At 46.3% G+C, this 178,712-nt stretch carries 166 protein-coding genes, 3 tRNA genes, 1 rRNA gene, 1 pseudogene, 2 riboswitches and 1 other annotated feature (1 of these 174 cut by a window edge); of the genes and pseudogenes, 46 read left to right on the top strand and 125 right to left on the bottom strand.

Going from position 1 to position 178,712, the window contains the following annotated elements:
• Positions 1 to 67 (bottom strand): 16S ribosomal RNA (locus tag ACQCN2_RS13320); the annotation flags it as partial.
• Between the two features lie 774 nt (positions 68 to 841).
• On the opposite strand from ACQCN2_RS13320, the gene ACQCN2_RS13315 reads away from it, so the two are divergent.
• Positions 842 to 1,600 (top strand): DUF3050 domain-containing protein, encoded by a 759-nt coding sequence (locus tag ACQCN2_RS13315; protein WP_426929399.1) that lies wholly within the window; start codon positions 842 to 844, stop codon positions 1,598 to 1,600.
• Between the two features lie 78 nt (positions 1,601 to 1,678).
• Positions 1,679 to 1,981 (top strand): YqzG/YhdC family protein, encoded by a 303-nt coding sequence (locus tag ACQCN2_RS13310; RefSeq protein WP_426929398.1) that lies wholly within the window; start codon positions 1,679 to 1,681, stop codon positions 1,979 to 1,981.
• Here ACQCN2_RS13310 and ACQCN2_RS13305 read toward each other — a convergent pair.
• The 9 genes from ACQCN2_RS13305 to ACQCN2_RS13265 form a co-directional block, all read right to left on the bottom strand.
• Entirely contained in the window at positions 1,978 to 2,415 is a 438-nt protein-coding gene (locus ACQCN2_RS13305; RefSeq protein WP_426929397.1) for a Dps family protein, read from the bottom strand. The two genes, ACQCN2_RS13310 and ACQCN2_RS13305, sit on opposite strands and share 4 nt — an antisense overlap.
• 339 nt (positions 2,416 to 2,754) lie before the next feature.
• Complete coding sequence (locus ACQCN2_RS13300; RefSeq protein ID WP_426929396.1) at positions 2,755 to 3,021, bottom strand: hypothetical protein; 267 nt, start codon at positions 3,019 to 3,021, stop codon at positions 2,755 to 2,757.
• Positions 3,022 to 3,033: 12 nt separating this feature from the next.
• The gene (locus ACQCN2_RS13295; protein ID WP_426929395.1) at positions 3,034 to 3,384 is read right to left on the bottom strand and encodes a molecular chaperone GrpE; all 351 of its coding nucleotides are present in this window, start codon (positions 3,382 to 3,384) and stop codon (positions 3,034 to 3,036) included.
• Between the two features lie 42 nt (positions 3,385 to 3,426).
• Positions 3,427 to 4,311, bottom strand: a complete 885-nt coding sequence (locus ACQCN2_RS13290; RefSeq protein WP_426929394.1) for a CoB--CoM heterodisulfide reductase iron-sulfur subunit B family protein — start codon at positions 4,309 to 4,311, stop codon at positions 3,427 to 3,429.
• Positions 4,308 to 5,264: a succinate dehydrogenase/fumarate reductase iron-sulfur subunit gene (locus tag ACQCN2_RS13285; protein ID WP_426929393.1), complete on the bottom strand. Its 957-nt coding sequence runs from the start codon at positions 5,262 to 5,264 to the stop codon at positions 4,308 to 4,310. Before ACQCN2_RS13285 ends, ACQCN2_RS13290 begins: the two co-directional genes overlap by 4 nt.
• Positions 5,264 to 6,976: an FAD-dependent oxidoreductase gene (locus tag ACQCN2_RS13280; protein ID WP_426929392.1), complete on the bottom strand. Its 1,713-nt coding sequence runs from the start codon at positions 6,974 to 6,976 to the stop codon at positions 5,264 to 5,266. The genes ACQCN2_RS13285 and ACQCN2_RS13280 overlap by 1 nt, the downstream gene beginning before the upstream one ends.
• A gap of 27 nt (positions 6,977 to 7,003) precedes the next feature.
• Complete coding sequence (locus ACQCN2_RS13275; protein ID WP_426929416.1) at positions 7,004 to 7,555, bottom strand: Fe-S-containing hydro-lyase; 552 nt, start codon at positions 7,553 to 7,555, stop codon at positions 7,004 to 7,006.
• 26 nt (positions 7,556 to 7,581) lie between these two features.
• Positions 7,582 to 8,427, bottom strand: a complete 846-nt coding sequence (locus ACQCN2_RS13270; protein ID WP_426929391.1) for a fumarate hydratase — start codon at positions 8,425 to 8,427, stop codon at positions 7,582 to 7,584.
• 111 nt (positions 8,428 to 8,538) lie between these two features.
• Positions 8,539 to 9,993, bottom strand: a complete 1,455-nt coding sequence (locus ACQCN2_RS13265) for an anion permease (RefSeq protein WP_426929390.1) — start codon at positions 9,991 to 9,993, stop codon at positions 8,539 to 8,541.
• A gap of 500 nt (positions 9,994 to 10,493) precedes the next feature.
• On the opposite strand from ACQCN2_RS13265, the gene ACQCN2_RS13260 reads away from it, so the two are divergent.
• Positions 10,494 to 11,360 (top strand): LysR family transcriptional regulator, encoded by an 867-nt coding sequence (locus tag ACQCN2_RS13260; RefSeq protein WP_426929389.1) that lies wholly within the window; start codon positions 10,494 to 10,496, stop codon positions 11,358 to 11,360.
• 43 nt (positions 11,361 to 11,403) lie between these two features.
• On the opposite strand, the gene dcuR is transcribed toward ACQCN2_RS13260, so the two are convergent.
• The 4 genes from dcuR to ACQCN2_RS13240 all read right to left on the bottom strand — a co-directional run bounded on the left by dcuR (position 11,404) and on the right by ACQCN2_RS13240 (position 15,339).
• Positions 11,404 to 12,111, bottom strand: a complete 708-nt coding sequence (gene dcuR, locus ACQCN2_RS13255) for a two-component system response regulator DcuR (protein WP_426929388.1) — start codon at positions 12,109 to 12,111, stop codon at positions 11,404 to 11,406.
• Between the two features lie 5 nt (positions 12,112 to 12,116).
• Positions 12,117 to 13,712: a DcuS/MalK family sensor histidine kinase gene (dcuS, locus tag ACQCN2_RS13250; RefSeq protein ID WP_426929387.1), complete on the bottom strand. Its 1,596-nt coding sequence runs from the start codon at positions 13,710 to 13,712 to the stop codon at positions 12,117 to 12,119.
• A gap of 427 nt (positions 13,713 to 14,139) precedes the next feature.
• The gene (locus tag ACQCN2_RS13245) at positions 14,140 to 14,685 is read right to left on the bottom strand and encodes a hypothetical protein (protein WP_426929386.1); all 546 of its coding nucleotides are present in this window, start codon (positions 14,683 to 14,685) and stop codon (positions 14,140 to 14,142) included.
• A 54-nt stretch (positions 14,686 to 14,739) separates the two neighbouring features.
• Positions 14,740 to 15,339: a nitroreductase family protein gene (locus ACQCN2_RS13240; RefSeq protein WP_426929385.1), complete on the bottom strand. Its 600-nt coding sequence runs from the start codon at positions 15,337 to 15,339 to the stop codon at positions 14,740 to 14,742.
• A gap of 236 nt (positions 15,340 to 15,575) precedes the next feature.
• Here ACQCN2_RS13240 and ACQCN2_RS13235 point away from each other — a divergent pair, with 236 nt between their 5' ends.
• Genes ACQCN2_RS13235 through ACQCN2_RS13225 form a run of 3 tightly spaced genes read left to right on the top strand, consistent with a single transcriptional unit; the run spans position 15,576 to position 19,285 of the window.
• Complete coding sequence (locus ACQCN2_RS13235) at positions 15,576 to 16,388, top strand: DUF6492 family protein (RefSeq protein ID WP_426929384.1); 813 nt, start codon at positions 15,576 to 15,578, stop codon at positions 16,386 to 16,388.
• Between the two features lie 7 nt (positions 16,389 to 16,395).
• Positions 16,396 to 17,646, top strand: coding sequence for a glycosyltransferase family 4 protein (locus ACQCN2_RS13230; protein ID WP_426929383.1), 1,251 nt, complete (start codon positions 16,396 to 16,398; stop codon positions 17,644 to 17,646).
• Complete coding sequence (locus ACQCN2_RS13225; protein WP_426929415.1) at positions 17,570 to 19,285, top strand: phospho-sugar mutase; 1,716 nt, start codon at positions 17,570 to 17,572, stop codon at positions 19,283 to 19,285. The genes ACQCN2_RS13230 and ACQCN2_RS13225 overlap by 77 nt, the downstream gene beginning before the upstream one ends.
• Before the next feature lie 62 nt (positions 19,286 to 19,347).
• On the opposite strand, the gene ACQCN2_RS13220 is transcribed toward ACQCN2_RS13225, so the two are convergent.
• Positions 19,348 to 20,742, bottom strand: coding sequence for a sugar phosphate nucleotidyltransferase (locus ACQCN2_RS13220; RefSeq protein ID WP_426929382.1), 1,395 nt, complete (start codon positions 20,740 to 20,742; stop codon positions 19,348 to 19,350).
• Positions 20,743 to 20,947: 205 nt separating this feature from the next.
• Between ACQCN2_RS13220 and ACQCN2_RS13215 the strand changes: the two genes are divergently transcribed.
• From ACQCN2_RS13215 to ACQCN2_RS13200, 4 genes are all read left to right on the top strand, one after another.
• Entirely contained in the window at positions 20,948 to 21,559 is a 612-nt protein-coding gene (locus tag ACQCN2_RS13215) for an SIMPL domain-containing protein (protein ID WP_426929381.1), read from the top strand.
• A 390-nt stretch (positions 21,560 to 21,949) separates the two neighbouring features.
• The gene (locus tag ACQCN2_RS13210) at positions 21,950 to 22,288 is read left to right on the top strand and encodes a putative periplasmic lipoprotein (RefSeq protein WP_426929380.1); all 339 of its coding nucleotides are present in this window, start codon (positions 21,950 to 21,952) and stop codon (positions 22,286 to 22,288) included.
• Positions 22,289 to 22,558: 270 nt separating this feature from the next.
• Entirely contained in the window at positions 22,559 to 23,008 is a 450-nt protein-coding gene (locus ACQCN2_RS13205) for a helix-turn-helix transcriptional regulator (RefSeq protein WP_426929379.1), read from the top strand.
• A 36-nt stretch (positions 23,009 to 23,044) separates the two neighbouring features.
• On the top strand, positions 23,045 to 23,425 hold the full coding sequence (locus ACQCN2_RS13200; RefSeq protein ID WP_426929378.1) for a hypothetical protein: 381 nt from the start codon (positions 23,045 to 23,047) through the stop codon (positions 23,423 to 23,425).
• 100 nt (positions 23,426 to 23,525) lie between these two features.
• On the opposite strand, the gene ACQCN2_RS13195 is transcribed toward ACQCN2_RS13200, so the two are convergent.
• The 5 genes from ACQCN2_RS13195 to ACQCN2_RS13175 all read right to left on the bottom strand — a co-directional run bounded on the left by ACQCN2_RS13195 (position 23,526) and on the right by ACQCN2_RS13175 (position 26,942).
• A complete protein-coding gene (locus tag ACQCN2_RS13195) occupies positions 23,526 to 23,825 on the bottom strand; it encodes a DUF2178 domain-containing protein (RefSeq protein ID WP_426929377.1) in 300 nt (99 codons plus the stop codon).
• Positions 23,822 to 24,028: a helix-turn-helix transcriptional regulator gene (locus ACQCN2_RS13190; protein WP_426929376.1), complete on the bottom strand. Its 207-nt coding sequence runs from the start codon at positions 24,026 to 24,028 to the stop codon at positions 23,822 to 23,824. The genes ACQCN2_RS13195 and ACQCN2_RS13190 overlap by 4 nt, the downstream gene beginning before the upstream one ends.
• A gap of 143 nt (positions 24,029 to 24,171) precedes the next feature.
• Positions 24,172 to 25,680 carry a phytoene desaturase family protein gene (locus ACQCN2_RS13185; protein WP_426929375.1) on the bottom strand — a complete coding sequence of 503 codons (1,509 nt, stop codon included), beginning with the start codon at positions 25,678 to 25,680 and terminating at the stop codon, positions 24,172 to 24,174.
• A gap of 88 nt (positions 25,681 to 25,768) precedes the next feature.
• A complete protein-coding gene (locus ACQCN2_RS13180; RefSeq protein WP_426929414.1) occupies positions 25,769 to 26,323 on the bottom strand; it encodes an amine oxidase in 555 nt (184 codons plus the stop codon).
• On the bottom strand, positions 26,304 to 26,942 hold the full coding sequence (locus ACQCN2_RS13175) for a TetR/AcrR family transcriptional regulator (protein WP_426929374.1): 639 nt from the start codon (positions 26,940 to 26,942) through the stop codon (positions 26,304 to 26,306). The genes ACQCN2_RS13180 and ACQCN2_RS13175 overlap by 20 nt, the downstream gene beginning before the upstream one ends.
• Before the next feature lie 271 nt (positions 26,943 to 27,213).
• Here ACQCN2_RS13175 and ACQCN2_RS13170 point away from each other — a divergent pair, with 271 nt between their 5' ends.
• The gene (locus tag ACQCN2_RS13170; RefSeq protein ID WP_426929373.1) at positions 27,214 to 27,777 is read left to right on the top strand and encodes a hypothetical protein; all 564 of its coding nucleotides are present in this window, start codon (positions 27,214 to 27,216) and stop codon (positions 27,775 to 27,777) included.
• A gap of 98 nt (positions 27,778 to 27,875) precedes the next feature.
• Here the strand turns inward: ACQCN2_RS13170 and ACQCN2_RS13165 are convergent, their stop codons facing one another.
• Together ACQCN2_RS13165 and ACQCN2_RS13160 are read right to left on the bottom strand one after the other, a co-directional pair.
• A complete protein-coding gene (locus ACQCN2_RS13165) occupies positions 27,876 to 28,064 on the bottom strand; it encodes a hypothetical protein (RefSeq protein ID WP_426929372.1) in 189 nt (62 codons plus the stop codon).
• Positions 28,065 to 28,202: 138 nt separating this feature from the next.
• Positions 28,203 to 29,105, bottom strand: a complete 903-nt coding sequence (locus ACQCN2_RS13160) for an AraC family transcriptional regulator (protein ID WP_426929371.1) — start codon at positions 29,103 to 29,105, stop codon at positions 28,203 to 28,205.
• A 494-nt stretch (positions 29,106 to 29,599) separates the two neighbouring features.
• Between ACQCN2_RS13160 and ACQCN2_RS13155 the strand changes: the two genes are divergently transcribed.
• Positions 29,600 to 30,235, top strand: a complete 636-nt coding sequence (locus ACQCN2_RS13155; RefSeq protein WP_426929370.1) for a trimeric intracellular cation channel family protein — start codon at positions 29,600 to 29,602, stop codon at positions 30,233 to 30,235.
• 69 nt (positions 30,236 to 30,304) lie between these two features.
• Here ACQCN2_RS13155 and ACQCN2_RS13150 read toward each other — a convergent pair whose 3' ends face one another.
• A complete protein-coding gene (locus ACQCN2_RS13150) occupies positions 30,305 to 31,888 on the bottom strand; it encodes a stalk domain-containing protein (RefSeq protein WP_426929369.1) in 1,584 nt (527 codons plus the stop codon).
• A gap of 117 nt (positions 31,889 to 32,005) precedes the next feature.
• Positions 32,006 to 32,536, bottom strand: coding sequence for a MarR family winged helix-turn-helix transcriptional regulator (locus ACQCN2_RS13145; RefSeq protein ID WP_426929368.1), 531 nt, complete (start codon positions 32,534 to 32,536; stop codon positions 32,006 to 32,008).
• Between the two features lie 217 nt (positions 32,537 to 32,753).
• Here ACQCN2_RS13145 and ACQCN2_RS13140 point away from each other — a divergent pair, with 217 nt between their 5' ends.
• A complete protein-coding gene (locus tag ACQCN2_RS13140) occupies positions 32,754 to 33,002 on the top strand; it encodes a SunI/YnzG family protein (RefSeq protein WP_426929367.1) in 249 nt (82 codons plus the stop codon).
• 10 nt (positions 33,003 to 33,012) lie between these two features.
• Here the strand turns inward: ACQCN2_RS13140 and ACQCN2_RS13135 are convergent, their stop codons facing one another.
• Positions 33,013 to 33,660, bottom strand: coding sequence for an MOSC domain-containing protein (locus ACQCN2_RS13135; protein ID WP_426929366.1), 648 nt, complete (start codon positions 33,658 to 33,660; stop codon positions 33,013 to 33,015).
• A 298-nt stretch (positions 33,661 to 33,958) separates the two neighbouring features.
• On the opposite strand from ACQCN2_RS13135, the gene ACQCN2_RS13130 reads away from it, so the two are divergent.
• From ACQCN2_RS13130 to ACQCN2_RS13120, 3 genes are all read left to right on the top strand, one after another.
• On the top strand, positions 33,959 to 34,801 hold the full coding sequence (locus tag ACQCN2_RS13130) for a methyl-accepting chemotaxis protein (RefSeq protein ID WP_426929365.1): 843 nt from the start codon (positions 33,959 to 33,961) through the stop codon (positions 34,799 to 34,801).
• 49 nt (positions 34,802 to 34,850) lie between these two features.
• Positions 34,851 to 35,033: a hypothetical protein gene (locus ACQCN2_RS13125; RefSeq protein WP_426929364.1), complete on the top strand. Its 183-nt coding sequence runs from the start codon at positions 34,851 to 34,853 to the stop codon at positions 35,031 to 35,033.
• Positions 35,034 to 35,255: 222 nt separating this feature from the next.
• Entirely contained in the window at positions 35,256 to 35,600 is a 345-nt protein-coding gene (locus tag ACQCN2_RS13120; protein ID WP_426929363.1) for a YkgJ family cysteine cluster protein, read from the top strand.
• Positions 35,601 to 35,670: 70 nt separating this feature from the next.
• Here ACQCN2_RS13120 and ACQCN2_RS13115 read toward each other — a convergent pair whose 3' ends face one another.
• Positions 35,671 to 36,387, bottom strand: coding sequence for an aspartate/glutamate racemase family protein (locus ACQCN2_RS13115; RefSeq protein WP_426929362.1), 717 nt, complete (start codon positions 36,385 to 36,387; stop codon positions 35,671 to 35,673).
• 128 nt (positions 36,388 to 36,515) lie between these two features.
• Here ACQCN2_RS13115 and ACQCN2_RS13110 point away from each other — a divergent pair, with 128 nt between their 5' ends.
• Positions 36,516 to 37,385: a LysR family transcriptional regulator gene (locus ACQCN2_RS13110; RefSeq protein WP_426929361.1), complete on the top strand. Its 870-nt coding sequence runs from the start codon at positions 36,516 to 36,518 to the stop codon at positions 37,383 to 37,385.
• An 81-nt stretch (positions 37,386 to 37,466) separates the two neighbouring features.
• Here ACQCN2_RS13110 and ACQCN2_RS13105 read toward each other — a convergent pair whose 3' ends face one another.
• On the bottom strand, positions 37,467 to 38,042 hold the full coding sequence (locus ACQCN2_RS13105) for a GNAT family N-acetyltransferase (RefSeq protein WP_426929360.1): 576 nt from the start codon (positions 38,040 to 38,042) through the stop codon (positions 37,467 to 37,469).
• Between the two features lie 119 nt (positions 38,043 to 38,161).
• On the opposite strand from ACQCN2_RS13105, the gene pdxR reads away from it, so the two are divergent.
• Positions 38,162 to 39,586 carry a MocR-like pyridoxine biosynthesis transcription factor PdxR gene (pdxR, locus tag ACQCN2_RS13100; RefSeq protein WP_426929359.1) on the top strand — a complete coding sequence of 475 codons (1,425 nt, stop codon included), beginning with the start codon at positions 38,162 to 38,164 and terminating at the stop codon, positions 39,584 to 39,586.
• Here pdxR and ACQCN2_RS13095 read toward each other — a convergent pair.
• Positions 39,583 to 40,902 carry an amidohydrolase gene (locus tag ACQCN2_RS13095; protein ID WP_426929358.1) on the bottom strand — a complete coding sequence of 440 codons (1,320 nt, stop codon included), beginning with the start codon at positions 40,900 to 40,902 and terminating at the stop codon, positions 39,583 to 39,585. The two genes, pdxR and ACQCN2_RS13095, sit on opposite strands and share 4 nt — an antisense overlap.
• Positions 40,903 to 41,034: 132 nt before the next feature.
• On the opposite strand from ACQCN2_RS13095, the gene corA reads away from it, so the two are divergent.
• Entirely contained in the window at positions 41,035 to 41,970 is a 936-nt protein-coding gene (gene corA, locus ACQCN2_RS13090) for a magnesium/cobalt transporter CorA (protein ID WP_426929357.1), read from the top strand.
• Between the two features lie 67 nt (positions 41,971 to 42,037).
• Here the strand turns inward: corA and ACQCN2_RS13085 are convergent, their stop codons facing one another.
• Both ACQCN2_RS13085 and ACQCN2_RS13080 read right to left on the bottom strand, forming a co-directional pair.
• Positions 42,038 to 43,606 carry a sodium/solute symporter gene (locus ACQCN2_RS13085; protein ID WP_426929356.1) on the bottom strand — a complete coding sequence of 523 codons (1,569 nt, stop codon included), beginning with the start codon at positions 43,604 to 43,606 and terminating at the stop codon, positions 42,038 to 42,040.
• On the bottom strand, positions 43,603 to 43,965 hold the full coding sequence (locus ACQCN2_RS13080; RefSeq protein WP_426929355.1) for a hypothetical protein: 363 nt from the start codon (positions 43,963 to 43,965) through the stop codon (positions 43,603 to 43,605). The genes ACQCN2_RS13085 and ACQCN2_RS13080 overlap by 4 nt, the downstream gene beginning before the upstream one ends.
• A 161-nt stretch (positions 43,966 to 44,126) precedes the next feature.
• Here ACQCN2_RS13080 and ACQCN2_RS13075 point away from each other — a divergent pair, with 161 nt between their 5' ends.
• Positions 44,127 to 45,335: a helix-turn-helix domain-containing protein gene (locus tag ACQCN2_RS13075; RefSeq protein WP_426929354.1), complete on the top strand. Its 1,209-nt coding sequence runs from the start codon at positions 44,127 to 44,129 to the stop codon at positions 45,333 to 45,335.
• 340 nt (positions 45,336 to 45,675) lie between these two features.
• Here ACQCN2_RS13075 and ACQCN2_RS13070 read toward each other — a convergent pair whose 3' ends face one another.
• From ACQCN2_RS13070 to ACQCN2_RS13045, 6 genes are all read right to left on the bottom strand, one after another.
• Positions 45,676 to 46,770: an HD-GYP domain-containing protein gene (locus ACQCN2_RS13070; protein ID WP_426929353.1), complete on the bottom strand. Its 1,095-nt coding sequence runs from the start codon at positions 46,768 to 46,770 to the stop codon at positions 45,676 to 45,678.
• Between the two features lie 107 nt (positions 46,771 to 46,877).
• Positions 46,878 to 47,180: a YunC family protein gene (locus tag ACQCN2_RS13065; protein ID WP_426929352.1), complete on the bottom strand. Its 303-nt coding sequence runs from the start codon at positions 47,178 to 47,180 to the stop codon at positions 46,878 to 46,880.
• Positions 47,181 to 47,245: 65 nt separating this feature from the next.
• Positions 47,246 to 47,500, bottom strand: coding sequence for a DUF6154 family protein (locus ACQCN2_RS13060; protein ID WP_426929351.1), 255 nt, complete (start codon positions 47,498 to 47,500; stop codon positions 47,246 to 47,248).
• 66 nt (positions 47,501 to 47,566) lie between these two features.
• Positions 47,567 to 49,000, bottom strand: a complete 1,434-nt coding sequence (locus tag ACQCN2_RS13055; RefSeq protein ID WP_426929350.1) for a bifunctional metallophosphatase/5'-nucleotidase — start codon at positions 48,998 to 49,000, stop codon at positions 47,567 to 47,569.
• A gap of 40 nt (positions 49,001 to 49,040) precedes the next feature.
• Positions 49,041 to 49,865: a sulfite exporter TauE/SafE family protein gene (locus ACQCN2_RS13050; protein ID WP_426929413.1), complete on the bottom strand. Its 825-nt coding sequence runs from the start codon at positions 49,863 to 49,865 to the stop codon at positions 49,041 to 49,043.
• Between the two features lie 44 nt (positions 49,866 to 49,909).
• Positions 49,910 to 50,767: a DUF72 domain-containing protein gene (locus ACQCN2_RS13045; protein ID WP_426929349.1), complete on the bottom strand. Its 858-nt coding sequence runs from the start codon at positions 50,765 to 50,767 to the stop codon at positions 49,910 to 49,912.
• 31 nt (positions 50,768 to 50,798) lie between these two features.
• Between ACQCN2_RS13045 and ACQCN2_RS13040 the strand changes: the two genes are divergently transcribed.
• Positions 50,799 to 51,242, top strand: coding sequence for a M67 family metallopeptidase (locus ACQCN2_RS13040; RefSeq protein WP_426929348.1), 444 nt, complete (start codon positions 50,799 to 50,801; stop codon positions 51,240 to 51,242).
• 33 nt (positions 51,243 to 51,275) lie between these two features.
• Here ACQCN2_RS13040 and ACQCN2_RS13035 read toward each other — a convergent pair whose 3' ends face one another.
• From ACQCN2_RS13035 to ACQCN2_RS12920, 24 genes are all read right to left on the bottom strand, one after another.
• Positions 51,276 to 51,728 (bottom strand): OsmC family protein, encoded by a 453-nt coding sequence (locus ACQCN2_RS13035; protein ID WP_426929347.1) that lies wholly within the window; start codon positions 51,726 to 51,728, stop codon positions 51,276 to 51,278.
• Between the two features lie 70 nt (positions 51,729 to 51,798).
• Positions 51,799 to 52,446 carry a hypothetical protein gene (locus ACQCN2_RS13030; RefSeq protein WP_426929346.1) on the bottom strand — a complete coding sequence of 216 codons (648 nt, stop codon included), beginning with the start codon at positions 52,444 to 52,446 and terminating at the stop codon, positions 51,799 to 51,801.
• A 74-nt stretch (positions 52,447 to 52,520) separates the two neighbouring features.
• Entirely contained in the window at positions 52,521 to 52,853 is a 333-nt protein-coding gene (locus ACQCN2_RS13025) for a DUF2325 domain-containing protein (RefSeq protein ID WP_426929345.1), read from the bottom strand.
• 172 nt (positions 52,854 to 53,025) lie between these two features.
• Complete coding sequence (locus tag ACQCN2_RS13020; protein WP_426929344.1) at positions 53,026 to 53,481, bottom strand: NUDIX domain-containing protein; 456 nt, start codon at positions 53,479 to 53,481, stop codon at positions 53,026 to 53,028.
• A 118-nt stretch (positions 53,482 to 53,599) separates the two neighbouring features.
• Positions 53,600 to 54,931, bottom strand: a complete 1,332-nt coding sequence (locus ACQCN2_RS13015; RefSeq protein ID WP_426929343.1) for a prolyl oligopeptidase family serine peptidase — start codon at positions 54,929 to 54,931, stop codon at positions 53,600 to 53,602.
• Positions 54,932 to 55,234: 303 nt separating this feature from the next.
• Positions 55,235 to 56,566: a prolyl oligopeptidase family serine peptidase gene (locus ACQCN2_RS13010; RefSeq protein ID WP_426929342.1), complete on the bottom strand. Its 1,332-nt coding sequence runs from the start codon at positions 56,564 to 56,566 to the stop codon at positions 55,235 to 55,237.
• Between the two features lie 156 nt (positions 56,567 to 56,722).
• A complete protein-coding gene (locus ACQCN2_RS13005) occupies positions 56,723 to 57,622 on the bottom strand; it encodes an AraC family transcriptional regulator (RefSeq protein WP_426929341.1) in 900 nt (299 codons plus the stop codon).
• A gap of 74 nt (positions 57,623 to 57,696) precedes the next feature.
• Positions 57,697 to 57,779, bottom strand: a tRNA-Leu gene (locus ACQCN2_RS13000).
• Positions 57,780 to 57,790: 11 nt separating this feature from the next.
• Positions 57,791 to 57,866, bottom strand: a tRNA-His gene (locus ACQCN2_RS12995).
• A gap of 25 nt (positions 57,867 to 57,891) precedes the next feature.
• A tRNA-Ser gene (locus ACQCN2_RS12990) sits at positions 57,892 to 57,984 on the bottom strand.
• A 361-nt stretch (positions 57,985 to 58,345) separates the two neighbouring features.
• Complete coding sequence (locus ACQCN2_RS12985) at positions 58,346 to 58,807, bottom strand: hypothetical protein (RefSeq protein WP_426929340.1); 462 nt, start codon at positions 58,805 to 58,807, stop codon at positions 58,346 to 58,348.
• A gap of 232 nt (positions 58,808 to 59,039) precedes the next feature.
• The gene (locus ACQCN2_RS12980; RefSeq protein ID WP_426929339.1) at positions 59,040 to 60,683 is read right to left on the bottom strand and encodes a lactate permease LctP family transporter; all 1,644 of its coding nucleotides are present in this window, start codon (positions 60,681 to 60,683) and stop codon (positions 59,040 to 59,042) included.
• Between the two features lie 168 nt (positions 60,684 to 60,851).
• Positions 60,852 to 62,249: a Fe-S cluster assembly protein SufB gene (sufB, locus tag ACQCN2_RS12975; protein ID WP_426929338.1), complete on the bottom strand. Its 1,398-nt coding sequence runs from the start codon at positions 62,247 to 62,249 to the stop codon at positions 60,852 to 60,854.
• 24 nt (positions 62,250 to 62,273) lie between these two features.
• Positions 62,274 to 62,708, bottom strand: coding sequence for a Fe-S cluster assembly sulfur transfer protein SufU (gene sufU, locus ACQCN2_RS12970; RefSeq protein WP_426929337.1), 435 nt, complete (start codon positions 62,706 to 62,708; stop codon positions 62,274 to 62,276).
• Positions 62,695 to 63,921, bottom strand: a complete 1,227-nt coding sequence (locus ACQCN2_RS12965) for a cysteine desulfurase (protein ID WP_426929336.1) — start codon at positions 63,919 to 63,921, stop codon at positions 62,695 to 62,697. Before ACQCN2_RS12965 ends, sufU begins: the two co-directional genes overlap by 14 nt.
• Positions 63,921 to 65,219, bottom strand: coding sequence for a Fe-S cluster assembly protein SufD (sufD, locus tag ACQCN2_RS12960; RefSeq protein WP_426929335.1), 1,299 nt, complete (start codon positions 65,217 to 65,219; stop codon positions 63,921 to 63,923). Before sufD ends, ACQCN2_RS12965 begins: the two co-directional genes overlap by 1 nt.
• 21 nt (positions 65,220 to 65,240) lie before the next feature.
• Complete coding sequence (sufC, locus tag ACQCN2_RS12955; RefSeq protein ID WP_426929334.1) at positions 65,241 to 66,029, bottom strand: Fe-S cluster assembly ATPase SufC; 789 nt, start codon at positions 66,027 to 66,029, stop codon at positions 65,241 to 65,243.
• Between the two features lie 218 nt (positions 66,030 to 66,247).
• Positions 66,248 to 66,832 (bottom strand): DUF1802 family protein, encoded by a 585-nt coding sequence (locus tag ACQCN2_RS12950; RefSeq protein WP_426929333.1) that lies wholly within the window; start codon positions 66,830 to 66,832, stop codon positions 66,248 to 66,250.
• A gap of 330 nt (positions 66,833 to 67,162) precedes the next feature.
• Complete coding sequence (locus tag ACQCN2_RS12945) at positions 67,163 to 68,512, bottom strand: Nramp family divalent metal transporter (RefSeq protein WP_426929332.1); 1,350 nt, start codon at positions 68,510 to 68,512, stop codon at positions 67,163 to 67,165.
• A 469-nt stretch (positions 68,513 to 68,981) separates the two neighbouring features.
• Positions 68,982 to 70,562: a phosphoenolpyruvate carboxykinase (ATP) gene (gene pckA, locus ACQCN2_RS12940; RefSeq protein WP_426929331.1), complete on the bottom strand. Its 1,581-nt coding sequence runs from the start codon at positions 70,560 to 70,562 to the stop codon at positions 68,982 to 68,984.
• Positions 70,563 to 70,697: 135 nt separating this feature from the next.
• Entirely contained in the window at positions 70,698 to 71,159 is a 462-nt protein-coding gene (locus ACQCN2_RS12935) for a hypothetical protein (protein ID WP_426929330.1), read from the bottom strand.
• Positions 71,160 to 71,214: 55 nt separating this feature from the next.
• Positions 71,215 to 72,234, bottom strand: a complete 1,020-nt coding sequence (locus ACQCN2_RS12930) for an aldo/keto reductase (RefSeq protein ID WP_426929329.1) — start codon at positions 72,232 to 72,234, stop codon at positions 71,215 to 71,217.
• Positions 72,235 to 72,280: 46 nt separating this feature from the next.
• Complete coding sequence (gene trpS, locus ACQCN2_RS12925; protein ID WP_426929328.1) at positions 72,281 to 73,282, bottom strand: tryptophan--tRNA ligase; 1,002 nt, start codon at positions 73,280 to 73,282, stop codon at positions 72,281 to 72,283.
• A gap of 160 nt (positions 73,283 to 73,442) precedes the next feature.
• Positions 73,443 to 73,705 (bottom strand) — a binding site (T-box leader).
• A 46-nt stretch (positions 73,706 to 73,751) separates the two neighbouring features.
• Positions 73,752 to 74,108 carry a hypothetical protein gene (locus tag ACQCN2_RS12920; protein ID WP_426929327.1) on the bottom strand — a complete coding sequence of 119 codons (357 nt, stop codon included), beginning with the start codon at positions 74,106 to 74,108 and terminating at the stop codon, positions 73,752 to 73,754.
• 283 nt (positions 74,109 to 74,391) lie between these two features.
• Between ACQCN2_RS12920 and ACQCN2_RS12915 the strand changes: the two genes are divergently transcribed.
• Together ACQCN2_RS12915 and ACQCN2_RS12910 are read left to right on the top strand one after the other, a co-directional pair.
• On the top strand, positions 74,392 to 74,799 hold the full coding sequence (locus ACQCN2_RS12915) for a BlaI/MecI/CopY family transcriptional regulator (protein ID WP_426929326.1): 408 nt from the start codon (positions 74,392 to 74,394) through the stop codon (positions 74,797 to 74,799).
• A gap of 1 nt (position 74,800) precedes the next feature.
• Positions 74,801 to 76,891, top strand: coding sequence for a M56 family metallopeptidase (locus tag ACQCN2_RS12910; protein WP_426929325.1), 2,091 nt, complete (start codon positions 74,801 to 74,803; stop codon positions 76,889 to 76,891).
• Between the two features lie 43 nt (positions 76,892 to 76,934).
• Here ACQCN2_RS12910 and ACQCN2_RS12905 read toward each other — a convergent pair whose 3' ends face one another.
• The 10 genes from ACQCN2_RS12905 to ACQCN2_RS12860 form a co-directional block, all read right to left on the bottom strand.
• Positions 76,935 to 77,324 (bottom strand): VOC family protein, encoded by a 390-nt coding sequence (locus tag ACQCN2_RS12905; RefSeq protein ID WP_426929324.1) that lies wholly within the window; start codon positions 77,322 to 77,324, stop codon positions 76,935 to 76,937.
• Positions 77,325 to 77,400: 76 nt separating this feature from the next.
• Positions 77,401 to 77,832 carry a hypothetical protein gene (locus tag ACQCN2_RS12900; RefSeq protein ID WP_426929323.1) on the bottom strand — a complete coding sequence of 144 codons (432 nt, stop codon included), beginning with the start codon at positions 77,830 to 77,832 and terminating at the stop codon, positions 77,401 to 77,403.
• 352 nt (positions 77,833 to 78,184) lie between these two features.
• Positions 78,185 to 78,565 carry a glycine cleavage system protein GcvH gene (gene gcvH, locus ACQCN2_RS12895; RefSeq protein WP_426929322.1) on the bottom strand — a complete coding sequence of 127 codons (381 nt, stop codon included), beginning with the start codon at positions 78,563 to 78,565 and terminating at the stop codon, positions 78,185 to 78,187.
• Between the two features lie 60 nt (positions 78,566 to 78,625).
• Positions 78,626 to 79,078 (bottom strand): redoxin domain-containing protein, encoded by a 453-nt coding sequence (locus ACQCN2_RS12890; protein ID WP_426929321.1) that lies wholly within the window; start codon positions 79,076 to 79,078, stop codon positions 78,626 to 78,628.
• Positions 79,079 to 79,240: 162 nt separating this feature from the next.
• Positions 79,241 to 79,789 carry a peroxiredoxin gene (locus ACQCN2_RS12885; RefSeq protein WP_426929320.1) on the bottom strand — a complete coding sequence of 183 codons (549 nt, stop codon included), beginning with the start codon at positions 79,787 to 79,789 and terminating at the stop codon, positions 79,241 to 79,243.
• 251 nt (positions 79,790 to 80,040) lie between these two features.
• The gene (locus ACQCN2_RS12880) at positions 80,041 to 81,231 is read right to left on the bottom strand and encodes an aminotransferase class I/II-fold pyridoxal phosphate-dependent enzyme (RefSeq protein ID WP_426929319.1); all 1,191 of its coding nucleotides are present in this window, start codon (positions 81,229 to 81,231) and stop codon (positions 80,041 to 80,043) included.
• Positions 81,232 to 81,591, bottom strand: a complete 360-nt coding sequence (locus ACQCN2_RS12875; protein ID WP_426929318.1) for an arsenate reductase family protein — start codon at positions 81,589 to 81,591, stop codon at positions 81,232 to 81,234.
• Positions 81,592 to 81,678: 87 nt separating this feature from the next.
• Complete coding sequence (locus tag ACQCN2_RS12870) at positions 81,679 to 82,251, bottom strand: hypothetical protein (RefSeq protein WP_426929317.1); 573 nt, start codon at positions 82,249 to 82,251, stop codon at positions 81,679 to 81,681.
• 114 nt (positions 82,252 to 82,365) lie between these two features.
• Positions 82,366 to 82,554 (bottom strand): hypothetical protein, encoded by a 189-nt coding sequence (locus ACQCN2_RS12865; RefSeq protein ID WP_426929316.1) that lies wholly within the window; start codon positions 82,552 to 82,554, stop codon positions 82,366 to 82,368.
• A gap of 55 nt (positions 82,555 to 82,609) precedes the next feature.
• Positions 82,610 to 83,413, bottom strand: a complete 804-nt coding sequence (locus tag ACQCN2_RS12860) for a DUF2797 domain-containing protein (protein WP_426929315.1) — start codon at positions 83,411 to 83,413, stop codon at positions 82,610 to 82,612.
• A 135-nt stretch (positions 83,414 to 83,548) separates the two neighbouring features.
• On the opposite strand from ACQCN2_RS12860, the gene ACQCN2_RS12855 reads away from it, so the two are divergent.
• A complete protein-coding gene (locus ACQCN2_RS12855; protein ID WP_426929314.1) occupies positions 83,549 to 84,247 on the top strand; it encodes a polysaccharide deacetylase family protein in 699 nt (232 codons plus the stop codon).
• Between the two features lie 91 nt (positions 84,248 to 84,338).
• On the opposite strand, the gene ACQCN2_RS12850 is transcribed toward ACQCN2_RS12855, so the two are convergent.
• The 8 genes from ACQCN2_RS12850 to aepX all read right to left on the bottom strand — a co-directional run bounded on the left by ACQCN2_RS12850 (position 84,339) and on the right by aepX (position 94,446).
• Positions 84,339 to 85,067, bottom strand: coding sequence for an amino acid ABC transporter ATP-binding protein (locus ACQCN2_RS12850; RefSeq protein ID WP_426929313.1), 729 nt, complete (start codon positions 85,065 to 85,067; stop codon positions 84,339 to 84,341).
• Between the two features lie 344 nt (positions 85,068 to 85,411).
• Entirely contained in the window at positions 85,412 to 86,590 is a 1,179-nt protein-coding gene (locus ACQCN2_RS12845; RefSeq protein ID WP_426929312.1) for an MFS transporter, read from the bottom strand.
• Between the two features lie 21 nt (positions 86,591 to 86,611).
• Positions 86,612 to 88,696, bottom strand: coding sequence for an ABC transporter ATP-binding protein (locus ACQCN2_RS12840; RefSeq protein ID WP_426929311.1), 2,085 nt, complete (start codon positions 88,694 to 88,696; stop codon positions 86,612 to 86,614).
• Between the two features lie 3 nt (positions 88,697 to 88,699).
• Positions 88,700 to 90,451 carry an ABC transporter ATP-binding protein gene (locus ACQCN2_RS12835; protein WP_426929310.1) on the bottom strand — a complete coding sequence of 584 codons (1,752 nt, stop codon included), beginning with the start codon at positions 90,449 to 90,451 and terminating at the stop codon, positions 88,700 to 88,702.
• Between the two features lie 144 nt (positions 90,452 to 90,595).
• Positions 90,596 to 91,159, bottom strand: a complete 564-nt coding sequence (locus ACQCN2_RS12830; RefSeq protein WP_426929309.1) for a GNAT family N-acetyltransferase — start codon at positions 91,157 to 91,159, stop codon at positions 90,596 to 90,598.
• Positions 91,160 to 91,627: 468 nt separating this feature from the next.
• Entirely contained in the window at positions 91,628 to 92,362 is a 735-nt protein-coding gene (locus tag ACQCN2_RS12825) for a YheC/YheD family protein (RefSeq protein WP_426929308.1), read from the bottom strand.
• Positions 92,363 to 92,402: 40 nt separating this feature from the next.
• Positions 92,403 to 93,536, bottom strand: a complete 1,134-nt coding sequence (gene aepY, locus ACQCN2_RS12820; protein WP_426929307.1) for a phosphonopyruvate decarboxylase — start codon at positions 93,534 to 93,536, stop codon at positions 92,403 to 92,405.
• Between the two features lie 13 nt (positions 93,537 to 93,549).
• Positions 93,550 to 94,446: a phosphoenolpyruvate mutase gene (aepX, locus tag ACQCN2_RS12815; RefSeq protein WP_426929306.1), complete on the bottom strand. Its 897-nt coding sequence runs from the start codon at positions 94,444 to 94,446 to the stop codon at positions 93,550 to 93,552.
• A 199-nt stretch (positions 94,447 to 94,645) separates the two neighbouring features.
• On the opposite strand from aepX, the gene ACQCN2_RS12810 reads away from it, so the two are divergent.
• Positions 94,646 to 95,404: a YheC/YheD family protein gene (locus tag ACQCN2_RS12810; RefSeq protein ID WP_426929305.1), complete on the top strand. Its 759-nt coding sequence runs from the start codon at positions 94,646 to 94,648 to the stop codon at positions 95,402 to 95,404.
• A gap of 51 nt (positions 95,405 to 95,455) precedes the next feature.
• Positions 95,456 to 95,716, top strand: coding sequence for a hypothetical protein (locus tag ACQCN2_RS12805; RefSeq protein WP_426929304.1), 261 nt, complete (start codon positions 95,456 to 95,458; stop codon positions 95,714 to 95,716).
• A gap of 82 nt (positions 95,717 to 95,798) precedes the next feature.
• Here ACQCN2_RS12805 and ACQCN2_RS12800 read toward each other — a convergent pair whose 3' ends face one another.
• From ACQCN2_RS12800 to ACQCN2_RS12785, 4 genes are all read right to left on the bottom strand, one after another.
• Positions 95,799 to 96,164 (bottom strand): YybH family protein, encoded by a 366-nt coding sequence (locus tag ACQCN2_RS12800; protein ID WP_426929303.1) that lies wholly within the window; start codon positions 96,162 to 96,164, stop codon positions 95,799 to 95,801.
• Between the two features lie 116 nt (positions 96,165 to 96,280).
• Complete coding sequence (gene mtnA / locus ACQCN2_RS12795; protein ID WP_426929302.1) at positions 96,281 to 97,321, bottom strand: S-methyl-5-thioribose-1-phosphate isomerase; 1,041 nt, start codon at positions 97,319 to 97,321, stop codon at positions 96,281 to 96,283.
• Positions 97,318 to 98,544, bottom strand: coding sequence for an S-methyl-5-thioribose kinase (gene mtnK, locus ACQCN2_RS12790; protein WP_426929301.1), 1,227 nt, complete (start codon positions 98,542 to 98,544; stop codon positions 97,318 to 97,320). Before mtnK ends, mtnA begins: the two co-directional genes overlap by 4 nt.
• 27 nt (positions 98,545 to 98,571) lie before the next feature.
• Positions 98,572 to 99,225 (bottom strand): DUF1722 domain-containing protein, encoded by a 654-nt coding sequence (locus ACQCN2_RS12785; protein WP_426929300.1) that lies wholly within the window; start codon positions 99,223 to 99,225, stop codon positions 98,572 to 98,574.
• 12 nt (positions 99,226 to 99,237) lie between these two features.
• Positions 99,238 to 99,367: riboswitch (SAM riboswitch) on the bottom strand.
• 220 nt (positions 99,368 to 99,587) lie between these two features.
• Positions 99,588 to 99,713, top strand: a riboswitch (SAM riboswitch).
• An 87-nt stretch (positions 99,714 to 99,800) separates the two neighbouring features.
• Here ACQCN2_RS12785 and ACQCN2_RS12780 point away from each other — a divergent pair.
• Genes ACQCN2_RS12780 through ACQCN2_RS12770 form a run of 3 tightly spaced genes read left to right on the top strand, consistent with a single transcriptional unit; the run spans position 99,801 to position 102,337 of the window.
• On the top strand, positions 99,801 to 101,012 hold the full coding sequence (locus ACQCN2_RS12780) for a 2,3-diketo-5-methylthiopentyl-1-phosphate enolase (protein ID WP_426929299.1): 1,212 nt from the start codon (positions 99,801 to 99,803) through the stop codon (positions 101,010 to 101,012).
• On the top strand, positions 101,012 to 101,683 hold the full coding sequence (locus tag ACQCN2_RS12775; RefSeq protein WP_426929298.1) for a 2-hydroxy-3-keto-5-methylthiopentenyl-1-phosphate phosphatase: 672 nt from the start codon (positions 101,012 to 101,014) through the stop codon (positions 101,681 to 101,683). Before ACQCN2_RS12780 ends, ACQCN2_RS12775 begins: the two co-directional genes overlap by 1 nt.
• Before the next feature lie 3 nt (positions 101,684 to 101,686).
• Positions 101,687 to 102,337: a methylthioribulose 1-phosphate dehydratase gene (locus ACQCN2_RS12770; protein ID WP_426929297.1), complete on the top strand. Its 651-nt coding sequence runs from the start codon at positions 101,687 to 101,689 to the stop codon at positions 102,335 to 102,337.
• A 75-nt stretch (positions 102,338 to 102,412) separates the two neighbouring features.
• Here ACQCN2_RS12770 and ACQCN2_RS12765 read toward each other — a convergent pair whose 3' ends face one another.
• The 5 genes from ACQCN2_RS12765 to ACQCN2_RS12745 all read right to left on the bottom strand — a co-directional run bounded on the left by ACQCN2_RS12765 (position 102,413) and on the right by ACQCN2_RS12745 (position 109,932).
• The gene (locus tag ACQCN2_RS12765) at positions 102,413 to 103,912 is read right to left on the bottom strand and encodes a methyl-accepting chemotaxis protein (RefSeq protein ID WP_426929296.1); all 1,500 of its coding nucleotides are present in this window, start codon (positions 103,910 to 103,912) and stop codon (positions 102,413 to 102,415) included.
• A gap of 50 nt (positions 103,913 to 103,962) precedes the next feature.
• Positions 103,963 to 104,349 carry a hotdog family protein gene (locus ACQCN2_RS12760; protein WP_426929295.1) on the bottom strand — a complete coding sequence of 129 codons (387 nt, stop codon included), beginning with the start codon at positions 104,347 to 104,349 and terminating at the stop codon, positions 103,963 to 103,965.
• A 123-nt stretch (positions 104,350 to 104,472) separates the two neighbouring features.
• Complete coding sequence (locus ACQCN2_RS12755; protein ID WP_426929294.1) at positions 104,473 to 106,251, bottom strand: acyl-CoA dehydrogenase family protein; 1,779 nt, start codon at positions 106,249 to 106,251, stop codon at positions 104,473 to 104,475.
• A gap of 57 nt (positions 106,252 to 106,308) precedes the next feature.
• The gene (locus tag ACQCN2_RS12750; protein WP_426929412.1) at positions 106,309 to 107,487 is read right to left on the bottom strand and encodes an acetyl-CoA C-acetyltransferase; all 1,179 of its coding nucleotides are present in this window, start codon (positions 107,485 to 107,487) and stop codon (positions 106,309 to 106,311) included.
• 36 nt (positions 107,488 to 107,523) lie between these two features.
• Positions 107,524 to 109,932, bottom strand: coding sequence for a 3-hydroxyacyl-CoA dehydrogenase/enoyl-CoA hydratase family protein (locus ACQCN2_RS12745; RefSeq protein WP_426929293.1), 2,409 nt, complete (start codon positions 109,930 to 109,932; stop codon positions 107,524 to 107,526).
• 522 nt (positions 109,933 to 110,454) lie between these two features.
• Between ACQCN2_RS12745 and ACQCN2_RS12740 the strand changes: the two genes are divergently transcribed.
• Complete coding sequence (locus ACQCN2_RS12740; RefSeq protein ID WP_426929292.1) at positions 110,455 to 110,634, top strand: hypothetical protein; 180 nt, start codon at positions 110,455 to 110,457, stop codon at positions 110,632 to 110,634.
• A 166-nt stretch (positions 110,635 to 110,800) separates the two neighbouring features.
• Here ACQCN2_RS12740 and ACQCN2_RS12735 read toward each other — a convergent pair whose 3' ends face one another.
• On the bottom strand, positions 110,801 to 111,217 hold the full coding sequence (locus ACQCN2_RS12735; RefSeq protein ID WP_426929291.1) for a hypothetical protein: 417 nt from the start codon (positions 111,215 to 111,217) through the stop codon (positions 110,801 to 110,803).
• 182 nt (positions 111,218 to 111,399) lie between these two features.
• Here ACQCN2_RS12735 and ACQCN2_RS12730 point away from each other — a divergent pair, with 182 nt between their 5' ends.
• From ACQCN2_RS12730 to ACQCN2_RS12695, 8 genes are all read left to right on the top strand, one after another.
• Positions 111,400 to 112,113, top strand: coding sequence for a hypothetical protein (locus ACQCN2_RS12730; RefSeq protein WP_426929290.1), 714 nt, complete (start codon positions 111,400 to 111,402; stop codon positions 112,111 to 112,113).
• Positions 112,114 to 112,493: 380 nt separating this feature from the next.
• Positions 112,494 to 113,615: a glutamate 5-kinase gene (proB, locus tag ACQCN2_RS12725; RefSeq protein ID WP_426929289.1), complete on the top strand. Its 1,122-nt coding sequence runs from the start codon at positions 112,494 to 112,496 to the stop codon at positions 113,613 to 113,615.
• Between the two features lie 26 nt (positions 113,616 to 113,641).
• On the top strand, positions 113,642 to 114,910 hold the full coding sequence (locus tag ACQCN2_RS12720) for a glutamate-5-semialdehyde dehydrogenase (protein WP_426929288.1): 1,269 nt from the start codon (positions 113,642 to 113,644) through the stop codon (positions 114,908 to 114,910).
• 48 nt (positions 114,911 to 114,958) lie between these two features.
• Positions 114,959 to 115,810, top strand: a complete 852-nt coding sequence (gene proC, locus ACQCN2_RS12715; RefSeq protein ID WP_426929287.1) for a pyrroline-5-carboxylate reductase — start codon at positions 114,959 to 114,961, stop codon at positions 115,808 to 115,810.
• A gap of 65 nt (positions 115,811 to 115,875) precedes the next feature.
• Positions 115,876 to 116,688, top strand: coding sequence for a nucleoside/nucleotide kinase family protein (locus ACQCN2_RS12710; RefSeq protein ID WP_426929286.1), 813 nt, complete (start codon positions 115,876 to 115,878; stop codon positions 116,686 to 116,688).
• Between the two features lie 65 nt (positions 116,689 to 116,753).
• Complete coding sequence (locus ACQCN2_RS12705; RefSeq protein ID WP_426929285.1) at positions 116,754 to 117,047, top strand: ferritin-like domain-containing protein; 294 nt, start codon at positions 116,754 to 116,756, stop codon at positions 117,045 to 117,047.
• A 12-nt stretch (positions 117,048 to 117,059) separates the two neighbouring features.
• Positions 117,060 to 117,434 (top strand): spore coat protein, encoded by a 375-nt coding sequence (locus ACQCN2_RS12700; RefSeq protein ID WP_426929284.1) that lies wholly within the window; start codon positions 117,060 to 117,062, stop codon positions 117,432 to 117,434.
• Positions 117,435 to 117,572: 138 nt separating this feature from the next.
• The gene (locus ACQCN2_RS12695; protein ID WP_426929283.1) at positions 117,573 to 117,971 is read left to right on the top strand and encodes a cupredoxin domain-containing protein; all 399 of its coding nucleotides are present in this window, start codon (positions 117,573 to 117,575) and stop codon (positions 117,969 to 117,971) included.
• Here ACQCN2_RS12695 and ACQCN2_RS12690 read toward each other — a convergent pair.
• The 19 genes and pseudogenes from ACQCN2_RS12690 to ACQCN2_RS12600 all read right to left on the bottom strand — a co-directional run bounded on the left by ACQCN2_RS12690 (position 117,929) and on the right by ACQCN2_RS12600 (position 139,233).
• The gene (locus ACQCN2_RS12690; protein WP_426929282.1) at positions 117,929 to 119,131 is read right to left on the bottom strand and encodes an MFS transporter; all 1,203 of its coding nucleotides are present in this window, start codon (positions 119,129 to 119,131) and stop codon (positions 117,929 to 117,931) included. The two genes, ACQCN2_RS12695 and ACQCN2_RS12690, sit on opposite strands and share 43 nt — an antisense overlap.
• A gap of 312 nt (positions 119,132 to 119,443) precedes the next feature.
• The gene (locus ACQCN2_RS12685) at positions 119,444 to 120,388 is read right to left on the bottom strand and encodes a 4-hydroxy-3-methylbut-2-enyl diphosphate reductase (RefSeq protein ID WP_426929281.1); all 945 of its coding nucleotides are present in this window, start codon (positions 120,386 to 120,388) and stop codon (positions 119,444 to 119,446) included.
• A gap of 31 nt (positions 120,389 to 120,419) precedes the next feature.
• Complete coding sequence (locus ACQCN2_RS12680; RefSeq protein WP_426929280.1) at positions 120,420 to 121,346, bottom strand: ketopantoate reductase family protein; 927 nt, start codon at positions 121,344 to 121,346, stop codon at positions 120,420 to 120,422.
• A gap of 15 nt (positions 121,347 to 121,361) precedes the next feature.
• On the bottom strand, positions 121,362 to 122,453 hold the full coding sequence (locus ACQCN2_RS12675) for a quinone-dependent dihydroorotate dehydrogenase (protein ID WP_426929279.1): 1,092 nt from the start codon (positions 122,451 to 122,453) through the stop codon (positions 121,362 to 121,364).
• A 150-nt stretch (positions 122,454 to 122,603) separates the two neighbouring features.
• Positions 122,604 to 123,728: an alanine dehydrogenase gene (gene ald / locus ACQCN2_RS12670; protein ID WP_426929278.1), complete on the bottom strand. Its 1,125-nt coding sequence runs from the start codon at positions 123,726 to 123,728 to the stop codon at positions 122,604 to 122,606.
• A 130-nt stretch (positions 123,729 to 123,858) separates the two neighbouring features.
• Positions 123,859 to 125,088, bottom strand: coding sequence for a PucR family transcriptional regulator (locus tag ACQCN2_RS12665; protein ID WP_426929277.1), 1,230 nt, complete (start codon positions 125,086 to 125,088; stop codon positions 123,859 to 123,861).
• A gap of 336 nt (positions 125,089 to 125,424) precedes the next feature.
• A complete protein-coding gene (locus ACQCN2_RS12660) occupies positions 125,425 to 125,778 on the bottom strand; it encodes a response regulator (RefSeq protein WP_426929276.1) in 354 nt (117 codons plus the stop codon).
• 170 nt (positions 125,779 to 125,948) lie between these two features.
• Positions 125,949 to 126,212 (bottom strand): hypothetical protein, encoded by a 264-nt coding sequence (locus ACQCN2_RS12655; protein WP_426929275.1) that lies wholly within the window; start codon positions 126,210 to 126,212, stop codon positions 125,949 to 125,951.
• A 228-nt stretch (positions 126,213 to 126,440) separates the two neighbouring features.
• The gene (locus ACQCN2_RS12650) at positions 126,441 to 127,499 is read right to left on the bottom strand and encodes an HD-GYP domain-containing protein (RefSeq protein WP_426929274.1); all 1,059 of its coding nucleotides are present in this window, start codon (positions 127,497 to 127,499) and stop codon (positions 126,441 to 126,443) included.
• 114 nt (positions 127,500 to 127,613) lie between these two features.
• Positions 127,614 to 128,693 carry a YheC/YheD family endospore coat-associated protein gene (locus tag ACQCN2_RS12645; RefSeq protein WP_426929273.1) on the bottom strand — a complete coding sequence of 360 codons (1,080 nt, stop codon included), beginning with the start codon at positions 128,691 to 128,693 and terminating at the stop codon, positions 127,614 to 127,616.
• Positions 128,694 to 129,007: 314 nt separating this feature from the next.
• Positions 129,008 to 129,154 (bottom strand): annotated as a pseudogene (locus ACQCN2_RS12640) (phosphotransferase); the annotation flags it as partial.
• Between the two features lie 31 nt (positions 129,155 to 129,185).
• Positions 129,186 to 129,875 carry a hypothetical protein gene (locus ACQCN2_RS12635; RefSeq protein WP_426929272.1) on the bottom strand — a complete coding sequence of 230 codons (690 nt, stop codon included), beginning with the start codon at positions 129,873 to 129,875 and terminating at the stop codon, positions 129,186 to 129,188.
• The gene (locus ACQCN2_RS12630) at positions 129,872 to 130,768 is read right to left on the bottom strand and encodes an ABC transporter ATP-binding protein (protein ID WP_426929271.1); all 897 of its coding nucleotides are present in this window, start codon (positions 130,766 to 130,768) and stop codon (positions 129,872 to 129,874) included. Before ACQCN2_RS12630 ends, ACQCN2_RS12635 begins: the two co-directional genes overlap by 4 nt.
• On the bottom strand, positions 130,765 to 131,136 hold the full coding sequence (locus ACQCN2_RS12625; RefSeq protein WP_426929411.1) for a GntR family transcriptional regulator: 372 nt from the start codon (positions 131,134 to 131,136) through the stop codon (positions 130,765 to 130,767). The genes ACQCN2_RS12630 and ACQCN2_RS12625 overlap by 4 nt, the downstream gene beginning before the upstream one ends.
• A 588-nt stretch (positions 131,137 to 131,724) precedes the next feature.
• Positions 131,725 to 132,606, bottom strand: a complete 882-nt coding sequence (locus tag ACQCN2_RS12620) for a putative RNA methyltransferase (RefSeq protein ID WP_426929270.1) — start codon at positions 132,604 to 132,606, stop codon at positions 131,725 to 131,727.
• A 387-nt stretch (positions 132,607 to 132,993) separates the two neighbouring features.
• Positions 132,994 to 134,997: a glucose-specific PTS transporter subunit IIBC gene (ptsG, locus tag ACQCN2_RS12615; RefSeq protein WP_426929410.1), complete on the bottom strand. Its 2,004-nt coding sequence runs from the start codon at positions 134,995 to 134,997 to the stop codon at positions 132,994 to 132,996.
• Between the two features lie 359 nt (positions 134,998 to 135,356).
• Complete coding sequence (locus ACQCN2_RS12610; RefSeq protein ID WP_426929269.1) at positions 135,357 to 135,917, bottom strand: NUDIX hydrolase; 561 nt, start codon at positions 135,915 to 135,917, stop codon at positions 135,357 to 135,359.
• 103 nt (positions 135,918 to 136,020) lie between these two features.
• On the bottom strand, positions 136,021 to 137,085 hold the full coding sequence (gene rsgA / locus ACQCN2_RS12605; protein ID WP_426929268.1) for a ribosome small subunit-dependent GTPase A: 1,065 nt from the start codon (positions 137,083 to 137,085) through the stop codon (positions 136,021 to 136,023).
• Between the two features lie 939 nt (positions 137,086 to 138,024).
• Positions 138,025 to 139,233 carry an MFS transporter gene (locus tag ACQCN2_RS12600; protein WP_426929267.1) on the bottom strand — a complete coding sequence of 403 codons (1,209 nt, stop codon included), beginning with the start codon at positions 139,231 to 139,233 and terminating at the stop codon, positions 138,025 to 138,027.
• A 123-nt stretch (positions 139,234 to 139,356) separates the two neighbouring features.
• Between ACQCN2_RS12600 and ACQCN2_RS12595 the strand changes: the two genes are divergently transcribed.
• Positions 139,357 to 140,241 (top strand): LysR family transcriptional regulator, encoded by an 885-nt coding sequence (locus ACQCN2_RS12595; protein WP_426929266.1) that lies wholly within the window; start codon positions 139,357 to 139,359, stop codon positions 140,239 to 140,241.
• Here the strand turns inward: ACQCN2_RS12595 and ACQCN2_RS12590 are convergent.
• Positions 140,238 to 140,786: an NUDIX hydrolase gene (locus tag ACQCN2_RS12590; RefSeq protein WP_426929265.1), complete on the bottom strand. Its 549-nt coding sequence runs from the start codon at positions 140,784 to 140,786 to the stop codon at positions 140,238 to 140,240. The genes ACQCN2_RS12595 and ACQCN2_RS12590 overlap by 4 nt on opposite strands.
• 463 nt (positions 140,787 to 141,249) lie before the next feature.
• Between ACQCN2_RS12590 and ACQCN2_RS12585 the strand changes: the two genes are divergently transcribed.
• Together ACQCN2_RS12585 and ACQCN2_RS12580 are read left to right on the top strand one after the other, a co-directional pair.
• The gene (locus ACQCN2_RS12585; protein WP_426929264.1) at positions 141,250 to 142,236 is read left to right on the top strand and encodes a BMP family ABC transporter substrate-binding protein; all 987 of its coding nucleotides are present in this window, start codon (positions 141,250 to 141,252) and stop codon (positions 142,234 to 142,236) included.
• 16 nt (positions 142,237 to 142,252) lie between these two features.
• A complete protein-coding gene (locus ACQCN2_RS12580) occupies positions 142,253 to 144,064 on the top strand; it encodes a sensor histidine kinase (protein ID WP_426929263.1) in 1,812 nt (603 codons plus the stop codon).
• On the opposite strand, the gene ACQCN2_RS12575 is transcribed toward ACQCN2_RS12580, so the two are convergent.
• The 10 genes from ACQCN2_RS12575 to ACQCN2_RS12530 all read right to left on the bottom strand — a co-directional run bounded on the left by ACQCN2_RS12575 (position 144,032) and on the right by ACQCN2_RS12530 (position 158,312).
• Positions 144,032 to 144,835 carry an alpha/beta hydrolase family protein gene (locus ACQCN2_RS12575; protein WP_426929409.1) on the bottom strand — a complete coding sequence of 268 codons (804 nt, stop codon included), beginning with the start codon at positions 144,833 to 144,835 and terminating at the stop codon, positions 144,032 to 144,034. The two genes, ACQCN2_RS12580 and ACQCN2_RS12575, sit on opposite strands and share 33 nt — an antisense overlap.
• Positions 144,836 to 144,849: 14 nt before the next feature.
• Positions 144,850 to 145,416 carry a GNAT family N-acetyltransferase gene (locus tag ACQCN2_RS12570; protein WP_426929262.1) on the bottom strand — a complete coding sequence of 189 codons (567 nt, stop codon included), beginning with the start codon at positions 145,414 to 145,416 and terminating at the stop codon, positions 144,850 to 144,852.
• A 104-nt stretch (positions 145,417 to 145,520) separates the two neighbouring features.
• Positions 145,521 to 145,928: a S1 RNA-binding domain-containing protein gene (locus ACQCN2_RS12565; protein ID WP_426929261.1), complete on the bottom strand. Its 408-nt coding sequence runs from the start codon at positions 145,926 to 145,928 to the stop codon at positions 145,521 to 145,523.
• 109 nt (positions 145,929 to 146,037) lie between these two features.
• A complete protein-coding gene (locus ACQCN2_RS12560) occupies positions 146,038 to 147,777 on the bottom strand; it encodes an acetate/propionate family kinase (protein WP_426929260.1) in 1,740 nt (579 codons plus the stop codon).
• A gap of 154 nt (positions 147,778 to 147,931) precedes the next feature.
• Positions 147,932 to 148,438: a VanZ family protein gene (locus tag ACQCN2_RS12555; protein ID WP_426929259.1), complete on the bottom strand. Its 507-nt coding sequence runs from the start codon at positions 148,436 to 148,438 to the stop codon at positions 147,932 to 147,934.
• 26 nt (positions 148,439 to 148,464) lie between these two features.
• Positions 148,465 to 149,274 (bottom strand): VanW family protein, encoded by an 810-nt coding sequence (locus ACQCN2_RS12550; protein WP_426929258.1) that lies wholly within the window; start codon positions 149,272 to 149,274, stop codon positions 148,465 to 148,467.
• A gap of 82 nt (positions 149,275 to 149,356) precedes the next feature.
• Positions 149,357 to 152,599: an efflux RND transporter permease subunit gene (locus tag ACQCN2_RS12545; protein ID WP_426929257.1), complete on the bottom strand. Its 3,243-nt coding sequence runs from the start codon at positions 152,597 to 152,599 to the stop codon at positions 149,357 to 149,359.
• Positions 152,592 to 153,836, bottom strand: coding sequence for an efflux RND transporter periplasmic adaptor subunit (locus ACQCN2_RS12540; RefSeq protein WP_426929408.1), 1,245 nt, complete (start codon positions 153,834 to 153,836; stop codon positions 152,592 to 152,594). The genes ACQCN2_RS12545 and ACQCN2_RS12540 overlap by 8 nt, the downstream gene beginning before the upstream one ends.
• A gap of 479 nt (positions 153,837 to 154,315) precedes the next feature.
• On the bottom strand, positions 154,316 to 157,159 hold the full coding sequence (locus ACQCN2_RS12535; RefSeq protein ID WP_426929256.1) for a M60 family metallopeptidase: 2,844 nt from the start codon (positions 157,157 to 157,159) through the stop codon (positions 154,316 to 154,318).
• Between the two features lie 370 nt (positions 157,160 to 157,529).
• Entirely contained in the window at positions 157,530 to 158,312 is a 783-nt protein-coding gene (locus tag ACQCN2_RS12530) for an HAD family hydrolase (RefSeq protein ID WP_426929255.1), read from the bottom strand.
• Positions 158,313 to 158,565: 253 nt separating this feature from the next.
• Between ACQCN2_RS12530 and ACQCN2_RS12525 the strand changes: the two genes are divergently transcribed.
• The 4 genes from ACQCN2_RS12525 to ACQCN2_RS12510 all read left to right on the top strand — a co-directional run bounded on the left by ACQCN2_RS12525 (position 158,566) and on the right by ACQCN2_RS12510 (position 161,783).
• Positions 158,566 to 159,258 (top strand): CoA transferase subunit A, encoded by a 693-nt coding sequence (locus ACQCN2_RS12525; RefSeq protein ID WP_426929254.1) that lies wholly within the window; start codon positions 158,566 to 158,568, stop codon positions 159,256 to 159,258.
• Positions 159,259 to 159,283: 25 nt separating this feature from the next.
• Positions 159,284 to 159,940, top strand: coding sequence for a CoA transferase subunit B (locus tag ACQCN2_RS12520; protein ID WP_426929253.1), 657 nt, complete (start codon positions 159,284 to 159,286; stop codon positions 159,938 to 159,940).
• Positions 159,941 to 160,282: 342 nt separating this feature from the next.
• Positions 160,283 to 160,954 carry an alpha/beta hydrolase gene (locus ACQCN2_RS12515; protein ID WP_426929252.1) on the top strand — a complete coding sequence of 224 codons (672 nt, stop codon included), beginning with the start codon at positions 160,283 to 160,285 and terminating at the stop codon, positions 160,952 to 160,954.
• Between the two features lie 40 nt (positions 160,955 to 160,994).
• The gene (locus tag ACQCN2_RS12510) at positions 160,995 to 161,783 is read left to right on the top strand and encodes an ABC transporter ATP-binding protein (RefSeq protein ID WP_426929251.1); all 789 of its coding nucleotides are present in this window, start codon (positions 160,995 to 160,997) and stop codon (positions 161,781 to 161,783) included.
• A 49-nt stretch (positions 161,784 to 161,832) separates the two neighbouring features.
• On the opposite strand, the gene purU is transcribed toward ACQCN2_RS12510, so the two are convergent.
• From purU to ACQCN2_RS12480, 6 genes are all read right to left on the bottom strand, one after another.
• Positions 161,833 to 162,732, bottom strand: a complete 900-nt coding sequence (gene purU / locus ACQCN2_RS12505; protein WP_426929250.1) for a formyltetrahydrofolate deformylase — start codon at positions 162,730 to 162,732, stop codon at positions 161,833 to 161,835.
• Between the two features lie 305 nt (positions 162,733 to 163,037).
• Positions 163,038 to 164,444: a branched-chain amino acid transporter BcaP gene (gene bcaP, locus ACQCN2_RS12500; protein ID WP_426929249.1), complete on the bottom strand. Its 1,407-nt coding sequence runs from the start codon at positions 164,442 to 164,444 to the stop codon at positions 163,038 to 163,040.
• A 237-nt stretch (positions 164,445 to 164,681) separates the two neighbouring features.
• Positions 164,682 to 168,623 carry a helicase-exonuclease AddAB subunit AddA gene (gene addA / locus ACQCN2_RS12495; RefSeq protein WP_426929248.1) on the bottom strand — a complete coding sequence of 1,314 codons (3,942 nt, stop codon included), beginning with the start codon at positions 168,621 to 168,623 and terminating at the stop codon, positions 164,682 to 164,684.
• A complete protein-coding gene (gene addB, locus ACQCN2_RS12490) occupies positions 168,620 to 172,114 on the bottom strand; it encodes a helicase-exonuclease AddAB subunit AddB (RefSeq protein ID WP_426929247.1) in 3,495 nt (1,164 codons plus the stop codon). The genes addA and addB overlap by 4 nt, the downstream gene beginning before the upstream one ends.
• Before the next feature lie 23 nt (positions 172,115 to 172,137).
• Entirely contained in the window at positions 172,138 to 175,785 is a 3,648-nt protein-coding gene (locus tag ACQCN2_RS12485; RefSeq protein ID WP_426929246.1) for an AAA family ATPase, read from the bottom strand.
• On the bottom strand, positions 175,782 to 177,047 hold the full coding sequence (locus ACQCN2_RS12480; RefSeq protein ID WP_426929245.1) for an exonuclease SbcCD subunit D: 1,266 nt from the start codon (positions 177,045 to 177,047) through the stop codon (positions 175,782 to 175,784). The genes ACQCN2_RS12485 and ACQCN2_RS12480 overlap by 4 nt, the downstream gene beginning before the upstream one ends.
• A 176-nt stretch (positions 177,048 to 177,223) precedes the next feature.
• Here ACQCN2_RS12480 and ACQCN2_RS12475 point away from each other — a divergent pair, with 176 nt between their 5' ends.
• Complete coding sequence (locus ACQCN2_RS12475; RefSeq protein ID WP_426929244.1) at positions 177,224 to 178,570, top strand: nuclear transport factor 2 family protein; 1,347 nt, start codon at positions 177,224 to 177,226, stop codon at positions 178,568 to 178,570.
• Between the two features lie 112 nt (positions 178,571 to 178,682).
• On the opposite strand, the gene ACQCN2_RS12470 is transcribed toward ACQCN2_RS12475, so the two are convergent.
• On the bottom strand, positions 178,683 to 178,712 hold the final stretch of the coding sequence (locus tag ACQCN2_RS12470; RefSeq protein ID WP_426929243.1) for a cytochrome-c peroxidase. 1,002 nt of this gene lie beyond the right edge of the window; only the last 30 of its 1,032 coding nucleotides appear in the window; its start codon lies off the right edge, out of view; the stop codon is at positions 178,683 to 178,685.

Here is a 178,712-nt window from a genome sequence, read left to right as displayed (position 1 = left end):
GCTCGACTTGCATGTATTAGGCACGCCGCCAGCGTTCGTCCTGAGCCAGGATCAAACTCTCCAATAAAGTTGAGTTGATACTAAACTTCAAAACATTTTTGCTTGGCTAGTGTTTCATTCACTAAACTTTTATTGTTCAGTTTTCAAAGAGCATTTAGTTTATCGATCAATCATCTCGGTAAGACGACCTTTAAATCATAACACACTCAACTCTCGAAAGTCAATCGTTATTTTTAAAGGATATTTACCGCTCGATCAAAGAGATTATCGATGACCGGAATTGCAGTATAGCATGTCTCTCAAGAAGAAATCAAGACTTTTTTCAATGCTAGCCACTCGATTACTATTAAGCATCGTTGGCAGAATCTTAATCTATCATATTTGAATTCAATAAATCAATGATAAATCATGGAAATTAACTAGTAAATAAACCAGTATGCAGAAGGAAACATACCTCAAGAGTATATCTAATGCTTTTTCTATAAATCAAATATCAAAGGGTTATTGAATTTCTTCTGAATAGGCACACCACAAAGATGATGTCCCACATCAGTATTTATATAGATGAGAAGCAACCGCACTTAGGGTTTTCTTGTATTTAAAACAGCCTACAAAGATAAAAATGAAATATATAAGGATCAAGAGGGCCCCGAAAAACTTAAGAACGCTATCTCGAATCCAAAGAAACATGGTGGACGCCATTTAAACTTAGCGTCACTTGGCCTTACAATGATCATCACATAATAATAATTTTATATTTCACATCTTGATTTAGGAGTGATACGATCTAGTAGAAGAACTTCTCGAAAACCACTATTTCTTATCATAAGGAGGGGCATGTATGAATTTAAATCAATTAGAGATTGTACGCGACGAATTATTATCTCATCCAATGTATCAAGAAATTAACACTCCTGATCGAGTCAGAGTCTTAATGAAGCATCACGTGTTTGCCGTATGGGATTTCATGTGCTTGCTCAAACGCCTCCAACAATCAGTCACATCTGTTAATGTGCCATGGCTTCCCTATGAGAATCCTACATACACACGTTTTATTAACGAGATTGTGCTAGCGGAGGAGTCCGATGAAGATGGAAATGGCGGGTTTATTAGTCATTTTCAACTTTATTTGGAGGCAATGGCGGAAGCAGGGGCGGATGCCACGCCGATTCAAGTATTCCTTGACGCTTTGAAAAACGGTGTTCCCTACGAGAAAGCACTAGAGAACGAACTGATCCCGCCTACTTGCGCCAAGTTTGTTACCTATAATCTGGACTTAAGCCTCAAGGGACAAATCCACGAAGTAGCCTCTGCCTTTTTCTTTGGAAGAGAAGGCTTGATTCCTGATATGTTCCAGCTGTTGATGGATTCACTGCAAAAAAAGGGTTCCTCTTATGGACGCCTTCATTATTACCTGCAGCGTCACATCGAACTGGATGAGGACGAGCATGGACCACTTGCGCAAAGACTTTTGTATGATCTGTGCGGTGATGATTCCGCGAAAAAAGAAGAATCCATCCGCACCGCTCAAGATTCACTGCAAATGCGGAAACTTTTGTGGGATGGCGTGTTAGCGGAGATTCAAGCCAAAGGACTCTAATCAAAGACGAAATGACCCTTACATGATAAGGGTCATTTTTTTGGGTGAAACTACTGGAAAAAGGCGGGGTTACACTTTATGCGCACGCATCGTCTTTTCCTAGCTGTCGTTATGGTTTGGTGTTTATTCTTGCAAACAGCTTCAGCACAACCACCATACGCAAAATGGGGTCGACTTGCCATAAATGAAACACAGAAACATTATCCCCAGGCTCAGATTATTGATTATCTCCATATTGGGAGAGAGTCTCTTGATAACAACCAATCAAGGGAAAATTTTCGCCTGTGGCTAAGACAAAATCAAAAAGAATGGGGAGTGCTCGTATCCATCACATTCGATACCAGAACAGAGCAACTCATCTCTATTAAGATAAACGATTAGCCCAGGAAAGATTTCAACATCCACACATGTTTCTCTAAGCTGGAATGGATCGCCAAGAGCATATCGCCTGTGGTTTCGTCGTCTGCTTGATCGGCAATGCTCATGCCTTCTTTTAACTCTTGAATGAGTTGACTGAAATCCGCTACGACTGCTTGGACCATCTGTTCTGAGTTTTCATTACCATTAGCTTCTTGAACAGAAGACAACTCCATGGCTTCTCGCATGGTGGCAACCGGTTGCCCACCCAATGCAAGCACACGCTCGGCCAGCTCGTCGATATGCAGGGAAGCTTCATTGTACAGCTCTTCAAATTTGACATGAAGGGTAAAGAATTGCGGACCTTTCACGTACCAATGGAAATTGTGCAATTTGATGTATAAAACCGTCCAATTGGCAATTTGTTTGTTCAATACAGGGCTCATTTGTTTACTCATACTCGTTTCCTCCTCTTGTTGTTCATAGAAATGGGTTACTAAATTATTAAATGGGACTAACAAGAACTTACTGGGATAAAATACGCCAAGCTCGAAAGGATTATTCTAGGATGTATTAGATAGGTTAGTAGGATAGGATTAAAGATTGGATTGATTGGTTTGCTTTGATATCTTAGATTATAAACCATATTTATAATAATTACAATATAGTAATTAAAATAATTATAATGTGTTGATTATTCACTTTGTATGTAGCAAAAGAGCCCCCAGCTTCGTGATGGAGGCTCTCATATTAAAATAGAAAAGAGGTTTTGAGATGATCAAGACAAGCTAGCAGCACTAGCTGGGATATGCCGAAAGAGCAACATGCGGTTCTTCTGTGAATACTTCCCTGCTACCTGTATTAATGATTTTCACCATTTCAAAATATCCATTCAGTTCGGTATCGACACTCAAGTTCAGCCATCCAATAAGCTGGTGACTTCTTCTTTCTTGGGCCATGCACAGAAATTCGTTATATTTGACACGGTGTAGACAAATCTCCCAGTGCTCTACTTCATTTGCCGGATTTGTTTTTGAATACAGATAGCTTTTGATTTCATTCATGTCCTCCGCCTCCTAGCGTTTCTGCTTTTCCAACTCCAACAACTCATCTAGGCTGTCCATCCATCCACCACGATTCGCTGACGAATCCTCTCGGTCTACTTGATGTTGATCGCTGGTCTCTGCCAAACCGTTCTCGACCCGAATCCACTTCTTGGTTTCTGAATCCTGAAAATACCCGGTTATTGTTGTGGAAAGTGGATGAAACGCTTTGGTTAGGGAGAAGATTCTTCCGTGATGAATATCGCATTCTTCATATACATCGTGTATCCATTCTTCATGCTGATTGATGAGCCATAGCTTGCCCGAACCGACAAATCCCGCTAGCTTCGCTCTCTTCTGAAACTTCCGATAGGTATATCGCAACTCATCATCCCCTTTTTGGATGCAGGAACTAGCAAAGGGTCCTTATACGTTCAGGCATCTTTTGAGCATTGGGATCGCATCAATGATATGTTTTTGAATCCCTAGCTCTTCTGGGTCCAATCCCAGAGCCAAGCCAATTATTTGAGGCAAGTGAAGAATCGGCATGGTAATGTCTTCGTTGGTTCCTTTTTGCGCGTCTGGTTGATACATGTCTAGTTGCATTTGGCACAGCGGGCAAGGTGTCACGATACAATCAGCACCTGCGTGTTTCGGAGATAGACAATTGATTCGGGTCATCTCCATGACTTCTTTTTCCGCTGGGAAAACGGCATGGAATCCGCAGCAAGCTAAACGCTGATCGAAATCCACACTTTCCGCTCCCAAAACTTCTGCAACCATTTCCATGGATTGCGGATTGAGGTGATTTTCGAATCCCATGATTTGTGGCGGACGAGTAATATGGCAACCGTAGAAGTTAGCGACTTTTAGCCCTTTTAAAGGTCGTTTTACTTTTTTGCGCAGGTTCTCCAATCCGTAATCTCGAATCAGAGCCCAGAGTAAATGCGTAACATCACTGGTACCACGGTATTGCACTCCCGCTTTTTGCAGCCCTTCATTCACTTGTTCCTTCAGTTCCTCATCGCTGTCCATTTGCTGCTTGGCTGTGCGAAGCATGAGCGTACATGTGTTACAAACGGTCAGAATTGGAACATCGAGCATCTCGCCAAGGGCGATATTGCGAGCGTTGACGGAGACACCCAGGAATCGATCCACGTCTTGGATGTGACTGGCACCGCAACAGGTCCAGCCTTTCAGTTCTACAAGTTCAATGCCTAATGCTTCGGCAACTTTTTTGGTGGAGATCATCAATTCGGATGCGGCGGACTCTAATGTACATCCTGGGAAAAATCCATATTTCAATCTCATGGCTTGTCAACCCCTTTGGCAAACTTGTAAAGTCTTCTGACTCCATCAATTCCTTCAATTTCTTTCGGCATATGAAGCGGATTGATCTTGCCCTTCATCACCATCCGCATGGCAAATGGGATGCGTTTTTTCATGGTGTTGATCATACCCTCAGTTTTAATCGGCAGCGTCATTTCGTTCAGACGGCCTTTGTTTTTCACGTCATCATGGAAGGCGTACGCGTGACGCGCACCCAAGTTATCCACTTCGCCCATGCGCATCGATTCCTGACGCAGATAAGCAATTTCCTGATCAAGATGGATACCTTTTGGACATTTGGTCACACATTCCATACAGTGAACGCATTTCCACAGTTCGTGATCGAGAACTGGCTTAATATGTGCCTCAGGAGTATCCGTACGAGAATCAACCGCGAATCGGTACGCCTTGTTCAAGATAAACGGCTCTAGGTATTTTCCGTCGTTCACCGCAAGCTGATTACACTCGGAAGCACACACACCGCATAAGATACAGTCGGTTGGGGAAGAAATTTTATGAAACTCCCGTTCGGATTGCTTGAAGCCATCTTTTTTGTTGCCGTGCTTTGCCGCGTGCAGCCAAGGATTGACGATTTTCATTTTGCGAATCTTTGGTTTCCAATCGACTACCAAGTCACGTACAACGTTGAAATTACCCAATGGTTCAAAGGATAAATCGTCGGTTCGGAAGGTTTCCAAGATTTCATCTAAAGATGTTTTACAAGTCAAGAAAGCATTACCGTTCACTCGAATGGCGCAGCTTCCACAGATCGCGTGGCGGCAAGCCGCGGTAAAATTAAGCGTCGGGTCGATTTCTTCTCGAATTTTGGTTAGCGCCCAGAGAAGGGTTTTTCCCTTTTCATAAGGCAGCTTGTAGGATTGCGCCCACTCTTTTGTTCCGTCATTTCGTTTGATTGTAAACGTAATCTGTCTCATTAGTACTTCCGCTCCTCCGGTTGATATTTGGTAATTCGAACTGGAAGATATTCTAGTCGGTACTTGTCGCCTTCTTTGTGGATCAATGTATGACTCAAGAAGTTCTTATCATCACGTGTTGGATAATCTCCGCGAGAGTGAGAACCCCTGCTCTCTTTCCGGTTAAGGGCACCCATAACAACGGCTTTCGCCAGCTTTAACAAGTTGCCGATCTCTACATAATTGATGAATGCTGTGTTATACAAGACGGAAGAATCTCCGATGTAGGTGTCTTTGTAATCCTCAATTAATTGGTCGATTACTCTTTGCGCTTCGAGCATTTCGCTTTCAGTACGGAAAATCCCTACGTTGTACCACATGGTTTCAGCCATTTTGTTACGAATTTCGAAAAGCTTGTTTTTACCTGTTTTTTTGTTACGCATGGTTTCAAAGGTTTTGATCCACTGTTTCGCTTGGTCTTCCACTTTTTTACCGGCAGTATAAGAACGGCCAAGTGCGGTTTCGCGGGCACCCAAACCGGCGTATTTACCGAAGAACACAACATCCGCTACGGAGTTTCCGCCCAAACGGTTCGCACCATGGATCGATACGCTGCTGCATTCCCCTGCCGCATGAATCCCTTCGATTGCGGTACTGCACGTTTTATAATCAGTCACGTGAATGCCGCCCATCATATAGTGACAGCTTGGACGAATTGGAACTGGATCGGTCACGAGGTCTACGCCTTCAAAATCCATCGCCAGTTCGCGAACCTGTGGCAGACGCTCCATGATTTTCTCTTTGCCCAGATGACGCAAATCCATCAGAACATAAGAGTGCATGCCTTCTCCAAATCCACGGCCTTCTTTGATCTCTGTTTCAATCGAACGGGATACGAGGTCGCGCGGTCCAAGCTCCATTTTTTCTGGAGCGTAGCGCGCCATGAATCGCTCTCCGTCTTTGTTGATCAAATAACCACCTTCACCACGGCAAGCCTCTGATAACAGTACCCCTGTAGAAGCGAGACCAGTTGGGTGGAATTGTACGAACTCTGGGTCTTTTACCGGAATTCCCGCTTCAAAACAAGCAGCTGTTCCGTCTCCTGTCATGTTGAGCGCATTGGTTGTTCGGCTCCAGTAAATCCGTCCAAATCCACCAGAAGCGATCACGACAGCTTTGGCTTGGATCCCGTGAATTTCACCGCTTTTCATATCCATTGCTACCAGACCGTCAAGCTTGCCCTTCTCTACCGCAAGTGACAACAGATACCACTCGTCAAAAAACTCTACGTTGTTTTTAAGGCACTGTTCATAAAGAGTATGAAGGATAACGTGTCCTGTTTTGTCAGCGGAGTAACAGCATCTTGGACTGGAGGCTCCACCGAAAGGACGTTGCGCTACATTCCCGTTCTCATCACGGGAAAAAGGTACGCCCATGTAATCCAGTTCTCGAATAATGGCAGGCATATTATCGGTAAAGAACTCAACCGCATCCTGGTCAGCGAGGAAGTCGCTACCCTTGACCGTATCGCGGAAATGCTTTTCCGTAGAATCGGTTGCGTCCCGATTCCCCATTGCCGCGTTAATCCCACCCTGAGCGGCCCCTGTATGGGATCGCGTTGGATAGATTTTGGAAAGTACTGCTACCTTCACATCTTTTTCTTTACTTGCATTCAGGGCGGCCATCATTCCCGCCCCACCAGCTCCTACAATGACAACATCGTATTTTAGCATGGAAATTTCCTCCTCCTCTGTCTATCGTTAATCTGTAACTTTGTACTGTTGAACCCCAATCTCGTAAAGATTGTTGCCTTCACAATCGATTGCAACGATGCAGGGGTAGTCTTCCACTTCCAAACGACGGATCGCTTCAGGACCTAGTTCTTCAAAAGCGACGACCTCAGCCTTTTTCACTGAATCAGCGATAAGGGCGGCTGCACCCCCGATGGCTGCAAAATAGACAACACCATGTTTCTTCATGGATTCAATAACTTCTTTGCTGCGCGGGCCTTTTCCGATCATGCCGCGCAATCCTTGCTCCATCATCGTTGGCGAATAGGAATCCATTCGTCCGCTTGTTGTCGGCCCACAGGAACCGATTACTTTGCCTGGTTTGGCAGGAGTAGGACCGGCATAATAGACGACCTGACCCTTAAAATCAACTGGCAATTCTTCACCCGCATTCAGCGCTTCTACAAGAAGTTTGTGGGCTGCATCCCTTGCCGTATAGATGACTCCAGAAATCGCAACCTGATCACCTGCTTTTAAATCCTTTACTTGTTCGTAGGTAAGCGGTGTTGTAATTTTTTTCATAGTGGCCAATGCAATTCACTCCCTTCTTATAGTAGAGCCTCTTTATGACGTGCCGCGTGACAGTTGAGACATACTGCTACAGGCATGGTAGCAATGTGGGTCGGATAGGTTTCGATGTGAACCGCAAGAGCCGTTACCTTACCGCCAAAGCCTTGTGGGCCGATTCCCAGCTTGTTGATCTCTTCTAAAAGCTCCGCTTCCAAAGCGGCGTATTCCGGATTCGGATGAGGGGCTCCAGCGTGACGGGACAACGCTTTTTTCGCCAGAAGCGTCGATTTATCCATCGTTCCGCCAATCCCGACCCCGACAATAACTGGTGGACAAGGATTACCTCCCGCTTGGGTAACCGCTTGAATGATGAATTTCTTCACCCCTTCAAGTCCTTCTGCTGGCTTAAGCATTTTGAGCGCGCCCATGTTCTCGCTGCCCGCTCCTTTAGGGAGAACCTGAATTCGCAGTGTGTCCCCTGGAACGATCTCTGTATAGATGACCGCTGGTGTGTTGTCACCCGTATTCTTGCGGTTCAGGACAGGATCTCCCACCACGGACTTGCGCAGATAGCCCTCGGTATAGCCTTGGCGAACCCCTTCATTGATGGCATCGATAAGACTTCCGCCCACGATGTGTACGTCTTGTCCTACCTCAGCAAAAATGACGGTCATTCCTGTATCCTGACACATTGGCACGTTTTCGCTTCGAGCGAGCTCCACGTTTTTGACGATTTTCTCCAAGCTGTACCGTCCGAATTGTGATTCTTCACGCTCTACCGCATCTCTCAATAATGCCTCTACATCATGGGGCAAGTCACAGGCTGCCTCGATGCATAACCCTTTAACCGTCTGCGTAATTGTTTCCACTGCTATTTCTTTCATAAAGCACCCTCCCGAATCCGTTCTAGCATGCCGAATCTAGTTGCTTTTGTATGTTGTTCACATTTTGTTCAAATTTGTGCATTTTTTCACAAGTATGTTCCTGCCAAAGATTTACCAGAGACCAAGAACTTTCCACCAAAGACCACCGATACCGAACCAAATGACGATATGGATAATGGAGATTCCTAAACCAAGAGACCACCATTTGTTTTGTGTAATATAACCGGCACCAAAGAATACTGGAGCTGGACCTGAACCGTAGTGAGTGGTTGCACCAAACAAGTTACTGAAGAAACCAAGTAACAAAGCAGCCAACATTGGAGGTGCTCCAGCAGCCACCGTTACAGCCAAGAAAGCGGAATACATCGCGCTGATATGTGCTGTAGAACTTGCAAAGAAGTAATGGGAATAGTAGTACACAATCGCTAGAATCGCGAGTGCAGCCATCCATGTCATTCCACTTACAGAAGCTTTCATTGTTTCAGCGAACCAAGGAATCATGCCCAATTTGTTCAAGAAGGTAGCCATCATAACTAATGCGGCAAACCAAGTTAATGTATCCCATGCACCTTGTTCTTTCTTTATGTCATCCCAACTAAGAACCTGAGTCAGAAGCAAGACGGACAAACCGATTAATGCTGTAGTTGTTGCCGCAATTTTCAAGCTGTCTCCGAAGATCCATAGAATAAGTACCAGGAAGAAAACGGCCAGCATACAGATTTCAGAACGTTTGAGCGGACCCATTTCTTTTAATTTCTTAGCGGCCATATCAGAAGCGCCCGGTGTTTCCTTGATTTCTGGAGGATACACTTTGTAAAGGAAGTATGGAATCACGAGCAAGCTGATCAATCCAGGAACAAGTGCGGCGATTGCCCAACCAGTCCAGCTGATGTTGATGCCTGCGACGTCTTTTGCCAGCTTAGCGATTAGCGGGTTGGCCGCCATTGCTGTCATAAACATTGCGGAAGTGATCATGTTGCCTTGGAACCCTACTTTTAACAGGAAAGAACCGATTTTACGTTCTGTACCATCTTCTGGCTTGGAGCCAAAGGTTTCTGACAAGGAACGAATGATTGGGAGAATAATCCCACCTGCACGAGCGGTGTTACTTGGAATGGCAGGCGCCAGCATAAGATCACTGAATAGTAAGGAATAAGAGAGTCCGAGTGTTTTCTTACCGAATTTCATTACGAAAAAGTATGCGATACGCGCGCCTAAACCCGTTTTGATGAAGCCGCGAGAAATGAAGAAGGCGATAACAATCAGCCAGATCGTGGTGTCTGCAAATCCGCTTAACGAATCTTTTAACGCCAACGTCCCTGTTAACGTGGTGGCTGTTATACCTAGAATAGCGACTGCGCCCATCGGCAGGGGCTTCGTGATAAAACCTACGATTGTAGCAACAAAGATCGCAAACAAGTGCCAAGCCTTAATGTCCAGACCTGCTGGTGGTGAGATAAACCAAATAATGATAGCTACTGCTACTGTTGCAAGTAATGGAATAAATTTGACTTCTGATGGAGCTTTCGTTTGATTGCCTGGTTGAACTGGTACTGCTTTAGCCATGCTACTCACCTCTTTTTAAAAGTAATGATTAAGAACTAAGTGGGTGTTGCCAGCTGCTTTTATGTCAGCTTCTGCTTGTTCACCTCCTGTTATTCTTGTGAATATTTTCACATGTTTTTTTGAATAACTGAAATACCTAGTTTTGATCAAGTAATAGTCTATGGCTATTTTGCAGAATATTCAGTCTCAGATGAACGTCGTTGCTTCATCTTAATTACAAGAAAGTAAAAACGTTTTAGAGTGATCAAACGTTTTTACTTTCTCACCATTCGCGTAAGCCCACTAGAAAAGAGGTTCGTCCGCTTGCAGCCTCCTTGGAAGTGATCGCTCAGCGGACTTCCCCTACTCCATTGCGAGCTTCCACAGAGCGTAAAGGGACGAACCTCTTTTCTCTACTTTTTTTAATTACAAAACGACTTCTTAATTTACCTAAACTCCTAACTCCAAGCTAAAGTTCTACAATACAGATAGATCAAAGACGCTACGAGGAGGAGAAGAGCATGGAGTTTAGACAACTGGAGTATTTCCACGTAGTCTGCAAACATAAAAACTTCACGCATGCTGCGGAAGAACTGCATATCTCACAACCTTCAATCACCAACTCTATTCACAAGCTTGAAGAGGAATTAGGTGTCCAGCTGCTGAGACGGAACACGAAGAAAGTAGCTCCCACTCCTAAAGGAGAACTCTTCAACAAACGTGTGGCGACGATTCTCATGCACGTCAAGGATGCCGTTACCGAAATCACGGATACGAATGCCGGCAAGGTGAAATTCGGGCTTCCTCCAATGATCGGGGCTCAACTGTTTCCCAACCTGTTTATCGAATTCCAAAAAGCGCTTCCTGATATCAATCTGCACGTTTGTGAAAAAGGCTCAAGTGCCATCCATGAGATGCTCGTTAAAGACGAATTGGAGCTTGGATTCATGATCCTTCCCCCACATTCCGAGGCGATCAATATGCTTCCTTTCACCCAGGAAGACATGATGGTTTGTCTTCCACATGATCACTACCTGGCAGGTGAACGTGAACTATCCTTGGAACAGTTACGTGATGAGCGTTTCATTTTCCTATCCGATCATTTTATGCATCACCAAATTATCGTGGATGAATGCAAACAGCATGGATACCTTCCCAATATCGCGTTTACAACTGACAACTACGAGACGTTGAAATCTCTGGTCGCCAATGGGGCTGGCCTCTCTCTTTTGATTAACATGGTGGTCAAGGACAATGATGAGATTGTCAAAATTCCGTTGAAACGTCCGATTCAGCTCTCGATTGGTTTGGCATGGAAAAAGGATAAACAGCTGTCTCAAAATTGTCTCGACATCATTGATTTCTTCCGACAATATTTTGGGAACTGAATTCTTGTTCGCCTGGAAATAAAAAAAAGCGGCATTTCGCCGCTTACAGATATGGCTTGATTAATTCACTTTTGGCTTGGATGAATCGGTGCTTGTACACCGGTCTTCCAACAGAGCCATACGTAATCTCAAATTCAACCATTCCGATTTCATTCAGGAACTGTAAGTATTTGCGCATGGAAACTCGTGAAATTCCTAGACTATTGGCTAATTCCTCCGTTGTAAATTGACGATCTGCAAAGGTCTGGATCAGGTTCCACACCTTTTCCATCGTTTTGCGGGTAAGTCCTTTTGGTAATTCCGCCTGCTCTGGAGTTGTTTCTTTGTAAAAGAGAAGCTTGTCCAGTTCCTCCTGATTCAACACCTCCTGCGATCGCATGAGGTACACATCCTCACGGTAGGCCGTTAATGCGGCATGAAACCGTTCAAATTCAAATGGCTTGATTAAATAATCCACGACCCCATAACGCAAGGCTTTCTTGATGCTGGCAATATCACTGGCCGCTGAAATGACAATCACGTCTACGCTTTTGTCCAAGTTCCTGATCATGGACAATAACTCCAATCCGTCCATCCCCGGCATATAGATATCTAATAAAATCAAATCAATCTCCTGATTGCTCAATATTTCCATCGCTTCTTCTGAATTGGAGGCAACAGCGCATAGTTGCATCTCCTCTACCTGCTCCAGATAGCGCTTGTTCAATTCGGCCACCATCGGGTCATCTTCCACAATCAAGACCTTAATCATTCCGTTCACCTCTTTCGCTTATACGGCAAGCTTATTCTGAAGGTTGTTCCCTGGTCCGGTTGAGAGGTTAGTTGAATCTGGCCATTTACATGATAAACACTTCGATGAACAAGAAATAACCCTGTTCCTCGGTCTGTACCTTTGGTCGAAAAGCCTTTCTCATAAATCCGTTCTTGGTTCCGAGAACTGATCCCTGGCCCGTTGTCGCTTACTTCAAGGATCAGATGCTCATTCTCGTAAGCGAGCAAAACCGTAATCCGTTTATCCTTGCTTGCATGGACGGAATCGATCGCATTGTCTATCAAATTGCCAAGGATCGTGACCAGCTCATGAATAACCTCGGGGTCTTGCGCCTCGGGTAAATAAGTCTCTTGAGAAACGATCAACTCCGCTCCTCTCTCACGGGCATTGCTCATCTTGCCAAGCAAGAAACCCGCCATTACCGGATCTTTAATCAGCTTCATAATGTAGCCGATTTCGTCCTGATGTTGATGGGCGATACCACTAATATATTGCGGAAGCTGATCATAAAAACCCAATTGGGTCATCCCTAAAATCACATGCAGTTTATTCATGAATTCATGCGCTTGCGCACGCAAAGCATCTGCGTACATTCTGACACCAGTCAGCTGTTCTGACAACAACTTAATCTCCGTTTTATCTCGGAACGTTGCAATCGCTCCAACAATTTCCCCGTTCACTCGTATGGGAACCCGATTCACTAGGATTGTAATCCCGTTAAGGTCCTGTTCGTCATCCAATTCAGCCTCTCCCGTCTCCAATACAGTGCGTAAACGAGAGTTGGGAATAAACTCATCCGCATATTTGCCAATCGGGGTATCTACGAGACCTGCTTGACGGAACAGACGTATCGCCTCCCAATTCGCTAGTGTAATGCGCGAATCCAGGTCAACAGCCACAATTCCTTCTCTAGTTGACTCCAGTGTGGCACTGCGTTCCTCTAGCAATCTCGCAATCTCAAAAGGCTCCATGCCAAACAGAATGGCACGAACTTTTCTGGCGAGAATCAAGGCACCCAAGATCCCAACCAGGATACCCAACCCGATACCTAAATAAATAGAAGATCGGCTGTGCGCAACGGCTTCCTCCACCTTATTCAACGAGATTCCAACAGCAACTGCCCCTACCTGCTTGCCCTGTGGGGTAAAGACTGGGGTAAACGCACGCAAAGACATTCCCAATGTTCCTTGCGCCACCGAAACGGATTCCTTCCCCATCAAAACCGTTTTTTCATCCCCGCCGATGAACGGCTTCCCTACTTTACTAGGGTCGGGATGAGATTTTCTGATTCCGTTCATATCCATAACAACGATGAATTCTACTTTGGTTGCCTGCTTGATTTCATTGGCGTAAGCCTGAATATCGCTATCTGGCCTATCGCCATTCAACGCTTCGATGATCAATGAAGTATGCGCGATGGTCCTCGCAATACCTGACGCCTTCTCCGCTTGATCCTCTTGTATGATCGTTGTAATTTTATCGCTAATCGAGAAGTTGGTTACCATCAATGCCAACACAACCACTCCACAAACAAGCAAGGTAATTTTGGTTTGCAGGCTTAATACTGGTTTTGTTCTCACTAGTTCCCGCCCTCTGTCTCTCGACTGTTCGTTGACTTACATCCAACACATTCTATTATTGGTGTGAATATTTCTATTATACAAGTCTTTCGATCATGGAGTGGCTTATAATGAAAGATTTTCTCAATTTGTTCAATGTAATAGAATTTTTTACATGCGGTATCGTAAAATTTTATTAACTAAATTTTATTTAGCATATTTACAAAAGTAAGAAAAGGTGATAGATTATACTATATCATCAATGAGAGGGGGCGTACATAATGGCTACATGTGGTTGCGGAAATACGAAAAACCCTAACGGAAATTGCGATGGTTCACACGCAAACATCAAGAAAGAAGAAAAATAAGCCCATTTCGGGCTTATTTTTTTTGACAAACAGAATTGGCTAGGCTTTCACCTAATGACTGCCGCATCGGTTCGATTGAATTAGGAAGATAACTGAGGCGGTGTTCGAAGGAAAGTTGCAATGACTCCAACAAGCGGCATAATGACTGCTGACAAAAAGAAAATCAAATAGGCGAACATTACTCCAACAAACCCTCCGCAACTATCATTATCGGCAGGAAACAAGATGGGCAAGACGATTGGCATTAATAAAAGGATTCCTACGTTCGGGAGTACTCCAAGGCAGCTGATGCCGAGGGCTCTTAACCTTTTGTATGGGGAATAGCTCTTCTGATGATCACTCTTGATAAAACGTATCCATAGCACAAAGTAACCTGCGCCAGAGACTATCATTTCTACCATTATCACAAGAAACAGCAGGCTGACCACCAATGAAACAAGGAATGATACCTGCTGGAAGATCGAAGCCATTCTGCCCAGCGTCAGGAATGTGCCTACGACAACTGTGATACTCACTAGAATATAGACCAGATTGTAGAGACTTAAACGAAGTCCCTCACGAATAAAATGCTTCCCTTGCGAAAGAAATATCGAACGAAAAAAGCGATCGAACTTCCCGTAGTTCATGTTTATTTCCTCTCTCCCCTGCCCATTCAAGCGTTAACGCCACGAAGCTTGGGCTTAACCCAACGGTTGATCGAAACCACCTTCAAATAGCGATTCGCTCAGCGCGCGACGATCATTCGGCTGCTCTCGCTCTTGCAGCTTCTCCGTCAACGCATCCTTCTCCCCTTGATAACCGATTGCGACGACAGCAAGCAATTCAAACTCTTGCGGCACATGAAGTACCTCACGAGCCCGATCAGGATCAAATCCTCCCATCGCATGTGTAATCAGCCCGTGACGAACAGCCTCCAAAGCCAGATAACCCCAGGCAGCTCCGGCGTCAAAGCTGTGCGTGCGATTATGTCCATACGGTGATTCCGGTGTGGAAAGGATGATGGCCAGCACAGGCGCTTTCTCACACCAGATACGGTTCCCTTCGTCGATGAACGGATAAAATTTCTCCCGATCCTTTTGCGTACGGGCAAGAATAAACCGCCATGGCTGAATATTTCCGCCTGAAGGGGCCCAGCGCGCCGCTTCAAACAGGCTGAGCAGCACCTCTTCGGGCACCTCCTTTTCCAGAAACGAGCGAGGAGACCAGCGATTGAGATACACAGGATTAATGTCATGCGCAGGCTTGCGATGGCGTTCTACTTCGGGTTTTAGTTGACTCACGAGATTTCCTCCCATCAACGGTTACGACCGTTTTGTCAGTTAATTTTTCCCTGTTATTATCATACAATCGCTCGTGAAAATACACCCATTTTTTTAAGAATTCCATACCTGTCATATGCGCACCTACGTTGAATTTCATATCCTATCTGGAAAGTCGGCCCCTTTCGCCGTCCAGTCAGCAGATGTGTGGAAGGAGTGTATGTCTTGCAGTTGGTTTCCTCAAAGGAGTTGATGCCATGTCGAGCCCTGCGAAAACGCATTTGTCCAGTAAAACCAGGATCGATGTTCTGATCCCCGCCATTGAGAAAGACTTGGGGACGCTTCCTTTTGTCATTGACAGTGTAAGAAAACAAGTGAAGCATCCAATTGGCAAAATTATGGTTGTATCACCGCGAAGCAAACGAATCCAAGCCCTTTGTCAGCGGAAAAATTGCACCTTCATCAACGAAAGACGAGTACTGCCGATCACGAAAAAAGACATTCACTACCGAACCAAACGAACCGATCGGTCAGGCTGGTTACTCCAACAGTTATTGAAGCTGGCAGGAGGGAAGTTGACCAAGAATAACTTCTTTCTGGTCATTGACGCGGATACGATTTTGATACGACCGCACGTGTTTCATCTGAATGGGAAAACCATTTTTTACTGCCGAAACTGGAAGATCCAACAATATTTTCGCACGTATCGAAGACTGATAGGAGTAAGGCCAACCGCCTCTCGTTCTTTCGTGACCCATTACATGCTGTTTGATAAGTCAAAGCTTTCCCGTTTAAAGCGAAAACTTGAGACCAGGCACAATACAAAATGGTACTGGGCGATTATCAAGAGCGCCAACAGGCACAGCTATGTAGGCTTCTCTGAATTTGAAACCTACGGAAACTTTGTTCATTCCCACTATCCTGGAAAATCGGTCCAGAGAAGCGCTTTTAACAAAAGCTTGTCGACTAGTCCCGCCTCTCTGACTCGTTCACAAATCTTGAAGCTGGCCAAGCGATACAGATCCCTCTCCTTCCACAAACGACGCTGGTACGTACGGAAAAGGGCGTGAAACACGGATGAATGTACAGGTCTATTGGAGAGGTCCCGTTGGCAAAGTAAGTGGGCTGGGTATCGCCAGCAAAGAGTATGTGCGCGCCTTGGCAAGACAGGGTGTTCGCGTAAAACTGGCCCAAAAAACAGGCAAAATCGCTTCTGGCAACAAGAGGCGAACTGGGGGAAAAGGAACAAGTGTGCTCATTTACCATTTTCCACCCAACCGGATCAATATCAAAAAAGAACGCAAGAAATACGATTACCTCATTCTCAATACCGTATGGGAAACCACAAGAATCCCCCGTAACTGGTTTCCAGCCATTAATCGATTTGATGCGGTTTGTGTCCCTTCCAAGCAGAATAAGAGAGCCTTGATCAATAGTGGAGTCAAGGTCCCCATCTTCATCGTCCCCCATGGAGTGAATACTCGCACTTTCCATCCCGCCAATCGTAAACTGTTCATCAAAGATGCGAAAGGAAGGTTCGTCTTTGTTTCCGTCTTTGGCTTTCAGCACCGTAAAAATCCGGAAACTTTGCTTCGCGCTTACTGGAACGCCTTTACTTCCAAAGACAAGGTCCTTCTTGCGATCAAGACATTCGGTTACAGAAAGCACGAAACGCAGCAATGGATTCACAATCAAATCCGACGTTATCGCCTCAAACTGGGTTACCGCAAGAGCCTCCCACCGATTACCCTGCTTCCCCGGTACCTGTCATTCAAACAGATCCCACAGCTTTATACACGCGGGAATGTGTTTGTTCTTCCTACAAGAGGTGAAGGCGTGGGATTGCCTTTTCTCGAAGCGTTGGCAAGTGGTATCCCCGTGATTGCGACAGGTTGGGGCGGTCATATGGACTTTTTAACGAAGAGCAATTCCTTTCTCATCCCCTACAAACTTCTACCCCCGGCCAAAAGCATGAACAACAAACACGTCATTGCGCGTACATTCCGGGGATTATTCGTACAACGCGGACAACTTTGGGCAGAGGTCACCAGCCCAGCCCTAAGCCAATTGATGAAAAAAGCTTACAAGAATCCAGCTCTTTGCAAGAAAAAAGGAAAGCAAGGCAGGCGAGATATGCTTAAGCACTCGTGGAATCGATCCGGCCTCGCCATGAAACGAGCGATTCTTCAAGTAGTGAAACGCAGGGTAGTAAAACGCTCACTCTCGTTAGGGGTGGTTACTCATGTCAACGATCAATTGGAGAAGCAGTTATCAGCGGTGGGAGCAGTACGAAAATTTGGACCCGAATCTTCGAACCCAACTACTTAAGCTGCAAGACGACCCTAAGACCTTGGCTGATTGTTTCTTGGGCAATCTGGAATTTGGAACAGGCGGGATGCGGGGAGAAATGGGGCCCGGTACGAATCGAGTCAATCTCTACACCATTCGCAAAGCTTCAGAAGGCTTGTCCCGTTATGTGAAAGCGTCAGGCGATTGGGCTATAGAAGCAGGCGTTGTGATCGCCTATGATTCCAGACATCATTCCGCTGAATTTGCCAGAGAAGCGGCTCAAGTAATTGGGCATCACGGGATTCGTGTATATCTGTTTGAACAGCTCTGCCCGACTCCCCTGCTCTCCTTTGCCGTCCGCTATTTCCAAGCTTTTGGGGGAATTGTCATTACGGCCAGCCATAATCCGCCAGAGTACAACGGGTTCAAGGTATACGGCCCAGACGGAGGACAAATCACGCCACAGCCAGCCAAACAGTTGATGACTAAAGTAAATGAAGTAGATGATGAATTAAAAGTCGGTTTCACGGACCTCCAGACGCTAAAGCAACAAGGATGTTTACAACTCATAGGCAGCGAGGTTATGGAGGCTTATCTTGAACAACTTCACAGCATGCGTATCCAACCGGTTGTCGATCAAATAACCATTGTCTTTTCCCCTCTGCATGGCACCACGCTTGAACCCATTCGTAATGGTTTGCAACGGTTTGGGTATCAGCATGTCTTCGTTGTGCCTGAACAATCCAATCCTGACCCCAACTTCTCGACCGTCACCTCGCCCAACCCCGAAGATCCCGCGGCCTTTCAGTTAGCGATCCAATACGGGAAAGCTCATAAAGCGGACCTGATTCTTACAACAGACCCTGATGGTGACCGTCTGGGAGTCGCCGCTAGGCAAGAAAACGGAGAATATCTCGTGTTGAACGGCAATCAGATTGGCGTCCTGCTTCTATCCTACTGGCTGTCCATGAAACAAAGCCAAGATCAGCTTCCAAAAGAAAGCATCGTCCTCAAAACCATCGTCACCTCCGAGATGGGACGCGAAATTGCCGCAAGCTTCGGCATCCAAACCATCGATACCTTAACCGGCTTCAAGTATATCGGGGAAAAAGCGACGGAATTCGAACAGACAGGCTCCCGTGTATTTCTATTCGGATATGAAGAGAGCAACGGCTATTTGCTCTACGACTTCGTTCGCGATAAAGACGCCATTCAGGCCGCATTGGTCATGGCGGATGTCTGCTCTTACTGCCATTCTCAAGGAAAAAGCGTGTGGGAGGCTTTACAATCACTATATGAACGATATGGATATTATCAGGAAGCACTTTATTCCATTACGCTAAAAGGCGCAGAAGGAACCAAGAAAATTACCGATATTCTCAGCGCTTTAAGAGAAAATCCTTTGAATCAACTGATGGGTAAAAAGGCCGTTCTCCTGGAAGATTACTTGACCAAGGAGCGAACGAACCTTCTAACTCAAGAGGTAACTCCACTCTCATTGCCAGAGTCTAATCTGTTGAAATACTGGCTGGAGGATGAATCGTGGTTCTGTATCCGACCCTCTGGAACGGAACCGAAACTGAAAATCTATTTCGGTGTAAAAGGAAACTCCTCTGAAGATAGCCAAGAACGATTGTCCCGCTTGCAGGATGCTGTCATCCGACTCATTCATCAATAATCTGTTAAACGATTATTATTCCACGCAAAAACGCCTCCCAAGAAGCCATTCTTCTTAGGAGGCTATTGATCATTGCGGCGATTGATGGTTCTCAAGGCATCTTCCCAAGTGAGCGCGATTGGGATCGTATCCGTCTCTTCTTCCAGCTTGCTTCCCAGCTGAATCTCGATCATTTCGAGGTCTGTAATCGCTAGAATTCCGTGCTTGGCTCCCGCTGGTATTTCCAACGCATCCCCCACTCGAATAGGTGATCGCACATCATTCAGAATGTACTCCCCTTCGCCAGCCAGAACCACCCAGATCTCCTTTCGATGATGATGGTAATGATAGCTTAGGTTTTTACCCGCAAGCAAGCACACTCGCCTCGTGATCCCTTCTATTCCATCTGTTGATCGCTTCCGTTCGAGAATGCGGTACCATCCCCACCGTCGTTCCACAAACATAGGGGGCTCGCTCGTGTTTTTAAGAAGTTCCTTCACTTCTTGACTGGAAGATTTATCAGCCACCAGGATTCCATCGGCACTTGCCGCCACGACCACATTAGAGAGACCGACAACCACAACGGGAAGTTCCAATTCATTCAGCACATGCGTGTTCTTGCAGCTCTTGCTGAGCATTCCCTTCCCCATTACATTGTCGCTCAAATTTGACGTCAACGTATTCCAAGTGCCAAGGTCTTTCCACTCACCAGCATACGGGATCACAATGACGTGCTCTTCCTGCTCCACGATTTCATAATCGAAGCTGATTTTGGGCAACTGCCCGTAGTTTTTCACCAGCTCGTAGTAGTCAGTAGGCCATCCTCTTTTCTTTAATTGATCGATCATGTATCCCAATTTGAACGCAAAAACACCGCAATTCCACAACGCCTTCTGTCCAATCAACTCTATCGCTCGTTCTTCTGTAGGTTTCTCGGCGAATGTTTTGACTTGTTGATAGTAAGATGATTCGATTCTCTCCTGGTCGTCTGGATGTGAAATGATATATCCGTATTGTGTTGAGGGATACGTGGGCATTACCCCGAGCAGTCCGATTTGAGCGCCTGATTGTTGAAGGGCTTGTTCCAATTGTTGTATGTTGGCGAGAAAGTCATCCTCCACATACGGGTCAACAGGCATGACCGCAATGACTTCATTCAGCTCAATCCCTGCTACGGTGTGCAAATAGGCTGTAGCCAAGGCAATCGCGGGAAAAGTATCCCTCCGCTCCGGCTCAATGATGATCGGAATGTCCGAACCGATTTGACTTTGAATGACCTCCACTTGTGTTTGATTCGTCGAGATGTATACCGCCTCTCGGAATCCACCTGCACGGATTTGCCCCCAGAGTCTTTGAATCATGGATTCCAATTGGTTGTAGGAATTGGGTAACACCTTCAAAAATTGCTTGGATCTTGCATCATTGGACAATGGCCACAACCGTTTGCCAGATCCTCCTGACAGCAGCACCAGTTTCATCTGTGCACCTCAATCATGTTTTTTCCTGAAGTTTTTATTCAATCATTCCGATAACTTGCATATTCATTTGAAGAAGATAAATTATTGTATGAGTTCGTTCGGCGCGATGAAATAAGCAATTCAACCAATTCTGTTAAACACATGGAACCGCTCTTACATACTGGTCTATAGGTTCAGATTGTTCACATCAAGGAGGTGGCTTTTCATGATGAAAGTAACAGGTGAAGGAATCGTCACGGCACAACCTGACAAAGCGATCATTACCCTTGGCGTCATTACGGAGAATCCCAATCTCACGCTTGCCCAATCAGAAAATAACGAGAAAATTACCAATATCACCAATGTCCTCGTCCAATTAGGCGTTCCACGGGAACAAATCAAAACAGCCGAGTTCAGAATAGAGCCACAATATGATTACGTGGAAGGGAAGCAGGTTTTTCGTTCGTACAAAGTCACGCATCTCCTGCAAATTACGTTGCAACAAATTGAGTTAATCGGACTCGTTGTCGATACAGCCGTGAGCCAGGGAGCCAACTTCGTGGGGAACATCCAATTCACACTCTCCCACCCAGAAATCGCCTACAACCAGGCTCTCTCCCTTGCCCTTCACGACAGTTATCGAAAGGCGGTTACGTTGACTCAGACGTTGGGCGTAACTTTATGCTTCGTCCCCCAAAATGTTACGGAGATCACGACCCCCACTCCTACACCGCTGCTGTATTCCGCAAGCCAATTGGCCAAAAGCACACCTACCCCTATCGAGCCCGGTCAGCTACAGGTGGTGGCTCGGATTACGGCGGAGTATTGTTATAGGTGAGGGAAGAAAAGACTTCGTCCCTCTTTGCTCTGTTTAAGCTCGCGTGTAGTATTTACTGTCCGCTCCGTTCACTACGGAAGGGAGTCGACAAGAAAATCACTTCGCTTCTCAGTCTGATGTAAAGAATGCCGACTCTTTTCCTTCCTACATTCCCTGCGCTAGGTTTCGCTTAAAATGAGCGTCGAGCGGACGAAGTCTTTTCTCGGCTGGGCTTACGCGAATGGAAGTAAATCCCGATCACTCTACCTCTGTAAAGTGATTGGGATTTACAATATTATGTAGAAAGCCGGATTCTCTTAATAGAATTCGGCTTTCAGATTGAAATGAACATATGTTATATTAATACAATTAAGTGAATACCTGTAATTTTCACCAAAAGAGGTGTAATTCGTGAAAAATATATTTATCGTTTGCTTTATGATCATGATGTTAACAGGTTGCAATACTACCACTTCTATTAAAATGCCTCTAGAAGAACAAGACGTGAAGCATCTTATGGCCGAAAAAATGGATATTGACGGGTGGAAATTCTCAAAACAAGATGATACGTATTCTTTTCGTTCGGTTCCGAGTGATCCGAACTTAGAGGGAATTACCCTTGAGGTGAACGCCAAGACCGGAACCGTTTATGAACGAATCTCTGGTATGCCTCAGACGAATCTGGTAGTCAAGGATGCCCCTAATTTTCTGGGGAATCCAATGGTGGAATTTTCAAGAATGAGATCATAAAACTTTCGAAACAAGTATTAGATCAGAACGGTTTGATTCCAGCTCATGATGATTGGATATCCGGTGGGTATGGCGATGGCTATATTTATGGGGATGTAAAGAAAGATGGCAAAACAATAACCATAAAATTAGATATTTTCACAAAAGAATGGGAAGAAATCGATCATCCATGAAATAATTACTTTGTTAATAAAGCACTTGAAAAAATACTCGAAAAGTGTAAAATTACACTAAACGATGTATTTTGTACTCTTTAGAAAGTGGTGTTTTATGAATAAAGAACAAGTGATTGACCTGATTTCACAGAAAGCGAGACTGATTCGATTAGAAAAGGGGTATTCCCAAGAAAAAATGGCTACTGTTCTCGGGGTGTCAAAAAAAACACTCGTTCAAATTGAAAAGGGACGAGCGTCAATAGGGTGGACGAATGCAGTCGCATTATGTGCCTTGTTTAAGGATAGTGACATTTTAAAAACGATTTTAGGCGATGAACCTTTTGAAGTGATCGAAACACTGGCTCACGATGGAATTGATAGTCCAAAAGATAAAACGCTCGGGGGAAAACTTTTTTGGAAAGAGATTGCGAATAAAGGGGCTTTTCGACTGCAGCAAAATATAATCAGCCAGCATTATCGTATTTTGGACAGTGAGGATTACAGATGGTATAGCTCATTTGAAAAAGAAGAGGCAATGGATCGTTTTCATGAACTAACAAAATAAGACTCTATGAAAAATCAAACTTGAGGGGATCATCAAATGGAGAAAAAAACAAATTTGATCATTTTAAACGGATTACTATTCTGCACATTATTGCTAAATTTATTGATTTTTACGTCACGTATGAGCTTTTTACCTTGGTTTATTGAAGATGCTGTTGGATATGCGGGAATCTTATTTACGACGCCCATCCTGTTAGCCGTTTTCTTCTTTTTACACCGCCTTCAAAGAAACGGAAAAGTGACTCAATTAAACAAATTCACTCCACTTGTTGCCGCGGCGGTTTCACTTAGCGTTGTTTTTATGAACGTAACCGATTTGTACAACCTTCTTGCTCTATTCGTCAATACGGTTATGTTGTTGATGACATGTGTTATCTTCTTTAAAACGGTAGCTTTCCCCAAAACGGATTCTCGTTAACAGCTTAGCACACAAAATCCGCTCCGTATTTCCGTATTCCCTTAGCTTTTGAACCATATTGCGAAGAAAGCCGGATTTTCTTAGTGGAATCCGGCTTTTTCTAATGTTTGTATTCATAATAAAAAACGAAGAATGCCCAACTTCCCATTTGGGTTAATAACAACATTCCAAGAACAGCAGCAATTGAAATGTCAAATTTAAGAATTAGAAGCAAAAACAGAATATATGTAGTAATCAGAGTAACGATCCAAGAATTCGCTCTAGCTTTGGTTCGGATTAAATGAAAGCGTTCATCCAATCCACGGTTTTTCTTAGCTTGTCTATTACCAATATACAAACCTAATAAACCCATGAACGCACCACCGATTAACCCTGACATAGCACCAATTGTATCGATCATATATTTTCATCTCCTTCAAAAATAAATAAATCTTCAATTGAACAAGCAAAAACCTGGGCTAGTTTGTGTGCGAGAATCAATGAAGCATTATACTTTCCATTTTCTAAAGAGATAATGGTCTGCCTCGAAACCCCCACTTTCTCCGACAATGTATCCTGTGACCAGCCTTGCTCTAACCGTTTTTCACGAATTCGATGCTTCATCTTATTCTCCCTTGTGTAAAGTACACTTTACGTAAAGCTTACTTTACACAAATTTCTTTGTCAAGTTCACTTTACATGGATCCGTAATTTAACAAAAGAGAAAAAAGAAAACCGCCCTTTAGACAAGGCGGAGTACTCTGTCATCAATTCTGGCGCGCGAAGAGCTCACTTCCTCTGTAGCTCAGCACCTGCTCCGCTGTCGCCGCACCCGTAATCACAACCGCTTCAATACCGGGACCGTAGCCTACTCCCGCTCCTGTCAAGAAGAGTCCATTAATCGGCGTAGTGATGTTGGGAAACTGGATGCTCTTATTTATTTTGCTGCTATAAATTGAACCCTCGTATGTCCGCATAAAATGTTGGACTGTTTTGGGTGTGGATACCTCAGAAAACAGAATACTGCTGGCCGTATCCGGGTCAATCTGCGCGATGAGGGTGCGACAGAAGTCATCGAGTTCTTTTTTGCATGCCTGGTACTGATCTTCGGACATCGCCCGATAGTGGGTAGCGAGAGGTTTGGCTCTAAGGTTGATGGCGACACTCCCCGCTCCCTCCGGCACTAGCGTAGAGTCTACTGCGGAAGCGGATTGATACGTATAGGACGTCACGCGCAAATTATTTAACGGCAATTCTACAGGAGTATCGAGATGAACGAAGGTAAGTCTATCGCTTACGAATGGTCGAGTCAACGCGGCAGACCAGATATACAGTGACATAGAAGGTTGAAGTGCCTGCGCGTTGGCAAGAATTTGTGGCGGGAGATGGTTCGGATCAATCAATTGCTCATAAGTCACTCGCGGGTCCACATTAGAGATCACAATGGGGGCCTCGAATCTTCCCCGGTTGCTTTCCACCCCGATTATGCGGTTGTTTTCGATGAGAATCGATTTTACATCGACATGAATCTTGGCCTCTCCTCCGTATTCCCGCAGCTTTTGAACCAGCTGTTTCGCCAGCTCACCCGATCCTCCTTGCGGTCGAAAACCTCCATCGATGAAGTACCCCATCAACGCTAACATGGAAGCAGCCGGTGTATCCTTCCCTGCGTCTCCCACATACCCAGTCAACATCGACAACTGCGCATGCAACCCCGGGTCCTGGACGAAATTCTGCAAGAGCTCACCCCATGTCCGTTTCATCCACCGGAAGAATTGAGGATGCTTGATCGGATAGGCAAGCTTCTCCGCAAGGCTCTGCGGCTCATACGGCGTCACACGATCTGGCGCGAACGAGTAATACATTTGCTCGTAAGCCTTTTTGCAGGTCATAAAAAACCCTTTAAGTCCCTTCCCTTCATGCGGGTAACGCTCAATTAGCTGATCTCTCCACGCTTCCCAGCTTGTCGGAATCACAAATACTTTACCTTGATACTGAAACTCATACTGGTTTCTCAACCAAACCAACCGATCCCACAGGTTGTGCTTGCGCAAGAAGTGATGAACCGGTCCTCTTTCACCCAAACCACTGATCGACTCCACACCAGCGTCAAACAGGTATCCTCCTTTGCGCGTGTAGGTCGTGCAAGCCCCTCCTAGAAGGTAGTGCTGCTCCAAAACAAGTACCCTGGCTCCTTGACTGGCAAGCTCCACCGCCGCCGTTAATCCACCCATTCCTGATCCAATGACAATCACATCATATTGATTTTTACTCATTTATAATTCCCTCCCATCAATAATTACAGACCGACTGTCGGTTTGTTTTGATTAAAAAAATTCATTCAAGAAATTTGCTCCCCCTTTTTCATAATTCCTGTTGCGTCGCGCGAAATTTCTTCCGCATTAGTGGCGGCACGATAAAAGTAATGAATAATCCAAGCGCATTCCAGATGTTTGTTAGAAACGCTCCTGTTGAGCCAGTGACAATCTGAAGAATGAACAGGATGGAGAACACCAGTGAAATACCGAATGTTGCGGCCCACCCAACGGTTAACCAATAGTTGGTAGATACAAACAGCGGATGCTCCCAATAATCCGGTGCTACTGACTTTTTGGCGTATTGCAGGGTAAATGGCTTCTTTTGCAACAAAGAAATCGACGTAGTGATAAACAAAATGGCATAGATAAAAACCTGTGTAAGCTTCACGAGATCGATTTGCGGCAAGAAGTAGAGAACGGCAATCGAGATCACAAAATAAAGCACCTTCACCTTAATGATTGTGTTGATTTCGCCAAACCTCTTGCTTTGAAATACGCCCATCAAAATGGCGACAACAAGCCCCAAGCTAAAGCCCAGAATTGGCGGATTAACACCCAACGCGATAAATAACGGGATAAAATCAATCAGAATCCAAAACATGTTTCTCAACTGAACTTCCTCCTTCATTGGTTAAGAATATCTTCATGAGGGTAAACATATCGCCTTCACTTACGAGATTCTCTGTGCCTGGGATGCTTTTCATCACGCGTAAACCATACACATTCAGCATGATAAAAACCGATGTTTTCATGGCGTCCAAATTGACCGGAATTGCACCGCCCTTTTGTCCCGCTTCAATCCACTTGGTCGACATTTGCAAAGAAAACTGGATGAGCTGTTGCAGAATCGAAGCAATTTCTGGCTTATCTTTTTGGGACAGAAGGTAGACGAAAATTTCATTGGTTACATCCTTCTTAGAGTCAAACTGAAGAAATAAACCATTGACGATTGCTTCCAACGGATTCACAAGATCACCACTCTTCGCAACAGCAACCCGTCTTTGAAAATTGTCATTTACCTTTTCCAAACCCGATTGCAGAACCATTGCATACAGTTCATCTTTGCTTTTGACGTAGTGATAAATGGCCCCTTTGGAAAGTCCTGTTTTGGTGATGATGTCTTGCATGGTTGTTCGCTGGCAGCCTTTTTCTTTAATTAGTTCCTTGGTTGCCTCTAACACCAGCTGCATGGTTGGATGAGTAGGAATATTGGAATTCATCTGTAGCCACCTCGATTAGTACGTCTCGTTTCTGATTTCATTCTACAGACCGACAGTCGGTTTGTAAAGGGCGTTTTTGACCTTTTTCCAAAAAAATGTAGCTTTCCCTTGTGAACACATAAGAACAGGCTTCTTAACAAAGAGTATAGGACGAGAGAGAAAAGACTTCGTCCCTCTACCCCCTCTCATCGGGGGGCTGAAACGCATTCTGTTTAAGCTCGCTTGTAGCATCAACTTTCCGATATTATAAATAACCATGGGGTGATGACAGATGAAGAAACACGCGAAGAAAATAGCCGTCTCTGTTCTGCTGACTGCATCGTTCCTGATGATTTCCACCATACCCATCTACAGTCAACCGGATATTAGCAAAATTCAGATCGATACCAGTAGTGTATCCAGTGCCCAAGAGTTAACTCACCGCTCTAAGCTAATCGTATTGGCACAGTCTGAATCAGCAGACAAGCAGGTGCCCACGACGTTGAAGGTGGATGGTCGGAAGGTAGTGAAATTCACGCAAAAAATTCACATCAAGCAATTTATGAAAGGAAATGCTCCCAAGCAGCTTACCTTGGTTTCAGAAGGAGTAGAACCACTTCCTGATGCATCAAGTCCGCTGAACAAGCTTTATCCCGGTCCGTTAGTTGAAGGAGATTACATTCTCTTTCTTCGACCAATTCCCGGGACAGAATGGTATTCTCTCGTCGGTCTCTGGCAAGGAGTTTACCCTCTATTGGATGGAAAATCGATCGCCCTCAAGGGCATTGGGTTTCCCGTATTGAACAATCTAACTCCTTCTGATTTTAAGAGAAAAGTAGATGAACTAAAGCGTTAAGCTAAGGTGAGGATTTAGATGAGAGTTGACGAAACACGTTCTGGAGATTCCATTGGAACACGTGAATAAAGCAGCTCCGTCCCGAATATTGGGCTTTTCTACCATGCGCGAAAAGCCAAAAAGACCGCGAGAAACAGAATCGTAGCTACACCGTATAGACAAGTCAATCGAAGCAAACGCAGCTTGGTGATCTTTCCGTAGTTATCCTCCACCGGTGCGATTCCAACATATATGGTTGCCAGAGCAGCCAAAATACACGCGCAAATAATCAGGATGGCCGGCAGCATAAGCTATATCCTCCTTAGTGAAATCGATGTAGGGTGACATCTCCCTCTCTATAGTCTATGAGTATGTTCTCAAGGTATGTGAAAAGCCCCTGTTTGTGGGTTTGCCACAAAAGCAGGAGCTTCCGGAATTTCGCCAGTTTATTTGGAATTAATCGGGATATAGATATCCATTTGGAGCAGCTCGTGTTTATCCTGGTGGCAACGCTCATCGTACCATTCAAACTCAGGCGTTCCTGCATGCTCGTATCCAGAGTGCGGGAACCACTCTTCGAAGATTGACTTCCACGTACTTTGAATGGATGGTGAAAACTCCGCATGTGCAACCTTGGGTGTCGTAAACACCGCATAGGTAGCTTCAGGAATTGTGCGGCAAACCATCTCTGAAGGTACATTCTCAAAACTTGTCGCTTCCATTCCAATGATGTAGCTCATTTCACCTGTCTGGGAATTGAAGTCCCAGCACATACCAAGCTCGACCGGAGATTCGGTGTGAAGGCAATTCGGAATCTTCTTATAGAGTTGTTCTGCTAGGTATTTATCCCAAAAAGCGGGAATCTCCTTGAGGTTTAATCCCCCATTAACATTCGTCTTCAATTCGTACCCAATGATTCTCATTTCCGGTTTGGTTTCGATACGATATTCCATCTTGATTCCTCCTAAATATCGATTATAGCGGCGATGCATAATGTTGGGCTTCTGGTAGTCCGGCGTATTAAATTGGCGTTTTCTGTATTCACTAGGGGTCACGTCGAACAACCTCTTGAAAGCGCGAATAAACGTTTCGACAGATTGAAATCCATGATCGAACGCTATATCGAGAATTCTGATGTTGCTGTGCGATAATTGATAAGCTGCATTTGCGAGACGACGTTTTCGAACGTAATCCATCACAGGCGTCCCCATGATGGCGACGAACACTTTATGAAAATGGTAATCGGAAAAACCCGCCACCTTCGCTAAATCGCGCAACGACAACTCTTCCATCAGTTGTTCTTCGACATAGTCAATCACTCGCTGGATTTGTTGATAATAATCAGCCATTCAGTCTATCCGCCTTTCGATATCTATCATACATTCGGAGCACCCAAGATTCTTGACGTTTCTTGTGAAAAGATTCCTATTTATAAAATAAATTTTCTAGTAGTTTTTCAACGAAAAAAATGATAGTTTGTAATACAGTAAGAAAAGACTTCGTCCCTCTATGCTCTGTTTAAGCTCGCGTGTAGCATATGCTGTCCGCTCCGTTCACTACGGAAGGGAGTCGACAAGAAAATCACTTCGCTTCTCAGTCTGATGTAAAGAATGCCGACTCTTTTCCTTCCTACATTCACTCCACTTGGTTTCGCTTAAAATGAGCTCGAGCGGACGAAGTCTTTTCTTGGCGGGCTTGCGGTGAATGGAAGGAATGTATAATTGCTTTAACTCTATAAAGCAATTATACATTCCAATATTATTAGAAAACCTGGGCCTAGCTAAGCCTCTGGCGCCGCTAGATCAAAGAAAACGCATCTGTAGAAGAGAAAGGATAGTCACGAGTGAGTTGGGATACTTTTAACATTATTGGAACAATTGCTTTCGCTGTAAGTGGAGCGACTGTCGCCATGGAAGAAGAGTATGACATACTGGGTGTTTATGTTTTAGGACTTGTTACCGCTTTTGGCGGTGGAGTTATTCGTAATTTATTGATTGGTATTCCTGTCTCTTCCATCTGGGAGCAAGGCATGCTGTTGAAAATCGCAATAATCTCCATGACGATTGTCTTTCTTTTACCAAACAGCTGGATTAGGCGCTGGAAGCGTTGGGAATCCTTTTTTGATGCGATTGGCTTGTCTGCCTTTGCGATTCAAGGAGCGTTGTACGCAAGCGAGATGCAGCACCCAATCAGCGCTGTGATGGTTGCTGCGATGATGACCGGGATCGGCGGAGGAATTATCCGCGATATTCTTGCCGGACGCAAACCAATCGTGCTGCGAGATGAAATTTATGCGGTCTGGGCGATGCTTGCCGGTCTCATCATTAAAATGAGATGGGTAGACAATCAGAACCATATTCAGCTGTACGCGTTGTTTGTGGTCATCATCCTGCTTCGAATGATCAGTCTCCACTACCATTGGAAACTGCCGCGACGGGTGTTTCAGCAATCCTACGGTAATACTAATTCTTCCCTGTAATCAAATCACCTGTCAGTGTACAGACCAAAAATCCCCCTACAAAATAGGGGGATTTTTGCGTTCCTGCTGCTATGAAGCTGAAGAGCTTTTGCCCATCGCGTTCTCAAAGGAGATAATCGCCAGATTGTAGTTGTAGACTGAACTTTGGTAAGCATTCTCCCTGTTGGACAAATCCTCTTGTGCTTGAATAACCTCTAGAGTCGTCGATAAGCCATTCTCATATCGCAACTGGGTGAGACGGTAGTTCTCTTTCGACGCATCCACCGCCTTTTGGTTGGCATCCATTGCTACTTTGCCTGTATGCAGATTGTTGTAGTCTTGGGTCACTTCAATCGTGACGTTCTGCTTTGTTTGCTCCAATGTAAGGTTGGCCTTGGATACTTCGTTCTTTGCCATTTCCCCTTGATAAGTGCTGAGAGAAGAATATTTTTCAATCAAATCCACATTCAGTTGGGCGACCTTAATTTCTTCCTGCTTTTGCAGAACCTCTGCGCGCTGCTTCAACGCAAGCTCGACTGCTTGATCTTTGCTGATGGTTAGGTTAGCAGGGTCAATCTGATCGGCTTTCAAGACCCACTGCTTGTCCAGCGGAGAACCGATAAATTGGTTCAGCTTCATCTGAGCGATCGATAGATTGTTTTGCGCGGAGGCCAGTGCCGCATTAGCACCTGCTACTCCCGCTTCCGCTTGCAGAACGTCTGTTTTGGCTCTCGTTCCCACCTGGTAAGCAGCCGTCGCCTGTTTCAATTGGGTCTGGGAACGAGTCAAAGCTTGCTTCTTGGAATCCAGATCCGCTTGCGCATTCAACAAATCGTAGTAGGCCTTTTTGGCGCCAAGCACAATTTTCTGCTCGGTTGCATCTAGCACATACCCATTGACTCGCTTAGCCATCTCAGCCTTGGCTTCGTTGACGTATTTTTGTTGGGCCATGCTAAGTGAATCAATAAAATCAGATGGGATGTCCTTCACATTGGAATAGACTAATCGCGAATTCAAATCAGCCGTATCGGCATCCAGCTTCATCGCCTTCAAATCGCTGTTGTTCGCAAGAGCTGAATCGACCGCCTGATTAATCGACAGTGTATTGCCGACATTGCCTGATGTATTGCTTGATGTATCGGTTGTTGAACCGGATGTATTTGTATCGCCGGATGGCTGTGATACCGCATCTTTCGTCTGAATGCTCACCAATCGTTCAGTCGGATTCCAGTCTACCTGCGCTCCTGTTGCTTCACTGATGAAGCGAAGCGGAACAAAGGTACGGCTTGCTTTAATCACCGCTGGAGCATCCAGGCTGACGGTTTTTCCATCGACATCCGCCTGTTTGCTGTCAATTTGCACGTGAATTTGGGTATTGTCTTTGGCGATGTATACCGTCCGTTTATTCGCGTCCCATTTGACCTCTGCCCCTAATTGTTCACTGATCACGCGCAATGGAACCATCGTCCGGTTGCTGGTTGGGTCAATGTAGGGCTTGGCGTCGGTGACAGAGATTAACGCTTGGTTAATACGGATTTGAATATCCGATTTTTGAACGACCGCTACGCTGTTCACATTGGCTGCGGACGCATACGTTGTTGGGATTACGGTTGTTGCCACCACTCCGGCAAGCATGAGAGCCGTCACAAGATTTTTTTTCGGTTGTTTTTTCATAGATGTCTCTCCTCTTATTCTCTCTTTTCTGTGAAAAACGTCTCGACGTTTTTCATAAAGGTGGATGTGACCGTTTTGTTTATAGGTCATCAGTCAGTGGAGCCAACGAATCCTCCGTCAAATGGAGTCGTCTAGCTGGTGCCGCACTTTTTCCAAACCGGCTTGCAGCTTGTCCATGAGGCTACTCAATACCGCATGATCTTCTTCGGTGAGCGAGGACATGAGGAGGTCAATTCCCTTTACGTAATAGGGCAATAATTGATCCATCAGCTTCCAGCCTGTCTGTGTCAGTTGAACTGTTACGATCCGTCGGTCATTGCCGAGCGGACGTTTGCGCTCAATCAGTCCATCCCGCTCCAAGCCGTCAATCAGCCCTGATACGGTTCCCCGGGTAACTCCTGCCCGCTCAGCCAATTCAGAGGGAGTCAGATGGGCTTCGCCGCTTTGGTACATAATCTTGAGCAGTATGAATCTGCCTTGGGTGATCCCGAATTGCGATAATCTCGCTTCCATCTCTGTGTAGATATCACGAAACGTCTTCATGAAGATAAGCAGCGTTTCCGTTGAGGCATGATCTAATGCGGACTGGTCAATTACTCGATCACATCCTGTATGTTTGTTAAGGAGATCGCGTAGATCAACTGTCAATAGGATCATCTCCTCCATAAATAGTTTGCCACCAAATAATAAACCAATTGAAATAGAATTGTCAGCGAGAAATATATGGTAAAAGGGGGGGATAAAACTCTAATGTACGGAGCTCTTTTCCTGGTAGTATTAAAGGAAGAAACCTCCCTAACTTTAGCTCGTATTAATTAGAGGATAGTTAATTTAACCATAAATTTTATATAGGGAGCTGACGCTTGTGTTAGGGATTGATGTAACAAAATCAAACGATAAAGTTATTATCAAATGGCAGCTATCCAAAGTGGAAATTCCAATTCATGACATCATCGACGTTCGTTTAGATGATACATATGGCGGCGAAGAAAAAGAAGCGATTCGAATAGGAACACCCTATGGAACTACGGATAGAGTCGTTATTGAGACAAAAACAAAAACCTATATATTGTATACAACGAATTATTATTCAATTATGCACAAACTAAAATAAAAAGAGCCCATCACACCTTGGGCTCCAACAGTTTATTCAATTTGGTTCGCCAAACCTCTGCCAATGCATCAACAGCCAGAATACGATCAATCGCCGCATGATTCTTGTTGTCATGAAACAATACCTGATTCGCAAATAAGACGGTCACTTCATGCGGATCACGTTGGACGAGCTGAATGGGAGAATCGCTTCGAATCATCCCTTCTTCCAACACTCTGAAAAAGTAACCCGTATATCCAGTTTCCACGATCCGAGGCAGGAATTGATCTCGGCTATTCCTTCTGGAGATCGTGTTGCATGGGATACGTCCTTGCGTTACCTGGACCAACGCTTCCCCAATTCGATAGATATCCCCGATATGTACCTGATCCTCACGCATATTGGTCACCGTCAAATTCTCACCCAGCGCGGCAGGCGGAAGTTTCGTCTGCAATTCTTGTTCCCACATCGCATAGTGTTCGTGCGGGTAAACACAAACTGCCCGATCAGGGCCACCGTGGTATTTGGTATTATGCACGCCATCTCCCCGGAAGCAATCTACGGCCAGGTAGGCTTCTTGTACTTGTTCCTTGCAAATCCCAGTCATCATGGTCGCATTCTCTCCATAGACCATCGTTTGAGGCAATCCAATGCTGAGTGTCACGATTTGAATCGACATACCGTTTCTCCCCTTGTTCTATCTAGTCAAATGAAACCAAGTCTTCATTGCAAAAGTTGTTTCCTCATAATACCATATTGTTAGGGAATCTAATACTTTGAGACGGCTTTCGTCATCAATGAAACTCTGAATACTGAAAGTGCTAACAAGATGTTGGAATTACTTTCCCTTAAAATAGAGCAGCATGTGACTCTGATCATTTTCATGTGTATAAAATTCACTTTATTATAGAAATGCAAAAATCTTACAAGCACGATTAAAATAACATTTCCATACCTTCATGAGAGCTGGGATACTGTTGGGAAACATAGAGGAAAATCGTATCGAACAATTATTGGAATGTCTGAAATTGAGTCTACCGCTAGTACAAAAATTATTTCCACTTGATGTCATGTTCAGTTTAACGGACAGGGAAAAATTTATCTACGACTTGCCAGGTAGAGAACTAGATCTAAACGTATATGAAGGAATGCCCATTCCTACGAAGGGTGGGATCAAAAAATGCCTTCTGAGCGAAGAATTAAGTATTGTGGTAGTTCCAAAAGAGGTTTACGGAACACCCTTTAAATCATTTGCATTACCGATAAAAAAAAGTGATGGCAAAACGATTGGTGTTTTTACTATGGGAATCAGTCTAACCAATCAGGAAACCTTAAGTAATGCCGCAAATTTGCTAGTGACCACCTTCGAAGAGATTAATGGCTCGACTGAAGAAATTGCCAATACGGCCTCAGAGTTGGCCAATAAAGTTAGTAATCTGAAAAGCGTCGGGCAGAAGGTCGTAGAAGAACTACAAAAAACGGATGAAATATTAGGATTTATTAAACACGTGGCTGAAAACTCCAACTTACTGGGACTCAATGCGGCCATCGAGGCTGCACGAGCTGGAGAGCATGGATTGGGATTTGGTGTAGTAGCGAAAGAAATTCGAAAAATGTCGGTCACCAGCGCATCATCTACAGTGGAAATTGCGAACATTCTTCAATCAATTAAGAATAACGTTGCATTAATCGATAAAACAATACTTGATTGTTTGGCTCAAAGCGAACGACAAGCAGCCGCTACTGAGGAAATTTCAGCCTCTATGCAGCAAGTAACCGCTTCAGCAGCCGAGATTGAAAAGATTGCACAGTTGATTTAAATCGTAATTCTCATCACATCTGTTACAATCATTCCGAGGTGTTTACATAATGAAACCAAGAACCAGACAAATCATCCTATTGGTCAGTTGCTTGCTCATGTGTTTAATTGGCGTGTATCGCCTTTTGACTGAGCCAGTTTCGTTCATCCCTGTCATCTTTGCTCTGAGCGGTTTTGTTGGAGTCGTAGGGGCACTTGTGGATGTAAAACGAAAGAACCCGTCTTCAGATTAACTATTGTAGCGCTGTGTAAAATCCTTCCATCCACTCTCAACATATGGTATACTTATTATATACATATGGTTGGGTGCTACCAATCCCCAGCAAGCTGTTACGCTTTCTATCAAGACAAAAATGAATGAACTACATAGAGTTTCTAGAAGCTGCCGATCTGGTAGCTTTTTTTTATGGGCAAAATCGTCACCAAATAAATATGTAAAGGGGTTGTTTCAATAGATGGATACGCTACCTTGTCAAGGCTGTAAAGGTTTATGCTGTGGCCCTGTTCCTATCACCAAGAAAGAATTTCATACCATTCATAAGAAAATTAAATCTATGCCGCGAAAGATCCGTGAAGACTTAGAAAATCAGCCAAGATTTTTTGGAACTTGTATTTTCTACGATCTAGACAATGATCGCTGTGGAATCCATTCCGTACGACCAGAAGTCTGCCGTTTGTTCGGTTTCCATATGGAGCTTGTTTGTTTCCGCAAACCGGAATTAGCCACCAAGGAGAAGGTAACTTTTAACGAAAAACCGATTGGTTATTTAAGTACAGATATTACTTGGAAGGACTTTTAAACGACATTTTACACAAAAACACCACACGAACCTCTCGTGTGGTGCTTGCAATCTTTCTATTCGTCTAAGTTTAGATGCCTTGTACGACTTCTTGCTTCTGAAGCGAAAACGCCACGCCTGCCTCCGCATGAATTCTGGTTGTATCAAAGATCGGGAAACGGCAATCCGCTTGGTTAATCAGGAGCATAATCTCCGTGCATCCGAGAACAATACCTTCCGCTCCCTGATCGATTAGCTTTTGCATGATTGTTTTGTAGGCTTCTTTTGAAGCGGGCTCGATCTTTCCTAAAATCAATTCATCATAGATGATTCTGTGAACTGTCTCACGATCCGCTTCTTCCGGGATGATCACTTCGATCCCATATTTATCGAATAAGCGCTTACGATAGAATTCCTGTTCCATTGTAAACCGAGTTCCCAAGAGCCCTACTTTGCGCAGCTGATGGGCTTGGATTTGTTCTCCTGTGGCGTCCGCAATGTGAATCAGCGGAATGCGAATATTGGCTTGTACCTCGTCCGCCATCATATGCATCGTGTTGGTACAAATCATCAGGCAATCCGCACCCCCACGCTCCACCTGTTCGGCTGCCTGAATCATTAATTCAGTGGCTGCCTCCCAGTTCCCGCAAAATTGAAGCTGTTTGACTTCTTCAAAATTAACGGAATACATCAAACATTTAGCTGAATGATAGCCGCCAAGCTCTTCTTTTACCTTTTCGTTCATGATACGATAATATTCAAGGGAAGACTCCCAGCTCATTCCGCCGATTAACCCGATTGTTTTCATCCTGCTTCCTCCTATTCCTGTCTTACAGGAATCATAACAATCATGAGTTGGGAAGGGAAATGAAGGTTTATCATGCTATACATGAACAATTACTCATGGATTCTTTTTAGTTAAAGGGGGTTGTCGCCATGACCTTGATTCAATTCGAAGTGTTACTAACTGTCGTCAAAGAAGGCAGCTTCACCAAAGCGGGCGATGTATTAGGCATGACACAATCCGCCGTCAGCCACATTATCTCCAATCTGGAGTCTGAACTCGGGGTAACCCTGCTCATACGTGATCGTCGGGGAATTAAACTGACAGCCGCAGGTGAAAAAGTAGTTAATCATGTGGAGCAAATCATCCAACACGTCGACTTGCTTCAATCCGATTTGTTAGCGTATAAAGGGTTAGCCAAAGGCACGATCCGCATTGGAAGCTTCCCCAGTGTGTCTGCCCACCTGCTTCCCTTAGCGATGAAGACGTTCCGAGCCAGTTATCCTGAGATTGAATTGATATTCTTGGATGGAACCAATCAAGAGGTACGCAACTGGCTCTTTACCGGTGCCATTGATGTGGGGTTCGTCTCCTTGCCTGACAGTGAGTTCGAGACGACTTTTATCGTGCACGACGAGATGAAGGTGCTTGTTCCTTCCACCCACTCGCTGGCCTCCAAACGCTCTCTTGAGGTAGAGGACATACGTGATGAAGCCTTTATTATGACCAAGGGCGGCTGCGAAGGGATGATCCGGAAGATCTTCAAGGCCTGCAATCCCGACATCAAGTACGAGGTCAAAGAGACGTCAACCATTCTGACTATGGTTCAGCAGGGCTTCGGGATTACGATTCTGCCTTCAATGGCGTTGCCCGCCAAGCTGCCACAAGCAGTCGTTCTCTCTTTTGATCCCCCAGTCTATCGCTCCCTCGGACTGGCTGTTAATTCACTGGATGCTTCGTCTAAAGCTGTCCAAATGTTTATCGAGCACGTCCACAACCTATGCAAAACGGATTTGCCATAAGCGCAGATCCTTATCTGCTATAGCGAATATGCCAGTTTCCCTCTCCGGCTGTCCATTTCGTACTGCCGGGAGGGGACTATATTACTCTCCTCTTCTCGCTTCCCATTCTTCCCGCAGAATACCCATTTTGATCGCGTCATAATATTCCCCACGGACAATCCTTGCTTTGCGCACGCGAGCTTCTTCTATCATTCCACAGCGGGCGGCAAGACGAATCATTCGCTCATTGCCAGACCAGGTGCCGATTCCCAAACGAACCGTATCCATATTCATGAACAGGTAGTCAATCCACATCTGAAAGGCCTCTGAACCGTATCCTCCCGACCAATAGCGAGAATCATAGATGGCGATCCCAATCTCAAACCAGTTCGTCGTCTGGTCGACCCAGTACCAGCCGACAGAGCCTTTCAATTCTCCGTCGATCTCTATGATCAGCTCACTTCGCGGCAAATCAGTCTCGATTCGTTTGAGATTCTCTTGAATCTTAGGCTGAGCCCGGTACTCCTCGAAGGTCATGTAAGGAACAGGTTTATAGGGTCCATTCCAATTCTGGTGTTCACGATCTTCCGCTTCATAATTCCAATAGTATTCTGCTTCGCAATCTTCTGGGCGCACATCTCGTAACACTACTTTTTTCCCTTGCAAAAAGACACTCACTCAAATTCCTCCCTAGTAAAAACTGGTTTTCTGTTACAATGAGTATAACGAGAATCTGCTCCTATTAAGAGAGTCAGTTCCAAACAAAAAGATCAGGTCAGTTTGTTTAGGAGGCATCCGTGACAGAAGTTACACCGATCATCCAACACCACTCTACTTCCCCTCTCTATGCTCAAATCTATCAGTATTTTCGAGATGAAATCCAAGCGGGCAGACTGACTCCTCACACCCGATTGCCCTCTGTTCGTCATCTCTCCCGATCAATGGGAGTAAGCAAAATGACCATCGAAACCGCCTACCACCAATTACTCGCGGAAGGGTATATCGACAGCCGAGAGCGGAGCGGTTTCTTCGTCGCTTCACTGGATTTGACGGATTGGAGTGAACAACTCCCCGCCCTTTTCAAGCCTGGCACTGTGTTTGAACCCCCGCACTTGAAGTATGACGACTACCAGATTAATTTTCACGGCTCCGTCATTGATGTTGATCACTTCCCTTTCACCCTCTGGCGCAAATGTTTGCAAGAAGCTCTGGAACGATACCCGGAGGACTTTGCCTTTTATGGAGACAATCAAGGGGAGCCTGAACTTCGAGAAGAGATTGCCCGCTATCTGCGACAAGCGCGAACAGTTGCCTGTGATGCTGGACAGATCGTCCTTGGTACGGGGCTTCATGAATGCGTCAGTTTGCTCTCGCTGATGCTGCGTGTCGGTCATCAACGAGTGGCGATTGAGGAGCCTGGCTATTCCAACATGCGGATGGTCATGGAGCAGCATGGACTGAAGGTGGTACCAGTTGAGTTGGACGAGGACGGAATCAACATCGATCAACTGATTCTAAGCGGGGCAACTGCCGTCTATGTGACCCCCGCCCATCAATACCCTTATGGAATGGTGATGTCGATTACAAAACGATTGAAGCTGTTGCAGTGGGCCAAACAAACGGGTGGTGTGATCCTGGAGAACGATTACGATGGAGAGTTTCGCTACAACGTCAAACCAGCCCCATCCTTGCAAGGTCTGGATCAAGACGGCACCGTTGTGTATATCGGCAATTTCTCTAAATCCCTTTCTCCCGCTCTTCGGATGAATTATATGGTTCTGCCCGCTCCATTACTTACGTTGTATCATCAGCAGTTTCATATCTACCCTGCGCCAGTCCCTCGCCTTCAACAACGGGCCCTGCAGCTGTTCATGCAAAAGGGGCATTGGGACAAGCATATCCGACGCATGCGCAAAATCTATGAAAAGAAGCATCAATGCCTGTTGGACGCAATCCATCGACAGTTTGCCAACCACGCCACGGTACTGGCTCAATCAGCCGGACTACATATCTTGTTGGAAATGGATAGCGATAGTACTTCGGAAGAGCTGGCGGAACAGGCTGCACATGCAGGGATCAAGGTGTACACCATCACGCATACTTGGATGAACCATACTTCAAATTGTTTTGATCGGCCAAGAATTTTACTGGGATTCGGTGGGCTATCCGCTGATGAGATTGAAGAAGGGATTCGCTTGCTAGCCGAGCTCTGGTTGGCCTAAATTCCCTCGACAATCCGTTTGGCCCGGATGCTCGCTTCATATTTGATCCGTTCTTCATCGACCAATAGCATTTGACCTTGATCCATGAGCATCCGACCATTTACCATGACACTCTCTACGTCCGATCCCTTGGCGGCATAGACCAGTAAGCTGGCAACATCATGCTGTGGAGTCAAGTGAGCCACATCCGGATTGATCACGATCAGATCAGCCGCTTTCCCTAACTCCAGGCTGCCTGTCGTTTGCCCCATACCTAGAATGTCTGCTCCATTTTGGGTCGCCATGGTAAGAACTTGCCGTGCCGAGAGTCTGGTGGGATCGCGGAAGGTTACTTTTTGCATCCAGCTCGCAGCCTGCATCGTGAGAAACATATCAAGCGATGATGCGCTCCCAGCTCCATCTGTCCCTAGTCCAACAGTGATGCCTCGCTCCAGCATTGATTCAACTGGGGCAATTCCGCAGCCAAGCTTGAAGTTGCTGACTGGGTTATGCGCTACCCCGCCTTGAATGCCACTGAGTAAGCCAATATCCTCTTCTGTCAGATGAACGGCATGGGCTAGCAGAATCGGATGGCCATCCAACAGACCGCATCGCCCCAGATACTCCGTTGGTGTACATCCGTATTGTGCTTGAATCTTCTCCCCTTCTTCTTCCGTTTCCGCCAAATGGATATGGATCGGGACGTTTCTTTCCTTGGCGAGCCCCAGAATCATCCGCAAGCTCTCTGGCGGACAAGTAAACGGCGCATGGGCTCCAAGCATCACTTGAATTCTGCCATCTCCCTGGTCGTTCCAACGTTCAACTAACGTTAACGCTTCCTGAACCCTTTTACCGCCATCGTCTTCCAGAAACACCATCCCTCTGCACAACGATGCCCGCATACCCGCTTCCAATACCGCCTGTGCGACATGCTCCATTTCCATGTACATATCAGCAAACGTTGTGGTTCCAGACTTCACCATCTCCAGCATCGCCAGCTGCGTCCCCCAATAAATATCTTCGGCAGTCATTCTTGCCTCAGCTGGCAGCATTTTGTGGCTCAACCATTCCATCAGGCGCTTATCGTCACTAAAACAACGCAACAGGCTCATCCCCGCGTGATTGTGCGTATTGATTAAGCCAGGCAAAATCCACTTCCCCTTCACTGATCGTACCTCGACCTCTCCCAGAGTATGTTGATCCAATTGCAGATCATCCCCAATCCGGGCGATCTTGCCGTTCTCAATCAGGATGTCCTTGGATTCGAAGCTCAGCTCATTGCCCAAGCCTTGCATGATAAGACCACCCGTAAGCAAAACTTTTTTAGACTCCTTCACATCTGATTCCTCCTTGTTATTGGGTTGGAACCATCATGAAGGATAACGCAGCGGTAAGGTCAAGCAAAAAAATGGTATACTAATACAATATTGGCAGTATGCCCGACAAATGAAGAGGGGAGCAGCTCCCGCATGAGAATTATGCTTGTCCAAAATGGCCACATGCAGGAAATTGAAGATATCGAAGAAACCAAAACCAGTCCAAGCTATGGTTTCTATTGGATTCATGCCGGCTTATTTGATTTGGATGAATTGCAACGGATCTTTGGGTTTCACGATTTGGCGATTGAAGATTGTATCGACGAAGAAGAACAGCGCCCCAAGCTGGAAATCTACGACAACCATTACTTCATCGTGATCAACAGCGTCGAATTCGCCAATCAGGATATTCTTCTGCATGAGGTGAATATCTTCATCGGGGCTCACTATATCGTTACCATTACCAAATACCCCATCCAGGAAATCAAGCAGCTTGAACAGGAGATTCATGATGAAGAGATTAATACCGCAGATTACATGCTCTATCACTTCATTGATTTGATCGTAAAGAATTACTTCGGGGTCATCGACGATATCGAGGATTTGATTGAAGAATTGGAGAAAAAAATCCTTGTCAAACCAGACAATTCCCAACTGAATGAGATTATCGGGATTCGAAGTGAGATACTTTACGCCAAAAAAATGCTGGGTCCCCAGCGTGATCTGATCTCCGCTTTAAATAAAAAAGAACTCGCCTTGATTAACGATCGGTTGCAAAAATATTTTGGAGACATTCTGGAGAACTCCGTTAAGATCGTGGAGACCTTCGACACCTTCCGTGATCTCATGGGCAACTTGCGGGAAGCTTACCAAGCCGCTCTCGCCAATCGAGCAAACGAGACGATGCGTGTTTTTACTGCATTAACGACCATTTTTATGCCGCTGACGATTGTGACCGGGATTTATGGCATGAACTTCGATAACATGCCCGAGCTGCATACGCGCAATGGTTACTTTGTGGTCCTTGGAGTCATGCTCACGGTTGGAATCGGCATGTATGCGTTGTTTAAGAAAAAAGGATGGTTGTAAAATTTGACAAATTATAGAACCGTGGCCAAAATCCGACCACGGTAACCGTTTTCATATTAGAATAGGCTTATGCCGCTTCTGATTGCTTGGAATGAACTTTTTTCATAAATTCATTCACGTCTCCCGGAACTTGCCGATCCAGCTTGGAGACCAGCCATACAGTCAAGAAACCAAGCGGCACGGTGATAATCCCGGGTGACTTGAATTGGAGATAAGCAGGAAGTGTGCTCGACAAGAGGATCATGTACATGGACACCGCAAGCCCAACGATCAGACCAGCAATCGCCCCCTTCTCTGTCATACCTCTCCACCAGATTCCGAGAATGAAGATCGGAGTAAACGTACTAGCTGCGACAGTAAAGGCAAGGGCTACCAGATGGCCGATCGACGCGCTTTTGACCATGAGGCCGAGGGCACCGTACAGAATTCCAAAGATAACGATGGAGACTTTACCGGCAATGATTCGTTCTCTTTCGGTGATGTTTTTACGGAACAAGGACGCGTAAAGATCGTGAGCAAGCGCACCAGAGCTTGCAATAAACAAGCCGGACAGATTGGAGAAAATCGCGGCAAACGCCCCTGCGATGACTAATCCTAACAACCATTTGCCACCTAAAGCCTGGGCGGTAGAAGGAATGACCATGTTGTCGCCGCCTGTAATCAAGTCTTTCATCACTTGAGGTTCGGCCGTACCACTTAAGAAAATCGACCGACCAACCACACCAAGATAGACCGCAAAGAAGAAGAACAAGCTGGCAATCCCGATCGCCATTATGGCTGAACGACGCGCGGCCTTGGCGCTAGGATTCGTGTAAAAACGAAGTAGAATATGAGGAAGTCCAATCGTGCCAAACGCAAGCCCGATAGTCATCGACAAGGTTTGAATAAAGCTCGGGAAGAAGTTCCCTGTACCTGTCCACTTGGTGCCGTCAAACACAATGTCTTTGCCATCCTTCGCGTACTGAGCCGTATTGGCGACAGTTCCCGAAAACTCATTAATTGCCGTCAGAATTTGCTGGTAGTGAAGTCCTCCGTAGATCGCGGCACCCACCATCAAGATAAACGCCCCCAGACGAATCCATAATTCAAGCGCCTGATTGATGGTCGTCCCTTTCATTCCGCCGACCCCTACATAAAAGATCATAACCGCGCAAGTAAAAATAATGCCAAATTCATAGCTGGTTCCAAAAAACATGCTCATAATCTGTGCCGCACCCAACAACTGAGGCGCCGCATAGAAACCTGAAATCGAGAGAACGACCGCCACCGCAACAATTCGTGCCCGTTTGCTATGAAAGCGATACGCGAGGAAATCAGCAACCGTAAAAGCTCCGAACCTTCTAAGCGGGCCCGCAACGAATATAGCCAAGAGTGTTAAACCAATCGAAAAGCAAAAGGCGTAGTAAGCACCATCATAACCCAGCTTGTAGGTTAATCCAGCGATGCCAAGGAACGTTGCGGCACTTAAATAATCGCCGCCAATCGCTGAGCCGTTCATGAACCAGCCAAAACTCCTGCCGCCAACGAAGTAGTCTGTCGCTGTAGTGCTGCGCTTGCTCACGTACGTAATATAAACGATGGTTCCCATCAGAATGATTGTAAACAGAATTTTCGGTTCCAGTAAGGTTTGTATCATCCGATCCTTCTCCTTTCATTCTCTTTTGCCTGTGTTCGATTCGCATTTTTTAGTAGACGCTTCTCGTAGGAGTGGATATTGATATACGCGATGAGAAAAGCCATTAGCATGGCTACGATTCCCGTGAAAAACCACGCGTAGGTCATACCGCCCCACATCCGCGAAAACATGAAACCACCCGCGAACCAATTTAAGACAGGCATCGCTAGAATAAAGGCGAAATAGATGAAAGCAAGTTTCAGACCTGTACCCAAATCGGCTTTGATAATTCCGTCTGTTTCGAAATCTAGAGGCTCCAATTGATCGATATCAACCGTATTCGCTTCCACGTAATCATACTTTGAGTATTCCCCAGCCATACTATTTACCCCCTCCTTGTCATCGTGTAGTCGGTTTACCTCTTCCCTCCTTTATATGAAAACCGACATAATGAGATTTTACAGAGTTGAGAGGGACAATACCTTACAATAAATTGTCAGAAATATATAAATTTTTGTTAAATTGAGAGCAGGTGACAATAATGAACAATATTCGACTGCTTGTCCACGAACCGATTCAGCAAGAGACTTTGCAATCCTGGATTACGGAGTATTTCGCTGACCGCCATTCCCATCCGAGTCTTGGACAGACCAGCCTTCACTCCCCCTTCCAGGGTTCAACGATGATGTTCGTTGAGGTGAATCACTCGTTCGACTGGGTAACCATTTACCGCCTTCAAAAGAAACAGCCAGACCTGCGAATGATCTTGCTCATTGATCGTTCACAACTCCATATGATCCAGCTCATTTGCCGACTGCGCCTTGACTTCTTCTTGATCAAGCCGCTAAAAAAACACATTTTCCTGAACATGCTGAAACGAATTCTTGCTTCTTCCGACAAGGAGGAAAGCTATAAATCGGCCTATGTTCGCGAATCCTTTTTACGTAGATTGTTGGGTGAATCTATTAACGAGAATGAGTTGCAAGCTGCCAGCAAGCTCTTTCCCGATCGGAGATTCCCAAATATCGTCTACTTTTTACAAGGGTTTATCAAAGACCAACCTGACGATGAAATCGAACGCGCAGCATTGGCGCCTGCTCTCATCCAATCTACTCTGGAAGAAAAACTGGCTCCGCTGATCAAGCCGCTTTACTTTTTGCCTTTTCACAAGCATTTGCTATTCCTCTCCCGTGTTCCCTATTGCTACCCTTCTTTAAGGGACTGGGAGGAGTTGACCAGCGCTTTGCTTGAGGCCATTGAACAGTTGAAACGCGATTATGACATTCACATCTATATTGGAGTCGGAAGCGTGACAGAAGATCCGTCCTCCCTGTACAAATCATACTTGCAGGCGCGTAAAGCGAGACATACGCCCCCTTCCCGCACGATGTCGCTGCGATTTTTTGAAGAGATCAGTCAGGATGTGTGTATTCAAAAATGTATCTCCTACATCTCCCACCATTACAATGAAGACTTGTCGATTGCAACAGTTGCGGATCAAGTGAATCTGAGCTACACCTATTTCAGCCGTCTGTTTAAAAGAGAAACCGGCATGAGCTTTGTCGAATATGTCACGTTTGTCAGGTTGCAGCGAGCTGTCTGGATGCTGCGCCACTCCAACAAGACGATCGAGGTGATCGCGGAAGATAACGGCTTCAATACGCCTAACTACTTTAGTTCAATCTTTAGAAAGAACGTGCTGATGTCCCCAAGTGAATATCGAGCTACACGCGAAATCTTTTTCTTGTAAATGTGAAAAGACTTCGTCCCTTTCCGCTCTGTTTAAGCTCGCGTGTAGCATCTACTGTCCGCTCCGTGCACTACGGAAGGGAGTCGACAAGAAAATCACTTCGTATCTCATTGACGTAAAGAATGCCGACTCTTTTCCTTCCTTCATTCTCTGCGCTTTGTTTCGCTTAAAATGAGCTGCAAGCGGACGAAATCTTTTCTTGGCGGGCTTGCGCGAATGGATAAGTTTAATCACTTTACCACTGTAAAATGATTAAACTTTCCGATAATATAAAAAAGAGTCAGGCCGGTTCACACGCTTGCGAACCACCCTGACTCTTTTTCGTTCGTTCACTCAGTCTTTACATCAACAAATCGCAGGAATCGATGACAAGATTCAATCGTTTGGACAAGTCGATCTCGTACGGTGAATCCAGATCATTTCCTAGTTCGTCTTTTAAGATACGTAGAATCGGTCGGCTAGGCAGACCCCGATTGTAATCAATCACGATGCCTTCTACTCCCGTATTTAACGTGACGCTTAACCCGATTGGATAGAGGGCGATTGTATCGCGGAAAGCCTCCACATATTCCTTGATGAATAGCGTGTCCACACCCGCATATAAAATCTCCATCGCCTGATGGGGCAGCATCGCGCGACGATACACACGATTCGTTGTCAGTGCATCGAATACATCGCAGATCGCTAGAATCTTCGCATACTTATGAATTTCCGGTTCAGTCAGATTACGCGGATACCCGGAGCCGTCCAATCGCTCATGATGCTGATAAGCGCAGTGCGCAGCCAGGAGTGGAATCTCTTCCTGCCGACGGAGAATCTCAAACCCAATCTCCGCATGCTGCTTGATCTGTTCGAATTCATCATCCGTTAACCGGTCTGGCTTGTGCAATACCTCAGGAGGAATCGCCATTTTCCCCACATCGTGAAGCATTGCCCCAATGCCGATTTCCATTAGTTCTCTTTCATTCAAATTCAGCTTGAGCGCTAACGCCGTTGTATAGAGAGTTACGTTGAAGGAGTGCGCAAACACATAGTGATCGGTTCCCACAACACTTCCCAACAAGTTCATAGCGGTACGGTTTTGTTTGAGTTCATCAATAATCGATGCCATGGCTTGACGGCACTGCTTGCCCAACTGCTTATAGTTAAAGTGCTTCTGCCAGCGACTAGGCTCGTCCAGAAACAGCTGAAATGTCGTATGAATCACCGTCAACGCTTCACGGCGGGTACTCTCGGAGATCACATCTTTGATTTCGATATCTTTGGTCAATTCATCATGTACATAAATCGCTGTGATATTAAGAGCTTGTAAGCGATCAATCATCCGTTGATTCAGTTCTACACCTTCACCGACCAGAACTGTTCCGTTATTGTTATATATACTCTTTGCCAATCGTTCCCCCGGTTGGCAATTTGCCATTGCAATAAGCCGCATTCGTTCAACTCGCCTTTCATCATCCTGGAAGCAAAATCACGCTGCTTGTACCAAGAACTTCCTTGTAACCATCATAGTAAAAGAGAGCATCCATGTAAATGGATGCTCTAGAACATTTTTCGAACGGCGTCTAGGCCAATAGTCCCCACGGTAATTCCTATTGCTTCAGCGGTATGCGTCACGGACTCCAACGGAGCGTTCAACAATTCGTCGATCGTTTTCACACCAACGGCACGACCCGCAAGTATTTCGCGGCTTGCCAGTCTCTCATTTAACAGCCCTACATCCAAAGCGCCACACATAATATAGCCCTTGTCGGTGGTTACGGCGAGTAATGTAGTTTTGGGCAGCCTGACCGTTACCGCTAGTGCCGTCCCTTCCTTCAAATGCAACGGTTGCACCTCAATCACGTGATCCCCTCCTTACCTTCTCATCCATACCCTATGTACACCATCCCATTTTGGTGATCAAGACATTAATGAATGGTTGGTAATGAACCTTCTGGGTCTTCAAGACCTTCGTCTTCCATGGCAATTTTACGTTTCATCACTTCAATCATATAGTACGCCACCATGTGGAAGAGCTCTTCTTCGTCCATATCCTTCACGAGCTTTAGCAACTCTTCCCGAGATTGCTCAGCGAGTATTCCCACCACCACGGCTACAATATCCTCTTCATCACGAGTCAAGTGTCCTCGATACAGTTCGTATAGTTCATCAATAAAGCGCATACACTCACCTCGCCGTTTTTTTACTATCATTCCCCAAGTTGGCACAAGCAGTATGGATCAATATCCTTACACACGTATCCAACGTCTGGTTTCACTTAGCCTGATCCGTTCATGGTTGCTGATTGTTTGCGCCAACACCTCTCGAAGGACCTCCGGAAGGAAAAAGGAATGCTCGTGACTATCGGAAATTTGCGGGAACATTCGATTGAACACATACATGTCGACCGTTCCAATCCTATACATCCGCGCCAAATCAAGCTCTTCTGTGCCAACCTCTATACGTTCAATTACCGGATGGTTCGAATCTTGGTAATAAACCTGAACATTATCGATTCCCATCCAGCCCATCATCTTGCCGCGAAAGCCGAATCCCCTGATTTCCTTGTGAATAATGTCGGGTTGCAGGGACATCTCCAACACCTGCCATAACTCCTGACCGCTGATCTGAACCACACATGGGTTTATCGGATGAGGCAAGCATTCGAGCAAGTCTTTTCTGGTTATCTTTCCTTGTGAAAGGGAATGAAGCAGTAGACCCCCATTAGCCAAGCCAACCTCAGCCTGCGTCCACTGACGAATACTCGCGGCTAGAAACGACCCGAACGCCGTCTCCTGCTCCCAGTCAATCGCTAAGTCCTGGGGCAATTCGGTAACGACTTCTGACAAGATTTGATCAGCTGCTGCTTGTTCCGCTTCAATCAACTGGGCAACCCGCGGATCAGGAGCGAATTCACTGGTGGGAAACGCCTCAACGAACCCGGTCAGCTTGCAGCCTTGCTGATCCTTCCCAATTGTCAGACTAACGTGACCTACATATTCCCCCAGCATGCCAACCTGCGCGATCCAGGTCTGATTAACTCGTTCTCCTTCCAGAAGCAGACGATGCGTATGCGCTCCCAGAATCACGTCGATCCCCTCAATTTGCTCTGCCACCTTTTTATCTGCGGGATAGCCCAAATGAGATAAAACAACAATCACATCTACCTGTGAACGAAGCTGATTGACCTGTTCTCTCAGGATGGGAATCGGATCTTTGGCCACCCATCCCAACTGTTCATAAAAACTGGCGAAAGGAACAGTCACCCCTAGCAGCGCAACACGAAGATCATTACAAGTATGTATCGCATAAGGTACGGCCCACTTCGGTAACTGATTCTGTTCGTGGTCCAGCAGATTGCTGAGTATCACCGTAAACTCCGCTTGATCGTACAGACGATCCAGCACCTCTTTGGGGAACGTAATTCCTTCATTATTTCCGATCGTCACATACTGATAACCGCTTTGATTCAGGACTTTGATATTCGCCTGTCCCCAGGTTGCTTCTGTCTTCATTCGCATCCGGTCTGTATGATCGCCAATATCGACGGTAAGCACATACTCTCCACGTGACTCCCACAACTGGCGTTTTTCCAGTAAACAGCTGGCTACCTGCGCCATTTTCTCAAAACGACTGTGGATGTCATTGGTATGTAAAAGATGCAATGTACAGGTTTGCGACAAACGAACTCCCTCCCTCGATCTTGTTTTCTATCTAGTAAGTTTACGTCATAAAGGCTTTCGCTATCATTTGGATGGCGATTCCCAAAATCAACAGGCGGAGCAGTAGCACCAATGTTTTTCCTTTTATTCGTTGAGCCAATATGGCCCCGTATTTACCGCCAATCCACGCGCCAGGAGCAAGCATCAGCGCATATAGCCAATGAATTTGATGATTCAACAAATTGGTCGTACTGCCGACGATGGCCGATAAAAAGATGACGAACATCGACGTGGCGGTTGCCAGATGAGGCGGAAACCGAAACAACACAATCATCGCCGGAACGAGCAAGACCCCTCCCCCTACGCCAAACAACGAAGAAGTTACGCCAACAAAGAAGGCGACAACAATGGCCACCCATCGCTTGTAGCCATACTCATGAGTGACTCCCTCCGGATCGGTATAGGTCCGGTGAACGTCCCAGCTGATGGTTCTCGGCTTTAATTTGTCTTTGACCATCATGAGCATAAACATGCAAATCTGGAAAAGTCCAAACAACAAGTAAAAGGATTGCGGATGCAGCACTTTATTCAAATATACTCCGGCAATGGAGCCGGGAGCACTCCCCCAGAAAAACAGCCACGCGGTTTCGGTGTCCACTTTTTTCTGCTTTAAAAAAGCAAGCGTAGAGGACAAGGCCGTAATGACGATAACCAATAGGGATGTTCCCGTAGCCATCGAGGGACTCATCGAACCGGCTTCATGCTGATTCGCAAAAAACAGCAGCGCGGGGACAAAGAACATCCCGCCGCCAATTCCGACAAGACTTCCAATGATTCCAGCGATACATCCGATCAGAAGAAACAATATGGGTAATCCAATCATTATGACTTCCTCTTCCTGCTCCAGGAGCTAATAATCCCTTCCATTCATTAGAAAAGCTCAATCTGCTGTGGATTCAGACCTGCCGGCTCCACACCCAAAAGCTTCATTAATTGTTTCGCGTTAGCCGCTGCATGCCCGCCGGAATTATTGTTGAACAGCACACATACTTCCTCTGTTTGTTGGGCCAGCGTTTCAATTCGTGGCTTCCATTCCACTAGCTCCGATTGGCTATATTGATACAAGTAACGAACGTCCCGCCAATTCTGCCCCTGTCCAGGGTCTCGCCATCCAGATACATTCCGACCATGAAAGCGAACCAGACAGAGCTTCGGCGAAGTCGTCGCCGCAACGATCGGAACACAGCCTTGCCCAACCTGCGGCTCATCACAGACAACGTGAATAACACCCAGCTCTTGCAAAAAATTCAGGGTTCTCTCACGAAAAGGCTCGTCAAACCAGCTGCGATGCCTGAATTCAACGGCAAGGGGATAACGAGACATTGTATGTACGACATGACGAATGTAGGAGACATTCTCACGGGTGCAATCAAACCAAGGCGGGAACTGGAACAAGATCATTTTGAGCTTATTGCACCCCACAAGCGGTTGAATACTGGCCTCAAACAGGCGAAACGCCTCTTCCCGCGTGAATCCCTCTTGATGATCCCGCTGATGGCCGGTCATAACCTGATGAGGCTTCACGATAAAACGAAAGGAGTCAGGTGTTTCACGCGCCCATGATTCATAATTCTTTTGTGGTAAGATAGCATAGAACGAACTATCGACTTCCACGATAGGAAAATGACTGGCATACACAGCCAGCTTATCTTTGGCCCGCACGCCGGACAGGTAAAGATCATGATGATCTCCCCATCCGCATAGGCCGATCGAAATGTTTTTGCTCATACAGCTTATCCTCACATGAAAGGAATTCGATATGTTTGATCAACTGATTGGAAACCCCTTTACAAGCGAAACGTCCCCTTTACAAATCGACTCACAAGTGCTTCATCGCCTTTTGATTGAGGGTCAAGCTGCCTTCCCACATGAATATTCTGCTCTTTTGGCAGGACATCATTCTATTGCGACGATGCACCTTCCTGCACCTCAATCGGAAGCGTCCCTCCATACCTTTGCCTGGAGCGGCCCAACATTGCTTGCTTCCTTGCGGCGAATTCAAGAGGCCGGCTTACAATGGATCGGCGTGTTTCATACACACCCCACTTCACCTGCCATCCCCTCATCCGCTGATTTGGCTGGCTGGCATTATCCCACCTTGGGCTACTGGATCGCTTCGCTTCAGCACCCGGAGAATCCGGAAGTTCTAGCATACCAATTGATAAATGGACGCTTCATTTCCAAAGCCTACACGATTATGTAAAATCAACGAATTCACTTCTGGGTAAGGAAAATCTTATCCTTGGGATACGAATTCAATGGTAGGCTCCACCTTGATTTCTACATTTCCTCGAATCGCTTTGGAAATCATGCAGACCTGTTCCGCCCGATGTGCCGCATGATTGGCATTCTGTCTGATTTCCTCCGACTGTTCCATTAGACGAATAATGGGACGATGAATGATTTCACGGAAGCCTAGATTCCCCTCTTCCACTGTCAGCTTACCTTCGGAACGAACAGTAAGTGATTGAAACGGAATCTTGCGTTTCTCCAAAATCGCCGCAAGCGTAATCGTATAACAGGTCATGGCAGAGCTGATCAACAGTTCTTCAGGATTGGTTCCTTGGCCAGGTCCTCCCAATTCGGCGGGTACGGAAATGCTTGCTTGCAAACCTTCGCCTTTTATTGCTCCCGTACTTAATCGTCCTCCTTGCCACTCCGCTTCCATATGAAAAAGATGTCCCGACATACTCATCTTCCTTCCTTTTCTTTCTCTTTAGTGTACGCTCTTTTGTCTGGTTGTACAAACCTGTAATGGGCTACCGATTCCAATACTTCCATAGCTCGGAGGCCACCAACGACCAATTGGCTTGCGTCGTATCCACTACCAGCCAGTCTAAAAGAGACCGCTTAACCTCCCGAAGCAGCGCCTCCTGTTGCCGTACGTAATGCTCGATGATCGCCTGATTGGTATCTCCATATCGTGCAATATAGTTGCGCCACCTTGTAAAAGGCCTGGAATCGATAATACGCTCCTGCATCACTTCTGGACTCATGACAAGCAGACAACCCTTGGCCGAAAGATTCGAGAGCCGTTCCTCAATCGGTTGATAGTTCCATCCGGCAAGATCGGAATAATACGTAGCGTGGGTCAGATGAAATCGCTCGAACAAAAAGAGAAACTGAAGGTCCTTCTCTTCCCCGTTCCAGCCCCGCTCGGCAAATCGTTTTTGTTGCTGTTCTAAGGGAAACAGCAATTCACCCAGAAGACTCTCATGATCGTCAACCGACAGTAACCCCTCCCTGTTTCGAAGCTCCAATGTCCGTTGTGTTATCTCTTCTCCAAATAACAGGAACGAAGTTGATTCTCGCTGACCAAATTCCGGAAGCTTTTGCAGTTGCCGAATCGTACTCGTCTTGCCGCTACCCGGTATTCCTTCCACAATCAATCCTCTGGCTGCGCCCAATCGATCACCTTCTTTCCCAAGCTTTATTTCCTTCTATTGTATCCAGAAATTGACGATGAAAAAAAGGCCATCCGTTAAGATGACCGCGACTGGAATTTCATGCAGCTTTGGGCCGCCATACACTCTTCTCGATGTTCACAAATGACTTGCTGGATAGAGCACCAAGATCGTTTGGCAAAGCAAATCGGTAAAGATTGTTCTTTCGCTTTTTGCTTAATGACTTTGGACAAATTATGATTGACGTAATCGGTCAAAACAAGAATGAGATCCGTATCCTCTGAGATTGCTTTCTTGACCGATTGAGTTTTTCTGCCGGTAATATGCTGGACATCGTCAAATCCGTAGTCCGTCAGTTTCTCCGTAATATTCCCCAAATGGTCAGCTCCTACAATGAGCAAGGAAGCCATATGAATTGCCGCTCCTTTCTTATGTATGGATCGTATATTTGAAAGTGATCAAGTCTGAATCGAATAATCACATTCTAATTGATAATGATTCTCTTTGTCAATTAACCAAATAAAAACGGAGGCAGTTTAGCTTGCCCCCGCTGTCTATCGTTTCCCTTTTCAATTTTCCTCTCTACTCGGTAAACACATTCCCAATGTATGCTGCCAGATAGCTCGGGTCTGTCAACGCCTTCATGACCTGATCCCGCCGTTGCGGATTATCGAGCGGCCAATGCTTGAATTCCTCCAGCTTGACCCAACCGGCCCAGACAATCTCCTCATCTTCTACTCCACCTGGGATAGGAGCCGTCTCTTCCCCGATCAGTTTCGCGAGGACTCCAACTCCAATCGTGTGTTTGCCTTCTTCTCCGTGAATTCTCTCATCAAGCCACAAAAGTTTAGCATACTCGACCAAGAGTCCAGTCTCTTCCCAGACTTCCCTTCTTACAGCATCGGCAATGCTTTCCTGAAATTCGATTCCACCACCCGGCAGACTGTATTGTACCTGTTGACCTGATTTTTCTTTGATGAGCAGGATACTCTCCTGATGCTGCACAACGACAGTGACTCTCACACGTATCTGATCCATGACGAGCTTCCTCCTATCCGAAAACTCAGCTATGCCTAAGCCTCTAGCGACTAATAAAAATACACCCTACCTGCTTGGGTAGAGTGTATCATGTATGCGTTTGTGTCGGAAGAGGGAGCTATTTTTTTAATGACTGAGCAGCCAGCCATTCCATCATGGTTGTTGTTTTGCCGTTAATTTTTGCAATACACTCGTTGTTGTATACATAAATCCACGACCAATGTCCATGGTATTCGTATGGCGTGCCATCTTCTTTTTTATACAAGCCTGTAGTATCATGCACATTATCAAATAAAGATAATTGAACATTTTTTGCTCCTGCTTTGACTAATCGATTATACGTTGGAACTACGTAGTCATTTGGAGGTACTACATTATCTGTTTTGGCAGCAGTGAACCATATCGGGATGTTTTTCATTTTCTGAATATCTTCTTCACGAATTAGTGTATCCTTTAAAGCTTCACAGGTTGGTAATGCCGCTGCGAAGTAATTTGGGTAATCGCGAATCATCAGCATGGTCATATAACCACCGTTGGAGTCTCCACCGATGTAAATTCGATTTGGATCAATATCTTTGTTATTGGCAACATAATTATTAATCAATGACATAAGGGAACGCTCATCCTTTGAAGTACCATCCCCAAACCCTGCAAAACCATCCATCCAAAAAGTTGGTGTCTGAGGCGCTAATACATAGGCTCCACCAAAATAAGCTTGAATATCCTTAGAGGCGAAGTTGACCACTTTATTGGCGGAAATCGGTATCGTTGGATCAGTGCCGCCTTCACCACTGCCATGTAACCAGATAATTAATGGATTCTTTTTGTTGTCTTTTGCTGGGGTATAGCTTGCATATGTTAAGGTAACGTTATCATTGGTTGCTTTTCCAGTTGTAAATTGATTGACAAGTTCTCGTGTTTCCCCCCCGAATGTATGAACAACTAATCCTGATATTTTCCCCGAACTAGTCTTAATATCTTTTTGCTGCGTAATGGTATACTTATTATCATTCCATGCATTAAGTTCTGAGCCTTTTGCATCATAGTTAATTGCTGAACCCAAGGATACAGTTGGGCCAATCTGCATTTCAAGTACTACATAGTTTCCTGTCTTGACAGCAGGATTCCCGTTTTTATCACTGACGTAAGCTTTGGTAACTTTTCGATCTCCCTCCTTTAAAAAAGGATTGGTTAACCTTTTGTCAGTCCTTACAACATGTACTTTGAACGTATCTGTTGTTACAGAATTCGTCGGTACAGGCCTGCCTAAATCAACTATTACTTTTGAAATTACTGCTCCCCAATCTTTAACTTCTATAATCGTCCGATAAGATGTTGGTTGCGGCTTAACTTGCCCAGCCGATGCACTCATGCTGAAAGGAAGCACCATTGCCGCAGCTAAAGTACATAGCATTGCCGTTTTTACGTGTTTTTTCATACTCTTGATCATTTTTCTCTACCCCCTTCATACGTACAGTGTTCAATTGAAACCACGCTTGTCTGATTTCCCTATCGAATCCTCCTTTCATTTGGTTAATTCCCAAAATTAAAACGTTTACATGTTTATTATTTAAAAAAACACCTGCTAAATCATGTCTTTTACTAGCTTATTTATAGTCAAATCTTGACATCTTCTTTGTTAAATCCGCTGCTCTTAACCCTTTCCGATATGGATTGGGTGTATGTACAAAAGAAAACACCCTACCTGCCTGGGTAGAGTGCATCATGTATGAGATAGTGCCGGTAGAAGAAGCTATTTTTTTAGAGACTGGCCAGCCAGCCATTCCATAATGGTTGTTGTTTTGCCCTTAATTTTTGCTGTACATTCGTTGTTGTACACATAAATCCAAGACCAGTGCCCATTGTATTCATAAGGTGTGTCATCTTCATTTTTGTACAAGCCGGAAGTATCATGCACGTTATCAAATAAGGATAATTGAACATTTTTTGCTCCCGCTTTGATTAAACGATTATAGGTTGGAACGACATAGTCATTTGGAGGCACTACCGGATCTGTTTTGGCGGCAGTGAACCATATCGGCATTTTTTTCATTTTCTGAATATCTGCATCACTAATTAGTTCATCCTTTAAAGGTTCACATGTTGGGAATGCAGCGGCGAAGTATTTGGGGTTATCACGAATCAACAACATGGTCATATAGCCACCGTTGGAGTCTCCACCGATGTAAATTCGATTTAGATCAATATCTTTGTTTTGGGAAACATAATTTTTAATTAATGTCATAAGTGAACGCTCATATTTTGAAGTACCATCCCCAAACCCTGTAAAACCATCCATCCAAAATGTTGGGGTCTGAGGTGCTAAAACATAGGCTCCACCAAAATAAGACTGAATATCCTTGGAAGCGAAGTTGACTGCCTTATTTCCGGAAATCGGTATCGTTGGATCAGTGCCACCTTCTCCCATGCCATGTAACCAGATAATTAATGGATTCTTCTTGTTGTCTTTTGCTGGGGTAAAGTTTGCATAGGTTAAGGTAATATCATCGTTGGTTGCTTTTCCAGTTGTAAATTGATCGACAAGCACTCGCGATCCTCCCGCAAATGTATCAACCACTAATCCTGAAATTATTCCATCGCTAGTCTCAATGCCTTTTTGTTGCGTAATCGTATACTTATTTTCATTCCAGTCATTATATCCAGTGCCATCCATATCATAGTTAATTGCAGAACCTAAGGAGACAGTTGGTCCAATCTCCATTTCCAGAACGGCATATCTTCCTGTTTTAGAAGCAGGTTTCCCGTTTTTATCAGCAACATAAGCTTTTGTAACTTTTCGATCCCCTTCCTCTATAAATGGATCGCTTAACCTTTTGTCATTCCTTACAACATGTACTTTAAAAGTATCTGTAGTTACGGAATTCTTCGGTACTGGCTTGCCTAGGTCGACGATGACCTTGGTAATTACCGCTCCCCAATCTGCGACTTCTGTAATCGTCCTATACGATGCAGATTGCTTCTGAACTTGCTCAGCAGCTGCACTCATGCTGAAAGGAAGCGCCAAAGTTGCAGCTAAGGTACATATCATTGCCGTTTTTACGTGTTTTTTTATACTTTTTATCATTTTCCCCTACCCCTTCATGCTAACGATGTTTTATTGGAAGCATGTCTACCTAATTTCTCTATCTAATCCTCCTTTACTTTGGATCATTTCCAAAGTTAAAGCGTTTACATCTTCATTATCAAAAAAAGCACCCGCTAAATCATGTCTTTTATTAGCTTATTTAAAGTCAAATCCTGACATCTTCTCTGTTACATCCGTTGCTCTTTGCCCTTTTCTATATTGATTGGGTGTGATTTTGTAGACAGCCTTAAAAACTCGATGATACGACTTTTCATTTGGAAAACCGTGCTCTAATGCTATTTGTATGATAGGGCGATCTGTGTTCATCAAATCAGGATACGATTTTTCAAGACGAATCGTATTGATATAAGTAAGCACAGTCATTCCTATGTATTTGGTAAATAAACGTGAAAGATACTCGGAGGATAAATTAAATTGGGCTGAAATTAAATCAATGGATAAATTTTGATTATAGTTATCTTTTATAAAATTGGTAATCAAAGTTAAGCGGTCTAAATATTTTTTTGTTTTAATGAGTCCACTGCCATTTTTGTTAATCTTAAAGTTTTTTAATAAGAGATAGATTAATTCATAAGACAAGCCTGTTATTTTTATGGATGCCAGAGGGTCATTTTCTTTCTCTATGAACGCGCTTACTATGGAGTTTAAATTTTCACGCAACTGTTGAAACAACATTTCTCTCTGTTCATCTTGCTCGTTAATGGAGATGCAATCAAATTCAAAGTGATCATGATCCGTATCGTTCGCTTTTATGAATTCATAGGGGATTAGAATCGTAACCGTCTTTCGATCTTTCTCCAGATTGACTGAAAAAGAATGGATCGCATTCGAATTAATTAAGACAATATCGCCCTGCTTGGAAGTATATTCTTTTCCGTCGATATAAATTTTATCGATTCTGCCGAAAAGCACATATGAAATTTCTATGCTTTCATGCCAATGCCTTGGTATCACCCTTTGTTTACCTGTGGTATGGTAAATGATTTTTATAGGTAAATCCTGATCCGTTTTGACCAATTCATACTTGTATTCCATTTCAGTTACCTCCATCTAATCCGGAAACGCAAAAAACACCCTACCTGTCTGGGTAGAGTGTATCATGTATGAGATGGTGCCGGTAGAGGGACTTGAACCCCCACGGTTTCCCTCACGATTTTGAGTCGCGCGCGTCTGCCAATTCCGCCATACCGGCCTATTCAATAATGGGGCGATCGATGGGAATCGAACCCACGAGTGTCGGAGCCACAATCCGATGCGTTAACCACTTCGCCACGACCGCCATAGTCCAAGTTTTATTAGATGAATGGCGGACAGGGTGGGATTTGAACCCACGAGACGGGTCAACCCCGCCTACACGATTTCCAATCGTGCTCCTTCGGCCACTCGGACACCTGTCCATTTGATTGCTCAATGGATTTTTAGTATAGCATGGTTTGTTCATTTTTACAAGGTGTTTTATTTATTCATCAATTTAATTTTATGTCAACTCCCTCACTATAATTCGGGGAATAAACATTTATCAAAGCATTTGTTAGTGTGAAGGGATAATACAGTTTTAGACTGGCCCGCGATCGTTAGTTGAATACAGGCTGATACAGCAGCCGCAGTTTCGCTAGCTTAAAGAAATAAGAGTAAAAGACCCGGGAATTGACCACCTTTATCCAAGTGTCAATTTCTCGGGTCCTTATTTAAACTATGACGCTATTAGAAGAGAGTTATCAAATTACATTCCAGCTTAAAATAGTTGTTGATTTCCTTTTATTGAACAAAGCTTACAGATGCTGTGTATGCTTGTGAGTAAGTATAGTTTTGATAAACAGGCAAGACACGAAGGATGTACACTTGTCCATTTTCAAGGGTAACATCAGCTTGAGATTGAACCTTTTTAAAATACGATGAACCTGGTTTTTTGATCCATAACTCGTATGTATTGGAGGAAACGGCTGGTTGCATTTTCATACGATAGGTACCAGAATTTTTTGCAGTAAATGTAAAGTAATCTTGAAAATCACCCTGTGGTAATTCACCACGAATAACATTTCCTTCGGTGTAGCTATCTGCTGTAGCTTCCGTATCATTAGGTTCTCTCTCATCAGTGTAAGTTATTCCATTGATCGTAACAGTTTTATTAGGTACTTTATTAACCTCTTGAGCCATTGCGCCACCTGATAATCCTGCTACTAAAGCTAAACCTAATAGACTTGCAACTACTTTTTTCATATGAACCCTCCTGTTTACTAATTTGTAAATATATTGAAATAATACAATAATTTATATTTAATGTAAATGATTTCAAATTGGACAAATTGTGAACATTCTATTAATCTATGATTTTACTATTTCATTACTTTCAATCGATTGAAAATGAGCCAAGGTTGAATAGGCATCCCCCCTACAAAAAAAACACTTCCATTAATACAGAATGGAAGTGTTTCTCATTTCACTGGAATCTCTATGGAATAAACCCCGGAATCACGAACGCCAATCCATACGTCATGACCGCAACAACCAAGAGAAATGCGAAGCTGTATTTTACAGTAAAACTAAACAACTTGGATTCTTGACCAATAAGCCCTACAGCAGCGGCCGCAATGGCAATCGACTGCGGAGACAGCATCTTGGCCATCACGCCCCCCGATGTATTCGCCGCAACCAGTAGAACGGGTGATATGCCGATTTGTTGTCCGGTTACTACTTGTAAATTGCCAAACAGCGCATTGTTGGATACAACGGAACCCGTTAAGAACACGCCGATCCAGCCAAGAACCGGTGAGAAGAACGGGAAGAGTCGACCTGTCTTGGATAAAGCTAGTCCAAGAGTGGAAGATAACCCGGAATAGTTGGCGATGTACGCAAAAGCCAATACTAAACAAATCGTAATAAGCGGTCTCCAGAATTCCACAAGTGTCTCCTGTAAAAGAGCGATACCCGTTCGCAATCTGACGCGGAATAACACCATCGTTAAGATGACCGACACTAGAATGGCGGTTCCTGTTGCCGATAATAGATCAAATTTAAATACGGCCGCATAAGGAGTGATGGCATTACTCACAGGTGGCGATTTTAACACCAATTTATCCAAAGAAGGTACTGGGATGTTGTAAAGGAAATACTCCAGTGGCCCTCCCTTCGCGAAAAGACCCTGAAACCATTTTGAGCTCCAGACAAATACGATGATGGTGAGGATATAGAAAGGAGCCCATCCTTTTATCGTATCCCCTACTGTAATCTTGTGCTCCTCTCTCGTTGACGCAGCAGCTTCCTCATACCGAAAAATTCGTTTGGGGTGCCAGGAGCGCAGAAAGAAAGCTAACGCCCCTAAACTCACCAGTGATGAGATGATATTCGCCAATTCGGGTCCGAGAAAATAAATGACGAGAAACTGTGAAATCGCGTAAGTCCCTCCTGAGACAACTAATGCCGGAAAAGTTTCTCGTATCCCTTTTACCCCATCCATAATGAAAATCAATAGGAATGGAACCAAGAAAGAGATGATGGGCAGCTGAATGCCTAACATCTGTGAAAGCGTGAGTTTATCGATCTGGGAGACCTGTCCCGCTACAATCACCGGAATCCCTAAAGCTCCGAATGCTCCTGAAGCGGAGTTAGCAATCAGACATAAAGCGGCTGCCAGTAAAGGATTGAAGCCCAATCCAGTCAAAAGCGAGGCGGAAATAGCAATCGGTGCCCCAAAGCCTGCCGCTCCTTCCAAGAAGGCGTTAAATGAATATCCGATTAATAAGAGCTGCATGCGTTGATCATTCGAAATCGAAATGATGGAGGAACGAATGAGCTCAAAGCTACCCGTCTTTACAGATAGTTTATACAAGAGAACTGAGCAGATGACAATCCAGCTGATCGGCCAAATCCCATAGGCGATCCCATAGCCAGTTGATGCAACTACTTTGACCAGCGGCATTCGGTACACGAACAATGCAATCACAAAAGCAATACAAACCGTAATGAGAGCGGCCGTATTTCCCTTCATCTTCAAGACTGTCAAAGCGAGAAAGAAAAAGGCGATGGGGATTAACGCCACCAAAGCCGATAGGGCAAGATTGCCGAGTGGATCATAATTCTGAATCCATGTTTGCACCAGGAGCCGCCCCCCAACTTAATCAGTTCTCCTGTATTATCAAACACTTTCCAGTGAATTATTCGTTTTTCTGGTAACAGGCTCGCATTCCTGTGATTCACTCCAGCCTTCCAGACACTAAAAAACCACTTCCGCACAACTTAGCGAAAGTGGTTCATTTAATAATAATTATCCGATAGAACCTTCCATCTCAAACTTAATCAGACGATTCATCTCAACCGCATATTCCATTGGAAGCTCTTTGGTGAATGGCTCAATGAAGCCCATGACGATCATTTCTGTCGCTTCAGCTTCAGACAAGCCACGGCTCATCAGGTAGAAGAGTTGGTCTTCGGAAACCTTGGAAACCGTTGCCTCGTGCTCCAACGTGATGTTGTCGTTTAAGATCTCGTTGTACGGGATCGTATCGGAGGTGGAGAGTTTATCCAGGATCAAGGTATCGCACTTGATGTTGGACTTGGAACCTTCCGCTTTGCGTCCGAAGTGGGACAGACCGCGATAGGTTACTTTTCCGCCTTCACGAGAGATGGATTTGGATACGATAGTGGATGTGCAATCAGGAGCAAGGTGAACCATTTTGGCACCCGCGTCTTGATGCTGTCCTTTACCTGCTACCGCGATGGAAAGAACAGTACCTTTGGCACGAGGTCCTTTCATGATAACCGCAGGATATTTCATAGTCAGCTTGGAACCGATGTTACCGTCAATCCACTCCATGTTCGCGTCCGCGTAAGCAACCGCACGCTTCGTAACGAGGTTGTATACGTTGTTGGACCAGTTTTGGACAGTGGTGTAACGGCAGCGAGCACGTTCTTTGATAATGATCTCAACAACCGCAGAGTGCAGGGAGTCTGTGCTGTAGATTGGAGCTGTACAGCCCTCTACATAGTGCACGAAGCTGTCTTCATCCGCGATGATCAGCGTACGCTCGAATTGACCCATGTTTTCGGAGTTGATGCGGAAGTAGGCTTGCAATGGAGTATCTACTTTTACGCCTTTTGGCACGTAAATGAAGGAGCCACCGGACCATACCGCAGAGTTCAATGCCGCAAACTTGTTGTCTGCTGGAGGGATGACTGTAGAGAAGTATTCTTTCACGATCTCTGGATAAAGCTTCACTGCGGAATCCATGTCGCAGAAGAGAACGCCCAGTTTCTCCAGGTCTTCCTGCATGTTGTGGTAAACTACCTCAGATTCGTACTGAGCAGATACCCCTGCGAGGAACTTCTGCTCCGCTTCTGGAATCCCCAATTTATCAAACGTCGCTTTGATTTCTTCAGGAACCTCATCCCAGCTGCGTCCTTGCTTCTCGGAAGGCTTCACGTAGTAAGTGATGCTGTCGAAATCAAGGCTATCCAAATCGCCGCCCCATTTTGGCATCGGCATGCGATAAAAAATTTCTAAAGCTTTCAGACGGAATTCCAGCATCCAAGCTGGTTCGCCCTTAATGCGGGAGATCTCTTCCACGATCTCTCGAGTTAACCCTTTTTTCGTCCGAAAGACAGACACATCCGGGTCGTGAAAACCATATTGATAATCCTGTATCTCAGGGGCTTTCTTTGCCATTTTTGTTCACTCCTTGTCTTTCGTTTACTGTTCTGCCTGCTTGATGCCTTGTTCGAGGGCTTTCCAGGCCAATGTTGCGCATTTGATCCGAGCCGGGAACTTGGAAACACCAGAAAGAGCTTCAATGTCACCCAAATCAATAGATTCGTCAATATCCTTGCCCTGCATCATACAGGAGAAATTCTCCGAGAGCTTCAACGCTTCCTCAACAGACATTCCTTTGACAGCTTCTGTCATCATGGAGGCGGAAGACATACTAATGGAGCAACCTTCCCCAAGGTACTTCGCATCCACAACAATGCCATTCTCCACCTGAAGTGACAAGGAGATACTGTCTCCACAAGTTGGATTGTTTAGCTTGATGACGAGTCCTTTTGACTCATCAAGCTGGCCTTTATTTCTTGGCTTTTGATAATGATCCATAATCACGCGGCGGTATAAATCATCAAGAGAAGACATTTCCGAAATACTCCTTTGTCTTTTTCAACCCGGCGATTAAGCGATCCACGTCTTCTTCGTTGTTGTATAAATAGAAGCTGGCACGAGCAGTAGCTGATACTTGCAACCAACGCATCAGCGGCTGCGCGCAATGGTGACCAGCGCGTACAGCAATTCCGTGGCTATCGAGAACCGTAGCCAAGTCATGTGGATGTACATCACTCAAGTTAAAAGTAATCAGTCCTGTACGGTCCAAAGTTGGACCGTAGACTGTCAATCCTTCAATCAATTGCATCTGTTCCATCGCATAATGGGTAAGCTCTTGGTCGTGCTTCGCAATCTCATCCATCCCAATTTCTTCGAGGAAATCGATCGCTGCACCGAGCCCAATCGCCCCAGCGATAATGGGAGTTCCCCCTTCAAACTTCCAAGGGAGCTCCTTCCATGTAGAGTCGTACAATTCTACAAAATCGATCATCTCGCCGCCAAACTCTACTGGATCGGTTTGCTCCAACAGTTCACGTTTGCCATACAAGACACCTACGCCTGTTGGACCGCACATTTTGTGGCTGGAGAACGCATAGAAATCGCAATCCAGATCTTGTACATCCACTTTGATGTGTGGAGCAGACTGCGCGCCGTCAACCAGCAGAACAGCGCCATGTTGATGAGCGATCTCGGCAATTTCTTTAATCGGTGTCGTATCACCTAAAACATTGGATATATGATGAATAGCAACGAATTTAGTATTCGGGGTGATGGCTTGCTTCACAGACTCAAGCGAAACCGTACCGTCTACCTCAAGCTCAATGAACTTGAAGGTAGCACCTGTCGCTTTTGCCGCTTGCTGCCAAGGAATGAAATTGCTGTGGTGCTCCACCAAAGTGGTGACAATCTCATCACCCTCACGCAAAAACTTGCGGACATAGCCCATTGCAACCAGGTTAAATGCGCTTGTGGCTCCACGAGTGAACACAATCTCAGCCGTTTCTTTGGCGTTGATAAACTTGCGGACCTTTTCACGCGCTCCTTCATAGCCATCGGTTGCGCGAGTGCCCAGTGTATGAACACCGCGATGCACGTTGGAATTGTACTCCTTGTAGTACTTATCAACTGCTTCGATGACCTGAATTGGTTTCTGGGAAGTCGCTGCACTATCAAGATAAACTAACGGGTGTCCATTGACTTCCTGATTCAAGATAGGAAAGTATTTGCGTATCTCATTCGCATTCATTACCCTAACTTCCTTTCGAGTGCTTGACGGAGTCGATTGCGCACCTCTTCAAGCGGGATTGCCACAACCACTGGGTTGAGGAAACCGAGGATGATGAGACGTTCTGCCTCTTTGCGGGCAATACCACGAGACATCAGATAGTACAAGCTTTCTTCGCTTACACGGCCAACCGATGCGGCGTGACCAGCTTTTACGTCATCTTCGTCGATGAGAAGAATTGGGTTTGCGTCTCCACGAGCTTTTTCGCTTAACATCAAGATGTTTTCCGCTTGCTCGCCGTTTGCTTTTTCCGCGCCCTTCTCGATCTTCGTAATTCCGTTCAGGATCGCTACAGACTCATCAGTCATAACCGCTCTGGACAACATGCTGGACTCGGAATGAGTACCGATGTGTTGAACGGAAGAAGTCAGGTTCTGGCGTTGGCTGCCTGTACCGATTGTAACGGTCTTGGTATCAGCTGTTGAGCCATTTCCTTTTAACACAGTGGTATTATTCGCTACTGTGTTGCCGTCGTTCATCTCACCAAGAATCCATTCCATCTTCCCGTCACGTTCAACAATAGCGCGGCGGAAAATATAGTCATGAACCTCAGTCGAGAGGGAACGAACAGAAGCTACTTGCACATGCGAACCAGCACCAACGAATACTTCCACTACGCTGTTGGCCACCATAGCTTTGTCCTCGGAAGATACATACGTATCCACATAGCTGACTTTGCTGTTCGCTTCCGCCACGATCAGAACGTGAGGGCTTACAAGGCCGTCCGTTTTTGCCACTTGGAAAACGGCTTGAAGCGGAACTTCTACTTCTGTATTTTTTGGCACGTACAAGAATACGCCGCCGTTTACGACTGCTGTATGAAGAGCGGTCAAGCGATGCTCGTCAGATTTAACAGCCTCTCCAAAATACTTCTGAACCAATTCGCCATGCTCACGAAGAGCGGTAGCAAGATCGGTAAAAATCACACCTTGAGCGGTAAGTTCTTTAGAAGCCTCGTAGTATACAGTGGACGCGTTCTTTTGAACAAGCAGGTTGTGAGCTTGATCCGCATTGATCTGCTCTTGAACCACTTGGTCCAAATCAGCGATGCTTGCCACTTGAGACTCAGTCGTAAAAGGCACGAACTGATCAAGGTTCCATTTGTCGATTTTAGTTTTATCAAGCGCAGGCAATGGAAGCGTCTGTTGCGCCTCGAAAGCGGCAAGACGTTTTTCCAAGAACCAAGCCGGCTCTTGATTAGCCTGAGAATAAGCAGTGATTGCTTCGCGGTCAAAGCGAAGTTGTGTATCTACACTCATCGTTTCAATACCTCCTTCGCCCTACACGCCAGCGTTAACGGTTTCGTCTTCGATACCGAGTTCTTCTTTAATCCAATCGTAACCTTCAGCTTCCAAACGTTCCGCAAGCTCAGTACCGCCAGATTTCACAATACGTCCTTGCATCATAACATGCACAAAATCAGGTTTAATATAATTCAACAAACGTTGATAGTGAGTGATAATCAAGAAACCGCGCTCAGCCGCACGCATTTCATTAACGCCTTTTGCAACGATTTTGAGTGCGTCGATGTCAAGACCGGAGTCGATCTCATCGAGAATACAGATATTCGGTTGAATCAACATCATTTGCAAAATCTCGTTACGCTTCTTCTCACCGCCGGAGAAGCCTTCGTTCAGGTAACGGTGTGCAAACGATTGATCCATTTCCAACGTTTCCATGCGTTTATCCATCTCACGGATGAATTTCATCAAGGAAATCTCATTGCCTTCCTCACGACGAGCGTTGATCGCGGAACGCAAGAAGTCAGAGTTGGTAACCCCGCTGATTTCAGAAGGATACTGCATAGCAAGGAACAGACCTGCGCGAGCGCGCTCATCCACAGCCATTTCCAGTACGTCTTCCCCGTTCAAAAGAACAGACCCTTCCGTTACTTCATATTTCGGGTGCCCCATCAAAGTGGAAGCGAGTGTAGATTTACCTGTTCCGTTAGGACCCATGATGGCATGTACTTCGCCACCCTTTATTTCAAGAGACAATCCTTTAAGGATTTCTTTTTCTTCGATTCTTGCGCGTAGATTGTTTATTTGCAAATGTGGTACGCCGGACATGCAACATTCCTCCGTTACTCGTATTTTAACAGTTTATAGAAGAAGATTGGAGCTTCATTCTCAATCCATTCTCAATGACTATCTTATAATAATTTTAATCAAAGATCAACGATATAAACATAAATGAATTAATTAAATATTTATGTTTAATAAGTATTCCACTGAAGTGTTTTTGGTTAGCGAAAATCCTCTATTTTCACTAACTTGGGCCAACAGGATCAGGCAAGAACCTTCAGAATTTCTTCACGTTTTGTCACATATTCTTCATCAGTTAATACAGGCTTGAAACCATCCTTTGGAATCTCTTGCAGCAGGTTATGCCAGGATTTGCAGCCCTTGTATGATTCGTCAATGGTGATTTCAAGTGGTTTCTCAAGCTTGTAGACGCGCGCAAACAGGATGTGAAGCGGATTCTTCTTCTTCCAATGCAAGCGTACATCGGCAAAGTTGTCCGTCCAGATGTGGAATGGAGCAAGCGCGCGAATCTTGGCTTCATCCAATACTTCCACGTCGTCTGTAATATGCGCGAAATAGCGGATCGCCACCGTGGTTTTCTCCGGGCTCCAGTTTACCAGAGTCGCTTCCAGATCTGAGTGAAACTCCGGCTTCACCATTTCAGCCTTCTGATGTTCATAAGTCGGATATAAATAGAAAGTATCGCGCTCCAACTTGAAGTCACGCGTTTCTTCATATAAACCGCCTTTGCGAACCGTAATGATTTGTTTGCCTTCTCCGAGAGCTTCAATGGCTACTGCCCACTCTTTCAAAGAGAGTGTTGAAACTGGTTGCTGCACTACTGACATAACAGGTCCCCCTTCTGTTTTCACCCACCTGAGTCGCGTTTAATCCCTTCAGGTTAGGTGCGATCTCCCCCAATTACATGCTTGATGTTTGGTATAAAATACAGGTCATTCTCAAAGCATTCTCAATTAGCCTATTGTATTCGCATAAACAATAGCACACAACATGGCCAGAAGCAACTAGAAAAGGCTTCGTCTTTTCTTGGTGGGCTTGCGCGAATGAATATGATTAATTACTTTACTACCGTAAAGCGATTAATCATTCCGAATTTACTAAAACAAAAACAAAGGTTGCCAGTTTGCGGCAACCTTCTTGCAAGCGAATTTATCCTATTATCCAAAGAACGTTTGATATAGAAGGTAAATATTCAAACCAACAATAATGATCGCCACAATCCAGGATAGTACGGTGAGCCAACGAGGGTTGACGAACTCGCGCATCTTCACTTTATCACTGGTGAACTGCACAAGTGGGATCACCGCAAACGAAAGCTGGAATGACAGGATAACCTGGCTTAATATTAATAGTTCTGCCGTTCCCGCTTCGCCGTACAACGCCGTAACGATGACGGCTGGGACGATCGCCACCATTCGTGTTATCAGGCGGCGCACCCATGGACTCAGGCGAATGTTCAGGAAGCCTTCCATCACAATCTGACCTGCCAATGTTCCTGTCAGCGTGGAGTTCTGACCGGCAGCCAATAGAGCTACCCCAAACAAAATGCTTCCCATCGTCGTTCCCAATAAAGGCGTCATCAGATGGTACGCCTCACCGATGTCAGATACATTCGTCATACCCGCCTGATTGAACGTGGCTGCTGACAGAATGAGGATTGCCGCATTAATGAAAAGAGCAAAGAACAAAGCAATGGTGGAATCCAGTGTGGCATAACGAATAGCTTCTCGTTTGCCAAGCGTTGTGTTCTCATATTGGCGAGTCTGCACAATAGAAGAATGCAGATACAAGTTATGGGGCATGACTGTTGCCCCTAAAATCCCAATGGCAATATAGAGCATCTCAGGATTCTTGATGATCTCTGCACTCGGAATGAATCCAGAAGCAACACTAGCAATATCCGGTTTGGACAAGATCATCTCCAAACCAAAACAGAGTGCGATAGTCGCAATCAAAGCAATTACAAAAGCCTCCAAATACCGAAATCCTTTGTTCTGTAAAAGCAGAATGACCATGACGTCAAACGCTGTTAAGATCACTCCATACAGGATCGGGATGCCAAACAATAAATTGAGCGCAATTGCCGTACCAATCACTTCTGCCAGGTCGCAGGCAGCAATCGCTAACTCACATAAGAACCAAAGAGCAACAGAAACCGGCTTGCTATAATGATCGCGACACGCTTGAGCCAGATCACGCCCGGTTACAATCCCTAATTTGCCGGCTAACGCCTGCAACAGAATCGCCATCAGATTGGATAACATAACCACGGATAACAAGGTATAGCCAAACCGGGAGCCACCAGCGATGTCTGTCGCCCAGTTCCCGGGGTCCATGTAGCCTACCGCAACAAGGTAACCTGGTCCAACGAACGCTAAAAACTTACGAAACCATGAGCCTGTTTTAGGAACTCGCAACGAGCGATAGGCTTCTTGTAGTGATTTCTGCTCCGATGTACTACTCCAGCCTTGATCTTGCGCTAACGACATGCTGTTTTCATTCGCCATAAGATTACCTCCTTTGCATTCATCAAATTATGTTGCGTCAACGCAACTTTTATCTTAAAAAAATGCCTTCCCCAGATTATATGAAGAAGTATAGTCTTTTGTTCCGATATTTTTGCTTATGCGACAGTTTTTTGCACAAGAGCAACTTTTTTATTGATTATACTTGTTCTAAATAAGAATGTAAATAGGGAAAACACTTCATCCCCTTTATGCTCTGTGGAAGTTCGCAGAGGAGCTTGCAAGTCCGCTCTCTCCCTACGAAAGGGAAATCGCCAAACGCTTCGCGCCCCTGCGGGGTTGGGTGGCGATTTTTCTTCCCTCTCTCCGTTCGTTCGCTGGGCATCACTTCCAAGGAGGCTACAAGTGGATGAAGTGTTTTCCGGTTAAATGGAAGAAAGGGGAATGACTTTACAAGCGTAAAGTCATTCCCCTTTCAAAGGCAAAACCTTAAAAGACAAATTCTCTTCTATTACTTAACGTTTGGGCCCGCTTTTGCAATATCGGTTGCAGTTGGGAACTTCTTCGTGAAGTTTTCAGCAAAACGGCTTGCCAGTTCATTCGCTTGCTTGTCGTATTCGTTTTGATCTTTCCATGTGTTGCGCGGCAGAAGTACCTCAGCAGGCACACCTGGGCAAGAGGTTGGCACTTGTACGTTGAATACCGGATCGTTAACGAATTCGGCTCTCTCCAGCTCACCAGTCAACGCAGCCGTTACCATAGCGCGAGTATATTTGAGGTTCATACGATGTCCAGTGCCTACTGGGCCAGCTGTCCAGCCTGTATTCACCAAATAAACGCGTGCGTTGTGCTGATCGATTTTCTTGCCGAGCATTTCCGCATAGACAACTGGACGAAGCGGCAAGAACGGGGAACCGAAGCAAGTGGAGAACTCGGTTTGCGGAGCAGTTACACCGCGCTCAGTTCCTGCCATTTTACTTGTATAGCCGGACAGGAAGTGGTACATCGCCTGTTCTTTAGACAGCTTGGAGATTGGCGGAATTACGCCAAAGGAGTCCGCAGTCAAGAAAATAATCACGTCAGGGTGTCCACCAACACCTGGAATCACAGCACCCGGGATCATTTCCACCGGATAGGCCGCGCGAGTATTCTCCGTGTATTTATTGCTATCGTAGTCTGCTTTGCGAGTATCCGCGTCAACTACTACGTTTTCTAATACGGTACCAAAATTGATTGCTTTCCAGATTTGCGGCTCGCCCTCTTCAGAAAGCTTGATGCATTTGGCGTAGCAACCACCTTCAATATTGAATACGCCATGATCAGACCAACCGTGCTCGTCGTCCCCGATCAAGAAGCGGTCCGGGTCAGCGGACAACGTGGTTTTACCTGTGCCGGAGAGGCCGAAGAACAAGGCAACGTCGCCTTCTTTTCCAATATTGGAAGAGCAGTGCATAGAGAGAACGTGTTGTTCTGGCAAAAGGAAGTTCATAACGCTGAAGATTGACTTCTTCATCTCGCCCGCATATTCTGTACCACCGATCAAGACAATCTTTTTCTCGAAGCTGGTAATAATGAAGGTTTCGGAGTTAGTTCCGTGTACTTCTGGGTTCGCTTTGAAACCAGGAGCAGCGATTACAGTGAATTCTGCTTGATGGTTCGCAAGCTCCTCCTTGGTTGGACGGATAAACAATTGGTGAACAAACAGGTTATGCCAAGCGTATTCATTTACAACGCGGATTGGCAAGCGATATTTCAAATCGGCCCCAGCAAACCCGTCAAAAACATAGAGTTCTTTTTGTGCCAAGTATTCCATTACTTCCGCATATAATTGATCGAATTTATCTCCGGAAATCGGTTGGTTTACCGGTCCCCAGTTAATTTTGTCGTGGACAGATTCCTCATCTACCACGAATTTATCTTTTGGTGAACGACCCGTAAACTTACCAGTTAACGTGTTGAGTGCACCTTTATCAGTTAAAATCCCTTCACCGCGTTTGGTCGCGCTTTCTACGAGCTGCGGAACTGATAGGTTATAATGTACTTGTGCAATAGTTAACACGTCATCTAGTTGTTTTACTGTCTTCGTTTCCATGTAAACGTTCTCCTTCCCCACTGTCCAAGATTGGGTTTCTCTTCGCTTGATAAGATGTAATTAGTATAACACATTTAAATAATTAAGCTATAAGATTTTAAAAAATCAGCGAAAAATTTTTCACCCCTTGTCCAACTATCGGGCCTGGGCACGTTTGCGGATAAATTCAATTTTCTCCGTTATTCCCCGCAACTGCTGCCCCTGGAGCTGATAGCGAATGGTACGCCCATCCTCTCGACGATAAAGGACGGAAACACAGCCCTTCTCCCCTACGACTCGTATAATTTGCTCAGCGGGAAGGGTAAGAAACGGAAAACCGTCATCGATAAAGCCGATAAAAAGTGAAGTAGGATATACAATTACATCCATCTGTGTCTCATGCCGTTCATCCTCTGCAATAATCGTATGAATTCGTCCTTGCCAAATTGGTTGTTCGAAGCCATCCTGATCGCACAAGGGGATTAGTTGACGCTCAAGGGATTGTCTGGCCAAAAGCGCTAACCTGGCTTCACGCTTGCGGGCAATAAAGTATAAGCCCCCAAGGAACACGACGATATTCACACACAAGCTAATGGTAAGCCAGTCTGCCTTCTCCATCAGACACCCCCACTCCACTCTTTGATCATTCTATATCCTCTCCTGCTTCACGAGATTACTGACCGTTTGCGCGGGCAATTTCTTGTTGGATTGGCAACTGATACGGACAAGCTTGTTCACACAGCGGTTTTTCCCGACAAGGCTCATAGTCCAGACACGAGGCAAACTTGGAAGCGGATTGTTGCCAAAGCTGTTCCCCCCACTCCAATAGCCCATACCGCTCACGGTAACGGGAAGGGATCAGTGTGTCCGGGATGCGAATTCCCAACGGACAAGAGCAATAATTACAGCGGCGGCATCCGTGCTCTTCCAATCCCTGTGCGAACTGTTGAAGTCTCAAACTCTCCTCTTGGTCGACCGCACGTTCGAATGCGGATAGATTCATTTCCACGTCTGTGATACTTTTCATTCCCGATAGTACAACATGAGCAGGTGAATCATAGGAATACCGAATCGCTTGCGTTACATCAGCTAAAAAACCTCCCGAAAGCGGCTTCATGGCAATCATTCCGACTCCCAGACGCTGTGCTGCCGGAATTATATCACGCCGCGAAAAAGGCTGTGCCAAATTGAGATGAAACAGCACCGTATCAAATGAATAACGCTCAATCCATTTGGCTAACAGCTCCGGACGATGCCCTGTAATTCCGATGTGACCTATATAACCCTTCCGCTTCAATTCCTCGGCTGCCTGAATGGCTCCGTCATCGGATACGATTTGCTTATATTCTTCTATATAATTGACATAATGGATTTGCAGGATATCGATGTAATCTGTTTGCAGTCTGCGCAGGCTTGCTTCGATTTCGGTACGAGCTTCCTGGTAGGATCGTTTGGCGGTTTTGGTCGCCAACACGTATTCGGATCGCCTTGCGCGAATCGCTTTACCCAGCTTTTCCTCGCTGTCACCTTGCCCGTAATTGGCAGCCGTATCGATGTAGTTGATCCCGCGATCCAGCGCATAATGAAGCAATTGATTCGCTTCCGCTTGGGAAAGCTTCGGCAAATGCATTGCCCCAAAACCCAGCGGTGAGACTTGAAGTCCCGTCCTGCCCAGCTGGCGAGTTTCCATCATGACACCATCTCCTGCCAAAATTATACTAAATAATTCCAATCCAGCATTACTTAAAATATTGAATTCCGATGGCATCTCTCACTTCACTTATCGTTTCTTTCGCCACCGCTTGCGCCTTCATGGTTCCCGCCTGGAGGATTTCATCAATTCTGTTCGGATTGGCAAGATATGCTTGGCGTCTTTCTCGCATGGGATCAAGCAAATTGTTCAAACTGCTTGCCGCCCTTCGCTTACATTCCACACAACCAATTTGCCCCGCTGTGCAAGCTTGATAGATATCAGACGATTGCTCAGCATTAAACGCCTGATGATAGGAATAGACAGCGCAAACCTCGGGATGGCCGGGGTCATTTTTACGGATGCGCGCGGGATCGGTCACCGCCTTCATCATCTTCTCCGTTACTTCTTGCTCTGTAGCGTCCAGCTCAATGCTATTCCCCAAGCTTTTGCTCATTTTGCTTTTGCCATCCAATCCAACGAGTCGCGGGACTGAACCTACCAGCGCTTTTGGCTCGAGAAGAATGGGTTTATACAGCTCGTTGAAGCGGCGGACAATTCTGCGAGTCTGTTCAATATGCGGAATCTGGTCCTCTCCCACAGGCACCAATGTGGCTTTGCAAAACGCAATATCGGCTGCCTGACTCACCGGGTATCCCAAAAATCCGTAATTCATCTGGGTATAGCCTCGCTCTGCCGCTTCCGATTTAATCGTCGGATTGTGACGCAAGGAGTTTACCGTGACGAACATCGAGAAAAATATCGTCAATTCCGCAATCTCCGGAATCATGGATTGGATAAAAATCGTGGCCTTGTCTGGATCGATACCGGCTGACAAGTAGTCGAGCGTGATCTGTCTGACATGATCCTGAATTAATTGCGGTCGCTCAAAATGTGTGGTTAACGCCTGAACATCTGCCAAAAGCACGAAGGTCTCGTATTCATCCTGCAGCTTGACGCGATTCTGCAAGCTCCCCACATAATGTCCTAAATGTAATTTACCCGTCGTGCGGTCGCCCGTAAGCACTCGTTCGTTTTGATTTGCTGTCATTGTTCATTCTCCTTTTGGTTAAATCATTAGAATTAAAAACTTGCAAGAACCACCACCAACCATCGCTCACAGGCGACCACCTCCTTTTTATGACTTGACCATTCTCAACACTGTAACAGTCGTGGCCAAAATTGATAAGAACGCAAAAAAGCCCCACATCTCAAGGGACGTGGGGCCGCGTTGCCACCCTAATTAGTCGGACTGACTCTCTCTGGGGTTCATCGAGTACATTACGTCTACTCGGTAAACCTGACTCTTGGTAACGGAGAGACAATCCCGGATTCGCCTACTGAACTGGTAAGCCTTTTGTTCAGCGAATCAACTCCGAAGTCCATTCCACATGGTAATTGTATCGGTTTGCACCAGACACCGACTCTCTACAACAATCGCTCCAAGTGTACTAATCTTCTTCACGGTTATTAACTGCTTTTGGAATTGTCTTTTAGTCTAAGGAATTGATTCAGAATTGTCAACTAACCTGTCGGGCGGATAAGCGAATCAACGTATCCATTTTCAATTGATCTCGGATCGATCCAGTCGTTTCAATGCTTGGGCGAATATGCAGGTAGGTTAGTTCGTCTCCTTGGAAAAACAAGCGAATATCCTGCTCCCTCCCGCGAATCACTACATCGTACTTTACATGCTCCTGCCATGGCGTGTACTCCGCTACCTCTCCACGGAAGACAAGCGCGAATGCTTGATTGCGATCCTGGACCATGACCCCAATGTTGCGTACCCAATTTTTTGTGACAATGCGTAAAAACGCTTTGCGATTGACCCGCTCTACAAACTGCTGCAGCAATGTTTGGATAGATCCCGCCACCATCTTTCCGTCTCCCCCGTTCTTCCTTTTCTTCTACTGCAGAAGGTTCTGTGGGAAGCGAGTCGAATCCTTTGGCGAGCTTTCAGAAGCTTTGTCATCATATGTCAGGTTGAGTGATCATCTTTTGACAAACCTCGTTTGCAGCATGAGGGATTTACATTCCTGAGTATGACAGTCTTTTGGTAATCGGAACCAGGAAATTGTTGACATCAGATGGATTACTGTTGTAATCTATTTTTGGATTACATCAGTAATCTCAACTTAGAGAAAGGAGTCGACTGGGAAAATGAAAGAATTGCCTACTATATCCGAAGCTGAGTGGGAAGTGATGAGAATTCTTTGGTCCCGATCCCCTCAAACCGCGAATGAAGTGATTGAGGCACTCGAGGGATTGACGGATTGGAAGCCAAAAACTGTCCGAACCTTGATTAGTCGATTGTTGCAAAAAAATGCGATAGCCTTTCAGGAATCGGGCAAGTCGTATTTATATTATCCCCTGGTTTCGCAAGCCGACTATGTGCAGAGCGAGACGCAGTCTTTCCTCAAACGGTTGTATGGCGGAGCGATAAAGCCCTTGCTTGTCAATTTCTTGCAGGAACAAAAGCTATCTTCGGACGATATTAACGATCTTCGGCGCATTCTCGATGAGAAGTCGGATGCGGAGTTGAAAACTGACCGAAGAAAGGACAATTGATATGGATCATCTAAGCAGCTTACTGCTGAGCTTCTTCGATTGGTTGCTAGAGGCTTCAATGATGGCGAGCGTTTTGGTGGGGCTCATCTTGTTCGTGAAAGTGATCCTGAGGAACAAACTTTCGCCAAGATGGCACTATATGCTATGGCTTGTGATCATTGTAAGATTGCTTCTGCCGTGGGCGCCTGAAAGCTCCTTTAGCGTCTATAATTTACTTCCTTACGTTCGTGAAACCTTGCAGCAGACACCGGATGTTCCCGCTTACCCATCCGCTGTTTCTCCTGACCATGATCTTCAGCAGCATTTGGTTCCGAGTGGCGTTTCAGAAGTAAAACAGGAGCCCCTTTCTTCAGTTCCCGAGACGAAGGAAGAAGAAACTCCAGCAACGTTTTCAATTTACGCGCTCGCATTTTATGTCTGGCTATTGGGCGTCGCCTGTATCGGCATTCTCACGGCTATCGTAAATTGGCGGTTTTATCGCCAGATCAAACAGAGGCCTGTTCTTACAGATTCCAAAATGATCGATCTACTAGCGCAGTGCAAAAAAACAATGTCGATCAAGCAATCCATCCCTTTAGTCCCTACTGGTAAAATATCAAGTCCAGCCGTTCTGGGGTTTATCCGTCCGCGAATTATACTGCCAGATTCCCTCATAAGAACGTTAGACGACCACCAGCTGCGGATCATTTTCTATCATGAATTAGCCCATGTAAAACGAAAAGACGTAGCCGTCAACTGGCTCATGAATGGTTTACTTATCCTCCACTGGTTCAACCCGCTTTTGTGGTATGCCTATCACAAGATGCGGGAAGATCAGGAAATAGCTTGCGATGCCCTTGCGCTTACTTTTATCGGCATGGAACAGAAAGAATTCTATGGCCATACGGTGATTAGTCTTCTGGAGCATTATTCCAACATCCGTCCAATGCCCAGTTTGGCTACTCTATCGGGAGGCAAAAAACAATTGAGAAGGAGAATACTTATGATTAAAAGTTTCCAGAAAAAATCGTATCGCTGGTCAACACTTGGCTTGGCCTCGCTTATCGCCATTTCTTCCATTTCGCTGGTCAACGCAAAAGAATTGACCCCAAAGGCTCAGGAGTCAGCAGCTGTCAACATGTCTTCTTCAACTGCGCTGAATAGTGCGGGGCTTGCGAAAGTTGAGAAAAAGTTAACAATTAATGAGCTTAAACTGGACAAGAAGATCATCGCTTCGGCACAAGAGGAACTGCGCCGTTTCTTAGGTGATTCAAAGGCGGAGTTGTATGAAGTAATCGATACGGATGTTAGTCCGGATTGGCTTTTGGACAATAAAAATGGAAAAGGGCGAGTTGCCATCAACAAGCAGACGGGACAAATCACGCGGCTCGAAGCCGTTTACAAGTGGAACGAATTGTCTCCAGCTGTGAAAGAGGCAGCGATCAACGCCATTCATCGTCTGGATTCGAAGAAACCCTTTACGGCCGAAACCATTATGAAAGAGAAGAATTTATCTGGTAAGCAGCAATGGCATGAGTGGACCCTGACTGGAGCTGGCATGAACGTTATTCTCAATGCTGACACCCTCAAGGTAGTTGGTACTTCCATCACCTATCCTTTCGCACAAGGGGACAAAAAAGCGGCAGCTGCGGGCTTGAACGCACTCCAGGTGATGAATGGCGGAAAACCAGTACCAGTAGCCCCTGATTCCGCGGCGCACAATTATTCCAACACTTCCAGCGGGCAATCCGATGTATGGCGCTTCTCTGATAAAGGAGGCCTTTATGTCGCAGAAGTAGGAGCGAAGACAGGTAAAATCAGATACATTTATATGTACGGTAAAAGACAAGCCAACGAAGCAAAGCTGACCCCAATCCCGCAAAAAGACGAAAAAAGGTTCTATACGAAAGAACAAGCGATCGCCAAAGCCAAGCCAATGGTGAAAAAGGTGTTTGGCATTGACTTGACGGGCTATCAAGTCGAATTCGGAACTGAGAACGTAGGGTATCTTGTCTTTAAGAAAGCGGGGCAGCCAACCATCGAAGCCGATGTCGACAGAACCGGCGAGTTTTGGAGTTATTTTGTGATCCCTGCAAACGGAATGAGAGACTAGCATACAAAGAAAAGAGCAGTTGATTACTCAACTGCTCTTTTGGCTATTCATCTTGTTCATCTCGGTCTAAACGCACCTCTAAATGGTGTCCATCAGGTGATTCAAAGTAGAGATTGAAGCTAGTTGAACGCTCCATTGGACCACGATAGCATATATTGTTGGCTTCCAGTTTATCGACTAAATAATCCAACTCGTCTCTCGTTCCGATTGAAAAGGCGATGTGATCCACTTGCCCTCCGCCATTCTTACCGTCGTCTTCTCGATGATGAAGCCCGATTCGGGTATGGCTCCCGAGATGAAAATAGATAGGCTCATCTCCTTCGACTTGGTCCAAATCGATGGGAACTTCAAGGATTTCTTGGAAAAAGTGAGCTACCTTCATCACGTTACGACAATTAAGCGCAATATGATGAACGCCTCGCAAATTAAACATGCTGCACAATCCTCCCAAACATGCATACAATCTCTAGGATGGACTCCATCTATTGGAGTACCGCTTACACACGACGTTATGCACTTCTTCTTGATGCTTCTATTCGTCTATTATAATCCCGTAAACGCTCGCTTAGTCTTTGCAATCGATGTTTAAGCGCATCCTTCCACGCCTGATCATTCAATTGCTTGGCAACACCCAATAAATCAAGGGCAATGTCGATTTGCTGTTTCAATACGTCACTGAAACTGCCTTCATCAGTCATTGTACAATTTTCGAATAAATCTTGTTTATTGTCAACACTTACGAAGTCACTAAAATCGATTTCGCTCGCTTTATCTCCTTGGGCATACTCTACTAATATCTCATATTCAGCCTCAATATAAGGATGAACATCCGTGCGATTACATACAGGACAAAACATAATAGGGACGTTATGCACAGTCGTCGTGTCATGGCGGACAGTGCCGATTGAACCAATCATATTGGCTCCACAACAAAAGCTCATCAATATCTTCCTCCCCCTCGTAAACAACACTCGATTCTTGCTTTTTCTACTCGAGTGAGTATAGCGACAATAATGAAAAGGATAAGTTTCCTGACATACTTATCTGATTAAATTGTAAAGGAGAACCCATCTGGCTGCTAGTCTAAAAAGATACCATTTCATCCAACATCTCTATCCCCTAGTCTGTACTACTATATTATCGAAAAACCAATGGAATGACTAGTATTTATCTGACTATTGCAAATACTGGTCATTTATGTCAAAAGACATGCTATTTGGAAGTACCTATGCGTCAAAAATCCTTTGAATAGAAAAAAGCCGGAATAATCCGGCTTTCTTGATGAATAAATAATTATTCTTTTACCATCGCTTCGTATTTAGCGGCATCCATAAGTTTATCCAGTTCACTGGTGTCGCTCATTTCAACCACGATCATCCACGCTTTATCGTAGGAAGAGGAGTTGACCAATTCCGGTTCGCTCTCTAATGCTCCATTAACTTCAACTACTTTACCGCTAATAGGCGCATACAGTTCAGAAACAGTTTTAACGGATTCGACACTTCCAAATGGCTCATCTTGCTTCAGAGTGGCGCCAACTTCCGGCAACTCAACAAAAACGATATCGCCTAGCTCGGATTGAGCGAATTCTGTAATCCCGATATATGCCTTGTTACCTTCTACACGTACCCATTCGTGCTCTTCGCTGTATCGAAGCTCTTTTGGAAATTCCATCTCTTAAACTCCTCCTAATTAGTCTGTTGATGATTATCTTCTAAGTATTGGACAAACATTCTAGTTTTCCTCTTCGATTTCCAAAATTCGATGTAAACGTTTTTTTACCAGGTTCAAACCTTTCTCACCAGCCTGGAAATGACGAAGCTGAAGGCTTTCATCAAACAGATAATAGGCAGGCACAAACTCATTTTGGAAGGCATCGGTTGTCGTCATTTCATTATCAATCGCAATTGGATGAGTCAACTCGTATTGAGCAATCGTTTCCTTGATCGTTTCGATATAGGTGTCAGCCTCGGAGCGGGGCATATGAATGCCAATCACCCTCAACCCATTGTCCGCATATTTATCGCGCCATTCATTAATTTGGGGAAGTGACTCTTTGCACATATAGCAGCTAACTGACCAGAAATGAACAAGTACAGGCTTTCCAGCCAGATCAGCCTTCGTTACTTGTCCGTTAACCCATTCTGTAATCCCGGGGAAATCAGGCAATTCTTCACGTAAGCGCATCGGAACATCTCCTTTTATAGGTGAATGGCAACTACACAGAACCCAAATCTATAGAAAAGCGTTTGGAAATATTATACACCCGAAGATGGGTAAAAAAGGACCTAACATTGTTAGATCCTTTTCATTTCTTGCATGTGAGTATTGTCGGAGATTGATCCGCTCTTACTTCGCTACCAAGTGTTTTTGGCCTGGACGCCAGTTCGCTGGGCAAAGACCACCGGATTGAAGAGCTTGAAGAACACGAAGAGTTTCGTCGTTAGAACGACCAATGTTCAGATCATTTACTACTTGATATTTAAGAACGCCTTCTGGATCGATGATGAACAATCCGCGGAATGCAACACCCGCTTCTTCATCAAGAACGCCGTATGCGCGAGCAGTTGTTTTGTTAAAGTCAGCAGCGAGTGGGTAGTTCAAGCCGCCAAGACCGTTTTGGTCGCGAGGAGTGTTGATCCATGCGCGGTGAGAGTGAATAGAGTCAACAGATACACCCAAAACTTCTGCGTCAAGATCTTTGAAATCTTCGATAGCATCAGAAAGAGCGATGATTTCTGTTGGGCATACGAAAGTGAAGTCAAGTGGATAGAAGAAAAGCACTAACCATTTGCCTTTGTAATCGGAAAGAGATACTTTACCGAAGTCTTTACCATTTCCCAAAGCTGTCTCTAAAGTAAAATCTGGAGCTGGTGCGCCAATTAAACGTTGTGTCATATGTAACAACCTCCCTAGAGTTTAAGTAACTTGTTTACAATCTACATCATATCAAAACAGCCAGTTTATAGTCAATATAATGTAGTAATAATTTTTATTAGGATCGGAGTATCGCCAGTTGAAAGTCTACCCTCTGCCTCTCGCCTTTATACTCCGGGTTGCAAGAATACTTATTTTCTCATAGAAAACTTGACGATGCCAAGCCTCTGGCGCCGGTAGAGCCTTAGTTGCACTTGGATCAATAAGAATTTTTATAAATTCTTATCGACCAATAAACCACTAGCTTCGATGCGATTGGCTACTTCTACGAGTACATCCGGGTCCTGAACAAGGGCAATTCTCACATAGCCTTCTCCCTCATCCCCGAACGCGTTGCCTGGGATCACGACTACACCCGCTCGCTCCAGCAAGGCAAAAGCAAATTCACGAGACGTCCAGCCCTCTGGAATAGGCGCCCACACAAACATAGTCGCTTTGGGAGGTTCGATCTTCCATCCGATTTTCTCGAGGGAAGCAAGCAACACATCTCGCCGTTCTTGATAAATGCTGCTCGTCTGATTAGAATAATCTCCTGACATGTCAGCTTCCAGCGCTTTGATGGCCATCTCCTGCACCGGGTTGAACACCCCATAATCTATGTTCGATTTCACGACCGCAAGCGGATGAATGATCTCCTGATTCCCCACCACATAGGCGATCCGACAGCCGGCCATGTTGAAGCTTTTGGAGAAGGAATTGAATTCCACCCCGACATCCTTTGCCCCCGCCGCTTCCAAGAAGCTGGGCGGTCGATACCCGTCGAATGCCATCTCCGAGTAGGCGAGATCATGTACGACGATGATGTCGTGTTGTTTGGCAAAAGAGACGACTCTCTCAAAAAAAGAAAGTGTCGCAACCCCCGAAATGGGATTATTCGGATAATTGAGAATCATGAGTTTAGCGCGTTGCCGAATCTCCTGAGGAATGGCCTCCAGGTCGGGCAAGTAATCATTTTCCGCGCGAAGCGGCATTGGGTACAACTCGGCTCCCGCAAGATGCACACTTCCAGCGTAGATCGGATAGCCTGGGTCAGGTACCAGTACGACATCTCCTGGATCGGCCCAAGCCAATGCCATATGCGCTAAGCCATCCTGCGATCCCATTAAGGAATGGACTTCCGTCTTCGGATCAAGCTCAACCCCAAAACGAAACTGATACCACTTCGCTACCTGTTCACGAAAACGCGCGGACCCCTCCGAACCGGGATAACCGTAACTGTCTGGACGAAGAACCGCGTTTGCCAACGCTTCTCTCAGATACTCGGCGGGAGGTTTGTCAGGACTTCCTATTCCCAGATCGATCACCGACATTTTTTTCGCAATCTCTTGTTTGCGTCCAGCCATCTCGGTAAAGATGGCTGAACTTAAGTGATTCAATCGTTTGGATGGATGACGTGGACTCATCTATTGATTCCTCCAGACACTCATCTCGTCTTCTTTGAAACCAACCGTTACTCGATTATCTCCGACGATCAACGGGCGTTTGATCAGCTTGCCGTTAGACGCAAGCAATTCCAGCATCTCGTCTTCACTCATGTTCGGAAGCTTGTCTTTTAGCTGCAACTCCCGATAAAACTGTCCGCTGGTGTTGAACATTTTTCTCAGATCAAGCCCGCTGCTTTTCCAGATACGGCGCAGTTCTTCTTTGGACGGCGGGGCCTCTACAATTGGAATTTCATCAAAAGCGATATTCTCCTCTTTCAACCATTGCTTGGCTTTGCGGCAGGTTCCGCATTTATCGTACAAATAGGCTTTTACTGTCATAGATTGAGTCCTCTTTTCAACTAAGATGTAAATTTATGCTACAAATAGCTTATGTATTCTTGCGATCGATTGCAATATATTAGAGTGCTAAGTGGATACAATCCTTTTAGCTGTTTCTAAAACCTTTGTATAGTTAGCTTCCTCAACAGGAGAATAACTGGTCTCATAAATGGTACCCCTTAACAAATCCCAGCACACGATAGTGTCAATATTCGGAATACCAAACGCAAGCTTAAAGTTTGAGATTAGTGTTTTGAAAACCTGAAACCAGTATCGAACTTCATCTAACTTTCCGAATTCCAAAAATATAATTTTCCTGTTTTTCACATCGTACAAGTAATAAAAATCAATATCTAATCTTTTGGAACTAAGTAGTAAGTCCTTCGAAATACTAATTGAATTCATTTCATAGCTTAACGCCTCAAAGGGTAACTCATAGTTACTATAAGCTAAATGGTTAAACATATTTAGAAATCCTACAGTTAATTGTCTTGCATATTCTCTTTCTTTATATTCAATAACGCTTAATTCTCGATGCTTTTTAAAGGCTTCTGACAAAACAGGATATGTGTCCCGAATTGCTAACGCAAAATGTTTTTTGTCGGATTTTGGGTAACCAAAATGAACTCGATAAAAACTATATAAAGATGGTAACCTCATAATCTCAACTCCAATCAGAAAGTGAAATTTTCTGATTATTATATCACTAACTTATTTGGATAAATGAAGAAAAGCCGTTGAATGTTTGACATTTCAACGACTTAAAAATTTATTCTATTCAATTGGTAACTCATGTTTATCGCGAGGCGATTCTTCCTCTTCGGGGTTGACCTGCCACATCGCCTGAATCGGGCTATAGGACATTCCTAGATCATCCAGATCCGCTGTCTCGGCCAATGTCCCCGTCAACTCCCCTTGATATTCCACTCGGCTTTTTACAGGTACGCTTTGCTTCTTCGCCATCTGCAACAACCTCCCCTTGATCTTTAGGAACTGTTGTCTCAGTGTGACTCAACTCTTATAACGTTATCCGCACATGATAGCCAGCGTGTTTGCGTACTTGAAATACTCCAGTGTCCAAGATCAGGTATTGCGCCTTCACACCAAGCAGCTTGCCGGTGATGGTTTCCTGCTTGTCCAACGTGATTGAATTGATTTTATCCAAGGTTTCCAAGATGGGATAGGCTATATCCACCCATTCGTCTTCTTTCAATTGATATGGTTTGAACTGTTCTGGAAAAAACTCGTATACTTCATCGCGAAGATTGCGTAAATCCACCTCTTTGACGTCACCTTTGAGCATTTTGCGCCAGTTGGTTTTGTCCGGCAAGTATTGGCTTAAATGTACTTCAAGCTCCCCGGCCATTTTGCGTGTCGGCAACTCAGCAATGGGAATCGCGCGAATGGCGCCTTGATCAACCCAACGCTTCAATTGATTGTTTTTGCGGGTTAATCCAACCTTCACGTCACTGGAAACAGCGAGATAGACATAGTGTGGGATCATGCAATGAGTTTCACCGAAGCTGTTATCCCGACAGGTTCCTTGATCGTAGTGGCACTCATGAGGCTTGACGATACACAAGTCGTTTTCTGGCAGGCTCGTAAAGCAGGGATAGCAATAACCGCTGTTAAAGGTCTTATTGGTTTTGCGTCCACAAGCGATACAGTTCTTCTGCCCAAGATAAGCGACCGAAATTTCTTGTCCAAGCCACTCGTTTAGTGGAACGCGATCTTCATTTATTTGCAAATAGTAATCAACAGGTTGGGTTTTGCCATGATAGGTATGGGTTAGGCTATGCAAGATGCCGCTTACTTCCAACATTAATCTCTCCTTATCGTACGTAAATTAGCTTCTATTGTAACACATTCCGGGCGTGAGATTTTACAGGCATGAATCCCTCAATAACGGTGAACCTATGGTTAGGATATTTGGAACAGAAAGGAGTGTCCTAGCACCTTGCGCAGGCTTGTCATGATTCTCGTTACCATAAGCGCTCTCCTATACTGGTCTCCAACCGCTTGGGGCAGTAAAGCTTCGTTTGAACCCATTCATCGCATTGATACGCAGCGAAAAGTCATCGCCCTTACCTTTGATGACGGCCCTGATCCCACGTACACTCCTTTAATTCTGGAGACATTGCATAAAAACGGGGTTCCGGCCACATTTTTTGTGCTGGGATCTCAAGTGGACAAATTCCCCAAAATTATCCGCTGGGTGAAAAAAGCGGGTCATGAGATTGGCAGTCACGGATATTACCATCATGATTTACATCGATTGACGGAGCAGGAGATTTACGACGATATTAAACGTGCGGAAAAATCCATTTGGCGACAAACCGGTATCCTCCCCCAATATTACCGCCCTCCAGGTGGTGTAGTCACGCATGATGTCACCAATGCCGTACAAGCGTCTGGTTACGATCTTGTTCATTGGTCGGTAGATCCTCGTGATTGGTCCTTGCGGCGTACGGCTGCTGTGATCGCCGAAAGCGTGAAATCCCATACAAGATCGGGCGATATCCTTTTGTTTCATGATGGTGGACTCAATCAGCGGCAAACGATTAAAGCCCTGCAAGAGCTCATTACTGACCTGAAGTCCAGGGGGTATAAATTTGTAACTGTGAGTAAATTGCTTGAGCAGGGGAAGGTGAGGTGAGAAAAGACTTCGAGTGGACGAAGTCTTTTCTCTAGCGGGCTTACGCGAAAGGAAGGACTCCGCGCATACTGCGGAGTCCTTTTCGTTTCGATTATCCTGAAATTCTCTTCAAAAAAGAACGCAAACGCTCATTCTTCGGGTTGGCAAAAAACTGATCGGGCTTTCCTTCTTCCACGATATACCCTCCATCCATGAAAATGACACGATCGCCTACTTCACGGGCAAATCCCATCTCATGCGTAACCACGACCATGGTCATTCCCTCTTTGGCCAGGTTCTTCATGACGGCTAACACTTCTCCCACCAATTCCGGATCAAGGGCCGAAGTCGGCTCGTCGAACAGCATGACTTTTGGATTCATCGCTAACGCACGAGCGATCGCCACCCGCTGCATCTGACCGCCAGACAAGCGATCCGGGTAAACATCAGCCTTGTCTTTTAGTCCTACCTTCTCAAGCAACTCCAGTCCTCTTTTGCGCGCTTCTTCAGCGGCCACTTTTCTGACCTTTATCGGAGCGAGCATGACATTCTCCAAAACCGTTTTATGCGGAAACAAGTTGAAGCGTTGGAACACCATCCCCACTTCTTCTCGTACCTTATTAATATCTGTCTTGGGATCCGTGATATCGTATCCATCAATAACAACCTTGCCGCTGGTCACGTCCTCCAATTGATTGAGACAACGCAGAAACGTACTTTTACCAGAACCGGACGGACCAATGACACAGACGACTTCACGTTCTTCAATCTGGGTGGTGATGCCTTTTAATACTTCGAGTTTTCCATAATATTTATGAAGATCCGTAACTTGAATGATCACGCTGCATGTCCCCCCTGATCAGTTGTCTCTATTCTCTGTCTATTCTATCTCAACACCTACCCTTGTAAAAGTATGAATTTTTCGTTTATTCCGACATAATTAAATTTATTGATCAAATAAAACTCGATAGTCCAACAAAAAAAGAAGGGAGTCCTTCTCCCTTCTCTGGTTCTTATCCCAAATATCTCATGCTAAAAAAACTGGCGACAAAAAACAAAATCCAAATGACGCCACGCTTGACTGAAGACGGTGTAAGCAACAGTCTCACCTGCCTGTCTCTTGGTTACTACTGCTACTATTCCTCGAAAGGAAAATCTCATACCCCATCCTGTCAACACTAGTCATTAGGAAGCGATCGTCTCGGAACTGGCTGGCAACCGTTTGGTTTTGGACCGAAAAAATAACCCCGCCAAACTAAACGAAAGAAGCAAAGCGCCGATCAGATAGAACATCCATCCAGGTGTACCGTAATCGATAAAGACTCCATTCACATTGGGAGCCATGATACTGGCAATACTGAAGTTCACGCCAGCGATGATTCCGGCAGTCGGGATCATCCCCTCAGCAAGAATATCGGAAGCAAACGCCAGTCCTAACGAGTAAAAAGAACCAACTGCTGCTCCAGAAAGCGCGAGCAAGCCCATAATCAACCAAACATTGGCTTCGGCTAACGGGATCAACATCATCGCAAGTCCTCCGGCAATGGCACAGAGAATCATCACCTTTTGGCGGCCAATCCGATCACTTAATGTCCCTAACGGAAGCTGTAGAACTAAGCTGCCCACCACAAACGAGGGTAAAATAATCGAAACCCACTCTGCGGATAGCCCGATGCGGAGCGCATAGATGGGAAAGCTTCCGTTAAGCGACGATTCCATAAACCCATACAGGAAGGACGGAAGCAAAGCGAGCCAGGCCAGTTTAACAACGAGGACATAACGGTTTTGGCCTTTGGCGATCTGCTCGACAGGAGGAGGATAGGCGTTCTTCAAACGATTGACCAACCCAAAGGCGATGACCGCAAATAGACTTAACGTCATAAAAGGAGCCCACAACCCGACCTGCAACAAATTGATCCCAAGCGGTCCAATACTAAAACCTACGCCATAAGCCAACCCGTAAATGGACAAGTCCCTTCCCCTTCGCTCAGGCGGCGTAATCGCAGCTACCCACATTTGGCTGGAATAGTGCAGGATCGAATCCCCGATTCCCATGAGCATACGCAGGACAAACCAGATCGTTAATCCGTGTAGAAATGGCAGACAAATCGTTGCAACGGTCATAATCAGCAACCCAAGCAGGAGCGTACTTCGGTAGCCCAATCTGCGGAGTGGAACTTCCAGCCACGGAGAAACGAGTATGATCCCAAAGTACATCGCGGCCGCATTCAGTCCGTTGGCAATCGATGAAACTCCCTGTTCCTCCAGTAATATCGCTAGTAGCGGCAGAGTTAATCCCTGATTCATCCCGGCAATACAAACAATGCCGACTAACGTCCAGATGGTATATCGTGATGACTGCATGAATGATGTTTCTCCTCTCTTTTACACATCCACTCGCTCGGCAACTTGACCTAGCTGAAGCTGATACATTTTGTAATACAAACCGCCGTTCGCCATTAATTCTTCGTGGTTTCCCCGTTCAATGATTTCTCCTCGTGAGAGAACTAGAATCTGATCAGCGTGCTGGATGGTCGACAAGCGGTGGGCGATCATGAAGGTCGTCCGTCCGCTGGATAAGACGTAGAGGGCCTCCTGGATTGCTGATTCTGTTTCACTGTCGATGTTGGCCGTCGCCTCATCGAGAATCAGAATCGCTGGATTATGCGCCAACGCGCGGGCGAAGGAGATTAACTGACGTTGTCCAGACGAAAGCGTCGCTCCTCGCTCCACAACCGGCTCTTGATAGCCTTGGGGCAATTGACGGATAAACTCATCCGCTCGCACAGCCTGAGCTGCTTCCAGTACTTGTTGATTCGTCACTTGTTCATTATACAAGCGAATGTTAAACGAAATATCTCCGGTAAACAGGAATGGATCCTGCAAAACCAGCCCTACATGCTCGCGGAGTACCTCGGGCTTTATTTTACTCATGTCTTGACCGTCGATGGTGATTTTTCCTTCTTTAATTTCATAGAAACCAAGCAAAAGGTTCATAATCGAGCTTTTTCCCGAACCAGTGTGACCAACCAACGCGACCGTCTGCCCAGGCTCCGCTGTAAAGGAAACATTTCGCAGAACAGTTTCTTGGTCGTTATAGCCAAAGGAAACATTGTCGAACACCACTCTCCCTTGTGGCCTTGGAAAATTCGTCTCTTCCTTCGCCGCAATCGTGGGTTCATCCAGCACCGCAAATACACGTTCCGATGCGGTAATCGCCTGCTGCAATTGTGATAATCGCTGCATGATCATATTAATCGGTTCGAAAAATCTGCCCATGTAATCAATGAAGGCGTACAAGATCCCGAACGAAACAAACCCGTCAAAGGATGCGGAACCGAAGTACCAGATAATTAGTGTAAGCGTCAAATTATACACGAAATCAACGGCGGGTCGCAGCAGTAGCGCCTCCAGCTTGTTTTCTCTCATCCGACCTTCGAAATATTCGTTATTCAGCTGATTAAACTCTTGGGACACACCTTTTTCCCGACGAAACGCCTGCACAACTACCATGTTTTGAATCATTTCATTCAGCATGGCATTCATGTCGCTTAACCGCGCGCGAATCAGGGCATAAGCTTTGGAGCTATACATCCGATAAACGATCACCAAGACAGTCAGTATCGGTAATGCAAGGCAACAGAACATCGCCAATTTCGGCTGCAAAAGAAACAAAGCGATTAAGATTCCGATTAAATAAACCCCATTTTGGGCGAATGTTGCCAACACACTGACGTACATCTCTCGTATCGCTTCCGTATCATTCGTCACCCGTGATACCAGTGAGCCAACCGGCGTACGATCAAAAAACGACACCGGAAGCTTCTGCAAATGAGCAAACAAATCGATTCGCATGCGTTGAATAATGCGCTGCGCTGTGGTTTGCAAGGAGATTAACTGGACGTAGTTGATTCCCGCAGAAGCCACAATCAGCATAGCATAGCCCCCGAACAGCCAGAGTAACGGAGAAAAATCATTGCGATAAAGCGATAACACCTCATCGGCTGATAATTGCTCTCCTTTTCGCTCGATTCGATCATTCCCGTTCTGAACCACCACCGTCACAAGCTGTCTCCCGTGAGGATCTACAGCGCTCGGTGTAATGACTCGTTGACCTTCCTTTGGCAGCTCGCCCTCAATCAGGTAGTAGTTCTTGCCTTCAGCGATTACCTGTCGGAGCTGACCTTGTGCCTGTTGGCCGCCCGGACTTAGCCAATCCTCACGAATCAGATAGGAAGATCCGATTTGAACCACACGTGAGGCCTCCTCATTCCCCGCGGGTTGTTGTGAATAGGCGTACCAACGCTTTTGAATGCTGAGGATGTGGTCGTCAATGGCAATCTTCGCGATAAAAGGGCCCGCAAGCTCCGCACCTGTTCCCAATATTAATAGAAAGAGCGCGATCCAGATGCTTTTTTGGTAGTGTCGGGCGTATCCAATTAACCGTCGTATTACGGATGATCCTTTCATCGGCTATTCCCTCCCTCCCGCAAGAACCTCTTCCAGCTGTTGGCGGCGATATTGGTCAGCGTACCAGCCATTTGCTTCCATCAACTGCTCGTGTGTTCCTTGTTCCACAATCTGACCTTCATCCAAAACCAGAATCTGATTGGCATGCTGGACAGCCGAGAGACGATGGGCGGTAATAATGGTTGTCTTTTGCGTACGCTCTTCACGCAAATGCTGTAAAATCTTTTCTTCTGTCCTCGCATCTACTGCCGATAAGGAATCGTCCAGAATCAAAATCTCGGCATCCAGCAGCAGGGCTCTGGCAATCGAAATCCGCTGTTTTTGACCGCCTGACAGCATAACGCCCTTCTCCCCGACCACTGTATGAATTCCTTCCGAGAACTGTTGCAAATCCTGCGCCATCTCAGCTAGGCGAAGAGCATCAAGTACATCCTCTGTTGTTGCTTCCGACTTGCCAAACGCCACGTTTGCTTCAATTGAACGCGAAAAAAGAATATGCTCTTGGGGAACATACGCGATTTTTTCCCGAAGCGTAGAGAGACTAATCTGTTCAATGGGACTTCCCGAGACAAACAGGCTGTTATCCGGTAAAGGATACTGATGCAACAAGCTGCGGCATAACGTTGATTTACCGCTTCCCGTTTTGCCTACGATCCCAAGCGTTTCGCCTGCTTTTAACTCGAAGCTGACGTCAACTAAAGCAGGGCGTTCTGTATTCGGATAATAGAACGTCAGATGATTCGCTTGAATGTTGCTGTTAGAGAGAGTAGTGGCCGCGGCTTGCGCGTCCTGCACATCGGGAACCTCCGTAAGCAACTCCTGCAGTCGCTTCAGTGACGCACTCCCTCGTTGCATAATGTTCATCAGCCAGCCAAAGGCAAACATTGGCCAGATTAACAACCCGAGATACAGATTAAAAGCGACCAAATCCCCCAAAGAGATCTGGCTGTAAAACACCAGAATGGACCCAAAGCCTAATCCGATCAAGAAGCTGAATCCGATGATAATGGAAATGGTCGGCTCAAATAGGGCATCAATTTTCGCGACACTCACATTGCGTTCAAGGGTCTCTTCGCTTACCTGGGTGAAGGCATCAATGTCCTTTTTCTCCTGGACAAAGGCCCGAAGAACACGCACACCCGTAATCGACTCCTGCACATGATCATTCATATGACCAAACGCTTGCTGCGCAAGAAAATAGCGTTCATGCAGCAACTTGCCGTAGTAAGCGGTCGCCCACGCCAGAAAAGGCATCGGGATCAAGGCGGCCAGCGTCAATCTCCAATCGATGGAGATCATCATCGTGCCAAAGGCAAGCAGTGTCATGAAAAAAGAGTCCACTAATGTCAACACACCCATCCCGGCCGTATTCTCAATCGCCGGAATATCATTGGTCGCTACAGCCATCAAATCCCCTGTCCGTCTCCGATGAAAGAAAGAAGGCGACATTCTTGTGAGCTGACCAAACAATCGTTCACGCAACGTACGCTCCAAAATAAGCGATCCGCCAAACAATAAAAACCGCCACATATATCGCAATCCATAAAGGCTGACTCCTACCCCCAGCAAAATCGCAATAGTCTGAATTAATATCGGCTGAGTCATTGTCCCAAGCCGCATATGATCAACCGTACTTCCCACTAGTCTAGGTGGAATCAATTGCAGAACATCAATGATAAATAAAATGAATATCCCCACTGCATAACGCTTCCAATATGTACGAAAAAACCAGCCTAATTGCCGAAACGTATCCACCGTATCTCTCCTCTCGCAAGCAACCCTTCACGTGTAAAAACGAGGCATTCACCAGCCAACAGGCAAAGGTGAATGCCTAAGATGAAACCATTTTATCCTATGATGTCTTGGATTTCTTGACTTTTCTTGTGAATCCAGCTTTTTTCAATAGCTTTTTGCTTTGATTTTTCGCCAGTCATCTGCCAGCATGCCATATACTGCATGATCTACATAGTGATCATTAAGAAACTCATTTTGGCGGAGGATTCCCTCCATCTGAAAGCCCAGGCGTTCGGGTATCGCCCTGCTCTTATGATTCTGAATGGCCGCATTGATTTGGACCCGATTCAAGTTCCATGTACCAAAGACAAGCTGGTTTATGTACTCCCGAACAGAAGCCGTCATGAGACCATTTCCTTGAAATTGTTCTCCCAGCCAATATCCAATACTTGTATTACGGTTTGACCAGTTGATGCTATGTACACCAATCGTCCCTGCAAATAAGCCTCTAAACCAGATTCCATAGTGAATGCCTTGATTCCGTTCACGCTGATGAATGGTCGCTTGAATAAACTGAGCCGTATCATGAGAATCCCTGGATTGATCCACCCACGGCAGAAACTCCCGAAGGTAGTGTCTCCCTGAATCAACCAGTTCAAACATCGCGTGAGCATCTGAAAAAGAGAGCACTCTCAACTCTGCATTGTAAGAGAGCGGAATTCCTTGCATCTTGATCACCATCCAATATGTAAAAAGTCACGTAAAAAATTGACAGTTAAACTTTATTTTATTGAAATTTAGCACTTTTGTGTGTTTTCTGCAAGGGAGAAAAGAGCTTCGTCCCCTTCACGCTCTGTGGAAGTTCGCAGAGAAGCAGCAAAGTCCGGTCAGTCAATCCGAAAGGGACGTCGCCAAACGCTTCGCGCCCCTGCGGGGTTGGGTGGCGACTATCTTCCCTTTCTTCTTTCCTTACCTGAGTATCACTTCCAAGGAGGCTATAAGTGGACGAAGCTCTTTTCTGGGCTTACGCATGGATGGAAAAAGAATCGGTTTATCATGATAAACCGATTCCTTTTCCTTTTTTATAGAGATTAAGCTTGTATAGTCGAGAAGCTCCTAAACAAGCAAGTCGCTTGAGCTCTCCAGGCACACCAAAAGCCAGCTGCACCAACGGAAGAATGCAACCGGCTTCATTGCTTACCCGTATTTATATGCCCGAATACGACGAATCATGGCTTTATTCCCCAGTTTACGGAAATGGGAGATGGCAGGAAAATGATTTGTTTCAATGATCCATAGACGGCCATTTTTGTCCAGTCCCATATCCATTCCATAAATGCGATGGGCTGGAAACGCCGCCATTAGCCGATACGCTGACATTAACGCGACACTGTTAAGATTGGACAGGATCATCCGGTGAGACCGACCCTTGAGAGAAGACTTTTTCAAGGCGGCCCGAACGTGCATCATCTTACCTTTACTCCTTGTATTGTTGGTGACGATGTAGCCTTTGCCTGCTACTTTTGCAGCTTTAGCGGTTATATTCCAATGATTGGAATCCCTTTTACGTTGCACAATGAACCGCATATCAAACGGGCGATTGTTGATTTTGGCGAGGGGAATATAGCGTTGAACCATATACGCCAAGGACCTCATTTTACTAATCAAATTATGGAACATCATATCTTTCCCTTTTACCATTACCTTTCGATTCTCACTGTGTATGTGATAATAGTGGTTTCCCAACGAAGATACCTTGATCACACCAGCCCCGCCACTGCCATTGACAGGCTTCAGAATCACTTGGCCATATTTGCTGAGCATTCTCCAAAAAGCTTTGCGCGTCATCCACCGCGTCTCCGGCATGTAATGCGTTAAATGTCGAGAACGTTTTAGGAGTAAATATTTGGACCATTTATCTTTTGCTCTCATGAGGCATCTTCCTTTCGAAGGATAGCCGATGACTCCAAGATCATTCTCCAACAAACTTCTGCAACCGTTCTCTTATCTCATACGGTTTTTCTTTCGGGCGACCAAGTTGCTCAAATGAGCCTTTTGCAATTTTCAGATAGAGAAAAGTCAGTCCCTGTGTCTGTTTCCACGCTCGAATCGCTTCTTTCAATTCTTCCAGGCTGTGAATATAAATGGATTTCACGTAGCCACACGCGGCGGCAATCTCCACGAAATGAACAATATTGGATACGGTACTCTGTCCGCCCGTCGAATCATGAACATTATTATCCAGCAGAATATGAAGCATGTTGTCTGGACTGTAGTACCCGTTCGTAGCCAAACTTCCCATACGCATCAGCAAGGAGCCGTCTCCGTCGATGATGACGATCTGTTTATCCTTTGCCGCAAGAGCCAGGCCAAGTCCAAGAGAACTGACACACCCCATGGAACCAACCATGTACAAATTGTTAACAGCGTCTTCAATCTCATACAGTTCTCGTCCCGTCTTTCCGGTGGTGGCAAGCTGGACCGTTTGGCTGTCTTTTAGGGCGTTAATAACCGACAAGGCTTCATAGCGCGTCGGAACCTGATCTTGTTCATTTTTTGATATTTTGAGAATATTGCGGTTTGATAAGGACTCTTGTTTGGCAAGCTTGATCTTTTCAAACGTTTTGTGTTTTACGACAAAGAAAAAGGATTGATTCTCCTCGATAGTCACATTCGCCCGATCAAGCTGCTGCTTGGCTTCCTCCATATCGCTTGAAAGGAACTCCCATTTGATCCGCATTAAATCCAACAGCTGTGTCGTCATCTGGCCCATTAATTCATGCTGCGGCTCATCCTGAATTCCCTCTTCCCCCCTCAGGCTGACGAAACCCAGAACAGGCAGGCGAAAAGGATCGTTCAGTGACACCAACGGGGAAACAGCGTTGGTCAAACCGGAATTTTGCATCAAGACAACCGCCTTTTTTCCTCCTAATGCTACTCCGGCCGCAATGGCTATCGCTTCTCCCTCATTGGTTGCCCCCACATAATTGCACTCATTTTTAGCATAGTTAATAAAATCCTTTAGAAATGAACAGGGAACCCCACAGTAAAACTGAAAGCCTCGCTTGTTCAGTTCATCACCAAACAGCTTCGTGTTCAATACCATTTCATCATCCCTTTTATCCAAGACTCTCCGGATCGTTGCCTTTCGGGAGATACTTCTTTTCTGCTTCTTTTAATTCGTCAGCTTGTTGCAGCTGAAAAACTTCATCCAGCGGCGCCAGTTTTTCTTCCACATGCAAAAGGCTTCTCTGGTGAAAGATTTGCTGCGACGTTTGCCGCATAGCGACAATCGAGGATCTCAGGTTGTGGTTCGCCCAAATGACGGCGCTTACACCCATTTCCTCAAATTTTTCTGTGGGTGTCGCATAGTATTTGGTGGGGACAATCACAACGGGATGCCTGGAATTCCATTCTTTTATAAATGCCTCAATTTCCGTGATATCCGTCCTTTTACTGTGCATGAGTATAGCATCTGCTCCCGCTTGCCGGTAAGCCTCCGCTCTTCGTAATGCTTCCTCCAAACCCCAACCCGCTATAAATGCTTCCACTCGTGCCACAACGACGAAATCTTCATCTGTTTGACTGTCCTTCATCGCCTTGATTTTGCCGCAGAACTCATTCATATTGGCGAGCGGCTGAACCTCACTTTTGATAAATGAATTGGTTTTGGGAAAAAGTTTGTCTTCAATACATACACCCGCTATGCCTCTTTGCTCCAACTTTTTTACCAATCTTCTCGCGTTGTTGAAGTTTCCATAGCCCGTATCCCCATCCAGCAATATAGGAACCGTAGTCGCGTCACTCATAAACTCTAAAACATCCAGCACCTGAGTCCAGGAAGCTTCATTGTTATCCCTCACTCCCAGGGAAGCTGAGATGGATAAACCACTTCCCCAGATCCCTTTGAAGCCGCATTCTTCGGCTATTTTGGCTGATAAACCATTATGCGCTTCCATTAGAAATTCAATTTCTGGGGATTGAATAAGCTGCTTTAACTGTGTTGTTTTTTTCATGCGGACCTCCAATCCAGTCCCTACTCGAGCGAGCTTCCAAATTTCTTACACTTCATATCTTATGAATAATTGAGGTTCTCCCGTGCACACATCTTCCACTTAAAAATGATCATCGTGTCTTTGTCGCTGCTTAAGAACCTTATCTTACCTGCTGGGATATACTGTAGGGAATTGTTCCTAATGGGGGCTTGATACGAGAATGAGCAAATGGGAGAGGTACTCAATTCTAAATGAAGATATGCGGATTCGCTCCTATTTACCGGAGACGCGGTTGATGTCGGAGCAGAATTTGCGTGATTTGCTAGCCGTATATGAGAGTGTCATTTTGAAACCTGCGGCAGCCAGCGGAGGAGTAGGCGTCATGATCGTGTCATCCTTAGGGAACGATCATTTTGAGGTTCAAATAAAATTGGAGAAACAAGTCATCACAAGGGACGACCTCTTCTCCTATTTAACGAAGGAAATTATTAAGGATTTTGCTTCATTCATCCCAATTAAAGAAGTAATGGACGTTCTAAGTGAAAGCTATATCATTCAACATCGGATTCCTTTGGCCCAGGTCGACCACCGTCCCTTTGACATTCGGGTCATGGTTCAACGGAAAGTAGATTCTCCATGGGTGGTGACAGGAAAACTGGCCAAGTTGGCGGACAGTGGCTATGCCATAACCAATGTCAATCTCGGAGCCGTCATCCTTCCTGTTGAGACAGTGCTTCAACGTTCCCCCTCCTTACAGGCGCTTCCAGAGCAGGCCCTTTTAGCCGAATTGGATCACGTAGCGTTACTGGCAACAGAGCGACTTGCCCAGCATTTTCAAATCCGCATGGTCGGCTACGATCTCTGCCTCGATAATCAAGGAAAGGTTTGGATCATTGAAGCCAACTTCAGACCGGACGATTATATCTTTTTGGATTTAGAGGATAAGACCATGTATGAGACGATTCGAGATTATTCCTAACGCAAGTCCAGTTGATCGAATGAGAATCTAATTCGAAGGGAGTGAATCTAGATGGACCTTGACGCACTTATCGATCTTATTAAGAATTTTCCGCTCGATAAACAAAACGATGATGATGCCATTAAGAGCGTATTCCAACAGGCCGCACAGGGATCGGGAAGATCTTATACGGATGAAGAATTGAATCAATTCCTTCTCCTTTTCAAACAACTACTTCAAGATGATTCTCAATCCAAGCTGATTTCCATGTTAATAAAAGGCGGCATGAACAAAAACCAGATGGATGAGATTAAAGAAAAGCTTGACTCCTGATACTTGAATCCAACCAAACAAAATGGAAGCCCTCCACGATAAGGACTTCCATTTTTGAGTGAAGAGGACGTTCTTCATCCGATCAGAGACTACTGAGATGTTCGTGAATCAGCTTCCATTCTCCCCCATCCACTTTAGTGAAGATATTCGTTGCCCTTCCACTTCCTGAAACGAATTCCCCCTTGTGATAACCCTGATAATGATAGGTATAAATACACGTTGCTGAAGTTTCGTCTGCTGTAAGCCACTGGACATCTCTCGCGGAATAAACTTCTTCTTGAACCACGTCCCACGAGTTTTCGAAATAACTTTGAATTTCGCCTAACGTTGTACAAGTCTTATTGGAAAACCAATAAACCGCCTTTTCGTGTAGCAGCTTTCTCACATTGTTGAAATCATGAGAATTAGTGGCTTCTATATATTGTTCGAATGCCTTCTCGTAATCCATTGATCATCCCCCCTATTAACAATGAAAACCCAAACTTTATTTCCTATATTATACAAAAAGGACCCATTCCCCTACATCAAAAAATGTTTAGGGAATGGGTCCAACTCGCTTGTCTTTTATTTTTGCACCGATTTAATTTGCTCTGGTTTATAAATGCCAGTCTCTGTCACTATGGCCGTGATATAACGCGCTGGCGTAACATCGAAAGCCGGATTGTAGACCTTGATGCCATTCGGTGCCACCTGTTTGCCAAGACCTTGTGTCACTTCTTCAATCGGACGTTCTTCGATTGGAATCTGTTCGCCCGTTGCGGTGCCAAGATCGATAGAGGAGAGCGGCGCCGCTACATAGAAGGGAATTCCGTGCGCTTGTGCGAGAACAGCCACTCCGTACGTGCCAATTTTGTTAGCGACATCTCCGTTCGCCGCCACTCGATCTGTACCCACGATGACGGCTTGAACCTTCCCTTGCGCCATGACCATCGCCGCCATATTGTCACAGATGAGTGTCACGTCAATGCCGGCTTGTTGCAGCTCGAAAGCCGTCAAGCGAGCACCTTGCAGTACGGGGCGAGTCTCATCCGCATACACCTGTAAATCCCAGCCTCGCTCCTTCGCCAGATAGAGTGGCGCAGTCGCCGTACCGTATGCGGCAGTGGCAAGCGCTCCCGGATTGCAGTGTGTCAAGATTCCCATTCCATCCTGCAACAACGTCAGTAAATTCTCGCCGATTTGTTTGCATACCCGCTCATCCTCCGCCTGGATGGCGATTGCTTCGTCGAGGATGATTTGTTTGATCTGTGGGATGGTCAGGCCCGCGTTGTCCTGTACCTTGGTTTTCAAGCGTTCCAACGCCCATACCAGATTGATGGCTGTTGGCCTGGAAGTGGCCAGATAATCCGCTTGCTGATTCAGCTCCTCCCAGAACCCCTCGAAGCTATCCGTTTTCGAATGACGGATTCCCAAGTATAAACCATACGCTGCGGTCATCCCGATCGCCGGTGCCCCGCGCACTTGCAAATGTCGAATCGATTCCCACACCTGTTCAACCTCGGTTAGTTGCAGATAAATCGTTTCGAGCGGAAGTCTGGTTTGATCCAGTAGTTCCAGATGATCGTCTGCCCAGCGAACAGGGGTTAGTCTTGTTGACGTTGTCATACCGCTTCCTCCTGATGTGACTCTGTAGTCAGATTGCTGACGATTTCGCTAATATCCGTAGCTGCTTTCACAGACGTCCGCTGTAAAACCAGCGTTTTCCCAATCTCAAGCGCCAGACGCTCGGCATTCGCGCGTACTTCCTGATTCTCAATGGTATTCAGGTCGGCGACACCCGCCAAACCAATCACGCGGCGGAGAACTTCGCAGCCTGCGTAACCTACGGCATCCTGGAGAACTTGGGCCAGATATTCCTGCCAGAAATCCTCCACACGGGCACTCCGCTCTTTGGCCTGTTTATGCCAGAGTTGCACGAAGTTGTAAGCAAACTCCTGCCACACGTTCTCAACCGTCTCCAACAGATAGTGGCGATACGCTTGAAGATCCTCTTCAGTCTTTTGCAAGCCTTGCTGTCCAGCATAGTTGAGCAACAGGTTCGCGATCACTTGCCCGATATCAAAGCCAATTGGACCGTAGTAAGCGAATTCCGGGTCGATGACTTTGGTGCTTGTCGCGGTTACGAAGATACTGCCTGTGTGCAAATCCCCATGCAATAAAGCCTCCGCGCGAGTTAAAAACCCAAATTTCAATTTGGCTATCTCACGTTTCAACAATCCGTTGGCCCAGATCGTCTCCACATCTCGTTGAATCAATGGGTTGAAATTGTTTGTATCGCATTTTTCATAAGGATCTGTAAATACTAAATCTTCGGTTATTTTACAAAGCTCAGGATTGATGAATTTGGAAACCAACGCCTTTTTCTCGTACGGATGGATCCCCAAATCAGAAGTAAAGAACAGGGTCTCGGCCAGGAAACGCCCAATATGCTTGGCGAACTGCGGATAACGCTCCCCGCTGATCAAGCCCTTGCGCATAATGATATGATCACTCAAGTCCTCCATGACGGTAAGCGCCAATTCCTTATCAAAATGATAAACCTGCGGCACCAGGTCTGGGACCAGTTTCCCTTGAATGTGCAAGGCATCACTCTCGATCCGCGCCCGATCCAATGTTAACGGCCACGATTCCCCTACTACCCGAGCGTAAGGCAAAGCTTGCTTGACGATCACGCTTTTAAGATGTTCTTCATCCCGGATATGAAACACCAGATTTAAGTTGCCGTCGCCGATTTCTGAACTAGTCAGCCTCGCATCCGCTTCGAAAAGCCCAGGCAATTGACGCACATACTCAACCGCATCCTGCTCCGATAATGGACGATATGCCATCAGAATCTTCCCCCTTCTTCAGCCCTTTTAATTCTTGCACTTCTCGTATATTTCCAACGGATTCGTCAGCTCTTCCAACTGAGCCATTAAACGATACTCCACCAGCTTGCTCACCTTGCAATCCGCCACTTCTTGGACAACCTGCTCAGCAGTAAGAATGACCCAATCCGCTTGCGACTTATGGATAAACCAATCCTTCCCCCGTACTCTTACCCATATATTCGCCACCGGGCAGTCGGGTGAAAAAAGGCGGGATTCCTTCAGGTATTCATCTCCGCGTTCCATCGCTAGAAGAAACAACGTTTTCCACGCCCTCTTCCAATCATCACTGAGCAAAAGATGCCAGGAACCTGCTTCTTCTTCCGAAAGCCTGCCGCGCAAATGACCGATTGCATGTGTCAAAGCATTGCGGGCATTTTCCTCTTCAACGGGGCGCTGTTTAACTTCTTCCAAACGATTGCACAGCCAATCGGCGAATGCCGTCCAGTCACGGCTTGCTTGCTGCTTGGAGAGTTGAATCTGATCCTTAAAGGCTTGCGCGATTTCTTTGTAGTCACAATACGATGTCAACATTACTAAATACTTATGCTCTGCCCATACTTGTTCACACCATGTTTTTGATAGCGGTACGAAAAAAGACCTCTTTTCCAAAGAAAAGAGGTCCTGTGCATACGTCGTCAACGTTGTCGTTCCCCCTTATCTACCAGAATGTTTTTCTGCAGGAATTAGCACCGTGCACATTCTTACGAGTCGAACTCTAGTAAGCAATGTGTCGGTTGCTGGGTATCATCGGGCCAGTCCCTCCACCGTCTCTGGATAAGGAAATCCATTTTTCAAACTATTCGATTTGCGATTACGATGAATCATACACAGCGATCCCGCAAATTGTCAACACCTATTTTTTCGTGTATGTGCGGACAACTCCCTGAACCTTTTTTCCCCTTACTCGATACCAAACTCATAGTTGACAGGGGGCTAAAACTCATCTTATGATTTGATTACCGTGTGAAAAGAGCGGTTCAATTCAATATTTTCTGACACAACTCTTATTGTGAGAAGGCAGAGGGACTGGCCCGATGATGCCCGGCAACCGGCGTGCACGTACAAACTTGCGCGTAACGGTGCTAAATCCTGCAAAAACCCGTTTATTGGTTTTTGAGAGATGAGAGAAGAAGCATGTCGCATATGACGCCTCCTTCTCGTTGAAGGGGGCTTTTTTGTTAAGGTCAACCATTTTTTGTCGAGGAGGCAATCTCGTGAGCCAAGATACGATACTCGTAACTTATTTGACCCAAGCCAAGGATCTGGAGAAAAAAGCGCAGGCCATTGCCGTCGGAATGACCGTTGGTTCTTGGACAGACTTGCCTGCCGCGAAACAGGAGGCCCTCCGTCCGTACCTTGGTGAAGTCCATTCCGTTCATCCAATCGAACAGCTTGATAATGGGGACATACGCGGAACGATCACCATCAGTTATCCGACGCGCAACTTTACCAAGGATATTCCTTCCCTCTTGACCGGTGTGTTCGGCAAATTATCCATGGACGGCAAGATCAAACTGTTGGATATCCAATTCCCAGACTCTTTCACCGAAGGATTCCCTGGTCCGAAGTTCGGGATTGAAGGCATTCGCAATCTTGTCGATGTTCACGATCGTCCGCTGTGCATGAGTATTTTCAAGTCCTGTCTCGGCATGCCATTCGAGGATCTCAAGACCCAATTCCGGGCGCAGGCTCTTGGCGGTCTTGATTTGGTAAAAGACGACGAGATTTTCTTCGCGGATGACCAAGCGCCTTTCCTTGAGCGAATCAAAGCCTTTCGTCAGATTTCCCACGAGGTGGAGCAGGAAACAGGCAAACATGTGCTTTACAGCGCTAACCTTACCGGCCCGACTCACGAATTGTTGGAAAAAGCGAAGCGGGCAGTTGATGCGGGAGCCCAATGCCTGCTATTTAATGTGTTGAGCTATGGCTTCGATGTGTTGCATCGCCTTGCCGCTGATCCTGACATCACTGTGCCGATTATGGCGCATCCAGCGTTAGCGGGAGCCTTCTATCCATCTCCTGATTACGGAATCGCTACGCCGCTGTTGCTCGGCAAGCTGATGCGGCTGGCTGGGGCTGATCTGGTTCTTTTCCCTTCTCCGTATGGCAACGTGGCGCTGGATAAAGACGAAGCGATTACGCTCGCCGCTCATCTGACAAGTGCGGATACTCGACTGAAGCCTTCCTTCCCTGTTCCATCTGCGGGCATTCATCCGGGACTCGTTAGCCAATTATATGCTGACTTCGGATTGGATCAGGTAGTCAATGCGGGAGGCGGAATTCACGGTCATCCTGGCGGAGCTACCGATGGAGCCCGTGCTTTTATCAAGGCAATCGAGGCTGTTGTAAGCGGACAAAGCTTGCAGGAAGCCGCGAATGACTTTGAACCGCTGGCGATTGCTTTAGCTAAATGGGGGCAGAAATAATGCAAAAAAAGCTTGTACTCTTTTGTGATTTTGACGGTACGATTACCGAAAAAGATAATATTGTCGCACTGATGAAAGAATTCGCTCCACCGGGCTGGGAGGCTCTGACGGAACAAATCCTTACCCAGAAGATCTCGATTCGTGAAGGGGTTGGCAAGCTGTTTGCCACCATTCCTTCTTCACGCAAGCAAGAAATGATTGACTTCCTCCTGCGTGAAGCCAAGATTCGTGAAGGCTTTGCCCAGTTTATCGACTATTGTAAAAATCAAGGAATCACCTTGCTCATTACCAGCGGCGGTATTGACTTCTTCGTCTATCCCATGCTCGCACCCTTTGGCTTGGAAGATCAAATCTATTGCAACGGCAGTGATTTCTCTCAAGAGACGATTACCATTACCTGGCCGAACTCATGCGATGAACACTGCTCGACGGATTGCGGCATGTGCAAAACCACCATTATCCGAAGCTATGATCCGGATCAATACTACCGGGTTGTCATAGGCGACAGCATTACTGACTTGGCAGGAGCGCGAATTGCCGATTTCGTTATTGCACGCTCACTTTTGACGGAGAAGTGCCGTGAACTGCAGCTCCCCCATGAGACATTCGGCACGTTTTTTGACGTGATCGCAAGTCTCGATCAGATCATCCAACGTCAGGAGGTGCGTTAAGCCATGGGATTCACCGATCAACAGCGAGAAGAAGCCTTCCGTCAATTGGACGATGTCAAAATGACGTTTGCCCGTCGCGATTGGTTCCCGGGTACAAGCGGAAACCTCTCGATCAAAATCGAGTCTGATCCGCTCCTCTTCGCCGTTACCGCCAGCGGGAAAGACAAAACCAAATGTACCTCAGAGGATTACCTGGTTGTGGACGAAAACTCTGAGCCAGTTGAGCAAACCACGTTAAAGCCATCCGCTGAAACCCTGATTCATGCGGTCGTTTATAAGAATTTTGCCACTGCCAGAGCTTGCTTTCACGTTCATACCATTAGCAACAACGTGATTTCGGAGCTTTACTATGGTCAGCGCTCCTTCAGTATCCAAGGGCAAGAGCTGATCAAGGGACTGGGTATCTGGGAAGAGAATGCTCGCATTACAGTGCCTATCGTTGAGAACTACGCGGATATTCCTACGCTCGCTTCAGCCATCGAGCAAGTAATTACTCCTGACGTTCCCGGGGTATTGATTCGCAACCATGGAATCTACGCATGGGGAGACAGCGATTTGGCAGCCAAGCGCCATCTGGAGGCCTTTGAGTTCTTGTTTGACTATCATTTGAAAGTATTGCAGCTGCGTTCTCTTGCTCAAACCGCCCAATTGTAGCTCAAGGTTATGCCGATTGATTTTCTGTTATACGTAATAAGAGAGGGCCTCTGCGGAGCCCTCTCTTCTCATTCTCTATCCGATTTCTTGCACCAAACGCTGCAATGTCTGCGAGCGTTCCTGCAATCTAGCAACGATTGCCGTGAATTCATCCATAATGGCCGCTGTTTCCTGTGTAGAGGCGGCGGCTGTCTCAATATGCGTCAAATTCTCATCCGTCTTAAATCGAAGCTCCCGCATGCCCGTTTCAATCTTGTTGGCATCCAGTTGTTGAAGCTCTGTTTTTTGGGCAATATTTTGCAGGTTCAGATTAATCTCTTCCACAGAACTTTCAATTTGTCGCAGCTTTTCCGTGGCTTGTTGGGAGATTTCAACCCCATTTCTTACGGCTTCCCGACTTTCGCCCATGCTCATCTTGATTTCGCTCAAGTCGTCCTGAACATGAGTAGATAGCTCTCCAATCGCTTTGGCTGCCTCCGAAGCTTTGAGCGCCAACTGATGGACCTGTTCCGCGACTACCTGGAAGGTACGCCCCGCTTCACCCGCACGCGAAGCTTCAATCGAGGCATTAATGGCAACGACCGTTACGTTTTTGGCAATATCCGTAATGGCTTCACTAATTGTAAAAATTTCCTGTGTCCGTTCCGCCAACACCATCGCCTTGTCAGTCGCTTGCTGTGAGGTTTGGTCAATGGTTTGGATAATTGTCGCCATCTGTGAAACGACCTCTTCACTCTCGATGGATTCTTTCTCCACTGCCTCGGCATGCGTAACGGCTTGTTTGGTCGCGTTGGTTATCGCTTGCGACTTGTCTACTTGCTCCGTCACGAATTGCTGATTGGTTACGAGAATCTGTTTGGAAGCCTGACTGCTGATAATGATATGCTCGCTTCCCTGAGCAATCTGCATCATCGCCTCGCGGGTTCCGTGTGTCATTTGATTTAATTGTTGAATGACATTGCCAATTTCACTCGTGGTAACGGCTACTTCGTCCAATAGTCGTTGGTTCTCCCTCTGCAATTGTGCACTGTGCTCTAGTTCCTGCTCCGCCTTATGAATCATGAGGCGAGAGCGGGTTACCATCGAAATCAGACGCAAGATGACAATTAGCATGATGAGGCTAAGGATGGCAAGGTCAGTTACTTGAACTTGGCCCATTAAGTAGGTCTCGGCTGGTGCGGTAATCATCACAAGCAACGAAACAAACATCACCACTCCTTTATGTGCGTACAGTCCTGAATAGATAATCGGAATTAACCAGACAAAAAAGGTCAGCGTCGTCGCGTGAAACATCGGATAGACAATTGCTATCATGATAAACATTTGCAACGGGAATATGTAATGAAAATAGCGATGAAGATTCTTGAAGCGAAACAAAAATAACGTGACAAAATAAAGAAAAAAAGATATTCCCGTACCCAAAAATAGCTCTGGATAAGAGATGATCTGCACCATGTCCAGATACTTCAATAGAAAGCACAGGGAATAAAATAGGATAAGTCCAAGTCCACTCACTTTTCTTAACAGGAGATTAACTTCGTTCATATTTTCGGTTAATGCTTTCGATTCTGTCATGTTTTCTCCTCCTCTTCCTATCCTATTCCCTTCATCTTAATTACGAAACATCAAGATACTTCATCCCGAATAATGCCGTGGCTGCTCCCAAGCAGGACTTCTTTGTCATGTTGGTTTCGATAGATCATTTCCACTGCGACTTTACGATATCTCTCCATTGGTATCACTTCTGTAACCGTCAACTCACAAGTAATCGTATCCCCCGTAAAAACAGGTCGAATGAACTCGCTGACCATTTGACGCGCGATAAAGTTCATATCACCACCCAGTTTGGTTCCGATGCTTGCGGTTAACAAGCCCTGCACCATCAGTCGCCCCTGGTCATCATACTCTAGATGATGCCTTCCACTGTCCCCGGAAAATTCGGTAAATCGACGTACTTCATCCTCCGTAAACGTCCTAGACCACGTATAACGATCTCCTGGTTTCAGGATCATCTTCACTTCTCTCCTTCGTGAATCATTGAATGATTCAATATTCAAACTAACTTCAGGTGAGTGTTTTCATATTGAAAAGCTGGGGGTCTTTATCCCCCAGCCCTTTACCTTCACGACAAGCTATTACAATACGTAACCGTCCGCTTCGATCACACGGTCTGCAATGGCACGTTTGAGATGAACCACGTTCACTGGATTGCGGCGAGTCAGCTTTTTCAAAATCGAGAGACGTAGACGCAGGTTGTCGCCTTCTTCCATGGCAGCCAAAGCGTCCTTCGCCCAGCCTTCCACTTTATCGAACGCTTCTTGTACGTAAACGCTTGTCATATTGAGCTTATGCTGTTCTTTCTCGAAACCGTTTTTCGCGATTGCCTTTTCGGTACGCTTCAAAACGCTATCCATCGCATAGAGTTCAATCAGCATATCCGCAGCGAAAGCGAGGAGTTCTTGTTCTTTGGCGAGCCCCATTTGGTATTTCATGATGGCGGAACCAGCTACCATCATGATGATTTTGCGAGTCATCTCGATCAGATGTTTCTCAAGAGCAAGTGGAGCATCCTCAATTTCTTGCGGATAGTAGCTCATCAATTCTTCTTGCAAGCCAGTTGCCGCTTGCATGAGTGGAAGATCGCCTTTCATCGCTTTTTTGATCAACGTGTCTGGTATGATCATACGGTTGATCTCGTTGGTACCCTCAAAAATACGGTTGATACGGGAATCACGGTACATATTCTCGATTTCATATTCTTGAATAAAGCCGTATCCACCGTGGATTTGAACGCCTTCATCCACGACGAAGTCAAGAACTTCGGTAGCGTGAACCTTATTAATCGAGCATTCGATCGCGTATTCTGCAATAGCCTTGGCTACCTCACGACCATCTTCCGCTTTTTCACCCAGCGCGGAGAGGGCGACGTCGAACATACCAACTGTACGGTAGACGGAGCTTTCTGCCGCATAGATCTTGGTTGCCATGCTGCCTAATTTGTTTTTGATCAGGTTGAAGCTGGCAATTGGAGTTTTGAATTGTTTGCGGTCTTTCGCATACGTAGTAGCCAGGTGAAGAGCATGGCGGGAAGAACCCACAGCGCCAACCGCCAATTTATAACGACCCACGTTCAGGATATTGAAAGCAATGTGGTGTCCTTTGCCTATTTCGCCAAGCAGGTTCTCCACTGGAACTTGCGCATCCTCAAGGATCACCGTACGAGTGGAAGAGCACTTGATCCCCATTTTCTTCTCTTCAGCGCCTGTGGATACCCCTGGGAAACTACGCTCAACGATGAAAGCGGAGAAATGCTCGCCGTCAACTTTGGCATAAACCACGAACACGTCAGCGAATGCCGCATTGGTGATGAATTGCTTGGTACCGTTCAGGATGTAGTACTTGCCGTCTTCGGAGAGTTTCGCGGTTGTTTTGGCACCAAGCGCGTCGGAACCGGAGGATGGCTCAGTCAAGCAATAAGCCGCCAGTTTTTTGCCGGAAGCAAGATCAGGCAGGTAACGGCGTTTTTGATCCTCATTACCGAAGTAGACAATTGGCAAGGAACCGATCCCGACGTGCGCGCCGTGGGTAATCGCAAAGCCGCGCGCCAACGCGAATTTCTCTGCGATTAAAGCCGAGCTGATTTTATCAAGGCCAAGACCGTCGTAGTTCTCTGGCACGTCAGCCGCTAACAATCCTAAATCAGCAGATTCTTTTAACAGTCGAACCGAAATCTCAAAGTTTTGTTTCTCTAACTCTTCCAGATGGGGACGTACTTCGTTGCGTACGAACTCTTCTGTTGTTTGCGCGATCATTTTTTGTTCGTTGGTCAATTCCTCCAATGTAAACACATCATCGCAAGAACCAGCCTCCAGTAAGAAGCTGCCGCCACGAATCAAATTTTGTGTATCTGCCATTGTGTATCTCTCCTTTTTTAGCAAATGGATTCATACCTGTTCCACGTGTGGTGGAACTTACAGGATTTCAAATACGCCCGCAGCACCCATACCGCCACCGATACACATGGTAACGACACCGTATTTGCCGTCTCGTCGCTTCAATTCGTTCAGGAGGGAAACGGTTAGTTTAGCTCCTGTGCAGCCAAGCGGATGACCAAGCGCGATCGCTCCTCCGTTCACGTTGACCTTCTGTGGATTGAGCCCCAACTCACGAATAATCGCAACGGATTGGGAAGCAAACGCTTCGTTTAATTCAAACAAATCAATATCCTCAAGGGTTAATCCCGCAAGTTTAAGAGCGTGTGGAATTGCTTCAATAGGACCGATTCCCATCACGTCTGGATCTACGCCACGAACCGTAAAGGAACGGAATTTGGCGATTGGCTCAAGGCCAAGCTCTGCCGCTTTGTCAGCTGACATCACCAGAACTGCTGCAGCTCCGTCACTTGTTTGAGAGGAGTTCCCCGCCGTTACGGAACCTTTAATGTGGAAAGCCGGCTTGAGCTTTGCCAATCCCTCCAGAGAGGTATTCAGACGTACCCCTTCATCCGTATCAAAAACATATTCTTTGACGTGTACCTTCCCTTGATCATCTACAAATGATTGCTTCACCGGGATTGGCACAATCTCATCCTTGAATTTGCCTGAAGCGATCGCTGCTGCTGCACGACGATGGCTCTCAACAGCAAATGCGTCTTGATCGGATCGGCTCACATTGTAGCGATTGGCTACTTGCTCTGCTGTATGTCCCATGCTGATGTACGCTTCCGGCATGGTCTCCATCAGAGTTGGGTTCAACGCTACTTTATTCCCCACCATCGGCAGCAAGCTCATACTCTCCACTCCGCCTGCGATCACGATATCAGCCATGCCCGTCATGATTTGTTGGGCGGCGTAAGCGATGGTTTGCAACCCGGACGAACAAAAACGATTCACCGTAATTCCGGATACATTCGTCGGAAGTCCGGCGCGCAGCCCGATCAAGCGGGCCATGTTCATGCCTTGTTCCGCTTCCGGATTGGCTGTCCCCATAATCACATCATCGATTAATGACTTATCTAGAGTAGGCACGCGGCGCAACAAGTCTTGAATGACCGCGGCACCCATATCTACAGGATGAACATCTTTCAGACTCCCTCGTTTGGACTTGCCGACAGCCGTACGAGCACCTGCGACAATGACTGCTTCTTTCATCATTTCTCCTCCCAACTGGCGAAAAGTATTATGTTTCTAATTGCGAAGCGGTTTGCCTTTTTGCAGCATGTGCGCCATGCGCTCTTGAGTCTTGCGAGTTTTGATCAACTCGAGGAAGGCCTGAAGCTCTAATCCGAGAATATATTGTTCATTCACTTCTGTTCCTGCTGGCAAGCTGCCGCCAGACATCACGTAAGCGATCTTGCTTGCGATCAACTCATCATGCTCACTGATATAGCCACTCATCCGCATGGAATAAAGGCTAGAGCGCAGATTCGCATATCCGGTTTCACCGATCACGCGGATTTTACGAGGTTTGCGAGGTGTGAAGCCCTCTTGATCCATGGAAAGAACCAATTGCTTCGCGTCATAGAGCAAGTGATCCTGATTGACGCTGATGCGATCTGCTGGACGCAAATACCCTAACTTGATCGCTTCTTTACCGCTTGTCGACACTTTCGCCATAGCGATGTTCTCGAACGCTCGAGCGACGAACGGGAATGGGTCGACTGGCATCGAACCGCCTTCTGGCACATTCTCCATCGCTCGGAACAGCATTTCCTTCGTTCCACCTCCACCCGGGAGCAAGCCCACACCTACTTCAACTAGTCCGAGGTAGGTTTCCGCCGAAAGCTGTACACGGTCTGCCAGATAGCAAACCTCTACGCCTCCACCCAACGTCATACCGAATGGTGCGGCGACAACTGGACGGTTGCTTGCTCGAAGCGCATCCGCGGCCTTATGGAAGTTCTTGACGAGCATTTCCAACTCCAGATAGTTATCGTCTTGCGCTTCCATCAGCGCCATCGCAAGGTTCATGCCCACGCAGAAGTTTTTGCCCTGGTTACCGATCACGAGACCAGCAAAACCTTTTTTCACTTCTTCTGCCGCAGCTGTTGCCATTTGCAGGACATCTGGTCCAAGCGCGTTGTGTGGGGAGGTAAACTCCAGGCAGAGCACGCCATCTCCAAGGTCAATCAAGGACGCACCCGAATTCTTCTTCACCAATTTTCCTTGCTCTTTGAGTGCAGCAAGATTGATCTTTTCTTTATTTTCTTGAATATCTTTGAATTTTCCGCCAATTGTGAAGGCAGACAGACGACCTTCGTTTTGCTCATAGAAAGTTGTTTTGCCACTTGCAAGCAGCTCTTCTACAAGCGCCGGGATGGTTTCCCCTTCTTCACGCATGCGAGCTACTGATTTCTCCACTCCGAGCGCATCCCACGTCTCGAATGGACCCATTTCCCAACCAAAGCCCCACTTCATCGCTTGATCTACGGAAACGATATCATCCGCGATTGCGGGAACATTGGCAGCGGAATAAAGGAGGACACGCTTGAATACACTCCAAAGAAAATCGCTCGCTTTGTCTTTGCCATAGACAATGGTTTGCAGTTTTTGCGCTAACGTTTTGCTGGTTTTGGCTGCCTCAAGAGATGCGTACTTCGCTTTGTTGCGTGGTTTGTACTCCAAAGTATTGTAATCAAGGGCCAGGATTTCTTTGCCTGACGCTGTTTTTTCTTGTTTGAAGAAGCCTTGACCGGATTTTTGACCTAACCAGCGATTCTCCACCATTTTGTGAAGGAATCCGGGAATTTCAAATACCGCTTTCTCAGCCTCGTCATTACTCTTATTTTTCACATTGTTGGCCACATGGACATATGTATCCAAACCAACCACATCGAGTGTGCGGAAGGTTGCGCTCTTCGGACGTCCAATAAGCGGACCGGTAATGGCGTCGACCTCATCTACACCCAAACCAAGCCGTACCATTTCTTGAATGGACACCTGCAAGCCGAATGTCCCAATGCGGTTCGCAATGAAGTTCGGCGTATCTTTGCAGAGAACGGTTCCTTTGCCAAGAACGAACTCTCCAAACTTCATCATAAAGTTCACAATTTCAGGATCGGTATCATTGCCAGGAATAATCTCCAGAAGTTTCAGATAACGCGGAGGATTGAAAAAATGAGTTCCAAGGAAATGCTTACGGAACTCCTCCGAACATTCTTCACTCATTTCATTGATGGAAACGCCTGATGTATTGGAGGAAACAATGGTACCAGGGCGGCGATTCGCCTCGACGGTCGCTAACACCTTTCTCTTGATATCCAAATTCTCAACAACAACCTCGATGATCCAGTCCACTTCTTTCACGAGGGACATATGGTCTTCGAAGTTGCCTACGGTGATCAAATCAAGGTCAGCTTTGTCATAAAGCGGTGCTGGCTTTTCTTTTAACAGACGATCTTTACCCGCTTGGGCCATACGATTGCGTACCGCAGGATGCTCTAGCGTCAACCCTTTCTTGGCTTCTTCTTCTGTCAGTTCACGCGGTACGATGTCCAAGAGATACACTGGGATTCCTACATTAGCCAAGTGTGCTGCGATGCCGGCTCCCATCACTCCTGAACCGAGTACGGCCGCTTTGCGAATTTTGCGTTCCATCCTGTAACCTCCTTCATAACTCCAACAGATTCTTTCCCATCCTATGATAATCCTTGTTGCATCATGTCCTATGGCTTTTTTGAATGAATACTCATTCATTTCGTTTAAAAAAAACATCCCACGTTGTTGAAATCGCCTGTGAGAAGTTTTATTTGGGTGAATGGACGATAATGAACCATCGTTCATTTTTTATTGTAATGCAAAAAGGAAGCGGTTGCAATTGTAAATTCGTTTGAATATTCACTTAATGCAATCAATTTCTGCTTGGTACGTTGAGTTTTTAATAATAGGCTCTGTTAAAGGTACACGTTGATATTTATCCTGTCCGAATTTCACATACAAAATGTCCACTGCCTCCATTCTCGATTGAAACAATGGATAGACCGTGCTTATTAAACTACCGAAGCAGATTCGTATGACAACGATAGTTCAACATTAAAGAAATAAATGATACTTTCGTGATGATATAATATTCTTAATAATTTTAATTGAGGATCTTAGTAATTTTCAGGGGGAATTTATGTGAAACAGTACGAGTATAAAGTAGAGCAAATTCAAATTGAATTAAAGGCTATATTAAAATCAGATAAGAGTCGATATAACAAGGAAATTGCTGAAAAGTTGAATGCGCTTGGCAAGGAAGGTTGGGAACTGGCAGGAGTAGATGGAACGTGGTTTTACTTTAAAAGAGAAGTTGTCTAATTATTAATGTAATTATGATTGTAAGATTTTCAGCCTAATTAATGATATAACACAGCCTAATAATTAAGAAAGTTTAAGTACTTTGCGATAGTTAAGTACTTAAACTTTCTTAATTCGCGTAAGCCCAGAAAAGGGCTTCGTCCTCAAAGGGACGAAGCCCTTTTTCTTACGTTTGTGGAATGAAACTACCGTCACGAAGCATGGTAAGCTCGCCCATGATGAATGCCAAATCTTCATTTTCTTCGTGCTCGCCTGACTCCTCATTCGCTTCCAAACGGCGCAACAGGATATTGGCAAAGTCTTGAATTTGTACAGGATGTGCTTCAATGTCTATTTCATCTAGCACCTCAAAGTTCATTGCGGCTTCAATATACGTAATAATATGAAAACCGCCGATTTCTCCCAGGTACTCTTTTTGGTTAAATGAAGATTTCTGTAATTTTTGCAACATGTTAACGATGTCATTCCCTAACGCACTTGGGAAAGCAACTTGATAAAAATGGCGATTCTGAGACTCCGCCACTTTCAAAATCAAAATGTCGGTACCTTCCAGCTTCTTTACTTTCTTTCCAAAACCAAACATGTCTTTCACCTCTACAATAGGTACTTGTCCTCTTTAGTATCCCTTCCATGATAGAGGTAAATCTCTAAACAAACAAGTATCACCCAAAAGATCCCTTGAAAAGAAGGAAGATTTTTACTTGGTTATCGTTCGCAGCCCCCTCACATCTTAAGGTGTAGAAATGAAATGATGAGGTGGTTCGAATGAAAAAGTGGTTGATCCTTCTCGCTCTCTCGCTTGTCGTATCAGGCTGTGGAGATGGGACAAAAGGAGAGAAGACAAAAGGAGAGAAGACAAAAGCAGAATCAGCTAAGACCGAAACCAAGAAAGAATCCAAGAAAACCAAGACTGAAACCAAAACAGCCAACCCTTACAAGGGATTGAAAGGTAAAAACAAGGACAAGGCCGAGAGTAATGAAAAAAACGCAGTCGTCATGAAAGATATGGATACAAACAAACACGATCTCGTCATGTTTTTGAATCGCGCAGAAAAGGTTTTTGATGATTTGCAGTACGCGGCCGCAACCATGACCAACGGAAAAAAAATAAAGGAAGACGGTATTACCTATCGTGAATTGCCATCGTCATACGACACCAAAGAAAAAATTATTACCTACTTCACCCGCTTCTGGAGTCGACCGATCGCCGTTAAAATGTACGACAACCTGCATACTAAAGTTGTGAATGACAAAGTGTATCTCGCGCAAGGGGAATCTGAATATCATGTATTAATTACCGTAAAAAACACCACGGTGGAAAAAGACAGCAAAGGGATTACGGCCACTGTGAAGGATGCTACCCTCCCCGCTTTCTCATCTGACAGAACGATCACCTATCGTCTGGTTCGCGACCAGAAGACAAAGCAATACGAGATTAATCAACGGCTTGGGACCTATGGCGCAAAAATGTTTGAGTAGATGATCTTTGCCCTTGACATTTTTATTCGCCTGTTGGCATAATTATTAAAACAAAAGCCAGACTAATACACTGACGCGTTGAAGGGAAATAGTAAAGCTGATCTTCCTGCCTAGAGAGTGAAACCCACCGGCTGCAAGGTTTCACCTGTGATATCGCTTGAACCCACCCCGGAGCGGCTAGGGATAACCTAGACGGGAGTCTTTCCCCCGTTACCAAGGAAAGCACTGCTCATGCATGAATAATTGTCAAAGCGATGCAGTGAAAAGCCGGATGATGTTGACCTGTCAACTCATCAAGTAAGGTGGTACCGCGAAAGTAACCTTTCGTCCTTATTCAAGGATGGAAGGTTTTTTTATTTTTCCTGAAGGGAGGACTTGACGTGAGTGTAAGAAAAAAACGGATTGTTGTAAAAGCAGGAAGCAGCTCTCTGACCAATCAGGAGAGAGGCTATGATGAGTCGAAGCTTGATGCTGTCGTCTCCTCGCTTACTCGACTGCGCGAGCAAGGTCACGACGTCTTATTTGTTTCATCTGGAGCAGTTGCTAGCGGTTATCAGAAATTGGGGTACAAGGAGCGACCGAGAACGCTTGCCGCCAAACAGGCAGCGGCTGCTGTTGGACAGAGCATTTTAATGCAGCAATATTCTTATCTTTTTGCCCAAAATAAAATACCTGTCGCCCAGATTCTACTCACCCGGGATGACTTCTCTGACCGAGAGCGATACCAGCATGCTTTTCAAACCATTTCGCTTCTGCTCTCGCGGGGAGTCCTCCCGATCATCAACGAAAACGATACGGTCTCTGTTGCGGAGCTTACCTTTGGGGACAACGATATGCTGGGGGCATTGGTTTCTGGACTGGTTCATGCTGATCTGTATATCATGCTGACGGATACCAACGGGTTTTATGACGGTGATCCGCGCAAGCTGAAGACGGCGAAGCGAATCCCGTCCATTGAAGAAGTGACACCTGAGATGCTGGAGCTTGCGGGTGGAGCTGGCTCGCTTGGAACTGGAGGAATGCGCTCCAAGCTGTTGGCGGCCAATGTGACAAGCAACTTGGGCATCCCCTCTTTTATCGGGTTGGCTAAAGGCTCTGACGGACTGATTGAAATATTGAATGGCAATGGGAATGGCACTTATGTTGCCTCAAGAAAAGCGGATAAAGCGGAGTCGGTTCCCAATCGCAAACAATGGATTGCCCTACACTCCCCTAGCAACGGTAAGGTAGTTGTCGATGATGGGGCGGCAGACGCGATTTTGAACTGTGGTCGCAGCTTGTTGCCGGCGGGGGTGAAGGTGGCAGAAGGTTCTTTTGCCTCCGGGGAGGTTGTCGATGTCTACTGGAACGACCAACGAATCGGGCGCGGAATCTGCCGCTACGAGGCATCGGAATTACAGAATTACCTCCTGAATCCGGATCATGGTTCTTTATCCAAAGCCGTGATCCATCGGGATGACTGGATGGCTGTGCACTCTTTTAGCCCAATTGTTCTTCGATAGACTGTTATTTCTTGGAGGGAGAAATCATGGAAGATATCAGACAAAGCGTTACCGCGCAAGCTCAAAAAGCGAAAGCCGCCTCTCGCAAGCTCGCATTGGCTTCTACCGAGTTGAAAAACCAAGCACTTCTGGCGATTGGGCACCAGCTTGCAACAGATACCGAGCAGATTCTAACGGCGAATCAGAAGGATTGCGACCAAGCTCTGCAGGATGGAAGTACTGCCAGCTATCTGGATCGGCTTCGACTAAACCCCGCACGGATTCAAGGGTTAATTGACAGTCTGCATGAGCTCTCCCTTTTGCCCGATCCGATCGGTCAGATTACGGCTGAATGGGAGCGCCCCAACGGCTTGCGGATTCAGGAAGTACGGGTTCCACTAGGCGTCATCGGAATGGTTTATGAGGCTAGACCTAATGTCACCCTAGATGCGGCAGCAATTGCGATCAAGACGGGGAATGCGATCTGCCTTCGCGGCAGTCGTTCCGCAAGCGAAACCAATCAAGCATTAACTCGAAGTATTCAGAAAGGCTTGGAATCCGTGGATCTTCCCTCCGATTCTGTTCAATACCTGACCGCAAAGCAAAGAGAATCTGTCGATGTGCTGTGTACGCTGAATGGAATAATTGACGTGATCATTCCTCGCGGAGGGGCTGAGCTGATCAAGCGAGTTGTTCGGACCTCTACCGTTCCTGTATTGGAGACTGGTGAAGGCATCTGCCACGTGTTTATCGATGAGAGTGCCGCTTATCCAATGGCGGAACAGATTGTATTAAACGCCAAAACGAGCCGACCTTCCGTATGCAACGCATTGGAAACCTTATTGATTCATCGCGACTGGTCAGCAAATGCCGTATCTCGTTTAATTACCTCCTTATCCGAAGCCAACGTTACCATTCGGGCTTGCGACAGGCTTTATCGAGAGTTTGCGGACCAGTACCCTAACCTGGAGCAGGCCACTGATGCGGACTGGGATACGGAATACCTCGATCTCGTGTTGTCTGTACGGATTGTAGATGATTTGACAGAGGCAATGGAGCATATTCATCGGCATGGAAGCGGTCATTCGGAAGCGATTCTTACGGAAGATTTGGAGTCGGCCGCAAGATTTTTACGTGAAGTCGATGCTGCTTGTGTCTATCACAACGCTTCCACTCGATTTACGGACGGGGGCGAATTCGGATACGGTGCCGAGATCGGAATCAGCACTCAAAAGACACATGCCAGGGGGCCAATGGGATTACCCGCCCTCACTTCCTGGAAATATCGTATTCAAGGGAACGGTCAAATTCGATAATTCGAATCCGATCCAACTTCACAAACCTTTCAATAAGGAGGAAAACAGATGCGTAAAACAACATTTAACCACGAGCAACTGCGTAATGTCCGCATTGGCTTCCTCGGTGCTGGATCCATCGTGGAGGCAATGTTAAAGGGTATCATTCAGCGGAGATTGCTTCCACTTGAGCAAATACTCGTGACCAATCGAAGCAATGATGAACAACTGGATAAATTGAGTACAGCGTATGAAATTCAAACCACTCGCGATATCGAAAAGCTCTTGAGTCAGTCAGACATTCTTATACTGGCGATGAAGCCCAAGGATGCGCACGAAGCCTGCCTTGCCTTGCGTGGTTTGGTGAACGAACGTCATCTGGTCATCTCCGTCATCGCTGGAATAGCCACCGAATTATTGGGAGAATGGCTAGACACATCCTGCCCGATTGTGCGTACCATGCCAAACACTTCTTCTGCTGTGGGATTGTCCGCGACGGGAGTCTCACAAGGAGTTCACTCGACAACCGAACATTTGGCTTTGGCTTCCACCTTATTCGAGTCCATTGGTGCGGTATACGCTGTTCCCGAGGAAGAGTTGGATATTGTTACCGGTTTGTCAGGAAGCGGTCCCGCTTACATCTATTATTTGGTTGAAGCCATGGAAGGTGCTGGCGCCAACGCTGGGCTGTCTCCGCTTATGGCTCGCCAGCTAACCCTGCAAACTCTGTTGGGTGCGGCCCAAATGCTGCTTCATTCGAGTGAGGAGCCAGCCGTCCTCCGTCAAAAAGTAACCAGTCCCGGTGGCACAACACAAGCCGGACTTGAGGTGCTGGATCATTACGGGGTCAAGCAAGCCTTCTCTTCCGCAGTGCTCCGCGCTACTGAGCGTTCGCGTGAGCTGGGGGCGCAATTCCGCTAATCCTTGTCCCATGCTATACTGAGGGTAATCAATAGATCAGTTGACACGGCAGGGAGGACCCTTCGATGCAGGTATACGCGCTCTATGGAACAAGTGGAACCGGTAAAAGTACAACCGCACTCAGACTGGCTCATCAAATGCAGATTGACGCGATCATCGATGACGGCATTTTAATCCATCATGGACGCAAAGTGGCTGGTACCTCCGCGAAATATGAGAAGACGAAGATACAGGCAGTAAAGCGGGCCATCTTCTATTACCCGGGACACGCTGAAGCTGTTCGGAAAGCGCTTGAGCATTATCCCATCCAGCGATTGCTTGTAATCGGAACCTCTCAGCGAATGATTGGGCGAATCGTTGAAGCATTGCGACTTCCCGAAGTCGATGAGTTTATTCCAATTGAATCAGTAAAGCCGCTTGAAGAGATTCAGGCGGCTCAATATGTTCGTGAAACGCAAGGAAAACACGTCATCCCCATTCCTCGTGTCGAGGTGGAAAAAGATTTTCTCCATCGGTTGATCTCTTCCGCTCAGAAGATTTTATCCCCTAGAAAAGAAGTGATTGGCGAGACGACGGTGGTTCACCCCGCATTCTCTGGTGGACGAATCCAGATTTATGAACAGGTTCTGAAAAAAATCGTCCAAATCACGTGTTATCGTTACCCCGAGGTTGCGCATGTGCATAAAACTGTCTATTCTTTTGAAGATTTGCCAAGATTGACGATCACTTTAACCTTGTGTCTTCCTTTTGGAGAGCCAATTCATCCCGTCATTCATCAACTACAACAGGCCTTATACCGTGAGACCACGCATTTGTTGAATATTTCACCGGCAAGTATCGATATCCAAGTGATTTCCTTGCAATTAAACCCAGCATAACCTGCCTGGGTTTTCTTCATGCTATAGGGTGTATGACAATTCCCTTACTCGAAAGGAGACTGTTCATGCCAGCCCTCATGACACCACCGCAAGCACAGACGCAAGCTCCTATTCCGGTTCCTCCTCGTGTAATTACCACGAAGGATACCATGTACTTGAAAGACGCTCTTTCTTGGGAGCTCATCGCTTTTAAAAAATTCCACTTTTATGCTCAACAAGTAAGCGACCCCCAAATTAAACAAGTGCTGGAGAAAACAGGACAAATGCACCAGCGCCATTATCAAAAGTTGTTGACCCATTTGCAAGTGGACAACAACAAAGCGATGGCCACACTTCCACGTCCACAGCAAAACCAATAAGGGGGGCGCTTTATGTATTCACTTACCAATCAAGGTCAAAACATGATGCAGAATCAAGGCCAAAACGCCAATCAAATCGCCAATCCGCAAACCGGTCAATTGCCTCAAGTAAAAGGCCCGCAGATGAATGATCGCGATTTCATCAACGATGGGCTTAGCACCTGTAAGTATCTCACCGACAGTTTCAATGTTGCCGTCCGGGAAGCCAGTCATGAACAGCTTCACACCGATATGTTGCAAATCCTGATGGAAACCCACCAGTCCGCACGGGAACTGTACAACCTGATGTTCCAAAAAGGCTGGTACAAGCTTGAAGCGGAAGAGCAACAAAAACTGCAACAGACTTCCCAGCAGTTCAGCGGGTACTCCACTCAGTTCCCTTACTAACACCCATACCAAAAAGCAGCCTGCTGCTCGAACATTGACTTGATTAGTCGCTGTTCTGGTAGCATGGCTGCTTTTCTTTTTGGATAAACTATGCCTTACCTAGGAAATCCTGGTTAACTTCAAGGAGAGTGAAAGAACATGATGAATGATTACCTGTCAAAATTTTTGCGGTATCGGCATCCGTTGATTGCTTTATTTCTCACTCTTTTATTGCTTTTTCTACATAGCAGTTACACAGTCAAGCCATCGTCAGCTCAACATCTCGTCGCCCAACATCTGACGATTACCAAGTATGGCTTTCTCCCAAATCAACTTACCTGTGACACAGGGGATACGGTTACGCTTACCGTTACCAATACCGATACAACCACGCATTATATAGACCTATCCACTTTAGGTGTCCATACCGTTATACTGTCTGCCGGTGAATCATCAACCATTACGTTTGTCGCTAATCACCAGGGGATCTTCCCTTACCACTCCGCTCCGGATCCTCAAGCCGACAATGCTTTGCGCGGTCTTTTGATCGTTAGATAAATCAGCGGAATCAAGCCGATTAGGGTCGACACACCAAAAAACGTATACGTCGAGAGTATTCCCCAACGATCCATAATGATTCCGCCCAGAAGATTATTTGCCATGGAGCCCAATCCATAGCCCAAAGACGTGAAGAGTGCCAGCGCCGTTACTTGAAGGGCCGGCGGGGTGTTTTCACGAACGAATTGGGCTGCGTTGGCCAAGTAGAAACCAGCGGAAATCCCTTGAATAAAGAATAGACAGAGAATCATGGTCGTACTAGGCGCTGTCCCATACCATAACCATCTTATAGCTGACACAGTTCCTGCTAACAGCAAGGTAATCTCCATGCCAAATCGTCGAGTAAAAGAGGCGGCGATTTTCATAAATGGAGCTTCACTTCCGGCAAACAGGAGAAACGCCAGTCCAATCCCCGATACTGAACCGCCAATATGCTGATAATACAGAGAAAACCAAATATTATTGGCGTTAATCGCTCCGAAAATAAAAAATGAACTGATCAAAAACAGCAGAAAACGCGGCAAACGCAGAAGTTGCCCCAGCCCGCTCAGCAAATTGACGGAGCTGAATTCATTGCTGCCATCCGGTATCCCTCTTAGAGATAACATCGCAATAATTAAGGCGATGGCAAAACAGTAAAAAATCGCGTTCGGACCCCACTTCTCCACCGCAATCCCCGTAAAAAATACAGCTACCGCAAAACCTACGGCTCCCCACATGCGGATATTACCGAATTGCATGTTTTCTTTCTTGGCGTAGCTTAAGGCGATACTGTCTGAGATCGGAACAAGCGCGCATTGAAATACCGAGAAGATCGTAAACAAAAAGAGGATCCACGCATAACTGGAAACCATTGAAAACAACAAAGAGATCGCCGCTGTCGAGAGCAGCGTTCCAATCAGAACCGGCTTTCTGATCGAGTAACGGTCACAGATCATCCCCCAGATGGGCTGCGCCAGAATCGAGACAATTGGCGTGATCGAGCTGATCGTTCCAATCTCCGTGCCAGTTAAATGAATAGACTTGTAATACTGCGACATGAGCGGGAAGAAAGCACCGAATCCGTAGTAGATAAAAACATACAAGGCACTTAAATAGATGTAGGTTTGTTGAATGCCTTTGCCCCCTGATAGCGGTTCCTCTGCTCCTTTTCCTTGCATATTTTTTCCTTCTTTCTAGGTCAGTTAGAAAAGACTCCGTCCCTTTACGCTCTGTGGAAGTTCGCAATGATGTTGAAAAGTCCGCTCTTTCACTGCGAAAGGGAGTCGCCAAACGCTTCGCGCCCCTAAAGGGGTTGGGTGGCGACTCTTATCCCTTTCTCCGCTCATTCGCTAAGTGTCACTTCTAAGGAGACTAATAGCGGACGAACTCTTTTCTTGACGAGCTTGCGCAAATGGATAAGTTTAATTACTTTACTAATGCAAAGTAATTAAACTTTACGATATTATAACAAGCGGCGAGAAGATCGCCGCTTATGATGGTTCTTTTACGGTTGGAAGAATTTTGTTCATGTTAACGGTTCGTTGCTTTTCCCATGTTGCTGGATTCTGCTCCTCAAACGCTTCAAGAAACGAAATCACTTCTTTCGTGAGCGGTGTTGGCGTTGAAGCCCCAGAGGTGACAGCTACCTTCGTCTTGCCTTTCAGCCAGTCGATATCAAGCTCTGACAAATCAGCAATCCGATAAGCCGGCACACCAGCAATCTCCTCTGCTACCTGTGCCAATCGATTGGAGTTGTTGCTTCTTGGATCCCCGACAACAATACAAAGATCCGCTTCGCCCGCTTGCTCGGCTACCGCTTCCTGACGAATCTGGGTCGCCAGGCAGATTTCGTTATGGATTTCTACCCGAGGATAGCGCTCCACGATGGCGTTCATCAAATGGCGAACATCCCACTGACTCATCGTGGTTTGGTTCGTCACAATTAATTTGTCATGGGTAAACGGGAGATTCTCTACATCCTCTATGGTCTGGACGAGATGCACCTTGTCTGGAGCAATCCCGACAGCCCCCTCCGGCTCAGGATGAGATTTCTTCCCGATGTAAATGACTTCATATCCAACTGCAATCTTCTCGCGGATAAGGTCGTGGGTTTTGGTTACGTCTGGACAAGTGGCATCTACAACCGTCAAGCCCTTGTCGCGAGCTTTCTTACGCACCTCTGGAGATACCCCGTGAGCGGTAAAAATAACCGTTCCCTCGGATATCTGATCTAACAGGCTCAATCGATCTTCCCCGTCGAGCGTAATAATCTTTTCCTTTTTAAATGCTTCCACGACATGAGAATTATGCACAATCATGCCTAAAATATAGATCGGTCTCGGCAAGTCAAAATTGCGGGCAGTCGTCGCCGCAAGCACCATGGCATCCACTACTCCATAGCAATAGCCACGTGGTGAGATCTTAATGACGTCCACAGGCCACCCCTCCTTCTTGTATTCCTACACCTTAGCTTAAAGCCAAGCGCTTATTCTCGTAAACTTTCAGATTTGTGTAGGCAATTTGCAACAGCGGCGTTGATACGCCTAAACGTTTTGCCGCTTCTAATAAGTATCCTTGTAAATGGTCCGCTTCCACAGAAAGGCCCTTCTCCATATCACGGAGCATAGAGGATTTCGTCGTGTCTGGCTGTTTCCAGAAAATCGACATCTGTTTCTCTACAATATTTTCAGCTATCGGTGCTCCAAGCGCTCGAATCACAGCAACACTTTCCTCCGCTAACTGAAGCGTCAGGTCTTTGCCGTATATCGCATCGCGAATTGGGCCAACACAAGAGTTCATGAGCGTAGTAATTCCCGATAGGGTGGTAATGAATAAATATTTATGCCACATTTCGGGAACAATGTCCTTACTCAGCGTGAAGGTTGCATTGGCATTGGAGAACAGTTCTGCCATCAGAGCAAGACGCGAGCTGTTCTCTCCTTGCCACTCCCCAAAGGTAACCTCATGACGCTTGCTGGTCTGAACAACCTCTCCCGCTTCATTCAATGTGCTCTCAATAAAGCAGAGCCCACCGAGTACCCTTTGCGTTCCATATCGTGAAACTAGCTGCTCCATGTGAGCCACGCCGTTTAATAATGGAAGGATTAAAGTCTTATCTCCGATGTAAGGAAGCGCACTTGCCATCGCCTCCTCCAGATGATAGGCCTTGGTTGAAAGCATAATCAGATCAAATGGCTCACTGGGATCACCACTCACGAGTAGCTGTGGCGTAATTGTAGCATCCCCATGCACGCTCTTGATCACAAGTCCAGAAGCTTCCAATTGCTGACGGCGCTTCTCCCTCACCAGGAACGTCACATCGACACCCTTCTGTGCCAGACGCCCTCCAAAATATCCTCCAACTGCTCCCACACCCAGTACAAGAATTCTCATTATACATCCCTCTCATCATTGACGCGCGTCAACTCCAACAGCTTGTTCGATCGACTCAAAGCCGTCTTGTTTCAGCAATTGAACAAGGCGCTTGTTAATGGCTTTGGCAATTCCCGGTCCTTCGTAAATCATACCAGTGTAAACCTGAACGAGGCTGGCACCCGCTTTGATCTTGGCATATGCATCGTCCCCGTTAAAGATTCCGCCTACCCCGATAATCGGCACTTGGTCGCCAATCTCTTGATAAATCTCCCGAATCCAGGCTGTGGATCGCTCGGTTAACGGACGTCCGCTTAAGCCGCCAGTCTCTTCCGCTATGACTTTATTAGTCAGCTCTTCACGAGACAACGTCGTATTGGTGGCAATGATTCCGGCAATTCCTTCTTCTACCGCTGTTGTTACAACGTCTCTCATGTGTTCGGAAGACATGTCAGGAGCTACTTTTAATAGGATTGGCTTTTTGGGAGTGCCTCTCTTTTCCATTTCCTGTGTCTTATTGAAGACCGCTCGAAGCAGCTTGCGAAGGCTCTCGGTTTCCTGAAGGTCACGCAGATTAGGCGTATTAGGAGAACTGATATTGATGACGAAATAGTGGCCATATGGATAAAGCATATCCAGGCATTTCTCATAGTCACTAGCCGCCTCTTCATTCGGGGTTACTTTGTTCTTCCCGATATTGATCCCGATTGGTAAATTAGTAGCCCAGTAATCATTGAGATTTTGCGAAGCAATATAGGCTCCCAGATTATTAAAGCCCATACGGTTAATAACCGCTTCATCCGCGACAGAACGGAACAGGCGTGGTTTATCATTTCCAGGCTGGGAAATTGGCGTCAATGTTCCCACCTCAATAAAGCCGAAACCCAAAGCGGATAGCGCGTGATACACCTCCGCATTTTTATCGAAGCCCGCTGCTAGTCCAACAGGATTCGGAAATTGGATTCCCCATCTGCTTATGTTTAAACTTGGATTTTTATAGGTATACATGAACCGAAGAAGATCTAAACCCCCGGAGGTATTCTGCGCATATTGCAAAGCGTGAATGGTACGCTCGTGGGCTTCTTCCGGATCTAATTTGAACAAATATTTTCTTGCAAGCTTGTACACGATGCCAACTCCTCCATCACTTTTCCTTGCCTAAGAGCATAACATAAACCTTCTTCAATTAAAAACCCCTCGAGTCAAGCGATTCATGTTAAAAAAAGCCAACCCAGCAGTCGCTGAATTGGCTTTTGAGCGTTTGAAATTCGTTGTCGATTAGTTTTTTACCAACAATACGTCGTCGATGGACTCATATGGCAAGTTGTGAGCGTCAGCTACAGCTTTGAAGGTGATTTTGCCATCAATTACGTTAACGCCTTTGGCAAGAGCACGGTTGCTTTGAATAGCTTCACGATAGCCTTTGTTCGCCAATTGCACCGCATATGGAGTAGTTACGTTCGTCAGCGCCCAAGTAGAAGTACGCGCTACAGCACCTGGCATATTGGCAACCGCGTAATGGATGACGCCGTGTTTTTCATAAGTCGGGTTGTCGTGAGTAGTGATACGGTCGATTGTCTCAATGGATCCGCCTTGGTCAATCGCTACGTCAACGATCACAGAACCTGGTTGCATGGATTTTACCATTTCTTCTGTTACCAGACGAGGAGCGCGTGCACCTGGGATCAGTACAGCGCCGACGAGCAAGTCAGCTTTTTTCACAGCGTTCGCAATGTTGAAGCTGTTGGACATCAGAGTTTGTACGCGACCTTGGAAAAGATCGTCCAATTGACGGAGACGGTCAGCGCTTACGTCAAGGATTGTTACGTTAGCACCCAAGCCCAATGCCATCTTCGCCGCGTTGGTACCTACAATACCGCCGCCAACGATAACAACTTCACCTTTCATTACGCCTGGTACGCCACCCAAGAGTACACCTTTGCCGCCATATGGCTTCTCAAGGAATTGAGCACCGATTTGAACGGACATGCGTCCAGCTACTTCACTCATTGGAGTAAGAAGTGGAAGCGCACCGTTGTCCAATTGAATCGTTTCGTAAGCGATGGCTACCACTTTTTTCTCCATCAATGCGCGAGTCAACTCAGGCTCTGGAGCAAGATGCAGGTATGTGAAAAGTACCAATCCTTCACGGAAATATCCGTATTCAGATGGAAGCGGTTCCTTTACTTTCATCACCATGTCTGCGCCCCAAGCATCTGCTGCGGTTGGAACAATTTTCGCGCCTACTGCGCTATAATCGCTGTCTGTGAAACCGCTTCCCAAACCAGCGTTGGTTTCAACGAGCACCTCATGTCCACTTTGAACAAGAGCTGTCACACCTGCTGGGGTAATGGCCACGCGATATTCATTGTTTTTTATCTCTTTGGGAATTCCTACGATCATGATTTATGTCCTCCTTCGTACGTTTACAATCTGTTATTATCCACATTGTACAGCGTTTTCAGACATTCCTCATTGGTGATTCCCTTGATTTACTGACGACTCCATTTGTGGATTTTCACAAACGAATATGTCACCTTTGTGACTCTTTGCTTAATTTTTCCAGCTTTAAGTCCAGGTAAAGAGCCGTTCGTTGGTTGGGGTCATCCAACTGAATCCCCATAATCTCTTCAATTCGTCGCAATCGGTAGCTTAACGTGTTGATATGAATATGAAGTCGCTGAGAAGTCACGTTTACCTTCCCTGCGGCATCCAGATAGGTTTCCAGCGTTTGGACAAGGTTGCTTTGGTGCTCCTGATCATAAAGCCGCAATCGGGTTAATCGCTCATTCTCATACCCTTCCGCGTCGCCCCATTTTTTGAGCTCCGTCAGAAATCGATAAATCCCAAGATCATGGTATCCTTGCACATTCGTCGTTTCCCGAGGAAACAATCGCTTCACATGCAACACTTGCAAGGCTTCCTGATAGCTTTTTTTGATATCCACATGGGATTGGTAGGATCTTCCGTACACACCAAACGAATGTCCCTCCATGCGGTCCATAACCCGACCGAGAGACTCCTGCAAAAAATGATCGGCCTGTTGAAAAATGCTCTGATCTCCTTTTACAATCGCGGGCAAACCCATTAACAGGATTAATTGTTGACCATCAACGACCCACAAAAGCTTGTCACGGATCAAAAGCGGATAAAGCAGCTGCTCCAATTGGCTGGAGTCTGCCTCGATGATACAGACAAGAAAAGGCGATGGCAGGGTGGCTTGCAGTGTCTCAGCCTTGCGCTGGATCACGGTCTCACTGGAGTGGTTCCCCAGCAAAAGCTCCCAGAAAAACTCTTTTCTGCGTTGCTCCTCCGCTTTACGCTTGCCCTGACGCTGAACCAATCGCGAAACGGCTGCTCGCGCCGCTTGTCGCAAAATTTCATCATCTTCATCCGTAAAGGGGCGGTTCACCTCTTGGGCCCAAATATACCCTAGGACGTCGTTTCCCTTACGAATGGCTATCGCTACTCGTTTGCCCAAGCCTACTTCGTCTTTGGCCGGGATATGAACCGGATCGCTCTGGGTAAGCAGTTGCTGAAATACCCCGTCTTTCCAAAGTCGAGTCAATACCTTCTCGGGAACGCGCCTGCCCATAATGGTCGACCATCTAGCCTGATCAGTGCTCTCTCCATGAGAACTGTAGGCAATTAACTTATGATCCGCATCTTCAATTGTAATGGGGTTCTGCAGCAGTTCCCCGATAACATCCGCAATCTCTTCAATATCAACGTGCTGGAAATGATCAAAATATCCAGACTTCACGGGATTATGTCACATCCTCCTATAAGAAAAGAGCTTCGTCCCTTTTCGCTCTGTGGAAGTTCGCAGAGATGATAATAAAGTCCGCTCTTTCACTACGAAAGGGAGTCGCCAAACGCTTCGCGCCCCTAAAGGGGTTGGGTGGCGACTCTTATTCCTTCCTCCGTTCTTTCGCTTAGTATCACTTCCAAGGAGACTGCAAGCGGACGAAACTCTTTTCTTTGATGGGCTAACGCGAATGGAAGGAATGCTTAATTACTTTAACTCTGTAAAGCAATTAAACATTCCGATATTATAAAAAACTGCTATGATCACCATAGCAGTTTCCCCTTACCTCAACTATACCCAACGTGATATCGCGTCTAGTATTCTTTCCTTTTGGAACGGCTTTACAATGAAATCTTTGGCGCCGCTTTTCATTGCTTCCAAGACCATTTGGCGCTGACCCATTGCAGAACACATGAGTATTTTGGCTTTGGGATCTATGGCAATAATCTCGCGAACAGCATCAATCCCTTGCATGTCCGGCATTGTAATGTCCATCGTAACGATGTCTGGGAGAAGGTCTTTATATTTTTGAATAGCTTCTACACCATTGCTTGCCTCTCCACAAACCTCATGTGTTCCCGATAACATTTGACTTAACATATTTCTCATAAAAGCAGCATCATCTACGATAAGTATCCGGGCCACAAGTGCCTCCCCCTAACTCCTCTTAAGTCCCACTCCTATTACTTTTACAAAATTCTTACGAAAAGTCCAGTTTGTTATGACTTTCTACTCAAGATTTTTATGACCAAAAGCATATGTATGTGAGAAAAGACTTCGTCCCTCTATGCTCTGTTTAAGCTCGCGTGTAGAATCTACTGTCCGCCCCGCTCTCTACGGAAGGGAGTCGACAAGAAAATCACTTCGATTCTCACTGACGTAAAGAATGCCGACTCTTTTCCTTCCTTCGTTCTCTGCGCTTGGTTTCGCTTAAAATGAGACACGAGCGGACGAAATCTTTTCTTCAGCGGGCTGCGCGAAAGGATAAGTTGAATTACTTTACCACCGTAAAGCAATTCAACTTTCCAAATATAATAAAAAAAGACAACCGCGGCATCGCATCCGGTTGTCTGAAGCAATAGAAATGTCACACCTATGATTATAAGAGACTTTGCTCACAGATACCAAGGGTGATTTACTGGCAATCGAGGAAAAAAATTGCGCAACTTACTAACGTAAGAGCGCACGAAAAGAGGAAAAAGAGATTGAATTAACAATAGTATAACAAAAACCGCTTAGCGAAATTTGTCAAAATCTCAGGTGATTCTCTAGTATTTTCCCTTGTAATCCGTCAATTTTTCGACAAACTACTCTAGTACCCCGTTGATGAAGACTGTCGTTTCCGTTCCTAGATCAATATCATTAAAGTTATGGTCTTCTTGCATTCGTTGACTTCGAGAGTGATCCTTCTTGATGACACGGACAACCGGTCTGGAAGGCAACCCACGGTTTTGATCGATGACCACACCAACTTCTCCGGTACTAAGTCGAAGAGAAGAGCCTGTTGGATAGGTTGCAATGGATCGTAAAAAGCGAATGACCATATCCAAGTCAAAGCGAGTGTTGGCTAACGCCATGATCTTCTCGCACGCCTCATAGGGGCGGCAAGTCTCTTCATCTGAAAATGGCGAAATCAAATTATCGTAATAGTTCGTAATGGCGACGATTTTGGCAAAATCATGAATCTCCGGTCCAGTCAAGCCGCGCGGACTTCCATTACCGTTTACCCATTCGTGGTGCTGAAGGGCGACATGAGCAGATACAATACTCATTTCGTGTTTTTTACGCAGAAGATTAAAGCCCAGCCATGTGTGGTCATTCTCGGAGTTCATCCCCGCAATTTGAATTTCGTCTTCCTGTTTAACCGATTTGCCGATGTCGTGCAGAAGGGCCCCCATCGCCAATTCCTTCAGCTGCGTGTTATTGTAACCCATTCCGACCCCAATCGCCGTGGACATCATGCACACATTAAGTGAATGGATAAACAAATAATTATCAGTCGTTCGGATATCATTCAAATTCAACAAGACACGGCGATTTCTCAACGTCTCGTCCACAATGCTGTTAATGGATTTTTGAACACTCCGAAGATCCATACCCTTCCCGGATTGGACACATTGTATGGCGGTAGATAAATTGGAGATCGCTTCCCGTTTGGTCTCGTCCGTAAGCGCATCCTCTGCTTCCACGTCAGAGAAATTAGGATCGGTAATATACAACATGTTCACACCAAACCTGCGTAGCTTATGAATCATGCCCACCGTCAACTGGACATTCGCTTGCAGCAAGGTGAGTCCGTCACTGCTATAGATGCTACGGGCAAGTGTGTCTCCCGATTCAACTTGATCAATGTTAACATAGCGCATGCTGCACTACCTCCAAAGTTTCTCCCTACCATTTTACCATGAACAGAATCGTCTGCTTCTTAAAAATAGTAAATGATTTTTAGTGAGAACGAAAGCTTTTTCCTTTTTTCATAACTAATGGAGCTTCACAGGAATGAGCGATAACGCGTACTCCAGCGGTCTGCGAATCGACGTTTGATACAACTTCATCTGTCCCATCTCCCGGAAAATTTCTCTGCCTGGTTTGGGATTCACTTCGATAAGCCAGACACGTCCGTTCACATCGATCCCAATATCAAGGCCAAATTCCATCATCCGGCCAAATTTCTTTTCAATCGAGTGCACGACGTTGTAAGCAAGCTCGTGACATTCCGCTTGGATCAATCGGGTCTGCTCCTTGCCGAAGCGCTCCGTCATGAATTGCTCGAAGTTGGCCGCTTTGCCTCCCCCATGCAAATTAGAGGTAGAACTGTTGGAACCCCCGATCCTTACTCCCATTCCAGTAATGTCCCATTTTCCTTCTGAATTCTTTTGGATAAGCAGTCGAGTATCTACTACACGATGAGGCATCAGCTCCAGATTAACCCCTTGCTGAATCATGAAATTTCCATTGCGAATTTGTTCCCGCTTCACCCATTGATTCACATAAGCGATAAGTGCTCCTGTTGTTTGGAATCGGTTGGACGTTTTGACCAGGTTGCGACTTCTGCCCAGGAGTGTGTAGCCTTGCTCGTTTTTCGCTACCTTAAGAATACTTCTTCCGCCAGTTCCATTGCCTGGCTTCACGTAAACAATGGGATGTTTAGTCACCATTTTGCGCAAGGTCTCGGCTTGATAGGCATACGTATCTGGCAGCCACTTCCGAACGGTTTCATCCTGTAAAAATAACTGAGTCGCGTTCCACTTGTTGGTATAGGTGCTGTTGGCGTAGGTGAACAAAGGCTTCTTGCGGAAAGGCAGATACCCCGTCTCTCTTTTCCTGCAGCGATCAATCACTACATGCGGCCAAGGAAACAACCGGCTCTCCCACCCTCCCCCAGCTTTCGGCACGAACCCTCGCACCTGTCTGGTTCCAAGCTTGGCATCCTGATGGGAAAACAAAAAAACAGTCGCTCCCAGCTCCTTACCTGCTTGAATTAGGCGGCGAAAATAAACCGGCTCCTGGAATCGCCTGTCTTGACGCCATGTTAATATCCCGATAATCGGTTTGGTCATAAGTGAAGAAACCCTCCCTCGATGTACTCAGGATAGTTTATGTTGGGTAAGTGACTTCGTGAGTAAGAAAAGAATTTGTCCTTTTTCCCCTCTCATCCCCTCTCATCGGGGGACTGAAACGTCGGGGCAAGCAGCAATTATTCAACGTTACATGTTAATAGATGGAGAAGGTTTACCTATGATTCCTGTATTGAAATACCTCAAATTAACGGCAAGTTAAAGGACCATCCTTTTGCGGGATGGCCCTTTCTTTGATCACGCTTTGTTCAACTATCGAACCCGTTAGTTGAATAGACCTGAAATAAATCACGTACGTCAAGACCCATCGATTGAAGAAACACGTTCCTGCTCTCGCGGTCAAAAAATGTCCATGCCATGGTTAATTCTACTGCAGGATCGCCTACTGCCATAACACCAAAGTCTATTACACTTGATAGTTTGCCGTTTTTGACAAGAAGATTTCGATTGACGGCCCTACTGTCATGTCACAAGCTAAGCGACGGTTGCTTTGCGGATCATGAGGAACGACAGCAGGACATAGATGACCGTGACGCCAAACAGCCACGAAGCTAATTGGGCAGCGGAATGTCCGGTCAGCCAATTGAAAAAGTCCATCCACCAACCGTAATATGTGCACAGAAACCCCAGCACGGACCCCGCAAGAAGAATAACCGAGAACAAGACGGATAGCCCAGCCCTCCCGAAACGCCTGAATATTGCGTTAAAGAAGAAGCCAAGGAAGGTCATATGAAGAGCTGTCGCAAACAGGGTCCACCACCGGTCTGACAAGGAACCGTCGCTCAAATACGGCAGGTTGAAAAAATGCAGCCCGATTCCCCAACCTCCATTGCCCTCTACCAACGAAAACGCCAAAAGCACGACGGAAATACCCAGGCAAACGGCGACTACCATCATGACGGTACCCAGGAAAAAGTCCGTTCTCCGAATGCTCATGCCAAGCGCAAAAGGAAAGTTTTGCGTCAGCGTAACTATACCGACAATCATCATGCATACGAAGATGGAAGACAAACCACCGGTATAAAGCCCTTTTTCCGGTCGAAAGATCAAGCCAATCGCCAGGTTGATCAAAAAAGAAGGAAGTAGTACATAACACCACGGAACGATAAGCCACATCACTTTATCCTTGGCATGCATTTTCATTACCGTTGCAATTTGATTCATCGTATGTCCACCGCCCTGTGATCGGATTTTCGTTTGGTCAAATGAACGATCAGCTGTTGAAGTGATACCGTGGCAAGCTCCAGCCCCAGCGATTCGGCCTGCTTCCGTCTTTGTGGAACCAGACTTCCGAGCACCGTCGCCGACAAAAGGACGCCGAACGGCTGACGGTCGATCGTCTCCTGACCGGAAATGAAGGCTTCTACGTTCTCTGCCTGGCCTAAGACGGTATATGCTTGCCCGCGAATGGCTTCCGCCTCCTCATTTAGAATAATCTTGCCGCTGTCGATGACGATCACATGCTCCAAAATCCGGCTCACCTCATCGATTAAATGCGTGGACAAAACGATCGTTCTCGGGTGCTCCGCATAATCCTCGATCAACCGGTCATAGAACAACTCCCGCGCTACAGCGTCCAGCCCCAGATAAGGCTCGTCGAACATCGTCAGCGGCGCGCGGCTCGCCAAACCAATGATGATGCCGACGGACGAGAGCATGCCTCGCGATAACTTCTTCATCGCCCGCTTCAGTGGCAGACGGAAATCATACAGCAATTGATTAGCAAATTGCTGGTCCCAATTTTGGAAAATCACCGGACACAAATCCAGCACGTCGATCACCCGAAAATGGTCAGGATACTTCTGGCTTTCTTTAATAAAACAAACCTGGCTCAATACACGATTGTTCTCATAAGGAGCCTCTCCGAACACAAGCAACTCCCCGCTTGTCGGAAACAGCTGCGCCGTCAGCATGTGCATGATCGACGTTTTTCCCGCGCCATTTCGGCCCAGCAACCCATAAATTTTTCCAGATTCTATCGTAAAACTGACATCGTCCACTGCATTGACTCCGCCGTAGGTTTTGGTCAGCCCTCGGACTTCAACGATGTTCTTCATCTCGCTTCGTCTCCTCTCCGGATCATATCCGTCAATTGTTCTTTCGTAATACCAAGCTTTTCCGCTTCGCAAATCATTGCCACGACATACTGTTCGTAGAAAAGCTCCTTCCGCTTCTCCACCAGCCTTGCTTTTGCGCCTGTCGCTACAAACATGCCGATACCCCGCTTTTTGTACAAAATATTCTCATCCACCAGCAAATTAACGCCTTTGGCCGCTGTCGCCGGATTGATTTGAAAAAACGATGCAAATTGATTTGTTGACGGCACTTGCGATTCTTCCGGCAATCGACCTTCGAGAATATCGTCTTCGATATGCTCGGCAATCTGCACAAAAATCGGGCGGCTGTCGTCCATCATGAAAGTCATCATCCACACCACCACATTGGTTAGTTACTCATGTAATTAACCATATAACTATTGGTCCGTTCTGTCAACTGATATTCGTCCAAAATAAACCAAATTTATTGGACGAAAATCCCATTTTCCAACTACGATGGATGTGCAGAAATTTCTGTCTTTCTGCCACAAACCCGGAGATCTTCATGCAGAGCAAATCATCGCACACCACAACACCTGCTTGCATGGGCTCAGCAATCTGGAGCCGTTCATTTTTGTCCGCAGTTCAGATGAGGATGTATTTGTCCCAAAACATGATGATTATCGGTAAATAAACAGCTTTCCCAACAGAAAACACCGCCAATTTCCTGGCGGTGTTTTTTTCATTCCCCTTTTTTTACGATCTCCTGCACCCTGCTCACTTGTCCGCCTGTCATTCGCACCTTGATTATATGTATCCAGCTGTCAGCAGAAAATAAAGTATTTCTGCAGTTCTATATAGCAATTTTAAAGAACTACATGTTAATTGCATATGTGCCTTTGTAATCTAATTGGAAAATATAAAGGTATTCAGGAGCTATCGATTCCCGTTAGCTTAGAGACCTATGTCACTAAAGGTTATTTCTTACCAATCAAAATCTTGAAGTCCATAGTGACTTGTTGTAATTTCATCTCTTGAATTTTTTGCAAACGTTCCGTTGTTGTCCCCCAAGACAACGGCGTCATTCCAAGCAATGGTTCGATATACGTCTCACCCAAGTTCACTTGATATCGAACACTTTCAACGTCTGTTACCACAAAATGTTGATTGAAATGATCCAACGTAGTTTCGTTTGAATAATCCTGTTTTTCAGTTCCTTCGTAAAAAATGTCTCTCAATTCTTTAAGATAATCCCGTTCAGGAATCACCTTTATAACCATACTATCGTCGGCAATCAGTCTTTGAAATTCCGAATAATTAGCCGGGGATAGTATGTTAAGAATGAAATTGAATCGATGATTAGCAAATGGACAGTTCGCAATGTCTGCAACACACCAAATAGCATTGGAATATTCGGCCGCAGCGCTACTGATCCCCTCCTTAGAAATATCGATTCCGACCGCCAATAGAGAATTGGTTGTTTTCCGAAATAATTTTTCTTGAATCATAGTTAAATGAGAGCCTTCCCCACACCCTGCATCTACTATACTTGTCGGTTCATTGATTCGGAGTTGATTGATTATTTTATCGCTTATCACAGTATTTAAGGGATCAAAAAATCCGCTTTTGCTGATCATTCTTCTGTATTCGAACATTCGTTTATCATATTTAGTTTTTTTGGCTAGTGACAATAGGTTTACATATCCCTGCTTCGCAATATCAAAACAATGCCGATTGCTACAAATTAAACTTTGTAAATTGATCATTTGCATCTGACCGCTACATATCGGGCATCTAAATATATCTTGAAATCGTGCAATAACAGCTGCACTTATCATCTTTTTACTATGTTTGGACACAAAAAAGCACCCCATTCATTCGTGATCGGTGAATGAAGAAGGCACAGTCAAATAAACCCAAACCATTTGTTTAAAAAATAGATGGGTTAAGTGATCTGTACCTTACATTACCTTAAACGAATGAATTTGATGATCATAGTGTAACTCTCCTAAATTGTCAGGGTATTTAAAACCGCTCTAATTATAACATATTCTGCTCTCACTTTAGTGCTAGTTCCTTCTTGCATGATGAAATATAGTTTCCACACGAAATGAATGTCCAATCTAACAAATAAAGCCCCAAACATATTAGATTTATACAATATGTTCGAGGCTTTATTTTATTTGGCTTTTCTTAAATCAGGTCTTGATAAACAAAGTCTCTACAGACTTTTTCTGAACGATAGCTTATTTTCTGATCGTGATAACACCTTTCGCTGCGTCTACATGCACATATTCGCCAGCTTGCAGGTTGGTGAATATCACTGGGGTGATAATGGATGGTACTTGTTTCTCGATAGAAGATAGGTCAACTTTCAACAATGGTTGTCCTTTTTTCACGGTATCTCCATCTTGAACCAGCGCTTCAAAGCCTTCACCGTTCAGCTTCACGGTATCAATACCTACGTGGATCAGCACTTCTCGGCCAAATTCAGAAACAAGTCCGATGGCATGCTTGGTGTGGAACAAAGTTGCTACAGTTCCATCGAATGGCGCTACGACTGTTCCGTCTGTCGGGTTAATGGCAAATCCGTCACCCATTAGTTTTTGAGAGAAGGTTTTGTCCGGTACCTCTTCGATTGGAAGAAGAGCGCCCTTCATTGGAGCGATGAACTGTTCATTGGCGTTAACTGGTACGTTCAACGCTACCGGGCTTGTTTTTTCCACAAATTTGGTCGGAGTTTTTCCTTGCATGATATCTGCAATTTGTGTTTTCAGGTTGTCTGATTTTGGTCCGAAGATGGCTTGAATGTTGTTTCCAACTTCCATTACACCAGCCGCACCCAATTTTTTCAGACGGTCTTTGTCAACATGTTTGATGTCTTTTACAGATACGCGAAGACGAGTGATGCAAGCGTCCAAATGTTCAATATTTGCTTGACCGCCCATGGCTTCAAGTACGTGATGAGCTAATTCGCCCGCTTCTACTTTTGGAGCGTCAGCGTCGTCTACAACATCTTCACGTCCAGGAGTTTTCAGGTTAAACTTGCGAATCGCAAAGCGGAAACCAAAGTAGTAAATCACTGCGAACGCGAGGCCTACAGGGATAACCAACCACCATTCAGTACGGTTAGGCAATACCCCGAACAGTAAGAAGTCGATCACACCGCCGGAGAAGGTCATCCCGATTTTTACGTTGAGAAGCTGCATGGTCATAAAGGAAAGTCCGGCAAAAATACAATGGATACCAAACAATACAGGCGCTACGAACAAGAAAGAGAACTCGATTGGTTCTGTGATACCGGTAAGGAAAGAAGTAAGAGCAGCAGAACCCATGATACCAGCCACAATTTTCTTTTGTTCAGGACGAGCTTCATGATAGATAGCCAAAGCCGCTGCCGGCAAACCGAACATCATGAACGGGAATTTACCTGTCATAAAAGTACCAGCAGTCAACGTTGCGCCATCTTTAATCTGGTTGAAGAAGATCGCTTGGTCCCCGTGGACAATCGCACCAGATTTGGTTACATATTGACCAAACTCGAACCAGAACGGCGAATAGAAGATATGGTGCAAGCCGAATGGAATCAAGGAACGTTCGATTACACCAAAGATAAAGGCAGCTAACGTTGGATTAGCGTCAACCATGTTGTGGGAGAAGGCGTTCAATCCGTGTTGAATTGGAGGCCAGATAACTACCATCACCATACCCAAAAGGACAGATACAGCGGCAGTTACGATTGGCACAAAGCGTTTTCCGGCAAAGAAGCCGAGGTATGACGGAAGTTCGATTTTGAAAAACTTGTTATACATAATCGCTGCCAGGACACCGACGAAAATACCGCCGAATACCCCGGTTTGCATAGTTGGAATACCTAAAACGTTTGCATAAGACGGATTCGTTCCGATATGCGCAGGGGTAATTCCCATAATCGTGCTGATGGTTACGTTCATGATTAGATAACCGATGATCGCTGCCAGCCCGGCAACACCTTCGCCCCCGGCCAAACCTACGGCAACACCTACCGCGAACAAGACGGACAGGTTACCAAAAACAATGCCCCCTGCTTGTTCCATAACGGCGGCAATGGCTTGTACCCAATGAGCTTCCAATCCAGGAAACAGGTTCAGCAATGCCGGATTGTGCAACGCGTTACCTAACGCAAGCAAGATCCCCGCAGCCGGCAAAAGGGCTACCGGAAGCATCAAGGCTTTCCCTACTTTTTGGAGCGTACCGAATGATTTTTTAATCACAATGGTTCCCTCTTTTCTGTGTTGTGTCTGAAGAAAAGGACAGCGGATCAGATTAATCAAAGGTCAGAATTCGAATGTAACCAAAACAAAAGGCATGGGTGAAGATAACCTCAATGAACGACGGGAGTACGCCCCATTGCTCATAAATGGTTATTTTCACTCATGCCTGATCGAATCAGTAACACGCGGAATATTCTTTTGTAACCCTTTACAAATAATCAAATGAGAACAACTTCGCTGACTTGATTATCTGTTCGCTATTCTTAATCTTTACAGCTTGAATCTTAACAGGGTTTGTTTCGGTTGACAATCCCCTTCTTCATAACTTACGAGTTTCGTCATAGTTTTACCGGTTATTAGGAATTTTCCGCAGAATATTGATCCAAATAAGTAAACAGCTTTGAAAATCCTTCACGATGTATCCAATAGTCTTTATCAAGATTTTGTACGGCACGCTTAAAATCATCATAGGTAACAAACTTCGCTTCCTGCACTTCTTCATCCCGAAAAATCAATTCCTCTACATTCAAATGATCGATTCTTAAAAGATGAACGTCATAAAATGAATGATCAATATACGTCCCATCATTTTCTATGATGAGTTCCTTAAACGTGTACAAATAGTGCACATCGTCAATCTGTTTGGAAACATCTAATCCTAATTCTTCGTTAAATTCCCTGATGATGGTTTGCTTATTGTCCTCTCCGCTTGTGATATGTCCACCAAGAGAAACATACCACTTATCCGGATGCAGATCCTTGTTCTTGCTTCTTTTTTGCAAAAGCAATTCATTCTTAGAATTGATGACCCATACGTGAATGACTTTATGACAAATTCCGTTTTTATGGGCTTGGGTTCTCTCAACAATATCTCCTGTTTTATTGCCTTTTTCATCGTATACATCTAAATACTCCATTTTAATGCCTCCAGAAAATAGAGAAAAATAGGGTTAATCCTTCGAAGCGGTAAAAATCAACTGCTCCCGCAGGCAATTCCATACGGGAGCAGTCAAAATTATTTTATCGGCGTACCTTCTGTTTTCGCTGAGTTTGAGAGAGTTTCTTCCACTTGTCTTTTTCTTGGGACTGAAGCCGTTGGTCTTCCTTGCGTGCCAGAAAAGCCAGCTCTCTTTGCAGCTTCTGATAGCTTTGATATCGCTTGGAGTCAAGCGTCCCGTCCTGCAACGCCTGTTGGATGGCACAGCCTGGTTCATCTCGATGATGGCAGTCCGAAAAGTAACAATTAGCCGCAATCGTTTCCACATCTTCAAACGCCTCACCCAGACCCTCGTCCGCTTCCCATAGCTGAAGCTCACGCATGCCAGGCGTATCAATGACAATTCCTTTGTCGGGCAGAAGCACCAGCTCCCGATGAGTCGTGGTGTGCTTGCCGCGGTCATCCTTTTCACGAACCTCTTGCACTTCTTGTTTGGTTTCCCCGTACAAATAGTTCAACAAGGTGGATTTGCCCACTCCCGAGGAGCCGAGCAAGGCAACCGTTTGTCCGTTGCCAATGTATTGGTGCAAACTTTCCATGCCTGCTTGTTGATACGTGCTGATGACATGAATGGGAACTCCAAAGGCGACAGACTCCACTTCCTTCAGCTTCTCTTCCACATCTTCGCACAAATCCGCTTTGCTCAAGATGACAACTGGATTCGCTCCGCTTTCCCAGGCCATAATCAGGTAACGCTCAATGCGTCGTGGATTGAAATCGTTGTTCAACGCGTTGACGAGAAAAACCGTATTGACGTTGGTCGCCACGATCTGCTCTTCCGTTGTGGAACCGGCGACTTTACGCGAGAATTTGCTAATGCGGGGCAAAATGGCGTGAATCGTTGCTTTCCCTTCTTCAGGACGAGCGGAACAAGCTACCCAATCTCCTACAGCCGGATAATCTTCTCTGAGCGTTGCTCCAAATCGAAGCTTACCGGACACTTCGGCAAGTAACTCACCATGCTGACTGTATAACCGATACATATGTTTATGCTCCAAAGCTACGCGGGCCGCGACCCATTCATTGGTCTTAAGAGCTTCAAAATGTTGTTGAAAATGTTCATTCCAGCCTAATTGTTCAAGATTCAAGCAGGATTCCTCCTTGTGATTTATGTTGCCGGAATCACAGAAGAATCCTCACATCTAGTTGGATTACGCTTGTCTCCAAATAAAGGAGGATACCTGTGATCCATTGACTACTTCATTACGCTTTGGGTTATTAAGAACAATACTCATAAAACATCACTCCTTTATTGATATCGCTACCGCAGTGTATGCAGCAACTGTTCTACATTTTACCATTCATTACGTTTTTTTCATACACAAGAAAAGAATTCGTCCCTTTTCCCCTCTCATCGGGGGGCTGAAACGTCGCTGAGTTTCACTTCCAAGGAGACTGTAAGCGGACGAAATCTTTTCTTGAGCGGGCTTGCGCGAATGGAAGGAAAGTTTAATTACTTTACCAATGTAAAGCAATTAAACTTTCCGGTCGTATAAGTAATCTAGGGCTGTTGTTGAACCGCCTTGATGCTAGTATTTCTTCAAGAAAAGAGACACAAACTAAAAAGCCTGACGATATAGGCATCTTCATCCATTACCGATTTGGAAAGGAGCACCGCCATGACCAAACATGAAGGCGTAAAACGTGAGAGAAGCGAAAAGGAAAACCCTTCTCAGACACGCGCATCCAATACAGTAAGCAAAGAGGCTGAAGCTTTGAAGAAAAAGGGCTTCCGTTAAACCAATTGATCCTATTTTGAATTTGTGAAAGGCGCCGTTTCCAACTCAGAGGAACGGTCCTTTTTTTATCCGTTAACAGCGCGCAACACGGAAAAACCGCCTCCTAAAAGGAGACGGCTTACATCGAGCCCAACGTGATGGGAAGTAACTTCTCTTTAGCACATCTACCTCCAGTATAGAGTTAGATACTTAGAGCGTACGGTTTCCCACTACTTCGACGGTTGTCGTTTGGGTGATCCCAGAATGATCTGCGGCAGTTCGCCTCCTTAGAGACTTGACGCATCGGCATCATTGATCACTGGGCCCGATGAAAGTAGTATGAACCGTTTTGCCGCGAATATACATCCAATATCCTGCTAGGCCCACTAATAAACAGGCGGCCCCTAACAGAAGGGTTTGTTCAGGTAACCAAAAGCCAATAATTGGACCAAGCGTCGCTCCAATATCAGTCGCCCATGTGTAAGACGGAAGGAAACGATGTCTATTGTGAATGGTCAGACTTGCGGTCATCAGCGCGTCCACCAGAGTGGTTACGAGTGATGCGGTAAACAGCAAGGCAAGTACCATCAAAAGCCAAATAGGAATCGAAACACTCGAGAGGATCCCGATAAACAAGAAAGCCGCACCGATTAGAACCCCACCGAAAAGAAAATGCCGATCTTCTGTTTGATCCGCCTTTTTCCCGATCCAAGGCGCAATCCAAGGCTCCCAGCCCCACCGCAAGCCTTGCAGAACCCCCGCAATCGAACTGGCTCCGATCAGCCATTTGCCGACACTTATCTGATCTCCAACATGAATGGCTACCAGCCGACTGATCGTAGAGGTAAACATCCCTTGATAAATCAACGCAATGACCATAGAAGTGAGTAAGACAGCCATTTCACGGTTTCTCCATCGTCTGCTTCGAGGGATCTTCAAGTCGATATTCCCTTTTAAGGGGATCGTACCCTTACCGCCGGATCGTCGGATCAGCCAGAAGCCAGGCAACATCAGAAGCGCGAAGCCTTGAAGTACCTGATCGTACGTAATCCATTCACAAAGAATTCCTCCCGCCGCCATCCCGAACAAACTCCCCAAACGATAAAAGCCGTTGAATAACCCGTTCAGATATCCCTGATTTCCCGAATGACTCACATGATGAATGTGTAGATAGCTTCCCTGACGAAGCAGTGTCCACGCCACTCCCCACAATGCCCGAAAGAGCAACCAGCCGCCAAATGTATGAACCAGACTGCACCCCACCGTGGTGATCACCGCCAAGCCGACAGCAATTCGCAAGCCTGTCCAAATGGATACTTTTTGATAAAACCAGCCTACGAGCGGATGCAAGGGCAGTCGGATAAATCGATTGATCGCAAGCAGGATCCCCACCTGCCATAGCGAGTTCAGCCCCGCCTCATGCCAGAATAGAGGTAAAGCAATATAAAGAAATGAATCACCTAACAAAGCGGCAGCCGTAATTAACGCTAGACGAATCACTTGATGGCGTGTCTCCATCCTCTGTACTTCCCTCCTGCCATGACAAAGTCGATGAATTCATCATAGGAGGGATTACACATTAAATCTAATCAATCATTTTAGCCGATATATAAATAAAATTGATGATTTGGGAGGCCTCTCATGAATTTACATGCGTTGCGAATTTTTTCACGTGTAACGGAGTGCGGAAGTGTGACGCGCGCAGCGGCTGAACTTCATCTCACTCAGCCAGCTGTAACCGCTCAAATAAGAAAATTAGAAACGGAGATTGGGCTGAAAGTCATTCAACCCAATGGAAGAGGAATTGAGCTGACATCTGCCGGCCAGTTTCTGTATCAACATGCGAAGAGGTTATTTGCCTGGGAAGAAGAAATAGAGCGTCAATTGCATGAACTTCGCGAGGGTAAATTGGGCTCCCTTCGTCTATCCGTCACTCATTTGCCTGCGCAATATCTGTTGCCTTCGTGGTTAGCATCCTATAAACGAGCCTTTCCAGATGTCAATGTAACCATGTCGTCTGGAAACTCAAGATATGTGTATGATCAACTTATTCATTATCAGGCGGACGTGGGAATCGTTGCCGGAGGTTGGGAAGAAGCGGGTATTGTAAGACAGGTGTTATGTGAGGATGAATTGTGGTTTGTAGTGCCTGCAGATCATGCCTACGCGGGTCAGGCCGTCACCTTGGAAGAGATGATGAAGCAGCCCTTCCTATTTCGGGAAGAAGGAAGCTCAACCAGAGAATATTTGTTAACTCTGTGTCAATCCAGAGAACTTCCCCCTCCGCCAATCGGATTGCAGCTGCACGGGATGAATGCGGCCATTCAAGCCATGCTTGCTGGTTATGGAGCGATGCTAGTCCCTCAAATAGCTGTTCAGAATCTGGTTGCCGCAAACCAAATCGCTCGTGTATACGTTAAAAATATTACGGTTAAACGAAACATCTTTTGGTGCATGCGGCAAGATGAACAGCTATCAGGCGTTATCCAGCATTTTTTTGGTCATTTTGGAGCGAATCGAATTTAAGTGAAAAACTGGGGGAACCGATTGATAATCATGGGGTCAATTTGCTTAGGCAATGGCAGGACTTCACAATTTGAGAACTGATCCTGTTGATAGGTGCAGAAGTATTCTCTTGGCTCATGTCCTGCCAGAAGATTCGGAAGAAAAGAGCGAATATTGCTCGCAATCCCTAGGTTTTTGGTGTTCATTACCCAACTTATTTCTTTCCAGGCCAGAATACCCTCCTCCATTTTTTGAACAGGAGTAATCTCCATATCTTCAGGAAGTTCAGCAAGAAACAAATACATTCCCTCTTTTGCCGGTTTATCAGTCTGAGGCAGGCTGGCTTCCCAGGTAACAATTCCTCCAAATTGAACCTGGTCCACCACCATGCCCGTTTCCTCTCGAACCTCACGAATAACACTTTCCTGCGCTGACTCACCCGGCTCAATCTTGCCGCCGACTCCATTCCATAATCCCATGTTCGGCTGTGACTCGCGATTCAACATCAGCAGCTTGTCCTTTTGTTTAAGAAAACAGACTGTGTACACTAATCGGGTTATACTCACGGATTCTCACTCTCTTTCACGGTACTTTCCCTTACCTAAGGAAAGATTCCTAATTGGGCAACCATTGGAACTTTGAAGCGGATGCATATCCTATTCGGTTTTGTTCAAACTAGTATTATCGAGCTCTGGTGAGTAGCTTATAAATCTTCAGGCATGACCTTTCAGGAGGCGATGTGCCATGGACGATTTCGAGCATCACCCCAAGTCGATTGGTAAGCCGAATCTTTGAAGCGATAGTCTATCTCAGGAGGTAGATGTGTCTTCAATGTCTAACGGATTTACCCCAGACACCTGAGCTCGATACAGGCCGTCTCCGCTTCGGAGGCGGTTCTTCTTTTTTAATAAACGACTTTCTATTCCTTCTGTAATCATGAAACATTATAATATAGGATATAAGTACCACCAAAACGATCACATCCCTTTGCACATAAACGTCAGAATGCTACAGTTTGTGAGGAATCCTATGTCGAACAATTTACGAACTCTCTACATCCTCATGGGCTTGTTCGGAGTCTTATTACTTTGCCTGCTAACGTATCAATTGGTTACCAATTTGCAACAGTTGAACAAAGATGTCAACTCCCATAAGCCCTATCAGCGGATTGCCCTGTTGTTAGAAGGCCCTACATACGATCAGGGATGGAACAGCTACGCCTTTGACAGCTTAGAGAACCTCAAAGAAAAATACGGATTTAAGCTGACGGTTGCCGATAATTTGAAGCCGGAGCAAATTGAGAGCTCTGCCTCTTATTTTGCTGGAGAAGGATATGATTTGATTCTGGGTCACGGTTTCGTTTTTTCCAAACCGTTCACCCGATTAGCTCCTTTATATCCCAATTCCCGATTTGTCTCGGTTAATGGAGAAGCGTTTGCTCCTAATCAGACAGCGATCAAAAACGATATGCGCCCTGCAGGATTTTTGATCGGCGAACTAGCCGCTTTAATGAGTAAGACCAAGAATATCGGCTATATCGTCGTAGACAAACCAACGGAGTTTCGACAAGTTGAGGGCTTCCGTGAAGGAGCGCGAGCGGCGAATCCCCAAATCAATGTGCTTGTAAAAAAGGTACCTGACTTCTTTGATAAGCAACATGCGATCATCGCCGCAAAGGAATTATTGAATGAAGATGTAGACGTGATCTATACCACTGGAGACAGCTTCAACCTCGATGTGATTATGGTGGCTCAAAAAGCTAATATTTACGCCATTGGCTACATTGCTGATCAACGCTATATTGCCCCCAACAACGTGTTGGTGTGTTTGATACAAGATGTCCCTCAAATCTATTCAATGTTAATCAAGCAGTATCTGAGCGGTAAATTGCCTTCAGGTGACGTTACCTATGGACTGCGTGAAGGTGTCAATCGCCTAAGTCCGTTTGGTCCCATGGTACCGAAATCCGTACAAGAGACCATCAACTACGATCTGCAGCAACTTATCGTGAAGTAACTTGGAGGCTTAAACAATGTTACCGTTTCATAAAATGGGCTTTCAAAAAAAAATGATTCTGAGCTATATGGTCTTGATTCTGTTAATCGGGTCTGTCGCCCTTTTATTCAGCTACCAAATGACCAAAGTAACCTCGGAAGAAACTCATTTGACGCAAAAAATCCTGCCACAGATGAGCTCTTTGCTGGAAGTCAAAAATCAAATGTACGCGAAAACCTATGCCCTGAAGATGTACACGCTGACCAGGGACCCGGTTTATTTGCAGCAATACTCCAAACAATTCGTTTCTCGCAATCGCTTCCAAAACACGGAACAGAATCAGCAGTACCAAGATTTATTCACAATTATTCGGATGCTGAACGAACTGGATTTTATCTTTTTGAATCAGATTGACCCATTGATCAAAGCCAATAATGTACAAGCCATCAACTATGTGCTTGAACACGAGGTGGAACCGAGAATTCAGGAGTTGGAAAACAAGCTGAGCTTGTCACTTGGTCAGCTTGACTCACAATTCCATGAAGAATTTGTGCAATCCAATCACAGTTTGCGGGTTTCTCTTTTGATTACATACACCGTGTCTGTTCTCTCCATCCTGTTTGGATTGTTTTGCTCCTTTTATTTTCGTAAAGGATTGCTTCAACCGATCCAATCGCTTATTAAACAAGTACGGGAAGTATCACGCGGGACGTTCGGGCAACAGATCACGTACAGCGCTCAGGATGATTTTTATGAATTGGCGCAAGAATTTAACAAGATGTCTTTAAATATCGCGGAATTGTTTGCCAAGGGAGAATCGCAGAATCACATCCTTGAAGAAGAGAAACGGGTAAGAGAGCAGATTCTCAATTCACTTCCTGTAGGGATTATCACTTGCCATCACCCGACCTCTGAAATTCACATCAATGAAAAAGCCCAGCAGCTGGTCGCCCTGGACGAAAACTGCTTGCCTTTATCACCGGATCAGCATGTCTGGCATTCAGAGACGCCTTGGTTCGAGAACCGGTCGATTGTGCTATACAACAAGCAAGGTGAACCGTTTCACGCCTTGATCTCCTATGTGCCGCTTCTCGATCAACAGCGTGACGAACTAGGCTGGATGGTGGCGCTCACCGATATTACCGAACAGATGAAAGTGCAAGAATACATGCACCAGTCTGAAAAGCTCTCGCTTGTCGGTCAACTAGCCGCAGGAGCCGCTCACGAAATTCGCAATCCGTTAACGGTAATTTACGGATTCATGCAACTGCTTCAAGGCAACCTGTCCGAGGAAGAAAGCATGAAATACCATTTGCCGCTGATCGTTCAAGAAATTGAGCGCGTAAATAAAATCGTGACGGAGCTGTTATTGCTTTCCAAACCATCCCGCCCGAATTATCGGGAAGTTCAATTGGGTGAAATTTTCGCTTCCATTCTTCCATTGATGAAAGGTGAAGCTTCCCTGCATGGAATTGAAATAATCGAAGCGTACAACGAGGAACTTGTTTTCTTCGCGGATGTCGAACAGCTTAAACAGGTCCTGTTAAATCTGATGAAAAACGGATTGGAAGCCATGCCTAATGGAGGCAAGCTAATCGTTCGCTCCGAACAGGATGACGCCATGATTCGAATTGTCATTCAGGATACTGGCGTAGGTATTTCTCCTGAGCATGCCAATCGGATTTTTGATCCTTTCTTCTCGTTAAAAGAAGAAGGAACAGGGCTTGGCCTGCCGATCTCCATGCGCATGGTAAAAAACCACGGTGGGGATATGTCGATTGACAGCAAGCTTGGTGAGGGGACAAGCATCACGATCTCACTTCCGAAGGAGCCCAGCCGAGCGGTCTAACCAGTCAAACATCCGACAGGTATACTCTTTAATCTCCATGGAATCAAACAAATGGCTAGCTCCCTCAGCTAGCCATATTTCATAGGGCTTCTGATGAACCTCGAGAGCTTGCGCGAGGCGTCTGGCATGCTCTACTCCCACATTCTGATCTTCGGTTCCATGGATGATGAGAACAGGGCAGTCGACCTCATCTACCCGATAGATAGGAGAGCGGGCCAGATACGCTTCTCGTTGTTTCTCGGGATGTCCCACGACTCGTTTAAGCATTCGACGCATGTCCTGCCGCTCCTCGAATGTAAGAAGCAAATCCACCACTCCACTCCACACGATCGCCGCATAAAATCCCTCGCGCTCGATCGCGGCGAGCATCGCCATGATTCCGCCACGAGAAAATCCGTATAAACTAATTCGCTCTGGAATCACGAGAGGCATATCCTTCAGTATGTCGTAAGCGGAATACACATCCTGCCGATCTTCTCCGCCAAACTCATCTCGCCCTTCTCCCCCTTCATTCCCCCGATAATGCGGGGCCAGTACGATGTATCCAAAAGAAGCGAGCTGGGCTATCCGTTCCTTCCGTACCCGTCCAATCTGACGCATGCCGCCACGACAATATAACAAAGCCGGAAACGGACCAGATCCCCGAGGGATGGCCAGCATGGCTTTAACCCGCAAACCCTGGCTCAAGTAAGTAATAGTAAAAAGTTCCACGTCGACTTGCGGAGATTGAAGCGGCTCGGTTTCAAGAATAAGATTGCTCAACGACAGCACTTGCAACAATCTGTTCACCTGCCATTCATGGATTCTCGCTTCCAGAACTCACGAGTCAAGCTGTATACGTTATGATCCTCCCAGACTCCGTTAATATGTAGATAATACTTGGCAAGTCCTTCGAACAGAAACCCGGATTTCTCAATGACACGGATGGAGGGCAGATTGCGAGGCATGACAGCGGCTTGCACCCGATGCAAATTGTTATGCTCAAAGGCAAATTCCAGCACAAGCCTGACCGCTTCCGTCATGAAACCCTGTCCATTCTGATGATGATCCATGAAATACCCCAGGGTACAGCTTTGCCAAGCGCCTCGAACGACATTGCTCAGATTGACTCGCCCAATCAACTCGTTCGTGTCGTTTTGAAATACACCAAATCCATAGGACATGCCTTGCTCCCAGTCGTGGGATGACTTGGAGATAATCTCACGCTGAACATCCAGGGTATAATGCGCCTCTGTTTGAATCGGTTCAAACGGTCGAAGGAATTCCCGGTTCACCATCCGCAGCTCTAATAACTCCTCCGCATCCTCTATTCCCAAAGGACGAATATGAATATGCTCTGCTATCAGTTTCATGGCTACCCCGCCTTTATCGTTTACTTTTATTGAATTATCTGGAAGTTACCGAGAATAAAAAGAAGAGGAACTGAATAACGTCCCTCTTCTTATCATGTACACGCTTAGAATCCGCGTTTGTTTTGTTTTTTGTTAATGGTTGCGAGGTTTTCTTCGCTATGCTTTAACCATTTTTTGAGTTTATCTTCGAAGGAGCCAGCGTTTTCGCGTTTGTTCCCACGGTCACCACCACGGTTACCGCCATGACGACGTTCTTCTCTGCCCTCACGCTCAGGTGCTGGCAATGCTGCACGAACGGAAAGCGAGATTTTGCCCGCATCATCGATCGAGAGCACTTTCACTTTCACAGCGTCTCCAACGGAAAAGTGATCATTAATATCTTTTACGAAGCCATTCGCTACTTGGGAAATATGAACCAAGCCTTGCTCGGTTTCATTCACGGCAACGAACATACCAAACGGTTTGATCGCCGTCACTTTTCCTTCAATGATGCTTCCCACTTCTACTGCCATTAAGTTTACACTCCTTTTACCTTTTCACAAAAGTGTCGAGAACCTCAGTAGGCTCATTCTTCAAGTATAGCAGAGAGTACAAGCCTCTGAAAAGTCCAATCTGACTGGATTATACGTGAACCTCAACAGGAGCGTTCAAATACAACTGATAGGCATCAGTAGCCATGACTAATTCTTCGTTAGTTGGAATGACCATTACCTTAACTGGGGAGTAAGGGCTGCTAATGAAACCTTCTCCTTTAATTGTACGGTTAGCCTCCTGATCGAGGATGACGCCAGCGAATTCTAATCCGCTGCAAACCTTTTGACGAGTTAAGTAATCGTTCTCTCCAACTCCTGCTGTAAATATAATACCGTCAACACCGTTCAAACGTGCCAAATATAGGCCAATATAGGTGTGAATACGAGTGGTATACATTTCATACGCCAATTGGCAGCGTGGATCCCCCTGCTCGACACCCTTCATCACATCACGCAAATCACTGGATACACCTGAAACTCCCAACAAACCTGACTTTCTGTTTAGGATATCAATAGCCCCAGCCGTATTGGTTTTCTCGATTTCCTCGATGTAAGGAATAATCGCTGGATCAATGTCACCGCTTCGTGTACCCATGGTCAATCCGGCGAGCGGAGTCATTCCCATAGAGGTATCCAAGGATTCTCCGTAACGGATCGCCGTAATGCTGGCACCGCTACCAATATGACAGCTAACCAGACGAAGTTTTTCTTTTGGTGTTTCCATGATTTGCTCAGCGCGGTGCATCACATAACGATGTGAGGTGCCATGGAAGCCATATTTACGGATACCATATTTCTCATAGTACTCATAAGGAAGCGCGTAAAGGTAAGAAGAAGGCGGCATCGTTTGATGGAAGGACGTATCGGCAACAATTACATGCATCGCGTTAGGGCACAGCTTCTGAGCAATCTCGACACCCTGCAGATTGATTGGATTGTGCAATGGAGCAAAGCGTGCCAGTTTAGCAACCTCTGCTTTTACTTCGTCATTCACAATCATGGATTCTTTAAAGTATTCTCCACCTTGTACGACCCGGTGAGAAACGATGTGAATATCGTATTGGGACAGTTTGTCAAAGACAGACTTGATTGCCGCATCGTACTGATCGCGCTTGACCTCTTGCAGGTAGTCTGACAGAATCAATTTCTTCGATGGCATTTCATAGAGTTTATATTTCACAGACGAGCTTCCGCAGTTTAATACGAGCACCAGTTGTTTTTCTTTTTTGCGAATGTCTACGTAATCCATGTCATGATCTTTCGGAACGATTACTTCGACTTCTACGCCATTGCGAAGTCCGGCGGCGTTCGCTTCATCCGTGTCGATATGGAACTCCAAACGATAATCCTTGTTGACACGGCATAGTACGTTTTCCAATACAAGAGAGCGTTGTCCGTCAGTAGTTACGGAGACGATTTGCTTGTCTTTCACACCAAAGCGTTCCGCATCCTCTAAAGAAAAATGAATATGACGGATCGCAAGGATAACGCCATCTTGGATAGTGATTTCGCCACGCGGACCCTGAATCGTGAGGCCTGCACTGCCAGTGATGTCACCGGAGTCACGAACTGGAGGATCTACCCCTAAAAGATAACTGTCGGTGCGAGAAACCTCAACCTGAGAAGCTTTACGCACAGGTCCAAGAATGCGTACGTTGCTGATTTTTCCTTTGGGCCCGATTAAAGTGACGGTTTCTTCTGCTGCATATTGTCCATATTGCTTTAAATCTTTTAATTTGCGAAGTTGATATCCAGCTCCAAAAAGAGCCTCAACGTGTTCCTGGGTTAAGTGAATGTGTCGATTCGAGACTCCCACAGGTACTTTCATCTGTCTTCACGTCCATTTCTGCCTTAGTTATATTTCACGTATTTTTAATATGCTTGATCGAAATGAATTTTATCATTAAGCCGTCTTAGATGATATAAGAATAATGTGTCTGTTCTGTTACATTATTCAATCCGTTCTGTTATAGTGTCTGTTGTTATCGTTTGACCATACGGAAAATCGCGATAAATAACATAGTGAACAAAAGTCCAGTAGTATCAAGAACGACGTCTGTAATCATCGCTGTTCTATTAGGTGTGAACGATTGGTGCCATTCATCTATAACAGCTAACATAACTGTTACAAAACCAGCCCAGCCGAGCGCCTCTCTTGTCTGGCACGAATGCCGAAACAGGCGATAAAACAACACCCCAAACGCAGCGAATGTCAGAAAGTGAGTCCCTTTGCGAACAAAGAACTCTACAAATCCGTCCGGTCCCACTTTTTGGACACTAATCTCCTTTTTGCCGTACTGGAATGATATATTTCCAAACTTCTCCTCAACCTGCTGCATATTCACATAATGACGAATGGTTCCGCGCATATCCTGCTTCTCATACGGTTGTGACGAAGAAAAAAAGATGCCCGCCAAGAAACAGGCAACCAAGATGATATCGATGAAAATTCTTTTTCGTTTGTTTTCCTGAACATTAAGCCGTGTCAATCCGCCAACCTCCTATGTATAAGCCCTTATCCGTCACTTCCAGCTCCCAGTAATGGCTCGTACATCATCATAGCATGATTTTCGGTGAGAAACTCTTCTTTCAATCGTTCCATTTCTCGGGAGAAAACACGCCGATACAGACGATTCTTCCTGACATACCCACCCCCATATTGTGCAGTAATGGAATGGTCGTGTTCGTAAACTTCATAGGAATACAAAGCTGGTTTGACAGAACGCCACTCTCCGACCAGATGGGTATCCGTCAGATAAAGATGCAGTTGATATTCGTCACTGGTTTGATTCTTCACTTGCAAATCCAGATAGTTGTAAAAGCAGGTAGCCCCACTACCAAAAGGCTGTTGGCGATTGGTATCCGGAAATACATCATAACTATGACGATAACGTTCGGTAACCGTTAACGGAGTATGCAAGGTCATCCAGTATATGAGGTTGGAGAGCTGACATAATCCTCCGCCGACACCTGAAACTACTTGTCCATGTGAAAGAATCATTCCTTCTACATAGCCCTTGCGCCGTGTAGGTTTCCCTATACATCTCCAATAGGAAAAAGTCTCTCCTGGTCGAATGACTACACCATTTAATTGTTTAACGGCTATTTGCAAGTTAATGATCTTGTTCTCTTGCATCCACATCTCCACATTGCGTAAGGGACGTCGCAATACTGATTGATGGGAAAAGATCAGATGAGGAAGCGGTTGGGAAACAAGCTTTCTCGCGTATTTTTTCGAATCGACCAGCCAAGTGAAGTAGCGTTTCATTCGATAATACGTAATTCCAAGTGCCGTTCTGATTCGACCTCTTCTGATGGGTCTCATCTCTAATCACTCCCCCGATCGATTATGTAAACAAAACACGCCAGCATCAATTCTAGCTAGCGTGTTTTAAGGTCCATATTGCTTATTTACTTAACGGTAAAAAGTCGTCCGGTCTTAGCTCCGACGTATTGATCGGACGGCTGGTTTGCTTGGCTTCTAGAGCCTCTTCATATTTTTGCTGATTCAGTCGCTCCCGTTGTTTCATTGAGCGGGAATCTTGTCTTCGGATTCGTTCATTGATCCACCATATCCGTACTCTGGAACCAAGCTTACCTATGTTCTGGATAACTTCATGTAGAGAGCTGGTGGCAAGTGGGAGATAGATTCCTGGAAGCAAGCCAAGAAGTATCCAGCCGGCAAGCAGAATCCCACAAGAAAAGGTAGCTGCAAACGGCGCATGGAAATCTTCTCCTTCCCCTACGCCCAACGTGAGCGGAAGAATGGCCAATAATCCCAGAAGCAAGACGGCGCTTATCGGATGCAGACCGAGCTTGACGGCAGTCGATCTCGCTTGCTCCAGTCCCTGCGCGTGATTTGTCTCTCGCTCTAGCTCAGCAATCAGCCATAGCCCTAATTGGAAGGTGATCCCCACAACCGCTATCAGTCCATACATGCTCATCATGGTCAACGGTCGATCGACAATGAGCAGACCAAGCACTCCAGCCGAAGCGAATAAGGGGACAAATAGCAGCATAGAGACAACTGGAGTAATACGCCGCAAGAAAAGTGCGCTAAGGAAGCAGGACAGAACTACAGCTAATCCGCTGATTAGGATGCGGGAAGTCAGATCCTTCTCATCCGCTTTCTCCTTCTCTTGTTTGCGAACATCCTCACCCGTTAAAAGCGAATACCCTACAGGAAGCGTCAGGTAATCCTTGATCCTCGGCAAGGCCGCATAGACTCCTTCCGCAGAAGTAAATTTACGATTCACCTTGCCGGTTACCGAAATGACATACAACCCATCCTCGCGTGTGTAAGCCTCCGCAGATGGAGCAAGCTTCCAATCCACCAAATCTTTTAACGGAACGGCTCCTTCTGGGGTGCGGACGAGAAGATTCTGAAGTTGGTCGGGATGCTGCATCGCATTCTCCGGGAATTTGACTGTAATCATCGTGTCTTGTTCACCCCAGCGGGCAAGACCAATTGTCTGTTCTCCCAGATAGCTTTGGATTTGTGCGCGAACCGCATCCTCACTCATCGAATACTTAGCCAACACATCGGCCCTTGGGTGAAAATTAATCTGTTGCAGCTTGCCTTCATAACTGGTTTTCACTTCTGTAATGAAAGGATTCTCGAAAGCCAGCCTAGTGAACAATGGATACCGGGCAACACGGAAGGCCAATTGATCCGCAACCTGCTTCGTTGTCGCAAGGATCGGGCCTTTGACCGTAAACTCCACCTTTTCACCCTGGTCTTCTCCGCCAGCCAATTCGAAATTCTTGGTATGTGCTGTATGGAGCAGGAGGTCTTTTAAGGCTTTGTCGAACTCCCCTTTGCTGCGTGAGCGATCATATCGATCGATTGTTTTTAGATGCAGAACCATGCTCTCCTTGGATACAGTCGCATACAGGTCCTGAACCTCAGGAAACTTGCGCAGCTGTTCCTCCAGGTTCTTCTCTGTCTGAAAGGCTGTCTCAATCGTACTACCCTCCACCATATCAAGTGATAGCTCCATCTCATTCGTAATCAACTGAGTAAACGGCAGAGTGATTACAAACGGCTTGCAAAACACCACAATCAGTAACGTTGCCGCTAAGGAAAGCATGTAGGGCATATAGCGTAGCTCACACAATCTTCTCCACTTCTCGGCCAGACGGATGGACAGCTTGCCTCTTGGAAACTCCGCTGGTCTTGCGGAGGGCTGAAGCAACATCATGACAACGGAAGGCACGATCAGACCATACACGATGAATAGCCCGATTCCTCCCCAGATAAACGATGGAATCGACAGATAGAAAGCGGCCTTATCCGCCGACTGAATGATGTCCGTATAAAGAAGCGGCACCATCAAGATGATCAAGCAGGCTTGAGCCACCAAAACGGGTACCAACACTCGCTTGGTCTCACCGTCGATAGCTGATTGATTCCATTCGTTCAATGCGCGATAACGAGCGAACAGGACAATCCCCGCGGTTAAAAATAGGAGCACCTGGATCGTGCCGAAGCTCAGTGTCATCTCGTTCAAACCGATACCGAACAGCCAATAGCCCGCCAGCATCCAGGAAATAGCCAAAAGGATGTTGACCACCCACACAAGACCTGCTAACGTCTGTTTCATCCAGTAGGCGGCCACACCCGCAGACAGTAGAGTAAAAATGGCGATAAACAACCCCAGATCTCGCAGGGAGTTACTGAGCAGCTGGGTTTGATCTTCAAACAAGGTAAGCGTAAATCGGCCTTGCGCTTCTTCATTCAGCTTCGCAACAGCTTCACGCAGCTGTGAATGGATTCGCAGTTGGTTACTGGAATCTTGGCTATAAATCTTGATTCCGATAAATGGCTCCGCTTTATAGAGTGACAAAGTATCTGACTGGCTGCCCCGCAGGTCGCGAATATCCGCGAGTTGCTTGAGCAGCACATATCCTTTGCTCGTCGAGATCGGCAGTTTGCCTAGCTCTTGTGGCTGTTCAGGCGCATTCACCCACTGAATGTAGGTTTTGTCGCTTCCCTCGCCAACTTCGCCAATCTGCTTGCGCTCCCCTTGTCCACGCAGCTGACTGATGATCTCGCTAGGGGTTATCGCATAGGTTTGAAGCATTGAGGGACGGAAGACGATCTCTGTTTTGTTTTCGACACTCTGCGATTCAACTTCCACCTTCGACACACCTAGAATTTGTTCCAAGCGATTCTTCACTTGAAATTCCGCTACTTCATTCAAAGAATTTAGATCGGTACCGTGCAGAAAATAGTAGGCCATTTCGGACGTTTGCAGATTGTTCTGGATCACCTGGATATCGCTTGCACTAACTGGTAGCCGCTTCGACACGGCTTGGATTTGCTTTTCCAGTTTAGATTTCCAGCTATCCAAATTGTTCGCTTTTACTTTCACCATAATGGAAGACGAACCCATCCGTGAAACCGAGGTGATTTTCTCAATTTCCCCGATCTGACGAACAGCCTCTTCAAGTGTCATTGTAATTTGTTCATTCACATCGAACGGCAACAAACCATGGGCCGAGGTTTGAATCTGGAAGCTCGGTAATCCCTCATCTGGATAGACCGCGGTATTCATTTTGACCCCTGCTGTTACGCCAGCAAATAACAGGAAAAATAGCAGCAACAGCGCTACTCGCTTGCGAATCGACTCATCCTTCCATTTAATCATGGGCCGACACCTGGATCGCTTCGCCGTCTACCACATAGGAGATTCCCGCTCGCACGATCTCATCCCCCAATGAAAGCCCCTCCGTGATTTCGTACTGATCCCCATATAATCCGCCAACCGTAACCGGGGTTTTCTTTACGGATGAACCGTCCACCTTCATCACAAAGTGTGACTCTTCAGAGATTCCTACGCTTGTAATTGGCACCAACAGGGCTTTGGGCTTCTTCACTTCATAGCTGCAGGAAACGGTCATGCCCGCTTTCCAGTCGGTCACGTCACCTTGAACCGTGATTTCAACGGGGTACGTCCCGGTCTTGTCATCCAACGCCGCAGAGACATAGGTGACAACACCTTCCAATTGTTTGCGGTTGGGGGCAGAGAGTTTGACTTGCTTGCCTTTGCTCCAGATATCGCTTTGTTCGCTGTCTACGTTGAGCTTGACCAACCATTTGGATGAGTTAATCAGTTTCACCACTTCCTGCCCACCGCCCACTTGCTCGGCATCCTGATAATTGATGCTCGTGACGATTCCCGAGAATGGCGCAACCAATTGGGCATTCTTCATCTCCTGTTTGGCTCGGATCAAACTCACATTGGCTTGCTTCACATTGGCATTCGCTGCTTCGACATCTGCCTGGTCTACGGAACTGGTCAACTTCTCAAACGCCACTTGTTCATCCTGCAAATCAATCTTGTTTTGCTTCATCGCAAACGTCAGCCGATCCAGCTCGTCCTTGGATATCGCTCCGCTGTCATACAAACGTTTCCCTTGGTTATATTCATCGGTCGCTTTTGCGAGGGCTTGTCTGGCTTTCTCAATTTTCAGTTTTTGCTGGGTCAATTCCTCACGAGTTGCCCCTTTTAGCCTTTGGCTTTTCTCAGCGGCGGCCTTCTCCACCTCGCCCTGGGCAGCGGCGACTTGTTGTTCCCAAACGGAGGTGTCCAGTGTCGCCAGAAGGGTGCCAGCTTGCACGAAGCTCCCTTTTTGCACGTGGATTTTGGCGATCTTGCCTGACGTACCGAACGAAAGCGATAGCTCTTTCATCGGAGTAGCCGTACCGTAAATCTGTTGAACAAGCGGTTCCGCGTTCTGCTCAATTCTGTATACTTCTACGCTTTTGGCTTTGATGACGGTCTCTTTGTCTCTCTCTTTTAACTTCTCTACATCGGCTTCAAGCTTTTCGCAACCACTCACAATCAGCATGGTGGCTAGTAGAACAGCCAGCGTTTTCTTCATCACGATCGTCCCCCAGTACTTCTTAAGCACTTGTCCATATCCCTTTTGAATGAAATGAATTTTTAGAATTGATAAAATATATTTTACATCGCTTTATGGGGCGTTGAAACTTCTTTTTTCTAAAGAATTATTAAGTCAAGAAAAGACTTCGTCCCTTTGAGCTCTGTTTAAGCTTGCTGGTAGCAGCTTCTGTCCGCTCCGTTCACTGCGGAAGGGAGTCGGCAAGAAAATCACTGGGCTACTCAGTCTGATGTAAAGAATGCCGACTCTTTTCCTTCCTCCGTTCTCTATGCTGGGTTTCGCTTAAAATGAGCTTGGAGTGACGAAGTCTTTTCTTGGTGGGCTTACGCGAATGGAAGGAAAGTCTAATTACTTCCCACTGTAAAGTAATTAGACTTTCCTTAATAAAAAAGAAACAGGTGCAGCCTTCTATGGACTGCCCCTGCTTCTTTTGAATATAGGATACCTGCGAAATAAAACTACTGCATCGCTGCAAGAGAGTAGTATACATTCATTTCCGCGGCAGATGCCCATCCGCCTACCCCTTGATTCGCTACCAGCTTCACATAGGCTGCTGGCGTCGCGGGAAACTCTGCTTTTTTCTCTATTTTGTCGTTTGCCCACTTGCCCGTCGCTACTTGTGTGAAGTTGGTTCCATCGTTACTTACGAAGACACTATAGTCCGTAATGTTGCCGCTTGTTCCTGATTGTCTAGGCAAATAGCTGATGGAGTTAACAACGTATGTCCCGTTTAGCTTAAGTGTAACCGACTGAGGTAGCGGGTTGGACAAATTCCATTTGGTATGCCAAATGGTCGAAGTGTTTCCGTCGAGCACCATCGAAGCAGCGTTATTGGCAGAAACAAGTTCTTCACTTGTTGCCGTTGCGCTCATCTGGAATTGCGGAATGGTTTGCGGTTTGTCTATATCCGCTGTCAGGTTCCAGATTGGCCAAGCAGGCTTCGGCAGGTTAAGCGCAAGAACAGAATCACGAGCTTTCGATGAGTATTTGAATCCCCAATGATCGAAAAACTCCAACAGATTTTCCCCAGCAATTTGGGAAGTTGTGATCACGAATAAGTCTTTCTTCTGCTGGGTGTCAGCAGGCAAGCTGGATTTATCCATCTCTCTGTACGCCGTATGCAGCTTGGTATAGAAATCCCAACCGTAGGCATACTTCAACTGAGCAAACATGTCCAATCGGACAAACAAATCGCTAATCGATTCGAAATCTTTGTTCGGGTCTGGGTTCACCACATATTGAGCAGCTTGGGAGTATATACTTTTCAACCGCGACTCATTTCCGTAATACTCCTGGACATGCAGGGAATGAAGATTGTTGGTAACCTCCACATTGTCTCCCCACGTCCACGCACTCATCTGAAAATTATGACCCAGCTCATGCCAAAATCCCCAACCGTTATGCTGGATGTCATTCAGATTGACCAAGCTTTTGGAAGTTGAGCCTTGGTACAGCATGATTGGATATCCAGAGTGCATCCAGCCAGCGCTGATTTGTTTGTCTGCCACGTAGCGATAAGGCCAGTCAATGCTTGTATGCGGCAATGGTTTATCGGGAGCTAACCCTACTAAATTCTCATATAAACCATAAATCTCGTCCCACTTCTCCATCAAATCTTGAGGATTATCCAGCGAGCGAATGTCATCTGATGGAATGGTCAGGATGATATGATGGCTCTCTAGCTCTGCCCATGGCGCAGGGTTATTGCGAATGACGTCCTTCCATTCTTGTTCGCTCGTTTTTCCTAGAACAAAGTAAGGCGCTTCGATGACACCGCCGATGGTTACATTGACAACACGTCCTGGCTTGGATTTGTTCGGGATAATGTAGACCAATCCGCCATAAGGACTGCTGATCCGATTAAGCCCGGGCTTCAAGCCTTTTTTCACAACGACTTTGGGAAGGCGATCCCATTTGGTAATCTTCGTTCCTGTCAAATCGTCCGTATGGGCTCCGATTTGAACAGACAAATCAGGTTCGTCTAAGGGAACATCAATGGTAATTTCACTTCCGGCAGGCGCGTATGTCCCCGTACTGACCCAATGTCCTGGTGGGCAAGACATGCGCAAGAAGTCATAATTGGCATACTCCATATTCACAGCGATGGTTTTGTCGACGCGCGGTGTGGTACTGTCTACTTTACCTGGGAACACGTCTGCATCGGCAAATGTCACACCAGTTTCACCCATACTTGCAGTCGTTACTCTGAATTCAATCAGTGAACTTGTGTATGGCTTTTGCAAACGGTCTAGCGGAAGGTTTACGGAACTCATTACATGGTCACTGTCACGCTTGAATGAAGCCAGATAGGGACAGTTTGGCACGATTGATTTCCAGCCCTGACTCACCGACGAGTTGATTCTTGACCAAACATCTTGAGGAGCTTTCTCGCCTTCGATAGCAAAGTCCATAAAAGTTTTGGAATTGTCCTCGACTTGTTTAAGCTCATCGATCAGATTCGAAAGATTGACTCTGTCGATTTTATCCAAGGTAGGTTTCGGATTAGGATCATTGATGCTCTTAGAATCGCCGTTAATTCCGAGTCCTGCTTGGTTGAGCAGCCATTGAACCGGGTAATCTGTTACTTTGACGTTTTGCGGATCTTGGGCTTGCGCGCGGATAGCGTCTGTCGGATAGCCTTCCATTACCCATCCCTTATAGGCGACAATAATGCTTCCGCCATTTTTCACATAGGTGTTCAGCGCTTCCGCTTCCGCTTGGCTTACGTTCTTCGGACTGACAAAAGCGACCGGATAAACAAGCGGATCCAAAGCTTGACTGGTCCAGCTGCTGACCACAACCTGTTCGATTGGTTGGGCGGTTGAGATCGTCAATTTGTTTTTGGTGATAAGCTTGAGCTTTTGCGTGCCTTGAAGCGCATCCGAGTAACGATTCGTGTTGCCCGTAGTCGGGTTCGGAGCTTTATCTTCGGTTAGCCAGAGCACCAGGTTTCTGGTGATTTTTCCATCTGTGGTGCCTATGCTAGCCGCTGGATTGAAATAGTTCTCGGCACCCGCCGCGATGATACGCCCATTCCCGTATCGAGAAGCGCCTGCAAGCGGGTATTTGCCCTGATCGAGCGACACCGCAAATGCGTCCGGGCCAAATACAGTCACCGTCGACGCATTCTGATAGTCCGGGTAGCTTGGCAAATCGGTATATAACGTATTCAAGTCATTATCAATGAAATCGTTCGAGGAAGCCAATGCCGAATCAACCGCAAACGAGGCAGGAATAAAGGGTAAAGCCAAACTTAGCAATAGTAGGATGACCATTATCTTCTGTAAATTCATTTGCTTCATTAAGTTCACTTGCCCCTCTCAGTTGTCTATTCCTTCAAATCGAATTCTGCATTACGAAATCTCTTCAAATTTCACCTCCTCTCATTCTTAAAACGACTGTGGATTGGGCGAATTGAGCGAATTGAAATACTAACGAAATTATTTAAATCGTACTTAAATTTAATATCGGAAATTTAATCATTTTGTAATGTAGTTCTTTATTGCTAGGTTCTAGGGGAATGTTATGGAAGAAATGTTTCATCACATTACGATAAAAACAGGCCACAACGTTGGGTACGTTATGGCCTGCTTCAATATCATCGTGCGATTCACCACTGTAAAGCGGCTAGGTCTTTATTCACATTAGAAAAAGGGCGCTTTAATTACGCCCTTATATCCTTACCTTCTTCAACTCTTCGATCGCCTCTGCCACCGAATCGACGACTTGAACGGCCGCCTTCCTAACCTCTTCTGGTCCATGCCCCATCGCAAAGCTGTGCCTAGCGACCTTGAACATAGAGACGTCGTTAAAGGCGTCCCCAATGCAAGCAACTTCATCAGACGTAATGCCAAGCTTATTCATCAGCGCTTGCAGACCGCGGCCTTTGGATACCCCGGCAGGCATTACATCCAGACAATCCTTATCTGAGATAAAGGTTTCCACGCTATTCCCATGCTTCTGTGCTAGCTCCGCCTGCAAAGCCCTAAGCTTCGTGATATCGCCAAAAAAGCTCAGCTTGCAGGGCGTCTGCCGCTCAAATTTATCCGCAATGTCGGGGTCTACCTGAAATGTGGTGAACATCCTCTGCTGAATCGCTTGGATTGCTTCTGTCTCACCAGGCGTATAAACGGTCTGATTGATCCCAATCAACGTGGCAAAATCGTACGGTGACGCGATTTCGATTAACTGCTTGGCGAGAATCGGCTCGAACGTTTCCGTCTGGAGCAGCTCATTATCCTTCGTGGTAACGAACGCTCCATTCTGACTGATTCGATGGTAGTTGCCTCCTACTTCTCTCATCACCTTTACAAGCTCCACGTCCATTCGTCCTGAAGCCAAGCAAATCTCGATTCCCATCGCAGCCGCTTCCTGTAACGCCTGCTTGTCCGAAGAACGCACCTGTCTGCCCTTATCAAGAAGGGTGCCATCCAGATCCGTGACAAACAATTTCATGCCTATCCAATCCCTTCTCTTTATCCTCGGGGTTATTGTACGCATTTTAGTGGGCAAGTACAACAAACGCTCAGTCAGATCAAACGGTCATGTCCGTTTGATTTGTAACTGGAACTTTTATACTAATAATTGAAATTTCATATCTTTCCGCCTATTCAAACCTTTGTTACAATAGTTAGGTGAAATGATAACGCTTACAGCTGCACTCAACACATCGGAAGAAACCTAAAACTATTTCGTAGGAGTGAACGCAATGGCAAAAATCTATACGTCCTATTCGGAAATTATTGCCGACATTCATGATGGTGCTACTCTACTTGTTGGTGGATTCGGACTGGTTGGTATCCCAGAAAATCTAATCATTGCACTCCGCGACAAAGGAGTAGCCAATCTGACTGTTGTCTCCAACAACTGCGGCGTAGACGACTGGGGTCTGGGACTTCTTCTTCGCGAGAAACAAATCAAAAAAATGGTCTCCTCCTACGTAGGCGAAAATAAAGAATTCGAGCGCCAATTCCTGTCCGGCGAGCTAGAAGTAGAGCTCACCCCACAAGGAACTCTCGCTGAGCGAATCCGCGCGGGTGGTGCGGGGATTCCTGCATTCTATACCCCGGCAGGTGTCGGAACGCCAATCGCAGAAGGACGCGAAACTCGTGTGTTCAACGATAAGGAATACCTGCTGGAATCTGGCATCACAGGAGACTTTTCTTTGATCAAAGCGTGGAAAGCCGATAAAATGGGCAATCTCGTCTTCCGTAAAACCGCTCGTAACTTCAATCCAATGATGGCTACAGCAGGCAAAATCACCATTGTAGAAGTAGAAGAAATCGTGGAGACAGGCGAGCTTGATCCTGACCAGATTCATACACCAAGCGTTTACGTACAGCGCTTGATTCAGGCCCCTTCTTTTGAGAAGCGAATCGAGCGATTAACCACTCGTTCATAACAATTGGGACAGGAGGAGATTGACTATGACACTTACACGCGAACAGGTAGCAATGCGAGCAGCTCAAGAGGTAGAAGACGGATTTTATGTGAATTTGGGTATCGGGATGCCGACACTCGTTGCCAACTACATCCCTGAAGGTAAAACGGTTGTCCTGCAATCAGAGAATGGCTTATTAGGCATCGGCCCTTATCCAACCGAAGCACAAGTGGATCCCGATTTGATTAACGCGGGCAAAGAAACTGTTACAGCCATTCCGGGCGCAGCTTATTTCTCCAGCGCGGAATCCTTCGCGATGATCCGTGGCGGCCACATTGATTTGGCGATTCTTGGCGCTATGGAAGTCTCAGCGAATGGCGATTTGGCCAACTGGATGATCCCCGGCAAAATGGTAAAAGGAATGGGCGGTGCCATGGATTTGGTTCATGGCGCGAAAAAAATCGTCGTCATCATGGAGCACGTAAACAAGCATGGGGAGACCAAAATCCTGAGTGAATGCTCCCTTCCCCTTACTGGCAAGCAAGTAGTGAATCGCATCATTACCGATCGCGCCGTTATGGATGTTACGCCAGAAGGATTGGTTCTTCGGGAAGTGGCGGAAGGATTTACCGTTGAGGATATTCTCGCCTGCACGCAGCCTACGCTGATTGTACCCGACGATGTGAAAACCATCTCGGTTTAGCCCACTTCATCCATTCATGTATAATAAGACCAACATCACTGGTTTCGTGAGGTTGGTCTTTTGCCATTTAGAAAAGACTTCGTCTCTTTACGCTCTGTGGAAGTTCGCAATGATGTTAATAAGTCCGCTCTCTCAATCCGAAAGGGAGTCGCCAAACGCTTCGCGCCCTTCGGGTTGGGTGGCGCCTTTTATCCCTTTCTCCTTTCCTTCGCTAAGTGTCACTTCCAAGGAGACTTCAAGCGACGAAGTCTTTTCTTGGCGGGCTTTCGCGAATGGATAAGTTTAATAACTTTACCACTGTAAAGTTATTAAACTCCAATATTGTAAAAAAGGAGTGACAGTATGCGGCAAATCGGTTGTCTCGTCATCCATGGTTTCGCTGGTGACGTCCATGAAGTGATCACTTTGGCTACCGCCTTAAAAGATCAAGGATATATCGTCGAATGCCCGACTCTGGAAGGACACGGATTGGGGCGTAAGCACTTGGGCAAAAGCTCCCGTGAAAAATGGGTACGCTCCGCGCATGAGGCTTACAAACGTCTCGCCATGCGGACGGATGAAATTGTGGTCATCGGCTTTTCGATGGGTGGATTGCTGGGTGTCCATCTGGCCAGCTCCTACCCGATCAAGCAACTCGTCACCATCAATACCCCCTATTACTATTGGGATATTGGGCAGGCCTGGCGCAACCTGCGGGAGGATACTCGCGGTCACTTCCGCCGCTACCTGAACAGTCTGGTGAAAATTCCAGTTCCAAGCATGCTGCAATTCAGGAGATTGCTGGCTGAAACCAAGCAGCTCCTGCCAAAAGTGAATTGTCCCTACTTGATCCTGCAAGGATTAAAGGACGACACCGTTAAATCAGTCAGTGCCGAGCATCTCCGTCAGCATGTCGACAGTGATCAAGTGGAGATTGTTTATTTTCCTGAATCCGGGCATTTGCTTCTCAAAGGCTCTGAAGCAAAAGAAGCGATTCGCCTGATTCAAGAGCAAATCGCTTCTCATAGAGATTAAAAAAACTTGTTCACTGAAAATGATAGCGGGGTGTATCAGTATGGAATATATCATTGAAATTGAGGGAGTTAACTGGATACGCGGCGAAAATTTGCTGCTGAAGGATGTAAACTGGCGTGTTCGGCGCAATGAGCATTGGGCGCTGCTTGGCTTGAACGGTTCAGGAAAGACGACGCTGCTCAATATGATTAACGGCTACATTTGGCCTACAAACGGTCGTATTAGCGTGCTGAACCACCGTTTCGGCGAGTTCGATTTGCGGGAACTTCGGCAGTCCATCGGCTGGGTCAGTTCCTCTTTGCAAGAGAAGCTGCATGGCTCCGATAAGACACAATACGTTGTCATTAGCGGCAAATTCGCCTCCATTGGGCTGTACGAGAAGCCTTCCGAGGAAGACTTCTCTCGGGCTGAAGCGTTAATGGCTTCACTCGGGTGCCTGCATCTATATGACCGCGAATATCAAACCTGCTCTCAGGGAGAAAAACAGAAGCTTCTCATCGCGCGGGCGCTGATGGCTGATCCGCAGTTGCTTATTCTGGACGAGCCGTGCAACGGGCTTGACCTGTTCTCTCGGGAAAAGCTGCTTGCGAGCATTCATGATTTGACTCAGCAAGTGAACATGCCAACCCTGATTTATGTCACACACCATACGGAAGAAATATTGCCGGTATTCACCCACACGCTCTTGTTGCGACGAGGAGAAGTGGTCCGGCAAGGCGAGACGGCGTCGATTATGGATTCCAGCACGCTAAGCGCCTTTTTCGAAGCTCCGGTCGCGGTAGAAAACCACAATGAGCGTTATTACGTCCGGTTATCAGAACCTATGTAATTCGCCCCCTGTCTTTACGTCACGATTAAGCACTCCTTTTACAAATAGCCTACGGGAACACAACTGTCTTATTATTGTAGACCAATACACGATCCTCCACATGCCAGGCAACCGCTCTCGCCAGGGTCGTCCGTTCAATTTGTCGGCCGATCTGCTTCAAGGCGTCCACATCATAACGATGGGTGACACGCTGGACATCTTGTTCAATGATTGGTCCCGCATCCAATTCTTCCGTTACATAATGCGCAGTTGCTCCAATTAGCTTCACGCCGCGTTCGTAGGCTCGCTCGTACGGTTTGGCTCCAACAAAAGCAGGCAGGAACGAATGGTGGATGTTAATAATCTTGTTAGCATAGTCCTTCAAGAAGTATGGCGTAAGAATCTGCATATAGCGAGCCAAAATAATCAGGTCCGCTTTTCCCTCAACCAGCTCGATTTGTTTTTTCTCCGCTTCTTCTTTGGTCTCTTTGGTCACGGGCACATGGTAAAATGGGATATCAAACGACTCCACGGTATCCTTCAAGTCCGGGTGATTACTGATAACCATCGCGATATCGGCATGCAGCGCGCCAGAGTTATACTGCCAGAGCAGCTCCAGCAAGCAGTGGTCTTCCCTGGAAACAAAAATCGCCAGGCGCTTCCGCTTACTCGCCTCTACCATTCTCCAGCTCATCTCAAAGGAACGAGCAATCTCTTCAAATTCTTCCCGCAACGAATCGAATCGCCTGGCCAAGTCTGGAATATCAAACTCAATCCGCATGAAGAAGCGGCCGCCCTCAGGGTCTGTTGAATATTGATCCGACTGCGCAATATTGGCTCCCCGTTCAGCAAGAAACCGCGTGACAGCAGCCACAATGCCCGGTTGGTCTGGGCAAGCGATGAGCATTCGAGCGCGATCTTTATGTTTTTTCTGATACATCTCCCATTCGCGATCAATTAAACGATGCATGTTGACTCCTCCACTCTCTCTATTGATTCTCAACAGTATAGCACTCCAATGAACGACGTCCAACTGATAGAAAAGACTTCGTCCCTCTATGCTCTGTTTAAGCTCGCATGTAGCATTTACTGTCCGCTTTGTTTCGCTTAAAATGAGCTCGAGCGGACGAAGTCTTTTCTTGGTGGGCTTGCGCAAATGGAAGGAATGCCAAACCACTTTACCACTGTAAAGCAGTTTGACATTCCAATATTATTAAAAAGGCACCCGCACCGATTCGATGGGATGCCTTCTTCTAGCTTTTTTGTTCTTCAATCTTATTTGGAGCTTGGCCCAGACGATCTCAACACGCTGTTCTTGCGTCCGTAAGAGAAGTAAACGACGATCCCAATGACTAGCCATACCAAGAAGCCGATCCATGTGATTTCAGGCAAGCTCACAACCAAATAACCGCAGAGCAGAATCGACAGGATGGGAATCAACGGAACCATTGGCACACGGAAGGCACGTGGAAGGTCTGGATTCGTTTTACGTAGCACCATTACTCCTACAGAAACGACGATGAAGGCAAACAAAGTACCGATGTTGGTCAAATCAGCCAACTTGTCCAATGGAACCAACCCACCGAAAATGGCACAAACCGTTGCTACGATCAAGGTGCTCTTCACAGGTGTCTGTGTTTTTTCGTTTACCTGTGCGAAGGTCTTCGGCAACAAACCATCACGACTCATGGCAAATACCAGACGAGTTTGTCCATACATCATAACCAAAAGAACTGTGGTGATCCCCATGATTGCCCCCAACGAAATGAACCCTGCGACCCAATCCTGATGAACGAACTGAAGCGCGAAAGCAACCGGGTTTTTCACGTCAAGCATGGTGTAAGGAACAATCCCAGTCAACACAAGTGATACGGCAATATAAAGAACGGTACAAATGGCGAGGGACGCGATAATCCCAACTGGCATGTTACGTTGTGGATTGCGTACTTCTTCCGCTGCGGTAGAAACGGCATCAAAACCGATATAGGCAAAAAATACAGTAGCCGCACCCTTTACAACACCAGAGAATCCAAATGGCATGAACGGCGACCAGTTCGCAGGCTTCACGTAGCCTACCCCAACGACGAGGAACAGGACGACAACAGCAAGCTTTATCAATACCATGATGTTGTTCATTTTGGCTGATTCGCGTACCCCCTTAATCAGGAGTGAAGCGATCAAGAAAATAATCAACACGGCTGGAAGGTCGATAATGGTTCCTTTTGACGGATCATAGGCACTGGTTAAAGCTGTTGGTATGTGAATATTGAAACCGGCGAGCAACCCTTGCAAATAGCCCGACCAACCACTTGCGACCGCGGAAACCGCTAACCCGTACTCCAGAATCAAGTCCCAGCCCAGTATCCAAGCGATTAACTCGCCAAAAGTCGCATAGCTGTAAGTGTAAGCACTGCCTGATACAGGAACCGAAGAAGCGAATTCCGCGTAGCAAAGGGCCGCGAACACACAGGCTAGTCCAGACAAAATGAACGATAAAATTAACGCGGGCCCAGCATGTTTCGCCGCAGCCACACCAGTTAGAACGAAAATACCAGTACCGATAATCGCACCGATCCCCAGCATGGTTAAGTCAAACCCTCCAAGAACCTTCTTGAGCGATCCGCTTTTAGCATTCGACTGTTGCAATAATTCAGCAATTGATTTCTTTCGAAACAAATCCACTGTAAAACCCCCTAATTGGATCTAGTTGTCTTGTATGGTTTCCAACATTTGCTTTTACCCTTTACTCCTTTTAAGCATCTCTATGTTAAGTCATTATATATTGTCGAATAATGTAGAACAATAAGAAAATTCAATATCTATAAAATTTTAATAATAAAATTTATTTGATTAATTATTTATACGCAAAGAAACCACAATCACTGGGACTGTGGTTTCTTTGTCATATTGGAATGTTTCTTATCCTCTGTTTACCTGTACAAGCAAATCTCGATCAAAATAGTAAAGATAACTAGAACTTACCTTGCGTCTCCAGATGCGCTCAATCGCTCGAATATAGCTTTGCACCTGTTTGTGGTATCTCGCTTCCAGTGAACGGATGAGATCAGCCGTAAGCTCACCCTCGATCGCGTCGGTTTTGTAGTCCACAAGAGTAAGGGTGCCGTCGTCGTGTTCGATAAGACAATCAAGCACACCCTGCACGATAATCTGATCGCCTTCTGACTGATCCGTCAGCCACTCATCCTCGATCACTTCTTTGGCGGAAACCGCCATAGTGAACGGAAGCTCCCGGTATACCCACGGCGCATTCTTCATTGTTTGACCAAGTTCTGTCTCAAAGAATCGGACAATCTTGCCAATATCAAGGCATGATGCCTGTTCTTCCGTTAAAAACTGACGCTCTACCAGACGACTTATCTGATTTGCTACATCGGACTGGCTTAATTCACCAGTCAGGTCAAGATGCTGCATAACTAAGTGAGTGAAGGTTCCGACTTCCGCCCGTGTGAACGGAGTTATTTTTCGATTATTGGTTGAACGGTCAATCATTTCATCATTTCTTGCTAAAAATTTTGGTTTATTCGTAAGTTTAGTTACTTGTAATTTCTGAAAGGGTGAACCCTTGTACGACGGCTTGTGATCGACTTGTTCCGCAAGCTCATTCTCTCGGGAACTCTTGTCTTGTTCCAGTCGTTTCAATTCGGTTACGGTCCATTTCGCCGCTAACTGTGTAGATCGCTCAAATGGATATTGCCAGGCGAGCCGCTGTTCGATAACGGAACGCCAGTGGATGTCTTCTGGTCGTCCCTCGATTGGAACAAGTTGGGTTAACTGCCTCCAGGTTCCTTCATTCGGTGCTTGTGAGATGTTTTGGGCAGAGAACTCTTGCGCTTGGCGAATCACAACCTGCCAGCGGGAATCATCTGGAACCATCCTCACCATCAGCTCGTGCCCCAGCTCCTTGAATCGCTCCCTGAGCAGCGCTCCGTCCGGATGACGGACAACGGAACGCCCGAGCCAATCGAGGTAGCCTTTGGCGTTCATTAACTCTTCGTCTGCAAGGGACTCTTTATCTCCCGTCTGATCACACCACTGGGACAGACTTTTCGTCAGATCCTTGAGCGAACCGACAAGCAGAAGCTTCTCTCTTGCCCTGGTTAAAGCTACGTACAAGACGCGCATTTCTTCGGCAAGCAATTCTGTCCGCATTCGCTCGCGGATTCCCAGATAGCTCAGGCTGGGATACCGCAATCGCAAGGAACTGTCCATGACTTGAGCTCCAAAGCCCAAATCCTTGTGCAGTAAGAACTTGCTCTTGAGATCCATTGTATTGAACTGTTTCCCTAAACCCGCCACGAAAACAACAGGGAACTCCAAGCCTTTACTTTTGTGAATCGTCATGATCCGAACCACGTTCTCGTTCTCGCCAACAATCCGGGCTTCACCCAAGTCGCTTCCTCGTTCCTTTAATCGGTCAATGAAACGCAAGAAACGGAACAAACCACGATAGGAGGTCGCTTCATACTGTCTGGCTCGATCATACAGGGCTTGCAGATTAGCATTGCGCTGAGCGCCATTCTCCAGTGATGTCACGTAGTCCTGATACCCAGTCTCCCGATAAATCAGTGCGATCAAATCGGCTAGAGAGCCTTGTCTTGCTCTCGTTCTCCATTGATGCAGCATCTCGTAGAACCTGCGTAGAATCCATAACCAGCCAAATTCCTTATCGGATTCCTCACTCTTGAACAACTCCACCGCTTGGTAAAACGGGATGGACGGATAGGCTACGCGAATCTGGGCAAGCCGCTCTTCTCGAAGTCCGACGATTGGAGAGCGCAGAACCGCCGTTAACGGAATATCCTGCTTCGGGTTGTCAATCACACGAAGCAACGACATCATGACTTCCACTTCAGTTGCCGAGAAATAGCCGTCGCTTTGTTCCGCGTGAACCGGGATTCCCATGGCTCTGAATTCTTCCAGCATCGGCTGTGCCCAACCAGCTGTAGCACGCAACAGAATCACAATGTCACGATAGGCTAATGGACGCAGTCCGCCTTCTTTTTTGTCAAATACCAATAGTGGCTTGCCGCCTTCCCCTGGTTCCATCCATTGGTGAATCCGCTTCGCAATCAGTCTCGCCTCAAGCTGGGCCACTGATGCCTCCTCTTGCTCGTTTACCTGCTGATCCGCTTGCTCCGATGAGCTTTCCTCCATCGTCTCTAATGGAAAGGAATCGGCTTCAAGCGAGTCATCTGTGATTTTTGACCGGTCGATCAAGTGCAATTCTACCGACAATTGCTCGCTGTCTACTTCAGGGTAACGCGCTCGTCCGATCAATTCGGCGGATCGGTCGTAAGTAAGCTCCCCTACGCGTGGGGTCATGATCTGGCGAAACACATAGTTGACCGCATCTACCACTTCCTGACGACTTCGGAAGTTAGCCGCCAAGTCGATTCGATGGCCATCAGACTGAGAATCTGAATGAGCGAATGAACCCCAATCCTGCTTACGAGAATAGGTAGAGTATTTTTGTAAAAAGAGCTTCGGTTCAGCCAGACGGAAGCGATAAATGCTTTGTTTGACGTCCCCAACCATGAATCGATTGGAAACCCCGTTCGTTTCAACATCACGCGAAACCATCTGTAATATCGTCTCTTGAACGAGGTTAATATCCTGATATTCATCGACTAGAACCTCGGCAAACTGTTCGCGGAGTTGCAACGCGATGGAAGACGGGCAACTCCCAGGCTCGTCCGCCTGATGCTCCACGAGAATTTGCAAAGCAAGATGCTCCAAATCCCCGAAATCGACAATCGCTCGAGAGCGCTTCTCCGCTTGATACGCTTCATCAAATTGAATCACCAAGCGAGCTAATGTACCCAGCACCGGAGCCATTTGGAGAATATCCGCGCGATATTGAGCGGTGTCAGTGGAGAAATACTCTTCGACAAGCTTTTTCACTCGATCCTTCACGCCATTGCGCAAGGCTTGCACCTGTTCCTTGACGAGAGGATCGGCGTCTTTTACCCCCGGCAATCGACCAAACGTAATCGCGCGGATCGACGCCTCCATCGCTTCCCAACCGCTCTCAGAGGCAGCTTGTGCGGCTTGCACGGCTTGGTGCTCTTTTTCTAAAAGGGGAACATACGCCTGTGGTCCTTCCGTTGAACCCGCCAAACGCAAAGCCTTCTCTAAATGGGCTTGAGTCGCTTGCAGCTGAAGCTGGATGGACGCCGTGATGCTCGACGTCCAGGGAAGCTCGGCGATGGATGTATCCGCCTCGATTTGAAACATCCCTGCCGCTTCTTGAAGCCAACGGGAGGGTTCTGGATGGCTTCGGGAAAACTCATACAGCTTCAACAACAGAGTGGCTAATCCTGCATCATCCTGCCCCTCTACCATCACGTCGGCCAGTGTGACAAACTCGTCATCGCTTGCGTACCACTTCTCCAGCTGCTCCTCCAGTACGTCTTGCCGAATAAGCTCCATCTCCAAGGGATCCGCTATCCGAAAGTTGGGGTCGAGATCAACCATATAGTAGTACTGCCTGAGCAAATTCAGACAGAACGAGTGGATCGTGGTGATCGTCGCGCGCTGCAGCATGCTAAGCTGTTTGCGGACATGATGTGAAACAGGATTCTCCTCCAGCGCCTTGCGCAAAGCGTCCCCGATCCGGTGGCGCATCTCTGCCGCCGCCGCATTGGTGAACGTCACGACAAGCAATTGATCCACACCAATCGGATCATGATCGTCCAGAATTCTACGAATAATGCGCTCTACCAGGACGGAGGTTTTACCTGATCCAGCGGCAGCGGCGACCAGCAGGTTCTGTCCGCGCGCAATAATCGCTTCCCACTGTTCGTCTGTCCATTGTTCTGGTTTGGTTTGATTTGCGGTCATGACGATTCCTCTCCCCCTTCCTGACTGGCAAGGGTCTTACTCCCTGCTCCATCCGCTCCTTGGAGCAGGTCCCAGATTTGATTGTTTTTCATTTTCGCGAGAAGGCGCTCTGTATTGCCTTCAAAGAATTGATCATACTGACATACCGGCTTATAGTCACACAGGTTACAGGCAAGATTAGTACCCTGCGAATACGGTGCAATATCGATTGTGCCATCCAGCATTTGCTCACTGATTTGTTGGACCGTCTTGCGGACGTACTTCTGTAGGGAGTCAAACTGCTCGGCGGTGGCCACCGATGAGTTGGCTGTAAAAGCACCGTCTTTTTTCAATCCGAATGGAATCAAATCAGATGAACCACTATCGGTTTCTCCATCCATCAGGCGAGCAAGCTCTGTATCGGCTAGCATGAGCCCTTTCATTTTGAGCTTCTGGATTCGTTGACGCTCTACTTCTTCCGGTGAAAGAGGGGTTTTGGCAGCAATGACCGGATCCGCTACCTGATAGTAGAACACGCCGCCAATCTCCGCCTTCGTCCCCAGCCACTCTTCGGCATTGGTCACCACGACATCCAGATAAACGAGTAGCTGCAGATTCAAGCCGTTCCAAACATCCATCAACGCAAGGGTTTTGGCTCCCGTCTTGTAGTCGATTACCCTCAGGTAGCGTTTCTCGCCATCGGTTGATTGATCGACGCGGTCTATGCGGCCTAATAATTGGATTGTACTTCCGTCACGGCAGTGAAACTCCAGCCCTGGCAGTTCCGCATCCGCATCAGGTCCGAACGAAACCTCCAACCCAACCGGAACAAATTTGCTACGCTTGGCATGCTCACCCAACGTGGCGATCGCTCGGCCGACTGAGCGTTTCAGCTTGGTGGTCACGAAGCGGTAACGGGCTGTCCGGTTGAGAATGCTGTTTCTCGTCTGCGGCACGACTTCTTCGACCACTTCATGGGCAAGCCGCATGCTGTCCGCTTCGTCCAAGCGTCCCCAATCAAGACCTGCTTCGTTAATTATCTCAACCGCCCGCTTCAAAGACGCGTGGAACAAATCCCCCACATCAAAACGCTCGAGACGATAGTAAGGCCGATCCTTCAGTCTCAGCCCATGGGAAGCAAAGTGTTGAAAAGGACAAGCTTGAAAACGCTCCAGACGCGACACACTCAGTCGCAGCTTCTGCCCATAAAGGGAGCGGCTCGTCTCTTTTTTTAGCGTTCGGGCTGTATTGGTATAGGTAAGCCCGCCCAACAGCCAGCGTTCCCTTGCGTTATTGGGCTTAGAAGCGAACCAGTCATACACTTCCCACCAGAAAGGCGAAAGCGGTGTTCCTTTTTTCAGCTGTCTCAAGAGTGTCACGAGATGTGGAAACACCTGCTTCGGACGCCCCACTAACAACAAATCTTCTTCCCCAATGCCGCTTGGCTCGTTGTGGAAGAACTGAATCGTCAGCTGCGGAAACAGTGATTTCAGCTTATCAAATGCGGAGGAAGGCAAAAGGGCCTTGCCTTCTTCATCCGAAAGCGCGCAGCTCATCACGAAATGCTCCGTTGGTCGTGTCAGCGCTTGGTAGAGTAAGAATTGCTCGGCTAACAGGCGACTTTTGGCCGATGGTGCCAGCTCGATTCCGGCCTGTTCCAGCTTCTCCCGCTCCGCTTCATCCAATAATCCGTCTTCTTGTGGACGCATCGGGAGCACACCGTCATTGGCTCCAAGCAAGAACATCGCCTTGACTTCAGGCTGACGTGACCTCTCCATCTGCCCGATGACCACCTGATCTACAGCAGGAGGAACCAGACCGAGTCGGAAGCTCTCTAAGCCGCTCTCAAGAATTTTGGTAAAGGTCGTCAAATCAACCGATACATCCCCCATGACTTCAACGATCTGGTCAAATAATTCCATTAATCCGTTCCAGACCTGTCCATGCTCACGAGCTTGTTCAATCTCACCATTTTCCTGTGCGGTACGTTGCCATTGCTCCAGCTTTTCGGGAATATGAAGATCGACCAACAGCTGATACAGCATGGCCACCATTGCTTGAATATTTACTTTGGCTGCCTGCTTCATCTGCCAGTCAAAGTTCTTCAACGCATTCACATACCGCTCGCGAATACTGTCGATTTCGGCATAGATTTTGTCCCTTTGCTCAATCTCCCAGTAGCTCTCCTCAAACCATTGGGAGCCGTGGATTCCATACGCCAAGCAGTAATTCTCCAAGAGGTCGATCTCCGAGCGCATTTCCTCTACCGTGATCTCAGCATGAGGGGAACATAAATCAGTCTTAAGACAGCGAAAAACAGCTTCGTATCTCCAGTTGGCGCTAACCATTTCCAATGCCGAACGAACTAGCTCGATCAGCGGGAGATGCATGACATTGCGCTTCTGGTCAAGAAAGTACGGGATTCCTAACTCCGTGAACGTATGAGCGAGAGCATCGGCATATGGCGTCGCATCTCTGAGCATGACCGCCATTTCACGCCAGCGGTATCCTTTTTCCTTCGCCAGCTTCAAGATTTTCAGGCCGACTGCCTCTACCTCCGTGCGGCGATTGGAAGCTGTGAAGGCCTCAATCTCCTCTGCGTGGAACACGGACGGATACCCTGCTTTATTCCCCCAAGCAAAATATGATTTCTCCATGTGTCCAATCGCGGGGCTGTTCGCAAAACGTTGGGGTTGAACCAGCTCGATTGGTTCTTCCATGTCCACTCCGCATTCGCCAGCAAGCTTGCGCAAGCGAATACACGTCTCATGGGTCTGATAAAAAACATCCAGCTCATTCGCTCTCTGATGCTGCAAGGCAGGGTCAAGCGTAAGGGCAATCGTCACTTGCTTGGTGTGTCGCATCAATTGCTCAAGGATCTGATACTCCTGTTTGGTAAAACCAACAAAACCATCGATCCAAATCTGTGCATCTTGAAGATAGCGTGATTGTTCAATCTGACTTGCAACTCTTGTCAGCATATCGTCCGTATCGTAAAACTGTCCGAAGATGTACTCTTCATACGCCCGCATCATGAGCTGCAAATCATGCAGCTTGGCGGACAGAGTGCCAGTACCCCACTCTTCTTGTTGAAGCTGCTCCGCTGTAATCCCAAATGTTTTGCACTCGGTAATCATGCGCGCCAGTTTTTCCGCAAAACCCGGCTGTGTTGACGCTCTTTGGAACAATTGAAGTTCATCTCGGTGACGCTCCAAAAGCATCCTGAGCACCATCTGTTTTCCTAATTCGTCAACAGGCACCAGGCTGCTTCCGCCCATTTCCTGCACGATTCTGTAAGCTAGACGCCCAAAGCTGAGCACCTGAGCCCGAATCGTTCCTTTTGAGGCGGAGGATGCTGCTAGGGTATATTCCGCTTGAAACGTGGCTTGCTCTGGCACGATATAAATGAGTGGCGGGCCGATCGGGTTCGACTCCATTTGATCAACAATTTGGCCCACAATGGTCGTCGTCTTCCCAGTACCAGCTCGCCCAAGGATAAACTGGACGGCCATGATCTCCCCTCCTACCTGTTTGATTACTCGATTTCTAACTCAATCATACTGCCGCGTCCCATTGGTTCTGCTGGAGTGATGACCAGCCTGCGCGGCATGCGTTCTTTAATTTCGGGTACGTGACTGATTAATCCGATCGCAAAATCATCCATGCGCAATCGCTCCAACGCATCCAGCACCACTTCCAACAGATCAGGGTCAAGCGTCCCAAAACCCTCATCAAGGAAGAAGAATTCCAGACGGCTTCCGCGCATCTGAATCTCCACCGATAAAGCCAGCGCAAGGGCCAGTGAAGTCAGGAACGTCTCACCCCCTGAGAGCGTGCTGACACTGCGTCTATGCCCTCCTGCCGCTTCGTCTCGCAGAATGAATTCGCCTTCTGCGCCAATTTCCAACGCATACCGGTTTTTGGTCATCCGAGCGAGATGGTAGGAGGCGTCACGAGCGATTGACGTCATTTTTTCTTCGGCAATAAACTGGACGAACGCCTTGGCTTCAAACAGCTTGCGCAAATCATCCAATCGGCTCTGTTCCTTCATGATTTCTTCATATCGCTGATGCACTTCCAGCCAGCGTTGATGATTGGCCTGTTTCACCGCTACTTGTTGGGTGGCAAGGACGACCTGTTCTTTGATCGTAGTCCACGCGGCCTCCATCTCCTGCCAGCTCGATATAAGCGCTTGCCATTCTGCCGGATCGATGGTTCTGCCTTCCAACTTCTCCATCAGCCGCTGATGATCGTACTGAAGCTGAGTCAGCATGGTTTGATGCGCTTGCACTTGCTGCTTGAATTCCGCTAGCTGTTCTCGTTCCTGATAGATCAGCTCCGCCTGTTGAACGTCAGGCATGCCTGTCTGAAGCAAGGCCTGTTGCACTGCCAGCACCGCTTCATTCAACTGACGCTCAATCTGTAAGGCCGACTCTTCCAGCTTAAGCAGATCCTCATGAAGCCGCTGTTTGATTTCCATCGCTTCGGACTTGGCTTTCTCCTTGGTCTCAAGCGACGTTCGGTAGGTATCCAGCTTCTGCTCAAGCTCGAGCAAGCGTGTAGCCGCCGCAACTCCTCCGGTGCGCTCTTTCCACTGCTGCTTCTTCTCTTCGTGTACCGTTTGTTTCTCCAGCAATTGTTTATTCATTAACGTAAGCATACTGACCAGCTCGGTCTGCTTCACCTTGGCTTGTTGAAATTGACTCTGTGTCTTCGTGATTTGTTCCGTCAGCTGTTGGTGCGATTGCTGGTGTTGGGCGAGTGACGTTTCCCGTTTCTCAAGCAATTCACAAAGCTCCTCAATCTGCTCTACCAAAACGTCCCCACGAACCTGGTGAAGCTGAATCCCTGCCTCCTGGGCGAGTGTTCCTGCTTGAACCAATCGTTCTTCAACCGCTGTTACTTGCTGTTGAAGCTGATCCTGAACGGCTGCTTGTCTATCGTAATCCGCTTTGTTCGTAAGCTCCTGTTCACGATTCGCGACCAGCGCTTGCTGCAGCTCTTCTGTCCGCCGTTTATGTGCTTCCTTGTGTGCTGTTTTCTCTTTCCATTCCTGATCCACCTGTTGGTAACGGGCAAGAAGCTGATCAATTCCCTGTACCACCCAGATCTCACCTAGTTGCTGCAATTGCTCCTGAATACCTGTATCACGCACTTTAAGCACTTGCTTCTCTTCCTGCAGGCTCTCTTCCCGCTGGCGAAGCCCAGCCTCTTGTACGCGTAAGGATTGCATCTGTTCTTTGCTCGCATCCAGTTCCTTTTCCACGTCGGACAGCGCTCGCTCCACAAGCTCGATCTGTTGCTTCAGCTCATCTTCCCCTTGGGCAAACTGCTCGAGTTGATGGTCCTTCTGGCTGATCGGATGATCACAGGAACCGCATACTGGACATGCTTCTCCCTGTACGAGAGAATGGCGAAGAGACGACGCCATATTGGCTGTATGCCAGTCACGCATTCTCTGCTCTACCTCTTGCTTCTGTGCGAGCTTTTCTTGACGAAGTTTTTCCTGATCGGCGGTTTGTTGGGTAATCTGTTGGATGGCCTGTTCACATACACTCCATTGCTTCAGCCACTCTTCTTGTTTCTTTTTCAAGGCATTGTCTGCCTGATCTAGTTCACGCCACTCTTTGCCAATCGCTTTAACCTGTGTCAAGCTGTCACGCAAGGTCTCCAGCTCTTGATCAGTTGCGGAGGGCTGGGATTGTAGCTCTTCCCACACTTGCTCCAGTTGTTTGCGTTTCTCAATCGTTTCCACCCAAGCCTGTTGAAACTGCTGCAGTTGTTGGGCGCTCATCTTCAATTGTTTGGACAATCGATCTGAATCCTGAAGCTGTTCCTTGTGATGCTTGGTTTCTCGGAGCCAGGTTTTCTTCGTTTCCAGCATGGCTTGCGCTTGTTTGCGCTCCTCAGGGGTAACGATCAGTTGACGTAATTGCGCTTCAATCTGTGAGAGCTCCTGTCCCCACTTCTCGAGCTGCTTGTGATCCGTCTCCAACTGAACCGCCAACTGTGTCTCCAGCGTTTGCTTTTCTTGTATCTCTTGTTGAAGTGCTCCGATGGCTTGCTTCCCGACTGAGAGTTCCTTCTCCCACTCTTGAGCTTGAGCCAGTCGTGATTTTTGCTCGATGATCAAAGGTTCTTCGCTCCGCAAAAGACGAAGTGCCTCCTGATACGCTAATTCTTGCGCCTCATACCGAGAAGTTGCTTCTTCTCTTTGGACGCGGATTTGTTGCAAGTTTTGGTTGGTTTGCGCTTGCTCCGTTTCCAGCTTTCGCATCTTCTCAATCAACGGCCACAGCTGGATACTTGCTTCGATCTCCTGAATCCGTTTATGTACCTCCTGGATTCTGGCTTCCTCCTGCTGAAGTGCTTGCAATCGCTCATTCACCTTATTTAGTTCTTCTTGCAGGACGCGAAGTTGTTCCATCTCCTGCTTGCGTTCCTGAAGCTGTTCAAACTGACTTCGCAACGCATGCTCCTGTTGCTGTACGGCTTCCAGCTCGCTTGTCGCCGCTAGCAATGCTTCCGGACCCGCTTCGCCCAGCTTGGCGAGCTCCAGCTCCAACTGATGAAGCTCCGTCTTGTTGCTGTCGGCTAACGCCCGAATCCGGTCACCCAGCTTCTCGCCGTATTCATGCAGGTGAAAAATCCGCTGCAGCATCTCATTGCGCTCACTGCCTTTCAGCGTAAGAAACTTGGAGAACTGCCCCTGCGGCAAAACGACGGCGCGCGTGAAATCGTGGATGGTCAAGCCAATCAGCTTCTCCACTGCCTGTGTCGCCATGGTCGCTTTGGACTCCATGACGAAATCTTCTTCATCGTCTGAATGGGCACGCTGAATCAGGCGAACTTCCGGCTGGCGCTTGTTTCCCTTTTTATCGAGTCCAAATTCCCGTTCGATTGTGTATCGTCTGCATGCCTCTCCCTTACCCAATTCAAAGGTAAAAGATACAAACAGCCGATCCTCCAATTGGTTTAGTACCTGCTGCGGATGGGAGGTGCCTCCCATGCGGACAACCTGACCATATAACGCGAGCGTAATCGCATCGAGAATCGTTGATTTACCGCTTCCCGTCGGACCAAAAATTCCAAACAGCCCGGCTTGAGTGAGGGTTTCGAAATCAATGACCTGTTTTTCCCGATAGCTGTTCAATCCGGACAGGATCAGTTGTATGGGCTTCATTCGACGTCCTCTCCTTCCGCTTGCTCGGTTGCCTGTGTCATCAATCTGGCAAACAGCGCAACAACCTGCTCATCGGGCTGTACGCCACGCTTGCGTTCATAAAACCTGCGAAACAACTGCTCCGGGCTCATCTCATTGAGCTTTGGTTCGAGGCCTTCTGATTCCTCTTGTGTTTCTTTGGCGACCAGTACACGCTGTATTTTCACGAAATCATCACTTAGTTTACGGAGACGCTGAAACTCGGCTGGATCAATCACATCAGAGACGTGAATCTCCAGGTCAATCCAGCTTCCCTTATCCCGCTCCTCGCTTAACCATTGCTCCACTTGGGCGATTCCCTGTGTCGCTTTCCATTTGGCGAGGGGGCGTCCGCTGGTCAGATAAACGATTTCTTCCTGAATCGTCGTTCCCGCATCTCCCGGTGTAATCTCCACGATCACAACGGCTTTGCTCTGACCCGCTTCCGAAAAGCTGTAGGCGAGCGGTGACCCGCTGTAACGAATCAACGGCGCATCCCCTAGCTTTTGCAGACGGTGAAGATGACCTAAGGCTACATAATCAGCATTCTTAGGAAACGCAGAGGTCGATACCGTATGAGTACCCCCAATCTGAATCGGACGCTCCGATTCCGTCTCAGCCCCGCCCATGACGAATAAATGGCTGGCGACCAGGTTAACCGTATCCTCACGAAATTTACCAGAAAGCTCGTCCAGCAAAGTCGCAATCCGCTCCGAAAAAGCCAGCTGCATCTGCTCTGGCGTAAAAGTCTCGCTAATCAACTCTTTTAATCTCGCCTCTGACGGATAAGGCAGCGCTAGAATCACAGCATGGTGATTGACTCCCGGAATAGCGATCTCCAGCCAGGAGGCGCCTGCGTCCAGTATCTGTACCCGCTCATCCGTATCTTGCGGCTCACTTGTGAAAGCTGTCTCTTTGGGCAACCCTAACAGAACAATCCCGTGTCTTCTAGCCAAAGGAGCCGCCGCCCGAATCCGCTCCGGGTGATCATGGTTTCCGGCGATTACGACAACACCGCGCTTGCCCCCGGCACATAATCTCTCCAGCGCTTCATAGAAGAGCTCCTCTGCCCACGCTGGCGGATTCACCGAATCGTAAATGTCACCCGCAATCAACACCAGGTCAATGGAGCGTTCTTCGACAATCTGGCAAAGTTCTCGCACGAAAGCCTCCTGTTCCGCGCGTCGGTCCCGTCCTTCCAGCAATCTGCCAAAATGCCAGTCGGCTGTATGAAGAATACGCATAAATCCACCTCTATCGATCATTTGTTTGCTTCTTTCTATTCTACCAAAAGACAGAGCGCAACGCTGTGGTTTCGATTTGTAACTTTTATACATGGTCTTCGTCTATATCAAAGAAACGCTTTCAATACGAGAAAACAACAGGTTCAATGACTCCCCTATAGAAGGAGACCCTGCTTATGAAAAAATGGTTGTTCAACATCCCCCTGATCCTACTAACAATCGGGATACCAACAGGCCTAGCAGCCCCTCAAGTCCTACCGCATGACGCCAAGCCACCTACACCATCTGTCATTTCCAAAGCCAATGTACAAAAATGGATTGAAACGCAAGGCAAAGAAAAGAACTATTACTTCCCCGGATTAAACTATCAATTGCTCAATCTGGATGAGGACCCAGACATGGAGATCGTCGCCACCATCGATGGAGCGGTTCATTTGGGAAACTTTTTTGTACTGGATAAACAGGCCGGAAGCTACAAACTGATTGCCGAGAGGAATTGGAAGGTAGAAAAACTTTCCGCTCAACCGCTTATCGAACCAAACGGCAAGAAGATTTACGAGACGGTGGAACGAACAGGAGGAACAGGACTGGACGTGGAGATTGCCCATCTGTGGTATGTGGACAAGGGAGGTTTTCACGAGGCGTGGGAGTGGACAACAAAGGAGCGAGCTGTTATTCCTTCAAGTGGTAACATACAATTAACCGTGGGAAGCTACCAAATCGTCCAAGACCCTACTTTACAACTCTATGCTTGGACGTCCTCTCATCTGCTGAACGGAGACGCTTATGCACCCGTAGCTCATACTCCAAATGACTACATGCGGATTTTCAACTTTAACGGAGAACGATTTGTCCCTTCACAGGAGGAGCCTTATGCTACTCTACTTGATTTCATGAATGCGAGAATTCATCATTCGACAGAGGAACTGACTCGGACGACTACTCCCGCTTTGAGAGAGAAGCTCTATCCCCTTCAAGGACTATCCAATCCACATCTGCTTCAATTTATCTTAGAAAAAGAGCAGCAAACAGGACAAGACTGGACCTATCAGGTACTTCTGATGGCTGGTAATAACGGTCAAACGACACAAATGACTCGCGAGGAAATCACGATCTCCGAACAAGGCAACCATTGGCTGGTGAAACAGGTAGATCAGTCTGCTCCACTTTTCGCAGGAACGCCGACCATCGAAGGGAGTGACCCAGAGAGCTTGCAGCAGGTCAACGCTTTCCTTGACGCTCAAGTGAGACGTGATACCCAGAAAATGAAAGCTTTTTTCGCTGAAAGCATGAATTCCAGACTTACGGAGCCTGATTTTCTCCAATCCCTAACCGGCCTCTCTAACCCGCATCTCGTCACCTACGATATCATCAAAGCCGAAACCAAAGACGATCGTATTTCCTACACAATCCACCTTAACATGGCCTTGACCGATCAGGGAGTTGCCGGCTATTTTAGCGAAGTCCTTGTACTGAAAAAACTGGCGGGAACCTACAAAATCGTAGATCTGCTACGTGATTAAAAAACTGGATAACTCTATAAAAGGTAAAACATAAAAGCAAAATCCGATACTCTCGTCGAAGAATATCGGATTTGATTCTGTATAGATAAGGGTTTACTGTTCGTCTAATGAACTAAGGTTTAGTCGAAGCAGCGTCCAGCTT

Origin of the sequence: Brevibacillus ginsengisoli, assembly GCF_050113715.1 — a bacterium.
GTDB classification, from domain to species: Bacteria; Bacillota; Bacilli; order Brevibacillales; family Brevibacillaceae; genus Brevibacillus_H; species Brevibacillus_H ginsengisoli.
The sequence above is the reverse complement of the archived record's forward strand: the minus strand, read 5'-3'. Positions and strand labels throughout refer to the sequence as shown.

Bases quoted from the DNA above. Each gene is read 5' to 3' on its own strand.
- ACQCN2_RS12765 (WP_426929296.1), bottom strand. From the start codon at position 103,912: ATGACAGAATCGAAAGCATTAACCGAAAATATGAACGAAGTTAATCTC.
- ACQCN2_RS12935 (WP_426929330.1), bottom strand. From the start codon at position 71,159: ATGGAGAAGGCAGACTGGCTTACCATTAGCTTGTGTGTGAATATCGTC.
- ACQCN2_RS13070 (WP_426929353.1), bottom strand. From the start codon at position 46,770: ATGCGGCTTATTGCAATGGCAAATTGCCAACCGGGGGAACGATTGGCA.
- ACQCN2_RS13220 (WP_426929382.1), bottom strand. From the start codon at position 20,742: ATGAAACTGGTGCTGCTGTCAGGAGGATCTGGCAAACGGTTGTGGCCA.
- ACQCN2_RS12945 (WP_426929332.1), bottom strand. From the start codon at position 68,512: ATGGCGAATGAAAACAGCATGTCGTTAGCGCAAGATCAAGGCTGGAGT.
- ACQCN2_RS12705 (WP_426929285.1), top strand. From the start codon at position 116,754: ATGCCAGCCCTCATGACACCACCGCAAGCACAGACGCAAGCTCCTATT.
- ACQCN2_RS12810 (WP_426929305.1), top strand. From the start codon at position 94,646: ATGAGCAAATGGGAGAGGTACTCAATTCTAAATGAAGATATGCGGATT.
- ACQCN2_RS13075 (WP_426929354.1), top strand. From the start codon at position 44,127: ATGAACAATATTCGACTGCTTGTCCACGAACCGATTCAGCAAGAGACT.
- ald (WP_426929278.1), bottom strand. From the start codon at position 123,728: ATGATCGTAGGAATTCCCAAAGAGATAAAAAACAATGAATATCGCGTG.
- ACQCN2_RS13310 (WP_426929398.1), top strand. From the start codon at position 1,679: ATGCGCACGCATCGTCTTTTCCTAGCTGTCGTTATGGTTTGGTGTTTA.
- ACQCN2_RS12760 (WP_426929295.1), bottom strand. From the start codon at position 104,349: ATGATCCTGAAACCAGGAGATCGTTATACGTGGTCTAGGACGTTTACG.
- ACQCN2_RS13160 (WP_426929371.1), bottom strand. From the start codon at position 29,105: ATGGCTGATTATTATCAACAAATCCAGCGAGTGATTGACTATGTCGAA.
- ACQCN2_RS12600 (WP_426929267.1), bottom strand. From the start codon at position 139,233: ATGGAGACACGCCATCAAGTGATTCGTCTAGCGTTAATTACGGCTGCC.
- ACQCN2_RS13080 (WP_426929355.1), bottom strand. From the start codon at position 43,965: ATGGCTGGGGAATACTCAAAGTATGATTACGTGGAAGCGAATACGGTT.
- ACQCN2_RS12680 (WP_426929280.1), bottom strand. From the start codon at position 121,346: ATGAGAATTCTTGTACTGGGTGTGGGAGCAGTTGGAGGATATTTTGGA.
- ACQCN2_RS12985 (WP_426929340.1), bottom strand. From the start codon at position 58,807: ATGAAAAAAGTAGTTGCAAGTCTATTAGGTTTAGCTTTAGTAGCAGGA.
- ACQCN2_RS13190 (WP_426929376.1), bottom strand. From the start codon at position 24,028: ATGAAGCATCGAATTCGTGAAAAACGGTTAGAGCAAGGCTGGTCACAG.
- ACQCN2_RS13005 (WP_426929341.1), bottom strand. From the start codon at position 57,622: ATGGAATACAAGTATGAATTGGTCAAAACGGATCAGGATTTACCTATA.
- ACQCN2_RS13125 (WP_426929364.1), top strand. From the start codon at position 34,851: ATGAAACCAAGAACCAGACAAATCATCCTATTGGTCAGTTGCTTGCTC.
- ACQCN2_RS13135 (WP_426929366.1), bottom strand. From the start codon at position 33,660: ATGTCGATTCAAATCGTGACACTCAGCATTGGATTGCCTCAAACGATG.
- ACQCN2_RS12625 (WP_426929411.1), bottom strand. From the start codon at position 131,136: ATGACTTTCATGATGGACGACAGCCGCCCGATTTTTGTGCAGATTGCC.
- ACQCN2_RS12900 (WP_426929323.1), bottom strand. From the start codon at position 77,832: ATGAGCTTTTGTTGTGGAGCCAATATGATTGGTTCAATCGGCACTGTC.
- ACQCN2_RS13150 (WP_426929369.1), bottom strand. From the start codon at position 31,888: ATGAAAAAACAACCGAAAAAAAATCTTGTGACGGCTCTCATGCTTGCC.
- sufB (WP_426929338.1), bottom strand. From the start codon at position 62,249: ATGGCAAAGAAAGCCCCTGAGATACAGGATTATCAATATGGTTTTCAC.
- ACQCN2_RS12860 (WP_426929315.1), bottom strand. From the start codon at position 83,413: ATGTTGGAAGTAAGCGGCATCTTGCATAGCCTAACCCATACCTATCAT.
- ACQCN2_RS12720 (WP_426929288.1), top strand. From the start codon at position 113,642: ATGGAAGATATCAGACAAAGCGTTACCGCGCAAGCTCAAAAAGCGAAA.
- ACQCN2_RS13205 (WP_426929379.1), top strand. From the start codon at position 22,559: ATGAATAAAGAACAAGTGATTGACCTGATTTCACAGAAAGCGAGACTG.
- ACQCN2_RS13280 (WP_426929392.1), bottom strand. From the start codon at position 6,976: ATGCTAAAATACGATGTTGTCATTGTAGGAGCTGGTGGGGCGGGAATG.
- ACQCN2_RS12580 (WP_426929263.1), top strand. From the start codon at position 142,253: ATGTTACCGTTTCATAAAATGGGCTTTCAAAAAAAAATGATTCTGAGC.
- sufU (WP_426929337.1), bottom strand. From the start codon at position 62,708: ATGTCTTCTCTTGATGATTTATACCGCCGCGTGATTATGGATCATTAT.
- ACQCN2_RS12565 (WP_426929261.1), bottom strand. From the start codon at position 145,928: ATGGCAGTAGAAGTGGGAAGCATCATTGAAGGAAAAGTGACGGCGATC.
- ACQCN2_RS12805 (WP_426929304.1), top strand. From the start codon at position 95,456: ATGGACCTTGACGCACTTATCGATCTTATTAAGAATTTTCCGCTCGAT.
- ACQCN2_RS13185 (WP_426929375.1), bottom strand. From the start codon at position 25,680: ATGAGTAAAAATCAATATGATGTGATTGTCATTGGATCAGGAATGGGT.
- mtnK (WP_426929301.1), bottom strand. From the start codon at position 98,544: ATGGCATATCGTCCATTATCGGAGCAGGATGCGGTTGAGTATGTGCGT.
- ACQCN2_RS12635 (WP_426929272.1), bottom strand. From the start codon at position 129,875: ATGAATCAAATTGCAACGGTAATGAAAATGCATGCCAAGGATAAAGTG.
- ACQCN2_RS12770 (WP_426929297.1), top strand. From the start codon at position 101,687: ATGGGATTCACCGATCAACAGCGAGAAGAAGCCTTCCGTCAATTGGAC.
- ACQCN2_RS12890 (WP_426929321.1), bottom strand. From the start codon at position 79,078: ATGCGCTTACGTGAAGAATTGCCTGATTTCCCCGGGATTACAGAATGG.
- ACQCN2_RS12800 (WP_426929303.1), bottom strand. From the start codon at position 96,164: ATGGATTACGAGAAGGCATTCGAACAATATATAGAAGCCACTAATTCT.
- ACQCN2_RS12550 (WP_426929258.1), bottom strand. From the start codon at position 149,274: ATGAGACCCATCAGAAGAGGTCGAATCAGAACGGCACTTGGAATTACG.
- ACQCN2_RS13085 (WP_426929356.1), bottom strand. From the start codon at position 43,606: ATGATACAAACCTTACTGGAACCGAAAATTCTGTTTACAATCATTCTG.
- pckA (WP_426929331.1), bottom strand. From the start codon at position 70,562: ATGGAAACGAAGACAGTAAAACAACTAGATGACGTGTTAACTATTGCA.
- ACQCN2_RS12510 (WP_426929251.1), top strand. From the start codon at position 160,995: ATGGAATATATCATTGAAATTGAGGGAGTTAACTGGATACGCGGCGAA.
- ACQCN2_RS13290 (WP_426929394.1), bottom strand. From the start codon at position 4,311: ATGAGATTGAAATATGGATTTTTCCCAGGATGTACATTAGAGTCCGCC.
- ACQCN2_RS12920 (WP_426929327.1), bottom strand. From the start codon at position 74,108: ATGGTGGCGGGATCTATCCAAACATTGCTGCAGCAGTTTGTAGAGCGG.
- sufC (WP_426929334.1), bottom strand. From the start codon at position 66,029: ATGTCCGGCGTACCACATTTGCAAATAAACAATCTACGCGCAAGAATC.
- ACQCN2_RS13275 (WP_426929416.1), bottom strand. From the start codon at position 7,555: ATGAAAAAAATTACAACACCGCTTACCTACGAACAAGTAAAGGATTTA.
- ACQCN2_RS12965 (WP_426929336.1), bottom strand. From the start codon at position 63,921: ATGAATGCGAATGAGATACGCAAATACTTTCCTATCTTGAATCAGGAA.
- purU (WP_426929250.1), bottom strand. From the start codon at position 162,732: ATGCATCGTTTAATTGATCGCGAATGGGAGATGTATCAGAAAAAACAT.
- ACQCN2_RS13035 (WP_426929347.1), bottom strand. From the start codon at position 51,728: ATGTCGGGACATCTTTTTCATATGGAAGCGGAGTGGCAAGGAGGACGA.
- ACQCN2_RS12570 (WP_426929262.1), bottom strand. From the start codon at position 145,416: ATGAAACTGATAGCAGAGCATATTCATATTCGTCCTTTGGGAATAGAG.
- ACQCN2_RS12525 (WP_426929254.1), top strand. From the start codon at position 158,566: ATGGCAAAAATCTATACGTCCTATTCGGAAATTATTGCCGACATTCAT.
- ACQCN2_RS12710 (WP_426929286.1), top strand. From the start codon at position 115,876: ATGCAGGTATACGCGCTCTATGGAACAAGTGGAACCGGTAAAAGTACA.
- trpS (WP_426929328.1), bottom strand. From the start codon at position 73,282: ATGACAGCAAATCAAAACGAACGAGTGCTTACGGGCGACCGCACGACG.
- ACQCN2_RS12645 (WP_426929273.1), bottom strand. From the start codon at position 128,693: ATGACCAAACCGATTATCGGGATATTAACATGGCGTCAAGACAGGCGA.
- ACQCN2_RS12690 (WP_426929282.1), bottom strand. From the start codon at position 119,131: ATGCAAGGAAAAGGAGCAGAGGAACCGCTATCAGGGGGCAAAGGCATT.
- ACQCN2_RS13165 (WP_426929372.1), bottom strand. From the start codon at position 28,064: ATGCTGCCGGCCATCCTGATTATTTGCGCGTGTATTTTGGCTGCTCTG.
- aepY (WP_426929307.1), bottom strand. From the start codon at position 93,536: ATGGTATTGAACACGAAGCTGTTTGGTGATGAACTGAACAAGCGAGGC.
- ACQCN2_RS13215 (WP_426929381.1), top strand. From the start codon at position 20,948: ATGATGAAAGTAACAGGTGAAGGAATCGTCACGGCACAACCTGACAAA.
- ACQCN2_RS12530 (WP_426929255.1), bottom strand. From the start codon at position 158,312: ATGAAATTGTTTGTCACGGATCTGGATGGCACCCTTCTTGATAAGGGC.
- ACQCN2_RS12875 (WP_426929318.1), bottom strand. From the start codon at position 81,591: ATGACAGTAAAAGCCTATTTGTACGATAAATGCGGAACCTGCCGCAAA.
- ACQCN2_RS12560 (WP_426929260.1), bottom strand. From the start codon at position 147,777: ATGAAAGTACCTGTGGGAGTCTCGAATCGACACATTCACTTAACCCAG.
- ACQCN2_RS12870 (WP_426929317.1), bottom strand. From the start codon at position 82,251: ATGAGGTTACCATCTTTATATAGTTTTTATCGAGTTCATTTTGGTTAC.
- addB (WP_426929247.1), bottom strand. From the start codon at position 172,114: ATGGCCGTCCAGTTTATCCTTGGGCGAGCTGGTACTGGGAAGACGACG.
- ACQCN2_RS13180 (WP_426929414.1), bottom strand. From the start codon at position 26,323: ATGTTTTGGATTCTGATTGATTTTATCCCGTTATTTATCGCGTTGGGT.
- ACQCN2_RS13265 (WP_426929390.1), bottom strand. From the start codon at position 9,993: ATGGCTAAAGCAGTACCAGTTCAACCAGGCAATCAAACGAAAGCTCCA.
- ACQCN2_RS13045 (WP_426929349.1), bottom strand. From the start codon at position 50,767: ATGAGCAAAAACATTTCGATCGGCCTATGCGGATGGGGAGATCATCAT.
- ACQCN2_RS12880 (WP_426929319.1), bottom strand. From the start codon at position 81,231: ATGAGTCCACGTCATCCATCCAAACGATTGAATCACTTAAGTTCAGCC.
- sufD (WP_426929335.1), bottom strand. From the start codon at position 65,219: ATGAGTGTAGATACACAACTTCGCTTTGACCGCGAAGCAATCACTGCT.
- ACQCN2_RS13110 (WP_426929361.1), top strand. From the start codon at position 36,516: ATGACCTTGATTCAATTCGAAGTGTTACTAACTGTCGTCAAAGAAGGC.
- ACQCN2_RS13285 (WP_426929393.1), bottom strand. From the start codon at position 5,264: ATGAGACAGATTACGTTTACAATCAAACGAAATGACGGAACAAAAGAG.
- ACQCN2_RS12480 (WP_426929245.1), bottom strand. From the start codon at position 177,047: ATGCGTATTCTTCATACAGCCGACTGGCATTTTGGCAGATTGCTGGAA.
- ACQCN2_RS13230 (WP_426929383.1), top strand. From the start codon at position 16,396: ATGAATGTACAGGTCTATTGGAGAGGTCCCGTTGGCAAAGTAAGTGGG.
- corA (WP_426929357.1), top strand. From the start codon at position 41,035: ATGAGAATTATGCTTGTCCAAAATGGCCACATGCAGGAAATTGAAGAT.
- ACQCN2_RS12930 (WP_426929329.1), bottom strand. From the start codon at position 72,234: ATGATGGAAACTCGCCAGCTGGGCAGGACGGGACTTCAAGTCTCACCG.
- ACQCN2_RS12915 (WP_426929326.1), top strand. From the start codon at position 74,392: ATGAAAGAATTGCCTACTATATCCGAAGCTGAGTGGGAAGTGATGAGA.
- proC (WP_426929287.1), top strand. From the start codon at position 114,959: ATGCGTAAAACAACATTTAACCACGAGCAACTGCGTAATGTCCGCATT.
- ACQCN2_RS12700 (WP_426929284.1), top strand. From the start codon at position 117,060: ATGTATTCACTTACCAATCAAGGTCAAAACATGATGCAGAATCAAGGC.
- ACQCN2_RS12520 (WP_426929253.1), top strand. From the start codon at position 159,284: ATGACACTTACACGCGAACAGGTAGCAATGCGAGCAGCTCAAGAGGTA.
- ACQCN2_RS12595 (WP_426929266.1), top strand. From the start codon at position 139,357: ATGAATTTACATGCGTTGCGAATTTTTTCACGTGTAACGGAGTGCGGA.
- ACQCN2_RS12885 (WP_426929320.1), bottom strand. From the start codon at position 79,789: ATGACACAACGTTTAATTGGCGCACCAGCTCCAGATTTTACTTTAGAG.
- mtnA (WP_426929302.1), bottom strand. From the start codon at position 97,321: ATGACAACGTCAACAAGACTAACCCCTGTTCGCTGGGCAGACGATCAT.
- ACQCN2_RS12775 (WP_426929298.1), top strand. From the start codon at position 101,012: ATGCAAAAAAAGCTTGTACTCTTTTGTGATTTTGACGGTACGATTACC.
- ACQCN2_RS12695 (WP_426929283.1), top strand. From the start codon at position 117,573: ATGATGAATGATTACCTGTCAAAATTTTTGCGGTATCGGCATCCGTTG.
- ACQCN2_RS12905 (WP_426929324.1), bottom strand. From the start codon at position 77,324: ATGTTTAATTTGCGAGGCGTTCATCATATTGCGCTTAATTGTCGTAAC.
- aepX (WP_426929306.1), bottom strand. From the start codon at position 94,446: ATGAAAAAAACAACACAGTTAAAGCAGCTTATTCAATCCCCAGAAATT.
- ACQCN2_RS12515 (WP_426929252.1), top strand. From the start codon at position 160,283: ATGCGGCAAATCGGTTGTCTCGTCATCCATGGTTTCGCTGGTGACGTC.
- ACQCN2_RS12485 (WP_426929246.1), bottom strand. From the start codon at position 175,785: ATGAAGCCCATACAACTGATCCTGTCCGGATTGAACAGCTATCGGGAA.
- ACQCN2_RS13175 (WP_426929374.1), bottom strand. From the start codon at position 26,942: ATGAATTCCAATATTCCTACTCATCCAACCATGCAGCTGGTGTTAGAG.
- ACQCN2_RS12845 (WP_426929312.1), bottom strand. From the start codon at position 86,590: ATGCAGTCATCACGATATACCATCTGGACGTTAGTCGGCATTGTTTGT.
- ACQCN2_RS13015 (WP_426929343.1), bottom strand. From the start codon at position 54,931: ATGATCAAGAGTATGAAAAAACACGTAAAAACGGCAATGCTATGTACT.
- ACQCN2_RS12755 (WP_426929294.1), bottom strand. From the start codon at position 106,251: ATGGCAGATACACAAAATTTGATTCGTGGCGGCAGCTTCTTACTGGAG.
- ACQCN2_RS12475 (WP_426929244.1), top strand. From the start codon at position 177,224: ATGAAAAAATGGTTGTTCAACATCCCCCTGATCCTACTAACAATCGGG.
- ACQCN2_RS13235 (WP_426929384.1), top strand. From the start codon at position 15,576: ATGTCGAGCCCTGCGAAAACGCATTTGTCCAGTAAAACCAGGATCGAT.
- ACQCN2_RS13040 (WP_426929348.1), top strand. From the start codon at position 50,799: ATGTTTGATCAACTGATTGGAAACCCCTTTACAAGCGAAACGTCCCCT.
- ACQCN2_RS12545 (WP_426929257.1), bottom strand. From the start codon at position 152,599: ATGATTAAATGGAAGGATGAGTCGATTCGCAAGCGAGTAGCGCTGTTG.
- ACQCN2_RS13300 (WP_426929396.1), bottom strand. From the start codon at position 3,021: ATGAATGAAATCAAAAGCTATCTGTATTCAAAAACAAATCCGGCAAAT.
- ACQCN2_RS13195 (WP_426929377.1), bottom strand. From the start codon at position 23,825: ATGATCGATACAATTGGTGCTATGTCAGGGTTAATCGGTGGTGCGTTC.
- ACQCN2_RS13270 (WP_426929391.1), bottom strand. From the start codon at position 8,427: ATGAAAGAAATAGCAGTGGAAACAATTACGCAGACGGTTAAAGGGTTA.
- ACQCN2_RS13245 (WP_426929386.1), bottom strand. From the start codon at position 14,685: ATGAACTACGGGAAGTTCGATCGCTTTTTTCGTTCGATATTTCTTTCG.
- ACQCN2_RS13315 (WP_426929399.1), top strand. From the start codon at position 842: ATGAATTTAAATCAATTAGAGATTGTACGCGACGAATTATTATCTCAT.
- ACQCN2_RS12730 (WP_426929290.1), top strand. From the start codon at position 111,400: ATGAAAAAGTGGTTGATCCTTCTCGCTCTCTCGCTTGTCGTATCAGGC.
- ACQCN2_RS12865 (WP_426929316.1), bottom strand. From the start codon at position 82,554: ATGGCGAAGAAGCAAAGCGTACCTGTAAAAAGCCGAGTGGAATATCAA.
- ACQCN2_RS13260 (WP_426929389.1), top strand. From the start codon at position 10,494: ATGGAGTTTAGACAACTGGAGTATTTCCACGTAGTCTGCAAACATAAA.
- ACQCN2_RS13020 (WP_426929344.1), bottom strand. From the start codon at position 53,481: ATGGATCAGATACGTGTGAGAGTCACTGTCGTTGTGCAGCATCAGGAG.
- ACQCN2_RS12585 (WP_426929264.1), top strand. From the start codon at position 141,250: ATGTCGAACAATTTACGAACTCTCTACATCCTCATGGGCTTGTTCGGA.
- ACQCN2_RS12630 (WP_426929271.1), bottom strand. From the start codon at position 130,768: ATGAAGAACATCGTTGAAGTCCGAGGGCTGACCAAAACCTACGGCGGA.
- ACQCN2_RS13025 (WP_426929345.1), bottom strand. From the start codon at position 52,853: ATGGCTTCCTTGCTCATTGTAGGAGCTGACCATTTGGGGAATATTACG.
- ACQCN2_RS13010 (WP_426929342.1), bottom strand. From the start codon at position 56,566: ATGATAAAAAGTATAAAAAAACACGTAAAAACGGCAATGATATGTACC.
- addA (WP_426929248.1), bottom strand. From the start codon at position 168,623: ATGACCGCAAATCAAACCAAACCAGAACAATGGACAGACGAACAGTGG.
- ACQCN2_RS13170 (WP_426929373.1), top strand. From the start codon at position 27,214: ATGAAGAAACACGCGAAGAAAATAGCCGTCTCTGTTCTGCTGACTGCA.
- gcvH (WP_426929322.1), bottom strand. From the start codon at position 78,565: ATGGAATTTCCAAAAGAGCTTCGATACAGCGAAGAGCACGAATGGGTA.
- dcuR (WP_426929388.1), bottom strand. From the start codon at position 12,111: ATGATTAAGGTCTTGATTGTGGAAGATGACCCGATGGTGGCCGAATTG.
- ACQCN2_RS12535 (WP_426929256.1), bottom strand. From the start codon at position 157,159: ATGAAGCAAATGAATTTACAGAAGATAATGGTCATCCTACTATTGCTA.
- ACQCN2_RS12610 (WP_426929269.1), bottom strand. From the start codon at position 135,917: ATGGAGTATTTAGATGTATACGATGAAAAAGGCAATAAAACAGGAGAT.
- ACQCN2_RS13305 (WP_426929397.1), bottom strand. From the start codon at position 2,415: ATGAGTAAACAAATGAGCCCTGTATTGAACAAACAAATTGCCAATTGG.
- ACQCN2_RS12650 (WP_426929274.1), bottom strand. From the start codon at position 127,499: ATGCGCTATGTTAACATTGATCAAGTTGAATCGGGAGACACACTTGCC.
- ACQCN2_RS13115 (WP_426929362.1), bottom strand. From the start codon at position 36,387: ATGAAAACAATCGGGTTAATCGGCGGAATGAGCTGGGAGTCTTCCCTT.
- ACQCN2_RS12910 (WP_426929325.1), top strand. From the start codon at position 74,801: ATGGATCATCTAAGCAGCTTACTGCTGAGCTTCTTCGATTGGTTGCTA.
- ACQCN2_RS12825 (WP_426929308.1), bottom strand. From the start codon at position 92,362: ATGAGAGCAAAAGATAAATGGTCCAAATATTTACTCCTAAAACGTTCT.
- ACQCN2_RS12735 (WP_426929291.1), bottom strand. From the start codon at position 111,217: ATGTTTGGTTTTGGAAAGAAAGTAAAGAAGCTGGAAGGTACCGACATT.
- ACQCN2_RS12745 (WP_426929293.1), bottom strand. From the start codon at position 109,932: ATGGAACGCAAAATTCGCAAAGCGGCCGTACTCGGTTCAGGAGTGATG.
- ACQCN2_RS13120 (WP_426929363.1), top strand. From the start codon at position 35,256: ATGGATACGCTACCTTGTCAAGGCTGTAAAGGTTTATGCTGTGGCCCT.
- ACQCN2_RS13200 (WP_426929378.1), top strand. From the start codon at position 23,045: ATGGAGAAAAAAACAAATTTGATCATTTTAAACGGATTACTATTCTGC.
- ACQCN2_RS12830 (WP_426929309.1), bottom strand. From the start codon at position 91,159: ATGCAAGGAATTCCGCTCTCTTACAATGCAGAGTTGAGAGTGCTCTCT.
- ACQCN2_RS12840 (WP_426929311.1), bottom strand. From the start codon at position 88,696: ATGAAAGGATCATCCGTAATACGACGGTTAATTGGATACGCCCGACAC.
- ACQCN2_RS12750 (WP_426929412.1), bottom strand. From the start codon at position 107,487: ATGAAAGAAGCAGTCATTGTCGCAGGTGCTCGTACGGCTGTCGGCAAG.
- ACQCN2_RS13060 (WP_426929351.1), bottom strand. From the start codon at position 47,500: ATGCGCTTTATTGATGAACTATACGAACTGTATCGAGGACACTTGACT.
- ACQCN2_RS12950 (WP_426929333.1), bottom strand. From the start codon at position 66,832: ATGTCAGTAGTGCAGCAACCAGTTTCAACACTCTCTTTGAAAGAGTGG.
- ACQCN2_RS12540 (WP_426929408.1), bottom strand. From the start codon at position 153,836: ATGAAGAAAACGCTGGCTGTTCTACTAGCCACCATGCTGATTGTGAGT.